Annotated in this window: 202 protein-coding genes, 7 tRNA genes, 1 pseudogene and 1 riboswitch (2 of these 211 cut by a window edge); of the genes and pseudogenes, 118 read left to right on the top strand and 92 right to left on the bottom strand. The window is 71.9% G+C overall.

The genetic code is table 11. The annotated features are described in order from the left end of the window. Positions 1-590, top strand: partial view of a YflT domain-containing protein gene (locus JOD51_RS12405; RefSeq protein WP_204608931.1) — the 3' portion only. 535 nt of this gene lie to the left of the window's left edge; 590 of the gene's 1,125 nt are visible here — the last part of the coding sequence; its start codon lies off the left edge, out of view; it ends in the stop codon at positions 588-590. 124 nt (positions 591-714) lie between these two features. On the opposite strand, the gene JOD51_RS12400 is transcribed toward JOD51_RS12405, so the two are convergent. The 5 genes from JOD51_RS12400 to JOD51_RS12380 all read right to left on the bottom strand — a co-directional run bounded on the left by JOD51_RS12400 (position 715) and on the right by JOD51_RS12380 (position 6,263). Further along, complete coding sequence (locus JOD51_RS12400) at positions 715-1,188, bottom strand: GNAT family N-acetyltransferase (protein WP_204608929.1); 474 nt, start codon at positions 1,186-1,188, stop codon at positions 715-717. Between the two features lie 10 nt (positions 1,189-1,198). Further along, complete coding sequence (locus JOD51_RS12395) at positions 1,199-2,683, bottom strand: aminopeptidase P family protein (RefSeq protein WP_204608927.1); 1,485 nt, start codon at positions 2,681-2,683, stop codon at positions 1,199-1,201. 68 nt (positions 2,684-2,751) lie between these two features. Next, positions 2,752-3,216, bottom strand: coding sequence for a hypothetical protein (locus JOD51_RS12390; protein WP_204608925.1), 465 nt, complete (start codon positions 3,214-3,216; stop codon positions 2,752-2,754). 119 nt (positions 3,217-3,335) lie between these two features. Beyond that, positions 3,336-5,072 (bottom strand): glycosyltransferase, encoded by a 1,737-nt coding sequence (locus JOD51_RS12385; RefSeq protein WP_204608923.1) that lies wholly within the window; start codon positions 5,070-5,072, stop codon positions 3,336-3,338. Between the two features lie 3 nt (positions 5,073-5,075). Then, positions 5,076-6,263: a hypothetical protein gene (locus JOD51_RS12380; RefSeq protein ID WP_204608921.1), complete on the bottom strand. Its 1,188-nt coding sequence runs from the start codon at positions 6,261-6,263 to the stop codon at positions 5,076-5,078. A gap of 185 nt (positions 6,264-6,448) precedes the next feature. On the opposite strand from JOD51_RS12380, the gene JOD51_RS12375 reads away from it, so the two are divergent. Together JOD51_RS12375 and JOD51_RS12370 are read left to right on the top strand one after the other, a co-directional pair. Then, complete coding sequence (locus JOD51_RS12375) at positions 6,449-6,757, top strand: hypothetical protein (protein WP_204608919.1); 309 nt, start codon at positions 6,449-6,451, stop codon at positions 6,755-6,757. A gap of 5 nt (positions 6,758-6,762) precedes the next feature. Continuing rightward, a complete protein-coding gene (locus JOD51_RS12370; protein ID WP_204608917.1) occupies positions 6,763-7,200 on the top strand; it encodes a hypothetical protein in 438 nt (145 codons plus the stop codon). Positions 7,201-7,328: 128 nt separating this feature from the next. Here the strand turns inward: JOD51_RS12370 and JOD51_RS12365 are convergent, their stop codons facing one another. Then, complete coding sequence (locus JOD51_RS12365) at positions 7,329-7,556, bottom strand: hypothetical protein (RefSeq protein WP_204608916.1); 228 nt, start codon at positions 7,554-7,556, stop codon at positions 7,329-7,331. Between the two features lie 271 nt (positions 7,557-7,827). Here JOD51_RS12365 and JOD51_RS12360 point away from each other — a divergent pair, with 271 nt between their 5' ends. Next, positions 7,828-8,700 (top strand): PHP domain-containing protein, encoded by an 873-nt coding sequence (locus JOD51_RS12360; RefSeq protein WP_204608913.1) that lies wholly within the window; start codon positions 7,828-7,830, stop codon positions 8,698-8,700. A 158-nt stretch (positions 8,701-8,858) separates the two neighbouring features. On the opposite strand, the gene JOD51_RS12355 is transcribed toward JOD51_RS12360, so the two are convergent. After that, the gene (locus JOD51_RS12355; RefSeq protein ID WP_204608911.1) at positions 8,859-10,421 is read right to left on the bottom strand and encodes a DEAD/DEAH box helicase; all 1,563 of its coding nucleotides are present in this window, start codon (positions 10,419-10,421) and stop codon (positions 8,859-8,861) included. 85 nt (positions 10,422-10,506) lie between these two features. Here JOD51_RS12355 and JOD51_RS12350 point away from each other — a divergent pair, with 85 nt between their 5' ends. After that, complete coding sequence (locus JOD51_RS12350; protein WP_259557707.1) at positions 10,507-11,220, top strand: ferritin-like fold-containing protein; 714 nt, start codon at positions 10,507-10,509, stop codon at positions 11,218-11,220. Positions 11,221-11,287: 67 nt separating this feature from the next. Here the strand turns inward: JOD51_RS12350 and JOD51_RS12345 are convergent, their stop codons facing one another. Next, a complete protein-coding gene (locus tag JOD51_RS12345) occupies positions 11,288-11,584 on the bottom strand; it encodes a hypothetical protein (protein WP_204608908.1) in 297 nt (98 codons plus the stop codon). Between the two features lie 10 nt (positions 11,585-11,594). Next, a complete protein-coding gene (locus tag JOD51_RS12340) occupies positions 11,595-11,819 on the bottom strand; it encodes a DUF3107 domain-containing protein (RefSeq protein WP_204608906.1) in 225 nt (74 codons plus the stop codon). A gap of 119 nt (positions 11,820-11,938) precedes the next feature. On the opposite strand from JOD51_RS12340, the gene JOD51_RS12335 reads away from it, so the two are divergent. Both JOD51_RS12335 and JOD51_RS12330 read left to right on the top strand, forming a co-directional pair. Next, positions 11,939-15,112, top strand: coding sequence for an ATP-dependent helicase (locus JOD51_RS12335; protein ID WP_204608903.1), 3,174 nt, complete (start codon positions 11,939-11,941; stop codon positions 15,110-15,112). Next, positions 15,109-18,408: an ATP-dependent DNA helicase gene (locus tag JOD51_RS12330; protein WP_259557710.1), complete on the top strand. Its 3,300-nt coding sequence runs from the start codon at positions 15,109-15,111 to the stop codon at positions 18,406-18,408. Before JOD51_RS12335 ends, JOD51_RS12330 begins: the two co-directional genes overlap by 4 nt. Positions 18,409-18,441: 33 nt before the next feature. On the opposite strand, the gene JOD51_RS12325 is transcribed toward JOD51_RS12330, so the two are convergent. Further along, positions 18,442-19,440, bottom strand: coding sequence for a phosphotransferase (locus JOD51_RS12325; RefSeq protein WP_204608900.1), 999 nt, complete (start codon positions 19,438-19,440; stop codon positions 18,442-18,444). A gap of 81 nt (positions 19,441-19,521) precedes the next feature. Here JOD51_RS12325 and nudC point away from each other — a divergent pair, with 81 nt between their 5' ends. After that, complete coding sequence (gene nudC / locus JOD51_RS12320; RefSeq protein WP_204608897.1) at positions 19,522-20,457, top strand: NAD(+) diphosphatase; 936 nt, start codon at positions 19,522-19,524, stop codon at positions 20,455-20,457. Continuing rightward, positions 20,454-22,199, top strand: coding sequence for an ATP-dependent helicase (locus JOD51_RS12315; RefSeq protein WP_204608895.1), 1,746 nt, complete (start codon positions 20,454-20,456; stop codon positions 22,197-22,199). Before nudC ends, JOD51_RS12315 begins: the two co-directional genes overlap by 4 nt. 867 nt (positions 22,200-23,066) lie before the next feature. On the opposite strand, the gene JOD51_RS12310 is transcribed toward JOD51_RS12315, so the two are convergent. Continuing rightward, entirely contained in the window at positions 23,067-24,515 is a 1,449-nt protein-coding gene (locus JOD51_RS12310) for a zinc-dependent metalloprotease (RefSeq protein WP_204608893.1), read from the bottom strand. 103 nt (positions 24,516-24,618) lie between these two features. Between JOD51_RS12310 and JOD51_RS17580 the strand changes: the two genes are divergently transcribed. From JOD51_RS17580 to JOD51_RS12290, 4 genes are all read left to right on the top strand, one after another. Further along, a complete protein-coding gene (locus JOD51_RS17580) occupies positions 24,619-25,728 on the top strand; it encodes a YlbL family protein (RefSeq protein WP_259557715.1) in 1,110 nt (369 codons plus the stop codon). A gap of 164 nt (positions 25,729-25,892) precedes the next feature. Then, positions 25,893-28,937: a UPF0182 family membrane protein gene (locus JOD51_RS12300; RefSeq protein ID WP_204608890.1), complete on the top strand. Its 3,045-nt coding sequence runs from the start codon at positions 25,893-25,895 to the stop codon at positions 28,935-28,937. Between the two features lie 63 nt (positions 28,938-29,000). Beyond that, positions 29,001-29,077, top strand: a tRNA-Met gene (locus tag JOD51_RS12295). Positions 29,078-29,146: 69 nt separating this feature from the next. Then, positions 29,147-29,962, top strand: a complete 816-nt coding sequence (locus JOD51_RS12290) for a carbon-nitrogen hydrolase family protein (RefSeq protein WP_204608889.1) — start codon at positions 29,147-29,149, stop codon at positions 29,960-29,962. Positions 29,963-29,984: 22 nt separating this feature from the next. On the opposite strand, the gene JOD51_RS12285 is transcribed toward JOD51_RS12290, so the two are convergent. Then, a complete protein-coding gene (locus tag JOD51_RS12285) occupies positions 29,985-31,187 on the bottom strand; it encodes an aminotransferase class I/II-fold pyridoxal phosphate-dependent enzyme (protein WP_204608887.1) in 1,203 nt (400 codons plus the stop codon). Between the two features lie 241 nt (positions 31,188-31,428). Here JOD51_RS12285 and JOD51_RS12280 point away from each other — a divergent pair, with 241 nt between their 5' ends. The 5 genes from JOD51_RS12280 to JOD51_RS12260 all read left to right on the top strand — a co-directional run bounded on the left by JOD51_RS12280 (position 31,429) and on the right by JOD51_RS12260 (position 37,902). Beyond that, entirely contained in the window at positions 31,429-33,450 is a 2,022-nt protein-coding gene (locus JOD51_RS12280) for a S1C family serine protease (protein ID WP_204608885.1), read from the top strand. 247 nt (positions 33,451-33,697) lie between these two features. Continuing rightward, positions 33,698-34,741 carry a glycosyltransferase family 2 protein gene (locus tag JOD51_RS12275; protein ID WP_204608883.1) on the top strand — a complete coding sequence of 348 codons (1,044 nt, stop codon included), beginning with the start codon at positions 33,698-33,700 and terminating at the stop codon, positions 34,739-34,741. A 5-nt stretch (positions 34,742-34,746) separates the two neighbouring features. Continuing rightward, on the top strand, positions 34,747-35,595 hold the full coding sequence (locus JOD51_RS12270; protein ID WP_204608880.1) for a CDP-alcohol phosphatidyltransferase family protein: 849 nt from the start codon (positions 34,747-34,749) through the stop codon (positions 35,593-35,595). Next, positions 35,592-36,500, top strand: coding sequence for a glycosyltransferase family 2 protein (locus JOD51_RS12265; RefSeq protein ID WP_259557720.1), 909 nt, complete (start codon positions 35,592-35,594; stop codon positions 36,498-36,500). The genes JOD51_RS12270 and JOD51_RS12265 overlap by 4 nt, the downstream gene beginning before the upstream one ends. A gap of 169 nt (positions 36,501-36,669) precedes the next feature. Next, a complete protein-coding gene (locus JOD51_RS12260) occupies positions 36,670-37,902 on the top strand; it encodes a CDP-glycerol glycerophosphotransferase family protein (protein ID WP_204608876.1) in 1,233 nt (410 codons plus the stop codon). Between the two features lie 24 nt (positions 37,903-37,926). Here the strand turns inward: JOD51_RS12260 and JOD51_RS12255 are convergent, their stop codons facing one another. From JOD51_RS12255 to JOD51_RS12240, 4 genes are all read right to left on the bottom strand, one after another. Next, complete coding sequence (locus JOD51_RS12255) at positions 37,927-38,229, bottom strand: hypothetical protein (protein WP_204608874.1); 303 nt, start codon at positions 38,227-38,229, stop codon at positions 37,927-37,929. 108 nt (positions 38,230-38,337) lie between these two features. After that, positions 38,338-39,108 carry an ABC transporter ATP-binding protein gene (locus JOD51_RS12250; protein ID WP_204608872.1) on the bottom strand — a complete coding sequence of 257 codons (771 nt, stop codon included), beginning with the start codon at positions 39,106-39,108 and terminating at the stop codon, positions 38,338-38,340. After that, positions 39,108-39,998 (bottom strand): ABC transporter permease, encoded by an 891-nt coding sequence (locus tag JOD51_RS12245; protein WP_204608870.1) that lies wholly within the window; start codon positions 39,996-39,998, stop codon positions 39,108-39,110. Before JOD51_RS12245 ends, JOD51_RS12250 begins: the two co-directional genes overlap by 1 nt. A gap of 77 nt (positions 39,999-40,075) precedes the next feature. Continuing rightward, on the bottom strand, positions 40,076-40,771 hold the full coding sequence (locus JOD51_RS12240; protein ID WP_111076269.1) for a phosphocholine cytidylyltransferase family protein: 696 nt from the start codon (positions 40,769-40,771) through the stop codon (positions 40,076-40,078). A gap of 381 nt (positions 40,772-41,152) precedes the next feature. Here JOD51_RS12240 and JOD51_RS12235 point away from each other — a divergent pair, with 381 nt between their 5' ends. From JOD51_RS12235 to JOD51_RS12225, 3 genes are all read left to right on the top strand, one after another. Continuing rightward, a complete protein-coding gene (locus JOD51_RS12235; RefSeq protein ID WP_259557726.1) occupies positions 41,153-42,337 on the top strand; it encodes an ABC transporter ATP-binding protein in 1,185 nt (394 codons plus the stop codon). Next, positions 42,313-43,884 (top strand): ABC transporter permease, encoded by a 1,572-nt coding sequence (locus JOD51_RS12230; RefSeq protein WP_204608868.1) that lies wholly within the window; start codon positions 42,313-42,315, stop codon positions 43,882-43,884. Before JOD51_RS12235 ends, JOD51_RS12230 begins: the two co-directional genes overlap by 25 nt. 86 nt (positions 43,885-43,970) lie before the next feature. Then, complete coding sequence (locus JOD51_RS12225) at positions 43,971-44,234, top strand: DUF3039 domain-containing protein (RefSeq protein ID WP_204608866.1); 264 nt, start codon at positions 43,971-43,973, stop codon at positions 44,232-44,234. 16 nt (positions 44,235-44,250) lie between these two features. Here the strand turns inward: JOD51_RS12225 and JOD51_RS12220 are convergent, their stop codons facing one another. Beyond that, a complete protein-coding gene (locus tag JOD51_RS12220) occupies positions 44,251-45,537 on the bottom strand; it encodes a nicotinate phosphoribosyltransferase (RefSeq protein WP_204608864.1) in 1,287 nt (428 codons plus the stop codon). 139 nt (positions 45,538-45,676) lie between these two features. Between JOD51_RS12220 and murI the strand changes: the two genes are divergently transcribed. The 3 genes from murI to rdgB all read left to right on the top strand — a co-directional run bounded on the left by murI (position 45,677) and on the right by rdgB (position 48,020). Next, positions 45,677-46,558 carry a glutamate racemase gene (gene murI, locus JOD51_RS12215; RefSeq protein WP_259557730.1) on the top strand — a complete coding sequence of 294 codons (882 nt, stop codon included), beginning with the start codon at positions 45,677-45,679 and terminating at the stop codon, positions 46,556-46,558. Between the two features lie 50 nt (positions 46,559-46,608). Continuing rightward, positions 46,609-47,355: a ribonuclease PH gene (gene rph, locus JOD51_RS12210; protein ID WP_204608857.1), complete on the top strand. Its 747-nt coding sequence runs from the start codon at positions 46,609-46,611 to the stop codon at positions 47,353-47,355. A gap of 77 nt (positions 47,356-47,432) precedes the next feature. After that, complete coding sequence (gene rdgB / locus JOD51_RS12205) at positions 47,433-48,020, top strand: RdgB/HAM1 family non-canonical purine NTP pyrophosphatase (RefSeq protein WP_259557984.1); 588 nt, start codon at positions 47,433-47,435, stop codon at positions 48,018-48,020. A gap of 209 nt (positions 48,021-48,229) precedes the next feature. On the opposite strand, the gene JOD51_RS12200 is transcribed toward rdgB, so the two are convergent. The 3 genes from JOD51_RS12200 to JOD51_RS12190 all read right to left on the bottom strand — a co-directional run bounded on the left by JOD51_RS12200 (position 48,230) and on the right by JOD51_RS12190 (position 50,447). Continuing rightward, a complete protein-coding gene (locus JOD51_RS12200) occupies positions 48,230-48,907 on the bottom strand; it encodes a DedA family protein (RefSeq protein WP_204608853.1) in 678 nt (225 codons plus the stop codon). A gap of 99 nt (positions 48,908-49,006) precedes the next feature. Beyond that, positions 49,007-49,086 (bottom strand) — tRNA-Leu (locus tag JOD51_RS12195). A 56-nt stretch (positions 49,087-49,142) separates the two neighbouring features. Beyond that, complete coding sequence (locus JOD51_RS12190) at positions 49,143-50,447, bottom strand: MFS transporter (RefSeq protein WP_204608851.1); 1,305 nt, start codon at positions 50,445-50,447, stop codon at positions 49,143-49,145. Positions 50,448-50,488: 41 nt separating this feature from the next. Here JOD51_RS12190 and mnmA point away from each other — a divergent pair, with 41 nt between their 5' ends. The 9 genes from mnmA (at position 50,489) to JOD51_RS12145 (ending at position 63,908) form a co-directional block, all read left to right on the top strand. Then, a complete protein-coding gene (mnmA, locus tag JOD51_RS12185) occupies positions 50,489-51,595 on the top strand; it encodes a tRNA 2-thiouridine(34) synthase MnmA (protein ID WP_204608849.1) in 1,107 nt (368 codons plus the stop codon). A gap of 109 nt (positions 51,596-51,704) precedes the next feature. Next, the gene (gene ligA, locus JOD51_RS12180; RefSeq protein WP_204608846.1) at positions 51,705-54,068 is read left to right on the top strand and encodes an NAD-dependent DNA ligase LigA; all 2,364 of its coding nucleotides are present in this window, start codon (positions 51,705-51,707) and stop codon (positions 54,066-54,068) included. A gap of 178 nt (positions 54,069-54,246) precedes the next feature. Next, positions 54,247-55,590 carry an alpha/beta hydrolase gene (locus JOD51_RS12175; protein ID WP_204608843.1) on the top strand — a complete coding sequence of 448 codons (1,344 nt, stop codon included), beginning with the start codon at positions 54,247-54,249 and terminating at the stop codon, positions 55,588-55,590. 241 nt (positions 55,591-55,831) lie between these two features. After that, entirely contained in the window at positions 55,832-58,195 is a 2,364-nt protein-coding gene (locus JOD51_RS12170) for a transglycosylase domain-containing protein (RefSeq protein ID WP_204608840.1), read from the top strand. Positions 58,196-58,464: 269 nt separating this feature from the next. Next, complete coding sequence (gene gatC, locus JOD51_RS12165) at positions 58,465-58,764, top strand: Asp-tRNA(Asn)/Glu-tRNA(Gln) amidotransferase subunit GatC (protein WP_111076257.1); 300 nt, start codon at positions 58,465-58,467, stop codon at positions 58,762-58,764. An 11-nt stretch (positions 58,765-58,775) separates the two neighbouring features. Beyond that, complete coding sequence (gene gatA, locus JOD51_RS12160) at positions 58,776-60,323, top strand: Asp-tRNA(Asn)/Glu-tRNA(Gln) amidotransferase subunit GatA (RefSeq protein WP_204608837.1); 1,548 nt, start codon at positions 58,776-58,778, stop codon at positions 60,321-60,323. Further along, on the top strand, positions 60,323-61,825 hold the full coding sequence (gene gatB, locus JOD51_RS12155; protein WP_204608834.1) for an Asp-tRNA(Asn)/Glu-tRNA(Gln) amidotransferase subunit GatB: 1,503 nt from the start codon (positions 60,323-60,325) through the stop codon (positions 61,823-61,825). The genes gatA and gatB overlap by 1 nt, the downstream gene beginning before the upstream one ends. Positions 61,826-61,992: 167 nt before the next feature. Then, positions 61,993-63,219, top strand: coding sequence for a type III polyketide synthase (locus JOD51_RS12150; protein ID WP_204608831.1), 1,227 nt, complete (start codon positions 61,993-61,995; stop codon positions 63,217-63,219). After that, complete coding sequence (locus JOD51_RS12145) at positions 63,216-63,908, top strand: methyltransferase domain-containing protein (protein WP_259557748.1); 693 nt, start codon at positions 63,216-63,218, stop codon at positions 63,906-63,908. The genes JOD51_RS12150 and JOD51_RS12145 overlap by 4 nt, the downstream gene beginning before the upstream one ends. A 121-nt stretch (positions 63,909-64,029) precedes the next feature. Here the strand turns inward: JOD51_RS12145 and JOD51_RS12140 are convergent, their stop codons facing one another. Beyond that, the gene (locus JOD51_RS12140; protein WP_204608828.1) at positions 64,030-65,082 is read right to left on the bottom strand and encodes a zinc-binding dehydrogenase; all 1,053 of its coding nucleotides are present in this window, start codon (positions 65,080-65,082) and stop codon (positions 64,030-64,032) included. Positions 65,083-65,162: 80 nt separating this feature from the next. On the opposite strand from JOD51_RS12140, the gene JOD51_RS12135 reads away from it, so the two are divergent. Together JOD51_RS12135 and JOD51_RS12130 are read left to right on the top strand one after the other, a co-directional pair. Then, a complete protein-coding gene (locus tag JOD51_RS12135) occupies positions 65,163-66,092 on the top strand; it encodes a DUF3097 domain-containing protein (protein WP_204608826.1) in 930 nt (309 codons plus the stop codon). 178 nt (positions 66,093-66,270) lie between these two features. After that, positions 66,271-66,924 carry a spermidine/putrescine ABC transporter substrate-binding protein gene (locus JOD51_RS12130; RefSeq protein ID WP_204608824.1) on the top strand — a complete coding sequence of 218 codons (654 nt, stop codon included), beginning with the start codon at positions 66,271-66,273 and terminating at the stop codon, positions 66,922-66,924. 70 nt (positions 66,925-66,994) lie between these two features. On the opposite strand, the gene JOD51_RS12125 is transcribed toward JOD51_RS12130, so the two are convergent. The 3 genes from JOD51_RS12125 to JOD51_RS12115 form a co-directional block, all read right to left on the bottom strand. Further along, positions 66,995-67,336: a hypothetical protein gene (locus tag JOD51_RS12125; RefSeq protein ID WP_204608822.1), complete on the bottom strand. Its 342-nt coding sequence runs from the start codon at positions 67,334-67,336 to the stop codon at positions 66,995-66,997. Between the two features lie 8 nt (positions 67,337-67,344). Beyond that, positions 67,345-67,773, bottom strand: coding sequence for a DUF3054 domain-containing protein (locus tag JOD51_RS12120; protein WP_204608820.1), 429 nt, complete (start codon positions 67,771-67,773; stop codon positions 67,345-67,347). Between the two features lie 98 nt (positions 67,774-67,871). Further along, positions 67,872-68,885: a LacI family DNA-binding transcriptional regulator gene (locus JOD51_RS12115; protein WP_204608818.1), complete on the bottom strand. Its 1,014-nt coding sequence runs from the start codon at positions 68,883-68,885 to the stop codon at positions 67,872-67,874. 249 nt (positions 68,886-69,134) lie between these two features. Here JOD51_RS12115 and JOD51_RS12110 point away from each other — a divergent pair, with 249 nt between their 5' ends. From JOD51_RS12110 to JOD51_RS12085, 6 genes are all read left to right on the top strand, one after another. Then, entirely contained in the window at positions 69,135-70,292 is a 1,158-nt protein-coding gene (locus JOD51_RS12110) for an extracellular solute-binding protein (RefSeq protein ID WP_204608816.1), read from the top strand. Beyond that, positions 70,289-71,311 (top strand): ABC transporter permease, encoded by a 1,023-nt coding sequence (locus JOD51_RS12105; protein ID WP_204608814.1) that lies wholly within the window; start codon positions 70,289-70,291, stop codon positions 71,309-71,311. The genes JOD51_RS12110 and JOD51_RS12105 overlap by 4 nt, the downstream gene beginning before the upstream one ends. Beyond that, positions 71,308-72,120, top strand: coding sequence for an ABC transporter permease (locus JOD51_RS12100; RefSeq protein WP_204608811.1), 813 nt, complete (start codon positions 71,308-71,310; stop codon positions 72,118-72,120). The genes JOD51_RS12105 and JOD51_RS12100 overlap by 4 nt, the downstream gene beginning before the upstream one ends. Before the next feature lie 26 nt (positions 72,121-72,146). After that, positions 72,147-73,223 carry an ABC transporter ATP-binding protein gene (locus JOD51_RS12095; RefSeq protein ID WP_239539868.1) on the top strand — a complete coding sequence of 359 codons (1,077 nt, stop codon included), beginning with the start codon at positions 72,147-72,149 and terminating at the stop codon, positions 73,221-73,223. Continuing rightward, positions 73,220-74,815, top strand: a complete 1,596-nt coding sequence (locus JOD51_RS12090) for an inositol monophosphatase family protein (protein WP_204608805.1) — start codon at positions 73,220-73,222, stop codon at positions 74,813-74,815. Before JOD51_RS12095 ends, JOD51_RS12090 begins: the two co-directional genes overlap by 4 nt. Positions 74,816-74,939: 124 nt before the next feature. After that, on the top strand, positions 74,940-75,752 hold the full coding sequence (locus JOD51_RS12085) for a hypothetical protein (protein WP_204608802.1): 813 nt from the start codon (positions 74,940-74,942) through the stop codon (positions 75,750-75,752). A 167-nt stretch (positions 75,753-75,919) separates the two neighbouring features. Here JOD51_RS12085 and JOD51_RS12080 read toward each other — a convergent pair whose 3' ends face one another. Next, positions 75,920-77,605, bottom strand: a complete 1,686-nt coding sequence (locus JOD51_RS12080; protein WP_204608799.1) for a long-chain-fatty-acid--CoA ligase — start codon at positions 77,603-77,605, stop codon at positions 75,920-75,922. Between the two features lie 154 nt (positions 77,606-77,759). On the opposite strand from JOD51_RS12080, the gene JOD51_RS12075 reads away from it, so the two are divergent. Further along, positions 77,760-78,764 carry an oxygenase MpaB family protein gene (locus JOD51_RS12075; protein ID WP_204608796.1) on the top strand — a complete coding sequence of 335 codons (1,005 nt, stop codon included), beginning with the start codon at positions 77,760-77,762 and terminating at the stop codon, positions 78,762-78,764. 694 nt (positions 78,765-79,458) lie between these two features. Here the strand turns inward: JOD51_RS12075 and JOD51_RS12070 are convergent. From JOD51_RS12070 to JOD51_RS12055, 4 genes are all read right to left on the bottom strand, one after another. Continuing rightward, a complete protein-coding gene (locus JOD51_RS12070) occupies positions 79,459-80,460 on the bottom strand; it encodes an aldo/keto reductase (RefSeq protein WP_204608794.1) in 1,002 nt (333 codons plus the stop codon). 275 nt (positions 80,461-80,735) lie between these two features. Continuing rightward, on the bottom strand, positions 80,736-81,302 hold the full coding sequence (locus JOD51_RS12065) for a TIGR03086 family metal-binding protein (protein ID WP_204608792.1): 567 nt from the start codon (positions 81,300-81,302) through the stop codon (positions 80,736-80,738). A 471-nt stretch (positions 81,303-81,773) separates the two neighbouring features. Continuing rightward, entirely contained in the window at positions 81,774-82,334 is a 561-nt protein-coding gene (locus JOD51_RS12060) for a YceI family protein (protein WP_204608791.1), read from the bottom strand. A 129-nt stretch (positions 82,335-82,463) separates the two neighbouring features. Next, the gene (locus JOD51_RS12055) at positions 82,464-83,027 is read right to left on the bottom strand and encodes a putative endonuclease domain-containing protein (protein WP_204608790.1); all 564 of its coding nucleotides are present in this window, start codon (positions 83,025-83,027) and stop codon (positions 82,464-82,466) included. 863 nt (positions 83,028-83,890) lie between these two features. Between JOD51_RS12055 and JOD51_RS12050 the strand changes: the two genes are divergently transcribed. After that, positions 83,891-84,895, top strand: a complete 1,005-nt coding sequence (locus tag JOD51_RS12050; protein WP_204608789.1) for an aldo/keto reductase family protein — start codon at positions 83,891-83,893, stop codon at positions 84,893-84,895. A gap of 113 nt (positions 84,896-85,008) precedes the next feature. On the opposite strand, the gene treZ is transcribed toward JOD51_RS12050, so the two are convergent. From treZ to glgX, 3 genes are read right to left on the bottom strand one after another with little or no spacing between them, the layout of a single operon-like run. After that, positions 85,009-86,763 (bottom strand): malto-oligosyltrehalose trehalohydrolase, encoded by a 1,755-nt coding sequence (treZ, locus tag JOD51_RS12045; protein WP_204608787.1) that lies wholly within the window; start codon positions 86,761-86,763, stop codon positions 85,009-85,011. Continuing rightward, positions 86,760-89,297: a malto-oligosyltrehalose synthase gene (treY, locus tag JOD51_RS12040; RefSeq protein ID WP_204608785.1), complete on the bottom strand. Its 2,538-nt coding sequence runs from the start codon at positions 89,295-89,297 to the stop codon at positions 86,760-86,762. The genes treZ and treY overlap by 4 nt, the downstream gene beginning before the upstream one ends. Then, positions 89,294-91,687, bottom strand: coding sequence for a glycogen debranching protein GlgX (glgX, locus tag JOD51_RS12035; protein ID WP_204608784.1), 2,394 nt, complete (start codon positions 91,685-91,687; stop codon positions 89,294-89,296). The genes treY and glgX overlap by 4 nt, the downstream gene beginning before the upstream one ends. Positions 91,688-91,899: 212 nt before the next feature. Between glgX and JOD51_RS12030 the strand changes: the two genes are divergently transcribed. The 5 genes from JOD51_RS12030 (at position 91,900) to JOD51_RS12005 (ending at position 96,433) form a co-directional block, all read left to right on the top strand. Continuing rightward, the gene (locus JOD51_RS12030; RefSeq protein ID WP_204608782.1) at positions 91,900-92,229 is read left to right on the top strand and encodes a hypothetical protein; all 330 of its coding nucleotides are present in this window, start codon (positions 91,900-91,902) and stop codon (positions 92,227-92,229) included. A gap of 65 nt (positions 92,230-92,294) precedes the next feature. Then, a riboswitch (TPP riboswitch) is annotated at positions 92,295-92,405 on the top strand. Beyond that, a complete protein-coding gene (locus JOD51_RS12025) occupies positions 92,400-93,047 on the top strand; it encodes an ECF transporter S component (protein ID WP_204608780.1) in 648 nt (215 codons plus the stop codon). (Overlaps the previous riboswitch by 6 nt.) Continuing rightward, positions 93,044-95,038, top strand: a complete 1,995-nt coding sequence (locus JOD51_RS17395) for an ABC transporter ATP-binding protein (RefSeq protein WP_259557810.1) — start codon at positions 93,044-93,046, stop codon at positions 95,036-95,038. The genes JOD51_RS12025 and JOD51_RS17395 overlap by 4 nt, the downstream gene beginning before the upstream one ends. Next, positions 95,035-95,841: an energy-coupling factor transporter transmembrane component T family protein gene (locus tag JOD51_RS12010; protein ID WP_204608778.1), complete on the top strand. Its 807-nt coding sequence runs from the start codon at positions 95,035-95,037 to the stop codon at positions 95,839-95,841. Before JOD51_RS17395 ends, JOD51_RS12010 begins: the two co-directional genes overlap by 4 nt. Next, positions 95,834-96,433: a nucleoside/nucleotide kinase family protein gene (locus JOD51_RS12005; protein WP_259557814.1), complete on the top strand. Its 600-nt coding sequence runs from the start codon at positions 95,834-95,836 to the stop codon at positions 96,431-96,433. Before JOD51_RS12010 ends, JOD51_RS12005 begins: the two co-directional genes overlap by 8 nt. A gap of 28 nt (positions 96,434-96,461) precedes the next feature. On the opposite strand, the gene JOD51_RS12000 is transcribed toward JOD51_RS12005, so the two are convergent. The 5 genes from JOD51_RS12000 to JOD51_RS11980 all read right to left on the bottom strand — a co-directional run bounded on the left by JOD51_RS12000 (position 96,462) and on the right by JOD51_RS11980 (position 100,378). Continuing rightward, positions 96,462-96,806: a metallopeptidase family protein gene (locus tag JOD51_RS12000; protein ID WP_204608776.1), complete on the bottom strand. Its 345-nt coding sequence runs from the start codon at positions 96,804-96,806 to the stop codon at positions 96,462-96,464. A gap of 195 nt (positions 96,807-97,001) precedes the next feature. After that, positions 97,002-97,077: transfer RNA gene (locus JOD51_RS11995), tRNA-His, on the bottom strand. A 73-nt stretch (positions 97,078-97,150) separates the two neighbouring features. Beyond that, on the bottom strand, positions 97,151-97,849 hold the full coding sequence (orn, locus tag JOD51_RS11990; protein ID WP_204608774.1) for an oligoribonuclease: 699 nt from the start codon (positions 97,847-97,849) through the stop codon (positions 97,151-97,153). A gap of 838 nt (positions 97,850-98,687) precedes the next feature. Then, positions 98,688-99,947, bottom strand: coding sequence for an MFS transporter (locus tag JOD51_RS11985; RefSeq protein WP_204608771.1), 1,260 nt, complete (start codon positions 99,945-99,947; stop codon positions 98,688-98,690). Beyond that, the gene (locus JOD51_RS11980; RefSeq protein ID WP_204608768.1) at positions 99,944-100,378 is read right to left on the bottom strand and encodes a MarR family winged helix-turn-helix transcriptional regulator; all 435 of its coding nucleotides are present in this window, start codon (positions 100,376-100,378) and stop codon (positions 99,944-99,946) included. The genes JOD51_RS11985 and JOD51_RS11980 overlap by 4 nt, the downstream gene beginning before the upstream one ends. A 129-nt stretch (positions 100,379-100,507) precedes the next feature. On the opposite strand from JOD51_RS11980, the gene JOD51_RS11975 reads away from it, so the two are divergent. Further along, complete coding sequence (locus JOD51_RS11975) at positions 100,508-100,798, top strand: hypothetical protein (protein WP_110905054.1); 291 nt, start codon at positions 100,508-100,510, stop codon at positions 100,796-100,798. A 143-nt stretch (positions 100,799-100,941) separates the two neighbouring features. After that, positions 100,942-101,205 (top strand): YbbN family protein, encoded by a 264-nt coding sequence (locus tag JOD51_RS11970; RefSeq protein WP_204608754.1) that lies wholly within the window; start codon positions 100,942-100,944, stop codon positions 101,203-101,205. Here the strand turns inward: JOD51_RS11970 and JOD51_RS11965 are convergent. The 3 genes from JOD51_RS11965 to JOD51_RS11955 are packed head-to-tail and all read right to left on the bottom strand — an operon-like array spanning position 101,146 to position 104,494. Beyond that, positions 101,146-102,612, bottom strand: a complete 1,467-nt coding sequence (locus JOD51_RS11965; protein WP_204608751.1) for a DUF6716 putative glycosyltransferase — start codon at positions 102,610-102,612, stop codon at positions 101,146-101,148. The genes JOD51_RS11970 and JOD51_RS11965 overlap by 60 nt on opposite strands. Next, the gene (locus JOD51_RS11960; protein WP_204608748.1) at positions 102,609-103,487 is read right to left on the bottom strand and encodes an N-acetylneuraminate synthase family protein; all 879 of its coding nucleotides are present in this window, start codon (positions 103,485-103,487) and stop codon (positions 102,609-102,611) included. Before JOD51_RS11960 ends, JOD51_RS11965 begins: the two co-directional genes overlap by 4 nt. Beyond that, positions 103,484-104,494: an acylneuraminate cytidylyltransferase family protein gene (locus JOD51_RS11955; protein ID WP_239539862.1), complete on the bottom strand. Its 1,011-nt coding sequence runs from the start codon at positions 104,492-104,494 to the stop codon at positions 103,484-103,486. The genes JOD51_RS11960 and JOD51_RS11955 overlap by 4 nt, the downstream gene beginning before the upstream one ends. A 365-nt stretch (positions 104,495-104,859) precedes the next feature. Between JOD51_RS11955 and JOD51_RS11950 the strand changes: the two genes are divergently transcribed. Both JOD51_RS11950 and JOD51_RS11945 read left to right on the top strand, forming a co-directional pair. Continuing rightward, positions 104,860-105,372: a P-loop NTPase family protein gene (locus JOD51_RS11950; RefSeq protein ID WP_259557824.1), complete on the top strand. Its 513-nt coding sequence runs from the start codon at positions 104,860-104,862 to the stop codon at positions 105,370-105,372. 14 nt (positions 105,373-105,386) lie between these two features. Beyond that, positions 105,387-105,459 (top strand) — tRNA-Arg (locus tag JOD51_RS11945). A 62-nt stretch (positions 105,460-105,521) separates the two neighbouring features. Here the strand turns inward: JOD51_RS11945 and JOD51_RS11940 are convergent. Beyond that, complete coding sequence (locus JOD51_RS11940; protein ID WP_204608742.1) at positions 105,522-106,772, bottom strand: hypothetical protein; 1,251 nt, start codon at positions 106,770-106,772, stop codon at positions 105,522-105,524. Between the two features lie 92 nt (positions 106,773-106,864). Next, positions 106,865-107,131: a hypothetical protein gene (locus JOD51_RS11935; RefSeq protein WP_204608739.1), complete on the bottom strand. Its 267-nt coding sequence runs from the start codon at positions 107,129-107,131 to the stop codon at positions 106,865-106,867. Positions 107,132-107,290: 159 nt separating this feature from the next. On the opposite strand from JOD51_RS11935, the gene msrA reads away from it, so the two are divergent. From msrA to JOD51_RS11910, 5 genes are all read left to right on the top strand, one after another. Then, on the top strand, positions 107,291-107,818 hold the full coding sequence (gene msrA / locus JOD51_RS11930) for a peptide-methionine (S)-S-oxide reductase MsrA (protein WP_204608735.1): 528 nt from the start codon (positions 107,291-107,293) through the stop codon (positions 107,816-107,818). Positions 107,819-107,857: 39 nt separating this feature from the next. Further along, on the top strand, positions 107,858-108,100 hold the full coding sequence (locus tag JOD51_RS11925) for a methyltransferase (protein WP_239539860.1): 243 nt from the start codon (positions 107,858-107,860) through the stop codon (positions 108,098-108,100). A 113-nt stretch (positions 108,101-108,213) separates the two neighbouring features. Beyond that, positions 108,214-108,795 (top strand): single-stranded DNA-binding protein, encoded by a 582-nt coding sequence (locus tag JOD51_RS11920; RefSeq protein ID WP_204608732.1) that lies wholly within the window; start codon positions 108,214-108,216, stop codon positions 108,793-108,795. Positions 108,796-108,848: 53 nt separating this feature from the next. Further along, positions 108,849-110,534: an energy-dependent translational throttle protein EttA gene (gene ettA / locus JOD51_RS11915; RefSeq protein WP_111075944.1), complete on the top strand. Its 1,686-nt coding sequence runs from the start codon at positions 108,849-108,851 to the stop codon at positions 110,532-110,534. A gap of 5 nt (positions 110,535-110,539) precedes the next feature. Then, on the top strand, positions 110,540-111,022 hold the full coding sequence (locus JOD51_RS11910) for an acyl-CoA thioesterase (RefSeq protein ID WP_204608730.1): 483 nt from the start codon (positions 110,540-110,542) through the stop codon (positions 111,020-111,022). Between the two features lie 33 nt (positions 111,023-111,055). On the opposite strand, the gene JOD51_RS11905 is transcribed toward JOD51_RS11910, so the two are convergent. The 3 genes from JOD51_RS11905 to JOD51_RS11895 form a co-directional block, all read right to left on the bottom strand. Beyond that, positions 111,056-111,919, bottom strand: a complete 864-nt coding sequence (locus JOD51_RS11905; RefSeq protein ID WP_204608727.1) for an acyl-CoA thioesterase — start codon at positions 111,917-111,919, stop codon at positions 111,056-111,058. 47 nt (positions 111,920-111,966) lie between these two features. Beyond that, positions 111,967-112,338, bottom strand: a complete 372-nt coding sequence (locus JOD51_RS11900) for a hypothetical protein (RefSeq protein WP_204608724.1) — start codon at positions 112,336-112,338, stop codon at positions 111,967-111,969. 168 nt (positions 112,339-112,506) lie between these two features. Further along, positions 112,507-112,953: an Hsp20/alpha crystallin family protein gene (locus JOD51_RS11895; protein WP_204608721.1), complete on the bottom strand. Its 447-nt coding sequence runs from the start codon at positions 112,951-112,953 to the stop codon at positions 112,507-112,509. A 163-nt stretch (positions 112,954-113,116) separates the two neighbouring features. Here JOD51_RS11895 and JOD51_RS11890 point away from each other — a divergent pair, with 163 nt between their 5' ends. Together JOD51_RS11890 and JOD51_RS11885 are read left to right on the top strand one after the other, a co-directional pair. Continuing rightward, complete coding sequence (locus JOD51_RS11890; protein ID WP_204608718.1) at positions 113,117-113,818, top strand: DUF8185 domain-containing protein; 702 nt, start codon at positions 113,117-113,119, stop codon at positions 113,816-113,818. A gap of 86 nt (positions 113,819-113,904) precedes the next feature. Beyond that, positions 113,905-114,777 carry an NAD-dependent epimerase/dehydratase family protein gene (locus JOD51_RS11885; RefSeq protein WP_204608716.1) on the top strand — a complete coding sequence of 291 codons (873 nt, stop codon included), beginning with the start codon at positions 113,905-113,907 and terminating at the stop codon, positions 114,775-114,777. A 245-nt stretch (positions 114,778-115,022) separates the two neighbouring features. Here JOD51_RS11885 and JOD51_RS11880 read toward each other — a convergent pair whose 3' ends face one another. From JOD51_RS11880 to pepN, 3 genes are all read right to left on the bottom strand, one after another. Then, positions 115,023-115,508 (bottom strand): globin, encoded by a 486-nt coding sequence (locus JOD51_RS11880; RefSeq protein ID WP_204608712.1) that lies wholly within the window; start codon positions 115,506-115,508, stop codon positions 115,023-115,025. After that, on the bottom strand, positions 115,505-116,575 hold the full coding sequence (locus JOD51_RS11875) for a mechanosensitive ion channel family protein (RefSeq protein WP_239539858.1): 1,071 nt from the start codon (positions 116,573-116,575) through the stop codon (positions 115,505-115,507). Before JOD51_RS11875 ends, JOD51_RS11880 begins: the two co-directional genes overlap by 4 nt. Positions 116,576-116,652: 77 nt before the next feature. After that, complete coding sequence (pepN, locus tag JOD51_RS11870; RefSeq protein ID WP_204608709.1) at positions 116,653-119,232, bottom strand: aminopeptidase N; 2,580 nt, start codon at positions 119,230-119,232, stop codon at positions 116,653-116,655. Positions 119,233-119,440: 208 nt separating this feature from the next. Between pepN and JOD51_RS11865 the strand changes: the two genes are divergently transcribed. Further along, a complete protein-coding gene (locus JOD51_RS11865; RefSeq protein WP_239540496.1) occupies positions 119,441-120,004 on the top strand; it encodes a mycothiol-dependent nitroreductase Rv2466c family protein in 564 nt (187 codons plus the stop codon). Positions 120,005-120,183: 179 nt separating this feature from the next. On the opposite strand, the gene JOD51_RS11860 is transcribed toward JOD51_RS11865, so the two are convergent. Continuing rightward, positions 120,184-120,702: a GNAT family N-acetyltransferase gene (locus tag JOD51_RS11860; RefSeq protein ID WP_204608697.1), complete on the bottom strand. Its 519-nt coding sequence runs from the start codon at positions 120,700-120,702 to the stop codon at positions 120,184-120,186. On the opposite strand from JOD51_RS11860, the gene JOD51_RS11855 reads away from it, so the two are divergent. The 3 genes from JOD51_RS11855 (at position 120,701) to JOD51_RS11845 (ending at position 122,943) form a co-directional block, all read left to right on the top strand. Beyond that, complete coding sequence (locus JOD51_RS11855; RefSeq protein ID WP_204608694.1) at positions 120,701-121,384, top strand: helix-turn-helix domain-containing protein; 684 nt, start codon at positions 120,701-120,703, stop codon at positions 121,382-121,384. The two genes, JOD51_RS11860 and JOD51_RS11855, sit on opposite strands and share 2 nt — an antisense overlap. A gap of 89 nt (positions 121,385-121,473) precedes the next feature. Continuing rightward, positions 121,474-121,962 carry a ribose-5-phosphate isomerase gene (locus tag JOD51_RS11850; RefSeq protein ID WP_204608691.1) on the top strand — a complete coding sequence of 163 codons (489 nt, stop codon included), beginning with the start codon at positions 121,474-121,476 and terminating at the stop codon, positions 121,960-121,962. 51 nt (positions 121,963-122,013) lie between these two features. After that, complete coding sequence (locus tag JOD51_RS11845) at positions 122,014-122,943, top strand: Fpg/Nei family DNA glycosylase (RefSeq protein ID WP_204608689.1); 930 nt, start codon at positions 122,014-122,016, stop codon at positions 122,941-122,943. Positions 122,944-123,024: 81 nt separating this feature from the next. Here the strand turns inward: JOD51_RS11845 and JOD51_RS11840 are convergent, their stop codons facing one another. Both JOD51_RS11840 and JOD51_RS11835 read right to left on the bottom strand, forming a co-directional pair. Then, entirely contained in the window at positions 123,025-124,518 is a 1,494-nt protein-coding gene (locus JOD51_RS11840; protein WP_204608686.1) for an amidohydrolase, read from the bottom strand. Next, positions 124,518-125,171 carry an FMN-binding negative transcriptional regulator gene (locus tag JOD51_RS11835; protein WP_204608683.1) on the bottom strand — a complete coding sequence of 218 codons (654 nt, stop codon included), beginning with the start codon at positions 125,169-125,171 and terminating at the stop codon, positions 124,518-124,520. The genes JOD51_RS11840 and JOD51_RS11835 overlap by 1 nt, the downstream gene beginning before the upstream one ends. Positions 125,172-125,204: 33 nt before the next feature. On the opposite strand from JOD51_RS11835, the gene JOD51_RS11830 reads away from it, so the two are divergent. Further along, positions 125,205-126,611 carry a serine hydrolase domain-containing protein gene (locus JOD51_RS11830; protein ID WP_204608680.1) on the top strand — a complete coding sequence of 469 codons (1,407 nt, stop codon included), beginning with the start codon at positions 125,205-125,207 and terminating at the stop codon, positions 126,609-126,611. Between the two features lie 76 nt (positions 126,612-126,687). Here JOD51_RS11830 and JOD51_RS11825 read toward each other — a convergent pair whose 3' ends face one another. Next, entirely contained in the window at positions 126,688-127,368 is a 681-nt protein-coding gene (locus JOD51_RS11825) for a hypothetical protein (protein ID WP_204608677.1), read from the bottom strand. 183 nt (positions 127,369-127,551) lie between these two features. Here JOD51_RS11825 and JOD51_RS11820 point away from each other — a divergent pair, with 183 nt between their 5' ends. Genes JOD51_RS11820 through JOD51_RS11810 form a run of 3 tightly spaced genes read left to right on the top strand, consistent with a single transcriptional unit; the run spans position 127,552 to position 130,766 of the window. After that, on the top strand, positions 127,552-129,210 hold the full coding sequence (locus JOD51_RS11820) for a sensor histidine kinase (protein ID WP_204608675.1): 1,659 nt from the start codon (positions 127,552-127,554) through the stop codon (positions 129,208-129,210). 30 nt (positions 129,211-129,240) lie between these two features. Further along, entirely contained in the window at positions 129,241-129,918 is a 678-nt protein-coding gene (locus tag JOD51_RS11815; protein WP_111075961.1) for a response regulator transcription factor, read from the top strand. Continuing rightward, the gene (locus tag JOD51_RS11810; protein ID WP_204608673.1) at positions 129,915-130,766 is read left to right on the top strand and encodes an EamA family transporter; all 852 of its coding nucleotides are present in this window, start codon (positions 129,915-129,917) and stop codon (positions 130,764-130,766) included. The genes JOD51_RS11815 and JOD51_RS11810 overlap by 4 nt, the downstream gene beginning before the upstream one ends. Before the next feature lie 51 nt (positions 130,767-130,817). Here the strand turns inward: JOD51_RS11810 and JOD51_RS11805 are convergent, their stop codons facing one another. The 3 genes from JOD51_RS11805 to JOD51_RS11795 all read right to left on the bottom strand — a co-directional run bounded on the left by JOD51_RS11805 (position 130,818) and on the right by JOD51_RS11795 (position 132,592). Further along, positions 130,818-130,970: a hypothetical protein gene (locus JOD51_RS11805; RefSeq protein ID WP_204608671.1), complete on the bottom strand. Its 153-nt coding sequence runs from the start codon at positions 130,968-130,970 to the stop codon at positions 130,818-130,820. A 109-nt stretch (positions 130,971-131,079) separates the two neighbouring features. Further along, the gene (locus tag JOD51_RS11800; protein ID WP_204608669.1) at positions 131,080-131,451 is read right to left on the bottom strand and encodes a hypothetical protein; all 372 of its coding nucleotides are present in this window, start codon (positions 131,449-131,451) and stop codon (positions 131,080-131,082) included. Positions 131,452-131,560: 109 nt separating this feature from the next. Then, on the bottom strand, positions 131,561-132,592 hold the full coding sequence (locus JOD51_RS11795; RefSeq protein ID WP_204608667.1) for a LacI family DNA-binding transcriptional regulator: 1,032 nt from the start codon (positions 132,590-132,592) through the stop codon (positions 131,561-131,563). A 102-nt stretch (positions 132,593-132,694) separates the two neighbouring features. Between JOD51_RS11795 and JOD51_RS11790 the strand changes: the two genes are divergently transcribed. The 10 genes from JOD51_RS11790 to JOD51_RS11745 all read left to right on the top strand — a co-directional run bounded on the left by JOD51_RS11790 (position 132,695) and on the right by JOD51_RS11745 (position 146,919). After that, positions 132,695-133,987 (top strand): ABC transporter substrate-binding protein, encoded by a 1,293-nt coding sequence (locus JOD51_RS11790; RefSeq protein ID WP_204608665.1) that lies wholly within the window; start codon positions 132,695-132,697, stop codon positions 133,985-133,987. Between the two features lie 37 nt (positions 133,988-134,024). Next, positions 134,025-134,903 carry a carbohydrate ABC transporter permease gene (locus tag JOD51_RS11785; RefSeq protein ID WP_204608663.1) on the top strand — a complete coding sequence of 293 codons (879 nt, stop codon included), beginning with the start codon at positions 134,025-134,027 and terminating at the stop codon, positions 134,901-134,903. Then, on the top strand, positions 134,900-135,868 hold the full coding sequence (locus JOD51_RS11780; protein ID WP_204608660.1) for a carbohydrate ABC transporter permease: 969 nt from the start codon (positions 134,900-134,902) through the stop codon (positions 135,866-135,868). The genes JOD51_RS11785 and JOD51_RS11780 overlap by 4 nt, the downstream gene beginning before the upstream one ends. Further along, complete coding sequence (locus JOD51_RS11775) at positions 135,868-137,232, top strand: glycoside hydrolase 5 family protein (RefSeq protein WP_204608658.1); 1,365 nt, start codon at positions 135,868-135,870, stop codon at positions 137,230-137,232. The genes JOD51_RS11780 and JOD51_RS11775 overlap by 1 nt, the downstream gene beginning before the upstream one ends. A 48-nt stretch (positions 137,233-137,280) precedes the next feature. Further along, positions 137,281-140,310, top strand: coding sequence for an alpha-mannosidase (locus tag JOD51_RS11770; protein ID WP_204608656.1), 3,030 nt, complete (start codon positions 137,281-137,283; stop codon positions 140,308-140,310). Positions 140,311-140,435: 125 nt separating this feature from the next. Continuing rightward, positions 140,436-141,437, top strand: a complete 1,002-nt coding sequence (locus JOD51_RS11765) for an endo-beta-N-acetylglucosaminidase H (RefSeq protein ID WP_204608653.1) — start codon at positions 140,436-140,438, stop codon at positions 141,435-141,437. Between the two features lie 14 nt (positions 141,438-141,451). Further along, positions 141,452-144,808, top strand: coding sequence for a glycoside hydrolase domain-containing protein (locus tag JOD51_RS11760; RefSeq protein ID WP_204608651.1), 3,357 nt, complete (start codon positions 141,452-141,454; stop codon positions 144,806-144,808). A 66-nt stretch (positions 144,809-144,874) separates the two neighbouring features. After that, complete coding sequence (locus tag JOD51_RS11755) at positions 144,875-145,735, top strand: alpha/beta fold hydrolase (RefSeq protein ID WP_204608648.1); 861 nt, start codon at positions 144,875-144,877, stop codon at positions 145,733-145,735. Continuing rightward, positions 145,728-146,345, top strand: a complete 618-nt coding sequence (locus JOD51_RS11750) for a TetR/AcrR family transcriptional regulator (protein ID WP_204608645.1) — start codon at positions 145,728-145,730, stop codon at positions 146,343-146,345. Before JOD51_RS11755 ends, JOD51_RS11750 begins: the two co-directional genes overlap by 8 nt. Positions 146,346-146,364: 19 nt before the next feature. Continuing rightward, complete coding sequence (locus JOD51_RS11745) at positions 146,365-146,919, top strand: hypothetical protein (protein WP_204608642.1); 555 nt, start codon at positions 146,365-146,367, stop codon at positions 146,917-146,919. A gap of 62 nt (positions 146,920-146,981) precedes the next feature. Here JOD51_RS11745 and JOD51_RS11740 read toward each other — a convergent pair whose 3' ends face one another. Next, positions 146,982-148,313, bottom strand: a complete 1,332-nt coding sequence (locus JOD51_RS11740) for a nucleotide disphospho-sugar-binding domain-containing protein (RefSeq protein ID WP_239539856.1) — start codon at positions 148,311-148,313, stop codon at positions 146,982-146,984. A gap of 149 nt (positions 148,314-148,462) precedes the next feature. On the opposite strand from JOD51_RS11740, the gene JOD51_RS11735 reads away from it, so the two are divergent. Next, positions 148,463-149,044, top strand: coding sequence for an acetyltransferase (locus JOD51_RS11735; protein WP_204608639.1), 582 nt, complete (start codon positions 148,463-148,465; stop codon positions 149,042-149,044). Between the two features lie 89 nt (positions 149,045-149,133). Here the strand turns inward: JOD51_RS11735 and JOD51_RS11730 are convergent, their stop codons facing one another. Together JOD51_RS11730 and JOD51_RS11725 are read right to left on the bottom strand one after the other, a co-directional pair. Next, a complete protein-coding gene (locus JOD51_RS11730; RefSeq protein ID WP_204608636.1) occupies positions 149,134-149,799 on the bottom strand; it encodes a CatA-like O-acetyltransferase in 666 nt (221 codons plus the stop codon). 27 nt (positions 149,800-149,826) lie between these two features. Continuing rightward, entirely contained in the window at positions 149,827-150,453 is a 627-nt protein-coding gene (locus tag JOD51_RS11725; RefSeq protein WP_204608633.1) for an HAD family hydrolase, read from the bottom strand. Between the two features lie 53 nt (positions 150,454-150,506). Between JOD51_RS11725 and JOD51_RS11720 the strand changes: the two genes are divergently transcribed. The 4 genes from JOD51_RS11720 to JOD51_RS11705 are packed head-to-tail and all read left to right on the top strand — an operon-like array spanning position 150,507 to position 152,421. Further along, positions 150,507-151,049: a GNAT family N-acetyltransferase gene (locus tag JOD51_RS11720; RefSeq protein ID WP_204608630.1), complete on the top strand. Its 543-nt coding sequence runs from the start codon at positions 150,507-150,509 to the stop codon at positions 151,047-151,049. Next, the gene (locus tag JOD51_RS11715) at positions 151,046-151,585 is read left to right on the top strand and encodes a GNAT family N-acetyltransferase (protein WP_204608628.1); all 540 of its coding nucleotides are present in this window, start codon (positions 151,046-151,048) and stop codon (positions 151,583-151,585) included. Before JOD51_RS11720 ends, JOD51_RS11715 begins: the two co-directional genes overlap by 4 nt. Positions 151,586-151,618: 33 nt before the next feature. Continuing rightward, positions 151,619-152,107, top strand: a complete 489-nt coding sequence (locus JOD51_RS11710; protein WP_204608625.1) for a hypothetical protein — start codon at positions 151,619-151,621, stop codon at positions 152,105-152,107. Next, on the top strand, positions 152,104-152,421 hold the full coding sequence (locus JOD51_RS11705; RefSeq protein WP_204608622.1) for a transcriptional regulator: 318 nt from the start codon (positions 152,104-152,106) through the stop codon (positions 152,419-152,421). Before JOD51_RS11710 ends, JOD51_RS11705 begins: the two co-directional genes overlap by 4 nt. A gap of 57 nt (positions 152,422-152,478) precedes the next feature. Here JOD51_RS11705 and rbsD read toward each other — a convergent pair whose 3' ends face one another. From rbsD to JOD51_RS11670, 8 genes and pseudogenes are all read right to left on the bottom strand, one after another. Continuing rightward, on the bottom strand, positions 152,479-152,862 hold the full coding sequence (gene rbsD, locus JOD51_RS11700) for a D-ribose pyranase (protein WP_204608619.1): 384 nt from the start codon (positions 152,860-152,862) through the stop codon (positions 152,479-152,481). After that, positions 152,859-153,821 carry a ribokinase gene (locus JOD51_RS11695; protein WP_204608617.1) on the bottom strand — a complete coding sequence of 321 codons (963 nt, stop codon included), beginning with the start codon at positions 153,819-153,821 and terminating at the stop codon, positions 152,859-152,861. Before JOD51_RS11695 ends, rbsD begins: the two co-directional genes overlap by 4 nt. After that, entirely contained in the window at positions 153,818-154,768 is a 951-nt protein-coding gene (locus tag JOD51_RS11690; RefSeq protein ID WP_204608614.1) for a substrate-binding domain-containing protein, read from the bottom strand. The genes JOD51_RS11695 and JOD51_RS11690 overlap by 4 nt, the downstream gene beginning before the upstream one ends. Positions 154,769-154,824: 56 nt before the next feature. Beyond that, positions 154,825-155,796: an ABC transporter permease gene (locus tag JOD51_RS11685; RefSeq protein ID WP_204608611.1), complete on the bottom strand. Its 972-nt coding sequence runs from the start codon at positions 155,794-155,796 to the stop codon at positions 154,825-154,827. 97 nt (positions 155,797-155,893) lie between these two features. Further along, complete coding sequence (locus JOD51_RS11680) at positions 155,894-157,411, bottom strand: sugar ABC transporter ATP-binding protein (protein ID WP_204608608.1); 1,518 nt, start codon at positions 157,409-157,411, stop codon at positions 155,894-155,896. Between the two features lies 1 nt (position 157,412). Further along, positions 157,413-158,276 (bottom strand): substrate-binding domain-containing protein, encoded by an 864-nt coding sequence (locus JOD51_RS11675; RefSeq protein WP_372378318.1) that lies wholly within the window; start codon positions 158,274-158,276, stop codon positions 157,413-157,415. Between the two features lie 57 nt (positions 158,277-158,333). Next, positions 158,334-158,471 (bottom strand): annotated as a pseudogene (locus tag JOD51_RS17665) (LacI family DNA-binding transcriptional regulator); the annotation flags it as partial. A gap of 412 nt (positions 158,472-158,883) precedes the next feature. Continuing rightward, a tRNA-Gly gene (locus tag JOD51_RS11670) sits at positions 158,884-158,954 on the bottom strand. A 53-nt stretch (positions 158,955-159,007) separates the two neighbouring features. Here JOD51_RS11670 and JOD51_RS11665 point away from each other — a divergent pair. The 5 genes from JOD51_RS11665 to JOD51_RS11645 all read left to right on the top strand — a co-directional run bounded on the left by JOD51_RS11665 (position 159,008) and on the right by JOD51_RS11645 (position 162,351). Continuing rightward, positions 159,008-159,271: a hypothetical protein gene (locus tag JOD51_RS11665; RefSeq protein WP_204608603.1), complete on the top strand. Its 264-nt coding sequence runs from the start codon at positions 159,008-159,010 to the stop codon at positions 159,269-159,271. Positions 159,272-159,398: 127 nt separating this feature from the next. Continuing rightward, positions 159,399-159,475: transfer RNA gene (locus tag JOD51_RS11660), tRNA-Pro, on the top strand. 36 nt (positions 159,476-159,511) lie between these two features. Further along, a complete protein-coding gene (gene tig / locus JOD51_RS11655) occupies positions 159,512-160,855 on the top strand; it encodes a trigger factor (protein ID WP_204608601.1) in 1,344 nt (447 codons plus the stop codon). A 180-nt stretch (positions 160,856-161,035) separates the two neighbouring features. Beyond that, a complete protein-coding gene (locus tag JOD51_RS11650) occupies positions 161,036-161,665 on the top strand; it encodes an ATP-dependent Clp protease proteolytic subunit (RefSeq protein ID WP_111075986.1) in 630 nt (209 codons plus the stop codon). Between the two features lie 26 nt (positions 161,666-161,691). Next, complete coding sequence (locus JOD51_RS11645; RefSeq protein ID WP_111075987.1) at positions 161,692-162,351, top strand: ATP-dependent Clp protease proteolytic subunit; 660 nt, start codon at positions 161,692-161,694, stop codon at positions 162,349-162,351. Positions 162,352-162,725: 374 nt separating this feature from the next. On the opposite strand, the gene JOD51_RS11640 is transcribed toward JOD51_RS11645, so the two are convergent. Continuing rightward, on the bottom strand, positions 162,726-163,394 hold the full coding sequence (locus JOD51_RS11640) for a copper resistance CopC family protein (protein WP_204608599.1): 669 nt from the start codon (positions 163,392-163,394) through the stop codon (positions 162,726-162,728). Continuing rightward, positions 163,391-164,143: a YcnI family copper-binding membrane protein gene (locus JOD51_RS11635; protein WP_204608597.1), complete on the bottom strand. Its 753-nt coding sequence runs from the start codon at positions 164,141-164,143 to the stop codon at positions 163,391-163,393. Before JOD51_RS11635 ends, JOD51_RS11640 begins: the two co-directional genes overlap by 4 nt. A 185-nt stretch (positions 164,144-164,328) precedes the next feature. Here JOD51_RS11635 and clpX point away from each other — a divergent pair, with 185 nt between their 5' ends. Further along, a complete protein-coding gene (gene clpX / locus JOD51_RS11630) occupies positions 164,329-165,609 on the top strand; it encodes an ATP-dependent Clp protease ATP-binding subunit ClpX (protein ID WP_110903996.1) in 1,281 nt (426 codons plus the stop codon). Positions 165,610-165,656: 47 nt separating this feature from the next. Here clpX and JOD51_RS11625 read toward each other — a convergent pair whose 3' ends face one another. The 4 genes from JOD51_RS11625 to valS form a co-directional block, all read right to left on the bottom strand. Then, positions 165,657-167,684, bottom strand: a complete 2,028-nt coding sequence (locus tag JOD51_RS11625; protein WP_204608595.1) for a M3 family metallopeptidase — start codon at positions 167,682-167,684, stop codon at positions 165,657-165,659. Positions 167,685-167,773: 89 nt separating this feature from the next. Next, positions 167,774-168,355: a TetR/AcrR family transcriptional regulator gene (locus JOD51_RS11620; RefSeq protein ID WP_204608593.1), complete on the bottom strand. Its 582-nt coding sequence runs from the start codon at positions 168,353-168,355 to the stop codon at positions 167,774-167,776. A gap of 219 nt (positions 168,356-168,574) precedes the next feature. Beyond that, on the bottom strand, positions 168,575-168,826 hold the full coding sequence (locus JOD51_RS11615; RefSeq protein WP_204608590.1) for a hypothetical protein: 252 nt from the start codon (positions 168,824-168,826) through the stop codon (positions 168,575-168,577). 115 nt (positions 168,827-168,941) lie between these two features. Next, a complete protein-coding gene (gene valS / locus JOD51_RS11610) occupies positions 168,942-171,539 on the bottom strand; it encodes a valine--tRNA ligase (RefSeq protein ID WP_239539854.1) in 2,598 nt (865 codons plus the stop codon). Positions 171,540-171,779: 240 nt separating this feature from the next. On the opposite strand from valS, the gene proP reads away from it, so the two are divergent. Further along, positions 171,780-173,366: a glycine betaine/L-proline transporter ProP gene (proP, locus tag JOD51_RS11605; RefSeq protein ID WP_239539852.1), complete on the top strand. Its 1,587-nt coding sequence runs from the start codon at positions 171,780-171,782 to the stop codon at positions 173,364-173,366. 417 nt (positions 173,367-173,783) lie between these two features. On the opposite strand, the gene JOD51_RS11600 is transcribed toward proP, so the two are convergent. From JOD51_RS11600 to JOD51_RS11585, 4 genes are all read right to left on the bottom strand, one after another. Further along, on the bottom strand, positions 173,784-175,397 hold the full coding sequence (locus JOD51_RS11600) for an ATP-binding cassette domain-containing protein (protein ID WP_204608587.1): 1,614 nt from the start codon (positions 175,395-175,397) through the stop codon (positions 173,784-173,786). Continuing rightward, on the bottom strand, positions 175,394-176,317 hold the full coding sequence (locus JOD51_RS17575) for an ABC transporter permease (protein ID WP_259557865.1): 924 nt from the start codon (positions 176,315-176,317) through the stop codon (positions 175,394-175,396). Before JOD51_RS17575 ends, JOD51_RS11600 begins: the two co-directional genes overlap by 4 nt. Continuing rightward, positions 176,314-177,285 carry an ABC transporter permease gene (locus JOD51_RS11590; RefSeq protein ID WP_259557867.1) on the bottom strand — a complete coding sequence of 324 codons (972 nt, stop codon included), beginning with the start codon at positions 177,283-177,285 and terminating at the stop codon, positions 176,314-176,316. Before JOD51_RS11590 ends, JOD51_RS17575 begins: the two co-directional genes overlap by 4 nt. Positions 177,286-177,391: 106 nt before the next feature. After that, positions 177,392-179,041: an ABC transporter substrate-binding protein gene (locus JOD51_RS11585; RefSeq protein WP_204608584.1), complete on the bottom strand. Its 1,650-nt coding sequence runs from the start codon at positions 179,039-179,041 to the stop codon at positions 177,392-177,394. A 31-nt stretch (positions 179,042-179,072) separates the two neighbouring features. On the opposite strand from JOD51_RS11585, the gene JOD51_RS11580 reads away from it, so the two are divergent. Both JOD51_RS11580 and JOD51_RS11575 read left to right on the top strand, forming a co-directional pair. Then, positions 179,073-179,672, top strand: coding sequence for an acyl-CoA-like ligand-binding transcription factor (locus JOD51_RS11580; RefSeq protein WP_204608582.1), 600 nt, complete (start codon positions 179,073-179,075; stop codon positions 179,670-179,672). A gap of 72 nt (positions 179,673-179,744) precedes the next feature. After that, positions 179,745-180,617 (top strand): hypothetical protein, encoded by an 873-nt coding sequence (locus JOD51_RS11575; protein ID WP_204608579.1) that lies wholly within the window; start codon positions 179,745-179,747, stop codon positions 180,615-180,617. Positions 180,618-180,651: 34 nt separating this feature from the next. Here JOD51_RS11575 and JOD51_RS11570 read toward each other — a convergent pair whose 3' ends face one another. Further along, positions 180,652-181,725, bottom strand: coding sequence for a cation diffusion facilitator family transporter (locus JOD51_RS11570; protein WP_204608575.1), 1,074 nt, complete (start codon positions 181,723-181,725; stop codon positions 180,652-180,654). 254 nt (positions 181,726-181,979) lie between these two features. On the opposite strand from JOD51_RS11570, the gene ileS reads away from it, so the two are divergent. Genes ileS through ndk form a run of 4 tightly spaced genes read left to right on the top strand, consistent with a single transcriptional unit; the run spans position 181,980 to position 187,616 of the window. Further along, positions 181,980-185,279, top strand: a complete 3,300-nt coding sequence (ileS, locus tag JOD51_RS11565) for an isoleucine--tRNA ligase (RefSeq protein ID WP_204608572.1) — start codon at positions 181,980-181,982, stop codon at positions 185,277-185,279. Next, entirely contained in the window at positions 185,276-186,748 is a 1,473-nt protein-coding gene (locus JOD51_RS11560) for a bifunctional folylpolyglutamate synthase/dihydrofolate synthase (RefSeq protein ID WP_204608569.1), read from the top strand. The genes ileS and JOD51_RS11560 overlap by 4 nt, the downstream gene beginning before the upstream one ends. Continuing rightward, the gene (locus JOD51_RS11555; RefSeq protein WP_204608566.1) at positions 186,745-187,161 is read left to right on the top strand and encodes a DUF4233 domain-containing protein; all 417 of its coding nucleotides are present in this window, start codon (positions 186,745-186,747) and stop codon (positions 187,159-187,161) included. Before JOD51_RS11560 ends, JOD51_RS11555 begins: the two co-directional genes overlap by 4 nt. 35 nt (positions 187,162-187,196) lie before the next feature. Continuing rightward, a complete protein-coding gene (gene ndk / locus JOD51_RS11550) occupies positions 187,197-187,616 on the top strand; it encodes a nucleoside-diphosphate kinase (RefSeq protein ID WP_307839465.1) in 420 nt (139 codons plus the stop codon). A gap of 100 nt (positions 187,617-187,716) precedes the next feature. Here ndk and JOD51_RS11545 read toward each other — a convergent pair whose 3' ends face one another. Further along, positions 187,717-188,583 (bottom strand): DsbA family protein, encoded by an 867-nt coding sequence (locus JOD51_RS11545; RefSeq protein ID WP_204608560.1) that lies wholly within the window; start codon positions 188,581-188,583, stop codon positions 187,717-187,719. Positions 188,584-188,697: 114 nt separating this feature from the next. Beyond that, positions 188,698-189,303 (bottom strand): vitamin K epoxide reductase family protein, encoded by a 606-nt coding sequence (locus JOD51_RS11540; protein WP_204608557.1) that lies wholly within the window; start codon positions 189,301-189,303, stop codon positions 188,698-188,700. Positions 189,304-189,630: 327 nt separating this feature from the next. On the opposite strand from JOD51_RS11540, the gene JOD51_RS11535 reads away from it, so the two are divergent. Then, the gene (locus tag JOD51_RS11535; protein ID WP_204608554.1) at positions 189,631-192,780 is read left to right on the top strand and encodes an Rne/Rng family ribonuclease; all 3,150 of its coding nucleotides are present in this window, start codon (positions 189,631-189,633) and stop codon (positions 192,778-192,780) included. A 166-nt stretch (positions 192,781-192,946) separates the two neighbouring features. Continuing rightward, on the top strand, positions 192,947-193,426 hold the full coding sequence (locus tag JOD51_RS11530; protein WP_204608552.1) for a hypothetical protein: 480 nt from the start codon (positions 192,947-192,949) through the stop codon (positions 193,424-193,426). 82 nt (positions 193,427-193,508) lie between these two features. Here the strand turns inward: JOD51_RS11530 and JOD51_RS11525 are convergent, their stop codons facing one another. Beyond that, entirely contained in the window at positions 193,509-193,796 is a 288-nt protein-coding gene (locus tag JOD51_RS11525) for a DUF4031 domain-containing protein (RefSeq protein WP_204608549.1), read from the bottom strand. Between the two features lie 176 nt (positions 193,797-193,972). Between JOD51_RS11525 and rplU the strand changes: the two genes are divergently transcribed. The 10 genes from rplU (at position 193,973) to JOD51_RS11475 (ending at position 201,483) form a co-directional block, all read left to right on the top strand. Beyond that, the gene (gene rplU / locus JOD51_RS11520) at positions 193,973-194,281 is read left to right on the top strand and encodes a 50S ribosomal protein L21 (RefSeq protein ID WP_204608547.1); all 309 of its coding nucleotides are present in this window, start codon (positions 193,973-193,975) and stop codon (positions 194,279-194,281) included. Positions 194,282-194,295: 14 nt separating this feature from the next. Continuing rightward, positions 194,296-194,547: a 50S ribosomal protein L27 gene (gene rpmA, locus JOD51_RS11515; RefSeq protein ID WP_110903977.1), complete on the top strand. Its 252-nt coding sequence runs from the start codon at positions 194,296-194,298 to the stop codon at positions 194,545-194,547. An 86-nt stretch (positions 194,548-194,633) separates the two neighbouring features. Then, positions 194,634-196,181 carry a GTPase ObgE gene (obgE, locus tag JOD51_RS11510; protein WP_204608544.1) on the top strand — a complete coding sequence of 516 codons (1,548 nt, stop codon included), beginning with the start codon at positions 194,634-194,636 and terminating at the stop codon, positions 196,179-196,181. 5 nt (positions 196,182-196,186) lie between these two features. Continuing rightward, a complete protein-coding gene (gene proB, locus JOD51_RS11505; protein ID WP_259557884.1) occupies positions 196,187-196,987 on the top strand; it encodes a glutamate 5-kinase in 801 nt (266 codons plus the stop codon). 68 nt (positions 196,988-197,055) lie between these two features. Next, complete coding sequence (locus JOD51_RS11500) at positions 197,056-198,336, top strand: glutamate-5-semialdehyde dehydrogenase (protein WP_204608541.1); 1,281 nt, start codon at positions 197,056-197,058, stop codon at positions 198,334-198,336. Between the two features lie 41 nt (positions 198,337-198,377). Then, on the top strand, positions 198,378-198,578 hold the full coding sequence (locus JOD51_RS11495) for a hypothetical protein (protein WP_110903974.1): 201 nt from the start codon (positions 198,378-198,380) through the stop codon (positions 198,576-198,578). 11 nt (positions 198,579-198,589) lie between these two features. Beyond that, the gene (nadD, locus tag JOD51_RS11490) at positions 198,590-199,189 is read left to right on the top strand and encodes a nicotinate-nucleotide adenylyltransferase (RefSeq protein WP_204608538.1); all 600 of its coding nucleotides are present in this window, start codon (positions 198,590-198,592) and stop codon (positions 199,187-199,189) included. Then, a complete protein-coding gene (locus tag JOD51_RS11485; RefSeq protein WP_204608535.1) occupies positions 199,186-200,763 on the top strand; it encodes a hypothetical protein in 1,578 nt (525 codons plus the stop codon). Before nadD ends, JOD51_RS11485 begins: the two co-directional genes overlap by 4 nt. A 121-nt stretch (positions 200,764-200,884) precedes the next feature. Then, a complete protein-coding gene (gene rsfS, locus JOD51_RS11480; protein ID WP_204608532.1) occupies positions 200,885-201,277 on the top strand; it encodes a ribosome silencing factor in 393 nt (130 codons plus the stop codon). 130 nt (positions 201,278-201,407) lie between these two features. Then, positions 201,408-201,483, top strand: a tRNA-Ala gene (locus JOD51_RS11475). Between the two features lie 278 nt (positions 201,484-201,761). Here JOD51_RS11475 and JOD51_RS11470 read toward each other — a convergent pair. Then, the gene (locus JOD51_RS11470; protein ID WP_204608519.1) at positions 201,762-202,292 is read right to left on the bottom strand and encodes a hypothetical protein; all 531 of its coding nucleotides are present in this window, start codon (positions 202,290-202,292) and stop codon (positions 201,762-201,764) included. 12 nt (positions 202,293-202,304) lie between these two features. After that, entirely contained in the window at positions 202,305-202,946 is a 642-nt protein-coding gene (locus JOD51_RS11465) for a hypothetical protein (protein WP_204608517.1), read from the bottom strand. Between the two features lie 459 nt (positions 202,947-203,405). On the opposite strand from JOD51_RS11465, the gene JOD51_RS11460 reads away from it, so the two are divergent. From JOD51_RS11460 to JOD51_RS11440, 5 genes are all read left to right on the top strand, one after another. Beyond that, entirely contained in the window at positions 203,406-204,344 is a 939-nt protein-coding gene (locus JOD51_RS11460; protein ID WP_204608515.1) for an aldose 1-epimerase family protein, read from the top strand. Beyond that, positions 204,323-205,924: an anthranilate synthase component I family protein gene (locus JOD51_RS17570; protein WP_204608513.1), complete on the top strand. Its 1,602-nt coding sequence runs from the start codon at positions 204,323-204,325 to the stop codon at positions 205,922-205,924. Before JOD51_RS11460 ends, JOD51_RS17570 begins: the two co-directional genes overlap by 22 nt. A 79-nt stretch (positions 205,925-206,003) precedes the next feature. Further along, the gene (imuA', locus tag JOD51_RS11450) at positions 206,004-206,861 is read left to right on the top strand and encodes a DnaE2-dependent mutagenesis accessory factor ImuA' (RefSeq protein ID WP_239539850.1); all 858 of its coding nucleotides are present in this window, start codon (positions 206,004-206,006) and stop codon (positions 206,859-206,861) included. Positions 206,862-207,022: 161 nt separating this feature from the next. Next, a complete protein-coding gene (locus tag JOD51_RS11445) occupies positions 207,023-208,600 on the top strand; it encodes a DNA polymerase Y family protein (protein ID WP_239540479.1) in 1,578 nt (525 codons plus the stop codon). A 13-nt stretch (positions 208,601-208,613) separates the two neighbouring features. After that, a complete protein-coding gene (locus tag JOD51_RS11440) occupies positions 208,614-212,048 on the top strand; it encodes an error-prone DNA polymerase (protein ID WP_204608511.1) in 3,435 nt (1,144 codons plus the stop codon). Between the two features lie 94 nt (positions 212,049-212,142). On the opposite strand, the gene JOD51_RS11435 is transcribed toward JOD51_RS11440, so the two are convergent. Next, positions 212,143-213,660 (bottom strand): sensor histidine kinase, encoded by a 1,518-nt coding sequence (locus JOD51_RS11435; RefSeq protein WP_204608508.1) that lies wholly within the window; start codon positions 213,658-213,660, stop codon positions 212,143-212,145. A gap of 7 nt (positions 213,661-213,667) precedes the next feature. Then, positions 213,668-214,345, bottom strand: coding sequence for a response regulator transcription factor (locus JOD51_RS11430; protein ID WP_110903965.1), 678 nt, complete (start codon positions 214,343-214,345; stop codon positions 213,668-213,670). Between the two features lie 207 nt (positions 214,346-214,552). Between JOD51_RS11430 and JOD51_RS11425 the strand changes: the two genes are divergently transcribed. Further along, entirely contained in the window at positions 214,553-214,870 is a 318-nt protein-coding gene (locus JOD51_RS11425; protein WP_204608506.1) for a hypothetical protein, read from the top strand. A 28-nt stretch (positions 214,871-214,898) separates the two neighbouring features. On the opposite strand, the gene JOD51_RS11420 is transcribed toward JOD51_RS11425, so the two are convergent. Continuing rightward, positions 214,899-215,960 (bottom strand): FUSC family protein, encoded by a 1,062-nt coding sequence (locus tag JOD51_RS11420; RefSeq protein WP_204608503.1) that lies wholly within the window; start codon positions 215,958-215,960, stop codon positions 214,899-214,901. A gap of 79 nt (positions 215,961-216,039) precedes the next feature. Here JOD51_RS11420 and JOD51_RS11415 point away from each other — a divergent pair, with 79 nt between their 5' ends. Further along, the gene (locus JOD51_RS11415) at positions 216,040-217,281 is read left to right on the top strand and encodes an aminoglycoside phosphotransferase family protein (RefSeq protein ID WP_204608500.1); all 1,242 of its coding nucleotides are present in this window, start codon (positions 216,040-216,042) and stop codon (positions 217,279-217,281) included. Between the two features lie 468 nt (positions 217,282-217,749). Continuing rightward, positions 217,750-219,876 carry a DEAD/DEAH box helicase gene (locus JOD51_RS11410; protein ID WP_204608497.1) on the top strand — a complete coding sequence of 709 codons (2,127 nt, stop codon included), beginning with the start codon at positions 217,750-217,752 and terminating at the stop codon, positions 219,874-219,876. A 210-nt stretch (positions 219,877-220,086) separates the two neighbouring features. Here the strand turns inward: JOD51_RS11410 and JOD51_RS11405 are convergent, their stop codons facing one another. Further along, positions 220,087-220,359, bottom strand: a complete 273-nt coding sequence (locus tag JOD51_RS11405; RefSeq protein ID WP_111076225.1) for a mycoredoxin — start codon at positions 220,357-220,359, stop codon at positions 220,087-220,089. Positions 220,360-220,498: 139 nt separating this feature from the next. Here JOD51_RS11405 and JOD51_RS11400 point away from each other — a divergent pair, with 139 nt between their 5' ends. After that, a complete protein-coding gene (locus JOD51_RS11400) occupies positions 220,499-222,013 on the top strand; it encodes a CYTH domain-containing protein (protein WP_204608494.1) in 1,515 nt (504 codons plus the stop codon). Between the two features lie 75 nt (positions 222,014-222,088). Here the strand turns inward: JOD51_RS11400 and JOD51_RS11395 are convergent, their stop codons facing one another. Next, entirely contained in the window at positions 222,089-224,260 is a 2,172-nt protein-coding gene (locus tag JOD51_RS11395; protein WP_204611147.1) for a S9 family peptidase, read from the bottom strand. 27 nt (positions 224,261-224,287) lie between these two features. Then, a complete protein-coding gene (locus JOD51_RS11390; protein ID WP_204608486.1) occupies positions 224,288-225,601 on the bottom strand; it encodes a Fic family protein in 1,314 nt (437 codons plus the stop codon). 118 nt (positions 225,602-225,719) lie between these two features. On the opposite strand from JOD51_RS11390, the gene JOD51_RS11385 reads away from it, so the two are divergent. Then, positions 225,720-226,922 carry an amidohydrolase gene (locus JOD51_RS11385; RefSeq protein WP_204608483.1) on the top strand — a complete coding sequence of 401 codons (1,203 nt, stop codon included), beginning with the start codon at positions 225,720-225,722 and terminating at the stop codon, positions 226,920-226,922. A gap of 106 nt (positions 226,923-227,028) precedes the next feature. Here JOD51_RS11385 and JOD51_RS11380 read toward each other — a convergent pair whose 3' ends face one another. Both JOD51_RS11380 and JOD51_RS11375 read right to left on the bottom strand, forming a co-directional pair. Continuing rightward, entirely contained in the window at positions 227,029-227,919 is an 891-nt protein-coding gene (locus tag JOD51_RS11380) for an aminodeoxychorismate lyase (protein ID WP_204608480.1), read from the bottom strand. A 57-nt stretch (positions 227,920-227,976) separates the two neighbouring features. Beyond that, the gene (locus JOD51_RS11375) at positions 227,977-228,327 is read right to left on the bottom strand and encodes a tryptophan synthase subunit alpha (RefSeq protein WP_204608477.1); all 351 of its coding nucleotides are present in this window, start codon (positions 228,325-228,327) and stop codon (positions 227,977-227,979) included. A gap of 65 nt (positions 228,328-228,392) precedes the next feature. Here JOD51_RS11375 and JOD51_RS11370 point away from each other — a divergent pair, with 65 nt between their 5' ends. Beyond that, a complete protein-coding gene (locus tag JOD51_RS11370) occupies positions 228,393-228,911 on the top strand; it encodes an 8-oxo-dGTP diphosphatase (RefSeq protein ID WP_204608474.1) in 519 nt (172 codons plus the stop codon). Positions 228,912-228,952: 41 nt separating this feature from the next. Here the strand turns inward: JOD51_RS11370 and JOD51_RS11365 are convergent, their stop codons facing one another. Continuing rightward, positions 228,953-229,237 carry a hypothetical protein gene (locus JOD51_RS11365; RefSeq protein WP_204608471.1) on the bottom strand — a complete coding sequence of 95 codons (285 nt, stop codon included), beginning with the start codon at positions 229,235-229,237 and terminating at the stop codon, positions 228,953-228,955. 31 nt (positions 229,238-229,268) lie between these two features. Next, on the bottom strand, positions 229,269-229,632 hold the 3' portion of the coding sequence (locus tag JOD51_RS11360; RefSeq protein ID WP_204608468.1) for an ABC transporter permease. Its footprint extends 992 nt past the window's final position; the window shows 364 of its 1,356 coding nt (coding positions 993-1,356); its start codon lies off the right edge, out of view; its stop codon occupies positions 229,269-229,271.

Below are 229,632 nucleotides of genomic sequence, written 5' to 3'. Positions count from 1 at the left end.
GCGGCCAGCCGGGGCAGTACGGACAGCAGGGCCAGCCGGGGCAGTACGGTCAGTCGGGCCCGTCCGGACAGCAGGGCCAGGTCGGGCAGCAGCCGTGGCGTCCGGGGGCGCCGCAGGGCGGGCCGGGCCAGGGAGCGCCGACGCAGGGCCGCCCGCCGCAGTACGGCGAGTACGGCCAGCAGGGTCAGGCACCGCAGGGCTCGCCCTACGGTGGGCACGCCACCCCGCACCAGCAGCCGGGCTCCGGCCCGCAGCCGGCGCCGGACGGCCGCCCGCGCTACGGCACGAACGACGGCCCCCGGTACGGCACGAACGACGACGCCGCACGCCGGGCTCCCGAGGACAGCGCGCCTCGCGACGCGACGGGAGGCCCGCGGTACGGCACCAACGAGGGTGCGGCCCGCGACGCCTCCGGTGACCGTGGCGCGAACCCGCCGCAGCGCCCCGCGGGCTCCACGCCGCAGTTCGGCACGAACGACGGCCCGCGCTACGGGGAGCGCGCGACCACCCCGGAGTCCCAGGAGCAGCCGGACCAGCCCGCGCCCGACGCCAGCGGGACCGCCGGGCGTCAGGACGAACGCCGCGACTGACGTCGAGCCGCGGTGACGACGACGGGGCTCCCGGACCACACGGTCCGGGAGCCCCGTCGTCGTTGCACTGTGGGTCGGGCGGTAGGCCGGCCGGGCTCAGCGTCTCCTGGTCAGCGTCTCCTGGTCAGAGGATCTTCGAGTAGCAGACCGAGCGGTCGGCGCCGACGTACGGGCCGAAGTTCGCGATGCGGCTGAAGCCCTCGCGCTCGTAGAACGCGATCGCCCGCTTCTGCTCCGTGCCGGTCTCGAGGACGAGGGCCGGCGAGCCGAGGTCCAGCGCCGCTTCTTCGAGTCGACGTAGCATCGTGGCCGCGACACCCGAACCGCGGGACTCCGTCCGCACGTACATCCGCTTCACCTCGGCCACACCGTCGTCGACGATCCGCAGACCACCGCAGCCGACCGGAGTGCCGTCGCCGTCGCGCGCCACGAAGAACACCGCGATGGAGTCCGCCGTCGGCTTCGGGCCGGGCTCGGTGTCGGCGCCGTACGTGCTGTCGATCTCGATGCGCTGGGCCGCTCGCAGCCGCTGGGCGTCGGGCGAGTCGAAGTGCTCGACGTCGATCAGGAAGGTGCTCGAGGGGGCTGCAGCGCTCACGAGGCCCAGGCTAGCGCGGAGTGCGGGCGATCCACCCCTCCACTTCCGAGGGGGTCCGGGGGATGCCGACGGACAGGTTCTCGGCCCCGTCCTCGGTCACCAGGATGTCGTCCTCGATGCGGACACCGATGCCGCGGAACTCCTCCGGCACGGTCAGGTCGTCCTGCTGGAAGTACAGGCCGGGCTCGATCGTGAAGACCATGCCGGGCTGCACGATGCCGTCCAGGTACATCTCCCGGCGGGCCTTCGCGCAGTCGTGCACGTCGAGGCCGAGGTGGTGGCTCGTGCCGTGCACCATGTAACGGCGGTGGAACTGGTTCTCCGGCAGCAGCGACTCGTCGGCCGAGACCGGCAGGAAGCCCCACTCGGCCGTCTTCCGGGCGATGACCTGCATGGCGGTCGCGTGGACCTCACGGAAGGTGATGCCGGGCTTGACGATCGCGAACGCCGCGTCGGCAGCCTCCAGGACGGCCTCGTAGACCATCCGCTGGACGGGGGAGAAGGTGCCGCTGACCGGCAGCGTCCGGGTGATGTCGGCCGTGTAGAACGAGTCGACCTCGACCCCGGCGTCGATGAGGATGAGGTCGCCCGGCTGCACGGCGCCGTCGTTCCGGGTCCAGTGCAGGATGCAGGCGTGGTGCCCGGCCGCCGCGATCGTGTCGTAGCCGACCGTGTTGCCGTCCGCACGGGCACGGCGGTTGAAGGTGCCCTCGACGATGCGCTCGCCGCGGGGGTGGGCCAGGACCGCGTCGAAGTCGGCGATGACGTCGTCGAACCCGTGCTGCGTGGCGTCGACGGCCTTGCGCAGCTCGTTGACCTCGAACGCGTCCTTCACCAGACGCAGCTCGGACAGGTCGCGGGAGAGCACGTCCGCCGTCGCCGGGGTGTCGTCCTGCTCCTCGGCACCGCCGACCGTCGCGCCGAGCCGCTCGTCGAGGGCCCGGGTGAAGTCGACGTCGGCGTCACGCACGACCAGCACCGAGGCGTCCAGGCCCTCGAGCGCCTGGTCGAGCTCGCCGAGGTCAGCCGTCGCGAGACCCAGGTCGGCGGAGACCTCGGCCAGCGACGGACGCGGACCGACCCAGAACTCGCCGATCTCGGGGTTCGCGTAGAACTCCTCCGAGTCACGGCCGGCGGTCGCGCGGAAGTACAGCGTGGCGTCGTGCCCGCTGCCGTTCGGCGTCAGGACCAGGACGGACCCGACGACGGTGTCCGTGCCCCAACCGGTCAGGTGCGCGAACGTCGAGTGCGGACGGAACGGGTAGTCGCAGTCGTTCGAGCGCACCTTCGCCTGCCCGGCGGGGACGACGAGCGTCCGGCCGGTGTGCAGCTCGGAGAGCCGCGCACGACGTTCGGCAGCGAACGCGGACTGCTCGCGGGGCGCCGGGAGCGGACGCTCGCGCTCCGCCCAGTTCGACGCGATGTGGTCCTTGAACACGGACGAGCCGGGAGTGGTGGAGCGGTTGCTCGTCGCGCGGGGAGTGGTGTCGGCCATGCGTCCCATCATCGCACCGTGCGCCGGCCGGGCCACCGCGGGCGGGGCGGCGGGCGCGCGACGTGGCCTCAGCAGCCGGTGTTGAGGCCGTTCCCGACCGGCGAGGTGCGGCGCAGTTCGCTCACGCTGCCGCTCGCCGGCGCGTACTGGGCGTTCGCGGTCGCCATCGCGACGGGGTCGGCGTCCTTCGTCGGTCGGTACTCGATGCAGACCGTGCCGATGCTGGCACCGGTCGCGTCCGGCTTGCCGATCTCCCACTTGCCGAGGAAGTGGTGGGCGGCGAGCGGGTGCGCCGCCACGTACTCCGAGCCGGTCTCCGTCCCGCCGTCGGCCATGGCGTCGACCATGCCCTCGGCGACGGTGGAGGCCTCCTTCTCGAGGTCCGGGATCGTCGCCTTCCGCTCGGACTGGGACATCTCGGGCTGGGCCGCGGTCGTCGCGGTGTCGCCGCTGCCGCCGGCACTGCATCCGGTGACGCCGACGAGGAAGACGATCCCGGCGGCGAGTACGGCTGCGCGCTGTGCTGTGGACATGTCCGGTTCCCCCTGGGTGCTCGATGGTGGGCGACCCGGCCGTCCCCGGCCCCGCGGGATCACCCCGTGACCAGCGTACCGGCGGGCCAGATGCACCGATGCGCGGTCCGGTCCGCGGGTCAGGAGGCGGTCGTCCCGTCCGCCGGGCCCTGGGTCGTCAGCCCGTGCTCGGTCTTCTCCCAGTAGTGCGGGCGGGTGAGCAGCTGCCAGAGGGCCTTGTACGCCGCGATCGAGTGCAGGGTCCAGTAGACCGGGTTCAGCAGCGACCAGAGGATCAGGTGGAAGGTCCCGCGTTTGAAGGGTCCCATCATCGACAGGTAGATCATGATCGCGTTGCCGACGAGGAAGTTGAACAGACACAGCCAGAGCACCCAGACCGGGAAGAGCGCTTGGAGGGTGCCTTGCGGGACGGCGAACGTCACCAGGGTGAGCGCGGAGAACGGCAGCACGCACAGGAACGTCGCGGGGGTGCCCGCGATGAGGAGCACGAACGCGGAGAACCGGCGGAGACCGATCTCACGGATGAGGGCCACCGGCCGCCGTGCGTGCACGAGGCTCGTCTGCATGTAGCCCTTGATCCACCGGGAGCGCTGCCGGATGAAGTTCGGGATCGAGGTGTTGGCCTCCTCCATCGTGGTGGAGTTGATCACGCCCACGCGGTAGCCGACGGCACTCGCCCGGATGCCGAGGTCCGCGTCCTCGGTGACGTTGTACGGGTCCCACCCGCCGAGTTCGACCAGGGACGCGGTGCGGAAGTGGTTCGACGTCCCGCCCAACGGGATCGGCAGCGAGGAGTGGTCGAGCCCGGCGAGCATGTAGTCGAACCAGTAGGAGTACTCCAGCGTGAACATCCGGGTGAGGACGTTCTCCCGGGCGTTGAAGTAGTTCAGCGCCGCCTGCACGCACACGGTGGACTCACCACCGCGCGCGAACGCGATCAGCGCCTTCTTGAGCTGGTCCGGGTCCGGTGTGTCCTCGGCGTCGTAGATGACGAGGAAGTCACCGGTGGCGACGTAGAGGCCGACGTTGCACGCGCGCGGTTTCGTCTGCGGGTGCCCCTTCGGGACGGAGATGACGCGGAAGTGCGGCGGCGGGTTCGCCGAGGCGATCGCGTCCCGGGTCTCCTGGTCCTCCTCCTCGGTCAGGATGATCACCTCGAGCTTGTGCACCGGGTAGTCGAGTCCGCCGAGGTTGTCGATCAACTGCGCGACGATGTTCGCCTCGCGGAACACCGGGACGAGGACCGTGTACGTGGGCAGGTCGGCGTCGTCCAACGCGGCCACCTCAGTGTCCGTGATGCGTTCGACGACGTCGTAGCGTGCGCCCTGCGTCGCCACGACGAACTTGAACCCGGTACCGGCGAGGAACACCAGACTCGCCGCGGTCAGCGCGGCGATGCCGGTGGGTGCCGGCCACACGACCGCGCAGGCGATCGCGATCAGGAGGAGCGCGCCTCCCGTCAGCTTCTGGGTGCGGGAGAACACGACGCGAGCGGAGAGCGTCGGGTTCCGGTCGTGGAGCTCGTTCGCCGCCGCGTCGGCCACGGCACCGTGGAACCGGCCCAGCACCGCACGGCGGAGCGTCCAGCTGTCGACGGGCACGAACGTGACGGGGGCACCGAGCTCCTCGGCGAGTGCGTCGGCGAGCGACGCGTCACCGGCACGCGCGGAGGTGGCGACGAGCATCGTGCCGTCCGGGAGCATCCGCAGCGGCATCCAGTCCTCCGCGAGGTACCGCTGTCCGGACCCGGCCCGTTGCAGCGTCGCGTCGACGCCGTCGGCTTCGAGTTCCGTGAGCTCGTCGGGACGGACGAGGGCGACGTGCCGGCCGGGCGTCGTCGGGATCGGGTGCACCATCGCTCATCGCCACCCGAGGGCGTGTCCGATGGCCGTCATCCAGCTCACCGTGACCGGTCGGTTGACCGCCGCGGTCCACGCGATGAGGACCTGGAGGCCCCCGACGACGGTGATGAGGACGCTCGCCCGGACCGTGCGGGCCGCCGGGACCACCGCGATCCCCATCATCGTCATCACGAGGAACACGTTGCCCGCGGAGTTCACCGGGATCAGGCCGAAGACGTACCCGAGGACCAGTGCGATGAAGACGAACACCGCGATCAGGATCGAACCGGGCCGACGGCTGAGGAGCGCCAACGCCGAACCGCTGGCGACCGGGGCGAGGATCAGCACGCCGTCGAGGGTCGTGAAGAGGTGCGGCACCAGTGCGCCGAGCGTCGGGTCGAAGTGGACCGCGTTCTCGAACACCGACAACGGGCTGCGCCCGAACAGCAGCTGGAGGAACATCACGGCGCTGAACACGGCGATCGTCGGGAACAGCACGATGAGCACGTTCGACCACCGCGCCCCCGACTCGGCCCGTCGCGCCACGGACAGCAGGGGAGCCGTGACCGCTGCGGCGACCACGAGCACCAGGCCGGAGGCATCGGCGAGTGCGGCGAGCATGAAGAGGATGCCGGACTCGAACCCGGCCTTCGTGTTCCCGCTCGAGACGAAGCGGACCTTGTTGATCGCGCCGATCCCGAAGAACGCGATGCTGAGGAAGGCCTCGAAGTTGCCGGTGGCGGTGTAGGCGAACAGCGGGTTGGCGCCGATCGCCACGAGGAACACCGCGCACGTCCACCACTCGAACCGACGCTGCACCATGACCTCGAGCAGCAGCTGCAGCAGGACCCCGGCGACGAGCGCTCCCACCAGCGCCAGTCCGGCCGCACCGCCGGGGATCAAACGCACCAGGACGGTCCCGAGCGGTGGGTAGAGCTGGCTGATCCAGGCCACGTCAGCGCGGTTCCACGCCAGCGTGGAGACGTGGTCGACAGCGGTCTGGTTCACCGTGATCGAGGACACCGTCGGGTCTGCGCTGATGGTCGCCACCACCAGGAACGGCAGAGCGAAGGCCACGCGGAGCGACCACCGAGCCCACGCCGTGCCCGGGAAGGACTCGAGACGGTTGCGCAGGTGTCCAGCAGCGCGCGCTGCCTGCACCTCGCGCCGCAACGACTGTGCGCGTTCCGCTCCCAGGATGACCATCACGTCCGCCTCACTGCTCGCAAGGCCTGATCCGGTCTCGCTGCATCCAAGCACGGCGGCGGCAGGACGTGCCTGGACGGACGCCGCGGATCTCCGGCTCCGCGGCGAGTTCGCAGGTGCCGGGGGCCGGGGGCCGGGGGCCGGGTGACGGCGGCCGGGGACGCCGCTGGCGCTAGCATCCAGCCATGGCCGACTGGCAGCAGGTCCCGCGGATGGTGCTCCCTCGTCAGCAGGTCGGGGTGCCCTCGGGTACTGCGATCGTCTGGCTCGCGCTGCCGTTCCAGGTGGTCTCGACCGGCGCGCTGACCGACGTGGTGATCGCGGCGTGGTCCATCGTCGGCGGCGCCTTCACCGAGGTGCTGCAGGTCTTCGGCTACGCCCTGCTCTCGACACCGAGGACGATCCTGGTGTTCGTCCTCGGGCTGCCGCTCCGCATTGCCGTCACGACGATGCACCTGCTCCCGCCGAGCCGGCGCTGGCGGGACGTCCGGTGACGGCCGTGCGAGCGGGTCGCGAGCGCCGGGTCACCGCAGCTCTCGTGGCGGGCGCGGCCACGGTCCTCCTGGCCGGGTGCGCTGTCCACAGCACGCCGACCGATGTCGGCGGCGAGCCGTCCCCGGGGTCCGAGCTGCACGCCCGCCGGGCCGCTGTCGACGGACTGCGGCACCACGACGAGCGCCGCTTCGACGCGGCGGTGAGCCGGGGACAGCGGGCGACCGCGGCGACGGCGTGGCGCACCTGCGCGCCGGCGCTCGCCGTGGACCCGGACGCGGAGGCGCGGGTGACGTCCGACGACGCAGCCGTCCCGGACATCGTCGGGGTCGTCGTGCACCCCACCGCACACGGCGCCCCCGGGTGCTGGGTGACGCTCTCCTGGTCCGAGGGGCACGGCTGGTCCGCCTCGGCCGAGCGCACGGCCGGGGACCGGCGTCTGTGAACGGCGTCCGACCGGATGGTGGCCGGTCGGTAGCATGACGGGGTGCCTGATCCGTTCATCGACCTGCACGCTCAGCTGCGCGCGACGATGCGCCTCGGCACCCGTTCGCTGCTGCGTCAGTGCCTGCGTCAGTGCCCGTGTCGTCGTGCGGAGATCGCGGTGGCGACTCCGCCGATCACGAGCACGAGACCGAGTGCGGCCGCCATGTACATGGGCCCGTACGAGTAGCTCCCGGCGACGTCGACCTGTCTGCCGAGCCACATGCCCTCGACGAGCACCTGCCACGCCATCAGCAGGACGATGACCGCGCCCGTCATGCTCGTGACCCAACCCCAGATGACCTGTCCCCGCTGCATGGGTCGGATCATCCCACTCCGACGGCACGCAGTCCACAGCGAGGTGACTGAGACTTCCCTAGCGACCGGTGGGCCGGAGCATCGGATGAGCGGGCCGATGTCCGACGACGTGCGGTCCGACCCCGCTCGGAACGCGGCCGGGCCGACCGCGGGGCCTGCTCGACGTCCCACCGGAGGAAACGGCTGGTCCGCCTCGGCCGAGCGCACGGCCGGGGAGCGGCGTCTGTGAACGGCGTCCGACCGGATGGTGGCCGGTCGGTAGCATGACGGGGTGCCTGATCCGTTCATCGACCTGCACGCTCACTCGAGCGTTTCCGACGGCACCGAGCGCCCGGCGGACCTCGTCCGGGCCGCTGCGGCCAGCGGCCTCGACGGCGTCGCCCTGACCGACCACGACACGACCGCGGGGTGGCACGAGGCCGCCGAGACGGTCCGGCAGCTGCCGATGACGCTGGTGCCGGGGCTCGAACTCAGCACCCGGATCGGCTGGCGGAGCGTGCACGTGCTCGGGTACCTGGTCGACCCCGAGGACCCGGGCCTCGTCGCCGAGACGACCGCGATCCGTGACGGCCGCCTCACCCGGGCCCGCAGCATGGTCGACGCGATCGGCCGTGACCACCCGATCACCTGGGACGACGTCCTGGCCGAGTCGAGCGAGGGCGCGACCATCGGCCGCCCCCACATCGCCGACGCGCTGGTCCGGCTCGGCCTGGAGTCGGACCGCAGTGCGGCGTTCCGCGGCATCCTGCACCCGTCGTCCGGCTACTACCAGCCGCACGACGCCCCGTCCCCGCTGCGCGGTGTCGAGCTCATCCGCGCCGCCGGTGGGGTGCCCGTGATCGCGCACCCGGCAGCGTCGTCGCGCGGGATCGTGATCGACGAGCCGATGCTCCGCGACCTCGTCGACGCGGGCCTCGCCGGCCTGGAGGTCGACCACCGCGAGAACCAGGCACACGGCAAGCGGACCCTGCTCGACTGGACGCAGCAGTTCGGCCTGTTCGTCACCGGGTCGAGCGACTACCACGGCGAGGGCAAGCCGAACCGCCTCGGTGAGCACCGGACGTGCCGCCGCTCGTTCGACGCGATCGTCGAGCAGGCCACCGGCAGCGAGCCCGTGGTCGGCCCGGGCTCGCGGCTGTCCTGACGAGCCTGGCCTGACGCGGCTGGCCTGACGCAGCTGGCGTGACGCGCTCCTGCGGGCCCGGCCCCGGGCCTCCCGTCCGCAAGCCGCGCACCGGGCCCGACCGCGGAGACGACGACGGCCCCGTCACCGTGGTGACGGGGCCGATCGGTCTGGAGGCGCTACTCGCCGTCCGAGGAACCCTGCGGGCTCGAGGCGGTCGCCTCCGACGAACCGCCACGACGGCGGCGACGGCGACGACGCTTCTGCGTGCCGTCCCCGGACTCGTCGCCGGCGGGGGAGGTCGGCGCACCGTCGAGGGGAACCGTGGCGGCCGCGGTGGTCACGTCCTGCGTGCTCGCGTCGGCGCCGGGCGCAGTGCGCTCCGGAGCCGTGCGGTCACCCGAGCCACGACGCGACCCGGACGACTCCGACCCGGCGGACCGGGTGCGGTTCCGGGAGCGGGACTCGCCGGCGCTGCCGGAACGCGAACCGGCGCCGGAGCCCGACCGCGAGCTGGCGGCGGAGCGGTCCGTGCCCGCGGTGGCCGCGTGCGAGGTGGTGCCGGGCAGGCGACCCTTCGTGCCGACCGGGATGTCCAGGTCGGTGAACAGGTGCGGCGACGACGAGTACGTCTCGACGGGCTCGGGGATGCCGAACTCGAGCGCCTTGTCGATCAGCGTCCACTTGTGCAGGTCGTCCCAGTCGACGAACGTGACCGCGATGCCGGTCTTGCCCGCGCGGCCGGTGCGACCGGCGCGGTGCAGGTACGTGTCCGGGTCGTCCGGGATCGTGTGGTTGATGACGTGCGTGACGTCGTCCACGTCGATGCCGCGGGCCGCGACGTCGGTCGCGATGAGGACGTCGCGCTTGCCGGCCTTGAACGCGGCCATGGCACGCTCGCGCTGCTCCTGGTTGAGGTCACCGTGGACGGCGGCGGCGTTGAAACCGCGGTCCTTCAGCTCCTCGACGATGCGGGCGGCAGCGCGCTTGGTGCGCGTGAAGATGACGGTCTTGCCGCGACCCTCGGCCTGGAGGATGCGGGCGATGACCTCGTCCTTGTCCAGGGAGTGCGCGCGGTAGATGACGTGCTTGATGTTCGCCTGCATCAGACCCTCGTCGGGGTCCGTCGCGCGGATGTGCACCGGTCGCGACATGAAGCGGCGGGCCAGCGCGACGATCGGTGCCGGCATCGTCGCCGAGAACAGCATCGTGTGCCGGACCTCGGGGACCGCCTGGAAGATCCGCTCGATGTCGGAGAGGAACCCGAGGTCGAGCATGCGGTCGGCCTCGTCGAGGACGATCTCCTGCACGTGCGAGAGGTCCAGGAGACGCTGCCGCTGCAGGTCGATGAGACGACCGGGCGTCCCGACGACGATCTGCGCGCCGGCCTTGAGCTGCTCGACCTGCCCCTCGTACGCCTTGCCGCCGTAGATCGAGACGAGCTTCGTCGGACGGTTGACCATCGCGGACTCGAGGTCCTCGCTCACCTGCACGGCGAGCTCGCGGGTCGGGACGACGACGAGCGCCTTCACGCCCGGCGCGGGGTCGGCGCCGATGCGCTGGATCAGCGGCAGGCCGAACCCGAAGGTCTTGCCGGTGCCGGTCTTGGCCTGACCGATGATGTCCTGGCCGGTCAGGGCGAGCGGGATCGTCTGCTGCTGGATCGGGAAGGGCTCGATGATGCCCTTGCTCGCGAGCGCATCGACGATGTCCTGCTCGATCTGGAGTTCTGAGAAAGTCAAAGAAGTTCACCCTGTTCGTGGGGAGGAGTCCGGACCAGTCTACCGACGTGCCGGAGGGGTATCACCCGACCCCTATGCTGGGCGGGTGGTGTCGTGGTGGAACCGGAAGCGTGCTGGGCAGCTCGCTGCAACCTGGCTCGCGTCGCGGAACCCGCGCAGCGGGACCGTCGAGCGTCTGCAGTTGGACGACGTCAGCCCGGAGCTGGACGTCTACCTCGGCCAGGCGGCGTACCTGCAGCTGTCGCTGTACGAGACCATGGGCCGTGCCGGCGCCGGTGCGCCGACGCTCTCGGGCCGTCTGGTCACCGGGGTGCTCGCGACGACCGCTCTCGAGCGGCACCGTGCCATCGTGGCCGAGATCGAGCGTGGCGGCAAGGAGCCAGCCGATCTGATGGCCCCGCACCGGGACGCGATCGACCGTTTCCTCGAGCGGACGAGCGGTGCGGACTGGTACGAGTCGATGCTCACCGGGTACGTCACCGCCGGCATCCTGAACGACCTGTTCGCGAACCTGCTGCGGTCGCTGCCGATCGACGTCCGACAGCGTCTCCGCACGGTGTTCGACACGCGTGAAGAGCCCGCCGTGGTCGAGGAGCTGACCGCCCGGATCGACGAGGACCCGGTCGTCGCGTCGCGCCTGGCGATGTGGGGCCGGCGGCTCGTCGGGGACACGCTGCTCGTGGCCCGGTCGGCGCTGGCGTCCCACGCCCGGGAGGACCAGGAGCGGCTCGAACCGGTCTGGACCGAGCTCATCGCGGCGCACACGCGACGGATGGACGCGCTCGGCCTGACGGCCTGACGGCCTGACCGCCTGAGCCGGCGTGGACGGGCTGCTGCCACGTCGCTGCCGCGCTGCCGCAGCTGCGCTAGGCGCCCTGCTTGACCATCCGCTCGTAGTGCGCATCGTCCGCATCGGTGCGGCGACGCCCGAGCACGACCTCGACGACGAGTGCGGCGGCGGCGGCTGCCACCAGGGCGACGACCCAGATCCAGGTCCCGCCGTACGACCAGCCGGCCCAGGTCAGGGCCTCCCACAGGACGGCGGCGACGACGCCGCCGACCACCGGGCCGATCAGCACCCCACGGGTCGTGCGCCAGGGCACGACCACGTGTGCGATCGCCCCGAGGAGGATCCCGCCGAGGACGGCGAAGAGGAACTCCATGCGGGGAGCGTCAGGCGAAGAAGCCGATGCGGCGCGACTCTTCGGCGCCCACCTCGACGTACGCGAGCGATCCGACCGGCACGATGAACCGGCGGCCCTTGTCGTCCGTCAGGGAGATGTGCGTCGCCTTGGCCGCGAGGGCGTCGGCCACGGCGGTCTCGATCTCCTCGGCGGTCTGCGCCGTCTCGAAACTGATCTCACGGGGGCTGTTGATGATGCCGATCTTGATGTCCACGACCTCACCCTAGTCGAGCGTCCCCGGGCGGCCGGGAGCGTTCGCCGCGGGCGCACGGCCGCGTCCGCACCCCGGCGCGGGCGGCCCGGGATGTCGGCTGCGGTGGGTACCGTACGACCGTGCCACCGACCACCCTGACGCCTGCGCCGGACCTCGGCTCGGTCGCGCGCGCACTGGTCGACGACCCGGCGCAGCAGGCCGTGCTCGCCCTGCCCGACGAGGTGCACGCGGCCGTCATCGGCGCTCCGGGGACCGGCAAGACGAGCACGCTGACGCGGCTCGTCGCCGACCGGTTCGCTCGCCCCGGCGCGGTGGACCCGTCCGGACACGCCACCGTCCTCGCGCTGACCTCGGCGCGGGTCGCGGCCACCGCCCTGCGTGACCGTCTGGCGGCCGCCGTCGACCGGGTCACGCCGGGCGCCCTGGCCCGCACGGTCAACTCCCTCGCCTTCCAGGTGGTCGCCCACGCGGCCGCCGTCCAGGGGCAGGAGGCACCGACCCTGCTGACCGGCGGCGAGCAGGACCGGATCATCGCGGACCTCCTGGACGGCCACGAACTCGACGGCACCGGTCCCGCCTGGCCGCTGCCGATCACCGAGGTCGTCCGCGAGCGGGCCGGCTTCCGGACCGCGCTCCGCGACCTCATGATGCGGGCGGTCGCCGCCGGCATCGAACCCGACGACATGCGCGAGCTCGGCGACGACACCGGACACCCCGAGTGGCGCGCGGTCGGCGACTTCGTCGACGAGTACCGCGCGGCCGTCACCGCGTTCCGGTCGACGAGCCTGGACGCCGCCGAACTCGTCGCCTTCGCCACCGCCGCCGTGCTCCGCGGCGACCTGCCGCCCGCGGTCGCGGCGCTCCGCCTGGTCGTGGTCGACGACGTGCAGGAACTGGTCGAGGGCGAGATCGCCCTGCTCGGCGCCCTCGCCCGCTCCGGCGTGCAGGTGGTCGCGTTCGGCGACCCGGACATCGCCGCCTCCGCGTTCCGCGGCGCCGTCCCGGACGTCCTCGGCCGCCTCGGCCCGCGCCTCGGTGTCCCGCACGTGCAGGAGATCGTCCTCGGCACCGTGCACCGGCACGCGGCCCCGATCCGCGCACTGGTGACCGGCATCACCGGGCGGATCGGCACCGCGGCCGCTGGCAGACAGCGGGCCGCCCTCGCCCGGGAGGCCCGTGGCCGCTCCGACGCCGTCCTGCACCTGGAAGCGCCCAGCCGTTCCGCGATGGTGGCCGCGGTGGCGAGACGTCTCCGCGAACACCGGCTGCTCGACGGCGTCCCGTGGCACCGGATGGTCGTCGTCACCCGCAGCGGTGCCGCGATCCCGGAACTGGTCCGGGCGCTCTCGGTGGCCGAGGTCCCGGCGACCGCCGGCGCCGCACCGACCCGTCCGCGGGACGACACGGCATCACGGACCCTGGTCGACGCCGCGGCCGTCGCGCTCGGGGTCGTCCCGCTCGACGCCGACCTGGCGACGTCGTTCGCCACCGGGCCGCTCGGCGGGTTGGACACGCTGGCGATCCGCCGGCTCCGGCTGGCGCTCCGCCGCGAAGAGCTGGCCGGCGGCGGGACCCGGACGGCCGACGAACTGCTCGTCGACGCGCTCGGCGCCCCGGAACGCCTGGCCACGATCGACGCCGCCTTCGCGCGACGGGCGATGCGGCTCGCGGCGAGCTTCGTCACCGCCCGGCAGGACGCCGAGTCGGGGGCGAGCATCGAGGAGATTCTCTGGGGCCTCTGGGAACGCAGCGGCCTGGCCGGGGTGTGGCGGTCGCAGTCGGTCGCCGGCGGGGTCGGCGCCGCCGAGGCGGACCGACACCTCGACGCGGTCGTCGGGCTGTTCACCGCCGCGAAGCGCTTCGTCGAGCGCACGCCGGACGCCCCCGCGCGGGTGTTCGTCGACGACCTCCTCGGCGCGGACCTGCCGGAGGACTCGATCGGACCGGACCGGACCGCCGGACGGGTCCGCGTGCTGACCCCCTCGGCCACCGTCGGACTGGAGTGCGACGTCGTGGTGGTCACGGGCCTCCAGGACGGTGTCTGGCCGAACACGCGGGTGCGCGGCAGCCTGCTCGACCCGGACGGGCTGGTCCGTGCGGCGGCGGGGATCCCGCGCTCGCCGACCGACGACCGGGCCGCGGTGATCGGCGACGAGCTCCGCCTGTTCGTGCGGGCGGTGTCCCGCGCGACGACGCAGGTGGTCATCGCGACCGTCGCGAACGACGACGAGTCACCCTCACCGTTCGTGCGGTTGGTGCCGGTGCCGCCGGACCGGCAGCCGTCCGCGCACCCGCTGTCGCTGCGCGGGCTCGCGGGGTCGCTCCGGCGCCGGGTGGTGGCGACCGGGGACCACGAGGCGGCCTCGGCACTGGCCCGCTTGGCGGCGGAGGACGTGCCCGGCGCGGCCCCCGACGACTGGTACGGCATCGTCGAACCGTCGACGGACGCACCCCTGGTCGACCTCGACGCCGAACCGGTGGTGCCCGAGGGCGGCGACGAGGACGGCGAGGTCGGCGAGCCGGTGCCGCCGACGGTGGCGGTGTCACCCTCCCGGATCGGCACCTTCGAGGAGTGTCCGGTGCACTGGTTCGCGCAGACGTTCGGCGGCGGTGCGCCGAGCCCGGCGATGGGCATCGGCACGATCGTGCACGAGGCGATGGAGCACGCGACCGACGTCGACGTGGAATCGCTGTGGCACCGGGTCGAGGAACGCTGGGACGAGCTGACGTTCGAGTCGCCGTGGGTGGCGGACCGCGAGCGTGCGCGGACCCGGCGGATGATCGAGGGCCTCAGCGACTACCTCCGCACCTTCGCCAGCGCGGGCCGGCGGGTGCTCGGCGCCGAGGCGTCCTTCGCCCTGGTGACCGGGCCCGCCCGGGTGCGGGGGAGCATCGACCGCATCGAGGTCGACCCCGACGGTCGGATCAGCATCGTCGACCTGAAGACCGGCCGGTCGATGCCGAGCGAGAAGAACGACATGCCCGGACACCCCCAGCTCGCCGCGTACCAGCTCGCCGTGGCGGACGGGGCGGTCGAGGGGGTGCCGGAAGGTGCGGAGACCACGGACGCCCGGCTCGTCTTCGTGCAGAACCCGAAGGGCGCGCACGCGTACTCCGAACGGACGCAGCGGGCCCTCGACCCGGAGTCGCGAGAGGCCTACCGCGAACGCCTGCACACGGTGGCGCGCGGCATGGCGGGGCGGACGTTCCTGGCGAACGTCGACGACCACTGCGACCGGGCCCGCACCGGCACCGAGTGCCGCATCCACGTGGTGGGCGAGGTGACGTGGTGAGCGACGAGACCACGGTTGCGGCTGCGGAAGTCGCCCCGACGGGAGGCGCGGTGCCGGACGAGCGCCCGGCCCGCCGCCGCTACGGGGCCGACGAGATCGCCGACGCCCTCGGCAAGCCCCGCCCGACCGAGCAGCAGCGGGCCGTCATCGAGTCCCCGCTCGCCCCGGCCCTGGTCGTCGCGGGCGCCGGCAGCGGGAAGACCGAGACGATGGCCTCCCGCGTCGTCTGGCTGCTGACGAACGGCTTCGTGCAGCCGGACCAGGTGCTCGGGCTGACCTTCACCCGCAAGGCCGCCGGCGAGCTCGGCGTCCGGATCAACGACCGGATCGGCGCGCTCGAGGACGCCGGACTGATCGAGGCCGGGGACGCCTTCCTGGCACCGACCGTGTCCACCTACAACGCCTTCGCGAACGCCGTCTTCCGCGAGAACGCGCTGCTCGTCGGACGGGACGGCGAGTCCCAGGTGCTCACCGAACCCTCCGCGTGGCAGCTCGCCCGACGGGTCGTCGTCGCCGCACGGGACGACCGGCTGGCGGGCCTCGACCGGAACGTCGACACCATCACCGCCGCGGTCGTCGCGCTCGCCGGGGCCGCGTCCGAGCACCTCGTCGACCCGGCCGACCTCCGTCGCTTCTCGATCGACTTCGGGGAACTGCTCGAGCTGCCCGGCTCGAGTCGTGGCACGCCCTACCGGGCCGTCACCGACGCGGTCGCCGCGGTCGGGTCCCTCGAACCGCTCGCCGACCTGGTCGAGGAGTTCCGCCGACAGAAGGTCGACCGGGGCTTCGTCGAGTTCTCGGACCAGATCGCCCTGGCACTCGCCGCCGCGGACGCAGCACCGCGGGTGGCCGACGACCTGCGCTCCCGGTTCGCCGTGGTGCTGCTCGACGAGTACCAGGACACCTCGGTCGTGCAGACCCGGTTCCTGGCACGGCTCTTCCGCGACCACCCGGTGATGGCGGTCGGGGACCCGCACCAGTCCATCTACGGCTTCCGCGGAGCGAGCGCGGCGAACCTCGCACGCTTCCCGGCCGACTTCGGTGACGCGACGGGCGAACCGGTCGTCACCTACGCCCTGTCGACCAGCTGGCGGAACCCGATCGACGTGCTCGCGGCCGCGAACGCCGTCGTCGAGCCGCTCTCGAGCGCGTCCGAGGTCCAGGTGGAACGCCTCGCACCACGGCCCGGCGCCGACCGCGGCACGGTCGGCGCGGTGTTCCCGGAGACGCTGCCCGAAGAGGCCGACGCGGTGGCCGCCTGGTTCGCCGACCACCGCACCCGGAACCCCGGCGGGTCGATGGCGCTGCTGCTCCGCGCCCGGAAGGACCTGTCCGCGTTCACGGCGGCGCTCGGTGCCCGCTCTGTGCCGTACCACGTGCTCGGCACCGGTGGACTGCTGCAGCGGCCGGAGATCGTCGACCTGGTGGCGTGCCTCCGGGTGCTGCACGACCCCGCCGCGGGCAACGACCTGATCCGTCTGCTCGCCGGCGCCCGGTGGCGGATCGGGGCGGCGGACATCGTCGCCCTGCACGGACTGGCACGGTGGCTGTTCGGCCGCGACCACACGCACCGACGGCTCGACGACGACGTCACCGCGGCGTTCCGGGCCTCGGTCGCGGCGGGGGAGCACGGGTCCGTCGTCGACGCCCTCGACTTCGTGACGACCGCGCCCGACGACCACAGCGCGCTCGACGGCATCAGCCCGGCCGGCCGGCAGCGCATGCGGGCACTCGGTGCGCAGCTGTCCTCGCTGCGGGCCCGGGCCGGCGGCGACCTGGTCGACTTCGTCACGCTCGTGGTGCAGGAGATGCGGCTCGACATCGAGGTCACCGCGCACGAGCAGGGCGGTTCGGCGTACCTGGACGCCTTCGTCGACGAGCTCAGCGGGTTCGTCCAGACCGACGACCGGGCCGACCTCGGCGCGTTCCTCGGCTGGATCGACGCCGCCGCCCGCCGGGACGACATGGGGCCGCGGTCCGAGGAACCCGAGGGCGGCACCGTCCAGATCCTCACCATCCACGGGTCGAAGGGGCTCGAGTGGGACGCGGTCGCCGTGCCCCGGATGGTCGAGGGCGGGTTGCCGGCCCGGCCGCAGGAGGGCTCGACCGGCTGGCTCGGCTTCGGTCGGCTGCCGTACGAGTTCCGCGGCGACGCCGACGAACTGCCGCGTCTGGGCTGGCGCGGACAGGAGACCCAGAAGGACGTCGTCGACGCGATCGACGCCTTCAAGGACGAGGTCAAGGCCCGGAACGAGGACGAGGAACGCCGCCTCACCTACGTCGCGCTGACCCGGGCGAAGCACGAGCTGCTCGTCAGTGGGTCCTCGTGGTCGACCGGCGTGAAGCCGACCGCACCGAGCCGGTACCTGCACGACCTGGTGGCGGCCGGGGTGCTCGACGCGGACCGGATCCCGGACGGGACGACCCACGAGTCGAACCCGCTCGGCGACCAGGGCGCGTCGCAGACCTGGCCGCACGTCCCGTTCGGCTCCCGCGGCCCGCGGGTGCTGGCGGCGGCCGACCGGGTCCGGAACGCGAACCCCGGCGCCGCCGGTCGGTACGCCGCCGACATCGACCTGCTGCTCGCGGAGCGGCGGGCCTCCCGGTCGGCCGCGCACCAGGTCGTCGTCCCGCACCGGGTGCCGGCGTCGGGCTTCAAGGACTACCTCGGTGAGCCCGACAAGGTGGCCGAGCGGCTCCGTCGACCGATGCCGGAACGGCCGTACCGGGCGACGCGACTCGGCACGCTCTTCCACCAGTGGGTCGAGCAGCGTGCCCGCGGTCGGGCCCCGGCGGCGCTCGGCGGCTGGGACGGTGGGTTCGACGCGTGGGACGGCGAGCTCGACCTCGATCCCGACGAGGTGACCGAGGGCGGACCGGCAGCGGCCGGAGAGGTCCCGCTGAGCGACGACGACGCCCGACGGCTGGCCGACTTCCAGGACACCTTCGCCCGCTCACGGTGGGCCGGGCTGACCCCGGTCGAGGTCGAGCGCGAGATCCACATCCCGTTCCTCGGGCACAGCGTCGTCTGCAAGCTGGACGCCGTGTACGAGATCGACGGGCGCGTCGAGGTGGTCGACTGGAAGACCGGGAAGGCCCCGAGCGGTGCCGACGACCTGGACCGTCGGCAGTTGCAGCTCGCGCTCTACCGGGTCGCGTACGCCGAGTTCACGGGCCGACCGATCGAGGACGTCGACGCGGTGTTCTACTTCGTCGCCGACGACCTGGAGGTCCGACCTCCGGCGCTGCTCGACCGTGCCGGACTCGAGCGCGCCTGGCGCGAGGCGATCGGCTGACGCGAGTCGCGCCTCCCGGCCGGCCGGCGCGCGTCAGCTGTGGCGGCGTTCGGTCGAGGAGAGCAGCTGCTCGACCTCGCCGATCTCCATCGTCTCCGGCGACACGGCCTGCAGCGGCGCGGCCGACGGGGCGTGCACGGCCTCCGCCAGGCGGTGCATCATCGCGACGGCGTCGTCGACGACCTCGGTGCTCTTCACCTGCACGCCGTGCAGCAGCCACTGCGCGGTCTCGAGTTCGTGGTGCACGCGGGCGCGCTGCCCGAGCTGCCGGTCGCGACCACCACCACCCGCGGTGTAGGCGCTGAGCACGGTGTCGAACGCCTCGCGGCGGCCGGCGAGCACCCACGCCAGGTCCTTCGCGGGGTCGCCGAGCCGGAGCTCGCCCCAGCCGAGGACACCGGTGACGTCGTCGCCCTGCACGAGGATCGAGTCGAGGCCGAGCGAGCCGTGCACGACGGTCGGCGTGAACTGCCAGAGCTGCTGGTCGCGGGCGGCGCCCTCCCACCGCTCCTGCAGTGCGTCCGGCACGAGCTTCGTCGCGACGGCACGGTCCATCACGGACACCGCGGACCGGAGCACCTCGAAGGGGGTGAGGGACGGCAGGCCGGCGTCGGTGACGAAGCTGGTCGGCAGGACGTGCAGCGCGGCGACCGCGCGGCCGACGCTGGTGGCCAGCTCGGGTCGGTCGGTCAGGTCACGGAGCGCGGGGTGCGCGCCCTCGACGTAGGACGTCAGGATGGCGCGGGTCGACCCGATGGGCGCCTGGCCGCGGTACTCGGGCACGGCGAACGGGAGGCGCGTGCGGATCCCGGCGCTCAGGGCGCGGATCGCGACGAGGTCGGCGGACTGACGTGCTTCCGCACGCTGGTTCCGGGGACGACGGATCGCCGAGGACCGCCCGTCGGCGTCGCGGACGACGGCCGACTCGTAGTCGCCGCCGGCCACCGAGCCGAGCGTGCGTGTGCCGGTCAGGACCAGTCCGGGCACGGCCGTGGTCGCCAACGCGGCTAGAGTGAACTGCGATCCCGCCATGCCCAACAGGGTAGGTCCGCGGCGCATCCGATCGGTGCGCGCCACGCTGACCCGGGACGTGTCGACCACCAGGAGATCCGTGTGACCGTGGAGTTCGCCGCCCGGCTGCCGCTCGCCCGCAACGAGCTCGACCGCGACGCGGAGCACCGTTCCACGCCCGACCTCGAGCGGGTGCTGCGCGACGACCCGACCACCCGCTTCCTGCCCGTGCACGGCGGTGCGATGCTGCGGAACGCCGACGGCACGCTGCGCTTCGTCGCCGCCGACCAGGTGCCGGACGATGCCACCCTGCTGTACCTCGGCCGCGCGGTCAGTGACGCCCCGGACGCCCCGGCCGGCACCCGCTTCGTCGCGGCGCTCGTCGACGACGCGGCGGCCGCCCGGATCGAACCGGACTCCGACGTGTGGGAGAACCTCCGCATGTTCGGCACCGAGCTCTCCGCGCGCGACCAGGGCCTGGCGGTGGAGGCCGTCGCGATGGCGAACTGGCACGCCGTGCACGGGTTCTCGCCGCGGACCGGTTCGCCGACCGAGTCCACCGTCGGCGGCTGGGTCCGCCGCGACCCCGAGGGCCACCAGCACTTCCCGCGCACCGACGCCGCGATCATCGTCGGCATCACCGACGGGCAGGACCGGATCCTGCTCGGGTCGAACGCCGCCTGGGACGCGAACCGGTATTCGCTGCTCGCCGGCTTCGTCGAGCCGGGGGAGTCCCTCGAGGACGCCGTCCGCCGCGAGGTCTTCGAGGAAGCCGGCGTCACCATCGAGGAGCCCGAGTACCTCGGTTCGCAGCCGTGGCCGTTCCCGGCGTCCCTGATGGTCGGGTTCCGTGCCCGGGCGGTCGACGGTGACCCCTCCACCGCCCGACCGGACGGCGTGGAGATCATCGACGTCCGCTGGTTCTCGCGCGACGAGATCCGTGAGCAGGCCGGTGACACGGTCCTGCTGCCCGGCCGGACCTCCATCGCCCGCGTGATCATCGAGGAGTGGTACGGCGGGCCGCTCGACCTGCCGTGACCCCCGCAGCCGGTCCCGCCGACCCGACGACCCCGTCGCCGGACGCCCTGCTCGCCGCGCTCGACGCCGAGCAGCGCACCGTCGCCCGGACGCTCCTCGGTCCGGTGGCGGTGCTGGCCGGCGCCGGCACCGGCAAGACCCGGGCGATCACGCACCGGATCGCGTACGGCGTCGCCACCGGCACCTACTCCCCGAACCACGTCCTGGCGCTGACCTTCACCACCCGCGCCGCCGGTGAACTGCGCTCCCGGCTCCGTGCCCTGGGCGCCGGCGCCGTGCAGGCGCGGACCTTCCACGCGGCGGCGATGTCGCAGCTCGGGTACTTCTGGCCGGACACCGTCGGCGGGCACGCCCCCGGACTGGTGGAGTCGAAGGGCCGGGTGATCGCGCACGCGGCCGACACGATCGGGCTGCGGGTGGACACCCCGACGCTCCGGGACCTGGCCGGCGAGGTCGAGTGGCGGAAGGTGCAGCGGCTCACCTACGACGAGTACGAGGCGGCGGCGCCCGAACGCACCATGCCGCGCGACACCTCGCCGAAGCGGGTCGTCGACCTGATGCGCGCCTACGAGCGGCTGAAGGACGACCGTCGACAGATGGACTTCGAGGACGTGCTCCTGCTGACGCTCGGCATGGTGGAGTCCGAGCCCCGGGTGGCGTCGTACGTCCGCCAGCAGTACCGCTTCTTCGTGGTGGACGAGTACCAGGACGTCTCGCCCGTGCAGCACGACCTGCTCCGGGCCTGGCTCGGCGGTCGGGACGACCTGTGCGTCGTCGGGGACGCCAGCCAGACGATCTACTCGTTCACCGGGGCGTCGAGCCGGTACCTGCTGGGCTTCGGCTCGGAGTTCCCGCGGGCCTCCGTGCTCCGGCTCGAACGGAACTACCGGTCCACGCGGGAGGTCGTGCACGCCGCGAACGCTCTGATGCGCGGACAACCGGGAGCGCTGGACCTCGTCGCGCAGGAGACCACACCCGGTCCCGACCCGGTCGTGCTGCCCTGCGTCCACGACGGCGACGAGGCCCAGACCATCGCGCGCCGCATCGCCGAACTCGTCACGGGCGGGGCCGCGTACGGCGACTGCGCGGTGCTGTTCCGCGTCGGGGCGCAGTCGGCCGCGATCGAGTCGGCGCTCGCCCGCAACGGGATCCCGTACCGGGTGCAGGGCGGCAAGCGGTTCTTCGACCGCCCGGAGGTCAAGCTCGCGGTCCACCACATGCGCGGTGAAGCGGTCCGGCAGACCGACGACGAACTGCTGCGCCGCGTGGAGCTCGTCCTGCAGATCAGCGGCTGGACCCGAACCGCGCCCGAGGGCACCGGTGCCGTCCGTGAGCAGTGGGAGGCCCTGCAGGCGATCATGCAGCTCGCCGAGTCCGCGCCCGCCGACACGACGATGCAGCAGTTCACCGCCGACCTGGTCGACCGCGCGGCCACCCACCACGAGCCGGAGCTCGACGCCGTCACGCTCGCGACCCTGCACTCGTCGAAGGGCCTGGAGTGGCCGCACGTCGTGCTCGCCGGCGTCGCCGAGGGCCTGCTGCCGATCTCGTACGCGACCACCGACGACGGCATCGACGAGGAGCGACGCCTGTTCTACGTCGGCATCACCCGGGCCCGTCGTTCCCTGACCATGACGTGGTCGGCGCAGGGCTCGTCACGGGGCGGACCCCGGGTGGCGAGTCGGTTCCTGGCAGCGATCGGCACGCACACCGCGGATGCGGAGCGACCCACCGGCGCGTGACCGACAGGTCGGTGCGGTCGAACACCAGCTGCTCGGCGTCCGGCCGCTGCACCACCAGGGGCAGCCGGTCGAGGACGGTCCGGGTCACCGCCGCCGCGAGCGTCGCCGCACGCCACGGCGACAGCACCGCCGCCGGTCGTCCCCACACCTGCGCGGCGATCGCCGGCCACGCCGGGTCCGCGTCGGTCCGTTCCAGCTCGACGCACTGGAGGCACGGCCCGGCTCCCGGCACCAGGAACGGCCCGACGCGCACCCGGCCGTCCCCGACCACGACCGGCAGGTGCGGGACCGAACGGCGGCTCCACGCCGACCGGACGGCCGGGTCGGTCACGTGGTCGGCGACGAGGACCGCCATCGCCGGCGGCGGGTCCGGTTCAGGGACGGGGCCGCCGCGCGGAGCGACGGTCCGGACGACGGTGACACCGTCCCCGGTGAGCATCCGGTCGAGTTCGTCGGCCAGGAGCCCGGAGCCGGCGACCTCCACCCGGGCCAGGGGTTCCGGCAGCATGTCGACCACCGCGCTCGCGGCGTCCCCGAGGACCCGGGCGGCAGCGGCCGGTGCGCAGCCGACGCTCCGGGCGAGCCCGGCCATCACGTCACGGGCGGTCTCACGACGCAGCGCGCAGAGGAACCGTTCCTCGGCCGTGGTCGGGACCGGCACCACGGCGCGCGGCGGGTCGACCCCGAGCTGCACGGTGCACGGGTCGCGCCACACGAACTCGAGCGTCGGATCGATGCGGATACCCATGTCGCCAACGCTCGCGCACCACGGGCGTCGACGGAGTCGGGCAGCGTGATCTGTGGAGAACCCCGGGGCGGACCGTCGGGTGTGGACGGGAGGCGGGGCGCGCCTCCCGTCCGGATCGGCTACTGCTGCGGACCGCCGGCCGGGCCAGCTGCCGGACCGCCCGAGGGACCGGTCGCGGGGCCGTCGGACGGACCTCCGGCGCCGGGGTCCTCGTCGATCCCACCGGACTCGTCCTCGTGCGGACGGTCGTCGGTGGCGTCGTTCAGCAGGTCCTCGAGCGCACGGTCGAACGCGTCGTCCTCGGCGGACTGCGAGGGGTCCCGCAGCCGGGCGACGAGGGACTCCGGCGCGTCGATGTCGTCGGAGCCGGGCACCAGGTCGAACGCGGCCCACAGGGCGTCGCGCTGGTCGGCGCCGAGCGCGTCGGTCACGCGCTGCCACATCGCGGCCGCCTCGCGCAGGCGGCGGGGGCGGAGCTCCAGACCGACCAGCGTGGCGAAGGCGGACTCGGCCGGACCGCCCGCGGCACGGCGGCGGCGGACCATCTCGGCGATCGCCCCGGCGCGGGGGAGCCGTGCGGTCGCGGCGGCCGTGACGGTGTCGACCCAGCCCTCGACCAGGGCGAGCATCGTCTCGAGGCGGGCCAGGGCGGCGTCCTGCTCGGGCGTCCGCGGCGGGATGAGCGCCCCGGAGGCCAGCGCATCCCGCAGCTGCTCCTGGTCGGTCGGGTCGATGCCGGAGAGCGATTCCTCGACCCGGTCGAACGGGATGTGCACGCCCTTCGCGTACTCCGTGATCGAGGAGATGATGTGGAGCCGCAGCCAGCGGGCCGAGCGGAACAGTCGGGCGTGTGCGAGTTCGCGGACCGCCAGGTAGATGCGGACCTCGTCGACCGGCACGTCCAGTCCGTCGGCGAACTCGGCGACGTTCTGCGGCACCAGGGCGGCGACCTGCTCGTCGAGCAGCGGCACACCGACGTCGCCACCGGACACGACCTCCTTCGCGAGCTGTCCGACGACCTGGCCGAGCTGGATCGCGAAGAGCGCCCCGGCGACGCCGCGCATCGCCTTGGAGACGTCGCCCAACATCGCCTTGAGCTCCTCCGGCGCACGCTGGTCGATCGCCTCGGTCAGGGCGGTGGCGATGCTCGAGGCCACGGGCTCGGCGATCTGCGACCAGACCGGGGCCGTCGCCTTCGCCCACTGCTCGCGGGTGTAGACGCTCGGCGTGGCGGTGAGTTCGGCGACGGTGGTGACCTCGTCGAGCCACAGGGCCGCGACCTGGAACGCCTGCGCCGACGCCTGGGCGGTCGCGGGGTCGAGCGGCTGGGCACCCTCCCGCGCGATGGTGGCGGCGCGGTCGGCGGTCACCGTGAAGTCGATGCCGTCCGTGCCGGTCTGCGCAGCACGCTGGAGCTGGCTCATCAGTTCGGCGACGGCGGCGGGGTCGTTCGGCAGGCCGGCGGCACCGGCGAGCTGCGACGGGTCGATCTGCCCCTCGCCGGACAGGAGCTTGCGGAGCATCTCCTGGAAGTCGTCGTCCGGCCCCGGCTGCGGTTCATCAGGCATGCCGACTACGCTAACCGCTGCCCGCGGGCCCGGACCTGGGACCGGCCCGGGCATCCGCCCGGACGGCTGCGCCGTGGGCGAACAGCCTCCGGAAGGACCCTGCGTGACCCTCTTCGCCCCCGCTCCCCGTCGTCGTTCGCGCTCGCGGACCGTCGGGTGGGTGTTCGTCGCCGGAGCCGTCGTCCTGGGCCTCGTCGCGAGCGTCCTGCCGAGTCCGTACGTCATCGAGATGCCCGGACCGGTGTTCAACACGATCGGCTCGCAGCGGCAGGGGACCGGCAAGGACGCGAAGGACGTCGAGCTCATCAAGGTCGACGGACACCGCACGTACCCGACCTCGGGCGCGCTCGACATGCTCACCGTCAGCGTCCAGGGCACCGCGACCGAACGACCCTCGTGGACCAGCGTCGTCCGGGCCCTGTTGACGAAGTCGCAGGCCGTCGTGCCGGCCAGCGCGATCTACCCGCCCGGCACCTCGACCGACCAGGTCAGCAAGCAGGACGCCGCCGACATGACGAACTCCCAGCAGTCCGCCGTCGCCGCCGCGCTCATCCACCAGGGCTACCGGATCCCGACCGAGCTCGAGGTCGGCACCGTCGAGGACGGGTCCCCGGCCGACGGCGTGGTCCGCACCGGCGACGTCGTCACCGCCTTCGACGGGAAGTCCCTCCGGACCAACGCCGACGCGACGACGCTCCGCCAGCTGGTCGCGAAGCACGGCACGTCGTCCCCCGCGACGGTCACGGTCGAGCGGGACGGCGCGACCCGCGAGGTCTCGCTGACCCCTCGCTCCCAGCAGGGGACGGCGCTCATCGGTGTCGGGGTCGTCGAGCACTACGACTTCCCCTTCGACGTCGACATCACGCTGCAGGACGTCGGCGGCCCCTCGGCCGGCATGATGTTCGCCCTCGGGATCATCGACGAGATCACGCCGGGCGAGCTCAACGGCGGCAAGCACGTCGCCGGCACCGGCACGATCACCGCCGGCGGCCAGGTCGGCCCGATCGGCGGCATCCGCCAGAAGCTCTACGGGGCCCGTGCCGCCGGCGCCACCGTGTTCCTCGCGCCGAAGACGAACTGCAACGAGGTCGTCGGCCACGTCCCGGCGGGCCTCGACGTCTACGCGGTGTCGACCCTCGACCAGGCCGTCACGGACCTGTCGACGATCGCCGACGGCGGCAGCACCGCCGGGCTGGCGCGCTGCACGAGCTGAGCGACGGGGCGGGCGGGGGGACGGGCCTCCCGGCCGGAGCGGAGGCCCGTGCCGACTTCCTGAGACGCAGCACAGGTTGACTGTCGGCCGGGGCGAATAGGATCGTCAGCACTGACGGCTCGGCCTGCCGGCGCCGCTGGTCCGACACGTCTGGAGCACAACAAGTGACGAACACCTCGTCCACCGCGGGACGGCGCTCGCCGCGTGTCCCGATCGTGGTCACGATCATCGTGCTGGCCGCACTGGTGATCGGCTTCTTCATCTTCGCCAGCCTCTACACCGACTACGCGTGGTTCACGCAGCTCGGGTTCGAGCGGGTCCTCACCACCAGGTGGCTCGCCGGGACGGCGATGTTCGTCGCCGGGTTCCTGGGGATGGCCGTCCCGGTCTGGCTGAGCATCACGCTCGCCTTCCGGTTCCGGCCCGTCTACGCGAAGCTCAACTCGCAGCTCGACCGCTACCAGCAGGTCATCGAGCCGCTGCGCCGCGTGGTCATGCTCGGCATCCCCGCGGTGCTCGGGGTCTTCGCGGGCCTCGCCACGGCGCCGCGCTGGAGCATGGTGCTGGAGTACTTCAACCGCACCCCGTTCGGCAAGACCGACCCGCAGTTCGGGCTCGACATCGGGTTCTACGTCTTCGAGCTGCCGTTCTGGCGCTCCGTCGTGGCCTACTCGTCCGCGGTCGTCCTGATCGCCGGGCTCGCCGCCCTGGCCGCCACGTACCTGTACGGCGCGCTCCGCTTCGGTGGGCGCGAGGTCCGCATCTCGCGCGCCGCCCGCGTCCAGCTCGCCGTCACGGCCGGGCTGTACATCGCGCTGCAGGCCGCCAGCCTGTGGCTCGACCAGTACGCCGCGCTGACGAAGGACAACTCGCTCATCACCGGAGCGCAGTACACCGAGGTCAACGCGACCATCCCCGGCCGCGAGATCATGGCCGGCATCGCCGCGATCGTGGCGATCCTGTTCATCGTCACCGCGGTCATCGGCCGCTGGCGCATCTCGATCGTCGGTACCGGCCTGCTCCTCGTCGCGGCGATCGTCATCGGCGGCATCTACCCGTGGATCGTCCAGCGCCTGCAGGTCGCACCGAGCGAGCGGTCGTTCGAGTCGGCGTTCATCCAGCGGAACATCGACGCCACGCGTGACGCCTACGACGTCGCCGGGGTCAAGGAACGCGACTACGACGCGACCACCACCGCCACGTCGGGCGCCCTGTCGGAGGACGCCCAGACCACCGCGAACATCCGCATCATCGACCCGAAGATCGTCGCGGACACGTACAGCCAGCTGCAGCAGTACCGGCAGTACTACAAGTTCCCCGACCAGCTCGACGTCGACCGCTACCAGGTCGACGGCAAGACCGAGGACACCGTCCTGGCGGTCCGTGACATCGACCTCGACGGCCTCGGTGCCTCGGCGACGCAGTACAACCGCACGTTCGTCTACACCCACGGCTACGGCGTCGTCGCGGCGTACGGCAACCAGCGCGCGAGCGACGGCAAGCCGGTGTTCATCGAGTCGGGCATCCCGGCCGGTGGCGACCTGGGCAAGTACCAGCCGCGCGTGTACTTCGGCGAGAACTCGCCCGCGTACTCGATCGTCGGCGCGCCGAAGGGCACGAAGGACGTCGAGCTGGACTACCCGTCCGGGTCCGACGACAACGACGGCAACGCGACCACGACCTACGCGGCCGACGGTGGGCCGAAGATCGGCAACTTCTTCAACCGCCTGGTCTACGCGGCGAAGTTCCAGTCCGAGCAGATCCTGCTGTCGAACGCCGTGAACGCCAACTCGCAGATCCTCTACGACCGTGACCCGGTGCAGCGCGTCGGCAAGGTCGCGCCGTACCTGAAGCTCGACAAGGACGCATACCCGGCGATCGTCAACAACCGCATCCAGTGGGTCGTCGACGGGTACACCACGAGCAACGCGTACCCGTACTCGCAGAGCCAGAGCATGACGGACAGCATCAACGGCACCGACACCGGCAGTTTCCGCACCGACCAGGTGAACTACATCCGGAACTCGGTCAAGGCCACCGTCGACGCCTACACGGGCAAGGTCACGCTCTACGCGTGGGACACCACCGACCCGGTGCTGAAGACGTGGCAGAAGATCTTCCCGACCTCCCTGCAGCCGGTCTCCTCGATGAGCGCCGACCTGCTGGCGCACGTCCGCTACCCGACCGACCTGTTCAAGGTCCAGCGGAGCATCCTCGGCACCTACCACGTCACCAACGCCAACTCGTTCTACTCGGGCGACGACGCGTGGACGACCCCGGTGGACCCGACCTCCACGTCGACGAGCGCGGGGGACGCCGACTCGGCCGGCTCCGGTTCGGCGAACACGGCGGCGACGAACGCCCTCGGGACGCAGACCACCGCGACGAACCCCGACCAGCAGGACCCGTACTACCTGACGATGAAGGTGCCCGGCTCCGGGACGGCGTACTCGCTGTACAGCACGTACATCCCGAAGCAGAACTCGTCGTCGAACGCGCGGAACGTGCTGACCGGCTACCTGGCCGTCGGCTCGGACGCCAGCGGGGCGGGCAAGGGCAAGAAGGGCAAGGGCTACGGCAAGCTCACGCTGCTGACGATCCCGAAGACCGACAGCATCCCGGGCCCGTCGCAGGTGCAGAACCTGTTCAACTCGGACCCGACCGTGTCGCAGGAGCTCAACATCCTGAAGCGCGGCAACAGCACGGTAAAGCAGGGCAACCTGCTGACCCTGCCGGTGGGCGGCGGGTTCCTCTACGTCCAGCCGGTGTACGTGCAGTCCACCTCGAGCGGCTCGTACCCGCTGCTGCAGAAGGTCCTGGTGGCCTTCGGCGACAAGATCGCGTTCGAGGACACCCTCGACCAGGCGCTCGACGAGCTGTTCGGTGGCAACTCCGGGGCAGCGGCCGGCGACTCCGGTGCCGCATCGGGGTCGGGCTCCGGCTCGGACTCGGGCGACAGCGGGTCGGGCACCTCGACCGGTGGCACCTCCACCGGCGGTGCGACCGGGGGCTCCACGGGCGGCTCGACCGCGGGCAGCAGCAACCCGGACGTCCAGCAGGCGCTGTCCGATGCCGACAAGGCACTCCGGGCCCGCGAGCAGGCCTACGCCGAGAACGACCTGGTGGGTGCTGCCGAGGCCGACAAGCAGCTGCAGCAGGCCATCGAGGCCGCCATCGCAGCCGAGAACAGCGCCGCCTCGAAGCGGTGAACACGCCGAGCGGGGTGCTCGATTTGGCACCCCGCTCGGGCCCGTGTAGTGTTTTCCATGTGCCGCGGGGTGGAGCAGTTCGGTAGCTCGCTGGGCTCATAACCCAGAGGTCGTAGGTTCAAATCCTGCCCCCGCAACCAACGCGACACGAGAAGCCCCGGTCCTCACGGACCGGGGCTTCTTCGCGTTCCCGCCGCTAGCCTGGCTTCGTGACGACCCTGACCATCGCGGCAGCCCAGTTCGCCCCCGTCGACGACACCGCGGCGAACCTCCGGACCGTGGCCGACGCTGCCCGGACCGCGGCGGAGCAGGGTGCGCAGCTCCTGGTCACGCCCGAGTACACCTCGTACTTCACGGCCGACATCGACGACCGCTTCGTCGCGGCCGCGCAGCCGCTCGACGGGCACTTCGTCACGGGCCTCCGTCGGATCGCCCGGAGCACCGGCATCGCCCTGGTCGTCGGCGTGGCCGAGACGGGGGAGACGTCGGAGCGCTTCCGGAACACCCTCGTGGCCATCGGCGCGGACGGTGCGGTGCTGACCGCGTACCGGAAGGTCCACCTCTACGACGCGTTCGGGTCGCGGGAGTCCGACCGGATCGAGGCCGGCGACCCCGCGCAGCTGCCGGTGGTCGAGGTCGAGGGCGTCCGGGTCGGCCTCGAGACCTGTTACGACCTGCGCTTCCCGGAGGTCACCCGCCGTCTGGCCGCGACCGAGCACGGCGCGGCCGACGTGGTGGTCCTGCCGGCCGAGTGGGTCCGCGGCCCGGGCAAGGAGCACCACTGGCGGACGCTGCTGACCGCGCGGGCGATCGAGAACACGGTCTGGGTCGTCGGCGTCGGGCAGGCACCACCCGTCGGCATCGGCGGATCGGTGGCACTCGACCCCACCGGCACCGCGGTCGCCGCACTCGGAGCCGAGCCCGGGCTGCTCGTCACGACCGTCGACACCGCGGTCACCGAGCGGGTGCGGGCCGTGAACCCGTCCCTGGCGCTCCGCCGGTACGACGTGCAGCTCCGCGACTGACCCACGCCCACCGGCGAGGCGCTCAGACCGCCGCGGCGAGCCCCGCCAGCCGGGCCACGGCCTCCTCGAGCACCGACCGCCGCTTGCAGAAGGCGAACCGGATGAGCGACCGGTACCCGTCGACGTGGTCCGGCCGGACGAACGCCGACACCGGCACGCCCACGACGCCGGCCAGCTGCGGGAGCTCCAGGCAGAGCGCGCGGGCGTCGTCGTGTCCGAGCGGGGCCGCGTCCGCGATGACGAAGTAGCCCGCGTCCGGCCGCAGGACGTCGAAGCCGGCGGCGGCGAGGCCGTCGGCCAGGATCGCCTGCTTCGCCCCGAGGTCGGCTGCGATCCCGGCGAAGACCGCGTCGGGCAGGCGCAGCCCGGTGGCGATCGCCGGCTGGAAGGGTGCTCCGTTGACGAACGTCAGGTACTGCTTGACGGTCGTGATGGCCTCGACGAGGGCCGGGGGAGCGGTGAGCCAGCCGATCTTCCACCCCGTGGTGTTGAAGGTCTTGCCAGCACTCGAGATCGACACGGTGCGCTCGCGTGCACCGGGGAGCGTGACCGGCGGGACGTGGGTGCCGGCGAACGCCAGGTGCTCGTAGACCTCGTCGGTGACGATGACCGCGTCGGTGCGCTCGGCGAGCTCGACCACGGTGCGGAGGACCTCGACCGGCAGCACCCGCCCGGTCGGGTTGTGCGGGGTGTTGACGAGCACGACCCGGGTGCGGTCCGTGAACGCGGCGCGGAGGTCGGCCTCGTCGGGCAGGAAGTCGGGGGCCCGGAGCGCAACGGTGACGTGCGTCGCGCCGGCCAGCCGGATGAGCGCGCCGTAGGCGTCGTAGAACGGTTCGAAGGTGACGACCTCGTCACCGGGCTCGACCAGTGCCAGCAGGGTCGCGGCCAACGCCTCGGTCGCGCCGGCGGTGACCAGGACCTCCCGATCGGGGTCGACGTCCAGGCCGTACCAGCGGGACTGGTGCTCGGCGACGGCGGCACGGAGGTCCGGCGTGCCCCGGCCCGGCGGGTACTGGTTCGCGCCGCTGCGGATGGCCTGGACCGCGGCCTCGAGGACCTCGGCGGGCCCGTCCTCGTCGGGGAACCCCTGCCCCAGGTTGATCGCGCCGGTCGCCGCCGCCAGGGCGCTCATCTCGGCGAAGACGGTCGGCGCGGGCACCCCGTCGGGTCCCAGGAGCATGGCGCCCTCGGCTGCTCGCAGCCACGGACCGGTCTGCCGCATGAGCGACCCCTCTCGACGTCGAGGCACCGGCCGGGAGGCACGGCGCACGCTGGCCACCAACCTAGCGTCCGCCCCGTCCCGGCTCCGGTGGCCGTCCCGGCTCCGGTGGTCCCGGTCCGTCGTCTGCGGACCGGGCGCACAGCTGACGCATACGATCGGCTTGGCCAGCTCGCAGGTGCGCCATCATGACCGCCCAGGTCGGTGGTGGAGACTGCAGGAGCTTGAAAGGAGCACGTCCAACATGAGCGACACCACGCCCAACGGGCACGGCGACGACGACCGTCGCGACGAGACCACCGGTCCGGACGAGTCGAACGGCACCCAGCACGGGCACCGCGACGCCGACGACACGGACGTGGTGGGGACGACTCCGGCAGCGGAGAGCGAGCACACCACCGCCTCCGACCACCCCACCGAGCAGTACACGACGCCGTACCCGACGTTCGACGCCGGGTCGTCCTCGGACGCCGACGCGACGGAGACCGCCCAGTACGGCCAGTACGGCCAGTACGGCCAGCACGGCCAGACCGCGCCGCAGGGGCAGCCCGGCGACCAGTCCCAGACCGCGCAGTACGGGCAGGGTTCCCAGTACGGTCAGGACTCGCAGTACGGCCAGGCCTCCCAGTACGGCCAGACCCCGCAGTACGGCCAGACCCCGCAGTACGGGCAGGACCAGTACGGGCAGCAGAGCCAGTACGGTCAGGCAGCACCGTACGGGCAGCAGGGCCAGTACGGGCAGGACGCGCAGTACGGCCAGGGTCAGTACGGCCAGCCCTCGCAGTCCGGCCAGCAGGGCCAGTACGGCGACCAGGGCCAGTACGGCCAGCAGGGTCAGTACGGCGACCAGGGCCAGTACGGCCAGCAGAGCCAGTACGGCCAGGACCGCCCCCGCTACGGCGAGTACTCCGGCGCCGCAGCCCCCACCCCGTCGACCGACCAGGCGCCGTCGTCCGCGACGAGCTCGTTCGGTGACGCCGCCGACCAGCAGCGCGCGAACGGCCACTACTTCTCCGGCGCCCCGGCCACGACCGGCACCACCACCCGTGATCGCTCCGGCCGGGGCAAGCTCGTCCTGCCGATCGTCGCGGGGCTCGTCCTCGCCGGCCTCGTCGGCGGCGGCGCGGGCTGGGCTGCTGGTTCGGCCAGCAACGGCAGCACCATCTCGAGCGGCGGCGGCACCTCGCAGAGCGGCGGCAACCTGACCGTCAACGACTACGACTCCGCCACCGTCGTGACGGCGGTCGCTGCGAAGGCCACCCCGTCCGTCGTGACGATCAACGTCTCGGCGAGCAGCGAAGCCGGCACCGGTTCCGGTGTCGTGCTCAACAAGGACGGCTACATCGTCACGAACACCCACGTGGTGACGCTCGACGGGGACAGCTCGAGCGGGACCATCTCGGTGACGACCTCGAACGGCCGTGTGTACAAGGGCAAGCTCGTCGGCACCGACCCGACGGTCGACCTCGCGGTCATCAAGATCGACGCACCGGACCTCACCCCGATGTCCTTCGCCGACTCGTCGAAGCTCAACGTCGGGGACACCGCCGTGGCGATCGGTGCGCCGCTGGGGCTGTCGAACACGGTCACCGACGGCATCGTCTCGACCCTGAACCGCAGCATCCAGGTCACCTCGAGCGACCCGAACGCGGGCGGCGACTCGAACGAGGGCCAGGGCAACAACGGCAACGGCCCGTTCGACTTCTGGGGCAACGGCGACAACGGCAGCAGCTCCTCGGCGGGCACCACGGTGTCCCTGCCGGTGATCCAGACCGATGCGTCGATCAACCCCGGCAACTCCGGCGGTGCGCTGCTCGACGACAAGGGCCGGCTGATCGGCATCAACGTCGCGATCGCCAGCGCCGGCAGCTCGAGCTCGTCGAGCTCCCAGTCGGGCAGCATCGGCGTCGGCTTCTCGATCCCGTCGAACCTGGTGAAGCGCGTCGCCTCCGAGATCGTCGACAACGGCAAGGCCACGCACGGTCTGCTCGGTGCCTCGGTCGGCGACGCCACCGAGGACGCCAACGCCTCGCAGGTCGGCGCCCTCATCAAGTCGGTCGTCTCCGGTGGCGCAGCCGCCGACGCCGGTCTGCAGAAGGGCGACGTCGTCACGAAGCTCGGCGACGCCACGATCGCCGACGCGACGGACCTCACGGCGCAGGTCCGCTTCTTCGCCGGCGGTGCGACGACGAAGGTCACCTACGTCCGCAACGGGGAGACCCGGACCGCTGACGTCAAGCTGGGGACCTACGACAGCTCGAAGTGACCCGACCACCCATGACGGGAGGCCCGCCACCGGACCGGTGGCGGGCCTCCCGTCCGTCCGGGGCCGGGACGGCTGAGCGGTGCCGCGGGACCGTGACGACGGACCGGTACCGCGGGACCGTGATGACGGACCGGGGAGTCGACCCCAGGGGTCGGCCAGGTGCCCGTCGCGGGTGCTTGATAGGCTCGGTCCGCTCTGCGGGGCGGCCCCACGGGTCGCGTCGCGCCCGCCGGACCCCGAGGATCACATGCAGCACGACGGACAGGCCCTGCCGGGTGTCTCCTACGTCATGCCCGTCCTCAACGAGGTGACCGAGGTCCGCGCCGCGGTGGGCAGTCTGCTCGAGCAGGACTACCCGGGGCCGTTCGAGGTCATCCTGGCCCTCGGCCCGTCGATCGACGGCACGAACGAACTCGTCGCCGAGATGAGTGCCGCCGACCCGCGCATCCGTGCGGTCGACAACCCGGTCGGCTCGACGCCCGCCGGTCTCAACGTCGCGATCCGGGCCTCCGAGCACCCGATCGTCGTGCGGGTCGACGCGCACAGCGTCCTGCCGCCGGAGTACACGCGCATCGCCGTCCGGACCCTGCAGGAGTCGGGTGCGGACAACGTCGGCGGCATCATGCGGGCCGAGGGACGGACGCCGTTCGAGCAGGCCGTGGCCCTGGCGTACGGCAGTCGCGTCGGCCTGGGCGGGACCCCGCACCACGTCGGCGGTCAGGCCGGCCCGGCCGAGACCGCGTACCTCGGAGTGTTCCGCCGTGAGCGCCTGTTCGCCGTCGGGCTCTTCGACGAGGGCATCAAGCGCGGCCAGGACTGGGAACTCAACCGACGCCTCCGGACCACGGGCGGCACGGTCTGGTTCACGCCCGAGCTCGTCGTCACCTACCGGCCGCGGCCGAGCCTGAAGCGCCTGGTCCGGCAGTTCGTCGCCACGGGGCTGTGGCGTGGTGAACTGGCCCGACGGTTCCCGGCCGGCAACGGCGTGCGCTACTTCGTCCCGCCGCTGATGGTCGTGGCCGTCGCCCTCGGACTCGTCGCCGGACTCGTCGGTGTCGTCGGGGCGCTCCTCGGCTCGCCGCTCGCCTGGGCGATGACCGGGTTCGCGATCCCGGCGGTCTACCTGCTCTTCGTCGTCGTCGGTGCCCTCGCGGTGTCGCGGCGATCGGTGCCGGCGACGCGGGCGTGGCTGCTCGTCGTCCTGCCGTGCATCCACGTCGGCTGGGGTGTCGGCTTCATCATCGGGTTCCTGACGCGGACCTCCGATCTGACCACGCACACGGGACGGTGACCGACATGGCCGACGACGACCTCGGGAACGACGGCGCACCGGACCCCCGGGGCGGTCGCGGGTTCACCCGACCGACCTCGATCGCCGAACTGCGGGCGGTGGCCCAGCCGGACGAGGTCCGCGCGCGCGCCAACGCCGAGCACTGGACGGCCTCGCTCTACCTGCGGGACATCTCGCCGTACCTGACGTCGCTGCTGCTGCGCACCCGGGTCAGCGCGAACCAGGTCACCGGGCTGATGATCCTGGTCGGGTGGTCCACCGCGGCCGCACTCCTGATCCCGGGCATCTGGGGAGCGCTCCTCGCGCTCGTGCTCGGGCAGCTGCAGATGCTCGTCGACTGCTCGGACGGCGAGGTCGCCCGGTGGCGCGGCACCCGGTCCCCGGCCGGCATCTTCCTCGACAAGGTCGGGCACTACACGACCGAGGGGCTCATCCCGATCGCCCTCGGCGTCCGGGCGGCGACCTGGCCGATCCACGGTGCCGACTGGATGTGGACGACGATCGGGTGCGCGCTCGGCCTGGTGATCGTCCTCAACAAGGCGCTCAACGACATGGTGCACGTCGCCCGTGCGCACGGTGGCATGGCGAAGCTCGCGGACCGTCGCGACGGGGTCACCGCCCCGTCGGGTGCCCGGCTCGCCACGCTCCGCCGGATCGCCCGCTTCCTGCCCTTCCACCGGCTGTACCACTCGGTCGAGCTGACGATCATCACGTTCGTCGTCGCGCTGCTGGCGCTCGTCATCGGGCACCCGCTGGCCGACCGGGTCCTGGTCGGCGCGCTCCTGCCGCTGGCCGTCCTGGCGACCGCCGGGCACTTCCTGGCGATCATGTCGTCGAAGCGGGTCCGCGCGTGACGCCCGGTACCGTCCGTCGTGGCGCGGTGCCGCACCGCGATCGGCCGCGCGTCGCCGTCGTCAGCCTGTCGCAGGGCACCCGCCCCGACGACCTGCGCCGTGGCCTGGAGAGCGTGCTCGCGCAGCAGGGCGTCGAGCTCGACGTGGTCTGCGTCGGCAACGGGTGGCAGCCGGTCGGACTGCCCGACGGGGTCCGCGCGCTCGCGCTGCCGGAGAACCTCGGCATCCCCGCCGGCCGGAACGCCGGTGCGGCCGCGGTCGACGGTGACTACGTGTTCTTCCTCGACGACGACGCCTCGGTGCCGTCGCCGACGTTCCTCCGCGACGCGATCGACCTGTTCGAGCACGACCCGTCGCTCGGCCTGGTGCAGCCCCGGGTCGTGGACCCCACCGGCACGGCCAACCCGCGCCGCTGGGTGCCCCGGATCCGCAAGGGCGACCCTGAGCAGAGCTCGCCGGTGTTCTCCGTGTGGGAGGGCGCCGTCGTCCTGCCGATGGACGTCTGGCGCGCGGTCGGCGGCTGGGGAGCCGAGTACTTCTACGCCCACGAGGGCATCGAGCTCGCCTGGCGGGTCTGGGACGCCGGACGTCGGACCTGGTACGCGGGGGAGCTCGTCGCGAACCACCCCGCGATCGACCCGGCACGCCACCGTGAGTACGTCCGCCTGAACGCCCGGAACCGGGTGTGGTTGGCACGGCGCAACCTGCCCGCCGTGCTCCGGCCGCTCTACGTCGGCAGCTGGGCCACGATCCAGGTGCTGCGCTGGTGGCGGTCACCCCGTCGGCTCGCGACCTGGTTCAGCGGCGTCGCCGAGGGGTGGCGCACCGACTGCGGCCCGGTCCACGTGATGGGATGGCTCACGATCGGCCGGATGACGCTGGCGGGCCGCCCACCCGTCGTCTGAGCGTGCGGGACGGACAGGAGGCGCGCCTCCCGTCCGCACCGGATCGCCCGTCTCGCACCGCACCGCCTGTCCCGCACCGCACCGCCTGTCCCGCACCGCACCGCCTGTCCCGCACCGCACCACCCGAACCGCCGCACGACCTGTCCGACCCACCGCCCAGGAGCACAGCATGGCCATCGTCAAGGACGCCCGTACCGCGATCCGGCTCGCCGGCCGACTGTGGCGCTCGCGGCAGACGCGGTCGCAGCTGGCACGCCGGCTGCCCGCGGTCCCGACGCCCGCGCCCGGCACGATCGAGATCGCGGTGTACTTCGCCGACGGGCCGGTGAACATGTACCAGATCCGCCAGTGGTACGGCCCGCTCGCCGAGCTGGCCCGGCACCGCGGGGTGGCGATCGTGTCCCGCAGCCCGGGCGCGATGCTGGCCCTGGCGGACGAGTCGCCCGTCCCCGTCGTCTACGCGCGGCAGGTCGTCGACCTCGAGCGCTTCGTCACCGAGCAGGCGCCGAAGGTGGTGCTGTACGTCAACCAGAACGCCCGCAACTTCCAGATGATGCGGTACGGGCGGATGTGGCACGTCTTCGTCAACCACGGCGAGAGCGACAAGATGTACATGACGACGAACCAGTTCAAGGCCTACGACGCCGCGCTGATCGCCGGCGACGCGGCCCGGGACCGACTCGCCGATGCGCTCTGGGACTACGACCTGGACGCCCGGGCCATCGCGATCGGACGGCCGCAGGCGGACCACTTCGCCGGTGAGCCGCCGTACCCGGCCGACGGGCGCACCGTCGTGCTCTACGCGCCGACCTGGGAGGGCGACCGTGCCGCGGCCGCCTACGGGTCGATCGCCAGCCACGGGACGACCATCGCCGAGCAGGTCCTGGCGTCGCCGCGGCACCGGTTGGTCTACCGGCCGCACCCCCGCAGCGGGGTGCGCGACGCCGACTACCGGGCGGCGCACCAGCGGATCGTCGCTGCGATCACGGCCGCGAACGCCGCCGACCCGTCGGCGCACCACGTGTACGACGACGGGCCGACGCTGGGCTGGCAGCTCGCGGGGGCCGACGTGGCGATCACCGACATCAGCGCGATGATCTACGACCGTCTGGCCGTCGGCAAGCCCCTGATCGTCACCCGTCCGGTGTCACCGGAGGCGGACGTCGACGAGCGGGGCTACCTGGGCGACGCCAACTGGCTGCTGGCGGCGGACGCCGGGGACGTCGTCGCGCGGGTGGACCGCGCCGCGACGGACGCCGACGAGTTGGCGAAGCTGCAGCACTGGGTGCAGCGCTACTTCGGGGACACCACGCCGGGCGTCGCCACGGCGCGGTTCCACGACGCGATCGACCGGCTGGTCGCCCGCTGGCACGAGGTCGCGCGTGCCCGGTCGACGGACTGACCCCCGTCCGACGCGTCCGTCCGGTCACGGAGCGAGCCCCGGGCCGGCCAGCGACATCCGCCACAGGAACTCCGTGCGGTCCGGGCGTCGCCACCGGACGATGACGACACCGGTCTCGTCCGCGCCGGCGCCGAACACGGCCAGGGACAGTCCGCGCCCCGGCTCGAGACGGCGGACGACGAGGGGCGGCGAGTAGCCCGTGCCGAGGTGGGTGAGGGAGATCCCGTCGAGGGTCTCGGAGCTGGTGTTGACCAGCTCGTAGCGGCGTGGTGCGGCTGATCGGTCGATGGTGAAGGGGACCGGGTAGGCGGTGATGGGGTGACGCATGGGGAGCACGCTAGGGGTGGGGTCCGACGTCGGGGCCCTCGGGGACCCCTCGGGGGACCGGGGCTGTGGAGCGTGCCCCGGGGGTGCTCGGTTGTGGAGGAGTGGACGTCAGACGCCGTGGTCGGCGTTGTACCGCTCCAGCGCCTCGTCGATCGGACCGTCGAACTGCAGACGGCCGCCGTCGAGGTACAGGCCGCGGTCGCAGAACCGGCGCAGGTCCTTGTCGCTGTGCGAGACGAAGAACAGCGTCCGACCGCCCGCGAGCAGCTCCTCGATCCGCCTGTAGCACTTCTCACGGAACTTCTTGTCGCCGACGGCGAGGACCTCGTCGACGAGGATCACCGGCTCGTCCAGACGCGAGATGACCGCGAACGCGATCCGTACCTTCATGCCGCTCGACAGGTGCTTGTACGGGGTGTCGACGAAGTCCGCGATCTCGGCGAACGCGATGATCTCGTCGAAGGCGGCCCGGATCTCCGCTCGCGACATGCCGTGCAGCCCCGCGGTCAGGTACACGTTGTCGCGGACCGTCAGGTCGCCGACGAAGCCGCCGGTGATCTCGATCAGGGGCGCGACACCGGCTCCGACGTGGACACGGCCCTCGTCCGGCAGCATCACCTGGGCGACGAGCTTGAGCAGCGTCGACTTGCCCTGGCCGTTCCGCCCGACGACGCCGATCGCCTCGCCCGGGCGGACGTCGAACGACACGTCCCGCAGCGCCCAGAACTCGTCCGCCTTCCGACGGCGCTGCCCCCGGCCGAAGAGGTCCTTGAAGCTCCGGCTGGCGCGGCGGTTCCGTTTGAAGCGGATGCCGGCGCCCGTCACGGAGATCACCGGCGCGGTGGCGCGGGCGGTCGTCACGGGTTCGGTCGTGGCCATCACAGCTCCTTGAGGACGCGGTGCTCGCTGCGGCGGAACACGACGATGCCGATGACGAGGACGATGCCCGTGACGACGACCGACGCGAGCACCTCCTTCCAGTCCAGCTGACCGGGGAAGAACGCCGAGCGGTAGATGCCGAAGATCCCGCTCAGCGGGTTGATCGCGGCGATGTCGTGCAGGGCCTTCGGGAGCGCCTGCGTGCCGTAGATGATCGGGGACGCGTAGAACAGGAAGCGCAGCACGAGCTTCACGGCACGCTCGAGGTCGCGGAAGAACACCACGAGCGGCGCGACGATCAGCCCGAGGCCGTACACCAGCGTGACCTGCAGGACGATCGCGATCGGCCAGAGCACGACCTGCCAGTGCAGGTGCGCCCCGGTGGCGATGACGAACACCGCGAGCACCGGGATGCTCAGCAGGAACTCGATGGCCTTCGACGCGTCGATCCGGGCCACCCAGATGCTGCGCGGGATGGTCGTCGAGCGGATCAGCTTGGCTTCCTTGATGAACGCGCGGGTCGAGTCCGAGACGCCGCCGGTGAACCACATCCAGGGCAGCAGCGCCGTCAGCAGGAAGACGATGTACGGCTCCTCGCCCACCTTGCCGCGGTGGAACACCTGCGTGAAGACGAACCAGTAGATCGCCGACATCACCAGCGGGTCGAGGATCGACCAGAAGTACCCGAGCGCGGACGTCGAGTACCGCACCCGCAGGTCGCGGACCGTCAGCAGCCAGAGCGCCTGGCGGTAGCGACGAGCGGAGCCGCGAGAAGCGGCGGGCGTGACGCCAGCACCGGGCCCAGCGACGCCCGGCCGTTCAGCGCCGGGCCGTGCGCCGTCCGGCCGTTCTGCACCGGGCTGCGCGGTCGTCGGCTGCGCGTCAGTCATGGGTTCCCTCCGGCCGGGACCGCACCGAGGGGCGGCCACCCGGGCCGGTGGACCGGATCAGGGGATCCTGACCTGGCTCAGGCGAACAGGTCGTTCGCGCGCTGCAGGTCCTCGGCGAAGTCGATCTCGACCGCGTACAGGTCGGAGATGTCGATCGGCGTCCAGCGTAGTCCGTCCTCGGCGATGGCAGCCTCGATGCCGCCTTCGAAGTACTCCTGGTCGTCGACGCGGCCGAGCTGACGGATCAGCGCCTGCTTGTCGGCAGCGGAGACGTGGTTGATGCCCACGGCTTCGCCGAGACCACCGACGACCTTCTTCGAGAGCTTCGCGATGAAGCCCTCGGCGTCGACGGTGTACTTGACCTCTTCGTCGGAGACCTTCTCGGTGTTGACGCTGACGAACGACCGACCCTCGTCGATCATGTCGGCGGCACGGACGAGGGCCATCGGGTCGAAGACCACGTCGCCGTTCATCCAGAGGACGCCGCTCTTGCCGGTCGCCTTGAGCGCACGGAGCAGGCTCTTCGAGGTGTTCGTGGAGTCGTAGGACTCGTTGTAGACGAAGTTCGCCTCGGGGAACGCCTCGACGATGTACTCCGACTTGTAGCCGACGACGATCGTGACCCGCGCGCTGGACCCGAAGGCGGCGCGGATGTTGTCGAACTGCTGCTGCATGATGGTGCGGCCGTCGCTGAGCTCGGTGAGCGGCTTCGGCAGGCTGCGCCCGAGGCGGCTGCCCATCCCCGCTGCGAGGATGACGATCTGCGTGGTCATGCTTGTCCCTTCCCGGTGTCCGCCGCGTTCCGGCCCGCCCCGAGGGGTGGATCCGCCCCGAGGGGTGGATGTTCCGGTCTGCTGTGGAGGACACGTCGAGCGTGTCCTGACGGACACTTCGATACGGCTTTCCTGGATACTGCTCGCTCCGCGTTCGAGTTGGCCGGGAGCCACGTGGTCCGGAGCGACGAACGCCCCGGTCAGCTACCGGTCCGGGAGCGCTGCGAGCAGGTTTCCGAGTGGTGAACACTCCGTCGTGTCTCGGTGAATGATACGGAACCAGACGGCATCGGGGTACGGGTCCGACGGCATCGTGTTCAATTCGTGACCCGCTCCGACACGGCTCAGCGGGCGGTCGGAACCGTTGGTACGGTTGGCCTCGTGTCGGCAGGAACAACGGGAAACGACGACGTCTACAGCACGTCGGACGCGACGTGGACGGTCGACGCGGACGACGACGGCACGACCGCCGCCCAGGGGACGGGCAGCGATGACCACGACGACACGGGGGACACGGGTGCGCACGACGCAGCCGCGGGTGACGACATGACGGACGACAGGACCGGCTCGGCGACGACGGCAGCGGCGGACTCCCCGCCCGCCGGGTCGCCGTCAGGCGCCACGAACCAGGCGCGCTCCGGCAAGAAGCGGGACAAGCGCGCCGGACGAGCCACTCGGCCGCAGGGCGCGGCGGCCAACCCCGGGGAACCCGACGGACAGGAGGCCCGGAGCGGCTCCGGGACGTCGGCCCCGGCGGGCGAGACCGGCACCAAGCGCCCGACCGGCCGGCCGGCCGTGACACAGCAGCCCGTCGTGCTCCGCGCACACGGCCTGGTCAAGCGCTACGGCCAGACCCTCGCGGTGGACGACGTCGACCTGGAGATCCGGAAGGGCTCGATCTTCGGCGTCGTCGGTCCGAACGGGGCGGGCAAGACGACGACGCTCTCGGTCCTCACGGGCCTCCTGCGTCCGGACGCCGGCACCGTCACCGTGCTCGACCACGACGTCTGGTCGGATCCGACCGCCGCGAAGCGGGCGATGGGTGTGCTGCCGGACCGGCTCCGACTGTTCGACCGCCTGACCGGCGCGCAGATGCTGTTCTACTCGGCGACGCTCCACGGACTCGACGGCAAGACCGCCCGGAGCCGCAGCGCCGACCTGGCCGAGGCGTTCGGCCTCGGCGACGCGCTCGGCCGACCGGTCGCCGACTACTCGATGGGCATGTCGAAGAAGATCGCCCTGGCCGCCACCCTCATCCACTCGCCGCGCGTGCTCGTCCTCGACGAACCGTTCGAGTCCGTCGACCCGGTCAGCGCGACGACCATCACCGACATCCTGCGGCGCTACACCGCGGGTGGCGGCACCGTGGTGCTCTCCAGCCACTCGATGGAGCTCGTCCAGCGCACCTGCGACTCCGTGGCGATCATCGTCGGCGGCAAGGTCCTGGCCGCCGGCACCATGGCCCAGGTCCGCGGTCGTCGCAGCCTCGAGGACAAGTTCGTCGAACTCGCCGGCGGTCGTCCCGTCGCAGAGAGCATGGAATGGTTGCACAGCTTCTCCGGCTGAGGGCCGACCTGCTCGCCGGCGAGGTCCGTGGTGGGGCACGCCGCTCGGTCGCAGTGGTCCTCGGCAGCCTGGTCGCCCTGGTCGCCACCCTCTGGGCAGCCTCCGTCCTCGGCGGGCTCCACACCGCGGACCCCGCCGTCGCCCGGACGATCGTGGTCCTGGTCGGCACCGCGGTGACCCTCGGCTGCACGCTGGTGCCGTTCGCCGTGGGTGTCGCCGACCAGCTCGACCCCCGGCGCTTCACCGCGTTCGGCATCGGGCAGCGCGACCTGGCCGTCGGACTCGGGCTCGCCGGGCTCCTCGGGATCCCGGTCGTCGCGGTCGCCGTGCTCGCCGTCGCACAGGTGGTCACCTGGAGCCGCGGTGCCGGACCGGCCCTCCTGGCCGTCGTCGCCGCGGTGCTCGTGCTCGCCACCACCGCCCTGCTCATCCGGGTCGCCGGCACGCTCGGCGCCCTGGCGTTCGCGGGCCACCGTGTCCGCGAGGCCACCTGGGCCGTCGTGCTCGTCGGCGTCGTGCTGGTCGTGCCGTCCGTGCTCCTGCTGCTGCGCGACGACAGGGTCGACCCGACCGGTCCCGGCCTGCAGCGTCTGACCGACGTCGCCGGGTGGACGCCCTGGGGTGCGGCCTGGGCCGTGCCGGCGGACGCCGCGTCCGGGCACGTCGGCACCGCCGTCGCCCGCCTGCTCGTGGCACTCGTCGTCGTGGGGCTGCTCGGTCTCGCCTGGTGGGCCCTGGTCGGACGCGTGCTCGTGTCCGTGCCGCGCCCGGCCCGCGTGCACCGGCACCGCACGCTCGGTTGGTTCGACCGGCTCGGCTCCACCCCGTTCGGTGCGGTCGCGGCCCGGGCACTGACCTACTGGGCCCGCGACCCCCGGTACCGCAGCTCGTACCTGATCCTGGTGTTCGTGCCGCTCGTGGTCCTGCCGCTCGGCGTCGCCGGGGTGCCGTGGGCGTGGACGGCCCTCGTGCCGCTGCCGCTCATGGCGCTGATCGCCGGGTTCCTGCCGCACAACGACGTCTCGTACGACAACACCGCCGTGTGGCTGCACGTCGCCTCGGGGGCACCGGGCTGGACCGACCGCCTGGGCCGCCTGGTGCCGCTCATCGTCGTCGGCGTCCCGCTGCTGGTCGCCGGAGCCGCGGTGTCGGCCGCGCTCTACGGCGACATGGACGCGTTCCCGCTGCTCGTCGCGGTCTCGGTCAGCGGCCTGCTCGGTGGACTCGGGCTGTCGAGCATCGTCTCGGTCGCCCTGCCCTACCCGACCGTCCGACCCGGCGACCACCCGTTCCACCAGCCGCAGGCCGCGGGGGCGACGGCGACCGTCGCGCAGACCCTGATGGTCGTCGGCACGGTGCTCTGCATGGTGCCGGCCGGCTGGTTCAGCGTCCGCGCACTCATCGGGGCGGAGGACCCGTCCACGTCGCTCGTCCTCGGTGTCGGGATCGGCGTCGGTGTCGTCGTCCTGGTGATCGGTGTGGTCGTCGGAGGCGTGGTGTTCGATCGACGCGGCCCGGACCTCCTGGCCGCCGCGCAGCGGAACTGACGAGCACCACCACGGGCGCGGGTGCGTGCGCCCACAGCGCGACGGATCCGCCGACGGACCGGGTCGTGACGACGTACCCTGGGGACATGAGCACGACGGAACCCGGCGGTGGCGGCCTCGACGTGATGGACCGCGAACTCGAGAAGCTCCTGGAAGAGGAGGCGATCGAGCCCGGCGACCACGAGCGCTTCTCGCACTACGTCAAGAAGGACAAGATCCTCGAGTCCGCCCTGACCGGCAAGGCCGTGAAGGCGCTGTGCGGCAAGAAGTGGATCCCGGGCCGCGACCCCGAGAAGTTCCCGGTCTGCCCGGACTGCAAGGCCATCTACGAGAAGATGCAGTCCGAGTGACCCCCGCCGACGCTGTTCAGACGAACAGCGTCGGGATGGCCGGGTCGCCCCGGCCGATCCGCTCGGCATCCGCCGGCAGCTCCGCCTTCGCGCGCTTGTGGTGCGTCCGGGCAGCTTCGACCCCGGCGGTGCCGAGGAACGCCGGATCGACCTCGCCGTGGGTGACGACCGGCACGAGCAGGTCGCGTTCGTCCGGGCCGACCGAGCCCGAGGTCAGCACGACCTCGGCCGTCGCGATGCCGTTCCGGAGCCGTCGGCCCGCTTCCTTCCGACCGCCGATCGAGGCCTTGTCGGCGGACTTCTTCGCCACCGGCACCCACTCGCCCGCGGGGGAGTGGTGCGCGACGAGCTTGAAGACCATGCCGGCGGCCGGGTGTCCGGAGCCGGAGACGACCGAGGTGCCGACGCCGTAGGAGTCCACCGGCGCGGCGCGGAGGGCGGCGATCGTGTACTCGTCGAGGTCGTTCGTCACGGTGATCTTCGTCGCGGTCGCACCGAGGCGGTCGAGCTGTGCCCGCACCGACGCCACGACGGAGGGCAGGTCGCCGCTGTCGATCCGGACCGCGCCGAGCGTCCCGTCGGTCAGGCGGACCGCGGTCTCGACCGCGGCTTCGATGTCGTAGGTGTCGACGAGCAGGGTGGTGCCGCTGCCGAGCGCGTCGAGCTGAGACCGGAACGCGGCCTCTTCCGAGTCGTGGAGCAGCGTGAACGCGTGCGCCGCGGTGCCCATCGTGGGGATGCCCCAGGTGCGGCCCGCCTCGAGGTTGCTCGTGGCGCCGAAGCCCGCGATGTACGCGGCGCGGGCTGCGGCCACGGCGTTCCACTCACCGGTGCGGCGGGAACCCATCTCGGCGAGCGGACGACGGTCGGCCGCCGACACCATGCGTGCCGCGGCGGAGGCGATCGCCGAGTCGGCGTTGAACACGCTGAGCGCCAGGGTCTCGAGCATCACGGCCTCGGCGAAGGTGCCCTCGATCTGCAGCACGGGGGAGTTCGGGAAGAACACCTCGCCCTCGCGGTAGGCGCGGACGTCCCCGGTGAACCGGTAGTCCGCCAGCCAGCGTGCCGTGCCCTCGTCGATGACGCGTCGGTCGCGCAGGAAGCCGATCTCCTCGTCGCCGAACCGGAACTCCGTCAGCTGCGTGAGGAAGCGTCCGAGCCCCGCGGCGACGCCGTACCGGCGGCCGTCGGGCAGCCGCCGGGTGAACACCTCGAAGACGCAGCGTCGGTCGGCGGTGCCGTCCTTCAACGCGGCGTCGACCATGGTGAGTTCGTACTGGTCGGTCAGGAGTGCGGTGGTCACGTCTCCGACCCTAACCAGGAGCGGGTGCCCCGGCCCGGATCGTGACCGGAACGGTGGACAGTCCCGACACACGGTCGGTCTGTGGACGCCAGGCCCGTGTGCCGCCCCGGGGTCGGCGTGCGTCGGTACGCTGGTCACCGTGACGGATGCACCGATCGGAGTCTTCGACAGCGGCGTCGGCGGGCTGACGGTGGCCCGGGCGATCATCGACCAGCTGCCCCGCGAGAGCATCCGCTACGTCGGGGACACCGTCCACTCGCCGTACGGGCCGAAGCCGATCGCCGACGTCCGGCGCTACGCGCTCGAGGTGATGGACGACCTGGTCGACCAGGGCGTCAAGGCACTCGTGATCGCGTGCAACACCGCGAGCTCCGCCGTGCTCCGCGACGCCCGCGAACGGTACGAGCAGGCGTACGGCATCCCCGTCGTCGAGGTCATCCAGCCCGCGGCCCGCGCCGCCGTCAAGCAGACCCGCACCGGCCGGATCGGTGTCATCGGCACGATCGGCACCATCGCGTCCCGTGCCTACGAGGACGCCTTCGCGGTCGCGGCCGACGTCGTGCTCACCACCGCCGCGTGCCCCCGCTTCGTCGAGTTCGTCGAGGCCGGGGACACCTCGTCCGCCGAACTGCGCGAGGTCGCCGCCGGGTACCTCGCACCGGTGCGGGCCGCCGGCGTCGACACCCTCGTCCTCGGCTGCACGCACTACCCGCTGATGTCGGCCGCGATCCAGTACGTGATGGGGCCCGACGTCACGCTGGTGTCGAGCGCCGAGGAGACCGCGAACGACGTCTACCGCCGGCTCGTCGAACACGGCCTCGAGCGCACCGGCACCGAAGCGCCGAGCTACGCGTTCGAGGCGACCGGTGCCGACGAGGCCGGCTTCGTCCGCCTGGCCCGACGCTTCCTCGGACCCGAGGTCGCCACCGTCGGGCACCTCGAGACCGCCAGCATCCCGGTACAGGCCAGTATCAGCCTGCCCCGCGGGCTCGACGTGGCGGCGACCAGCCGCACGACGTGACCCGCCCCGACACACCGCACCGTGCCTCCAGGCCGGACCGAGAGGAACCCATGAACGCCACCGACGGCACCGTCCGCATCGACGGCCGGACCACCACCGACCACCGACCCGTCACCATCGAACGCGGCTGGAGCACCCAGGCCGAGGGCAGCGCGCTCATCTCGTTCGGCAACACGAAGGTGCTCTGCACCGCCTCGTTCACCAACGGCGTCCCGCGTTGGATGGCCGGCAAGGGGACCGGCTGGGTCACCGCCGAGTACTCGATGCTGCCGCGGTCGACCAACGAGCGCATGCAGCGTGAGTCCATCAAGGGCAAGGTCGGCGGCCGGACGCACGAGATCTCGCGGCTCATCGGCCGTTCGCTCCGCGCCGTCGTCGACATGAAGGGCCTGGGCGAGAACACGCTCGTGCTCGACTGCGACGTGCTGCAGGCCGACGGGGGCACCCGCACCGCCTCGATCACCGGCGCCTACGTGGCGATGGCCGACGCGATCGAGTGGGGCCGTGAGCGCGGCTTCATCGGCAAGAAGGCGACGCCCCTGACCGACAGCGTGCAGGCGATCTCGGTCGGCATCGTCGGCGGTGTGCCGATGCTCGACCTGGCCTACGAAGAGGACAGCCGCGCCGACACGGACATGAACATCGTCACCACCGGGTCCGGCGCGTTCATCGAGGTCCAGGGCACGGCCGAGCACGCTCCGTTCGACCGCGACGAGCTGAACGCGCTGCTCGACCTCGGGCTCGCCGGCAACGCGTCGCTCGCCGCGGTGCAGCGTTCGGCGCTGGGGCTCGCGTGAGCGGCGCGGGCGGGGCGGCCGGCGGCGGGGCGGCCGGGGACGGGGCTGCTCTTGACGGGGGCACCGCGCGCACCGTCGTGCTGGCGACGCACAACCGGGGCAAGGTCGTCGAGCTGCGGGACATCCTCGGTGACGCCCTCGGCGGGATCGAGCTCGTGGCCTACGACGGCCCCGAGCCGGTCGAGGACGGCGACACCTACGCCGCGAACGCCCTCATCAAGGCTCGTGCCGCGGTCGCCCACACGGGGCTGCCGGCCCTGGCGGACGACTCCGGCATCGCGGTCGACGCACTCGGCGGGGCGCCGGGCATCCACTCCGCCCGGTACGCCGGCACCCGGGTGGACGCCGACAACATCGCACTGCTGCTGCAGAACCTGGACGGCGTCGTCGAGCGGACCGCGGCGTTCGTCTGCGCGGCGGCGTTCGTCACGCCCTCCGGGGTCGAGCACGTGTTCGAGGCCCTCTGGAACGGCGAGGTCCGCACCGAGCCGATCGGGGACGGCGGGCACGGCTACGACCCGGTGTTCCAGCCGGACGACGCCGACCGTTCGGCGGCGCAGCTGACCCGCGCGGAGAAGAACGCGCTGAGCCACCGGTCGAAGGCGTTCCGGGGCATCGCGCCGATCGTCCGCGAGTGGTTCGCCGGCGAGGACCCGCAGGCCTGAGGCCTGAGGCCGGCGGGGCCCGCCGGGCCGGCGGGGCCCGGCGGGGCCCGGGCGGGCCCGGCCCCGCCGGCGCGGCGCCGATCGGCGTCGCACAACAGAAACCGGCTCGAACCGCGGGATTCCGCGGTTCGAGCCGGTTTCTGTTGTGCGGGTCCCGCTGACGCCGGGCCGCCGTGCGGGCGGCCGCCGGGCGGCCCCGCTCCGAGGCCCTACGGCTGCTCGGACTCGCGCTGCTTGGCCTTGCGGGCGTTCCGGAAGTAGGTGATCGCGGCGGGGACCACGGTGACGACGACGGCCGCGAGCAGGATCACGTCGATGTAGTTGCGCACGATGTACGCCACGGCCGGGATGTACCCGAGGAAGTAGCCGAGGAACGTGACGCCGACACCCCAGATGATCGCGCCGACGGCGTTGTACAGCGAGTACTTCTTGTAGTTCATCCGGCCCACACCCGCGGCGATCGGGGCGAACGTCCGGACCACGGGGACGAAGCGCGCGAGGATCACCGCGAGGGCGCCGTACCGGTGGAAGAAGGCGTTCGTCCGGTCGACGTTCGCCTTCGAGAACAGTCCGCTGTCCTTGCGCTCGAAGATCGGCGGACCGGCCTTCTTGCCGATGTAGTAGCCGAGTTCACCGCCGAGGAACGCCGCGACGCCGATCATCAGCGCGACGACCCAGATCGGGATGCCGCCGATCTGGCCGTCGCGGTCGAAGGCGAACAGGCCGGTGATGACGAGCAGGCTGTCGCCCGGGAAGATGAACCCGATCAGCAGGCCGGTCTCGGCGAAGATGATGGCGCAGACGACGAGCACGGCGAAGGCCCCGAAGTGGTCGAGGATGTACTGCGGATCCAGCCAGGGGATCAGGGCGAGTGCGACGGAGTGCATGGTTCTTCCGGTCGGCGGGCGAGGGCGGATGGAGCACCCGCCGGACCGAGGGTACCGTGCGGGCGTGTCCCGGCCGTCCGCCGCGAGGGTGACGTTCGGTGCGGAAGGAGGGACTCGAACCCTCACGCCGGAGCACAGGAACCTAAATCCTGCGTGTCTACCAATTCCACCACTCCCGCTGGCCGACCCAGTGTACGCAGCGGGGCGGGTGGCGGAGGTGGGGCGGGCCTCCCGGTCAGCGCAGGGTGCGGGGCAGGTACCTCGGGACGTACCGGAGCAGGACGCCCGCGCCGACCAGGCCGAGCACGCCCATCACGCCGCTCGCGACGGCGATGGTGGCGAGCGCGGTGACACCGGAGATCACGAGCGGGGCGGCGGCGGAGCCGAGGTCACCGGTGAACCGCCAGGCGCCGAGGAAGGGCGCCGGCCGGTCGGCGGGTGCCAGGTCCGCGCCGAGCGTCATGAGGATGCCGGAGCCGACGCCGTTCGCCAGGGACATCGCCATCGCGACCGCGATGAACCAGCCGACGCGGGCGTCGAGGTGGTCGCTCCAGGCGAGCAGGAAGTAGCAGATGCTGAGGCCGAGCATGCAGGGCAGGGCGCTCGCCAGGCGGCCCCAGCGGTCCATGATCTGCCCGCTCGTGTAGAACAGCGCGAAGTCGACGGCACCGGCGATGCCGATGACCAGGGCGGCGGTGGAGTCGTCGAGTCCCACGCTGACCGCCCAGAGCGGCAGGATCACCTGCCGTCCGGCGCGCATCGCGCCGATCAGGGCCGCACCGCTGCCCAGGCGGACCAGGACGCGGTGGTGGGCGCGGATGGTCTGGAAGAGGCCCTGCGACTCCTCCTTGACGAACTGCTCGCCCTCGAGCGGGCCGGTCGACGCAGCGTCGGCCGCGGTCGCCCCGTCGGCCGCGGTCGGCCGGGAGGCGCGGGTCGGCCGCTGCAGACCGCGCACGCCCGTCGCGGGGTCGCGGATGACGAGCAGCACGACCGCCGCGCCGAGACAGCAGACGACGTGCACCCAGAAGGCGCTCTGCGTCGTGCCGGTGAGGTGGATGACGCCGGCCGCGAGGAACGGGCCGACGAAGTAGCCGAAGCGGAACACGCCGCCGAGGCTCGACAGCGCCCGGGCCCGGATCCGCAGCGGGATCGAGGTCGTCATGTAGGCGTGCCGGGCGAGCGCGAAGACCGCGGTCGACAGGCCGACGAGGAACACGCCGATGGCCAGGACGAGGGGGTACGGGGCGGCCGTGCAGACGAGCAGACCGACGACCGAGACGACCGCGGCGCCGATCATCGCGTTCCGTTCGCCGATCCGCGCGACGACGACGCCCGAGGGGACGTCCCCGATGAGCTCGCCGACCAGGATCAGCGAGGCGACGAACCCGGCGATGGCCAGGCTCGCGCCGAGGGAGTCCGCGGCGATCGGGATGATCGGGATGATGGCGCCCTCGCCGATCGCGAAGAGCGCCGCCGGCAGGAACCCGGACAGCAGGACACCGCGGAGGTCGAAGGCGTCGTTCGTGGTGCTCGTCATCGTCGAGCAACGCTACGCCGTGTCGGAGTTACCCTGGACCCATGCGTGTTCTGGCGGCGATGAGCGGCGGGGTCGACTCGGCGGTGGCCGCGGCCCGGGCGGTGGACGCCGGCCACGACGTCGTCGGGGTGCACCTGGCGCTCAGCCGGATGCCCGGCACCCTGCGCACCGGCAGCCGCGGGTGCTGCACGATCGAGGACTCGATGGACGCCCAGCGTGCCGCCTCGGCCCTCGGCATCCCGTACTACGTGTGGGACTTCTCGGCGCGGTTCAAGGAGGACGTCGTCGACGACTTCGTGGCCGAGTACCAGGCCGGCCGCACCCCGAACCCCTGCATGCGCTGCAACGAGCGGATCAAGTTCGCGGCCCTGCTCGAGAAGGCACTGGCACTGGGCTTCGACGCCGTCGCGACCGGGCACTACGCCTCGATCGTCACCGCGGCGGACGGTTCGCGCGAACTGCACCGGTCGGCGGCGTGGGCGAAGGACCAGTCCTACGTGCTCGGCGTCCTGACGGCGGAGCAGCTGCAGCACGCGATGTTCCCGCTCGGTGCCACCCCGTCGAAGGACGAGGTCCGGGCGGAGGCCGCCGCCCGCGGGCTGACGGTCGCGCAGAAGCCCGACTCGTACGACATCTGCTTCATCCCCGACGGCGACACCCGCGGGTGGCTCGCCGACCGTGTGGGGACCGCTCCCGGTGACGTGGTGGAGCGCGACGGCACCGTCGTCGGCGCGCACGACGGCGCCACTGGCTACACCGTCGGGCAGCGCCGCGGGCTGGCACTCGGTCGTCCGGCACCGGACGGCAAGCCCCGGTTCGTGCTCGATATCCGCCCGAAGGACAACACCGTCGTCGTCGGCCCGAAGGAGGCGCTCGACGTCGCCTCGCTCTCCGGTACCCGGTACACGTGGGCGGGCGCGGCACCGGCCGACCCGTCGACCCCGTTCCGCTGCGACGTGCAGATCCGTGCGCACGCCGACCCGGAGCCCGCCACCGCACACGTCGAGGACGGCGCGCTCGTCGTCGTCCCGGACGCACCGCTCTCCGGTGTCGCCCCCGGGCAGACCGCCGTCGTGTACGTCGGCACCCGGGTGCTCGGCCAGTGCACCATCGACACCACGGTGTCGGCAGCGCCCGTCCCGGCCTGACCCCGCGGGCCTGACCCCGCGGGCCTGACCCCGCGGGCCTGACCCCGCGGGCCGGACGTCGGCGCCTCCGGCTGCGGGCCGGGTCGGTGGGGCACGGTAGAACTGACACATGAGCGACACCGACGCGACCTTCGAGACCATCGACCCCGCGGGCCTCGACGCCGCGCAGGCCGCTCGGGAGGTCGATCGGCTGCGCGCCCGTCTGGGTGAACTGCGCCACGCCTACTACGAGGGCAACGGCTCGCCCGTGTCCGACGCCGAGTACGACACGATGATGCACCGGCTGGACGCGATCGAGCAGCGGTTCCCGGAGCTCCTGACCGAGGACAGCCCGACGCAGACGGTCGGCGGGCAGGCGCAGACGACGCAGTTCGCCCCGGTCGAGCACGCCGAGCGGATGCTGAGCCTCGACAACGTGTTCAGCCCCGAAGAGCTCACCGACTGGGCGCTCAAGGTGCAGCGGGACGCCGGCGCCGAGCGGGTCCGGTTCCTGTCCGAGCTGAAGATCGACGGGCTCGCCATCAACCTGCGGTACGAGCACGGGCGACTCGTCTCGGCGGCCACCCGCGGTGACGGCGTGGTCGGCGAGGACGTCACCGGCAACGTCCGGACGATGGGCACGATCCCGGACCGGCTCGCCGGCAGCGGTCACCCGCCCCTGGTGGAGGTCCGTGGCGAGATCTTCTTCCCGGTCGCGCAGTTCGACGAGTTGAACGCCCGGCAGCGCGACGCCGGCGAGCGGGTCTTCGCGAACCCGCGGAACGCCGCCGCCGGGTCCCTCCGCCAGAAGGAGGAGGGCAAGTCCGCCGCCAAGCGGGAGCTCATGGTCGACCGGCTCCGACGCCTCCGGATGCTCGTGCACGGCATCGGTGCCTGGCCGGTCGCCGAACTCGAGCGCGACACCGACGTCCGCGCCCAGTCCGAGGTCTACGAGCTGCTGCACACGTGGGGGCTGCCGACCGGCACGCACCACCGCGTCTTCGACTCCGTGGACGACGTCCTGGGCTTCGTGAAGGACTACGGCGAACGTCGGTCCGCGGTCGAGCACCAGATCGACGGCATCGTCATCAAGGTCGACGACCTGGGGCTGCACGAGGAGCTCGGGTCCACCAGCCGTGCCCCGCGGTGGGCGATCGCCTACAAGTACCCGCCGGAAGAGGTCCACACGAAGCTGCTCGACATCGTCGTCAGCGTCGGCCGCACCGGTCGGGCCACGCCGTTCGCGGCGATGGAGCCCGCCGAGGTCGCCGGGTCCGTGGTCCGCCAGGCCACCCTGCACAACCAGCAGGTCGTCAAGGCGAAGGGCGTCCTGATCGGGGACACCGTCGTGCTCCGCAAGGCCGGCGACGTGATCCCGGAGGTCCTCGGCCCCGTGGTCGAGCTGCGGGACGGCACCGAGCGCGAGTTCGTGATGCCGACCGACTGCCCGGAGTGCGGCACCCCGCTCCGCCCGGCGAAGGAGGGCGACATCGACCTCCGCTGCCCGAACGCCGAGAGCTGCCCGGCGCAGGTGCGCGGTCGGGTCGAGCACATCGCCTCCCGCGGGTCGCTCGACATCGAGGGCCTGGGCGAGGTCGCGGCCGCGGCCCTCACGCAGCCGGTCTTCCCGGAGACCCCGCCGCTCGTGACCGAGGCGGGGTTGTTCGACCTGACGCTGGAGGACATCGTCCCGATCGAGGTGATCGTCCGTGATGCCGAGACCGGCATGGAGAAGACCGAGGACGGCGGTGCCCCGAAGCGCGTCACCCCGTTCAGCCGGGCACGCAAGAAGACCGACCCGCCGTTCGACCCGGAGGCCCGTGGTGCGGACTACACCGGCGAGCCCAGCCGGTACCCGTCGAAGAACGCGTTCGAGATGCTCGCGAACATCGACGCCGCGAAGACCAAGCCGCTGTGGCGCATCCTGGTCGGCCTGAACATCCGCCACGTCGGACCCGTCGCGGCCCGGGCGCTCGCGAACCACTTCGGGTCGCTCGACGCGATCCGGTCGTCCTCGCGTGACGAACTGGCAGCGGTGGACGGCGTCGGCGGGATCATCGCCGACGCCCTGCTCGACTGGTTCGAGGTCGACTGGCACCGCGAGATCATCGACCGCTGGACGGCCGCAGGCGTGCAGCTCACGACGCCCGGACACCCCGGGCCGGGCGCTGCGACCGAAGCGGGCGGGGTGCTCGCGGGGGTCACGGTCGTCGCGACCGGCTCCCTCGAGGGCTTCAGCCGCGAGGGCGCGCAGGAGGCGATCATCGCCGCCGGTGGGAAGGCCGCGTCGAGCGTCAGCAAGAAGACGGACTTCGTCGCGGCCGGCCCTGGGGCGGGGTCGAAGCTGACGAAGGCGGAGCAGCTCGGGTTGCGGATCATCGACGCCGAGCAGTTCGCGCTGCTGGTGACCGAGGGGCCGGCCGCGCTCGGCGACCCGGCGCCGGCCGAGCCCGACGCCGCCCCGGTCGCGTCCACGGAGAGCGATCCGCAGTAGGCACGCATGCACGGCCGCGCGCAATCCGGCCGCTGCGACGCACTTCGGCTCACCCCCAGTTCGGGGGTCATGGTGCATCCCGCATGACCCCCGAAGGGCCGGATCTCCGTAGACTTGACAGAGCATCACCTGTTGTCTGCAGGGGGACGACAGGCTGGCCGTCCCGGGGGAGACCCGTTTGCTGCTCATCGCCGCGGCACTGCTGACTGCCTCGATCCACTCCCTCGGAGTCGTCGAGGCCCCCGCAGTGCCTGTTCCCGCCGTCGTCGCTCCGGCGACCGTGTGGTCGTCCGGACCGCGTGCCTCCGACCTCCCGTCCGGTCCGTCCGTCGAGGCGCTCGCCGCCGCGTCCGGGCAGCGCTGGCTGGACGCCCTCGAGACCGCCACCCCGCTGACCCTGCGTGCCGCCGACGACGACTCGCGCGTGACCAGGACCGCGATGGACGACCCGCCGAGCACGAACCTCGTCGCGAACTGGTGGCGGTCGCTCTCGCCGGGGTCCCGGACGGTGCTGACGGACGAGGCCCCCGTCGTGATCGGCAACCTGGACGGGGTGCCCTACGACGTCCGTGACGTGGCGAACCGGGCCGCCCTCGCCGCGGGCCTCGCCGACCCGGGCACACCGACCGCGGTCGCCTCGATGCTCGGCCAGGTGCGGGAGTCCCTCGAGCCGACGCCCGACGACCCGCGGAAGTACCTCGTCACCCTGGACACCCGGGGGACCGGCCGGTGCGCGATCTCGCTCGGCGACCTCGACACCGCGGGTGACGTCTCCGTCGTGGTGCCCGGCATCTTCTTCTCGGTCAACGGCCAGATGGTGGACTTCACCGCGACGGCCGGCGACGTGTTCCGGGAGCAGGCCACCCTGGCCCCGGTGGCCGCCCCGGCGAACGGCCCCGGCATCGCGGTCGTCGCGTGGATGGGGTACCGCACGCCCGGCATCGCGGACTTCATGTCGCTCGACCTGGCCCACGTCGGAGCCGACCGGCTCATCCGCACCCTCGACGGCATCCGCGCAGTCCGGAACGACCACGAACCGCGGCTCGGCGTCGTCGCGCACTCGTACGGGTCGACCACGGCGATGATCGCGCTGTCCTCCGGGCGCACCCGGGTCGACAGCCTGACGATGCTCGGGTCCCCGGGGAGCGCCGTGACCTCCGTCGACCAACTCGGCGTCCCGCGCGGCCAGGTGTACGTCGGCGGAGCGCACTGGGACCCCGTCGCGGGCACGGGCTTCTTCGGCACCGACCCCGGGTGCGCCACGTTCGGTGCGGCGCGGCTCGACCTGGTCGGTGGCAGCGACCCGGCCGACGCCGGCGACGTCTTCCGGCGGCCGTTCGGGCACAACGAGTACCTCAAGCCGGGCACCGCGTCCCTCCACGACGTCGCGCTCATCGCGGTCGGGCGTGGCGACCTGGTCAGCGGTGGACACCGTCCCGGCGACACCCCGGGCGACGGGATGGTCCAGGCGACGCCGGACATGTACCTCGTGCGGCCACAGGACCTCCAGCCGCGCGACTGAGCGTCGGCACAGGCACCGGCACCGGCACCGGCCGCACGCGCACCGGCCGCCGGCCGGTGGACGGGAGGCCCGTCAGACGTGACCCGATCGTGACCGGACCCGCGCGGGGCCGGTGATCCGAGCCTCCAGGCCGTGTCGGGTCACGCGGCGGAGGCGAGGCCGTGAGCATCCTGTGCGGCTGTGCAGTCGCGCGGCCGCGCGCACCAGAGTGGGTACAGCCCGTCTCCTTACCGTGCTCGACATGCGAATCGTGCGGTGGCCGGGTGCCCTCCTGATGTTCATCGTCATGTCCGTCCTCGCCGGTCTGCTCGTCGCCGTCGCGCTGACCCCCGCCGTGGCCGTCGCGGGCGAGGGCACGAGCGGCGCGGCCGAGTTCTTCGAGGACCTGCCGAGCTACCTCGACATCCAGACGCCGCAGCAGGTGTCCACCGTCTACGCGAAGCAGGGCGGACAGGAGGTCCCGATCGCGTCCTTCTACGCCGAGAACCGCGTCAACGTCCGGTCCGACCAGATCGCCGACACCCTCAAGCAGGCGGCCATCGACACCGAGGACCCGCGCTTCCACACCGAGGGCGGCATCGACGTGGTCGGGACGCTCCGCGCGACGATCGCCGACGCACTCGGCAAGGGCGTCCAGGGCGGTTCGAGCATCACGCAGCAGTACGTGAAGAACGTGCTCGTGCAGCAGTGCGAGCAGCTCAACGGCAAGGACCCGGCGTCCACGAAGAAGAAGGTCGACGCCTGCTACGACAAGGTCGCCGGGCAGTCGAAGGCACGGAAGCTGCAGGAGATCCGGTACGCCATCGCGGTCGACAAGAAGTACTCGAAGGACACGATCCTGACCGGGTACCTCAACATCGTCGGTCTCGGCGGACGTGTCTACGGTGCCGAGGCCGGTGCCGAGTACTACTTCGGCGTGCACGCGAAGGACCTGTCGCTCGTGCAGTCCGCGACCCTCGTGGCGATCCTCAACAACCCGTCGAACCTGCGCATCGACCACCCGTCGGACAAGCAGAACGGTTCGGCGAACGGGTACGCGCTGACGAAGGTCCGCCGCGACTACGTCCTGCGCCGGATGCACGCCCACGGCGCGATCTCGCGGGCCGAGCTGACGAAGGCCATCGCGACGCCGATCACGCCGAAGATCACCGCGACCGCGAACGGCTGCTCGACCGCGGCCACGAAGTACGACGCCGGGTACTTCTGCGACATGGTGCGGTCGCAGCTGCTCGCCGACCCGGCGTTCGGCAAGACCGCCTCGGACCGGATCGCCACCCTGGACACGAAGGGGCTGTCGATCCACACGTCGCTCGACCTCGACCTCCAGAACCACGCGCAGAGTGCGCTGTCGTCCTACGTCCCGACGACGATGGCCGGCGTCGACGCCGGCGGCACGAACGTCACGGTCGAACCCGGCACCGGCCGCGTGGTCTCGATGGTGCAGAACACCGCGTACACGCAGTCCGACGCACCGACCGCGGGCGCCACCGCCGTGAACTACAACGCCGACCAGGCCGTCGGCAGCTCCAGCGGGTTCCAGACCGGATCGACGTACAAGGTCTTCACCCTGGCCGACTGGCTGGCGAACGGGCACACCCTGTCCCAGTCGGTGTCGACGACCGAGCACTCGTTCCCCCAGGCCGAGTTCACGAACTCGTGCACGTCCGTCAGCGGGAGCCCCTGGAACGTCGCCAACGCCGAACAGGTGCCGTCGTCGATGACCGTGCTCGACGCGACCGTGGAGTCCATCAACACCGCCTTCGGAGCGATGGCGAAGCAGCTCGACCTGTGCGGGATCCAGAAGACCGCCGAGGGCATGGGCATCCACCAGGCCGACGGCAGTGCACCCGGTTCCACTCCCGCGTCAGTGCTCGGGACCAACCCGCTGTCGCCGGTGGACCTCGCCGAGGCGTACGCCGGGTTCGCGAACGGCGGCGTCGCCTGCACCCCGACCACGATCGACTCCGTCACGACGGCCAGCGGCGCCACCATCCGGCCGACCCCGGCGACGTGCAACCGCGGGGTCAGCGCCCAGGTCGCCGGCACCGTCGACTGGGCGCTGCAGGGCGTCCTCAGCGGGAAGGGCACGGCGGCCACCGCCAACCCGGGCGACTCCGTGCCGAAGTTCGCCAAGACCGGCACGACCGACGGTGACGAGCAGAACTGGCTCATCGCCTCGACGACGAAGTACACGAACGCGACCTGGATCGGCAACGTGGAGGGCCACGTGCGCCTGGCGAACTGGCCGTTCCTGCAGGGCACGACCGGGTACAGCGCGAAGTTCGGCGTCGGCAAGCAGATGATGTCGTACCTCGACGGGACGTACGGCGGCGGTGCGCTGCCGACCCCGGACCAGGCGATGATCGGGACGCCCGCGAAGGCGAAGACCGCGGCGCCGTCGTCCGGGTCGGACGCCCAGCAGGGGGCGCAGTCGCCGGACACGAACGCGCCGGACACGAACACCCCGGACACGAATGCGCCCGACACGAACGCGCCCGGGACGCAGGCGCCGACGACGTCCGACCCGGCGGCGCAGGCACCGGCTGCTGCCGTGACCGGTGGCGGGACGCCGGCCGGCGCAGGCGCGGCGCCGCCGGCGGGCTGACGCCCGGCTCGCGCTGACCCGGGGCTCGCGCTTACGCAGGGCTCCCGCTGACGCGGGTGCCGCGTGGTGGGCTGACGCGGGTGCCGCGCGGTCGGCGCAGCATCGCGTGACCGTCTGGAGGCCCGGTGCCGGTCCGTCGGGCCGGCACCGGGCCTCCAGACCGTCCTGCACAGCGGGGCGCTCGTCGTCGCGCGTCCACAGCCGTCCGACCCCCGCGCGGCACGCCCAATAGACTGGTGCGCACCCCACGAACCGATCGACGGAGCACCATGCCTGACATCACGAGCGAGCAGGTCGCACACCTGGCGAACCTCGCACGTATCGCACTCACGCCCGACGAGATCGAGAAGATGACCGAGGAGCTGTCACTCATCGTCGACAGCGTCGCCAAGGTCACCGAGGTCGCGACCCCGGACGTCCCCGCGACGAGCCACCCGGTCCCGCTCGAGAACGTGTCCCGCCCCGACGTGGTCGGCGAGACGCTGACCCAGGAGCAGGCGCTCTCCGGCGCCCCCGACTCGGACGGCGAGCGCTTCCGGGTGACCGCGATCCTCGGCGAAGAACAGTAGGCGGAAGAACAGTGACCCACGACATCACCACGCTGAGCGCTGCCGCGCTCGCCGACGCCCTGGTGGCCCGCGACGTCTCGAGCGTCGAGGCCACGCAGGCCCACCTGGACCGGATCGCCGCCGTCGACGGGGACGTGCACGCGTTCCTGCACGTCAACCAGAACGCGATCGCCGCCGCGAAGGCCATCGACTCCCGCCGCGCGGCCGGGGACGACCTCGGTCCGCTCGCCGGTGTGCCCATCGCCGTGAAGGACGTCCTGTGCACGCAGGACATGCCGACCACCTCGGGCTCGAAGATCCTCGAGGGCTGGGTGCCGCCGTACGACGCCACCCCGGTCGCCAAGCTCCGCCGTGCCGGCCTGGTGCCGCTCGGCAAGACCAACATGGACGAGTTCGCGATGGGCTCGTCGACCGAGTTCTCGGCGTACGGCCCGACGCACAACCCGTGGGACCTCGACCGGATCCCCGGCGGGTCCGGTGGTGGCTCGGCCGCCGCGGTCGCCGCGCACGAAGCCCCGCTCGCCCTCGGTTCCGACACCGGTGGCTCGATCCGTCAGCCGGGTGCCGTCACGGGCACCGTCGGTGTGAAGCCGACCTACGGTGGCGTCAGCCGCTACGGTGCGATCGCGCTGGCGTCGAGCCTCGACCAGATCGGACCGGTGTCCCGCACCGTCCTCGACGCCGCGCTGCTGCACGACGTCATCGGCGGGCACGACCCGAAGGACTCCACCTCGTTGCGGCAGGAGTGGCCGTCGTTCGCCGCCGCCGCACGCGACGGGCTGCAGGCCGACTCGCTCAAGGGCGTCCGCATCGGCGTCGTCAAGGAGCTCGCCGGTGGCGAAGGCTTCCAGGCCGGTGTCACCCAGCGCTTCCAGGAGACCGTCGCGCTGCTCGAGTCCGCGGGCGCCGTCGTCGTCGAGATCGACGCCCCGTCGTTCGCCTACGCGATCAGCGCCTACTACCTGATCCTGCCGGCGGAAGCGTCGTCGAACCTCGCGAAGTTCGACTCGGTCCGCTTCGGCCTGCGGGTCACGCCCGAGGGCGGTGCGACGGTCGAGGACGTCATGGCCGCCACGCGTGAAGCCGGCTTCGGTCCCGAGGTCAAGCGACGCATCATCCTCGGCACCTACGCCCTGAGCGCCGGGTACTACGACGCCTACTACGGCAGCGCGCAGAAGGTCCGCACGCTCGTGCAGCGCGACTTCACGGCCGCGTTCGAGCAGGTCGACCTGCTCATCAGCCCGTCGGCGCCGACGACGGCGTTCAAGATCGGTGAGCGCATCGACGACCCGCTCGCGATGTACCTCAACGACCTCACCACGATCCCGGCGAACCTGGCGGGCGTGCCCGGCATGAGCATCCCGAACGGCCTGGCGCCCGAGGACTCCCTGCCGACCGGTGTGCAGCTGATGGCCCCGCAGCGTGAGGACGCCCGGCTCTACCGGGTCGGTGCCGCCCTCGAGCGTCTGCTCGAGCAGCAGTGGGGCGCGCCGCTGATCTCCCGGATGCCCAACCTGGACGCCGCACAGCAGTCCGCCGCCGAGGAAGGTGTCATCTGATGGCCAAGGACGCACTCATGGACTTCGACGAGGCGATCGAGCGGTTCGAGCCGGTCCTCGGCTTCGAGGTGCACGTCGAGCTCGCGACGGCGACGAAGATGTTCTCGGACGCGCCGAACTTCTTCGGCGGCGAGCCGAACACGAACGTGACGCCGGTCGACCTCGGGCTGCCCGGGTCCCTGCCGGTCGTCAACGAGCAGGCCGTGCGGTACTCGATCCAGCTCGGGCTCGCGCTCGGCTGCTCGATCGCCGAGAGCTCGCGGTTCGCGCGGAAGAACTACTTCTACCCGGACAACCCGAAGAACTACCAGATCTCGCAGTTCGACGAGCCGATCGCGTTCGAGGGCGAGGTCGAGGTCGAACTCGCCGACGGCACGATCTTCCAGGTGCCGATCGAGCGCGCCCACATGGAGGAAGACGCGGGCAAGCTGACGCACGTCGGCGGTGCCACCGGCCGCATCCAGGGCGCCGAGTACTCGCTCGTCGACTACAACCGTGCCGGCGTCCCGCTGGTCGAGATCGTCACGAAGCCGATCGTCGGGGCCAAGGAACGCGCCCCCGAGCTCGGTGCTGCGTACGTGCAGGTCATCCGTGACCTGGTCCGGGCGCTCGGCGTCTCCGAGGCCCGCATGGAGCGCGGCAACCTGCGCTGCGACGCGAACATCTCGCTGCGCCCCTGGGGCCAGGAGAAGCTCGGTACCCGCACCGAGACGAAGAACGTCAACTCGTTCCGCGCCGTCGAGCGGGCCATCCGCTACGAGATCCAGCGCCAGGCCGCGATCCTCGCCGCGGGCGGGACGATCACGCAGGAGACCCGGCACTGGCACGAGGACACCGGCCGCACCTCGGCCGGCCGTCCCAAGTCGGACGCCGACGACTACCGGTACTTCCCGGAGCCGGACCTGCTGCCCGTCGTGCCCGACCCGGCACTCATCGAGGAGCTCCGTGCGAGCCTGCCCGAGGCACCGGTGGCGCGCCGCCGTCGCCTCAAGGGCGAGTGGGGCTTCGCCGACCTCGAGTTCCAGGACGTCGTCAACGGCGGGCTGCTCGACGAGGTCCAGGCGACCATCGACGCCGGTGCCGGCCCGCAGGCCGCCCGCAAGTGGTGGACCGGCGAGATCAGCCGGGTCGCCAACGCGCAGGACGCCGCCCCCGGTGACCTCGTGTCGCCGCAGCACGTGGCCGAGGTCATCGCGCTCGTCGAGTCGGGTGACCTGACCGACCGGCTCGCACGCCAGGTCCTCGAAGGCGTCATCGCCGGTGAGGGCTCGCCGGCCCAGGTCGTCGAGTCCCGCGGACTCAAGGTCGTCTCGGACGACTCGGCCCTGACCGCCGCCGTCGACGAAGCGCTCGCCGGGCAGCCGGACGTGCTGCAGAAGATCCGCGACGGCAAGGTCCAGGCCGCCGGCGCGATCATCGGCTCCGTGATGAAGGCGATGAAGGGCCAGGCCGACGCCGCACGCGTGCGCGAGCTCGTCCTCGAGCGGGCGCAGCAGCTGTAGGACCCAGCACGCCCCAGCGCGACCAGCACGACCAGCACGACCAGCACGATCAGCACGATCAGCACGACCCAGCGCTGGACGCGCACGACGGGAGGCCCGTGGCGAGACCGCCACGGGCCTCCCGTCCATCCTGGGGACACGTCAGCAACCCGGTGACAGGATGGAGCGTGTCAGCAACGATCCGAGCCATCGGTACCGCCGTCCCGCGGACCACCCTCGGGCAGGCGTCGGTCCGTGACCTGTTCGCCGCCCAGCCCGGCCTGGGGAGGCTCGCCTCGCGGCTCGTCCCCGCGGCCTTCAACGCCTCCGAGGTGGAGCACCGCCACAGCGTCCTGCCGGAGCTCGACTCCGCCGCCGGGCCCGGCGTCTTCCGCGACGACGACGGGGTCCTCACCTCGCCGAGCACGGGCACCCGGAACGACCGGTTCCGTGAGCTCGCCCCGCCCCTGTTCGTCGGCGCCGCGCGTGACGCCCTCGAGCGTGCCGCGGTCGACCCGGCGACCGTCACCCACGTCGTGACCGTCTCCTGCACCGGGTTCACGCAGCCCGGGCCGGACCTGGCGATCGTCGAGGAACTCGGCCTGCGACGGAACGTCTTCCGGCAGCACGTCGGGTTCATGGGCTGCTTCGCGGCGTTCCCGGCGCTCCGCATCGCGGACGCCTTCGTCGGCGCTGACCCGAGCGCGGTCGTGCTGGTCGTCTGCGCCGAACTCTGCACACTGCACGTTCGGAACTCCGAGGACCCGGACCAGATCGTCGCGAACAGCGTCTTCGGCGACGGTGCCGCGGCGGCCGTCGTGACGGCGGAGGGGTCCGGCCTCCGTCTCGACGCCTTCACCACCACCGTCCTGCCCGAGGGTGCGAGCGAGATGGCGTGGAACATCGGCGACGAGGGCTTCGAGATGGTGCTGAGCACCCAGGTGCCGAAGCTCATCGGCGTGCACGCGGCCGAGGCGGTCGCCCCGCTCCTCGACCCGCGCAGCTGGACCCCGGACGACGTGCCGGTGTGGGCCGTGCACCCCGGCGGCCGGGCGATCCTCGACCGGACCCAGGACGCCCTGCAGCTGCCGGACAGTGCGTTGACGGCGAGTCGCGCGGTCCTCCGCGACCACGGCAACATGTCGAGTGCGACGGTGCTGTTCGTCCTCCGAGAGGCCCTCGAAGCGGCTCCGTCGGACGGCACGCCCGTCGTCGCGCTGGCCTTCGGGCCGGGGTTGACGGTCGAGGCGGCGTCGCTGACCGTGGTCGGGAGCCCGGTCGCCGCCGCTGCCGCGAGTGGTGCGCCCGCCGCGGTCGAGACGGCCGCGGCCGCCCCCACCGCGGCCGCTCCCACCACGTCCGCTCCCACCACGTCCGCTCCCACCACGGCCGCTCCCGTCGGGGTCGGGGCGTGACCGAGCCGGTCGACCTGTCCACCCGCGCCGTCGACCTGCGCGAACTCATGGACGATCCGGGCTGCGACCCGGCGACGCTCGACCGGACGTTCCGCCGCTTCGCCCTGGTGAACGCGGCGGTGTCCGGCTGGCGGTCGGTGTGGCGCACCCACGTCGTGCCGGCACTGCCGCCGACCGGTCGGGCCCGCGTGCTCGACCTCGGCTGCGGCGGCGGTGACCTGGCCCGGTCGCTGGTGCGGTGGGCGCGGAGTGACGGCTTCGACCTCGAGGTCGTCGGCGTCGACCCGGACCCGCGGGCGATCGCGGCGGCCGAACGGCAGACGACGGCGGGGGTGACCTTCCGGACGCAGTCGAGCGGTGACCTGGTGGCGGCGGGGGAGCGGTTCGACGTCGTCGTGTCGAACCACGTGCTGCACCACCTCGACGACGCCGAGCGTGCGGCGTTCCTCCGGTACTCCGCCGAGCTCGCCGTCGGGCGCAGCGTGCACTCCGACATCCGGCGCTCGGTGTCCGCCTACCGGCTCTACGCGGTCGGGGCGTCCTTCGTCGCGGCCGGCACCTTCATCCGCGAGGACGGCCTCCGCTCCATCCGCCGGAGCTTCACCGTCCCCGAGCTCGCCGCGGCCCTGCCGTCGGGCTGGCGTGCGGAGCCCGCGTCCCCGCACCGCGTCCTCGCCGTCCGCGACTGACCCGGAGCGGCGCGTGCGCGGCGCGTGCGCGGCGCGTCCGCAAAACGCAACGTGGGCGGCTCTGCGCAACGGAGTACCGCTGCGCGGGACCGCCCACGTTGCGTTTCGCGGGGGAGAGGGGCTACGGGCGGAGCAGCACCTTGATGGCGCGGCGCTCGTCCATCGCGGCGTAGGCCTCGGGCGCCTGGTCGAGGGGCAGCTCGAGGTCGAACACCTTGCCCGGGTCGATCGCCCGCGAGAGCACGTCCGGCAGCAGCTCCTCGATGTACGCGCGCGCCGGAGCCATCCCGCCACCGACCGTGATGTTCTTCGCGAACAGGAACGGCATCGGCAGCTCCGGGTCACCCGCGGGGACACCGACGTAGCCGACGGCGCCACCGGGACGGACGACGCGCAGGGCCTGGTCCATGCTCTCCGCGGTGCCGACGGCCTCGAGCGCGCAGTCGGCCAGGTCGCCGCCGAGCAGCTCCCGCACGGCCGCGACACCCTCGTCACCGCGGGTCTCGACGACGTCCGTCGCACCGAACTCGCGCGCCAGGGCCTGCCGGTCGGCGTGCCGGCTCATCGCGATGATCCGCTCGGCGCCGAGGCGCTTCGCGGCCAGCACGGCGGACAGTCCGACCGCGCCGTCGCCGACCACGACGACGGTCTTGCCGGGGCCGACCTCCGCCGACACGGCCGCGTGGTGTCCGGTGGAGAACACGTCGGACAGGGTCAGCAGCGACGGCACGAGGTCGTCGTCGACCGGTCCGGGGACGACGACCAGGCTGGCGGCGGCGTCCGGCACGCGGACGTACTCGGCCTGGGCACCGCCGAGCGGGTGGCCGTACGCGTCCGGCGTGACGCCGAACGTCGAGCCGTGGTCGCAGCCGCTCGTCATGCCGTGCGCGCAGGCCTGGCAGGTGCCGTCGTTGGTGGTGAAGGGCGCGATGACGAAGTCGCCGACGCGCAGGTCGGTCACGTCGTCGCCGACCTGGTCGACGACACCGACGAACTCGTGCCCGATGGCCCGCGGCTCCGCTGTGTCGCGGACACCGCGGTAGGGCCAGAGGTCGGAGCCGCAGACGCACGCGGCGACGACGCGCACGACGGCGTCGGACGGGGTCAGGATCGTGGGGGCGTCGCGCTCCTCGACACGGATGTCGCGAGGGGCGTGGATGACTGTTGCGCGCACGGGGTGTGCCTTCCGTCGGGATGATGGGGGACCGGCCGGTCGACGTTGTCCGGACGCCCGTCGACAGTACGCTCGTGCGGGTGGACGAGGACCGGTACGGCAGTGACGTGCTCTCGGGCGACTGGCGCTCGCGGGGTGTGCAGAAGGTGCGGCAGGTGCCGCTCGAGCGCGACATGGTGCTCGAGGACCCGGACTCCGGCTGGGCCGGCGCCGTGGTCGGGCTCGAGGCCGGCAACGTCGCGCTCGAGGACTGGAAGGGCCGCGTCCGCGCCTTCCCCTTCGTCGGCCAGTTCCTGCTCGAGGGCGAACTCGTCACCCTGAGCCGCCCGCAGGCACCGGTCGGTCGGTCCGCCGCCTCCGCCCCGCCGGCCCGGTCCACGACGACGGCCGGGAGGCCCGGTGCGGCCCCGGCGGTCCGGCACGCGTCCGACGGCGGTCGCCTCCGCACCGCGTCCGGGTCGTTCGCCGTCGAGCAGCAGCGCGCCCGCGTGGCCCTGCCGAGCCGGATCATGGTCGAGGGCAAGCACGACGCCGAACTCGTCGAGAAGGTGTGGGGTGCCGACCTCCGCGTCGAGGGGGTCGTCGTCGAGGAGCTGTCCGGCGTCGACAACCTGGCCGACGTGCTCGACGACTTCCGGCCGACCCGGGAGCGCCGTGTCGGCGTCCTGGTCGACCACCTCGTGCCGGGCTCGAAGGAGTCCCGCTTCGCCGACGCCGTGATGCACGGGAAGTGGGGTGCGCACGTCCTCGTGGTCGGGCACCCGTTCGTCGATGTGTGGCAGTCGGTGAAGCCCGCGCGGGTCGGACTGCCGGCGTGGCCGACGATCCCGCGGTCGATCGAGTGGAAGGCCGGCATCTGCCAGGCGCTCGGGTGGCCGCACGCCGAGCAGGCCGACATCGCCCGGGCGTGGCAGCGGATCCTCGGCCAGGTGCGCACGTTCGCCGACCTCGAGCCGGAGCTGCTCGGGCGCGTCGAAGAGCTCATCGACTTCGTGACCGAGCCCGCCTGACGGCCGCGCCCCGAGCCTCCCGCCCGGCTGCGGCCGCGCCCGCGCGGCCCGCGCGGCCCGCCGCCGCGCCGGCGCCGAGCCTCGGCCAGGCGGACAGATTCCGTGCCACATCCGCCGAGTTCTGTCCGCTGCACCGAGCCTCGGGTCGGATCCCGGGCGCGCCGCCTACGCTTGCAGGATGGACGGCATCGACGGACGCGTGCGGAACGCCGTCGACGTGTGGCTGCGCTGGCTGCCCCGCTGGCAGATCGGCACGGCCCGCCCGCGGACCCGCATCTGCCGGCGCTGCACCGGTTCCCCGGTCGCCGCCGCTGCCGGGTTCGGACCCGACGTGCCGCACCCGGTCCAGCACGCGCTGATCGGCCGGATGTCGGCCATCGTCGAGGACGCCGTCGACGACTACACCGCGAAGAACCTGCCGCTGCTGCAGCGTGAGCTCGAGCGGGCCGCGGCACACAAGCGGCGCGCGGGCTACCAGCCGGCCGACGGGCTGTCGCCGGAGTTCCAGGGCCTGGACGTCGACCCGCAGCCGGAGCCGGGGGAGCCGTTCCTGTTCACGCTCGGGGAGCTGGCGGGTACCGGGGCCTCGGCGCCGGAACCCCGCGAGCCCCTGTCGGAGGAGGCGAAGGCCGCCCTCCGCCACGAGATCGAGCTGTCCGACGAGTGTGCGCGCTCGACCGGCACGGCCGTGTGCCTGGCGCTGCTCGACCACCGGGAGCGCATCGCGGAAGCGGTCGAGCGGCTCGTCGAACCGCAGATCGCCGCCCTGGTGTCGGACATGTTCCGCGGGCTCGACGGACCCGACGAGGGTCCGCGCGGCGGCCTGTTCTAGCGGACGGGCCGCGCACCTCCTGGAGCCGTCGCACGGTCAGGACGCCGGGGTGTCGACCGGACCTACTCGGTCACGTCACGAGCAGCGCCGGAACACCGAACCAGAGCGCTGCCGGAACCACCAGGACGAGGATCACGCTGATGCCGATCACGGCGTCCGCGGACGCAGTCGGTTGCTCGCTGCGCGCGACCAGGCCGAGGACGAGCGCGGCGATGACGGCGCACCAGGGGGCCACCGCGAGGACCAGGACCAGGGGCCAGGCGAAGAGGGACGTGGCTGCTCCGGACAGGAGCACGGGGAGCCACATGACCAGCCAGAGGACCAGCAGGACTCCGGTCGCCGACGCCAGGAGCGCCGTCGCCACCACCAGTTGGACGGGACGGGGTCGGTACTGCCCGTCGGGGATGTGCATCGTGGTCCCTACCGGGCGTCGCCGGCGCCCGGGGCGTCGGCCGTCCGCCGACCGGACCGGATCCGCAGCACGAGCCGGGCGAGGAGCCGCCAGCCGACCAGGAACACCCCGAGCACGATCGTCGCCACGATCACGAACGAGATCGGTAGCGGGTTGCCGTCGACGACCCCCTGCCCGGTCGCGACCCGGATCGCCATGCCGACGAACACGGTCAGGATCCACGCGACGACACCGGTCGGCCAGATCGCGAGCGGCCGCGACCACGCTCCGGAGGTCACGTACGCGATGGCCCAGCCGGCCAGGAACGGGTACGCGGTCGTCCAGAGTCCGAGCGGCGCGAACGCCTCGCCGTGTGACGAGCGTCCGATGACGGCGAACGCCACGATGAGCACGACGTCGATGACGGCGGCGAGCCAACCCCAGGTACGAGTCTTCACGGCACCATCCTCGCAGGCCCGGGCTGGGCCGGGCTGCGCCGCACTCAGCTCCACGGAAGCAGGCTCCGCCGGAACCACGGCCCCGCCGGCACCGCGACTCAGGCCCGCCGGAGCGTCCGACCGGGCACCACCGTGCCACGGAGCGAGCGGTGTTCGACCGCACTGGCGGGGTCGTCGATGCGGGCGACGACGAGGTCGATCGCCTCGCGGCCGATGCGGTCGATCGGCTGCGCGAACGTCGTGAACCCGATCCAGTCGTCCGCGAGCGGGTGGACGCCGTCGAACCCGGTCACCGAGACGTCCTCGGGGACCCGGACGCCGCGGCGGGCGAGGGCTCCGCACAGGTCGAGCATGAGCCGGTCCGTCGGGCACATCACCGCGGTGGTGCCGGACTCGCGCATGACGTCGACCACGTCGGCTGCCAGGTCCTCGGGTGGTCGCACGAAGCTCGCGTCGATGTCGATGACCCGGGTACCGCGTGCTCGGAGGCGCTCGACCATCGCCCGCGATCGGGCGTGCTGGGTGATCGCGTCCCCGACCGGCACGGTGAGGACGACGACCGCGGTGTGCCCGGCGTCGGCGACGGTGTCCGCGATGACCGCGCCGCCGTCGACCTCGTCGCAGTACACGCTCGACAGTGCGGGGTGCAGCTCCGGGCGGCCGGCGACGACCGTGGCGATGCGCGGGGCGAAGTCGGCGATCTCGGACGCGGGCATCAGGCCGCTGCAGACCACGAGCCCGTCGACGCGCATCGAGACCAGTGCGGCGAGCGCGGACTTCTCGTCCTCGACCCGCCCGACGCCCGTGGTCGTGACGACGCGGTATCCGAGCTCGGAGGCGCGGCGCTCCATCACGGCGTGCAGTGCGGTGTAGACCATCGAGGACGCGTCCCGCATGAGCATGCCGATCGTGTGCGTCCGACCGCTGACCAGTCCTCGTGCCATGGCGTTGGCGACGTAGCCGAGCTCGGCCGCGGCCCGCTCGACACGTTCGCGGGTCTCGTCGGAGTACCGCCCGGTGCCGGACAGGACCCGGCTGACCGCGGACTTCGACACGCCTGCGCGGGCGGCGACGTCGACGATCGTCGGTTGGGTACCGCGTCCGCCGTTCACGCGGCCACCGCTGCAGCCGTCGTCGCCGGGTGGAGGAGGAGCATCTGGCCATCCTCGCAGCAGCCCGGGTGGACGGTTCGCCGACCGCTCAGACACGCCCGTGCATCCGGCCGCCCGGAGTTCACCCGATGGCGACGAGCGCGGTACCTGGAGTTCACCGGACCGCACCACACTCGACCCCGGTGCGGGAACGTTCCCACACCTCTCCCCCCTCCGAGCACTGCCCCCACGAACCAGGAGACCTCCGACGTGAAGACCCGAGTCCTCGCCGGCGTCGCCATCGCGGCCGCCGCATCCATCGCCCTCTCCGGCTGCGTCCAGAGCGCGAACGCCTCCAACGACGCCGACGAGCCCGCCGGCTCGACGAGCCTGACCGTGTTCATCAGCGGCGACACCAACGTCCAGGACCTCTGGGACAAGTCGCTCATCCCCGCCTTCGAGAAGATGCACCCGAAGATCTCGGTCCACACCAGCATCGACCTGCACGGCGAGCACGACGCGCAGACCCAGGCGAACCTGGCGACCGCGGTCAAGGCGAACAAGACCGTGGCCTACGACCTGGTCGACGCCGGCTTCGTCACCACCGCGGGCAAGGCCGGCCTGATGGCGAAGATCGACGACAGCGCGATCCCGAACCTGGCGCACGTCCCCGCGGCGACGAAGCAGCAGGGCGGCGACCGGGCGATCCCGTACCGCGCCTCGAGCGTGCTGCTCGCCTACGACACGAAGAAGGTCACCGACCCGCCGAAGACCCTCGACGACCTGATGGCCTGGATCAAGGCGAACCCGGGCCAGTTCGCCTACAACTCGCCGTCCTCCGGTGGCTCGGGCGGCGCGTTCGTGATGACGGTCCTGGCGAAGTACCTGTCCGAGCACGAGCAGACCACGATGCAGACGACGTACGACAAGTCGCTCGAGTCGAAGTGGGACAAGGGCTTCGCGGCGCTCAAGGACCTCGGCCCGTCGACGTACCAGAAGGGCGTCTACCCGAACGGCAACGACCAGGTGCTGCAGATGCTCGGCTCCGGCCAGATCCAGATGGCCCCGGTGTGGAGCGACCAGTTCATCACCGCGCAGAAGGCCGGCACGATCGGCAAGGACGTCGCGTTCACGCAGATCTCCGACCCGTCGTTCACGGGCAGCGCGAGCTACCTCGGCATCCCGAAGACCGAGCCGAAGGCCAAGAAGCAGGCCGCCGAGGAACTCGCCGACTTCGTCCTGTCGTCGAAGGGCCAGCAGCTCGTCGCCCAGGCCGTGTCCGGCTACCCGGTCATCCCGCTCAGCTCGCTGCCGTCGAGCGTCGCCGAGCAGTTCTCGAAGGCGGACCCGACGAAGCTCCGCCTCGGCTTCCAGAGCGAGTTCGCCGCCGACATGAACGCGGCGTGGGACGCGAAGGTCCCGCAGTGACCCAGACCGTCCCGAACGGCCCGGCGCTCGACCGGGAGGCCCGTGGTGACTCCGCCACGGGCCTCCCGCCCGTCCCGTCCCCGGCCCGCGGCAGCGGGCCGACCGGGCAGCGCACCACCCAGCAGCGGCTCGAACGCCGTCGGCGCGTCCAGGGCCTCGCGCTCGTCACCGCTCCGGTGCTGGTCGTCGTGCTGTTCGTCGGCGTGCCGGTGGTCAACGCGGCGCTGTTCAGCCTCGGGTTCACCGGCGGCCTGAACCAGGCGCTCGCCGACATCGGTCAGGACACCGTCAGCGGGTTCTCGTTCGCGGTGTACGGCACCCTGCTCGGCAACCCGACGTTCCTCCGCGACCTCGGCGCCACGATCGGGGTGACGCTCGCCTCGACCGGGCTGACGATCGCGCTCGCGGTGCTCATCGCCGTGATCCTCCGGCTGCGCGGCGGGTTCCTCGGCCGGACGCTCAGCGTGCTCGCCGTCGTGCCGATCTTCGTCCCGGTCGTGATCGCCAGCTGGTCGATCCTGACCTTCACCGACGCGCAGGGGTTCCTGCGGAGCGCCGGTGCCCAGGTGGGCATCGACGTGCCGGTGTGGGGCTACACGCTCGTCGCGGTCGTCTTCGGCAGCGTCTGGACGAGTCTGCCGTTCGCCGTGCTGATGATCGCCGGAGCACTGCAGGGCACACCCGACGCCCTGATCGAGGCCGCACGTGACGCGGGTGCGAGCACGTGGCGCGTCGTCTGGCAGGTGCTCCTGCCGATGGCCGCGACGCCGATGGTCATCGCGACGACGTTCACCGTGATCGGTGTGCTCGGGTCGTTCACCGTGCCGTACTTCACCGGTCCGAACGCCCCGTCGATGCTCGGCGTCGACATCTCCAAGTACTTCCAGTCGTACAACCGCCCGCAGCAGTCCACCGCCATGGCGTTCATCGTGTTCGCGTTCGCCGCGGCCGCCAGTGTCCTGTACCTGCGGTCCACCGTGCGCTCCAACGCCCGCGAACTCGGGAAGGGACAGCGATGATCAAGCGTCTCACCGGCACCGCCCTGGTCTGGGCGACCGCCGTCGTCCTGGCCGTGTTCATCGCCGGCCCGCTGCTCTGGCTCGCCGTCCGGGCCTTCGCCACGAGCTGGACGTACCCCGACCTGCTGCCCGACGGGTGGACGCTGAAGTGGTGGGGGACCGTGTTCCAGGACCCCTCGCTCGCGGTCGCCGTGCAGAACTCGCTCGTGCTCGCCCCGCTGACGGTCCTCATCGCCGCGGTGGTCTGCCTGCCGGCCGCCTGGGCGATCAGCCGCATCGAGTTCCCCGGGCGCCGGGTGGTGCTGGTCGGCCTGTTCGCGACCAACGCCTTCCCGAAGATGGGGCTGTTCGTCACGATGTCGGCGATGTTCACGGCGCTGGACCTGATGAACACGGTCACGGGCATCCTCATCGTCCACGTCCTCGGCTGCGTCGTGTTCATGACGTGGCTGCCCGCGGCGGCGTTCTCGGCCGTGCCGCGGTCGCTCGAGGAGGCCGCACGCGACGCCGGAGCCGGCCGCTGGCGCACGTTCTGGTCGGTGACGTTCCCGATCGCCTGGCCGGGCATCCTCGTCGCGATGGTGATGAGCTTCCTGGCGTCGTTCGACGAGGCCCAGGGCACCTACCTGGTCGGCGCCCCGGCCTACATGACCATGCCGACGGCGATGTACTCGCTCGTCCTCAACTCGCCACGCCAGGTGTCGGCGGTCTTCGCGATCGCGCTGAGCATCCCGTCGGTGGTGCTCATGACCCTCGCCCGCAAGCACATCATGGGCGGCCGTCTGGCGGACGGGTTCCAGATCCGATGACCACACGCAGCACGAAAGGCGACCCCATGTCGGACGCAACGCTCCTCGCGGACCCCGCACCGAGCCTCCCGGCCGTCGGCCGGCCCACCGACGACCGGACCGGCGGCGGACTCGCCCTGCGGGGCCTGACCAAGTCCCTCGGCGGCCGTGACGTCGTCGCCGGCATCGACCTCGACGTGGCGAAGGGCGAGCTCGTCTCGCTGCTCGGCCCGTCCGGCTGCGGCAAGACCACCACCCTCCGCATGGTCGCCGGCTTCCTGCCCGTCGACGCCGGCACCGTGACGATGGGCGGTGCGGACGTGACCGACCTCGGACCGGAGCGCCGGCCGAGTGCGATGGTGTTCCAGAACTACGCACTCTGGCCGCACATGACGGTGACGCAGAACGTGGCGTTCCCGCTGCGGACCCGGCGGGTGTCGAAGGCCGAGACCCGCCGACGTGTGCACGAGGCACTCGAGCTCGTCGGCCTGACCCACCACGCGACGTCGAAGCCGACGGCGATCTCCGGCGGCGAGCAGCAGCGTGTCGCCCTGGCCCGTGCGATCGTCCAGGAGCCCGACGTGCTGCTCCTCGACGAGCCGCTGTCGAACCTCGACGCCAAGCTCCGCGTCAGCGTCCGCGACGAGATCCGCCGCATCCAGCAGCGTCTGGGCATCACGACCGTCATCGTCACGCACGACCAGGACGAGGCGCTCAGTGTCTCGGACCGGATCGCCGTGATGCACGACGGCCGGATCGAGCAGGTCGCATCGCCCACCGACCTCTACGCCAGACCGTCGACCCGGTTCGTCGCGTCGTTCATCGGCGCCACGAGCCGTGTCGCGGGCGCGTTCCTCGCCGGCGTGGTCGCCCCGTCCACCGACGGTGACGAGGTCCTCGTCCGCCCCGAGGAGGTCGTGCTCACCGACGACGGCCCGGTCCGCGCCACCGTGTCCCGGGTCCTGATGCGCGGGCACTTCGCCGAGCTCGTCCTCCACGCTGGCGACGCCGAACTCCGGGCGTTCGTCACCGGCCCGCCACCCGCGGTCGGCACCGAGACCGGCGTGCGGCTCGGCGCGGTGCTCGTCTACCGCGACGGCGTGCTGGTGGAGGCCGGACGATGACCGCCCAGGAGGCCACGGTCACCCCGTCCGCGCCGGCGCCGGACGCGGTCGGTAGCGTGGTTCGGGTCCCACGTCTCGTCGCGCACAGGGGCGCCCCGCGGGTCCGACGCGAGAACACCCTGCCCGCGATCGCGGTCGCGGAGGCCCTCGGCGCCGAGACGATCGAGGTGGACGTCCGACGCACCGCCGACGGCGTCGCGGTCCTGCTCCACGACGAGACCCTCGGCCGGATGTGGGGTGACGCCCGCCCGGTCTCCGAGGTCCGCTGGTGCGACGTCGCCCGGCTCGGCAACGGCCTCGACCGGATCCCACGGCTCGACGCCGCACTCGAGCGCCTCGACGGCTGTGCGTCGACCCTGCTCGTCGACCTGACCGACGCGGCGGACGCGGTCGTCGCCGCGCGCACCGTCGCCGGCTTCGGTGGCACGACCGCCGTCTCCTGGTGCGGCGCGCCCGCAGCGATGGCGGCCGTCCGCGCCGAGCTGCCCGACGCCGACGTGTGGCTCGCCTGGCAGTCGCTCGAACCGCCGACCGCCGAGGACCTGCTGGCCCTGACGCCCTCGACGATCAACCTCGACGTCGCCTTCCTCACCCCGCGCACCGTCCAGGCCGCGCACGCGCTCGGCCTGCGCGTCGCCGTCTGGACCGTCGACGACGCCGAACCCGCGCTCTGGGCCGCGCGGCTCGGCGTCGACTCGATCACCACGAACGACGTCGCCGCGATCCGGGCCGCCTTCGCCGCCGCCGAGCGGGACGGTTGGCCGGAGCGGGACCGCGAACCGACCGAGACCGAGGTGGCCTCGCGTGCGCAGGCCCTCGCCCACCGGATCGCCCACGAGGTGATCGCCTTCACCCGCGAGCACCCCGTCAGCGAGGTCACCACCAAGGCCGACCCCGCCGACCTGGTCACCGACGTCGACCGGCTCGTCGAGCAGCACGTCCGCTCCCGGGTGCGGACCGCCTTCCCCACGCACGGCTTCACGGGCGAGGAGTACGGCGACGCACCGGGCGACCGGCACCGCTGGTACCTCGACCCCGTCGACGGCACGACGAACCTGGTGAACGGGGTGCCGTGGACCTCCATGTCGCTCTGCCTGACCCGCGGCGGGCGCCCGCTCGTCGGGGTGGTCGCCGACCCCTGGCGCGGCGAGGTGCTCGAAGCCCGTCGCGGACGCGGCGCCGTCGTGCGCGACCGCGCCCTGCGACTCGACGACGTCCCGCGGGCGCTCGCCGGTGCCGTCGTGGGGACCGAGCTCGACGGACACCGTCCGTGGCCCGGGTTCGGCGCGTTCCTCGACGCCCTGGCCGACCGTTCGTGCACGCTCCGGGTGCAGGGGTCGGGCACGCTGACCATCGCGCAGGTCGCTGCCGGCCGGGGGATCGGCGGCTGCGTCTCGTCGTTCAGCCCGGTCGACCACGGTGCCGCGGTGCTGCTCGTGCACGAGGCCGGCGGGGTCGTGCTGACCCTCGACGGGCCGGTGCAGGACTTCCCGCCGGTCGGCGCACCGTTCCTGGTGGCGCACCCGGGTGCGGCGGACGAGCTGTTCCAGGTGTGGACCGCGGCGGTCACCGGAGGCGGGTCGGCGTCCTGACGGGGGACGGGCCTCCCGGCCGGGAGGCCCACGGCGGCTTCTGAGCGCACGCACAGTCAGGCCCGGCCACCGGTGCCTACCGTGGGCGGCAGCGGGCACGGTGCCCGCGACGAAGGAGCACACCATGGGATTCCTCGACCGTCTGCTCGGCCGCGAGGAGCGTCCGGAGCAGCCACGCAACGGGACCGGTGGGGCACCGCAGCCGGGGTACCAGTACGGCCAGCAGTCGTACCAGCAGGCGCCGGCGGCACCGGCCGCGCCGTACGGTGCTCCCGTGCAGCCGGGGACGGGGCAGCAGGCCGGGGTCGAGGACCAGCGGGCCGTCGAGCGGTACCGCTACCTGCTCCGCACCGCGCCGCCCGAGCGCATCGAGGAGGTGCACGCCGAGGCGTTCACCACCCTGACGCCCGAGCAGCGCCGGATGGTCTACGACGAGTTCACCCGCTCCGCTCCGGCCGGCGAGGCCCCTCGTGGCGACGACCCGCGGTCCCTCGCCCAGAGCGCGACCCGGTCCGAGCTCCGGCAGCCCGGGTACATGGAGCGCTCGCTCGGTGGCCTCGGCGGCGGCGGCTTCGGTGGCGGTGGCATCGGCGGTCGGCAGGGGCCCGGGTTCGGGAGCATGCTCGGCGCCTCCCTGCTCGGCACCGTCGGCGGCTACGTGATCGGGTCCGCCCTGATGAGCGCCTTCCTGCCGGACCCCGGGGCGTTCGACGGTGGAACTGATGCGAGTGGTGCGGATGACGGTGGATCGGGGGACACCGGGAGCGGATCCGGCGATGGCGGCGCGGCCGACGGCGGCGAGTACGACGGCGGCGTGGCCGACGGTGGCGGGTACGACGACGCCTCGTGGGGCGACGGTGGTTCCGACCTCGGCGGCATGTCCGACGGCGGGTTCGACCAGGGCTCCAGCGACTTCGGCGGTGGCTTCGACGTCTGACTGACGTCCGTCGCTCCACGCCGAACCCGGCCGACCGGTCCTCCGTGACCGGTCGGCGAACACCGCGTCGTCGTCACCCTGGTCGACGCCGCCGAGGGGGACGCCGCGACCACCGTCGCGGATCAGCAGCGAGGAGGAGCCGGCGGCCGGCGCGCGCTGCCGGGCAGCTAACGGTGCAGGATCGCGTCGCGCACCTTGCGGCGCAGGACCTTGCCGATCATCGACCGGGGGAGGTCCTCGACCACCACCACACGACGCGGCACCTTGTACGCGGCCAGGTGGTCGCGCGACCATGCCCGCAGCGCCTCCGCGTCGAAGGTCGCCGGGTCGGTCGGGATCACGGCGGCGACGACCTGCTCGTTGCCGCTCTGCACGATGCCGACGACCGCGACCTCCTTGACGCTCGGGTGCTTGAGGAGCGTGTCCTCGACCTCGGACGGCGCCACGTTGAACCCGCCGGTGATGATGAGCTCCTTGAGCCGGTCGACGATCCGCACGAAGCCGTCCGCGTCGATCGCCACGATGTCCCCGGTGCGGAACCAGCCGTCGGAGGTGAAGACCTCGTCGGTGGCCTCGGCCTTGCCCCAGTAGCCGCCGAACACCTGCGGACCGCGGACCTGCAGCTCGCCGGACTCGTCGGTCCCCAGCACCCGGGACTCGTCGTCGGGGTCCACCACACGGCACTCGGTCGACGGCAGCGGCAGCCCGATCGCACCGAGACGTCGGGCGTCCGACACCGGGTTCGCCATCAGCACGGGGGAGCACTCGGACAGGCCGTAGCCCTCCACCAGGAAGCCGCCGGTGCGGGCCTCCCACGGCTCGATGACGTCCTGCGACAGCGGCATCGCACCCGAGATGCCGATGTCGATGCCGGCCAGCGACACCTTCGCCGAGTCGGCGGCGTGCTGCAGCCGAGCGTAGATCGGCGGCACGGCCGGCAGGAACGTCGGCGGACGCTTCTTGATCGCCTTGAGGACCAACGCGGGGTCGAACGCCGGGAAGAGGACGAGCCTCCCGGCGATGCTCATCGCGAACGTGAGGCACAGCGTCAAGCCGTACGCGTGGAACATCGGCAGCACCGCGTGCACGACGCTGCCGTCACCCGCGCTGATCTGCGGGATCCAGGCCCGCGCCTGGGCGGCGTTCGCCAGCAGGTTCCGGTGCGTCAGGACGGCGCCCTTCGGGGTGCCGGTCGTGCCGGAGGTGTACTGGATGAGCGCGACGTCGTCGGTCTCCGGACAGGGGTGCCGCTTCGACAGCTTCCGGGTCGACACCAGGTCGTCCCAGCGGGTCGTGCCGGACACCGAGGTCGTCAGCTTCGCCCGGGACTCGCGGGCCTTCGCCACCGGCAGCGACAGCGCCAGACGGGTGGTCCGGGGCATCGCACGGGTCAGGTCCACCGACACGATCGCGCGGAGGGCGACGTCCGCCGGGAAGTCCTGCAGCGTCGCCACCGACTTGTCCCACGCGATCGCGACCGTCGCACCGTGGTCCTCGAACTGGTGGCGCAGCTCACGCGGCGTGTACAGCGGGTTGTGCTCCACGACGATGCCGCCCAGGCGGAGGACCGCGTAGAACGCCACCACGTGCTGCGGGCAGTTCGGCAGCACCAGCGCCACCCGGTCGCCCTTCGTCACGCCGAGCTTCCGCAGGCCGTTCGCCGCGCGGGCGATCTGCTCCTCGAGCTCCGCGTAGGTGGTCTCCCGCGTGAAGAACTCGAGTGCCACGGCCTTCGGGAAGCGGCGGGCGGACTGCTCGACCAGGTCGGGGAGGGAACCCGACATCGGTTCGATGTCGTGCGGCACCCCTGACGCGTAGGAGGCGAGCCAGGGACGAGGGGTGTCGGTGGTCACACGATCCAACCTAGCGGGCGGACCCGAGGGGTTGTCAGGCGCGGGGTGCTGCGGGTGCGGGCGGTGCCGGTGTCGGGCGCGGCGGTGCCGGTGTCGGGCGCGGTTTCCGGAGGGCCCTCGGTGCGCTGTCAGGGGCCGGACGGAGCATCACCCCATGTCGTTCGTCACCGATGCGCTCCGCACCCGTCTGCAAGCTACGTTCACGGGCAACACCCACGGCAGCCCGGAGTGGGTGGACGAACTCGAGAAGGGCACCGACGCCGGATTCTTCGGCCCCGGCTCCGCCACCTGGTCGGTCCACGGCGGCAACCAGACCATCGTCGCCGGCGTCCGCGCACTCCTGGTCCAGGCCCTGCACCCGGGGGCGCTCGCCGGGGTCGCCGACCACTCCCGGTACCGGGAGGACCCGTTCGGCCGTCTCGCCGGCACCATCCGGTGGATCTACACCGTGACCCACGGCGACACCGCGACCGCGACCTCCGGCAGTGAGTGGGTGCTCCGGCTGCACGAGCGCGTGCGTGGCCAGTACGTGGACGGCCACGGCATCGGCCGCCCGTACACCGCCAACGACCCCGACCTGGCCCGCTGGGTCCACCTCGCCTTCACGGACGCCTTCCTCCGCACCGCCCAGCGCTGGGGAGAGCCGATCCCGGGCGGCGCCGACGCCTACGTCCGCGAGTGGGCGATCGCCGGACGACTGATGCGCGTGCAGGACGCCCCCGAGACCGAGGCGGAACTCCGCGCACAGATGGACGGCTACCTCGACCGTGGCGAGCTCGCGGTGACGCCCCGGACGCGCGAGGTCCTGCGCTTCATCAAGAACCCGCCCCTCGCCGCGATGCTCCGACCGGGCTACCGCGCGCTGTACCAGGGCGCCGTGTCGACCCTCGACCCGCGACACCGGGCGCTGCTCGGGATCCGGTCCTCGATGCTCGGCCCGATCGAGCTGCCGGTCGACCGGGCGACCGGACTGGTCCTCGACGGGATCACGGGCGTGCTCGGCAGCCAGTCCGGCAGCGAGCGAGCGGCGCTCCAGCGGATCGCACGGCTCGAGCGCGAGGCCGAGGGTGCGCGCGCCGGGGCGGACACGGGTGCGGGTGCAGGCGCGGTTGCGGTCGTCGATGCGGTCGCCGCGGAGCGGGGCCCCGGCGCGGCCTGACGCGCGCCCCGTCGCTGCGAGGGCGTGCTGGTCCTGCGGGGCGCGTGCGGTGACTCCGCTTCCCACCTCCCGGGAGCGCGAGCGGGCGGAAACATCCCCCGGCTCGAACCCGAGCCCTGGCATTCCGCCCGCTCGCCCCAGCGGCTCAGCGCAGCTGGCCGGCTGACCGGCTGGCCGCCCCAGCGGGCCCGCCCAGAGGCGAGCGGGCTGATCAGCGCGGTCGTTCCTCCGCGGACAGTGGCATTCCGCCCGCTCGCACCGCTGCCGCGGCTGACGCGGCCGACGCGGCTGGTGCTGCTGCTTCCGCTGCCGTGGCAGCGAGGCGTTGCTGCGAGCGTTCCGGCCGCGGTCGTCTCCGGTGAGTGGGCCGAGATGCGCGCTGCCCCCGAGCGCATCCCTGGTGTTCCGCCCGCTCGCCTCGGGAGGGAAGGAGGGACGGGGCCGCTGGGACGTCCGGCTGGCGGCTGGGCGACCGCGCAGCGGAGCTGGCGCGGCGGGGCGGCCGGGGCGGGCACGAACCCCGTCGGCGAACGGGCGGATGTGGGGCTGATCGCGCCGGGGAACCCTGGTGTTCCGCCCGCTCGCCGGTCCGGGGCGCTGGCCGGGACATCGGGCAGCGCCCGGCGGGGCTGGAGAGACGACGGACGGGAGGCGCGGTGCCAGCTGGCACCGCGCCTCCCGTCCGGATGGTGGCTCAGAAGCCGGACGGCACTCGCGGGGTGTACGCCTGCTCGAGTCGCGCGACCTCGTCGTCGGTCAGCTCGATCGCCGTGGCGGCGACCGCGTCGTCGATGTGGTGCTCCTTCGTCGCGCCGATGATCGGTGCCGAGACGGCCGGCTTCCCGGCGACCCAGGCGAGGGCGATCTGCGCCATGCTCGCGCCACGCTCGTCGGCGACCTGGCTGACGGCCTCGACGATCGCGCGGTTCGCGTCCTCGTCCTGGCGGTACAGCGTCTTGCCGAACTCGTCGGTGTCGGCGCGCGAGCCGGAGCCTTGCGCGTCCCAGGGCCGGGTGACCTTGCCACGGGCGAGCGGGCTCCACGGGATCACGCCGACGCCGGTGTGGGTGCAGAACGGGTGCATCTCGCGCTCCTCCTCACGTTCGAGGAGGTTGTACTGGTCCTGCATCGCGACGAACTTCGTCCAGCCGTGGCGCTCGGCGACGTGCTGCATCTCGGCGAACTGCCACGCCCACATGCTCGACGCGCCGATGTAGCGGGCCTTGCCGGACTTGACGACGTCGTGGAGGGCCTCCATCGTCTCCTCGACCGGGGTGAGCGGGTCGAAACGGTGGATCTGGTACAGGTCGACGTAGTCGGTGCCGAGGCGCGTCAGCGAGGCGTCGATCTCGTGTACGATCGCCGCGCGGGACAGTCCGGCACCGTTCCGGCCGGGACGCATCCGGTTGAAGACCTTCGTGAAGACCTGGACCTCCTCGCGCGGAGCGAGTTCCTTGAGGAGCTCGCCGGTGATCTCCTCGCTGCTGCCCGCGGAGTACACGTTCGCGGTGTCGAAGGTCGTGATGCCGGCGTCGAAGGCCCGGTGGACGAAGGGGCGGGCCTCGTCGATGCCGACGCTCCACGCGTGCGAGCCCTTCGACGGGTCGCCGTAGGACATCATGCCGAGGATGACGCTCGAGATCTCGAGGCCGGTGTTGCCGAGGCGGACTGTCGGGACGGTGGGGGTGTCAGACATGTGGGGTCCTTCCGTGGCGGGGTGTTGGGGGGTGGGTGTGCGGGTGGTGCGAGTCTCGTGTGCGGTGCTGCGTCGGGTCGGGGCGGGGCGGGAGTGAGACGGGGCCGGGACCGGAGCGAGACCCGGTCGGGATCGGAGCGAGACCGGGCCGGGATCGGAGCGAGACCGGGACGGGACGGGACCGGGACGGGACCGGGACGGAGCGAGCCGGGGCCGGGGCCGGCCTGCGGCCAGCCGCTCCCCGGGTGGGCGAGCGGGCTTTCCTGACGGGTGTGTCAGGCGGAGACCCTGGTATCTCGCCCGGTCACCGCGAGCAGGCGCACCTGCAGAGGAGCATCGTCGTCCACCTGCACTGGAGCCGCGTACAGCCCGGTCGCCGCGAGGGACTGGATCTGCGGTTCGAAGTGCGTCCACACCGCGTCGACGAGCTCGTCGGGCAGGTGCTCGTCGCTCCCGGTCGCACGGGCCAGGTCCCACGTGTGGATCGTGATGTCGCTGGTCTGCTCCGCGAGGTACTCGCCGGCCTGCACCACGTCCGTCGACAGGTGCACAGGCGTGTCCTTCGGTGCCCGCTGCCACGCCTCGATGGCGGCGCTCGAGTGCCGTTCCCACTCGGCGAGGAGGTCGTCGCCGATCGGCTCGAGATCTGCCGCGGCCTGCGCGTGGTCGCACCCGGTGAGCAGCTTCGGGATCCACCGCTGCTCGTCGACCACGTGTGCGACGAGGTCGCGCGTCGTCCACTCGGAGTCAGGGGTCGGTGCGTCCCAGTCGGTGACCGCGGCGACACGGCGGCCGAACTCGGCCACGGCGAGGGTCTGCATCGTGATCCAGTCGGTGGACATCGGGGTGCTCCTGTTCGTCGACGAGCGACGTGCCGACGACCGCGTCGGACGTGCTTCGTGTGCAGCGGTGATGCGTGCAACTCCGCGGTCAGTGGGCGGATTCCCTCGGAGGCGTCGGAGCGTTCCTCACGGTACCGCTCGGCGTGACGGGAGGCGCTGGTACCGGCCGTCGCGGAGGTCCGGGCACGAGGCGGTGCGGGCTGATTCCGCCCGGTCCGCGCGGCGGCGCGCGAGCGGGGACAAGTGCGCGGGTGCGGGCGGGGCGCGCGAGCGGGGACAAGTGCGCGGGCGAGCGTGGCCGGGCGAGGGCGACGGGGCGAGTGGGCGAGATACCAGGGCTGGGCGCGAGGACACCGTGGTGTTCCGCCCGCTCAGCGGGAGAGAGGGCTCGGGCGCAGCCTCTCGCGCGAGACGTCCGGACAGCACGAAGCCCCGACGCCGATGGCGCCGGGGCTTCGTGTGGGGGAGAGGTCAGGCCGCCTGGAGAACGAACTGGACGTCGAGGTTGATCGTGACGTCGTTGCCGAGGGTGAAGCCGCCGGCCTCGAGCGCCGCGTTCCAGTTCACGCCGAACTCGGTGCGGTCGATCTTGGTGGTCGCCTCGGCGCCGAGCTTGGTCTGGCCGTAGCCGTCGGTGGTGACGCCGCCGAACTCGGTCTTCAGCGTGACGTTCTTGGTGACGCCGCGCAGCGAGAGCTCGCCGTCGATGAGCATGTCGTCGCCGTCCTCGCGGATGCCGGTCGAACGGAACGTCATGTGCGGGTGCTCCTCGGTGAGGAAGAAGTCACCGGTCGCCAGGTGCTGGTCGCGCTGCGGCTGGTTGGTGTTGATGCTGGAGACGTCGATCGAGGCCTCGAGCTTGGTGTCGTGGGGGTTCTCGGCGGTCACGAGGGTCGCGTCGAACTGCTCGAACTTGCCCTTGACCTTGCTGATCGCGAGGTGACGGACGGAGAAGCTGACCTCGGAGTGCGTCGGGTCGAGCTTCCAGGTGCCGGTGACGTAGCCGGGGATGGCGGAGGCGTTGAGAGCCATGGTGTGTCCTTCTTCGAGCGATGAGTCATGGGGCGAGCGCTATGTTGCATGCGCCTGCATCAAACCTGATGGTAGCCCATTCTGCATCCCTTTGGTTGAAGCGTCAACCATTGTTCACTGAAGCGTCGCTCATGGGCGATGTCGGCCGGCTCGTCCCACAGCGAGCAGGCGACTGATCCTCGCGACGAAGCGCGATGCCGATGGCCCGACGTCGTCTGCGGTCGCCCGCACCAACCACCAGTCTTCGTCCTTCAGAAGTTCGCCCCGGGTCAGGTCCTTCCGGAAGGTCGCCGGGTCCGACCGGTGCAGGTCGCTCTCGTACTCGATCGCGACACGCGCATCCGGGTAGGCGAGGTCGACGCAGGCGATCCACCGTCCGTCGACCACGACGTCGTGGTTCAGCAGGGGTTGCGGGAGACCGGCCCGCGTCAGGACGAGCCGCGCTCGTGTCTCCCCGGGGGAGCGAGCTCCCGACCGGATCTCCGCAAGCGCGGCTCGGAGCTTCACGACACCCCGACAACCCCGACGCCGCCTGACCACGGCCGCGAGGTCGGCCAGCGTCACCCATCCGAGCCAGCCCACGAGGGCGTCGCCGGCGACGATGAGCTCGTCCAGCGACAGGAACGGGGCGAGTGCGGCGAAGGTGTCGGCCGGATGCGTCAGCGGTACACCACGCATCCAGACGACGCGCACGGAACCAGCTCGTGCCCGATGGCCCACGGAACCGCGGACGCGAAGCGCCTGGTCCTTCCCGATCGTCGTCACGTGGAGACGTGGGTCGCGCTCGAGGCGGCGAGGCAGCGGAACACCGAGGAGCATCGCGGCGGTCGTGTGGCTGAAGACCTGGTCGGCCCGGAGCCGCGGCGCGAGCGCCCGAGCGAGTTCGTCCGGCGTTCGCGGGTGCTCCGCACATCGGATGCCGTGGAACGGGCGGCGTAGGTCCCGGGCATCGAGTCGTCCGCGCGGCACGCCCATGTGGAGTGCGCGGCGCACCCGGAAGGGAGTCCGTCGCAGGGCTGGGGGAAGCGGGGTCCTCGGAGACATGCGTCCATGCTCGATCGGCGCCGGCGTGCCGGGGGCGGGACGGGCCTCCAGTGTGGACAGATCCGAGCGCCAGCCCGATGTGGAGGACAGGGCGCGGAGCGCGTGTGCAGGACACAGCGCAGAGCGCGACCGGGCGGATTCGTGGCGGTGCAGGGCGAATCCTTCCGGTGTTCCGCCCGCTCGCGGGACGGGCGTCGGGGGGAGCTCAGCGGGCGTTCGGTATCTCGCCCACTCACGATCTCGCCCGCTAACGGGTCCGGCGACCGCTGGCGGCTGGGGGCTGCCGCGCGTGGAGGCGGACGACAGGGCGAGCGGGCGAGAACGACGACGTCGAGTGGCCTTCACCCTGGCATTTCGCCCGCTCGGGAGCCGCCGGCCTGCCCGCCCGCCGGAAGGGCCCGCTCGCGGGGCGAGCCTGCAGGCTCCTCCACAGCACGGACACTGCAGCCAGCTGTACACAGGTACTGCCACGGCCTCCCCGTGTGTGCGCTCACTCCAGTAGCGTCGGGACCATGGAATTCAGGTACCTCGGCAACTCAGGTCTCAAGATCTCGGAGATCACCTACGGCAACTGGCTGACGCACGGCTCGCAGGTCGAGAACGACGTCGCCACCCAGTGCGTGCGGGCAGCGCTCGACGCCGGCATCACCACGTTCGACACCGCGGACACCTACGCCAACACGGCAGCTGAGACCGTCCTCGGCGAAGCACTCAAGGGCGAGCGCCGACAGTCCCTCGAGGTCTTCACGAAGGTCTACTGGCCGACCGGGCCGATGGGGCACAACGACGTCGGCCTCAGCCGCAAGCACATCATGGAGTCGATCGACGGTTCGCTCGAGCGCCTGCAGACCGACTACGTCGACCTCTACCAGGCACACCGCTACGACTACGAGACCCCACTCGAAGAGACCATGCAGGCCTTCGCGGACGTCGTTCGTCAGGGCAAGGCGCTGTACATCGGCGTCAGCGAGTGGTCCGCCGAGCAGATCCGTGCGGGTGCCGCCCTCGCGAAGGGCCTCGGCTTCCAGCTCATCTCGAACCAGCCGCAGTACTCGATGCTGTGGCGCGTCATCGAGGGCGAGGTCGTTCCCGCCTCGAAGCAGCTCGGCCTGTCGCAGATCGTTTGGTCGCCGATCGCCCAGGGCGTCCTCACCGGCAAGTACAAGCCGGGTCAGCCGCTTCCCGAGGGTTCGCGTGCCACGGACGAGAAGGGCGGCGCGGACATGATCAAGCGGTTCATGCGCGACGAGGTCCTCGAAGCCGTCCAGCGTCTCCAGCCGGTCGCCGACGAGTCCGGGCTCACGCTCGCGCAGCTCGCCATCGCCTGGACCCTGCAGAACGAGAACGTCGCGTCCGCCATCGTCGGTGCCTCGCGTCCGTCGCAGGTCACCGACAACGTGAAGGCCGCGGGCGTGAAGCTCGATGCCGACACCATCGCGCGCATCGACGAGGCACTCGGGGACATCCCGGAGCGCGACACGGCGAAGAACGTGTCGCCGGCGCAGCGTCCCGCCTGAGCGGAACGCACCGCCTGACGGACGGGAGGCCCGGTACCAGCTGGTACCGGGCCTCCCGTCCGTCACAGGGCTGATCGGGTCAGCACGCTGCGCGTGTCAGGCTGCTGCGCGTGTCAGCGCACCACCACGAGTCCGCGGCCGGCGAAGCGGACGCCGTCGGTGTCGAAGTCGGCGTCCCCGAAGCTGAACAGCACCTCGCCGGTGGCCCCGACGAGCGGGACCTCAGCCGGGTCGTCCGACAGGTTCACGACGACGTGCACCGGGGCTGCCGTGGGGCCGAGCAGCCCGCGGGTCAGCACCAGCCACCGCTCGTCCTCGCTGAAGCGGACCGCGTTCGCCTCGTACCGGTGGTCGACGAACGCCTCGTCCGTCCGGCGGAGCGCGACGAGGACCCGGTAGGCGTTGAGGATCCGCGCACCGCGCTCAGACTCGACGTCGGACCAGTCCAACTTCGAGTTGGTGAACGTCGTGGGGTCCTGCGGGTCCGGGACGGTCGACTCGTCCCAACCGTGTTCGGCGAACTCCTTGATCCGGCCCTCGGCGGTGATCTTGCCGAGGTCCGGCTCCGGGTGCGAGGTGAAGAACTGCCACGGCGTGGTGGCGGCGAACTCCTCGCCCATGAAGAGCATCGGGGTGAACGGGCCGAGCAGGGTGAGCGCCGCGGCGATGACCAGTCCCTCGTCGGACACGGTCGCAGCGAGCCGGTCGCCGGCGGCGCGGTTGCCGATCTGGTCGTGGTTCTGGTTCGCCACGACCAGCGCGGTCGTCGGCGAGGTGCCACGGTCGATCGGCCGTCCGTGGCGCTTGCCGCGGAACGACGACCAGGTGCCGTCGTGGAAGAAGCCCTGGTCGAGCACCTTGGCCAGCGCGGTCAGGGGAGCGAAGTCGGCGTAGTAGCCGTTCGTCTCCCCGGTGACCGCGACGTGCACGGCGTGGTGGAAGTCGTCGGACCACTGGCCGGCCAGACCGTAGCCAGACGCCTCGCGCGGCCGGAACATGACCGGGTCGTTGAGGTCGGATTCGGCGATCAACGACAGCGGCTTGCCGACGAACGACGAGAACGCATCGGTCTCGCTGGCCATCTCGGCGAGGATGTGTGGGCGGGTCGTGTCGCGGATCGCGTGCACGGCGTCGAGGCGCAGGCCGTCGACGTGGTGGTCGCGGAACCACATCCGGACGTTGTCCAGGACGTAGCGGCGCACCTCGGGCTCTTCGACGTTCACGGAGTCGCCCCAGGTGTTGGCGAGCCCCTGCACCAGGTACGGGCCGTAGAGCGGCAGGTAGTTCCCGCTGGGTCCGAGGTGGTTGTAGACGACGTCCTGGATCACGCCGAGACCGAGCGCGTGGGCCCGGTCGACGAAGCGGTCGTAGGCGTCCGGACCACCGTACGGCGCGTGCACGGCGAACCACGCGACCCCGTCGTAGCCCCAGTTCCACTCGCCGTTGACCCCGTTGACGGGCAGGAGCTCGACGAACTCCACGCCGAGTTCGACGAGGTGCTCGAGCTTCGCGGCCGCCGCGTCGAGGGTGCCTTCGGGCGTGTAGGTGCCGATGTGCATCTCGTAGATGACCCCGCCCCGGGCCGGACGACCGGTCCAGGCGTCGTCGGTCCAGGTGAACCGCGCCGGGTCGACGACCTCGGACGGGGCGTGCACGCCCTCCGGCTGGAAGCGGCTGCGTGGGTCGGGCCGGACGGAGTCGTCCCCGTCGATGCGGAAGCCGTACCGGGCGCCGACGACGGGCATGACCTCGTCGGTCGTCCACCAGCCGTCGTCGCCGCGGGTGAGCGGGTGCTCGGTGCCGTCGACGACGAGTCGGACGTTCTCGGGTTCGGGGGCCCAGACGCCGTAGCGGTCGGGAATGGTCATGCGTGACCCTCCAGGATCTCGACCTCGGCCTGCGCGTCGGTCTCGGTGTCATCGGTGCTGGTGCTGGTGCTGGTGCTGGTGCTGGTGCTTGTGCTGGTCGTGCCGGCGTCGGACGTGCTGACGTCGGACGTGCTGGTGTCCGTGGCGTCGTGACCGGCCCCGTCGACGACGTCGGCGGGCACGAGCAGCGCGACGGGGAAGTCGGTGAGGACCTCGTCGAGCAGGAGGTCCCGATCGGCCGGGAAGCGCCTCCCGGTCAGCAGGTCGACACGCTCGACCGGCACGACGTGCAGGAGCGTGTCCGCCCAGCCACCGACCAACTGGAGGCCCAGCGGCAGTCGCGTGGCGACCGTCACGACCCCGCCGCGGTCGAAGGCGACCACGTGGTCTGCTGCCGGGCCGGTCGCGTCGAGCGGGACGTACCGAGAGAACAGCTCCGGGTGGTCGCGACGGACACGGAGGGCACGGCTGGTGACGAGGGTCTTCGCCGCGGCCCCGAGGTCGATGCCGGGCAGGGCGTCCGGGCCGTCGTCGTCGGCGCCGTCGAGCGAGGCCAGGACGTGACGGCGTTCGGCGTAGTCCACGGGCCGTCGGTTGTCCGGGTCGACGAGCGAACGGTCCCAGGCTTCCGTGCCCTGGTAGACGTCCGGCACACCGGGTGCGGTGAGCTGCAGGATCTTCGCGCCGAGACCGTTCGACCAGCCCGCCGCGTCGATCCGCTCGTCGATGGCGTCGAGCTCGGCGACCACGGCCGGGTCGTCGAACGCGGCGTCGACCAGGGCGTGCATCTGCTGCTCGAAGGACTCGTTCGGCTCGGTCCACGTCGTGCTGTCGCCGGCTTCGCGCGACGCCTTCTCGGCGTAGGCGTGCAGGCGCTCACGTGAGGCCGGGCGTGCCCCGACGATCGCCTGCCAGAGCAGGTTGGCGAAGACGCCGTCCTCGAGCGGAGCGAGCGCGTTGAGACGGTCGAAGGCCGCCGTCCACTCCTCGCCGAGTTCGGCGAGGACGGCGATGCGGGCACGGGTGTCCTCGCTGCGCTTGGTGTCGTGGGTGGTCAGCGTCGTCATGGCGTGCGGCCAGCTGGCGAGCCGCTCGCGCTGGGCGGCGTGGAACTCGTCGAGGGTGACCGAGAACACGCTCGGGTCGCCGCCCACCTCGCTCAGGGACGACAGGCGCGAGGTCCGGTAGAACGCGGTGTCCTCGACGCCCTTCGCCATCACCATGCCGCTGGTCTGCTGCAGGCGGATCGCGGCGGCGTTGTCCGCGTCGCAGAGGGCCGGTGCGATCCGGTCGATGACGTCGACCAGGTCGGGGCGGGCCTCCGCTGCGACCTCGAGTGCCGCGATCAGGTGGTGGATGCCCTCCGGCAGGTAGGTGCGGTACACCTCGAAGCTCGCCACGATCTCCGCGACGGCGTCGACGATGCGCTCCTCGGCCACGTCGGCGCCGCCACCCTGGACGGCCGGGTCGACGACCAGGAGGCGCGCCAGGCGTCGGACCTCGCTGTTCAGGATGCCGTCGGCGATCCCGCGACGTGTGCCGTGTGTGAGGTCCTGCCACGCGACGTGTCCGCCGCGCAGCCGGTCCTCGAGGGCCGTGAGGGCGTGCTCGCCGGCCGGGTCGACGAACACCCGGTCGATGAACCCGAGGGCGTCGTAGCCGGTCGTGCCGTCCACCGGCCAGGACGACGGCAGCAGCTCGCCCGGCTCGAGGATCTTCTCGACGAGGGTGTACGCGCCGCCCGTCAGGTCAGCGAGGTCGTCGAGGTAGCCGGCCGGGTCGTAGAGCCCGTCCGGGTGGTCGATGCGCAGGCCGTCGACCAGCCCGTCCCGGAACCAGGAGCCGATGACGCTGTGCGATGCGGCGAAGACCTCGGGCTCCTCGACACGGATCGCGGCGAGGGTGTTCACCGCGAAGAAGCGGCGGTAGTTCAGCTCGGAGTCGGCGCGCTTCCAGTGCACGAACTCGTAGTGCTGCCGGGCGTGCACGGCCGCGACGTCGTCGCCGTCGTGCACGGTGCCGGGCGCGGTCGGGTACTCGGTCTCGCCGACCAGCAGACGCGGGGACCCGCCGTCCGCGCTGCCCGTGTCGAGGGTGACGGCGTCGAGCAGACGGTCGTCGAGCACCGGGATGCGGACGCGGCCGTCACCGGCGGCCCAGTCGATGTCGAACGCCCACGCGACCGGGGACTCCTGGCCGTGCTCGAGGAGCGACCACCACCACGGGTTCACTGCCGGGGTCGCGACGCCGACGTGGTTCGGGACGACGTCGACCAGGACGCCGAGCCCCGCCGCGTGCGCGGCTTCGGCGAGGGCGCGGAGGGCGTCGTCGCCGCCACGGTCCGTGTCGACGTGCGTGTGGTCCACGACGTCGTAGCCGTGACCGGAGCCGGGCTCGGCCTGCAGCACGGGCGACAGGTACAGCCAGTCGGCGCCGAGGTCACGGACGTAGTCGACGACGTCCTGCGCAGCGCTCAGGTCGAAGTCGGCGGTGACCTGGAGGCGGTAGGTCGAGGTCGGGTTCCGGCGGGTCATGCGGCACTCCCAGGGGTGTCAGAGGCGGGCGTCTCGGAGGTGGTGTCGGTCGTCGCCGGGGCTCCGGCTCCATCGGGCGTGCTGGTCGTGCTGCCGCTCGTCGTGCTCGTCACGCTCGTCACGCCGGAGGCTCCGGGCGTCCCGGCCGCGCTCGGCGTCGCCGAGGCGGCGGGGTTCGCGGGCGTCGCTGCCGGGTGGTCCGGGTCGGCCGGCACGGCGGCGTCCGCGGACGGGTCGGCCGTGGTGTTCGTCGTCGTGTCGACCGGTGTCCGCTGGATCTCGTGCTCGGGCTCTGCGCGGAGGACGATCATCGAGCGTGCGGGGACGTCGAGCGCGTCTCCGGCCTCGAGGACCTCGTCCCGGGCACCGGGCTCGGCGGTGTCGATGCGGACGGTCCACCCCGGGGAGTACTCCTCGGGCGGCAACGTGAACGTCACCACGCCGTCGTGCGCGTTGAAGTACGTCAGGAAGGCCACGTCGGTGACCCGTTCACCGCGGGCGTCGCGTCCGCGGATGCCCTCGCCGTTCAGGTACATGCCGACGCTCTTGCCGAAGCCCGAGTCCCACTCTTCCGGCTGCATGGCGTCGCCGGCCGGGGTCAGCCACACCACGTCGGGCAGCGGTTCGCCCTCGCCCCGGCGGACCGGACGGCCGTTGAAGTAGCGGGTCCGTCGGAACGTCGGGTGGTCGTGACGGAGCTTGACGACGTCGGCGGTGAACTGGATGAGGTCGTCGTCGGCGGTCGCCCAGTCGATCCAGCTCAGTTCGGAGTCCTGCGCGTAGACGTTGTTGTTGCCCTGCTGGGTGCGGCCGAGTTCGTCACCGTGGGCGATCATCGGCACGCCCTGGCTCAGCAGCAGGGTGGCGATGAAGTTCCGGCGGCGCTGCAGGCGGAGCGCGTTCACCTCGGGGTCGTCGGTGGGGCCTTCAGCACCCGAGTTCCACGATCGGTTGTGGCTCTCGCCGTCGTTGTTGTCCTCGCCGTTGGCGTCGTTGTGCTTCTCGTTGTAGGCGACCAGGTCGTACAGCGTGAAACCGTCGTGCGCGGTGATGAAGTTGATGCTCGCCTTGGGCGTGCGGCCGTCGTGCTCGTACAGGTCCGCGGACCCCGAGATACGCGACGCGAACTCACCCAACGTGGAGGGCTCGCCACGCCAGAAGTCACGGACCGTGTCGCGGTACTTGCCGTTCCACTCCGACCACTGCGGCGGGAAGTTGCCGACCTGGTAGCCGCCGGGGCCGACGTCCCACGGTTCGGCGATGAGCTTCACCTGCGACACGATCGGGTCCTGCTGGACCAGTTCGAAGAACGCGGAGAGCCGGTCGACCTCGTAGAACTCGCGCGCGAGGGCTGCTGCCAGGTCGAACCGGAAGCCGTCCACGTGCATCTCGGTCACCCAGTAGCGGAGGGAGTCCATGATCAGCTGCAGCGAGTGCGGGTGTCCGACATTCAGGGAGTTGCCGGTCCCCGTGACGTCCATGTAGTACCGCTTGTCGTCGTCCATCAGGCGGTAGTAGGCGGCGTTGTCGAGGCCGCGGAAGGACAGTGTCGGGCCGAGGTGGTTGCCCTCGGCGGTGTGGTTGTAGACGACGTCGATGACGACCTCGATGCCGGCCCGGTGCAGCTCGCGCACCATGGTCTTGAACTCCTGCACCTGCTGCCCGCCGTCGCCCGACGACGAGTAGTGCGAGTGCGGCGCGAAGAACCCGATGGTGTTGTAGCCCCAGTAGTTCGACAGCCCCTTGTCCTGCAGCGTCGAGTCGTTCACGAACTGGTGCACGGGCATGAGCTCGAGCGTCGTCACGCCGAGGCGCTTGAGGTGCTCGATGACCGCCGGGTGTGAGACACCGGCGTAGGTGCCGCGCTGGTCCTCCGGCACGTCGGGGTGCGTCTCGGTGAGGCCCTTGACGTGTGCCTCGTAGATGATGGTCTCGCCGTAGGGGATGCGGGGCGCGCGGTCGCCCTGCCAGTCGAAGAACGGGTTGATCACCACGCCCTTCACCATGTGGGACGCGGAGTCCTCGTCGTTCGTCGAGTCGGGGTCGCCGAACGTGTACGAGAACAGGGACTGGTCCCAGTCGATGTCGCCGCTCGTCGCCTTCGCGTACGGGTCGAGCAGGAGCTTCGCCGGGTTCGACCGGACGCCGTTCGCCGGGTCGTACGGGGCGTGGACGCGGAAGCCGTACTCCTGCCCCGGGCCGACGGTGGGCAGGTAAGCGTGCCAGACGTGCGCGTCGACCTCGACGAGGCGGACTCGCTCTTCGGTCCCGTCGGCATCGAACAGGCAGAGCTCGACCCCTTCGGCGACCTCGCTGAACACGGCGAAGTTCGTGCCGCTGCCGTCGTAGGTCGCGCCGAGCGGGTAGGGGTTGCCGGGCCAGGTGTGCAAACGTGCCTCCAGGAGAGATGAACTGGGCCAACGTATCGGCGACCCGCTGTGATGTCCGACCCGCAGGCCCGAACTGTGGACCGTTGCGGCTCTCCACAGGCCCTCGTCGGAGGAGCCGGACCACTCCTGCACACGACGGTCGAGGACGGTGTTCCTCCACAGTTCGTCATGGCCGGTCCGGCAGGCAGAGCCCGCGGAGTAGCGTCGCCGCCATGACCAACATCGTCACGCAGATCGCAGACAAGGTGCGGCCCGTCGGAGTCGCCTCGAACTACGGCGACCCGGTGGAGGTCGGGGACAGCACGCTGATCCCCGTCTCCGTCAACTGGTACGGCTTCGGCGGCGGGTCCGACGCCGATGAGGACGGCGCCGGCGGTGGTGGCGGTGGTGCCGTCGCGCTGCCGGTCGGCGCCTACGTCCGCCGCCCCGGGCAGGACCTCACCTTCGAGCCGAACGTCATCTCACTCCTCACCGTCAGCATCCCGGTCATCTGGGTCGCCGGCAAGGTGCTCGTCAAGCTCATCCGCGCGCTCAAGAAGTGACCACCTGACGGACAGGAGGCCCGTGGTCACGAGACCACGGACCTCCTGTCCGGTGGGTACACTGCTGGGACACACACGGGAGTCCGCCAGAGCGGGCTGAGAGGGAGCGAACCGCGCTCCGACCGTCGAACCTGATCCGGATCATGCCGGCGCAGGGAGGAGTCATCGCGATGTCCACTGGTGCACCCACCGGATCGTCCATCGAACGTCCCGTCTCGAAGCGCTCACTGCGCTGGCGGGTCATCGACATCGTCGTCGCCGCGGTCCTCGCGGTCGCCGTCGGGGTCGTCTTCAAGCTCTGGGACGTGGCCTACGAGCCGATCGGAGCGGGCCTCGGACTGCTCCTGCCCGGATCCCAGGCGTTGGTCGGCGGCGTCTGGTTGCTCGCCGGACCGCTCGTCGCCATCGTCGTCCGCAAGCCCGGCGCAGCACTCTTCGGCGAGATCGTCGCCGCGTCCGTCGAGGCGATGCTCGGCACGCAGTGGGGGTGGGGCACCCTGCTCTCCGGTCTGGTCCAGGGCATCGGCGCCGAGATCGTCCTCGCACTGTTCCTCTACCGGGTCTGGAAGCTGCCGGTGGTCATGCTCGCCGGAGCTGCGACCGGCCTCGCACTCGGACTGAACGACGCGTTCCGCTACTACGCGGGCGCGACGGCAGCGTTCCAGGCGACGTACGTCATCTGCGCGATCGTGTCCGGCGTCGTGATCTCGGGCATCGGATCCTGGTTGCTCGTCCGCGCCCTCGCACGGACCGGCGTGCTGTCGTCCTTCGCGGCCGGACGGGAGCACGGGCGCCGACCACGAGCCTCCGTCGCGTGACGACCGGCGTGCCCTCCGGTCCGGCGCACATCGCCTTCCGACGGTGGGGCTGGCGGTACCCGGAACGGCAGGCCTGGGCCGTCCGGAACGTCGAACTCGACCTCCAGCCGGGCGAGCGTGTCGCCGTCGTCGGTCCGTCCGGTGCCGGGAAGTCGACACTCCTGCGCGCAGCGGCCGGTGTGTTGGCCGACGACCCGGCCGACAGTGACGACACCGCGGCCTCGGCTGAGGGAACCGTCCTCGTCGACGGTGCCGAACCACGAACCGTCCGGGGCCGCGTCGGCCTGGTCATGCAGGACCCCGAGGCGCACACCGTGATGTCCCGGATCGGCGACGACGTGGCGTTCGGATGCGAGAACCTCGGTGTCCTGCGCGTCGAGATCTGGCCCCGCGTCCAGCACGCACTCGACGTCGTCGGGCTCGACCTGCCGCTCGACCGCTCCACCACGAAGCTCTCCGGCGGGCAGCGGCAACGGCTGGCGCTCGCCGGAGTGCTGGCGATGCGTCCGGGTGCCCTCGTGCTCGACGAACCGTGCGCGAACCTCGACCCGACCGGTGTCGTCCAGGTACACGAGGCCGTCCGAGCACTCCTCGACGACACCGGCGCGACGTTCCTCGTGGTCGAGCACCGCATCGGGACGTGGCTCGACCTCGTCGACCGGTTGGTGTTGCTCGAGCCCGGCGGTGGGGTCGTCGCCGACGGGCCGCCCGACGCGGTGCTCGCTGCGCACGGCGAAGCGCTCGAACGAGGCGGAGTGTGGATCCCGGGGTCCGAGCCCGCACAGGGTTCCGCGCGGAGTGGCGCTCGCGGCCCTGCTCTCCGCCGCGCTGCGCGAGCGGGCGAAATGCCAGGGACGGGTACGGCCGGCGGCGAGGGATTCCGCCCGCTCGGCGTCGGGGCCGACCCCGAGGGGGTGCGCGCTGCGCGAGCGGGCGAAATGCCAGGGACGGGTACGGCCGGCGGCGGGGGATTCCGCCCGCTCGGCGTCGGGGCCGACCCGGCGGGGGTGCGCGCTCCGCGAGCGGGCGAAATGCCAGGGACGGGTACGGCCGGCGGCGGGGGATTCCGCCCGCTCGGCGTCGGGACCGACCCGGCGGGGGTGCGCCCTGCGCGAGCGGGCGAGATGCCAGGGCACTCCGAGCGCGCGACCCCGGTGTTCCGCCCGTTCGCGCCGGGGGCGGCCGGGCTGGAGGCTCGACCCACCCCCGGTGGGACGCCGCTGCTCCGGGCGTGCGAGCTGGCGACCAGCCGGAGCGCGAGCCGGGGCGGGACCCGGGGCTCCGGCCGGAGTTCCCGACGGCGCGCCCTCGACCGGGCGCACCACATCGGTCGCGACATCGACCTCGAGGTCCGGAGTGGACAGGTGCTCGCCGTCACGGGGCCGAACGGCGTGGGCAAGAGCACGCTCGGCCTCACCCTCGCCGGACTCCTCCGTCCCGCTGGCGGCACCCTCGACGCCACCCCGGACCTCGTCGGCACGAACGGTCCGAGCGGCACAGCCCCGCACACCTGGACGAGCCGCGAGCTCGCCGCCCGCATCGGCACCGTCTTCCAGGACCCGGAGCACCAGTTCATCGCGCGCTCCGTCCGCGAGGAGCTCGTCGCCGGCCCCGCCGCGCTCGGGATGCCCGCTGCCGAGATCGAGGAGCGGGTCACCGGGCTGCTCGACACCTTCCGGCTCGACCACCTCGCGGAGGCGAACCCGTTCACCCTCTCGGGCGGCGAGCAACGGCGACTCGCGCTGGCCGCAGTCATCGCGACACGCCCGCCGGTCCTCGTCCTCGATGAGCCGACGTCCGGTCAGGACCGAGCCACGTGGAGCGCCGTCGTCGAGCATCTCGGAGCACTCGCCGACGCCGGGACAGCCGTCGTCGTGGTCACGCACGACCGCGACCTCGTCCGAGCGCTCGACGCCGACGAGGTCGTCCTCCGCGCGGACGGCCTGACCCCGGCAGCGCCGGTCATCGCGTCCGCGGAGGAGGCCCGGTGACCGCCCCGGCGACCGCAGCGAACGGTCGGACCGGTGTCGAGCCTCCCGTCCGTCCCGGGCGTGGCGTCGCTGCCGTGCAGCCGGTGGCGTCGTTGCTCGGGGTGATCGCCCTGGGCGTCGTCCTGGTGCTCAGCCTCGACCTGGTGTCCGCAACGGCGGCCTTGTTGCTCGAACTGGCGCTGCTGCCGGTGCTCCGGATCCCGGTCCGAACCCTGCTCCTCCGGACGTCCCCGGTCCTGGTCGCCGTCCCGCTGGCCGGCATGAGCATCGCCCTCTACGGACAACCCTCCGGGCGTGTCTGGTTCGACTTCGCCTTCGCGCACGTCACCGACGGGTCCCTGCAGCTCGCGCTCGCGACGATGCTGCGCGTCCTCGCCGTCGGCATCCCCGGCATCGTCCTGTTCATCCGGACCGACGTGACGGACCTGGCGGACGGGCTCGCGCAGATCCTCCGGCTGCCGGCGCGCTTCGTCCTCGGTGCCCTCGCGGCCATCCGCATGATGACCCTGCTCGGCGATGACTGGCGCCAGCTCGCGATGGCGCGGCGCGCCCGGGGTGTGGCGGACAGCGGGCGCCTCCGTCGCGGCCTGTCGATGGCGTTCGGGCTGCTCGTCGTCGCGCTGCGTCGGGCGACGACGCTCGCGGTCGCGATGGAGTCCCGCGGGTTAGGCGCGCCCGGCCGACGCACGTGGGCGCGTCCGGTGCGGTTCGCCGGACCCGAGTGGGCGATGGTCGGCGTCCTGCTCGGCATCGGCGCGGTCGCGGTGGTCGCCGCCGTCCTCGCGGGGACCTGGCGTGTCTGAGACGGACGCGCCGGCTGCGCCTGGCCCGGCGGGGAACGGACTGGAGGCACGGATCACCTCGACCCCTGCGCTCGCGACCCGCGCGCTCGCCTCCCGCGCCCGGTCGGCGTACCGAAGCGGTCGGAACGGCCGTCTCGTCGTCCTCGTGGACGGACGCTCCGGGACCGGCAAGACGACGCTCGGCACCGCGCTCGCGGGGGAACTCGACGCGACCATCGTCCACCTGGACGATGTCTACCCGGGGTGGGACGGCCTCCAGGCAGCCGCCGACGCCGTCGTGCGGGACGTGCTCGGGGTGCCCTCCGGCTACCGACGGTGGGACTGGGGGCGATCCGAGCCCGCCGACTGGGTGCCGCTGGACGCCGCCGCGCCGCTCGTCATCGAGGGATGCGGCGCGTTGTCCCGCGCGTCGGCCCCGCTCGCGAGCTTCCGCGTGTGGTTGACCGCGGAAGAGGGCGAGCGTCGCCGCCGTGCGCTCGACCGCGATGGTGAGGTGTTCGCGCGGCAGTGGGATCGGTGGGCACGGCAGGAGGAGGCGTTCATCGCGTCCGAGATGCCACAGACCCTCGCCGACGAGGTCCTGCGCTCCTAGCCCGGCCCGGCCCGGCCTCGCCCGCGTGCTACGCCCAGCCGAGCTCGTGCAGCCGGTCGTCGTCGATGCCGTAGAAGTGGCCGATCTCGTGCACCAGGGTGGTGTGCACCTCGTCCTTGAGCTCGTCCAGCGTGTCGCACTCGAGCAGGTGCTGCTTCCGGAAGACGACGATCCGGTCCGGCAGCTCGCCGAAGCCGTACTGGCCGCGCTCGGTCTGGGCGACGCCGTCGTAGATGCCGAACAGGTCGGAGCCGTCTTCGGGCTCGTCCTCGACCACGAAGACGACGTTGTCGAGCCCGTCGACCATGTCGTCGGGCAGGAGGTCGAGTTCATCGGTCACGAGCTGCTCGAAGTCCGCGGTCGACATCTCCATCACGGGAGGATCGTGGCACAGCTGGCCGGACGTGTCCTGGCCGGTGGATGGTCGCCCCGGGTCTGCCGTGCCACGCGGTGCACACGAGAGCGCCCGGGCCGGACGGCGCTCGAGAGCGGTCGGGCCGGACGGCACGCGATCGGACATCGCCTCATGACGAAAGCCCCCGTCCATCGGACGAGGGCTTTCGGAGACTGGGGTGAGTAACGGGGCTTGAACCCGCGACCTCCTGGACCACAACCAGGCGCTCTACCAGCTGAGCTATACCCACCATGCGTCAGTCCGGCGAGCCGGAGCAACCACTCGATTGTAGTACATCCGGAGGCCTGCCCAGACCACGATCCCTAGTCGGCGACCTGCGCGGCGCCCTGCGGTGCGACCTCGGGTGTCGAGGCCGACACCGGCTCCGGGGTGGACTGCGGCGCCAGGCGGGACTCCCACTTCGCGACGACCTCGGCTGCGACGGCCTTGACGTCCTCGCTGGCGGGCCCGGGCTCGGGCGTGAACCCCGCGCGGCGGTAGTACTCGAGCTCGCGGATCGACTCGAGGATGTCGGCGAGGGCGCGGTGTCCGCCGTGCTTCTCGGGGGAGTTGAAGTACACGCGCGGGAACCAGCGTCGGCACAGTTCCTTGATGCTCGAGACGTCGACGCTGCGGTAGTGCAGGTGGCTGTCGATGCGCGGCATGTACTTCGCCAGGAACGCGCGGTCCGTGCCGATGGTGTTGCCGGCCAAAGGAGCCGTGCCCTCGGCGGGGACGTGGGCGAGGATGTACTCGAGGACCTGGTACTCGGCGTCCGCCAGGGACACACCGTTCGGGATCTCCTCGATGAGGCCCGACGTGGTGTGCATCTTCGTGACGAAGTCGTTCATGTTGTCGAGCGCCGACTGGTCCGGCTTGATAACGATGTCGAACCCCGGGTGCACGGGGTTGAGGTCGAAGTCCGTGATGACCACCGCCACCTCGACGAGCTCATCGACATCGACGTCGAGCCCCGTCATCTCACAGTCGATCCAGACGAGGCGGTCATTCGCGGCAGACATACAGCGATCCTACTTCCGCGCACCGACGCCCCGCGGCTCCTGTGGATCGCACCTCGGACGGCACGGGGGACGCCGCTGCCCCGGGCGCGAGCGGGCGGAACACCGGCGTCCGCTCGCGTTCGCCGTCGGTCTTCCGCCCGCTCGCTGCTGCGGAGCCCGGACGGGAGGCCCGTGACCGGTCCGCCGGACAGGTCACGTGCCTCCCGTCTGCCGCACGGACGCGAGCGGGTGGAATTCCGGAGGCCGCGTGCGCAGCACCCTGGCATTCCGCCCGCTCGCCCGCGGGCAGCGCGGAGCGCCCCCGGGAGGCCCGCAACTGGTCCGCTGGGCGGGTCACGTGCCTCCCGTCTGCCGCACGGACGCGAGCGGGCGGAATCCCGGAGGCCGCGTGCGCAGCACCCTGGCATTCCGCTCGCTCGCCCGCGAGCAGCGCGGAGCGCACGCCGGGGAGGCCCGCGATCGGTCCGTCGGGCAGGTCACGTGCCTCCCGTCCGCTCCGCGAGGGCGAGCGGGCAGAATCCCGGAGGCCGCGTGCGCAGCACCCTGGTATTCCGCCCGCTCGCCGGCGGGCGGCGCGGAGCGCCCCCCCGGGAGGCCCGTGGCCGGTCCGTCGGGCGGGTCACGTCCCGCTCGCGCGACCAGCGGACGCGAGTGGGCGGAATCCCGGCTGGCGAGCGCGGCGCACCCTGGCATTCCGCCCGCTCGCGCGCCCCTCGCCAACCCCAACCCGGCCGGCCCGCCGCTGGCCCCGCCCGCCGAACCCCGCCCGCCGAACCCCGCCACCACACACCGGTGGCCGGGCCCGCACCGCGGACCCGACCACCACCACCCCGAGGAGCTACGCCATCTCGCCGGCGGAGATCGCCTCGGCCTCGACGCGCTCGGGCTCCTCCCCGTCGTCGACGCGCCGGAGCACCTTCGTGGTGAGCACGACGACCAGGAACGCGACGGCCACGGACACGCCCGCGAAGACGTAGGCGGCACTCGGCGAGTACGCGTCGGCGAGGAGCGTCGCGACGGGCGGGGCGATCGCGCCACCGATGAAGCGGACCGCGGAGTAGGCGCTGGACGCGACGGAGCGGGGGAGGTCGGTCGCCTCCATGACGCACTCGGTGAGCACGGTGTTCAGGACCCCGAGCACGAGCCCACCGATGACGACGCAGACGATGAGCCCGGCCTGCGACCGCACGACGACGGCTGCGGCGAACAGGTCGAGCGCGAGCAGTGGCAGCGCGAGCTTGAGGACGCTGGTCCGACGCATCCGTGCGGTGAGCATCGGCGCGACCCACACCGAGGTGATCGCGAGGCCGACGCCCCAGCCGAAGAACGTGAAGCCGATACCGAGTGCGCCGAACCCGAGCGGGAAGGGCGTGTAGGCGAGCAGGACGAAGAAGCCGATGTTGTAGAAGAGCGCGGTCGCTGCGAGGGCAGCGAGTGCCGGTCGGCCCAGGGCACGGAACGGTGCGGAGAGCTTGGTCGGTGTGGGCTTCTCGAGCGTCCCGGTCTTCAGGAGCACCACGATGGCGATGAACGCGACGGCCATCAGCGTGGTGACGCCGAAGAACGGTCCTCGCCAGCTGACGGATCCGAGCAGGCCGCCGACGAGGGGTCCGACCGCGATGCCCAGGCCGAGCGCCGCCTCGTAGAGGATGATCGCCGACGCGGTCCCACCCGACGCCGCACCGACGATGGTGGCGAGCGCGGTCGAGATGAAGAGCGCGTTGCCGAGACCCCAGCCGGCGCGGAAGCCGATGATCGTCCAGACGTCGTTCGACACGGCGGCGAGGACCGAGAACAGCACGATGAGGGCGAGCCCGATCATCAGGGTCTTCTTCGCGCCGATCCGGCTGGACACCCAACTGGTGAAGAACATTGCGACACCGGTGACGGCGAGGTAGCTGGTGAAGAGCAGCTCGGTCTGCGCGGGCGTCGCCCGGAGGGATTCGGCGATCGCGGGGAGGATCGGGTCGACGAGGCCGATGCCCATGAAGGCGACGACGCAGGCGAAGGCGATCGCCCACACCGCCGACGACTGCTTCAGGATCGAGCCGGACCGGCCCTGCGAGCCGGACTGCCCGGCTGGTGCGTGCGCGTTCACGCGGTGGTCTCCGTTCTGGTCCTCGCTGCGATGAGGGCCGATGCGTCGTGCAGGATGTCCCAGTCGTCGTCGGTCAGGTCCTGGAACAGGGGACCGACGGTGCTGGTGAGGGCGGCTCGCCACGCGACGAGTCGCTGGCGTCCGAGGTCGGTGATCTCGATGCGTTGGCCGCGCGAGTCGTCGGGGTCGACGGTCCGGGCGACGAGTCCGTCGGCGGTCATGCCGCCGACCAGGCGGGTCATCGTCGGCTGGGACACCCGGGAGGCCCGGGCGAGTTCGCCGAGCCGCAGGGACTCGTCGGCCTCGAGGATGCCGAGGGTCCGCCAGACGGCGGTGGACGTCGTGTGGCCCGTGGCCTGGAGCGCGGACCGGATGAGCCGGTTCACGGAGACGAGGAGCGTCTCGATGGTCTGTTCCCGCGCTTGTTCCACCGTGGAACTATATAGCGCGGCTATGGATCCGGCAAGGAGGCCCGGCACCCCGCCGCCACGACCCTCGCGTCCGCCACGTGGTCACGCTGCGCTGGACGGCGGTGCCCCCTGCCCTGGTAGAAGGGACGCATGACCGACATCACCATCCACGAGGGCGACGAGTTCACCGCCATCTTTCACGAGGGCCCCTTCGACGGGACCACGGACACCCGCACCGCCACGAGCGACGCGCTGGACGACGAGGTGACGGTGTTCGCGGACGTCGAGGGCCTGCAGACCGCCTTCACCTACAAGGCCACCGGCTCCCGCCAGGTCCTCGACCAGATCTCGGTCGACTACACCTTCGCGCCCGACGAGTCCGACCCGGTCGACGACCTGCAGGACCGCGGCGACCGCTCGGGCGAGTTCGACCGCGAGTAGCAGCCACCGACAGTGCCCCCGGTCGTCCTCGACGGCCGGGGGCACTGTCGTGCGGCCGGGCGGCCACTGCCGGGCAGCTCCTGCCGGGCGGCACTGTCGTCTGATCGGGAGTGTCCCGCCCGCACCCCGCGTTGCACCACACCATGCAGGTCGATCTCTGGACGTCCGCGTTCTGCGCGCCGTGTGCCGCTGCCCGTCGGGTCGTCGGCGACGCCGCGCGTCTCGTGCCGGGCCTCGTCGTCACCGAACGGGACATCGCGAACGACCCCGAGCGCGTCGAGGAGCTCGGCATCCGGTCGACGCCGACCGTCCTGGTCCGACGCGACGACGGGTCCGAGGTCTTCCGCTCAGCGGGCGTCCCGACCCGTGACCAGTTCCTCGTCGCGGTCGCGAAGGCGCTCGACTGACACCGGCGTGACCGGCGTGACCGGCGTGACCGGCGTGACCGGCGGGGGCGAGGTTGGCACTGGCGTCATCGACACTGGCATCATCGGTGGACGCAGCGCCCGACGGGCCCGCCGCACGGACCGCTTGAGCGCCCGGATCGGCGTCCCGATGAGCGCCGCCACCCGGCCGAGCACCGACCGGTCGTGGTCGCCGAGTGCGTTCCGCCGCTCCCACGCCCGTCGCAGCACGCCGCCCCGACTCCGCCGGGCAGCGGGTCGGTCCACCAGGCGTCCGGCGTCCCGGAGCCGCATGAGGTCCTCGGTGCGGTCCGCCCAGTCGTCGTCGGCTGCCGCGTGGAAGTAGTTTTCTGCCATCCACTCCGCACGGACCGTCCCGAACCGGCCGTGCACCAGGTCGTCGGCGGTGCCCTCGAGCCCGCTGCCGACGAACACCTCGTTGATGAGGGAGCGCGACGTGCCGAAGTCCGTCAGTGTCAGCGCCGGCACACCCCGGGCAGCGGCTTCGAGTACCGCCGTCGAGCTGATCGTCACGAGCGCCACGGCCCGGTCGAGGTGCACCGACATCGGCCCGGCCTCGACCACCAGGTTCGGCGGCGCATCGGCCGGCACCAGGTCGGCGTACGGGAAGGTCTCGCGGTGCGTCTGCTGTTCGCCGGCGGCCGCGCGGGTCTTCACCACGACGCGCCACTCCGGGTGCGCCCGTGCCGTGTCGGCGAGCCAGCCGACGACGCGACGGCGGTCGTCCTCCTCCGCGGGCACGCTCGGCTGCGCGGCGAACACGACCGAGTCGCGGACCACCCCGGCGCGTGCCGCCCCCGCCGACCGGGCGAAGGGCAGCGTCGCGAGCGCGAAGGACGGCTCGACGCCGCCGGAGGTCGCAAGGGCCCGGTACTCCCGGACCTCGCGGTGGCTGTGCAGCACGAACAGGTCGGCGCGCGCCCGCAGGAACACGCCCTTCCACTTCGACGGGAACGAGATGCCCGGCAGCCCGCTGAGCAACACCGGTCGGCGCGGGACCGTTCGCATGACCTGGTCGATGAGGACCTCCGCCACCGGGCCGATGCAGGACACCAGGACCGCGTCCGGCGGGTCGGCCTGGAGGCGCGCCACGACGTCGTCCACGGCCAGCGGCTCGGGAGGTGCGAGGTCGATCGGTCCCAGACGGGCATCGACGTCACGGAACGCCGCCCGCAACTGCCCCGGACTCGCCGACCGCGGCGTGGCCACCGTCAGCAGTTCCAGCGACCAGTGCGCCGGAGCCGCCGAGAGCAGGTGGGCGCCCCACTTCGCGAACGAGTCCGTGTCGACCAGGCCGACCACCCGGCGGCGGCGAGGCGGTGCGGCGGCGGGGTGGCGTGCCTCCCGGCCGTCAGCCACCCCGTCGGCGTCGTGCGCCCGAGCGCTCACGCACCCACCCGGCGGAGCTTGGCGAGGGGCGCCTGCTCGCCGGGGAAGATGCGCTTGACGCCGTCGCCCATCGCGGTCTCGATGATGCGGATGTCGCGGACCAGCGTGCGGAGGCCGTGCGGCTCGAGCGAGGCCGCGTGGTCCGACCCCCACATCGTGCGGTCGAGGGTGATGTGCCGCTCGACGGCCGTGGCACCGAGCGCGACGGCCGCCAGGGATATCTGCAGCCCGGGCTCGTGACCCGAGTACCCGACCGGCACGCCCGCGTATGCGTAGCGGTTCGCGAGGGTCTCGATCATGCGGAGGTTCGCCTCCTCGGGGGGCAGCGGGTACGTCGAGGTGGCGTGCATGAGCACGAGCCGCTCGGTGCCGAGGGTCGAGACGGCGCGGTCGATCTGCTCCATCGTCGACATGCCGGTCGACAGGATCACGGGCTTGCCGGTCGCGGCGACGGCGGCGAGCATGCCGAGGTCCGTCACCGACGCCGAGGCGATCTTGTAGGCGACGACGTTGAGGTCCTCGAGGAAGGCGACCGACGGCTCGTCCCACGGCGACGCGAACCAGTCCAGGCCGCGGAGGGTCGCGTGGTCACCGATCTCGATGTACTGGTCGCGGTCGAACTCGACGCGGTAGCGGTAGTCGAGGTAGGTCATGTCGCCCCAGGGGGTGCTGCGCGGCATCGACTTCATGTGCTCGGGCGTGGAGATCTCCGGCGTCCGCTTCTGGAACTTCACGGCCTGCATGCCGGCGTCGGCGGCGACGTCGATGAGCTGCTTGGCGATCTCGACGTCGCCGTTGTGGTTCAGGCCGATCTCGCCGATGAGGTACGCGGGGTTGCCCGCGCCGATGGTGGAGAGGCCGATGCGGACGCTCATGGTGCTCCGTTCTCCGCGGCGGAGGTCCGCGCGGGGTGAGGGTCGGTGTGCGCTGGTTCTGGTGCGGTGGGCGCGGGCGCGGTCACGGTGGGCGAGGTCGCGGCGGACGCGGTCGCGGTGGGCGCGGCGGCGGTCGTCCGTGAGCGGGCGGAAGCGCCGGGTGCGGCCGCGGTGGGGGCTGGCTTTTCGCCCGCTCGCGGGGTGGAGGTGCGTGAGCGGGCGGAAGCGTCGGGTGCGGCCGCGGTGGGGGCTGGTCTTTCGCCCGCTCGCGGAGCGGGCTGGGCCGCGGCGGCGCCGCCGCCCTCGAGGAGGGGCGCCAGCGCGGACGCGAGGGCCAGGTCGTGCGGCTCGTCGATGTCGATCGCGGTCGAGGCCGGGACGACGGCCAACTCGACGCGCCCCACGAAGCGGTGGCGGGCCTCCCGGAAGGCGGCGACGCGGACCGCGTAGAAGGCGCCGGTCTCGCGGTACTCCGGTGCCCGGTCCTGCCGGCGGGGGCGCGTGGCGGCATCGTGGTTGACGGCGATGGCTGAGCCGTCCTCGGCGACGCGCCAGAGGAAGGCGTGCGACGGGGCGGCGGCGAGGACCGAGTCGGCAGCGCCCTCGAGGACACGCCCGACAGCCCGGTCGAGGTCGGCCGAGTCGATGAACGGCGACGTCGCCTGCAGGAAGAGGAGGACCTCCGGACCATGGTGCTCGGCTTCCTCCGGCCCCGGGGTCGCGACCGTCTCGAGGGCGTGCAGGAGCGCGGACTCCGAGGAGGCCTCGTCCCCGGCGAGGTCTGCCGGACGTCGGACGACCCGCGCCCCGGCGGCGACCGCCTCGGCAGCGATCGCGTCGCCGTCGGTGCTCACCACGACCTCGTCCACCGTCTCGGCGGCGCGGGCGGCCGCGACCGCGCGTGCGACCAGGGTGCGGCCGGCGACCTGGCGGAGGTTCTTGCCCGGGATCCCCTTCGAGCCCGCTCGCGCCGGGATCACCGCGAGGACACGGGGCTTGGAGCTCATGGGGGAAACGTAGGGAGCGGCGGTGACGCTGAGAGGAACGGCAGGGAGACGGGCGGCGAACCGTTCCGGAAGCCGGTGCGGCAGCGGCGCGGCCGGGGGCGCGGTCTGGCCGGGAGGCGCGTGGTGCGGGCGGGGGGTCTGGCCGGGAGGCGCGTGGTGCGGCCGGGGGGTCTGGCCGGGAGGCGCGTGGTGCGCGAGCGGGCGGAGTACCCGGGTGCGGGCGGTTGCGTCCCTGGTGTTCCGCCCGCTCGTGGCGGCTGCTGGTCGGCTCGCGGCGGGCGCTGGTCTGCTCGTGCCGGCTGTCCTAGGGTCGAGAGGTGCTCGGCGCCGATGACGTTCTCGACCCTCCGCCACGACGAGTCCTGGTGGCGGGAACAGCCGGCGTCGGCAAGACCACGACGGCGCGGCGGATCGCGCGGTCGGTCGGTGCGCCCCACACGGAGCTCGACGGGATGTACCACGGGCCCGGTTGGACGGTGCTGCCGGACTTCGAGGCGCGGGTGGACGCGGTGACCTCGGCTCCGACCTGGGTCTCCGAGTGGCAGTACCGGCGCGTGCGGCCGTTGCTGGTCGAGCGTGCGGACACCCTGGTCTGGCTCGACCTGCCGAAGCCAGTGGCGTTCGTCCGTCTCCTCCGACGGACGGTGCGCCGACGCCTGCAGCGCACCGTCCTGTGGAACGGCAACGTCGAACCGCCGCTGTGGACGTTCTTCACCCGCAGAGAGCACATCCTCCGCTGGGGCATCGCGACGCGGAACGAGATGCGCGAGCAGGTGCCCGCGCTGGCTCCCGACGCCCCGCACCTGCGCATCGTCCGGCTGCGGTCGCAGCGGGAGATCGAGCGGTTCGTCGGGCAGCTGCGCACGCACAGCGAATAAGATCGTCGGCGTCCGCCCCCGTAGCTCAGTGGATAGAGCAGGTGGTTTCTACCCACCGTGCCGCGGGTTCGATTCCTGCCGGGGGCACCGACGACGAAGGCCGCCGTCCCTCGCGGGGTGGCGGCCTTCGTGGTGTGGCGGGCGTCAGCTCACTCGTCGTCGTCGGCACCGCGGCGACGGAGTTCGCTGGCGCTGACCGGGTTCGAGTACGGCGACTCAGAAGTCTCGTTCGCGTCGGCCGGCTCGGCCGGGGCGTCGGCGATCCGGGTCGGAATCGACATCGTGTTGGTGGTGCCGGAAGCGTCGACACGAGCGTCACTGCGTTCGTCACGGTCGTCGCCGCGGCCCTCGTCGTCGCGGGAGGAGCCCCGAGCGGTCCACGACGCCGGCAGGTCGTTGCGGCCGTTCCGCTCGTCGCGCACGATCGGTGCACGGTCCGCGGAGCCGGGGCGGGCGGAGCCGACCGGGACGTCGTCCACCGTGTCGGCGTTGTCGGCGTCACCGTCGGTGGAGCCGGACGTCCGGGCGGCAGACCAGCCTCGGTTCGGCGATCCGAACGCGGGGGAGCCGAGCGTCGGACGGATCGGGGTCGTTTCGCCGTCGGAGTACGGGCGCGTGGTGTTGTCCGAGATCGGGACGGTGGCGTCGGAGCCGGCACCGGTCGGACGTCCGGCAGGTGCGTCGGACGAGCTCGGGAATGCCTGCGTGGGAGCCGCGGCCGACGAACCGGCACTGGCTGCTGCAGTGGATCGCGCGCCGGCATCCGCGGCCGGGGCGACCGTCGGCTGGGCGGGGCGCAGCGAGGTGGTGGTCGGGGTGGGGGCCGGCTCCGGTGTGCGGGACGAGTCGACCTTGTCGGCGTTCCAGTCCTGCTGACGCTTGATGAGGTCGGCGTCGGGGTCCGGGGAGTCGAACTTCCAGCGCTCGAGGTCGCTCTTGAAGAGCTTGCGCGCACGACCCGGGCGGGCCTGCCACTCGAGGATGCGATCACGGAACTCGGTCAGTGACTGCTCCGCCTGGAAGCTGAACGTCGAGGAGTTCTTCTTGATGTCCGCGATCTCGTGCTGGGCCCAGTTGGCAGCGATCGGCGCTCCGGCCACGGGGAGCAGCCGGAGCCGGATGTCCGCGTCCTCGGCGAGGTGGTCGGCGTAGGCGCGCTCGTCGTGCCCGAGGGAGCCCCAGTTGGCGGCTTTCCGCGCTGCCGACACGAGTCCGGCGACCGCGGCGTTCTTCGCTTCACGCTCCTGGAGCGCGACGACGCGCTTCGTGGCCGCACGGCCGATCAGGGCCGCGACGATGCCGGCGACGACGATCGCGACGAAGGGGATGATCGCCCCCGACAGCACGCGCCAACCGGCGTCGGACGAGGTCCAGTCGTTCAGGTCGTTCCACCACTGCATGCGCGCACCATACGTCGGGATCGGTCAGGGTCTCGGCATGACAGGCGGAGGAACCGCACATCCATCGCATCTGATTCCGATGTGGAACATCATCACCAGCGCAGGGTGTCGACGGCGTCGTCCGCGTCCCACACGTTGGGGAGTTCGACGAAGCGGCGTTCGGCAGCGACGTAGCGGCGGGCGCGGTACGCGGTGTCCCCGGCCACGTCCACACGGTCCACGTACCCGACGATCTCGCCGTTGGCACGAGTGACCCGGCTGAGGTCGTCGCGCACGTCCAGGATGCGGAGGTCCCCACGGGACCGGGCCACCGGTCGGGGCGAGTGGATGTTCAGCCGGGCGTCCGTCGTCGTGTGCATGTGGGCCTCCTGGTCATGGGGTGTGTCTCGAACGTACGTTCGACCACCGACACGCCGTCGGGCCGCAGCCCGATCTGGGGAAGACGCGCGGGCCTCCCGGGGTTGTGGAGGACAGTTCCCACAAGGGCTCGCCCGAGCCCAGGAAGGCAGGTCCCGACCATGACCACGTTCGTGCTCGCAGGTGGGTGTTTCTGGTGCCTCGATGCGGTGTACCGCACACTGGAGGGCGTGCAGGACGTCGTGTCCGGCTACGTCGGCGGGAGTGACCCGCACCCGACGTACGAGCAGGTGTGCACCGGCACGACCGGCCACGCCGAGGCCGTCGCGGTCACGTTCGACGAGTCCGTCCTGCCGGCGCAGGTCGTCCTCGACGTGTTCTTCACCCTCCACGACCCGCGGCAGTTGAACCGACAGGGCGCCGACGTCGGTACCCAGTACCGGTCGGCGATGTTCCCGGCGGACGACGAACAGCGCGCGCTGTTCGCGCAGGCGATCGAGCGGGCAGCCGACATGTGGGACGGCGGGATCGTCACCACGATCGAGCCGCTCGGCCGGTTCCACCGGGCAGAGGAGTACCACCAGGACTTCTTCGCGAAGAACCCCGGGCAGGGGTACTGCCTGGCGGTCGCACTCCCGAAGGTCAACAAGGTGCGCAAGGCATACAGTCGGTACATCCTGGCGTCCTGACACGACGGGGCGTCGGGGCCACGAGGAGGTGGTCGCACGATGACGAACGACACGATGACGAACGACACACTGCAGAACGCGGACACGACGACGGGGACCTGGGTCGCCGTCGGACCGGCAGGCGTGGTGGGCACCATCCACCACGACGCCGACGGGTTCCGGGTGGAGCTGTACGGGCGGCGTGGCCCGGGCGGGACCTACCCGTCGCTCCAGTCCGCCAAGGGCGCGGTGCACAAGGCGATGGGTCCGCTCGCGGACCGGCCCGAGTTCCACGCGCACTGATCCGGACTGGAGGCTCCGATCACCTTCCTGCACAGGGAGCGTGATCGGGGCCTCCTCTCCACATCCTCGGCCTGACCGGCCGCAGGCGGCGTCGGTTGGCCGACGATCGACGCATGAACGACACGATCACGGTCTGCGGCATCGTCGCCACCGAACCCCGCCACCTCGTCACCGAGACGGGCATCGCCATCACGAGTCTCCGGCTCGCCTCGCCGTCCCGTCGCTGGGACCGCCAGACGTCGACCTGGGGCAACGGTCCGACCAACTGGTACACCGTCACCGCCTTCCGGTCCCTCGCCGCCAACGTCAACCGGTCGCTCAGCAAGGGTGACCGGGTCCTCGTCACCGGACGCGTGCGCATCCGGAACTGGGAGCGCGACGGACGCGGCGGGACGAGCGTCGAGATCGACGCCGAGGGGATCGGGCACGACCTGGCGTGGGGGATCAGCAACTGGATGCGGCTCCCGCGGCACGTCACCGAGGCGAACGCAGCTCCCGGATCCTCGCCGCGGGTCGACCACGAGACCGGTGAAGTCCACGAGGACACCCCGGACGCCGCCCACCCACCGGTCGACGCGGCCCCGGACGACACGCATCCCGACGACCACCAGGGTGCCGACGACTCGGTCGCCGCGCTGCTGGAGCCCGGCGCCGACGAACGACCGGACCACCCGGTGACGCTCGACGCGGCCTGATCTCGGCACCGAGGCCCACGGGTACCCGGTGTCGTCACTACACTTGGAGCGATATGGCTGAGTACATCTACCAGATGGTCCGCGCCCGCAAGGCGGTCGGTGACAAGCTGATCCTCGACGACGTCACGATGTCGTTCCTGCCCGGCGCCAAGATCGGCGTCGTCGGGCCGAACGGTGCGGGCAAGTCGACGATCCTGAAGATCATGGCGGGGCTCGACCAGCCCTCGAACGGCGAGGCGAAGCTGACCCCGGGCTTCACCGTCGGCATCCTCATGCAGGAGCCGGAGCTCGACGAGACCAAGACGGTCCTCGAGAACGTCCAGGAAGGCGTCGGCGAGATCCACGGGAAGCTCGCGCGCTTCAACGAGATCTCCGCACTGATGGCCGAGCCGGACGCCGACTTCGACGCGCTGCTGGCCGAGATGGGCACCCTGCAGGAAGAGATCGACGCGGCCGACGCGTGGGACCTCGACTCGCAGCTCGAGCAGGCCATGGCCGCGCTCCAGTGCCCGCCGAGCGACGAGCTCGTCACGCACCTCTCCGGTGGTGAGAAGCGTCGTGTCGCGCTCTGCAAGCTCCTGCTGCAGAAGCCGGACCTGCTGCTCCTCGACGAGCCCACCAACCACCTGGACGCCGAGAGCGTGCAGTGGCTGGAACAGCACCTGCAGCAGTACCACGGCGCCGTCCTCGCCGTGACCCACGACCGGTACTTCCTGGACCACGTCGCCCAGTGGATCGCCGAGGTCGACCGCGGTCGTCTCTACCCGTACGAGGGCAACTACTCGACCTACCTCGAGAAGAAGCGCGCTCGTCTCGAGGTCCAGGGCAAGAAGGACGCGAAGCTCGCCAAGCGTCTGACGTCCGAGCTGGACTGGGTCCGCAGCAACACGAAGGGCCGTCAGGCCAAGTCCAAGGCACGTCTTGCCCGGTACGAGGAGATGGTCACGGAGGCCGAGCGCACGCGCAAGCTCGACTTCGAGGAGATCGTCATCCCCGTCGGCCCGCGTCTGGGCTCGCAGGTCATCGACGCCGAGAAGCTGCACAAGCAGTTCGGCGAGCGCGTCATCATCGGCGACCTGTCCTTCACGCTCCCGCGCAACGGCATCGTCGGCGTCATCGGCCCGAACGGCGTCGGCAAGACCACGCTGTTCAAGACGATCGTCGGCCTCGAGCCGCTCGACGGCGGCACGCTGAAGATCGGTGACACCGTCGACATCTCGTACGTCGACCAGAGCCGTGGTGGCATCGACCCGAACAAGAACCTGTGGGAGGTCGTGTCCGACGGACTCGACTACATCCAGGTCGGCAAGACCGAGATCCCGTCCCGCGCGTACGTCTCGCAGTTCGGCTTCAAGGGGCCGGACCAGCAGAAGCGTGCCGGCATCCTCTCCGGTGGTGAGCGGAACCGTCTGAACCTGGCGTTGACGCTGAAGCAGGGCGGCAACCTGCTGCTCCTCGACGAACCGACGAACGACCTGGACGTCGAGACGCTGGGCAGCCTCGAGAACGCGCTGCTCGAGTACCCCGGTTGCGCCGTGGTCATCACCCACGACCGGTGGTTCCTCGACCGCATCGCCACGCACATCCTCGCCTGGGAAGGCCTGAACGAGGACGGCACCCCGAACTGGTACTGGTTCGAGGGCAACTTCGAGGCGTACGAAGAGAACAAGATCGAGCGCCTCGGGGCCGACGCTGCGAAGCCCGGCCGCGCGACGTACCGCAAGCTGACCCGGGACTAGTCCCGGTGGCACGCCTGCACGCTCCGATCCGCATCCGCTGGAGTGACATCGACGCCTACGGGCACGTCAACAACTCTGCGATGCTCCGGCTGCTCGAAGAAGCACGCGTGCTGGCGTTCTGGGCGCCGGACCCCGACGAGGTCGACGAGTCGGGGTCCGCGCCGGTACCGGTGATCGACGGTCGGCCCGGATCGGGTACGATGACGGTGATCGCGGCGCAACGCCTCGAGTACCTCGCGTCGACGCCGTACTTCCGCCGACCGCTCGACATCCAGCTCTGGATCGGGCGGATCGGCGGCGCGAGCCTCGAGATCTCGTACGAAGTGTGGTCCCCGGTGGGGCACGACCCAGCCGAGCTCTACACGCGGGCGACGACGACGCTGGTCCTGGTCGATGCGGAGACCAACCGACCACGACGGCTGACCGACGAGGAGCGTGCGGCGTGCGAGCAGTACGTCGAGCCTCCAGTCACGTTCTCCCGCCCCTGAGCCGAGGTCGGCCTGTCGCTGCGCCGTAGGTCGTCAATCTGCTGACGGGACCCGCATCATGCCCTCCTGCGCGACGGTCGCGAGCAGGCGCCCGTCCCGCGAGAACATCCGGCCGAAGGCGAGCCCACGGCCGCCCTGTGCGCTGGGGGACTCCTGCGCGTACAGCACCCACTCGTCGGCTCGACCGTCGCGGTGCCACCACATCGCGTGGTCGAGACTCGCGAGCTTGACTCCGGGGGTGCCCCAGGCCATCCCGTGCCGACGCATGATCGGCTCGAGGAGCGACAGGTCGCTCGCGTACGCGAGGACCGCGCGGTGCAGGGCCGGGTCGTCCGGCAGGTCACGTTCGACGCGGAACCACACCGCCTGGTGTGCGACCCGCGCGCCCTGCACGTCGACGTAGACCGAGCCCTCGACGTGCCGCATGTCGATCGACCGTTCCGCCCAGGCCTGCGCCGTCGGGTGGTCGATGGACGCGAGCACGGACGCAGCCGACGGCAGTGACTCCGGGTCCGGCACGTCCGCGGGGAACGGGTCCTGGTGTTCGGCACCGACGTCGGGCGTCTGGAAGGACGCGATCATCGAGAAGATCGGGACGCCGTTCTGGTACGCCTGCGCCCGACGCGTCGCGAAGGACCGGCCGTCGTGGATCCGCTCGACGCCGAACGTGATCGGCACGTCGATGGCCCCGGGCCGCAGGAAGTAGCCGTGGACCGAGTGGATGGCGCGTCCCTCGATGGTGGTCTGCGCGGCGACGATGCACTGCGCGAGGACCTGCCCGCCGAACACACGGCCGCCGGGGGACCAGTGGCTCGCTCCGGTGAGGATGGTCTCCCGGGTGCTCGCTCCGGTGTCCTCGAGCTGCAGGGTGGAGAGGAAGTCGGGTTCGCGGTTCACCAGCCCAGTGTACGAACGCGCGGCGAGCGAGCGAGTGCGGGCACGGCTCACGATCGTGCCGGGCGTGGGTGCCGGGCAGGGATTCCGCTCGCGGGGTCGATGAGGTCGACCGCTGGCCCGTCCTCGTCGTCGAGGGGGTCGGGCGGTCCCGTGACGTCGGCTCCGACGAGCTCGGCGAGGCTCGGCGAGTTCCGGAGCAGGCTCCAGACGGACACGGCGACGAGCGCTCCGCCGACGCTCGCGAGCCAGGGGACGACGACGTGCGACCAGACATCGGGTGACGCGAGCCAGACGACGTGGTTGGCGATCGTCGAACCGGTGAGGCCGAGCAGCAGACCGAGACCGGGTCGGAGGCTCGGACCGGCGAGCAGGCCGGCGACGACGAGGACGGACAGCAGGGCGTTGAGCAGGTGCGGCATGAGCAGGCAGGCGGGGTGCGACAGGCAGGAAGGCAGGAAGGTAGGCAGCCAGGTGGCTGGGCGGAGCAAGGAACAGACCGACGGGCCGGCCCGGGATCGGGCCGACCCGTCGGTCGGGGGAACGGTAAGGGTCTGTCTCGCGCTGCGGTCGGTCCGACCGCCAGCGGGTCAGCTGCTGGCGGCAGCCTGCTCGACCGCGAGTGTCTCGGCGCCACCGCCCGTGCTGATGGCGATCTTGCGCGGCTTCGAGGACTCCTGCACCGGGATCGTGACGCTCAGCACGCCGTTGTCGTAGTGGGCGGCGATGCGCTCGACGTCCAGGCCGTCGCCGAGTGTCAGCTGTCGGACGAACGAGCCCGGCTGCCGTTCGCGGGTGAGCCACTGCGCACCCTCGGGGGCGCCGAGCGTCCGCTCTGCCCGGATCGTGAGCACGGAGCCGTCGACGTCGATGTCGACCGAACCCGGGTCGACACCGGGCAGGTCGACGTCCATCACGTAGTGGTCGCCCGCGCGGTACAGGTCCATCGGCATCGAGCGGGGGCCGGTGCCGGCTCCGGCGAGGAGGGACCCGGCGAGACGGTCGAACTCGCGGAACGGATCGAAGTTCATGGCCATCTGACATCAACTCCTTCTCTGAGTGGTTCGCAGTTGAGTCGCCGTGACTCAACTGCGACCTGTTTTAGCACTCGAACCCGGAGAGTGCCAAAAGACTGCTCAGAGGACGCCGAGAGCGCAGCCAGCGAGCCTGCGAACGGTCGCGGCTAGGATCGATGGCGACATGAGCAGCTCGTTCACCCTTCCCGACGCCGCTTCGCTCGGCGACCTCCGCACCTACCTCGGGCGGGCCGCTCGGATCGAGGACGGGTCGGTCCGCCTGATCGCCGACTCCGGCGTCCTGGCGGTCTACACCGCGATCCTCTACCCGCTCGGACTGCTCGACGAGCTGCCGACCGTGCTCGGGCTCCGGACGTTCGCACTGACCCAGCCGGAGCACATCGACGTCGTCGTACCGCTGCGCTCGTTCCAGGAACGGCTGCGTCTGCTCGCCGAGGCGCAGGACGCCGCGGACGTCGACAGCGCCGACCCGACACGGGCCACGCCGATCGAGGTCGAGCTGCCCCTCGAGGTCCACACCGTCACCTGGGCCGCGATCTCACCGCCTCGCGGGGGATGGGCACCGTTGTCGGACGTCTCCGCCGAGCTCCTGCACCGTGCAGCGCGGCAGGGCATCGACGAGGTCGCGGCCGCGGTGCCGGCGAGCTCGGGGGAGTCCATCGTCCGACGCGTCCGCTCGGAGGTGTGGGGTCGACCGATCGCTGGCGTCGAGCACCTGCCCGCCGGCGCGGGCTTCGCTGCCGAGAGCCTCGGCTTCCTGGGCACCGAACCGGTCCGGCTGTTCGAGACCGGTCCGTGGAGTCGACTGACGACCTCGCGGGGGCACGTGCTCGTCAAGCGTCGAGCCTGGACCCTGGGCTCCTAGCCCCGACCGTCGACCGGAGCTCGTCGACCGAGCCCGGCGCCGGGTCCACCAGCCCGCCAGCAGGCACGCGTGGTTCGCTCGGGGTCATGCACGTCTTCCTCACCGGTGCGTCCGGGTACATCGGCTCGGCCGTCCTCCGCGCACTCATCGCCCGTGGCCACACCGTCACCGCCGTCCTCCGATCGGGCGAGAAGGCGGCCCGTGCCCGTGAGGCCGGCGCCACCGCGGTCGTCGGCGACCTGGCCGACCAGGAGCTCGTCGCCCGGCTCGCGCGGGAGGCCGACGCCGTCGTCCACACCGCCTCGGCCGAGGACGTCGACCCTGGTTTCACCGCGACGGTCCTCGAGACGCTCGACGGGACCGAGAAGCCGTTCGTCCACACCGGGGGGATCTTCACCTTCGGCGCGTCCGGCGACATCACCGAGGACACACCGATCGCACCGCCGGCACTCACGGCGTGGCGGACGGCCAACGAGGCTCACGTCCGCGCGAGCACCGTCCGCACCACCGTCGTCGCGCCCGGCATCGTCCACGGACACGGCGCGGGCATCCCGACGATGTTCGTCCCCGACGGTGATGCACCGGTCCGTCTGGTCGGTGACGGCACGCAGCGCTGGACGACCGTGCACGTGGACGACCTGGCCGAGCTCTACGTCCTCGCGGTCGAGCGCGGTGACCAGGACGGGTACCTGGTCGCAGCGTCCGGCCACAACCCGACGGTCCGCGACCTCGCCCAGGCCGGTGTCGAGGGGCAGCCCGGTGTCGAGGGGCAGGCCGATGCCCGCGCCGCCGTGGTCGCCGAGTCCGTCGACGAATCACGCCAGCGCCTCGGCACGGACTTCGCCGACGCCCTGCTGCTCGACCAGGCGGCGACCGGTGCGCACGCTCGCGGCCTCGGGTGGCAGCCGTCGCGCCCGACCCTGGTCGAGGAACTCCGGAGCGGCTACCGCGCCGACTGACGCGGACGCGCCAGCCGACGCGGACGCGCCGCCCCACGCGGACGCGCCGCCCGTCGCGGACGCGCCGCTCGTCGCGGACGCGCCGCTCGACGCGGACGCGCGAGCACGGCACGGCACGGCACGCGAGAGCACGATGCATCCACAGCGTGGCGCGCGACCAGACGACGGACGGGAGGCCCGTGGCGGACCCGCCACGGGCCTCCCGTCCGTCGTCTGTGGCCAGACCACACCGACCGACGCCGACCTCAGTCGAACGAGTTCGTCATCGCGTGGGCCGCACGGTCGAGGTAGCCCCACAGCTCGGCCTCGTCGAGCGGGGCGAGGTCGAGCGACTCGACCGCGTCGTGCATGTGCTGGAGCCAGTGCTCGCGCGCCTCGGGCGTGATCCGGAAGGGGTTGTGCCGCATCCGCAGCCGGGGGTGCCCGCGGTGCTCGCTGTACGTCGACGGCCCGCCCCAGTACTGCTGGAGGAACTGCGAGAGGCGCCAGATCGCGCCCTCGAGGTCTTCGGCCGGGTACATCGGCCAGATCACCTCGTCCTGCTGCACACCCTCGTAGAAGCGACGCACCAGGCGGTCGAAGGTCGGTGCGCCACCGATCCGGTCGAAGAGCGAGCCGCTCGCCGCCGCACCACCGAGCCCGACGCGGAGCGTGACGGGCTGCGCCGGTACGGCGCCACCCACACCCGCGTCCCCGGCCGGCGGGCCGATCGGCAGTGACGGTCCGGTCATGGTGAGTCCTCGTGGTCGGTGCTGGGTTCGTCCCCGGTGCGGATGGCCCGCCCGAAGACGTTCCGCCGCGCGCTGCGTGACCTGGTGGGCGCCGGGACGGGGGCGGTGCGCACGGGGCGCAGGCCGTTGACCGAGGTGGCGTTCTCCCACCCGGCGGGCATGATCATCGACATCGCCGGCAGGGTCACGCCGAGTTCGTCGACGCTGTGTTTCAGGCGGATGCGGAGTTCCCGGCCGACGACGTCGAGTTCGGACGCGCGGGTCTTCACGACCAGGCGGAAGACCATGCCCGTGTCGGTGATCGACTGCAGACCCCAGATCTCGGGCTTCTCGACGATGCGCTGGCGCCAGCGTGACTCCTGCGACATCGTGACGGCCGCGTCCAGGAGGGCGTCCTGCACGGCGTCGATGTCGGTGTCGTACGGGACGGTGATGTCGACCAGGACGCGGGACCACCCCTGGGACAGGTTGCCGACGCGCAGGATCTGGCCGTTCGGCACGAACCACAGGATCCCGTTCACGTCGCGGATCTGCATGACCCGGAGGCCGACGTTCTCGACGATGCCGGTCGCCTGCCCGGTGTCGACGACGTCGCCGACACCGGCCTGGTCCTCGAGGATCATGAAGATGCCGGACAGGATGTCGCGGACGATGCTCTGCGCGCCGACCGCGAGGCCAGCGGCGACGACGGAAGCGCCACCGACGATGCCGACCGCGGCGGTGGGGAAGACCGTCGAGATGATGATGGCGAACGCGATGACCGCGACGACGACGGTCGCCAGGTTCTCGAGGACGCTGCCGAGGGTGCGGGTGCGCTGGACGACCCGTGCCGTCTGCAGTGGCGATGCGACGAGCGCCTGGGTGTCCGCGGCGCCCTGCCGCTTCTTGACGCCGTTGACGATCCGGTCGACGACCTGCTTGATCATGCGGCGCAGGATGACGCGGAGGATCACCGCCGCCAGCAGGACGATGACGATGGTGATCGGGACGTGCCAGGTGTCGACGAACTGGGTGAAGGTGTTCGACGCCCACTTCGAGACGTCGGGGGAGTCTGCAGCCAAGAGCATGATCCGGTCGATGCTAAGCGGCGAGGCCTCGGTGTCCCTGGAGGAACGCCGAGGCCTCGCCGCCGGTCACATCAGGCTCAGACGTCCGCCGCCTGGACGCGGAGGGCCCGTTCGGTGCCCGCGAGGTTCTCGGTGACGATGCGGCGCAGGGCCGGCGTCTCCGGGTGGGCCTCGAGCCACGCCACGGCCGCGTCACGCAGTTCGGTCGACGCCAGCGGCGCGGGGTAGAGCCCCGTGATGACGGTGTCGGCGATGTGGTAGCTGCGCTCGTCCCAGATGCGGGTGATGACGTCGAAGTACCGCGACACGAGGCCCTCGAGCACGACCGGGGAGTTCACGTGCTGGAACCCGATCGTGGTCTGGCGGACGATCGCGTTCGGTGCGTCGTCGGTGTCGACGAGCGACGAGAACGCCGCGAGCTTGCCCTCGGCGGTCGGGATCGTCGCCCGGGCACGGGCGGCGGCCTGCTCGCCGGAGGCCGTGCGGTCGGCGGCGAGCTCGGTGTCGATCTCGTCGTTGCCCGCGGCACCGGCGAGCACGAGGCCCTCGAGCAGCTCCCAGCGGAGGTCGGTGTCCACCTCGAGCCCCTGCAGCGTCACCGAACCGTCACGCAGGCCCTGCAGCGTCGCCACGTGCTCGGGCGTCGAGGGGACCTGTGCGAAGAACTTCACGAACTGGAACTGCGCGTCGGAGCCGGACTCGGCCGTCGACGCGAGCTGCCAGAGGGTGTCGCCCACGGTGCGGACGGTGCTGTCGGACTTCGCCGGGGCGACGTAGTTCCGCGCGGTCAGCAGCAGCTGCGACAGCGTGGTCCGGATCGTCGTCGACTCGGTCTCGGTCGCGATGTTGCCGAGCACCAGGGACACGTAGTCGCTGGCGGGGGACTCGGCGTCGCGGGTGGCGTCCCACACGGCACCCCACACGATCGAGCGGGCGAGCGGGTTCGCGATCGCGGCGAGGTGCTCGATCGCGGTGCGGCGGGACTGCTCGTCGAGGCGGATCTTGGCGTAGGCCAGGTCGTCGTCGTTGAGCAGCACGAGGTCGCCGCGGTGTACGCCGACGAGCTCGGGGACCTCGGTGCGCGGCCCGTCGACGTCGATCTCGACACGGTGCGCCCGCTCGAGCTTGCCGCCGGAGGACGCGGTGTCGGCGCCGAACGGTGCCGAGGCGTCGTTCGTGAAGGCGTAGACACCGATCGCCAGGCGGTGCGGGCGCAGCGTCGGGTGGTCGGCCGGGGCTTCCTGCAGCACCGCGAAGGACGTGATCACGCCGTCGGCGTCGGTCTCGATCTCCGGGCGCAGAGTGTTCACGCCGGCGGTCTCGAGCCAGAGCTTCGACCACTCGCCGAGTTCACGACCGCTGGTGGCCTCGAGCTCCACGAGCAGGTCGGCCAGCTCGGTGTTGGAGTGGTGGTGCTTCTTGAAGTACGCCGAGACGCCCGCGAAGAACGCGTCGATGCCGACCCAGGCGACGAGCTGCTTGAGGACCGAGCCGCCCTTCGCGTAGGTGATGCCGTCGAAGTTGACCTGGACGTCCTCGAGGTCGTTGATCGTCGCGACGATCGGGTGCGTCGAGGGCAGCTGGTCCTGTCGGTAGGCCCAGGACTTCTCCATCGCCTGGAACGTCGTCCAGGCCTCGGTCCACTCGGTGGCCTCGGCGGTGGCGATCGTCGACGCCCACTCGGCGAACGACTCGTTGAGCCACAGGTCGTTCCACCACTTCATGGTGACGAGGTCGCCGAACCACATGTGTGCGAGCTCGTGCAGGATCGTGACGACCCGGCGCTCCTTGATGGCGTCGGTGACCTTCGAGCGGAACACGTAGGTCTCGGTGAACGTCACCGCACCCGCGTTCTCCATCGCGCCGGCGTTGAACTCCGGCACGAAGAGCTGGTCGTACTTCTCGAACGGGTACGCGACGTCGAACTTCTCCTCGAAGTACGCGAAGCCCTTGCGGGTGATGTCGAAGACGTACTCCGGGTCGAGGTACTCGGCCAGCGACTTCCGCGCGAACACCCCGAGCGGGATGGTGCGGCCGTCACGGCTCGTGAGCTCGCTGCGCACGACCTCGTACGGGCCGGCGACGAGGGCGGTGATGTAGCTGGAGATCGTCGCGGTCGGCGGGAACGTCCACGTGGCGTGGTCGCCGTCGACGTGCGGCTCGGGTGTGGGCGCGTTCGACACGACCTGCCAGCGCGCGGGGGCGGTCACCGTGAAGCTGAACTCGGCCTTGAGGTCGGGCTGCTCGAACACGGCGAACATGCGGCGGCTGTCCGGGACCTCGAACTGTGAGTAGAGGTAGACCTCGTCGTCGACGGGGTCCACGAAGCGGTGCAGGCCTTCGCCGGTGTTCGTGTACAGTGCGTCGGCGACGACGACGAGCTCGTTCTGCTCCTGCAGGTCGGCGAGCTGGATGCGGACGCCGTCGTTCACGGCGGCGACGTCGAGGGCCGTGCCGTTCAGGGTGATCGAGTGCACGGTCTTGGTGATGGCGTCGATGAACGTGCTGGCGCCGGGCGTCGCGGTGAAGCGCACGCGGGTGGTGCTGCCGAAGCTGTCGGCGCCGCGGGTCAGGTCGAGTTCGACGTCGTACGTCTGGACGCTGACGATGCCGGCACGTTCCTGGGCTTCGGTTCTGGTGAGGTTCTCTCCGGGCACGGACGCTCCATCTTCGCTGCGGACGCGGACGGTCGATGTCCGCGTGTCGGTGGGTCCCGCTCGGCGTCGTGCGTCGGCGGGACGGCTCGTGACCAGCCTAGCGAGCGGGCGTACGCTGCGATCCGTGACTGACACGACTGTGGAGAACCCTCATGCGACCCGGACTGCTGTGGAGTTCTGGTTCGACCCGACCTGCCCCTGGGCGTGGATGACGAGCCGGTGGGTGGGTGAGGTCGAGCAGCACCGCGACCTCGACGTCACCTGGAACGTGATGAGCCTCTTCGTCCTCAACGAGCACAACGCGGACATGCCCGCCGAGTACCGCGAGGCGATGGAGCGCAACCAGGTCTACTCGCGCCTGGTGACGGCGGCGAAGGCCCGCCACGGACAGGAGGTCGTGAAGCGCCTCTACGACGCACTCGGCGAGCAGATCCACCACCGCCAGCAGAAGGACCCGCAGCAGGTCGTGCCGGCCGTGCTCGAGCAGCTCGGTCTCGAGGCCGACCTCGCCGACGCCGCCTGGACCGACGAGACCGACGCCGCGATGCGCGAGAGCCACCGCGACGGCATCGAGCGTGTCGGCCAGGACGTCGGCACGCCCGTCATCGCGGTCGACGGGGTCGCCTTCTTCGGCCCCGTCATCTCCCCGGCGCCGAAGGGCCAGCAGGCGCTCGACCTCTGGGACGGCGTCGTCGCCGCGGCCCGCTACCCGGGCTTCTTCGAGCTCAAGCGCTCGCGCACGACCGGCCCGGTCTTCGACACGGTCGACTGACGGGAGGCCCGGCCCGGCCCCGCCACGCAGCCTGCGCCCGCCGAGCCTCGGCTCTGCGGACACCGCGCGCCTCCTCGGCGCCGCAGAGTGTCCGCTGGGCCGAGGCTCGGCCCCTGCTGGGGCCGGCCGGCCGGGCCGGCCGGGCCGGCCGGGCCGGCGGGGCCGGCCGGCCCGGCGGCTCAGGCGAGCGGCAACCGCATCAGGGTCAGGTCGAGCCAGCGGTCGGCCTTGCGGCCGACCTCCGGCACGACCGCGACGGTCGTGAAGCCGAGCCGCTCGTGCAGTGCGATCGAGCCCGTGTTGGTGCTGCAGATGCTGGCGATCATGACGTGCCGACCCTCGGCGGTGGCCCGGGCGACGAGCGCTGCCATCAGCGTCGAGGCGATGCCCCGTCCGCGGAACGACTCGACGACGTAGACGCTGTGCTCGACGGTCAGCCGGTACCCCTGCTGTGGCCGCCACCGGGAGTAGGTGGCGTAGCCCGCGACGACCCCGTCGACCTCGGCGACCAGGACCGGCCAGCCGTCGCCCTGCCGTTCGGCGAGCCAGGTGTCGAACCAGGCGCGGGGGTGAGGGACCTCTTGCCAGATCGCGGTCGAGTGCAGGACCGCGTCGACGTGGAGTGCGTGCACGACGTCGAGGTCCGTCGGGGTGCAATCGCGGACCCGGACGGCATCTGTCGCATATGCTGTCGCCATGTCTCACATCGTAGACGAGCTGGAGGGTGCGGACGCAACCCCCGACCGCGACCCGGCTGACGACGGCCGCGACGGCCCTGCCGGCCCCGAGCACCCCGACGACGCCGACCAGCGCCTCCTGGGGGAGCGGCTGCAGCGTCTGCGCACCGAGCGCCGCTGGAGCCTCACCGAGCTCGCCGAGGAGTCCGGCGTCTCCCGCGCCATGATCAACCGCGTCGAGCGGGGCGTCTCGAGTCCGACGGCGACGATCCTCGGCCGTCTCTCCGGAGCGTTCGGCCTGACCGTCTCGCAGCTCCTCGACGAGGCCCTCGAGCACGAGGTCCCGCGCACCAGCGACCCGGACGAGGCCCGCGGTGTGCAGCGTGCCGCCTCGGCCGACTCGTGGACCGACCCGGAGACCGGGTACCGACGCCGTCCGCTGTCGAGTGCGGACTTCCCGGCCGACGTCACCGAGGTCCGCCTGCCCGCCGGCCGCGAGGTCGCCTACCCCGCCAGCGCCTACGCCTTCCTGCGGCACTGCATCTGGGTCGTCGACGGGACGCTCGAACTGCAGGTCGGCGACACCACGACACGGCTCGGCGCCGGTGACCGGATCGAGCTCGGCGAGCCCGCCGACGTGGTGTACCGCACCGCCGGTGACGAGTCGTGCCGGTACGTCGTCGTCGTGGTGCGGCAGCGCTGACGGGAGGCCCGCCCCGGGTCCGGCACCGCGCCTCCCGTCCGACAGGTGGCGGGGTCCGCCCGCCGCAGCCGCGGGAATAGGATCGGTCCATGCGCATCCACGTCGGAACGGACCACGCCGGCCTCGAGTTCACCAAGACCCTCGCCACGCACCTGACCGAAGCGGGGCACGAGGTCGTGGACCACGGGCCGACCGCGTACGAGCCGCTCGACGACTACCCCTCGTTCTGCATCAACGCCGCGCACGCCGTGGTGCAGGACCAGCGCGCCGGGGTCCAGGCCCTCGGCGTCGTGTTCGGTGGGTCGGGCAACGGCGAGCAGATCGCGGCGAACAAGGTCGAGGGCATCCGGGCCGCGCTGGTGTGGAACGAGTCGACCGCGGTCCTCGCCCGCCAGCACAACGACGCGAACGTCATCTCGATCGGGGCGCGCCAGCACACCGAGGACGAGGCCATGCGCTTCGTCGACCTGTTCATCGCCGAACCGTTCTCGGGCGAGGAACGCCACGCCCGTCGCATCGCGCAGCTCGCCGAGTACGAGCAGACCGGCACCATCGCCGGCAAGCAGGTCGACGCGTAGGAACAGGTCGGGGGACACGGCCCGTCAGCGGCACCGGGTAGAACTGGATGCATGCCCGAGGGTCACTCCGTCCACCGAATCGCCAACCAGTTCACCCGCCACTTCGTCGGCAAGCGCTGCGAGGTGTCCAGTCCCCAGGGCCGGTTCGCCGCGGGGGCCGCACAGCTGGACGGCAAGCAGTTGATCGCCTCCCGGGCCGTCGGCAAGCAGATGTTCCTGGAGTTCGAGGACGACCTGTTCCTCCGCGTCCACCTGGGCCTGTACGGGGCGTGGGACTTCGCGGGCGTGATCTCCACGGCCGAGGCGCTGTCGGACGACGACGACCGCGAGGAGTCCCTGTCCTCCATCGGCGCCCCGCGACTCGCCCGCTACCGGATGGCCGAGCAGGAGAAGAACGAGGACCCGATCGAGGCGTTCCCGCCGGACCCGGTCGGCCAGGTGCGCGTACGGCTGCTCACCGAGGACACCGTCGCCGACCTCCGCGGCCCGACCGCCTGTGTCGTCGAGGACCCGGCCGGGGTGCAGCGGGCGCTCGACAAGCTCGGGCCGGACCCGATGAACGACGACGGTCCCGAGGCCGAGAAGGTGTTCGTCGAGAACGTCCGGAAGCGCAACGTGGCGATCGGGCAGCTGCTGATGGACCAGTCCGTGGTGAGCGGAATCGGCAACATCTACCGCGCCGAGCTGCTGTTCCGGCAGCGCATCGACCCGTACAAGGTGGGGAAGAAGATCACCGTCAAGCAGGCGAAGGCGCTCTGGGCGGACTGGTCGAAGCTGCTGCACGACGGCGTCCGCGACGGCCTGATGCTGACGATGGACGGCCTGTCCGACGCCGACCACAAGAAAGCCTTGCGCTCGCGGAAGGACCGGCACTGGGTGTACCACCGCCAGGGCGAACCCTGCCGGGTCTGCGGCACCGAGATCCGGATCGCCGACATGGCCGGCCGCAAGCTCTACTGGTGCCCGAAGGACCAGAAGTAGCCCTGCCGCAAAACGCAACGGTGGCGGCGCTCCGCAAGGGTGTTCCCTCGCGTGACGACGCCACCGTTGCGTTTTGCGGACCTACAGGGCCCGGTGGGTCCAGCGACCGGCGACGGCCGTGGCCAGGACCGGCATCGTGCGGAGTGCGGCCGACGTCGCCGTGAGCGGGTCGGACGGCACCAGGACCAGGTCGGCGACGTCGCCGACGGCCACGCCGACCCGGCCGTCGGTGCTGCCCCGCCACGCGGCGAGCGCGGACATCCGCTGCTCGGGATGCCACGGGCTGCGGCCGTCGCGGTCCCGGCCGACGGCGGCGGCGAGCGCCACCCACGGGTCGAGCGGCGCGACGGGGGCGTCCGACCCGAGCTGCATCCGCGCTCCGGCACGCTCGAGCGACGCGAACGGGAACGCCCGGTCGGTGCGGCCCGCCCAGTGTCGGTCCGCGATGTCACGGTCGTCCATCGCGTGCTCGGGCTGCACCGAGGCGACGACGCCGAGCTGCGCGAACCGGGGGACGTCCGCGGGCTGCAGCAGTTGGGCGTGCTCGATCGTGCCGCGGGTGCCGACGGTCTCGAATGCGTCGAGCGCCAGGGTGACGGCACGGTCGCCGATGGCGTGCACGGCGGGGACGAGTCCGGCGGCGACGGCACGGCGGAGCACGGGGACCAGGTCCTCCGGCGTCCAGGTGAGGAGCCCTGCGCCGTCCGACGTCGCCGCGGTCCGGGTGCCGAGGGACCCGTCCGTGATCACCTTGAACGGCCCCATCGTGAGCAGCCCCCGGGTGCCGGGCACGACGTCGCCGGTGCGGAGGCCGCGTGCGACCACGTCGTCGAGCTCGCCCGGGTACACCCCGGAGGCGACGCGGATGCCGTCCGTGCCGGCCGCGATCCGGCGCGCCCACCGGTCGAGTCCGAAGACCATCTCGAGGTCGACGACCCCGGTCACCCCGCGCTGGGCAGCGGCGTCGACCGCTTCCGCGACGGCGGCATCGAGCAGGTCGTCGGGGACGCGGGAGAGCGCGCCGGTCACGTCGAACGCGTCCTGTTCGCGGAGGACGCCGTCTGCTCCCGCGGGCAGGGCGCGGCCCAGCATGCCGGCGAAGTGCGCGAGGGCGCGCGTGTTGCACCAGACGGCGTGCAGGTCCGCGGCCACGACGACGACCGGGAGGCCCGGGGCGGCCTCATCGAGCAGCTCACGTCGTGCGGGGGTCGGCCAGAGCCCGTCCCGGTAGCCGTGCCCGACGACGACACGGTCCGGCAGCGCGGTCCGGGCGGCGTCGGCGAGGCGGTCGGCGGTCTCCTCGGCGCTCGCGCAGTCCTGCACGTCGACGCGCTGCCGCATCAGGGCCCACTGGTCGAAGTGCACGTGGTGGTCGCGGAGGCCGGGTCCGAGCCAGGCGCCGTCCGCCTCGACGACCTCGACGTCGAGCGAGGTGCCGGTCGGCAGGTCCGCGCTGGTCGGTACGTCGATCGTCCCGGCGGGTCCGATCGCGGCGATCCGTCCGTCGACGACGAGCACGTCGGCCGGGGCGCCGGACGTGCCCACACGGCGGACGGTGCGGAGCAGGACGACCATCACCGCGCCTCCCGCCCGTCGTCCCGCACGTCCGCAGAGCGTGCCCGCACCCGCGCCATCTCGTCCGCCAGCGCCGGCGCCGCGTACGGCCCGTCGGCACGGAGGCCCGCGATCACCCGATCGGCGACCTCGGGCGCCTTGTTCTGGCTGAGCTTCGCGCGCGCGTCGAACCGGGTGACCCGCAGCCGGATGCCGACCGTGCCGCGGGCGATGCGCCGGGCGGTGTCCTCGTCGACGTCGAGCGACACCGGGGACGGCATCGCCCGCTCGAAGTGGTCGACCAGGTCACCGAGGACCCGGAAGTTCTCGTCGTCGGACAGGATCTCCGGCGTGCCCCACAGGTGCGCGGTGGTGTGGTTCCAGGTGGGGACGAACTGCTCCGGCGGGTACCAGGCGGGGGAGACGTAGCCGTGCGGGCCCTGCACGACGACCAGGACCTCGTGGCGGCCGAGCTCGTGCGCGACCTCGTCCGGACGGCCGACGTGGGACACCAGGACGAGCTCGTCGTCGGCGCTCGGCTCGAGCAGGAACGGGTAGTGCGACGCCACCAGCCCCGCGGCCGTGTGCGACACGATCGTCGCCCAGGGGTTCCCGTCGATGAGCCGGCGCACCTCGTCGACCTCGGTCATCAGGAAGGAGGGTGTGTGCCGCATGCGACGAGCGTGGCACATGCCAGGCTGTCCGGCATGGAGAAGCGCGCTGCCTACGAGTCCGTCCTGCCCTACGCCCGTGAGTGGATCGCCTACAAGGTGTGGCAGCTGCGGTTGCCCGGCGTCCAGGTCGCCGTCGGGTTCGAGGGGCAGGAGCTGTTCGCCGACGCCTTCGGGTACGCGGACGTCGAGGCCGGCCGGCGCCTGACGAACAGCGACCTGTTCCGGATCGCCTCGCACTCGAAGACCTTCACGGCCACCGCACTGCTCCAGCTCGCCGACCAGGGTGCCCTGCGCCTCGACGACACCGTCGGCACGTTCGTCCCCGCCCTGGTCGAGGCCGGGTCACCGATCGCCGACGCCACGGTCCGCGAGCTCATGGAGATGGGCGCCGGTGTCGTCCGCGACGGGGCCGACGGCGACCACTGGGCACTGGCACACCCGTTCCCGGACGCCGACGAACTGGTCGCCCTCGTCGTCGCGGGCGGTGCGAAGGTGCCCGTCGGGTCGGCGTTCAACTACTCGAACCTGGGCTACGGCCTGCTCGGCCTGGTCATCGCAGCGGTCACCGGCACCAGCTACGCCGACCACGTCCGCACGGCGATCACCGAGCCGCTCGGCCTCACCGGCACCGGCGCCGAGTTCGACCCGGCGCGCGAGGACGAGTACGTCGTCGGCTACACCGGCCTGCACACCGCCCGGACCCGGCAGCGGGTCCCGCACGTGACGACGGGGGCGCTCGCCGCGGCCACCGGGTTCCACGGCACCGCCTCGGACCTGGTCCGGTACTTCTCCGCCCACGTCCCCGGTCGCGGCTCGCTGCTCTCCGACCACGCCAAGCGCCTGGCCCAGCGGAAGGCGTGGAGCGCCCTGGACAGCGACCCCGCCGCGCGCGGCTACGGCGCCGGGTTCATCGTCGACCGGATCAACGGCCGGGAGGTCCGTGGCCACTCCGGCGGGTTCCCCGGGCAGATCACGCAGTCGGTCTTCGACCCCGCGTCCTCGCTGGTCGTGTCGGTGCTGACGAGCAGCGCCACGGGTCCGGCGACGATGCTGGCGTACGGCATCGTGCACCTGCTCGACGCCGCCGCGGACGAGCACGCCCCCGGGACGCCGGTGCCGGCGGACGTCGACACCGACCGCTACACCGGGCGTTTCACCACGTTCGAGGGCATCACCGACATCGCCCGTGTCGGGGACCGGCTGCTGGCGATCGACCCGACGCAGCCCGTGCCGACCGAGTCGCCGGTGCGCCTGGAGGTCGTCGACGCCGACACGCTGCGGATGGCGTCGGGGAACCGGTTCGGGTCCATCGACGAGGACATCGTGTTCACCCGTGACGACTCCGGCGGGATCGTGTCGGTCCGGGGCGACAGCGGCATGACCCAGCGCCCGTGGTCGGTGCCGGCGGAGTCGCCCGAGGTCGCCGCGGCGCTCGTCTGAGCCCCGGGCCCTCAGATCCGCCGGTCCGCCGGTCCGCCGGTCCGCCGGTCCTCCGGAGTGGGCAAGACGGTCGGCGTCAGCGGACGTCGGCCGTCTCCCACAGCCGCCGGGCACCGTCGCCGACCGGGCGGACCAGCGGCGGCACGAACACCAGCACGGCGCCGATGCACGCCACGAGCAGTGCGGCCTGCGGGACCTCGAACACGGCGGTCAGGGCGTCCTGCGGCGGGATCCAGAGCGTGAAGAGCACCGGCTGGACGACCGTCCACGCGAGCCACACGGCGGCGCCGACGAGCACGGCCCAGGCGGTGACGCGGTGGAAGCGACCGCTCGCAGCACCGGCCGTGCTGCTCACCGTGGTGCTGCTCACCGCGGTGCCCGTCCTGGTGCCCGTCGTGGTGCGGGTCCTGATCCGCACGACGAGCAGGAGTCCGAAGACGAACAGCAGGACCCAGGACACGATGAACAGCACGCTGCGGAGACCCCAGACGGCGCTGGGCACGAGGCTCGCCACCGAGTAGGCCAATGCGGCGAGGGCGAAGACGAGCAGGACGCGGTCACGACCGCGGAGGGCCCGGACCGTCACCAGGGCTGCGGCGACGATGCCGACGACCATCACGATCCGGAACGTGACCGAGTACTGCTCCTGCAGGACGAGGGCGAACTGCAGCCATTCGGCCACCACAGGGAACGCCGGGACGAGTGCGGCGACGACCGCGGCGAGTGCCGTCAGTCGGTCGCGTGTGGTGTCGTGCATGGTTCCCCCTCGTGCTGTCCTGCGTCGTGCTGGGTCGGTGCAGTGTCGGCACTCTACACATCACCGGCTGCTGCGACCAGAGGGTGGCGGAGGGCTGTGGAGAACGGGGGTGGGGACAACCCCACCACGGGTCCGGGAGGCGGCAGGATGGGACCGGGCCCGCTCCTGGGCGAGGCTCGATGCATGACCGACACCGACCGGCTCGACCTGGCTCGCACCGTCCCCCTGGACGATGCCGTGACCTCGCCCGACCACGCCGAGACCGTTCCGCTCGACACCACGACACCGGAAGCGACCATCCCGATGCCCACCGCCCCTGTACCCGGTCCTTCTGGGCCTCCCGGCGCCTGGGACGCGACCCCGCCGGTGTCGGCGACGCCGGCGGGCCCGACGCCGCCGGTGAGCACCCCGCAGCCACCGAAGCCGTCCTCGTCGACCCCGTCCCCATCGGTGCCGACCCCGTCGACGCCCGGCGGGCGCGGTCCGGACGCCCCGATCCGCTCCGGCAGCGGAGGCAGTGGTGGCCGGGCGAGCGCCGGCGCCTTCTACCGGGAGGCCTGGCGTCGGTCGCCGCGGGACTTCGGGTACATGGCCCTGACGGCGGTGCTCCTCTGCACCCTGTACTTCGCGTTCCCCGCGATCCTGGGCATCGGCGGCCTCGGCTCCCGCGACGTCCTCAACCCGTTCACCCTGCTGCTGTTCTTCGTGGCGCTGTTCGTCGCCCGGTGGCTCGGCCAGTTCGAGAAGCTCCGGATGAGCTGGGCCGACCCGCGGCCGATCCGCCCGGTGGACTGGACGCCGAAGTGGCAGCAGAACTGGTGGACGCGCACGGGTTCGGCGGTCGCGAACCCGCACTACTGGCTGTACCTGCTGCACGCGGTCGTCGTCTACCCGCTCGCGGCCATCGTGACCGTCGGCGCCGGGCTGCTGCTGGCGGTCGGGTTCCTCTGGCCGGTCGTCGCGGTGCTCGCCTACGTCGTGGCGGGCACGTTCATGATCGACACCACCCAGGTCGGGTCCGCCGCCGGCCTCGTCTTCCTCGCTCTCCTGTCGATGGCGGCGAGTGTCGTCCTCTTCCCGCTCTGGCTGCGCGGCTCGGTGCTCGCGCACTACTGGATCGACCACGGTCTGCTCGGTGGCTTCCGAGCCGAGGTGCTCGAGGAGCGCGTGGCGGGCCTCCAGGCATCCCGCGCCGGTGCGGTGACGGCCGAGGGGCAGGCGCTCCGGCAGATCGAGCGCGACCTGCACGACGGACCGCAGCAGCGACTCGTCCGACTGCGGATGGACCTGGCCGCGGCCGAGCGGTCGTTCGAGAAGGACCCGGAGCGGGCCAAGCGACTGATCGGTGAGGCGTCGGGTCACGCCCAGGACGCGCTCGATGAGCTCCGGGCGCTGTCCCGCGGATTCGCGCCGCCGATCCTGCTCGACCGCGGCCTGGTCGCCGCCCTCGAGGCGCTCTGCTCCCGCTCGCCGATCCCGGTCGGCCTCGACATCCGCCTGCCCGAGGGCCTGGAGCTCGCGACCGAGATCCAGCGGAACGTGTACTTCACGGTGAGCGAGCTGCTGACGAACACCGCCAAGCACGCCGGTGCCTCGGTGGCCGGGGTGTACCTCGGGCTGCTCGTCGACACCGCGGGCACCTGGTTCCTGACGGTCAGCGTCACGGACGACGGCCGCGGTGGGGCGAGCCCGCGCGAAGGACACGGCATCGAGGGCCTGATGGGCCGGATGCGCGCCCTGGACGGCGAACTGACCGTGTCCAGCCCGCTCGGCGGACCGACCGAGGCGACCGCCCGGATCCCGCTCGGTGCCCTGAACGGCGTGCCCACGCCGCGCACGTGAGCGGACCGCGTCCGCCACTAGGCTGACCGCATGACCGACGGCCCGGATGCAGCGCGCATCCGGGCCGTCCGCATCCGGGCCGTCGTCGTCGACGACGCCGTCCTGCTCCGCGAAGGCCTGGCCCGTGTGCTCGACGAGGCCGGCATCGACGTCGTCGGCCAGTTCGGCGACCCGGCGTCGTTCCTCGCAGCACTGCCCACGCTGACGCCGGACGTCGTCGTGATGGACGTCCGGATGCCGCCGACCTTCACCGACGAGGGCGTCCGCGCCGCCGTCGAGGCCCGGCGGATCGCACCGCGGACCGGCATCCTGCTGCTCTCCCAGTACGTCGAGGCGGCCTACGCCGAGGACGTCCTGGCCGCCGGCAGCGCCGGCATCGGCTACCTGCTGAAGGACCGCGTCACCCGGCTCGACGAGATCGACGACGCCGTCCGCCGGGTCGCATCGGGAGGCACGGTGCTCGACCCCGAGGTCGTCACCCAGCTGATGAGTCGCCGCCGCGACCCCCTGGCGGCGCTGACGCCCCGTGAGCGCGAGGTGCTCGGCCTGATGGCGGAGGGCCGCACCAACGCCGCCATCGCCCGGGCGCTCGTCATCGGCACCGGAGCGGTCGAGAAGCACGTCACGAGCATCTTCGGCAAGCTCGCGCTCGAGGACACCGGCGAGGACCACCGCCGAGTCCTGGCCGTCCTGGCCTACCTCGGATGACCCGGGTCCCGGCACCGCTGCTGGCCCTCACCGCGATGGTGTCCGTGCAGATCGGCGCCGCGGTCGCGAAGACCCGCTTCGAGGAGGTCGGCTCGGTCGGTGCCGCCACCCTCCGGCTCGTCATCGGTGCCGTCGTCCTGGCGCTCGTCGTGCGCCCCCGGGTCCGGCACTGGACGCGCGCGCAGTGGCTCGCCGCGGTCCTGCTCGGCCTGGCCCTCGGCGGCATGAACCTGTTCATCTACGTGGCGTTCGCCACGATCCCGATCGGCGTCGCGGTGACGATCGAGTTCCTCGGCCCGCTGACGCTCTCCCTCGCCCACACCCGGCGGTGGCGCGATGCGGTCTGGGCGGCGCTCGCGCTCGCCGGCGTGGTGCTGCTCGGCGTCGGACCGTCCGCGGTCGGTGACGTCGGGGGAGTGCTCGCCGCCGTCCTCGCCGCCGGGTGCTGGGCCGCGTACATCGTCATGAACCGCCGCGTCGGTGCGGCGATCCCGGGCATCGACGGGTTGGCGGTGTCGATGCTCGTCGCGATGGTGGTGGCGCTGCCGTTCGGACTGCGGCCCGCCGTCACCGGTGTCGCGGCCGATCCGGTGCTGCTCGTGGTGTTCGGCGTCGTCGCGCTGCTGTCGAGCGTGCTGCCCTACGCGCTCGAGATGTCCGCGCTCCGCCGGATGCCGACGCGGGTGTTCGGCGTGCTGCAGAGCCTCGGCCCGGCGATCGCGGCACTCGCCGGCCTGGTCGTCCTGGGCGAGGCCCTGTCGCTGCTCGAGGTCGTCGCCCTGGTCTGCGTCACCGCGGCGAGCGCGGGGGTCACGCTCACGTCGCGACGGGGCGCTGCGGCGGTCTGAGGTCGCCGCGGTGGTGGTCTGCCGCCGGTCCCGCCACTCGGCCTTGTCGGCCTACTCGGCGCGGAGGAAGTCCGCGTACGTGGGCTCCGACTGCACGCCCGACAGCAGCGCCGGGTCGTTCACGCGGCGGTCGACGTAGGCGGCGATGACCTCGGGCGGGGTGAGCACGTGGGCGACCCAGGTCGGCACATCGGACTTCTGCACGGTGCCGCCTCCTCGGGGGTCCGGCCGGATGTCTCGATGATCGAGAAGTTCCACGAACCGGCGTGTCACGAACGATCCTCGTCGGGGGTCGGGAAGTCAACGCAGTGCGTCACGTGGACTCCGGGGAACGCGATCGTGCCGGTCGCGGGTCGGATCGGCTGCCGTTCGTCGGTGCCTGCCCGGTCCGCGGATCGACCGGGCGGAGGGTGCGGTGCTTCACGGCCGACCGCCAGATCCAGGCCTCGGCCTGCTGACCGAACTGCGCCCACTCGACCAGGACGGCGTCGCGGGTCCAGCTGCGGGCGAAGGCCTTGACGCGGACGTGGAAGGTCGGGAACTGCACCCATGCCCAGACCGGCAACGGGGTGACCGCGTGGCAGACGTCACCGCCCCGGGCGTCCTCCGACAGGGAGAAGGCGCTCGGGCGTTCCACCTCCGGGTGTTCCGGGGGCTGCCACCGGTTCTCGCGACGCCGTCCCACCGGTGTATTCGAACGTGTGTTCGAATGTCGCGTCAAGTCCGACGCGTGCTCCGGCGTGTCCGGGACGACTCGCGCGGGCGGCTGCCCGGGGCGACCCGGCGGGTGTGGGTCAGGGGGTGACGCGGGCCGTGGACTCCCGGACGCTCAGCGTCAGTTCGGGGCCCGGGCGCGACGGCAGGGCGGTGTCGGCCTCGATCTGCTCCCGGAGCAGCACGGCGGCCCGCTGTCCGAGCTCGACGGTGTCACGCGTCAGCGAGGTGATCGCCGGCCGCACGAGCCGGATCATCGCGGAGTCGTCGAACGACACGATCGAGACGTCCTGCGGCACTCGTACGCCCATCTCGCTGGCGACGCCGAGCCCGGCGACGGCGAGCACGTCGTTGTCGAACACGATCGCGGTCGGTCTCGTCGCCCCGGAGAGCAGGCGGCGGGTGGCTGCGGCGCCGGCCTCGGCGGAGTAGTCGGTCGGGACGGACTCGGTCCGGTCGTCGGGGTCGTCGCCGGCGAACGCCCGCACCCGGTCGATGCGGAGTGCGGTGTGCTCGAACTCTGGTGGTCCGGAGACGTGCGCGATCCGCCGGTGTCCGAGGGCCCGCAGGTAGCGCAGGACCGTGTCGGTGGCGTCCGAGTCGTCGATCCAGACGCTCGGGGCCGCGCCGGCGGGCGAGGGGTGCGAGCCGACGACGACCGACGGCATGCCGAGTTCGGCGAGCAGGCGCAGGCGGTCGTCGTCCCGCCGCGGGTCGATCACGATCACGCCGTCGACCCGGTGCCCGCGCCACCAGTCCCGGTAGGTCTCGAGCTCTTCCTCGGCGTCACGGGCGACGAGCAGCGTCATGCCGATGTGGGTGCCGGTCAGGCCGAGCTGGATGCCGGAGATCAGGTCGCCGAAGAACGACTCGGTCCCCAGGGTGCGCGCCGGCCGGTTCAGGACGAAGCCGATCGACCCGGCCTTCGCGCCGCCCAGGGCCCGCGCGGCGGTGTGCGGCTGCCAGTCGAGGTCTCGGGCCACCTGGCGCACCCGTTCGCGTGTTGCCTCGGAGACGCCGGGGCGCCCGTTCAGTGCGAACGACACGGCGCTGATGGACACGCCAGCCCGGGCTGCGATGTCCGCGATCGTCGTTCGACGTCCTGTGGCCACGGGGTTGACTATAGCGCTTTAGTCGGGCATCTTTGCCGTCACGCAGGGGTTCGGCCCAGAAGACTGAACCGGTTCAGCAGCTCGACGAAGGAGTCAGCAACGATGAGAAGCACCCACCGCACCACGTCGGGCCGAGTGGCCGCGATCCTGGCAGGCGCCGCAGCGACCGCCCTCGTCCTCACCGGCTGCTCGAGCGGCGGCACCGCCAGCACCGGCGGTGACGGGAAGGTCAGCGGGTCGATCACCCTGCAGACCTGGGCCCTCACGCCGACCTACACGGACTACCTCGACGGGGTCGTGAAGGCGTTCGAGAAGAAGTACCCGGACGCGCAGGTCAAGCTCGTCGACCAGCCCGGCGACGGCTACGCCGACAAGGTGCTCAGCCAGGCCTCGTCGAACTCGTTGCCCGACGTCGTCAACCTGCCGCCGGACATCGCCCTGCCCCTCGCCAAGCGCGGCTTCCTGCAGGACGTCGCGAAGGACGACAGCACACTCTCGAGCACCTACGTGAAGGGTTCGCTCACCGCCTACAACTACAAGGGCGTCGACGGCACCTTCGGCTACCCCTGGTACCTCAACACCGACATCGACTACTGGAACAAGACGATGTTCACGAAGTGCGGTCTCGACCCGGCGAACCCGCCGAAGACGACCGACGAGCTCTTCTCGCAGGCCGAGACCATGCACCAGAAGTGCCCGGACGACTACCTGATGAGCCGCAAGCCCGGCCTGAGCGACTTCTCGCTCGCCGGCGTCAAGATCCTCAACGCCGACGGCACGAAGTTCACATTCGCGAACTCGTCGAAGGCCGCCGACCTCATCACGAAGTACGCGAAGGCCTACAAGGAAGGCCTGATGCCGTCGTCGGTCCTCAACACCGACTACCTCGGCAACTCCACCCTGTTCACGCAGGGCAAGGTCGCCTGGACCACCGGTGGCGCGACCGCGATCAGCGACTTCGAGAAGAACAACCCGTCGCTCAAGGGCAACATCATCGTCTCCCCGGCGCTGGACAACCCGCCGCTCTACGTCCAGGGCCTCAGCGTCTCGGCGAAGAGCAAGCACATCGCCACCGCCGAAGCGCTCGCCGCGTTCATGACGAACGCGAAGAACCAGGAGGCGTTCGCACACCTGGTGAACATCTTCCCGTCGACGAAGTCGTCGCAGTCCGACCCGTTCTTCTCGAAGGACGACGGCACCGTGCAGGCCAAGGCCCGCGTGCTCGCCAACGAGGCGCTGAAGACCGCGAAGAACCTCAACCCGGTCGAGGCCAACTCGGCCATGACCGACTTCCTCGACCAGCAGATCGCACTGGCGATGAAGGGCGGCGTCAGCCCCGAGAAGGCGCTGCAGACCGCCCAGGACAAGATGAACACCCTGCTCGCCAACGGCTGATCCAGCCCCGTCACGTCAAGGAAGAGGGAGGATCGTCATGCGTGCGAACCGTTGGTTCACGCCCTGGCTGCTGGTGCTGCCCGCACTGGTCTGGCTGCTCGCGTTCAGTCTCTGGCCGTCGATCAACACCGTGCGGCTGTCGTTCACGAACGCCAGCCCGCTCGGCGGGGTCAGCGCGTGGGTGGGGACGGCGAACTTCCGGACCCTGCTCGCGGACCCGCAGGTGTGGGAGGCGCTGCTCAACAGCGTCATCTACATGGCGGTGTGCCTGCCGCTGCTGACGGTCCTCCCGCTCCTGATGGCGGTGCTCGTCCAGCACAAGATGCCCGGCATCGCGTTCTTCCGCACCGCGTACTACACGCCGGTGATCGCGAGCGCGGTGGTCGTCGGGCTGATCTGGAACTGGATCCTCGACGACCGCGGCGTCATCAACGAGATGGCCCAGTCGCTCGGCATCGCGCAGGGGGCGATCCCGTTCCTCACCGACCGGTGGCTCCTGCTGTTCAGCGCCATCAGCCTGACCGTGTGGAAGGGCCTCGGCTACTACATGATCATCTTCCTGGCGGCCCTCGGGAACGTCGGCAAGGACCTGCACGAGGCCGCCGCACTCGACGGCGCCGGCTCGGTCCGACGCTTCTGGTCGGTCACGATGCCCGGCGTGCGCGGCACGATGACCCTCGTCGGCATCCTGGTCTGCGTCTCCGCGCTCCGGGTGTTCAGCGAGCTCTACATCCTGACGAACGGGACGGGCGGCCCCGGCGGCCAGGACAACTCCCTCGTCATGCTCATCCAGCAGTACGCCCGCGGCTTCACCGGCAACCTCGGCTACGCGTCCGCCCTGAGCCTCCTGCTCTTCGCCGTGACGCTCGTCCCGATGCTCGCCCTCGCCCGGATGAACAGCAAGGCGGACAAGTGACGAACACGACCGACACCAGCGAGCCCGTCATCGGCGGCAACGCCGGCCTGGCCGCACCGACGCCCGACGTGGCCGGCGCGACGGGCGGAGGGGGAGCCTCCAGGCCGACCGGCAAGCGGCGCCGCCGTGCCGTGTGGGGCGTGATGTCCACCCGCGAGAAGGTGATCCGCTACGTCCTGCTCGTCGTGGTGCTGTTCATCACGATCGGCCCGTTCCTCTGGCAGCTCTCGACCTCGCTCAAGGGCACCGGCGAGGACATCTACACCGCGAACCCGTCGTTCATCCCGTCGCAGCCGACGATCGGCAACTACCTGCGGGTCGCCGACGCGATCCCGGTCTTCGGCTACATCGGCAACTCGCTCATCGTCGCCGCGATCGACGTGCTCGGGAACATCGTCTTCGCGACCCTCGCCGGTTTCGCGCTGGCACGGCTGCAGTGGCGGTTCCGCAAGCTGGTGCTCGGCCTGTTCCTCGCCACCCTGGTGCTGCCGGGCGAGGCGACGATCATCTCGCAGTTCGTCACCGTCAAGGACCTAGGCCTCGCCGACTCCCTGGTCGGGGTTGCCCTGCCCGGCATGATCGCGGCGCTCAACGTGCTGCTCATGTTCAACGCCTTCCGGCAGGTGCCCGAGGAGATCGACCAGGCGGCCGTGATGGACGGCGCGAACGCACTGCAGCGACTCCGGTACATCTCGTTCCCGGCCGTGCAGGGGACCATCGCCGTGATCGCGATCTTCTCGTTCATCGGTGCATGGGACGACTTCCTCTGGCCGCTCATCGTCCTGCAGTCGCCGGACAAGCTCACCCTGACCGTCGGCCTGCAGTACCTGCAGGGCACCTTCGCCACCGACCAGCGGATGATCGCGGCCGGCACGATGATCGCCTTCATCCCGATCGCGGTGATCTTCGCCCTCCTGCAGCGCTTCTTCTTCAAGGGCGTGGAAGAGGGCGGGGTGAAGGGCTGATGCGCTTCGGGGTCAACCACACGCCGTCGGTCGGCTGGTTCCACTCGTGGCTGGACTTCTCGCCCTCGGACACCGCGCGGGACCTCGAGGCCATCGCGGGTCTCGGCGCCGACCACGTGCGGATCTTCCCGCTCTGGCCGGTCGTGCAGCCGAACCGCACCCTGATCCGACCCGCCGCACTGCAGGACGTCGCGACCGTCGTCGACATCGCCGGCTCGTTCGGGCTCGACGTCAACGTCGACGCGCTGCAGGGGCACCTGTCGAGCTTCGACTTCGTGCCGTCGTGGCTGGACAGCTGGCACCGCCGGAACATGTTCACCGACCCGGACGTCGTCGCATCGACCGCCGACTACGTCCGTGCGCTGGCCGCGGCGGTGGCGGACCGGCCGAACCTGCTCGGGGTGACGATCGGCAACGAGGTGAACCAGTTCGCGCACGCTCCGCACCCGGCTCCGTTCCCGACGACGCCGGCCCAGGGGCATGCGTGGGCGGCGGCGATGGTCGACGCGGCACGCGCGGGCCTGGGCAGCAGCACCGGCGCCGCTGCGTCCGGCACCGGCCGGGAGGCCCGGGGCACGTCCGCCTCGTCGCCCCGGCAGCCGCTGGTCACCGTGGCCCAGTACGACGCCGCCTGGTACGACGACGCGCAACCGTTCGGCCCCGAGCACGCGGCCGAGCACGGCGACGCCACCGTCACGCACTCGTGGGTGTTCAACGGCGCCGCACGGCTGCACGGAGCCCTCGGCGCCGGGTCCGTCCGGCACGGCGAGTACCTGCTCCAGCTCGCCGCCGCGTGGAACGGACGCGCGGACCGGCCGAACTGGTTGCAGGAGGTCGGCGCACCGACCAACGTGGTGGACGTGGCCGACGCCCCGGACTTCACCGAGCAGACGATCCGGCACGCCCTCGACGTGCAGCACCTCGCCGGCATCACGTGGTGGTGCTCGCACGACGTGTCCCGCTCGCTCGCGGACTTCCCGGAGCTCGAGTACGACCTCGGGCTCCTGACGAACGACGGCCGCGTGAAGCCGACGGGGGAGCGGTTCCGCGAGATGGCGCTGGCGTCCGGCCACGGACGGCACCAGGCCCCCGCACCGCCGTCGACCGCGCTCGTGCTCGACGACGTCGCACCGGACGGGTCACCGGTGCACCACAGCCGCGCCGACTCGGCCCCGGGCGGCCGGTTCGCCGCCGCCTGGCTGACGCTCGCCGAGCAGGACGGGCGCGGACCCCAGGTGGTCCTGCGCTCCCGGCTCGGGGACACCGGCCTGCTGGCGAAGCGCGGCATCACCACCTGCGTCGACGTCCCCGCCGACACCACGACGACCGCGCTCTCGGTCGCGCACCCCGCGACCATGCCCTGACCGAACCGCACGACCACCGCTGTTCCCCGCCGTCCCCCGGAAGGACCCATGCACGACGACATCCCGCTCACCATCGGCCGCGCACGCCGCGTGCTCGACGAGCGCATCCTGCCCGAGGTGCACGCCACCGCCGTCTCGCTCGACGCCGCCTGGCACGAGCTGCCCGGTGAGCCGATCGCCCCCGCCGACGGCCTCGCGCTCAGCTACGAGCCGTACGCGGTCGGTACGCCCTGGGGCGCCGCGTGGGGCACCACCTGGTTCCGGCTCAGCGGCACGGTCCCCACCGCGTGGGCCGGGCAGCGCGTCGAGGCGCTCATCGACCTCGGCTTCGACAAGAACATGCCGGGCTTCCAGTGCGAGGGCCTGGTGTACCTGTCCGACGGCACGCCGGTGAAGTCGATCAACCCGCGCAACCAGTGGGTGCTCATCGCCGAGGAAGCCGTCGGCGGCGAGACCGTCGAGTTCTTCGTCGAGGCCGCGTCGAACCCGGTGCTGCTCGACTATCACCCCTTCCTCGTGACGCAGGAGGGTGACGTGCGGACTTCGTCCCCGAAGCGGCTGTACACGTCGCGGCGGATGGACCTGGCGGTGTTCGCGTCCGAGGTGCACGAGCTCGCGCTCGACATCGACGTGCTGCTCGAGCTGCAGGAGGAGCTGCCGCAGGGGCCGCGGCGGATGCGGATCCTGCAGGCCCTCGACGGCGCCCTCGACGCGCTCGACCTGCAGCAGATCCCGGAGACCGCCGGGGACGCCCGGGCCGCGCTCGTCGAGGTGCTCGCCGCTCCGGCTGAGGCCTCGGCGCACCGGATCTCGGCCGTCGGGCATGCGCACATCGACTCCGCGTGGCTCTGGCCGGTGCGCGAGACGATCCGCAAGGTCGCGCGCACCACCTCGTCGATGACGGAGCTGATCGGGCAGACCGACGACTTCCTGTACGGCATGTCCAGTGCGCAGCAGTACGCGTGGATCAAGGAGCACCGTCCCGAGGTCTACGCGAAGGTCAAGGCCGCCGTCGCCGTTGGTCGCTTCCTGCCGCTCGGTGGGATGTGGGTCGAGTCCGACACGGTGATGCCGACCGGGGAGAGCATCGTCCGGCAGTTCTCGCAGGGGCAGCGGTTCTTCGAGCGCGAGTTCGGTATCCGGCCGAAGGGTGTGTGGCTGCCGGACAGCTTCGGGTACTCGCCGGCGCTGCCGCAGCTGATGCGGCGTGCGGGGTTCGAGTGGTTCTTCACGCAGAAGATCTCGTGGAACCAGGTGAACAAGTTCCCGCACCACACGTTCCTGTGGGAGGGCATCGACGGGTCGCGGGTGTTCTCGCACTTCCCGTCGATGGACACCTACAACTCGCGGCTGTCCGGGTCCGAGGTCGCGAAGGCCTCGCGCCAGTTCCGCGAGAACCGTCTGGCCACGGGCTCGATCGCGCCGGTCGGTTGGGGCGACGGTGGCGGTGGCACGACGCGTGAGATGACCGGCACGGCCGCACGCCTGGCGGATCTGGAGGGCAGCGCCCGCGTGACGTGGGAGCACCCGGACGTGTTCTTCGACCGGGCGAAGTCCGAGCTGGAGAACCCGCCGGTGTGGGTCGGTGAGCTGTACCTCGAGCTGCACCGTGCGACGCTGACCAGCCAGCACCAGACGAAGCAGGGCAACCGCCGCAGCGAGCACCTGCTCGTCGAGGCCGAGCTCTGGTGCGCCACGGCCGCCGCCCGCACCGACTTCGCGTACCCGTACGAGGAGCTCGACGCGCTGTGGCAGCAGGTCCTGCTCCAGCAGTTCCACGACATCCTGCCGGGCACCTCGATCGCGTGGGTGCACCGCGAGGCCGTCGAGCGGTACGCGGAGATCGCCGACCGCCTGGAGGCCCTCATCGCCGCCGCCCTGTCGGCCCTCGCCGGGAACGGGGACCGGACGGTCGTCGTGAACCCGGCCCCGGTCCTCCAGGCCGGCACCGGAGCGCTCAGCGCGGTCGTCGCGACCGACGTGCCGGCGACGACCGCGGTGTCGCTCACCGAGGCCGACGGCGGGTTCGTGCTCACCAACGAGCTGGTGCGCGTCGTCATCGACGGCCGCGGACTCGTCACGAGCGCCGTCGAACTGACCACCGGCCGCGACGCGATCGCTCCCGGGCAGGTCGCGAACCTGCTGCAGCTGCACCAGGACTTCCCGAACATGTGGGACGCGTGGGACGTCGACCGGTACTACCGGAACCGGGTCGACGACCTGGTCGACGTCACCGCCCTGCGCGGCTCGGTCGACGCGGACGGCACCGCACGCGTCACCGTCTCGCGGGCGTTCAGCGAGTCGACCGTGACGCAGGAGATCACGCTCGCGCCGGACACCCGCACCCTGGAGTTCGCCCAGGTCACGGACTGGCACGAGACCGAGAAGTTCCTCAAGGTGGCGTTCCCGCTCGACGTCCGCGCCGAGCACACCATCGCAGAGACCCAGTTCGGCGCGCAGAAGCGGGTGACCCACACGAACACGTCGTGGGAGGCCGCCAAGTTCGAGACGTCGATGCACCGGTACGTCCTCGCCGAGGAGCCCGGGTTCGGTGTCGCGCTCGTGAACGACTCGATCCACGGGTTCGACGTCACCCGCGACGCGGTCGACGGCCACGTCACCACGACCCTGCGACTCTCGTTGCTCCGGGCGCCGCGGTTCCCGGACCCGGAGACCGACCAGGGCGTGCAGACCCACCGGTACGGCCTGGTCATCGGCACCGACGTCCTCGGCGCGACCGCGGCCGGCACGGCGATGAACAGCGCCGCCCGGACCGTCACCGGTGACCACGGGTTCGCGCCGCTCGTCCGGGCCTCCGGCGACGTGGTGGTGTCGGCCGTGAAGCTCGCCGACGACCGCTCCGGTGACCTGGTCGTCCGCGTCTACGAGCCGGCCGGACGCCGGGGCACCGGCGGACTCGGCGTCGACGGGCCGTTCGGCGACCCGGTCGAGGTCACCCTGCTCGAGGAGCCCGACGCGGCGCTGCCCGGGGTGGCCGCGGTCACCGACGGGGTGGCGGCCATCGCGGTCGACGCGTTCGAGGTCCGCACCTTCCGCTTCCCGCGGAGCGGCCGCTGACCGGCGTCGGCTGAGACCCCCGCCGTCGGGACTTCGGGTGTCCCGGCGGCGGGCTCCACGGCCGGTCGGTCGTGGACCCCGCGACGGCACCTCGTCGTCGTGGACACCACTCGAAGAGGAGTGTCATGCAGAAGTCCATGAAGATCGGGATCGTGGCGGCGCTGGTCGCCATGGTGGCGGCACCGATGGTGCCCGCCGCCGCATCAGCAGCACCGGGCGAGTCGGCCGCGGCATCGCACGGCCAGGGCCAGGGCCAGGGCCAGGGCCAGGGCCACGGCCACGGCGGGCACGGGGGCCACGGTCACGGGCGGCCGGGCCACAGCGCCCCGACCAAGACGGGTCCGACGAGCATCGCGTACGTCGAGGTGAACAACGACGAACTGCGGAACGTCGGCCGGTACACCCTCGCGAACGGCGCGAACGCGTTCGACGTCGCGATCATCTTCGCCGCGAACATCAACCGTGACGCCGACGGCGACGCGGTCCTGTACGCCAACGAGAACGTGCAGCGCACCCTCGACCAGGCAGCGACGCAGATCCGACCGCTGCAGGCCAAGGGCATCAAGGTGACGCTCTCGGTGCTCGGGAACCACCAGGGCACCGGGCTGGCGAACTTCACCTCGAAGGCCGAGGCTCGGGACTTCGCCGCGCAGGTCGCCGCAACTGTCAAGAAGTACGGCTTGGACGGTGTGGACCTGGACGACGAGTACTCGGACTACGGCGTGGACGGCACCGCGCAGCCGAACGAGCAGTCGATCGGGTGGTTGATCTCGGCGCTCCGTGCGGACATGCCGGGCAAGATCATCTCGTTCTACGACATCGGCCCCTCGTCCGACGCCCTGAAGACCGCGAACCCGTCCGTCGGCAAGAAGCTCGACTACGCCTGGAACCCCTACTACGGCACCTACACGGCGCCGAGCATCCCCGGAGTGCCGAAGTCGAAGCTGTCCGCCGCGGCGGTCGACATCCAGAACACCCCGGCAGCGACCGCGGTGAGCCTGGCGCAGCGCACGAAGGCTGACGGGTACGGCGTCTTCATGACGTACAACCTGCCGGACGGCGACGTCAGCCCGTACGTGTCCGGGTTCACGAAGGTGCTGTACGGCCAGTCGGCCGTCTACAAGTAGGAGACGACGGATCCGTGAGTGACGCACGCCGTGGCGGCCAGACGACTACCAGTCCGACGACTGCCAGTCCGACGACTGCCAGTCCGACGGCTGCCGGCCCGTCGACCGCCGTCGCGGCCCGGAACGGGGTCGGGTTCGTCTCGCACGAGGCGACCCCGGTCGAACGGACCGACCCGGGGCCGACCGTCGTGGTCGTCCCCGGGTTCGACGGTCACGAGGTCGGTCCGACCGACGTCCTGACCTGGGTCTGGTTCCCGGAGCGGTCGCTGCCCGCGGGGCAGACCGAACCGGCCGAACGGGACCTGGACGGCTTCTGGGCCGCCACGGCGTTCGCACTCGACATCGTCTTCACCGACGGCACCCGACTGAGCGACGGCGGTGCCCACGACCAGTACGGCGACGCGGTCACCCCGGAGGCGCAGGACGACGCCCGCAAGCAGTGGGTCGACCAGTGGAACCGGCGGACCGTCGACCTGTCGGCGCACGTCGGCCGGGTCGTGGACCGCCTGGAGGCCCGCCTCGGCCGGGCAGACCGGCCCGCGTCCGCCACCGCCCCCGCCACCGCTGCGGACGGCGCCGCTGCTGGGGACCGCCCGGTGCGCGGCTGGCTCGACGACGTCCGCGTCGAGCCCGCCGGCCCCGCGACCGGAGCCCTGCCCGCCGACGCCCGCCCGCTCGACCACGTCCGCACCACCCGCGGCACGCACTCGTCCGGCACGTTCTCCCGCGGCAACAACGCACCGCTCGTCGGCCTGCCGCACGGCGGAGTGTTCGGCCTGCCGATGACGAACGCCGCCGACAGTCGGTGGCCGTACGCCTACCAGGAGCACAACCGACCGAGCGACAACCGGCCGACGATCCAGGCCTTCGCGACGAGCCACCTGCCGTCGCCGTGGATGGCCGACCGCGGGGTGTTCCAGGTGATGCCGTCCCCGCTCGCCGACCCCGACGTCGACCGGACCGCCCGCGCACTCGGGTTCGACCACGTCGACGAGCTCGACGGCCCGCACCGCTACCGGGTCGCCCTCGACGCGGGCGTCACCGCCGAGATGACCGCCGGGGAGTTCGCCCTGGCGTGGCGCTTCACCGGTGTCCGGAGCATCGTCCTCGACCACCACGGCGTCCTCCGCTCGTGCGCGGTCCGGCTCGAGGACGGCACAGCGGTCGTGGACGCCCTGCTCGACGACCGGGCCGAGACGCCGCCACACCACGTGCACCTCCGGATCGCGGACGCCGTCGCCGACCACACCACGTTCGTCGGCGGGCTGCTCCGCGGCCGGGTCGAGGTGTCCGGCGACACCGAGGTCCTGCTCGGCATCTCGACCGTCTCCGCCGAGGACGCGGCAGCGAACCTCGACGATGCGGGGGACTTCGACGCGATGGGCCGGCACGCCGAGGACCGCTGGAGCGCCGAACTCGACACGCTGCAGGTCGAGGGCGCGACGCCGGACCAGCTCGTGTCGCTTTACTCCGGGCTCTACCGGGCCTTCCTCTACCCGACCCGGGCGGGGGAGACCGCCCTGGTCCGCCGGACCGATCCGGTCGGCCGTCCCCGACACCGGTCCCCGTACGGCGACGTCCTGTCCGAGCCGATCCGCGACGAGCCCGGCCCCGAGGTCGTCGACGGACCGCTCACCACCACGAACGGGTTCTGGGACACCTACCGGACCGCCTGGCCGCTCCTCGCGCTCCTCACCCCGGACACCGCGGCCGACCTGGCCGAGGGCGTCGTCGGACACTTCAGCGACGGCGGCTGGACCCCGCGCTGGAGTGCCCCCGGCGCCGAGGACGTGATGACCGGCACCACGAGCGACACCGTCTTCGCCGACCTCGTCGCGAAGGGGGTCGACGGGTTCGACGTCGCGCAGGCGTACCGGTCGGCGGTGTGCAACGCGACCGTCCCGGCACGGGACCGGCGGGTCGGGCGGAAGGGGAGCCTCCCTGGCCTGTTCCGCGGGTACGTCGACACGGCGACCGGCGAGGGCATGTCGTGGACGCTCGACGCGGCCATCAACGACTGGGGTGTGGCGGTGCTGGCGGACGCGATGGCGGACCGGGCCGTCGCGGCCGGCGACGACGCCGGCGCTGTCCGGTATCGGGCCGAGCACGAGTGGTTCGCACGGCGGTCGCTGCAGTACCGGAACGTCTTCGACCGCGACCGCGGGTTCTTCATCGGCCGGACGCCCGACGGCGGCTGGCGCGACGGCGGCTGGCGCGACGGCGGCTGGCGCGACGCCGGTGCGGACGCCGGCGCGGACGGCGGCGCGGACGGCGGTGTCGACCCGGACGGCGGCTTCGACCCCGACGTGTGGGGCAGCGACTACACCGAGACGAACGCGTGGGGCACGATGTTCACCGCCCCGCACGACGGCGCCGGGGTCGTCGACCTGCACGGCGGACCGGCTGCCTTCGACCAGGCGTTCGCCCGCTTCTGGGCGCGACGCGAGACCGGCGGCACGGACCGCTCCGGCTCCTACGGCTTCGCGATCCACGAGATGACCGAGGCCCGCGACATCCGGATGGGCATGCTCGGGCTGTCGAACCAGCCGGCGCACCACATCCCGTTCTTCCCGATGTTCACCGGCCGGCACGACGACGCCCACCGCGTCGTCCGCGAGTGCCTGGAGCGGCTGTTCGTCGGCTCGGACCTCGGCCAGGGGTACCCGGGCGACGAGGACAACGGCGAGATGAGCGCCTGGTACGTCTTCGCCACGATCGGGCTGTACCCGCTGGCGCCGTCGACGGGCACCTACGTGATCGTGCCGCCGTCGGTCCGCCGGTCGGTGCTGCGGCAGCCGGGGAGAGGCGCGTCCACCGTCATCGAGACCACCGGCGCCGGTGCGTACATCGCGTCGGTCACCGTCGACGGGGAGCCCTGGGAGTCGGTGAGCATCCCGCACGCGGTCGTCGTCGGCGCTTCGCGCATCGAGGTGGCGCTCGCCGAGACACCCAAGGGCTGGGCGGCCGACAGTCGCCCGGCATCGGCCTCCGCGCTGCACGGGTACCGGGACACGCCGGATGACGTGCTGCCCGTCGGGGTGTCGCCACTCACCGACGACACCGGGGCGACCGTCGTGTCGCTCGGGCCCGGGGAGTCGGTCGTCGTGCCGGTCACCGTGTCGGCGGCGTCACTCGTCACGGTGACGGTCGCCGCGGCCGGGACCGGGTCGTGGCGGATCGTGCTGCGGGACGCCGACGATGCGGCGGTGCACGTGCTCGACGGCCGGGACGAGGTGTTCGACCGGGACGGCCAGACCCGGGTGTTCCCGTTCGCCGGCGGGGTGGACGGCGGGACGCTCGCGTTCGAGGCGCTGACGCCGATCGCGCTGACGCAGCTGCAGCTCATCGCGGCGGACGGCGGCGGTTCCTGACCGGGTGTTGACGCTTCTGGCTATGGGTGTTAGCTTTTGGCTAACGCTCGTAGCCAGGAGGCACACATGCTCGAACACATCGAACGCGACGGCGGCACCATCGCCGTCGACGTCAGCGGTACCGGACCCCTCGTCGTCCTCGCCCACGGCATGGGGGACAGCCGACACTCGTACCGGTTCATGGTGCCGGAACTCGTCGCCGCCGGGTACCGGGTCGCGAACGTCGACATCCGCGGCTGCGGCGACTCGAGCACCGGGTGGTCCGGGTACTCCCGCACCGACATCGCCGGGGACCTCGTCGCCGTCGTCCGGCACCTCGGCGGCCCGGCCGTCATCGTCGGACAGTCCATCAGCGGCGGGGCTGCGACCATCGCCGCCGCCGACGCCCCGGACGTCATCACCGGCGTCGTCGAACTCGCCCCCTTCACCCGGGCGCAGTCGTTCGACCTCGGCGGGTTCCTCCGCAACCGGAACCGCCACCGCTCCGGCACGGTCCAGCTCCTCCGCGTGATGGTCTCCGGCAGCCTGCCCGGGTGGCTCGCCTACCTCGACCTCGCCGTCCCCACCAAGCCCAGCGACTGGGCCGTGGAACGCGGCCGCATCGAGGACGCACTGCGACGTCCCGGACGGATGACGGCCCTCCAGGCCATGACCAAGACGACCCCCGCGGACGCCGGCGCACGACTGGCGGACGTCCGCTGCCCGGTCCTCGTCGTCCAGGGTGGTGCCGACCCGGACTGGGCGGACCCGGCCGCGGAGGGCCGCCGCGTCATCGGCGACCTGCCGACCGGACTCGGCGAACTCGCCGTCATCGACGGTGCCGGCCACTACCCGCACACCGAGACGCCCGCCGAGGTCCTGGCGCTCGTGCTGCCGTTCCTCGGCCGCACCCTGACGGCCACCACCACCGGGGGTGACCGTGCCTAGGGCCGGACTCGATCCCTCCGTCGTCACCGAGGCGGCCGCCGCCCTGGCCGACGAGAACGGCCTCGCCCAGCTGAGCATGAGCACCGTCGCGGACCGGCTCGGCGTGAAGCCGCCGTCGCTCTACAAGCACGTGGCAGGCCTCCCGGACCTGACCCGACGGATCGCCGCGCTCGCCGCCGCGGAGCTCACCGGGGAACTGACCGACGCGACCCGGGGGCGGACCGGACGGGAGGCCCTGGCCGCCGCCGCGCGCACCGTGCGTCGGTACGTGCAGGAGCACCCCGGCCGCTACGCGGCCACCACCGGCACCCGCCCGGCAGAGGCCGACGACCCGCTCGCCACGGCCCTCGATCGGTCACTGTCGTCCTTCGTCACCGTCCTCCGCGACTACGGACTCGACCCGGCCGACGAGGTGCACGCGCTCCGGATGCTCCGCAGCATGCTGCACGGGTTCGCCACGCTCGAGGTGTCCGGCGGGTTCCAGCTCGGCACCGACGTCGACGAGAGCTTCACGTGGATGATCGACTTCCTCGACCAGGGACTCCGGGCACGGGCGTCGGACGGGGGCGGGCGCGCGGTCGTCGATGACGAGGGCGTCGCTGCTCGGTAGGCTGTTGACCGGGGGGACCATGAGCGACACGATCAACACCTGGGGCGGGCAGAAGCCGGCCGTCGGGCGCGCACAGCCGCTGTTCACCGCACACCGGCCGTCCTGGCTCTGGATCGGCGTCGCGGTCTTCGGGGCGGGCATCGTCCTCTTCGGGGCGGTCACGGCGCTGCGGGACGGCCTCTCCGGCGAACCGGACGCAGCCACGATGGCGGGCCTCTCGGTGTTCTTCTTCTGCGGCCACGGCGCGCTCTGGCTCCTCGCGGCCGCAGCGATCCGGCGCTCCCGCATCGAGGGGTACGACCGACACCTCGAGGTCGTCTTCGGGTTCCGCAAGCCGAGGGCCGTCCGCCCTGAGGACATCGGCCGGTTCCAGCTCGAGGTGCAGTCCAAGAACGACATCACGTTCCACACCGTCATCGCGCGGGACCAGCGGGGGCGGAAGCGGCTCGTCCGGGCCACCCGCGGCCACCCGGGCACCGACCGGGTCGAGACGTGGTTCGCGGAGCACTGCCCGAAGGAGTGGGCGGCGTTCACCGCCCCGCGGCCGGACCCGCGTCAGGCCGGCCTCGGCTGACGCTGGTTGGCGCCGGTTGCGCCGGTTGGCGCGGGATGACGCCGGTGTCCCGCATGGCTGCGTCAGCGGCGCGCGACCGCCGCGGTGAGGGCTGCCTCGATGACGTCCACCGGATCGGGGAGTCGGGCGATCGCCGCGGCGACCTCGCGACTCCGCGCCGCGAACGACGGTGACGTCAGCACCTCGGCAACCGCACGGCCGACGGCCTGGGCCCGGGGTGTCCCGGTCCGCAGATCGCGCCCGCAGCCGGCCCAGGCGACCCGGGCTGCGACCTCGGGCTTGTCCTCGGTCGAGCCCGCGACGACGAGGGGGACACCGTGGGCCAGGGCTCGCTGCACCCCGCCGAACCCGCCGTTCGTCACGACCACGTCGCACAGCGGCAGCAGGCGGTCGTAGGGCAGGTGGGTCGCCACGCGCGCGTTCCCCGGCAACGCGCCGCCGAAGGCACGTTCCACCTCGTCGACCGGCCGTCCGCCGGTGCTCACGACGACCAGGACGTCCTCGTCGGCCAGTGCGCGCAGGGCCGGGACCACCAGCCGACCGAGGTCGACGTTGTCGATCGTGCCCTGCGTGACGTGCACGACGGGGCGGCCGAGACGGAGGTCCCGCCACCAGTCCGGCAGGGACTCGGCCTGCTGCGGGTCGTCCGTCGATCGCAGCGGTCCGACGAAGTGCACCGAGGTGGGCAGCTCACGGCGTGGGTACTCGAGCTCCGCCACACCCAGCTGGAACAGCTGGTCGAAGCACCGGTAGGCGAAGTCGAAGGTGTCGATCGGGGACGGCGGCGCGCCGACCTGCGCCAGCATCGTGTCGGCCGCGCGACGGAGCGGCTGGGTGAGCGCCGGTCGCAGCGCAGCGGTGAGCAGGCGGTTGCGGAGAGCGCCGATCGGTCCCCGTCCGGGCTGCAGGCCGGCGCCGAACGGAGCCGTGTCGACGCTCCCCATCGTCACCGGTGTCGTCCCCACGCCGAGGACGGGCAGGCGGTCCTCCGGTGGGAGGGCGAGGTACGGTGCGAGACCCGTGAAAGCCGCCTCGCCGAGGACCGCGTCGAACCCGCCGCGGTCCAGCAGCGCACGCATCGCCCGGTACTGGCCCGGGATGACCCGGACGAAGACGGCGAGCATGCCCTCGCGGACACGGGTGATGCCACGGGCACTGCCGGCGTCACCGAGCACCTCCTCCATCTGCCCGTCGTCGAAGTCGACGCTCGCGGGCAGGGGGACGTGCCGGATCCCGGCGGAGGCGACGAGGTCGTGGTACTTCGCGCCGGTGAGCATCGTGACCTCGTGTCCGCGCACGACGAGGCCGCGCCCGACGGCGACGAGCGGTGCCAGGTGGCCGTAGACGGGTGGGGCGCAGAGCAGGTACGACGGCACGGTTCTCGGTCGATTCATTCGGGGACGGCGGGGGAGCGGCCGATCGTGCCGGCCACCGGAACGGCGGTGTTCGTCAGACGATCGTATGGTGAGGCCACGGGGTGACTCCATGAACATGGCCTCAGTCCACGCGCCGCCCAGGCCCCGAGGCGTGCCACCATCGAGCCATGGGGGAGACCATCGTGCTGCCGGCGCAGTCGCCGCGGCGAACGGAACTCGAATCGAGCGGGTGGGTCGTCGTCGCCCGCTCGTTCGCCGCGCAGCTCGACGCGGACCGGATCGACGAGTACCGGTTGCGGACGCTCGTCGCCGGCGCTCCCGGATTCGTCCGCGCCCTGGGCGCCCCGGACGCCGACGCCGTGCTCGAGCTCGACCGGGGGACGACCGGGGACTACCCGGGGAGCGTCGCGACACAGCACGAGCCGCTCGACCGGGCCGGTGCGACGCCGTCGGCCGCGCGCCGGGCGTTCGGTGCCTTCCTGACGGACGGCGAACTCGTCGCGATGACGTTCGTCAGCGTCGACGGCACCGATGCCGAGACCGACTTCACCGTCGTCCACAGAACCCAGCGGGGTCGTGGCCTCGGCGTCGCGGTCAAGGCCGCCTCGGTCCTCGCGCTCTCCGCGGCGGGTGTCACGCGCTTCCGGACCGGCGGGTCGGCGGACAACGCCGCGATCCAGCGGGCGAACGACGCGCTCGGCTACGTCCGTGACGAGGAGTGGGTCACACTCGGGCGGGTCGGGGGCTGACGGTCTGCACGGCGGGTCAGGGGCCCTGTCGTCCTGTTCGTCCTGCACACCGAGGAGTGTCCGGTCACGGCTCCGGCGTTACAAACTCGTCAGCGCACGACCGTCAGCGCCCACTCCGGCGCCGCCAGCAGCTCCTGGAGCTCGTTGACCAGTCGTGCCGTGTGGAACCCGTCCGCCGCTGCGTGGTGCACCTGGACCGCGACGGGCATCACCGTCCGTTCCGCTGCCCGCCGGTACCGTCCGAGCGTGATGATCGGGAGCAGGTGGTCCCACCCGTCCCCGATCTGGAGCGTGAACCCGGTGAACGACGCCCACGGGATGCTCGACACGTCGAAGGTGTTCGCCGGGGTGTCGGCCTGCGGGAAGAGCGTCGTCGCAGTTCGGTACCGATCGACGACCTCGGCCGCTTCGTCGTGGAAGGTCGGGAAGTCGTCCCGGTGCGGCGTCCACACCCCCGCGAACGTCTCCCGCTCGGCGTTGAACACGGTGAACGCGGGGTGCACGACGTCCCAGACCGCGGGAGCGCCGGTCGGGTCGAGCGCCATGCGGAACTCCTGGTGCCGGTTCACGATCGTCGACAGGGCCCAGATCACGGCGATCGAGCTCTTGACCGCCGTCCCGCTGAGGGCCGACCGGAGTTCGGTGACGTCGACGTCGACCGTCATCGCGTAGGTGCAGGGGACGCGGTCCCGGTAGTGTGCGAAGTGCTCACGCCGCGGCCAGGTGGACAGGTCGATCGGTCGGAGGGTCCCCATGGCCACGAGCGTAGGGCCGCGACGTTGTCAGGGGAGTGCGCGCACCACGCCGTCCAACGTTTCCAGGTGCAGGTCGGCCTGGGCGACCTCGATGCGCTCGGCGTGCACGTGGCCCCACGGTCCGCGACGGATGAACGCGGCCCACATCCCGGCTGCCCTCGCCGGCAGGACGTCGTTGTCCAGACGGTCGCCGACGTACAGGACCTCGTCGGCACGGCAGCCGGACGCCGCGACGACCCGGTCGAAGAACTCCGGCGACGGCTTCGCAACACCCCAGGACGTCGACGACGCGATGAAGTCCGGCGCGCAACCGGCCGCACGCAGCTGCTGCTCGACCCCGGCCGGCTGGTTCCCCGCGATGCCGACCAGGAGGCCGTGGGCTCGGACCGCCTCCAGCGTCGCGACCGCATCCGGGTACAGGTCGACCGCCTCGATCGGCGGAGCAACCGGCGGATGCGGAATCCCGAGGATCCGCCACACCTCACGGTGGTCCTCGCCCCGCTCGATCATCGCTCCGAGGAGCGCCATCAGCGTGAACGGTGGGACGCCCGCGAGCTCGGCGCTGCGCCACCAGATCCGGGACTCGTCCACGAGCGTCTCGCCCACGTCGAAGACGACCGCCCGGAGGCCCGTGGGGACTCGTCGGTTCTGCACACGCCGATCCTCGCACCCCGGCCGCGAGCGGGCAGCCCGGTACGGTCGCAGACATGGCTGTCTCGTTCTCCGTCCGCCGAACCGTCGAGGACGACTGGCCGCTGGTGCGTGGCCTGCGCGTCGAGAACGCGACCGACAACCCGATCTCCTACGGGGCGACGCTCGAGACGACGCTCGCGATGACGGAGGCCGACTGGCGGCTCCGTGCCCGGCGCGGCCAGGCCGAGGACGCGACCAGCCTCGCTGCCGTCGAGACCGACACCGGGCGGTGGATCGGCATGATGAGCGCGCAGAGCCACGACGACGACGGGTCCGACCCTGTCCTCACCGGCGTCTTCGTGTCCCCTGACCGCCGCGGGCGGGAGAACGGGGTGGCCGACGCGCTGCTGGACGGCATCCTCCGGTGGGCGCTCGAACGAGGTGCCACGCGCCTCCGGTTGTACGTGGACGAGCACGCCGAGCCCGCGCGCCGCTTCTACGCACGGCACGGGTTCGTCCCCACGGGGAGGACGCGTCCGGTCGGGTTCACGGCCGGCAACACGCTCGAACTCGTCCGGACGCTGGACAGCGCCGCGCGGGACGGGCGCACCCGATGACCGCGATCCGACTGGTCGAGCCGGACGACAGTCGTGCGCTCGCCGACCTGCTCGTCCGCAACCGGGCGTTCCTCGCCCCGTGGAGCCCGATCCGCGCCGACGACCACGAGACCGTCGAGGGGCAACGGCGGGACATCGACCTGGTCCTGGAGCGCCACCATCGCGGCGAGAGCGTCCCGTTCGTGGTCCTCGACGCCGCCGGTGAGGTGGCCGGCCGCCTGACCCTCAGCGGCATCGTGCGTGGACCGTTCCGGTCGTGCGCGATGGGGTACTGGCTGTCGGAGGACCGCACCGGCCGCGGTCTCGCCACCCGGGCGGTCGCCGCAGCGCTCCGGCATGTGTTCGACGACCTCGGCCTGCACCGGGTCCAGGCGGAGACCCTCGTCCACAACACCGCGTCCCAGCGGGTCCTGGCCCGGAACGGGTTCGTCCAGTACGGGCTCGCTCCGCGGTACCTGGAGATCGCGGGCCGGTGGCAGGACCACCGCATGTTCCAGCGGCTGCGCGACGACCCTCCGGTGTCGTCCGGCCATTGACTTTCCACACTGGCAAGTGATTGACTTGCCGACATGGAAAACGAATCGGCGCACGTCGACCCCGCCGACCCGACCGACGCTCGACAGGCGCTCGCCGCCGTCGACGCGACCCGGGCCTCCGTCGCCGATCGTCTGGTGACCCCCTGGTGGTACCACCCCGTCCTCGGCCTGCTCGGCGGCGGGTACCTGGTCGGCTACGTGCTCGGCGACACCCTCGTCCGCGCGGTCGTGCTCCTCGTCTTCTTCGCCGGGATCATCGCGCTCGTCTCGGCTTACCGACGACTGACCGGCGTGTGGGTCTCCGGGCTCCGCGCCGGGTCCGCGACGTGGTGGGCGGTGGCGGTCGGGGTCGTCGACGTGGTCGCGGTGCTCGCGGCCTTCGTCGTGCACGAGTCCACGGGCCTCCGGTGGCCGGTGTGGGTGCTGGCCGGGGTCGTCGCCCTGGCGATGGTCGTGGCCGGCAGCCGGTTCGACCGTCGGCTCCGATCGGAGTTGCGGCGCGGCCGGGTCCGGGTCTCGTGACCACCACGCCGACGACCGACCGGGGGAGCGACGGGGGCGGCGCGTTCGACGAGGTCGTGCACGCCCCGAACCGTCTGCAGATCTGCGCGTTCCTCGAGCCGCTCGACCAGGCCGAGTTCTCGGTCGTGCGCGACGTGCTCGGCGCGAGCGACTCGGTGACGAGCAAGCACGTCAAGGTGCTGCAGGACGCCGGGTACCTGACGGTGCGCAAGCCGACCGGCAAGGGGCGCGTCAAGACGTGGCTCGCACTCACCCCGGAGGGCCGCACCGCCTACCGCGGACACGTCGCGGCCCTGCGCGCACTGCTGGGCTGACGTCCGCCAAGCCCCTCGAGACCGGCCGACGTCAGCCCGGCAGCACCGCGGGAGCGGTCAGAACGGGACGCCGCAGACCAGCACCGCGTTCGCGAAGGCCGTCGCCTCGCCGGTGCGGACGAACAGCCGTGCACCGGCGGACATCGTCTTCAGCTCCTCGTGCGGCACCGAGCGGCGGTCGGGGAACCGGTCGCCGAGCCAGGTGCCGGCCTCGGTGCCCGCGGCTTCGGACGCCGCGATGCACTCCTGGAACACCGCGTCGCCGAGCAGTGCGTCGAGGACGTCGACGAACCGCGGGACGCCGTGCACGAGGGCGAGGTCCACCACCGGCACCCCGGGCGGGATCGGCAGTCCGCAGTCCGCGACGACGACCAGGTCCCCGTGTCCGAGTCGGCTCAGTCCGGCGTTCAGCTCGGCGTTGAGGATCCCGCCCTTCTTCACGCGCCGACCTCCGCGTCCTCGGTACCGACCCGCGGCAGCACGTCGTCGAGCGTGGGGTAGGACGGCTGCGTCCCGACGCCCTGCACGGCGAACGCACCGACCCGGACGGCCTGTCCGGCCGCGTCGAGCAGGGTGTCGCCCGCCGCCAGCCCGGCTGCCAGCGCGCCGACGAACGCGTCACCGGCACCGGAGGAGTCGACGGCCCGCACCCGGGGCGACGGCACGGCGACGACGACGGGCCGGTCGACGTCGCGTCCACCGGCGGACACCAGCGCACCGCGTGCGCCGAGCGTCACGACCACCGACCGGATGCCGAGCGACCGCAGTGCGCCGACCAGTGCGGTCTCGTCGGTCGGCACCACGGAGTCGGGGACGAGCTGCGCCAGCACGAGGGCTGCCTCGTGCTCGTTGACGACGAGCGGGTCGGCGGCGAGCACGACCTCCCGTCCGACCGGCACGACGGGTGCCAGGTTGAGCAGGACCCGCCCGGTCGCCGCCGTGGCGGCGGCCGCGATGCCGTCCGCGGGGACCTCGCCCTGCAGGACGACCACCGCGGCCGACGCGACGGTGTCCGAGGCCGCGAGCACGGCCTCCTCCCCGGTCGACGCGTTGGCCCCGGGGACCACGACGATCGTGTTCTCGCCGGTGCGGTCGACCGTCACGGTCGCGAGCCCGGTGGGGGCGTCGACCGCGCGGACGTGGGTGACGTCGACGCCGCTGTCGGCCAGGAGGCTCGTGGCCACCTCCGCCGCACCGTCGCGTCCGACGCTCCCCACCATCACGGTCGGCGCGCCCCGGCGGGCGGCCGCGACGGCCTGGTTCGCGCCCTTGCCGCCGGGCAGCAGGGCGAAGGAGGTCGCGACGAGCGTCTCACCCGGCGCGGGGTGGCGGTCGACGGTCACGACCTGGTCGACGTTGAGCGAACCCACGACGACCACGGTTCCGGTGGGACGGCTCACTTGGTGAAGTCTCCGACGTTGCTCTTGGTCACCGACACGACGGGCACCTGGACGGTCTTGTCGGCCTTGCCGGAGACGGCCTTGACGGCCTGGTCGACCGCCAGCGCACCGAGCTTGGCGGGCTGCTGCGCGACCGAGCTGCTCAGCGTGCCGTCCTCGATCGCCTTCAGGCCGTCGGCCTCGCCGTCGAAGCCGGCGACCTTGACGCTCGTGCCGGCCTTCGCACCGAGGGCCTTGATCGCGCCCAGGGCCATCTCGTCGTTCTCGGCGAAGACGCCGACGACGTCCGGGTGGGCCTGCAGCAGGTTGGTCGTGACGTCGAGCGCGGTGGCACGGTCGAAGTTCGCGGTCTGCTTGCCGACCACCGTGATGTTCGGGTACGCCTTGATGCCCTCGGCGAAGCCCTGGCCGCGGTCACGGCTGGCGGAGGTGCCGGCCTGACCCTGGAGGACGAGGATCTCGCCCTTCTCACCGATCGCCTTCGCCAGGTCGTCGGCGGCCTGCTTGCCACCGGCGACGTTGTCGCTCGCGATGAACGAGTCGACCGAGGCGTCGTTGACGGTGCGGTCGACGGCGATGACCGGGATCTTCGCCTTGTTCAGTGCGGTGACGCTCGGGCCCGCGGCGTCGGAGTCGACCGGGTTGACGATGACGGCCTTCGTGCTGCCGCTCGAGGCGGTCTGCAGCTGGTTGGCCTGCTGGGCGGAGTCGTTCTGGGCGTCGACGACGTCGAGGGTGACGCCCTGCTTCTTCGCCTCGGCCTTCGCGCCGTCGCGGACCTCGACGAAGAACGGGTTGTTGAGCGTGGAGAGGGCGAGCGTGATCTTCATGTCGCCACCGCCCGAGGCACCGGTGCTGCTCGTGCGGTTGCACCCGGCGGTGCCGAGGACGACCAGGCCGGCGACGACGCCGACGGTGGCGACCTTCTGGAAGGAGGAGAACTTCATCGTTGGTTCCTTTGTGGAGAGGGGATGGGGGAGGAAGAAGCGGCGTGGAGCGCGCGTCAGCTGCTGCGCGTCTTGCGGCGCAGCACGTCGAACCCGACGGCGACCGCGATCACCAGGCCGATGACGACCTGCTGCCAGAACGAGCTGACGTTGAGCAGGTTCAGGCCGTTGCGGATCACGACGAGGACGAGCGCACCGATGAAGGTGCCCGAGATCCGGCCGACACCGCCGGCGAGCGAGGCGCCACCGATGACGACCGACGCGATCGCGTCGAGCTCGTAGCCGCTGGCTGCCTGCGGCTGCGCCGAGTCGAGGCGACCCGCCAGCAGCAGGCCGGCGAGGGCGGCGAACAGCCCGGACAGGCCGAACACGACGACGACGATGCGCTTGACCGGGAGGCCCGACAACCGTGCCGCCTCCGCGTTGCCGCCGACGGCGTACATGCTCCGACCGATCACGGTGCGGTTGAGGATGAAGGACGCGATCAGGGCAGCGACCACGAGGACGATGATCGGCACCGGCACCGGGCCGATGTCACCGCCGAGGAACGACACCTGGGGCGAGGTCGGCACCGGCTTGCCGTCCGACAGCACGAGCGTGAGACCACGGGCGACGCTGAGCATCGCCAGGGTCGCGATGAACGACGGCAGCTTGCCGTAGGCGCTCGCCAGGCCGTTCACGACGCCGGTGACGAGCCCCGCGACCAGACCACCGACCAGGGCGAGCCAGCCCGGCAGCCCCGCGGTCGCGAAGAACCACGCCGACACCATCGCCGACAGCGCGGCGACGGACCCGACGGACAGGTCGATGCCGCCCGCGACGATGACGAACGTGACGCCGAACGCGAGCACGGCCACGGTCGACACCTGGATGCCGATGTTGAGGAGGTTGCGGCCGGTCAGGAAGTCCGGCGTCGCGATGAAGAGGGCGATGCAGAGCACGACGAGGCCGACGAGGGCGCCGTTGTTCGCCAGGAACTTCGTGAACGAGGAGGACCGGTTCGGGGCCTTCACAGTGGTCGATGACATGCGGCGTGTGCTTTCTGGTGGGTACTGCGCTGTACGCGGGGAGGGCGCGCGGCCGCGTCGGGCCGTGCGGGGAGGAGTCGCTCGGGCGACGGGCGGCTCAGGCGGCGTCGGCCTCGGTGTCCGGGACGTCGCGGGCGGCGAGGGTCATCACGGCGTCCTCGGTGGCGTCGGAGCCGTCGAGTTCGCCGGCGATCCGGCCGTCCCGCATCACGAGGACCCGGTCGCTCATGCCGAGCACCTCGGGCAGCTCGCTCGACACCATCACGACGGCACCTCCGGCCGCGGTGATGGCGTTGACGAGTTCGTAGATCTCGACCTTCGCCCCGACGTCGACGCCGCGGGTGGGTTCGTCGAGCAGGAGCACGCTCGAGCCGGCCAGGATCCACCGACCGAAGACGGCCTTCTGCTGGTTGCCGCCGGAGAGCGATCCGATCGGCTGCTCGATGTCGTGCATCCGGATCCGCAGTCGGGCGGAGACCTGTTCGGCACGCTGCTTCTGTCCGGCGAAGTCGACGAGTCCGGCCCGGGCGCTGGACGCGAGCGTGGCGTAGCCGAGGTTGTCGTTGACCGAGGCGCCGAGCACCAGGCCCTGACCCTTGCGGTCCTCCGGCACGTGGCCGATGCCGGCGCGGATCGCACCGGCGACGCTGCCCTTGCCGAGCTGCCGTCCACGGACCGTGACCGTGCCGCTGTCGTAGCCGTCCGCCCCGGCGATCGCCCGGACCAGTTCGGTGCGTCCGGCGCCGACGAGTCCGGAGATGCCGACGATCTCACCGGCGTGCACGTCGAAGGAGACGTCCTGGAACCGTCCGGCCGCGGTGAGGTGCTCGACGCGGAGGACCGGGTCGGCGCGGTCCACGACGGCGCTGCCGGTCGGGTACTGCTCCTCGATGCTGCGGCCGACCATCAGGCGGACGAGCTCGTCCTCCGGGGTCGACGCCGGGACCTCGGCGACGAAGTGGCCGTCGCGGAGCACGGCGACCGTGTCGCCGATCTCCGCGATCTCGTCGAGGTGGTGGCTGATGAACAGCATCCCCACGCCCCGGGCGCGGAGGTCGGCGACGACCCGGAACAGCGCCTCGGTCTCGTGGCGGGTGAGTGCTGCCGTGGGCTCGTCCAGGATCAGGATCCGCGCCTCCACGCTGAGCGCCTTCGCGATCTCGACCAGCTGCTGTCGCGCGATGCCGAGCTCGCCGACGGGGGTGTCGACGTCGACGTCGAGCCCGATCACGGCGAGCGCGGCCTCGGCCTGACGACGGAGCGACTTCCGGTCGACCAGCCCGAAGCGGGTCGGGATCCGGCCCATCATCACGTTCTCGGCCACGCTGAGCGAGCCGACCAGGTTGAGTTCCTGGTGGATCGTTGCGATGCCGAGCCGCTCGGCGGCCGTGACGGTCGGGAGGCTCACCTCGGCTCCGTCGACCAGGATCCGTCCGCCGTCGGGCTGGTGGATCCCCGACATCATCTTGATGAGGGTCGACTTGCCGGCGCCGTTCTCGCCCAGGAGGACCTGGACCTTCCCGGCGTGGACGTCGACCGTGACGTCGGTGATCACCTGGACCGGACCGAACGACTTGCTGACGCGGTCGAGGGTCAGGAGGGGTGTCTGGGCCATGTCAGTGCTCCGGGTGCTGCTCGGCGGCGGGTCGCGTCGATGCGGCCTGCCGGACGGGTCGGACGGGGGTGGCCGAGGACGCGCGGACGATCAGTTCGCTCGGCAGACGGACGGACTCGGGACGGCCGCCGTCGATGACGTCGCGGAGGAGGTCCACGGCGACGCGGCCCATGTCCTCCACGCTGTGGGCGACGACGGAGAGCGCGGGCTCCAGCAGGGAGAACCACTCGATGTCGTCGAAGGCGACCAGTGCGATGTCCCGCCCCAGTCGGAGCCCGAGGCGGTTCAGGATCGCGATCGCCCCGACGGCCATCAGGCTGTCCGCGGCGAAGATCGCGGTCGGCGGGTCGGCGAGCTGCAGCAGGGTGGTGACCCCGGCGGAGCCCGACGCGGCCTGGAAGTCACCGAAGACGATGAGGTCGGGGTCCTCGCTCAGCCCCGCCGCGACGACGGCGTCCTGGTACGCCGTGAAGCGCTCCCGGCCGGTCGAGACGCTCTGCGGGCCGGCGATGTACCCGATGCGGGTGTGGCCGAGGGCGGCGAGGTGCTCGACGGTCTGGCGGATGCCGGTGCTGCTGTCCGTCGTCACGCTCGGCACGTCGAGGCCCGGGATCACGCGGTCCACGAAGACGGTCGGGACCTGGCGGTCGACCAGCTGCTGCACGGTGCCGGTGTCGTTGCCCTGGGGTGCGACGATGACGCCGTCCACCCGCCGGGCGATGAGGGTGTCGAGGTACCGGTTCTGCTGGTCGGCGCGCTCGTTCGCGTTGCCGAGGAGCGTGACGTAGCCCTCGGCGAGTGCCGCCTGCTCGATGCTGTGGGCGAGGTCGGCGAAGAACGGGTTGCGGACGTCGGAGACCAGCAGGCCGATCGTGTCCGACCGGGTCGAGCGCAGTGCCCGGGCCTGCAGGTTCGGCCGGAAGTCGAGGTCCTTCGCGGCCTGCTCGACCGCCCGACGGGACTCTTCGCTGGTGGCTGCGTTGCCGGAGAGCACGCGGGACGCCGTCGCTGCGGAGACGCCGGCGCGGGCGGCGACGTCCTTGATGGTGACGGTGTTCATCGGTGAGCACTCCGTTGGGCGAGTCGTGGAATCGATTCCATGGAATCGATTCCATGACCATACGGAGCGTGCCCGGCCGATGTCAAGCGCTGCCGTCGAGGGCCGTGCGCGTGTGCCCGGGACGGGACTGTCGCCGTCGCGGAGGCGTCGGGCGGGCGAGACGATGGCACGCCCGAGCAGCGCCGGTCAGACGGAGCGGGGGAGCGGGGGAGCGGGGGAGCGGCGCCGAGCAGCGCCGTTCGGACGCCGTGCAAGAGTGGCGCCAGCCGGCGCTGGAACGGGGATTCGAGGGAATGGCGGGGATCGCGGATCGGCACAGTGCCAGCCCGGATGCACAGTGCCAGCCCGGATGCACAGTGCCAGCCCGGATGCACAGTGCCAGCCCGGATGCACAGTGCCAGCCCGGATTCGGAGGGGATGACGGGAATCGAACCCGCGTAGCCAGTTTGGAAGACTGGGGCTCTACCATTGAGCTACATCCCCGCGCCTGCGCACGTGTCGCAGCCCCACCACCATACCGGACGAACGACATCCCCATGATCCTGCCGCCGCCGGACGAGTCGTCGCAGCGCACGATCACGCGCTCCCGGGTGCTGTCCTACGTGCTGGTGGCCCTGGCCGCGGTGGTGTTCTCGCTCCGCCCGGACCTGTTCGGCGACCCGCAGGCCCAGCCGTGGCACGCCCTCCTGCACCTGTGGCGGATCGTCGCCGGGCTGCTCCTCGGGCTGGCGGCCCTGGGGGTGCAGATCGTCGTCGGGGTGCAGTGGCGACGGGGTCTGCGACGGGCCGCGGACGACTGACTTCCCACAACCGGGAGTCCTACCGGGGATCGTGCACCCGGAGCCCGCTAGACTCGTCGAGGTCGCTGGGCTGGACTCGTCCTGCCCGCGCGCCGAACGGCGCACGCGACGATCCTGGCCCTCGTACCGGGGCGTAGCTCAGCTTGGTAGAGCGCCCGCTTTGGGAGCGGGAGGTCGCAGGTTCAAATCCTGTCGCCCCGACCAGGTCACATCGAACGTCAACCAACAGGAGAACATCCCTTGGCCACCAGCACCGTCGACAAGGTGAGCGACACCCGCGTCAAGCTCACCGTGAACGTGACGCCGGACGATCTCAAGCCGAGCATCGACCACGCGTACAAGCACATCGCAGAGCAGATCAACATCCCCGGCTTCCGCAAGGGCAAGGTCCCGCCGGCGATCGTCGACCAGCGCGTCGGTCGGGGCGAGGTCCTGAACCACGCCGTCGGCGACGCCATCGACACCTTCTACCGCCAGGCGGTGGACGAGCAGGAACTGCGTATCCTCGGCCGTGCCGAGGCGGACGTCGCCGAGCTCCCGAACGTCAAGGACTTCACCGGCGACCTCGTCCTCACCTTCGAGGTGGACGTCCGTCCGGAGTTCGACCTGCCCGACTACGGCTCCTTCGACCTGACGGTCGACGCGGTCGAGGTCTCCGACGACGAGATCGACGAAGAGCTGCAGAACCTCCGCACGCGCTTCGGCACCCTCGTGACCGTGGACCGTCCGGCCACCTCGGGTGACTTCGCCCAGCTCGACCTGACCGCCACCATCGGTGACGACGAGGTCGACTCGGCCACCGGCGTCTCCTACGAGATCGGTTCGGGCGACCTGCTCGAGGGCATCGACGAGGCGCTCGAGTCCCTCACCGCCGGCGAGTCCACCACCTTCGAGTCGAAGCTCGTCGGTGGCGACCGCGAGGGCGAGACCGCCCAGATCGCCGTGACCGTCACCGCCGTCAAGGAGCGCGAGCTCCCCGAGGCCGACGACGAGTTCGCCCAGATCGCGAGCCAGTTCGACACGCTCGACGAGCTCAAGGCGGACCTCAAGGAGCAGATCGCCAAGTCGAAGACCTTCGGCCAGGGCGCTGCCGCTCGCGACAAGCTCGTCGAGCAGCTCCTCGAGTCGGTGGAGATCCCGATCTCCGAGAAGCTCATCGAGGACGAGGTGCACCGTCACCTCGAGCAGGAGAACCGTCTGGAGGACGACGAGCACCGCAAGGAGGTCGCCGAGTCCAGCGAGAAGGCCTTCCGCTCGCAGATCCTCCTCGACTCCATCGCCGAGAAGGAGCAGATCCAGGTCTCGCAGGAAGAGCTCACGCAGTACCTGATCCAGGCCGCTGCGCAGTACGGCATGGAGCCGGCCGAGTTCATCAAGGTCATCGACCAGAACGGCCAGATCCCCGGCATGGTCGGCGAGGTGGCTCGTTCGAAGGCCGTCGCCACGGTCCTGTCGAAGGTCACCGTGAAGGACACCGCCGGCAACCCGGTCGACCTCTCCGCGTTCACCGCGGGTGTCGCCGACGTCGCCGACGACGAGTCGACCGACTCCGACGACGAGTCGGCCGAGGCCGACGCGAAGTAGTCGCGACCATCCACACGAACGGGAGGCACGGTGCCAGCTGGCACCGTGCCTCCCGTTCGTTTCCCCGCACGTCCCGACCGCGTTCCCTGTCCTGCTGACCGCCGACAGCGAACACACGAGACCACGTGCGTTGCAACCGATAAGTTCGACAACAAGCGACAACTGAACGGGAGCTTTTCCATGGCCGAAGCAACACTGAACCCCAGTGTTTTTGACCGCCTTCTGAGAGACCGGATCGTGTGGCTCGGCTCCGAGGTCCGCGACGACAACTCGAACGAGATCGCAGCCAAGCTGCTGCTGCTCGCCGCCGAGGACCCTGAGAAGGACATCTACCTCTACATCAACTCGCCCGGTGGTTCGATCACCGCCGGCATGGCGATCTACGACACGATGCAGTTCGTGCCGAACGACATCGTCACGGTGGGCATCGGCCTGGCCGCCTCGATGGGGCAGTTCCTGCTCTCGTCCGGCACGCCCGGCAAGCGCTACATCACGCCGAACGCGCGTGTGCTCCTGCACCAGCCGTCCGGTGGGTTCGGTGGCACCGCTGCCGACATCCAGACGCAGGCGAAGGTCATCCTCGACATGAAGCAGCGCATGGCGGAGCTGACTGCCGAGCAGACCGGTAAGTCGATCGAGCAGGTCCTCAAGGACAACGACCGCGACAACTGGTTCTCGGCGCAGGAAGCCCTGGAGTACGGCTTCGTCGACCACCTCCGCGCATCGTCCGCCGAGGTCGTCGGTGGTGGCGGAACCGTCAACGACGGCGAGACGCAGACCCCTGCGGCCGAGCCCGACGCCCAGTCCTGATCACCACCGAAGAAAAGGAAACGAGAATGCATCTCCCCATGCTCGGTGGCGCGCAGAACGTCCCGGCCCCCTCTGATCGGTACATCCTCCCGAGCTTCGAGGAGCGCACGGCCTACGGCTACAAGCGTCAGGACCCGTACGCGAAGCTCTTCGAGGACCGCATCGTGTTCCTCGGCGTGCAGGTCGACGACGCGTCCGCGGACGACGTCATGGCCCAGCTGCTCGTGCTCGAGTCGATGGACCCCGACCGCGACATCGTGATGTACATCAACTCGCCCGGTGGCTCGTTCACCGCGATGACGGCGATCTACGACACGATGCAGTACATCCGTCCGCAGATCCAGACGGTCTGCCTCGGTCAGGCGGCGTCGGCTGCGTCGGTGCTCCTGGCCGGTGGGACGCCGGGCAAGCGCCTGGCCCTGCCGAACGCTCGTGTGCTCATCCACCAGCCTGCCGTCCAGCAGGGTGGCGGCCAGGCGTCCGACATCGAGATCCAGGCGGCGGAGATCCTCCGCATGCGCACCTGGCTCGAGGAGACGCTGTCGAAGCACTCGAACAAGACGCCGGCCGAGATCAACCACGACATCGAGCGCGACAAGATCATGTCCGCGCAGGAAGCCGTGGAGTACGGCCTGATCGACCAGGTCCTCACCAGCCGCAAGAACCTCCCCGCGCTCGTCAAGTAGCGCTCGGACAGACGACGGCCCCGCACCGGATCGGTGCGGGGCCGTCGTCGTCCCCGGCGACGCCCGTCCCCCTCCTCCGCCGAGAGGTCACGTTCCGTCGGTACGACGGGCCGAGAACGACGTCTTGTGACCACTCGACGGCGGGCGCGAGAGTGTCGGACACGCCCTCGCTCCGTCGAGCGGCGGACGGGAGGCTCGTCGCGCCTCCGCCCCGCCCGCACCCGTCCGCCCACTGGTCGCGACCCCCCGCATGCGTCTCGCCGAGTGGTCACGAACGGTCGCTCTGGCGAGGCCAGTCCGACGATTCGTGACCGCTCGGCGGAGGTGAGCGGGGTGTGGTGACCGCTCGGGACGACGCCCGCCGGCCCGGCCGGTCAGTCCTCGTCGGCGGCGGGTGCCGGGCGACGGCGGACGAGCAGCAGGACCGCGATGACGGCGGCCACGACCACGAGTCCGCCGGCGCCGATCCACAGCGCGTCGGAGGTCGTCGACGCCGTGTCGCCGGACTCCGTGCCCGTCGTGCTCGCTGCGGTGGTCGAGCCGTTGCCGGCGGTCGCGCAGGTCGGCGGCTTCGTGGTGCCGGTGGCGGGGGTGAAGCCCGCCGGGGCCTTCCACGTGAAGTCGTACGAGTCCGACACGGTGTGCCCGTCGGCCGAGATGATCTGCCACTCGGCCTGGTACTTGCCGGACTTCCCGAGTGCGGCCGCGGTGGACATCGTCGGTCCCTCGACGTCGACGCAGCCGTTCTCGAAGTACCGGCCGTCCGGACCGACGATGCGGAACGCGAACCCGGAGTCCGTCCCGCCGATGTCGAGCAGGCGGTCGTTCGTGGTGATCGCGAACGTCTTCGGCAGTTCGGTCAGCGTGCTGTTCGACGCCGGGGTCGCGGCGATGACGTAGTTGTGCGCGCTGGCGGGGCCGGCGAGGCCGAGGACCGCACCACCCACGAGCGTGAGCGCGGCGAGCGTGCCGGCACCGAGCCTCCCGGCCCGGACCCGGCGGCGCACCGCCGGACGTGCGTCCGGCCGCTCGCCCGCGGTCACTTGCTGCTGCCGCGGCGGCGCGTGGCGGCGACCGAGACGACCAGCGCGACGGCGCCGAGGAGCAGCCCGCCCAGGCCGAGGAAGCGGCCGACCAGGTCCGGGTCCGCGGGGACGGACGTGGACGAGCTGGAGGCCGTGCTCGCGCTGGCCGCGTCGGACTCCGTCGACTCGGTGGTGCCGTGCTCGTCGTCGCCCGAGGTGGCGGCGGTCAGCGTGATCGTGGGTGCGGGGTGCTCCGGCTCGGCCTGGCCGGCCTTCGTGGCCTGGTCCCACTCGGTGGAGCCCTGCTCGCAGGTCTGCGTGACGGGCATCGACACGGTGTCGCCGGGCTTGCCGTCGGGCAGGGCGAACGACAGCGAGAAGGTGTCGCGCTCGTCGGCGGGGAGCGGGGTCTTCGCCGTGTAGGTGACGCTGGTGACGCGCTCGGCGGCGGCTTCCGCCTCGTCCTCGTCGGAACCGGCTGCGGAGCTGGGGGCCGTGTAGGGCTCGGTCGCCTTCGCGATGGTCCAGTTCGGGTTCACGGTCGGCGTGACCTCGATCACGGACTCGGGCACGTGGAACTGCAGCTTGGTGGTGGGGGAGCCGTCGCAGCCGTGCGGCACCGAGAACGTGACGGTGGTGTACGAGTTGACGGCGGTCGACGACGCTTCGGCTTCGACGTGGGCGCTGGCCGAGGCCGCGGTGCCGAGGACGATGGCGGCGGCGACGCCGAGGGTCACGACACCGCCGGTGGCGAGGCGCTTCTGCATGGTTCCTCCAGGAGCCGTTCTCTACAACTTGTAGAGCAACGCCGCCCACGCTACCAGGCCGACCACGCCCTGGGCGAACGCGGCCAGGGGTCCCCGACTGTGTCCCCGGTTGCGGTTAGGCTCGGTCCCACGACGACCTCGTGGACCGCATCGGCGTTCCACGTCGACCAGGGAAGGCCGAGAGCATGGCACGCATCGGAGAGAGCGCCGACCTCCTGAAGTGCTCCTTCTGTGGGAAGAGCCAGAAGCAGGTACAGCAGCTGATCGCCGGCCCCGGCGTGTACATCTGCGACGAGTGCGTCGAGCTCTGCAACGAGATCATCGAGGAGCGCCTCGCCGAAGCGGGCGAGGACACCGGCAGCGGCGAGTTCGACCTGCCGAAGCCGCGCGAGATCTTCGACTTCCTGCAGGAGTACGTCATCGGGCAGGACCCGGCGAAGCGCGCACTCGCGGTCGCCGTCTACAACCACTACAAGCGGATCCGGGCACAGGGGCAGATCACCGCCGCCGAGGACCGCGACGACGTCGAGATCGCCAAGTCGAACATCCTGCTCATCGGCCCGACCGGCTGTGGCAAGACCTACCTGGCGCAGACGCTGGCCAAGCGACTGAACGTACCGTTCGCCGTCGCGGACGCCACCGCCCTGACCGAGGCCGGGTACGTCGGCGAGGACGTCGAGAACATCCTCCTCAAGCTGATCCAGGCCGCCGACTACGACGTCAAGCGCGCCGAGACCGGCATCATCTACATCGACGAGGTCGACAAGATCGCGCGGAAGGCCGAGAATCCCTCGATCACCCGCGACGTCTCCGGTGAGGGCGTGCAGCAGGCGCTGCTCAAGATCCTCGAGGGCACGGTCGCCTCGGTCCCGCCGCAGGGCGGTCGGAAGCACCCGCACCAGGAGTTCATCCAGATCGACACGACGAATGTCCTGTTCATCGTCGCCGGGGCGTTCGCCGGGCTGGAAGAGATCGTGTCCTCCCGCGTCGGCAAGCACGGCATCGGCTTCGGCGCCCAGCTGCACAGCCCGACCGACCACCAGGACCTGTACTCGGAGGTCCTGCCGGAGGACCTGCACAAGTTCGGCCTGATCCCGGAGTTCATCGGTCGTCTGCCCGTCGTCACCACGGTGTCGAAGCTCGACCAGGCCGCGCTGATGCAGATCCTGACCGAGCCGAAGAACGCCCTGGTGCGCCAGTACCAGCGGATGTTCCAGATCGACGGCGTCGAGCTCGAGTTCGACCACGCGGCGCTCGAGGCGATCGCCGACCTGGCCGTGCTGCGTCAGACCGGTGCCCGTGGCCTCCGCGCGATCATGGAGGAAGTGCTCGGACCGATCATGTTCGACGTGCCCTCGGACGACGACGTCGCCCGCGTGGTGGTCACCCGGGCGTCGGTCCTCGAGAACGCGGCCCCGACGATCGTGCCGCGGTCCGCGCCGAAGCGCGTCGAGAAGTCCGCGTAGCCGACCGCCTCCCGTCCGTCCGCGGACCGGAGCAGCCGGCCGCGCCGCTACTCGAGGCCGCGGCGACGCAGCAGCGGGCCGACCTCGGCATCGCGGCCGCGGAACTCGCGGTAGGCCTCGAGCGGGTCCTTCGCCCCGCCGACGCCGAGCACCAGGCGCGCGAACCGTTCGCCGGCCTCGCGGGACAGCCCGCCGTGCTCCCGGAACCACTCCACGGTGTCGGCGTCGAGCACCTCGCTCCAGATGTACCCGTAGTAGCCGGCGTCGTACCCGCCGGAGAACGTGTGTGCGAAGTACGTCGACGAGTAGCGGGGCGGGACGGCCGGGGCGTCGATGCCGGCGGTGACCAGGGCCTCCCGTTCGAACGCCTCGACGTCGGTGACGGCGGCGGCCTCGGCGGCGCTGAGCCGGTGCCAGGCCTGGTCGAGCAGGGCGGCGGCCAGGTACTCGGTCGTGCCGAAGCCCTCGTTGAAGCCCGCCGAGTCGCTGAGGCCCAGGACGAGCTCGGGCGGCATCGGCGCGCCGGTCTCGTGGTGCTCGGCGTAGTTCGCCAGGACCGACGGCCACGTGACCCACATCTCGTTGACCTGTGACGGGAACTCGACGAAGTCGCGCTCGACGTTCGTGCCGGAGAACCGCGGGTACGTCGTCCGGGCGATCAGCCCGTGCAGGGCGTGACCGAACTCGTGGAACAGGGTCTCGACCTCGTCCTGCGTCAGCAGCGTGGGCGACCCGGCCGCGGGCTTCGGCACGTTGAGGTTGTTGACGACGACGGGCAGCGTGCCGAGCAGGTGCGACTGCTCCACGACCGGGTTCATCCACGCCCCACCGCGCTTGCCGTCGCGCGTGTACAGGTCGAGCAGGTACAGGCCGACGGGAGCGTCCTGCTCGTCGACGACCTCGAAGACGCGGACCTCGTCGTTGTAGCCGTGCAGGTCGTGGCGTTCGGTGAACCGCAGACCGTAGAGGGCACCCGCCGCGTGGAAGACGCCGTCGACCAGGACCCGGTCGGCCTCCAGGTACGGGCGGAGCGCGCTGCTGTCCGCGGCGAACTGCGTGCCCCGCAGGACCTCGGTGGCGTACGCCCAGTCCCACGACTCGACCTCGTGGCCGATGGTGCGGGAGCGGGCCTCCCGCTCGTCGCGGGCGTTCGCGACGGCGGCGGTGACCAGCGAGGACAGGAGGCCCGCCACGGCCTCCGGGGTCCGTGCGGTCTCGTCCGCGGTGACGACCGACGCGTGGTCGCGGAAGCCGAGGAGCTCGGCCCGTTCGGCGCGGAGGCGGACGATGCGGAGCAGGACCTCGCGGTTGTCGAAGGCGTTGCCACGGCGTCCGCGGGAGAGCGACGCCTCCATGATCCGCCGGCGCAGGCCGCGGTCGGTGAGCGTCGCAAGCCACGGGTGCCCGGTGTACAGCGGCAGGGTGATGAGCCAGCCGTCGAGCCCTCGGTCGGTGGCGGCTCCGGCGGCGGCCGACTTCGCCCCGTCGTCCAGGCCCGCGAGTTCGGCCTCGTCGGTGACGTGCACCGCGGCGTCGTTGGTGTCCTCGAGCAGGTTGCGCTCGAACGTCGTGGTGAGCGACGACAGCTCCTGGTTGATCGCGGTCAGGCGTTCCTTGCCCGCGTCGTCGAGTCCGGCGCCGGCCAGGGTCATCTCGGTGAGCGTGCGTTCCGCCAGGCGGCGGTCCTCCTCCGATCGGCCGGCGGTCGCGTCGAGGGCGTCGTGCACGGCACGGACCCGTGCGTACAGACGGCCGTCGAGGACGATGGCGTCGCGGTGGGCGGCGAGGAGCGGGGACAGCTCGGCCTCGAGGTCACGGAGCTCGTCGGTGGAGTCGGCCGAGGTGATGGTGGAGAAGACCATCTCGACTCGCTGGAGCAGCTGCCCGGCACGCTCGAGCGCGACCAGGGTGTTCTCGAAGGTCGGCGGTTCGGGGTCGGTGGCGATCGCCTCGACCTCCGCTCGGTGTTCGGCCATGCCCGCGTCGAAGGCCGGCCGGTAGTGCTCGATCCGGACGTCGTCGAACGGGGGGAGTGCGTAGGGGAGGGTGCTCGGTCCATCGAACGGAGTGGCCATCGCTCCAACCTAGCGATGCGGGCGGCGGGCGGGTGACCGGACCTGCAGCGGGCGGGTGCCGGGTCTGCCGGGCGGTGGGTCCGCCTGCCTCAGCGTGTCGCGGCGTCGATCAGCACGGCGGCTGCCCGTCGGGCGTGCACGGCCGCCTCGGTCGTCCCGGCGATCGCCGCGGTGGTCTGCGCCCCCTCGGCGAGCAGGGCGAGCTGTGCCGCGAGCTCCTCGGCCCGTGCGGGGTCGGGGACGGCCAGCGCGGTGATGCCGGCGACGAAGCGTTGGAACGAGTCCTTGTGCTCGCGGGCGATCTCGGCGATGGCGGGGGAGGTCGCGCCGAGCTCCCCGAACGCGTTGATGAAGCCGCAGCCGCGGAAGGTGTCGTCCCCGAACCACGACTCGAGGAAGTCGTACACGGCGAGCAGCTGCGCGCGTGGTCCGTCGGCGGCGTCGACCGCGGCCCGGATGCCCTGCTCCCAGAAGTCGTGGCGTCCGGCGAGGACGGCGGCGATGAGCTGCTCCTTGCCGGGGAACGCGGCGTAGAGCTTCTTCAGCGAGACGCCGGCGGTGGAGCGGATCTCGTCCATGCCGACCGTCTGGATCCCGCGCGTGTAGAACAGCGCGTCCGCCGTCTCGACGATGCGCGCTGCCGTCTCGGGGTCGACCGTGCTCGTCGCCATGTGCGTGCTCCGTCCGCTCGGTGTCCACGACGTCGGGGGTTGCGTCGGGAACGATCGTTCTCTAGTGTAGGCGACACCGGCAGGGAACGACCGTTCTCCTGGCTCGCCGAGTCCTGATCCCTCGGCGATCCCGGTCTGACGGTCGTGCCCGACCGGAGACGAGCCGGCCCGCACCACGGTGTTCCCGTGGCGCGGGCCGGCTCCGTGTCCGCGGCGGCGTCAGTCCTCCGACCCCGCGTCGTCCGGGTCGGTCACCTGCGCGTGCCCCAGCGGGTCCAGGTGGATCGACGTCCCGTCGTCCAGCTCGACCATCGGCTTGCCCTCCAGGAACGTCAGCGTCCACCGCCAGGTCGACGCGTCCACCGACTGCGCGGCGAGCTCGTCCTCGACCCCGCGCACGGCGACGACCATCGTCTCGGGCAGTCGCGCCGGCGGCTCCGCGCCGACGTTCCATCGCGTTCCCAACTGCATCCGTGCCTCCAGTCCGTGTCGGCGGAGCCGTGTCCACGGCGGAGTCCGCCGGGACGACGGACGCCCCGCCCGTGTCTCCACGGTAACGGGGCGTCCGGTGTCCGGTCCGTCAGGATCAGGCCGAGGGCTGCTCCGCCAGCTCGATCTCGACGACGGCGAAGTCGTCACCGTCGACGAAGGCCAGGTCCTGGATCCGGCCGACGGCCGCCAGGTCCACCGCCGCGCGCTCGACGAGCTCGCGGACGGCAGCGGGCGCCTGCACGACGGCGCGGGTCACCGGCGTCTTCTGGGAGGCCTTCGCCGCGGTCTTCGCTCCGCGGATGCCGATCAGCGCCTGACCGACGGCTGCGAGCAGCCCGGTCTCGGCCTGGTCGACCGGCAGGTCGGCACGGACCGGCCAGGAGGCCCGGTGCACGCTGGTGTCGTGGGTCCAGGCCCACACTTCCTCCGTCGCGTACGGCAGGAACGGTGCCAGCAGGCGGAGCAGGACGTCGATCGCGCCGCGGAGTGCGAGGACCGCACTCGCCTGCGTCTCGTGGCCGGCGTCCGGGGCCGTGCCGTAGGCGCGCTCCTTGACGAGCTCGAGGTAGTCGTCGCAGAAGGTCCAGAAGAAGCGCTCGGTGATCTCGAGCGCCCGGGCGTGGTCGTACGCGTCGAACGCGGCCGTGGCCTGGTCGACGACGGTGCCGAGGGCGGCGAGCATGTCGATGTCGAGCGCCTCGGTGACCTGGTGCGCACCGGTGGGCAGCTCGAAGCCGTAGACGAACTTCGCCGCGTTGAGGACCTTGATCGCCAGACGACGGCCGACCTTGATCTGCTTCGGGTTCTGCGGGTCGAAGGCTGCGTCGGTACCGAGCTTCGACGAGGCCGCCCAGTAGCGGACCGCGTCGGCGCCGTGCGCCTCGAGGACGGACAGCGGCGTGACGACGTTGCCCTTGGACTTCGACATCTTCTTGCGGTCGGGGTCGACGATGAAGCCGGAGATCGAGGCGTTCTTCCACGGGACCACGTCGGCTTCGAGCTGGCTGCGGAGGACGGTCGTGAACAGCCAGGTCCGGATGATGTCCTGCGCCTGCGGGCGGACGTCGTACGGGTACACCAGGTCGTAGAGCGCCGGGTCGGTCTCCCACTTGCCGGCGAGCTGCGGGGTCAGGGACGAGGTCGCCCAGGTGTCCATCACGTCGAGCTCGCCCTGGAACCCACCGGCGACACCGCGCTGCGACTCGTCGTACCCCGGGGCCGGGTCGGACGACGGGTCGACGGGTAGCTGCGCCTCGGTCGGGACGATCGGCTGGTCGAACACCGGGTTGCCGTCGGCGTCGAGGGGGTACCAGACCGGGATCGGCACGCCGAAGAAGCGCTGGCGCGAGATCAGCCAGTCGCCGGACAGCCCGCCCACCCAGTTCTCGTACCGGACCTTCATGAAGTCGGGGTGGAACGCGATCTGGTCGCCGCGCTCGAGCAGCGTCTGCTTGAGCTGCTCGTCACGGGCGCCGTTGACGATGTACCACTGGCGGGTGGAGACGATCTCGAGCGGCTTGTCGCCCTTCTCGAAGAACTTCACCGGGTGGTTGATGGTCTTCACGTCGCCGACCAGCTCGCCGGACTCGGTCAGGGCGTCCACGACGACCTTCTTGGCGGAGAACACGGTCTTGCCCGCCATCTCGGCGTAGAGCGCACGGCCCGCGGCGGACTCGATCCACGCCGGCTCCTCGGACCGGATGCGGCCGTCGAAGCCGATCACCGAGCGGTTCGGCAGCTGCAGCTCGCGCCACCAGACGACGTCGGTGGTGTCACCGAACGTGCAGATCATCGCGATGCCGGCGCCCTTGTCCTTCTGCGCCAGGTGGTGCGCGAGCACCGGGACCTCGACGTCGAAGAGCGGGGAGCGGACGGTCGTGCCGAAGAGGTCCTGGAAGCGCTCGTCGTCGGGGTGCGCGACGAGGGCGACGCAGGCCGGCAGGAGTTCCGGGCGGGTGGTCTGGATGACGACGTCGCCGCTGCCGTCGCTCTTGTGGAAGGCCAGGCCGTGGTAGGCGCCGGGCATCTCCTTGTCCTCGAGCTCGGCCTGCGCGACCGCGGTGCGGAACGTCACGTCCCAGAGCGTCGGGGCGTCGGCCTGGTAGGCCTCACCGCGCTCGAGGTTGCGGAGGAAGGCACGCTGGGCGCTGGCGCGGGAGGTCGCGTCGATGGTGCGGTACGACTGCGTCCAGTCGACGGACAGCCCGAGGGTGCGGAAGAGCTCCTCGAACTGCTGCTCGTCCTGCACGGTCAGCTCGTCGCACAGCTCGATGAAGTTGCGGCGCGAGATCGGCAGCTGGTCGGCCGCCTTGCTCGACTTGCCGTCACCGCCGGCGAACGGCGGGGTGAAGTCGGGGTCGTAGGGGAGCGACGGGTCGCAGCGGACGCCGTAGTAGTTCTGCACGCGACGCTCGGTGGGGAGACCGTTGTCGTCCCAGCCCATCGGGTAGAAGACGTGCTTGCCGCGCATCCGCTCGAACCGGGCCTTGAGGTCGGTGTGCGTGTACGAGAACACGTGGCCGATGTGCAGCGAGCCGGAGGCGGTCGGCGGCGGGGTGTCGATCGAGTAGACGGCGGACCGGTCACCCGCGGCGTCGCGGTCGAACCGGTAGGTGCCGTCCTGCTCCCACTGCGGCCCCCAGACCTGCTCGAGTCCGTCCACCGATGGCTTGTCGGGCATGGGCTTGGTCATGGCTGCGCCTTCCGTTCACATGTGCGGCACCGAGTCCGTGATGAGGTGCCTGAGTGTCCCCGCGTGGTGCGGGTGCGATCCTCAGCGTACCGGTGGGCCAGGGCGCTACAGCCCACCTGGTAGGCTTCCGGGGTTTGTCCGGCGAGCGCGGTTCGCAGGATGCCAGTGTCGCTGTCTCGCCGGATGCCCGGCCGACCCGCCGGGAGCCCGAAGGACGCCACAGCACACCGGAGGAACACCTTGCCAGCCAACGACACACCCAAGCAGCAGCACGGGGACCGCCCGCTGCGGACGAAGGGCGCCGTGAAGCGTGCTCGACGGAAGCTGACCGAGGACGACGTCACCGTCGTCGAGGAGTCGATGCTCAAGCGTGCCGTCGCCGCGGCGGCCCTCGGCAACGCGATGGAGTGGTTCGACTTCGGCATCTTCGCCTACCTGACGGTGACGATCTCGCAGGTGTTCCTGCCGCAGGGCGACCCGGCGTCGAACATCGTCGCGACCTTCGGGTTCTTCGCCGCCGCGTTCATCGTCCGCCCGATCGGTGGCGCGGTGTTCGGCCCGATCGGCGACAAGATCGGCCGGCAGAAGGTCCTCGCGCTGACGATGATCCTGATGGCCGCCGGCACGCTGATGATCGGCCTGATCCCGTCGTACGACACGATCGGCGTCTGGGCACCGATCCTGCTGCTCGTCGCCCGCTTCGTGCAGGGCTTCTCGACCGGTGGTGAGTACGGCGGTGCCGCGACCTTCATCGCCGAGTACTCGCCGGACAAGCGCCGCGGGTTCATGGGCTCGTGGCTGGAGTTCGGCACGCTCGCCGGCTACGTGCTCGGTGCCTCGATCGTCACCGGCCTGCAGTTCGGCCTGTCCGAGGACGCCCTGCTCAGCTGGGGCTGGCGCATCCCGTTCATCATCGCCGGCCCGCTCGGCCTGATCGGGCTCTACCTGCGCCTGAAGCTCGAGGAGACCCCGGCCTTCCAGAAGCAGCAGGAGCAGGCCGCCGAGCGCGAGTCGCAGAAGACGCCGTTCCTCAAGCTCTTCGCCGAGAACTGGCGCTCGCTCATCATCTGCATCGGGCTGGTCCTGGTCTTCAACGTGACCGACTACATGCTGCTGTCGTACATGCCGACCTACCTGGAGCAGAACCTCGGTCAGAACGCCACCTTCGGGCTCATCCTGATCGTCGTCGTGATGCTGCTCATGATGGTCGTCATCACGTTCGGCGGCCGGCTGTCCGACCGCTTCGGCCGTCGTCCGGTGCTCGCCGCCGGGTGCATCGGCTTCATCGTGCTGTCCTGGCCGGCGCTCAAGCTCGTCCAGACCGGCACGGGCGTCGGGGTGTTCTCCGGCCTGCTCATCCTCGGTGTGGTCCTGGTGACCTTCACGTCGACGATGCCGTCCACCCTGCCGGCGCTGTTCCCGACGATCATCCGCTACGGCGCCCTGGCCATCGCGTTCAACGTGTCGGTGTCGCTCTTCGGCGGGACGACCCCGCTCGCCACCGCGGCGCTGATCAACTGGGCGAAGGACGGCGGCTACGGCTGGGCCGAGGACGTCCCCGCGTTCTACCTGATGCTCGCGGCCGTCATCGGCCTCGTCGCGGTGTACTTCACCAAGGAGACCGCCGCGACGCCGCTCATGGGCTCCGGCCCGACGGTCGGGTCCGAGGACGAGGTCGCCGGCGTCATCGACGACTACAACGACCCGACGTCGGAGCTGGCGCAGTCCGACTGGGCGAAGGAGTTCTCGACCAGCCAGATCCCGATCGTGAACGCCGACGGCCCGGTCGGCGACGGCACGCAGGACAGGGCACCCGCCGGTTCCTGACCCGCACCACACTGCCTGGAGGCCCGACCCGCGTCACGTGGGTCGGGCCTCCGTCGCGTGGGTGGCCGCTCCGGCGGCCCCGCCGCCGCCCCGCCCCGCCCCGCCCGGCCCGGCCCCCCGCCCGGCCGCCCGGCGCCGAGCCTCGCCTGAGCGGACAGGTTGCGCCGTCGGAACGGCGGAACATGTCCGCCAGGCCGAGGCTCGGCGGCCGGCGGCCGGCGGCCGGCGGCCGGCCGCCGGGCCGGCGGCCAGCCGCTCGGCGGCATGCACGGCCCGCTGTCGCCTCGCCCCGCCTCGCCCGCCCCGCCCCGCCCCGCGGCTCGGCTCGGCGGGCGAGTTGCGCCGTCGGGACGGCGGAACCTGTCCGCCAGGCCGAGGCTCGGCGGCCGGCCGGCGCGGCCGGCGGCCGGCCCGGCGTCAGGCCGCCGGGCCGGCGGCCAGCCGCTCGGCGGCACGCACGAGCCGCTGCGTCACCGGGTGCTCGGGGCGGCCGAAGACCGCCTCGGCCGGACCGTGCTCCACGACCGAGCCCCGGTCGACGACCAGGACCTCGTCGGCCAGTCGCCGGACGGCCCGCAGGTCGTGCGACACGAAGACCATCGCCACGCCGGTGTCGTCGCGGAGCCGTTCGAGCAGACCGAGCACCGCGTCCTGCACGGTGGCGTCGAGGGCGGTGACCGGCTCGTCGAGGACCAGGACCTCCGGCTCGGTGGCCAGCGCCCGGGCGATCGCAAGCCGCTGCCGCTGCCCGCCGGACAGGGTGCGCGGCGACCGGGTCCGCACGGCCGGGTCCAGGTCGACCTGCCGCAGTGCGGCGTCGACGCGGTCACCCAGCGCACCGGTCGGCCGCCGTGCGCATCCGCCGCTCAGGGCGTCGGCGAGGACACGGTCGACGTCCCACCGTTCGTCGAACGTCGCGCCGGGGTCCTGGACGACCGCGGCCATCCGGTGTCGGCGTGCACGACGGTCGCGCTCGGGGAGCGGTGCCCACGCCTCGCCGTCGAGCGTGACCGTGCCGGCGTCGGGCGTCTCGAGCCCGAGGAGCATCCGCGCCACCGTCGTCTTGCCGGAGCCCGAGGCCCCGACCACACCGAGGACCCGGCCGGGCGCGACCTGCAGTGCGACGTCGGCGACCGCGGCGACACCCGGGTAGGACCGCTCGAGTCCCGTCGCGGCGAGCACCGGCAGCGCCGAGCGACCGGCCGCCGACGACGCGGACAGCCGACCCACAGGACCGGCAGTACCCGCGGCCGGCGTCGACCGGGCTGCACGCACCAGGGCCTGCGTGGCGGGGTGGACCGGGGCCTCCAGGACGGACGCCGTCGGACCGACTTCGACGATCCGGCCGGCGTCCATCACGGCGACCCGGTCCGCCCACCCCGCGACGAGCCCGAGGTCGTGCGTGACGACGAGCAGCCCGGTGCCCCGCTGCTGCGCGGCCCGCAGCTGTTCCATCACGCGGAGGGCGATGCCGGCGTCGAGGGCCGTGGTCGGTTCGTCCGCCACGAGCAGCCCTGGGCGGCCGATCGTGGCGGCGGCGATGAGGGCACGCTGACGCATCCCGCCCGACAGGGTGCCCGCGGTGCGGCCGTCGGTGGCGAGTGCGGGGTCGAGTCCGACGGCGTCGAGTTCGGCGCGGACCGCCTCGACGCGGTCGCGTGCCGACAGGTCGGTGTGCAGGCGGAGGGTGTCGGCGACCTCGCGCCCGACGGGACGCAGCGGGTCCAGGGCGCCCAGGGCCTCCTGGCCGACGTAGCCGACGTGACGTCCGCGCACGGCGCGCCACCGACGTTCCGACAGGCCACGGACGTCCTGGTCGGCGACGGCGAGCCGCTCGGCGGTGACGACGGCCCCGCTGGCGGACAGGCCGAGCGCAGCCCGGACCGTGACGGACTTGCCGGAGCCGGAGGCACCGACGAGGGCGACGCACTCGCCCGGCGCGACCCGGAGGGAGACGTCGGTGACGACTGGGACGCCGTCGATCGAGACGGAGAGGCCGGCGACCTCGAGGGCGCTGCCGTGGCCGCTCACCGCACGGCTCCGGCACGTCGCAGGGCCCGGCCGAGCACCGTGACGGCGGTCGCCAGGACCACGATCGCCAGGCCCGGGAACGTGCTCATCCACGGCGCGGTCGCCAGGTAGGTGCGACCGTCGGCGAGCATCGCGCCCCACTCCGGTGCCGGGGGCGGTGTCCCGACGCCGAGGTAGCTCAGCGCGGACGCCCACACCACGGCCTGACCGATGCCGAGCGTGCCGACGGCGACGACCGGCCAGAGCGCCGCCGGCAGCACGTGCCGGACGACGACGGTGGCGGGGGAGCGGCCGAGCAGGACCGCGGTCTCGACGACCTGCGACGACCGCGCGGTCCGGACCAGTCCGCGGACGATCCGGGCGTAGCCGGGGGCCGTGGCGAACCCGACCGCGAGCATCGCCGGCACCGGTCCGGGGCCGGTCACCGCGATGACGACGAGCGCGACGAGGAGCAGCGGCAGGGCGAAGGCGACCTCGGTCACACGCCCCACGACGGCGTCGACGACCCGACCGCCGAGCCCGGCGAGGACCCCGAGGACCACACCCGTCCCACCGCCGACGAGCGTGGCGACGACGCCGACCAGCAGCGACGCCCGCGTCCCGGCGACCACCCGTGCCAGGACGTCGCGCCCGGACTCGTCGGTGCCGAACGGGTGGCCCGCGCCGGGTGGCAGCAGCGCCTGGGACGGGTGCACCGCGAGCGGGTCGGCGCCACCGAGCAGCGCCGGCCACAGTGCCGCCACCACGGCGACCGCCACCACCACGGCCGCGACGGTCCCTGCCGGGCCGAGCGTCCCCCCACGGAATCGCTCGGACCGGCGTCCGGCGCGGACGCCGGGGTCCGGGGACGGCGTGCTGCCGGGCACGCTGTCGGTACTGCGGGGTCCGGCCGGGAGGCCCGGGTCGACGATCCCGCTCACCGCGCCACCGCCTCGTCCGACGTCACGCCACCGCGGCCCCGGTCGACGCGGCGGGCGCCCCGGTCGGTGCCGCGCGGGTCGACCACCCGCTCCACCAGGTCCGCCACGGCGAGCACCACCACGTACGCCGCCGCCGACACCAGGGCGATCCCGGCGACGAGGGGCATGTCCCGCTGCGTCACGGCGGTGACGAGCGCACGACCGATGCCGGGCAGCGCGAACACCGACTCGACGACCACGGCGCCGGACACCAGCGACCCGAAGGCCCAGGCGGACAGGGCGATGCCGGGCAGGGCCGCGTGCCGGAGCAGGTGCCGACCGAACAACCCCGCGCGGGACTCACCCCGACCCCGGGCCGCGAGCGCGAACGCCGATCGCTGCGCGTCCACCACGCCGTCACGGATCGTCTCGGCCAGGTACCCGGCGACCGGCACCGCGACGACGAGCACCGGCAGCACCCACCCGCGGACCGTCCCGTCGCTGACCGCGGGCACCCAGCCCAGGCTGCTGGCGAAGACGACGATGAGCACGCTGCCGAGCCAGAAGTGCGGCATCACGCTGGCGGTCACCGAGAGCCCGGTGGTGATGAGCGCCGCGATCCGGCCGCGCTGCGTCGACCACCACGCGGCGACGACCGCGAGCAGCCAGGCGACGACGAGCCCCGCGACCGCCAACGTCAGCGTCACCGGGAGTTCCTGCGCCAGGAGCGTCGACACCGGCGTGCGGAACGCGTAGGAGTCGCCGAGCTGCCCGGTCGCCAGGCGTCCGAGGAACACCGCGTACTGCACGAGCACCGGCCGGTCGAGACCGTACTCGTGGCGGACCTGGGCCACCGCCTCGGCCGAGGCCTGCGAGCCCGGACCGCCGAGGATCGCGAGTGCCGGGTCGCCGGGGATCAGGCGTATCGCGACGAACACGATCGTGGCGACCGCCCACAGGACCCCGACACCGCCCACGAGCCGGCGCACGACCCAACGCGCCCACCCGGCGGCCGGTGAGCGGCGGGACGGGAGTGAGCCGGGCCTCCCGGCCGTCAGCGGACTGCGCGCCACCGATCTGTGTGCCACCGGTCGGTCAGCGGGCCAGCCAGGCGGTCCCGAACCACGGCGTCGACACCGACGTGGTCGAGATGCCGTGCACGGCCGAGCGGTACAGGAAGTGGTTCTGCTGGTCGTAGAGCGGCAGGACGGTCCGGCTCTCGAGGATCGTCTTCTGTGCCTGTTCGACCAGGTCGGCGCGCTCGGCCGAGTCCGCGGTCTGCGCCGCCCGTTCGAGCAACCGGTCGAGCGCCGGGTCGTCGAGCTGGGCGAGGTTCGCGAAGTACCCGGACGGTGCCGGCGTGATCGACGCGGAGTCGTAGAGGATGCGCAGGACGTCCGGGCCGACCTTCGTGTACGGCGCACTCACGACGTCGTACTGGTTCTTCGCCAGGGCGGCGTACCAGCTGGACAGGTCGAGTTCCTCGAGCTTGACCGAGATGCCGACCTTCGCCTCGGAGGCCTGGATCTGCTGGAACAGGCTGCGCTCGGCCGGCACGGACTGGTTCGTCGAGACCGGGAACGTGACGGTGAGGGGCTTGCCGTCCTTCTCGCGGACGCCGTCGCCGTTCTCCTTCCAGCCCGCTGCGTCGAGCAGACGCTCGGCCTCCGACGGGTCGTACCCGAAGAGCGCCTCGTCCGAGTACGACGTCGGCTCGACGCTCGACAGCACCGAGTACGAGCGCTTCGCGGTGCCGAGGAAGAGCGACTTGAGTCCGGGGTCGATCTCGGCCGCGGCGATGAAGGCCTTGCGGACGGACTCGTCCTGGAACACCCCGTGCCCGGAGTTCAGCTCGAGCCGGTTCGACGCGCCGGGGCGGGGTGCGTCGAGGTCGCGGATGGCGGCCTTCGACGACGCTGCCCGGAGCTGGTCGGGCTGCGCGTTGTCGATGACGTCGACCTGCCCGGACTGCAGCGCCGCGTAGCGGGAGGTCGAGTCCGGCAGGAAGCGCCAGGTCAGCCCGTCGAGCCGGGGCTTCGTGGTCGAGCCGCCGAGCGGTGTGTAGTCGGCGTTCTTCGTCAGGGTGACGCGGTCACCGTGCTTCCAGTCGGTGACCCGGAACGGGCCGGTGCCGACGGGGGACTCGCAGTTCGTGGCCTGCTTGCGCTGCAGGGCCTTCGGCGACTCCATGCCGACCCAGGGCTGCGAGAACGACTCGAGCAGCGCGGCGTCCGGGCGGCTCAGCGACAGGGTGACCGTGCGGTCGTCGGTGGCCGAGGCCTTCGTGATCGACTGCAGTGCGAGGTACCCGGTGCTCGACGCGGTCGCCGGGTCCTGCACGTGCTCGATGTTCGCCACGACGGCGGCGGCGTCGAACGGGGTGCCGTCGGTGAACGTCACGTCGTCGCGGAGCGTGAAGGTGAGCGTCTTGCCGTCGTTGCTCGTGGTCCACTTCGTGGCGAGCTCGGGCGTCGGCTCGCCGTCGTGGAGCCCGACCAGCTCCTCGACGTACTGCGTCGCCAGGAGCGCCTGCGGGTAGTTGCCGCCGACGTGCGGGTCCAGGCAGGTCGGTTCGGCGTCACCGGACGCGTACGTCAGCGTGCCGCCGCGCACCGGGGTGCTGCTGTCGCCGGGGGCGCCACCGCCGGAGCAGGCGGCGACGGCCAGGAGGACCGTGGCCGCGCTGGCGACGCCGGTCACGATGCGCCGCAGCGCCGGGGTTTTCTGTACTGGGTCCAAGATCATGGCTCGACGAGTCTAGCGGTTTACTGAGGGCATGGACGCACCCACCCGACGAGGCGGTCGACCGCGCCGATCGAGCGCCGAGGTGCTCGCGGACGCCGCTGCCGAGCTCTTCCTCGAGCAGGGCTACACGAAGACCACGGTCGACCACATCGCCGCCCGGGCCGGGGTCAGTCGCGCCACCTTCTTCAACTACTTCGCCGCGAAGTCGGACGTCATGTGGCTCGACCTGGACGCCGCCGTGGCCGACCTGCCGCAGCACCTGGCGACCTCCACCGAATCGAGCGCCGTCCGCGCGGTCGAGGACGCCCTGCTCGCCGCCGCCCGCGCCCACGACCCGGACCGGGTGCCGTGGGCGATCGCACAGGCCGAGGTGATGGACGTCGGCGCCGAACTCGTCGCGAGCGTCGCCACCCGGGTCACCGCGCAGCACCAGGCCGTCGCGTCCTTCGTGGCCGGACGGACCGGTGAGCACCCGGGGTCGCTCTGGCCGCAGACCGTGGCGGGCTCGATGCTCGGTGCGGCGGCTGCGGCGTTCGGGGTCTGGGTGACGGACGGCGTCGGTCGGCGTCCGCTCGTCGAGTACGTCGGCGCCGCGTTGACGCCAGTCGTGGCGGGGCTCGACGCGCGCTGACCCGGGGCCGCTCCGCTGGTAGGTTCTGGATGCGCCGTCCGAGGGGGACGGGCACCGAATCCAGGGGGAACCGTGTCCGACACACCCGATCAGCAGCCGTCGTCGTCCGCAGCGGGTGGCCCCGACCCGGAGCGTCACGAGGGCGACGCCACGCCGGCGCCGCAGTACCCGGCGCAGGCGCCGCAGGACGCTGCTGCACCGGCGCCGGAGTACCCGGCGCAGCAGCCGCCGCCGCAGCAGCCGCCGCAGTACCCGGCCGGCCAGGCACCGCAGTTCCCCGGCCAGGCACCCCAGTTCCCGTCGCAGGCACCCCAGGTCCCGGGCCAGGCACCGCAGTTCCCGGCACAGCCCGGCCAGTACGGCGCTCAGCAGCCCCAGCAGCCCCCGCAGTACGGCGCCCAGCAGCCGCCCCAGTTCGGTGGGCAGCCCCCGCAGGACCCCGCCGGTCCCGGGGGCCAGCAGCCGTGGCAGGGTGCCGGCGCGCCGATGGTGCAGCCCGGCGGAGCCGCAGCGTACGGCGGTCGCCCGCAGCCCCACCGCGGCCGTCGGGTCCTGGTGGCCGTCGTCGGCATCGTGGCGTTCCTCGTCGCGGGCGCCCTGGTGCGCTGGGGCCTGTCCTCGTTCGGTGGCCCGTCGAAGCAGGAGCTCGTCGACGAGGGCGTCAAGAAGATCACCGAGCAGACGACCTTCCCGAAGCAGGTCGACTCGATCACCACGTGGACCGGGGTCGACGCCGAGGACGACGCGATCCACTACCGCTACAGCGTCGCCGCCGACCCGACCGCGATCTCCGAGCGGGCGATCCGCAGCTCGGTGCTGTCGAACCTCTGCTCGACGCCGGCGACGCGGGACATCCTCGAGGAGGACATCGCGATGCGGTACTCCTACGTCTTCACGGGGTCGGACAAGACCGTCGACCTCGAGTTCACCGACGCCGACTGCTGACCGGTGCGGGCGGGCACACGCCCGCCCGCACCGGTCAGCCCCGGAGCGTCCCGGCCCCGCCGGACGCGACGTCCTCGACGGTCCCGTCCTTGACGACCTCGGGGATGTCGTTCCCCGTCGGCACGAGCACGGCCGCACCCGGCACGGACAACGTGAGCACGGCCTCCTCGACGTACTGGCTGTCCTCGAGCGACTGCTCGATCCTCCGGAGCCGACCGGCGACGTGCTCCTCGGTGTCGTTGCCGACCAGGTCGACCGCGGCCACCAGGTAGACCCGCGACGGCCCGACGAACTCCAGGTGCAGGTAGCTGACGCTCTCGACCTGGTCGCGGGCGAGCAGCTCGACGAGCACCGCGTCCTCGAGCTCCGGCGAGGTGGCCTCGCCGAGCAGGAACCGGCGGTTGCGGTCGATCAACACGATCGCGACGACACCGAGCAGCAGGCCGACCGCGATCGACCCGATGGCGTCGAACACGGCCAGTCCGGTGACCTGGTGCAGGAAGACGCCGAGGAACGCGATCACCAGGCCGACGAGCGCGGCGGCGTCCTCGGCGAAGACCGCACGGAGCGTCGGGTTCGACGACTGCAGCACGTGCCGGAGGACCGGCACCCGGCGCTTCGTCGCCGCACCGTGCGCCTGGCGGAACGCCTGCAGGAAGCTCGTGCCCTCGAGCAGGAACGACACCCCGAGCACGATGTAGTTGAGCATGACGTCCTCGGCCGGTCCGGTGTCGCCGAGCTCGGTGATGCCGTGGTAGATCGACACGATCGCGCCGGCGGTGAAGAGCCCGAACGCGGCGAACATCGACCAGATGTAGGTCTCGCGGCCGTAGCCGAGCGGGTGTCGGACGTCGCGCTTCCGGGCGCCCCGGCGTTCCGCGATGAGCAGGAAGACCTCGTTGCCGGTGTCGGCCCACGAGTGCGCGGCCTCGGCCACCATCGAGGCCGATCCGGTGAGCATCGCGGCGACGGACTTCGCGATCGCGACGAGCAGGTTCGCGCCGAACGCGATGAGGACGGTGAGCAGGGACTCCGGCTTCTGGTCCGAGCTGGAGGACGAGGCGTCCGGAGTGGTCTCCGGAGCCTCGGATGACGTCGACGAGGGCATCGCTCCAGCATGCTCCGTCCGGTAGACTCGGGTACCACAGGCATCGATCCGGCCATCACCGGGGAGTCATCCGGAAGAACGCGGCACCCGACGGGGGCCGTCAGTAGAACCGGACGGGTTCGGGACCGTCACCATCCCCGACGCAGAGTGGTCACGAACAGGCGGTCGCGCCGGTCCGAGGCAAGCGAGGTGGTACCGCGGAGCGCAGGCTCCGTCCTCGTGGTCCAGTTCCACCGACCTCCAGGAGCCATCCGGTGCGTTACCCCCTGAACCGCGATCCCGCGAACGACCCGTCGTCGAACGGTGCGGACGGTGTCTCCCCGTCCCCGTCCTTCCCCGCGGTCGAGGACGGCATCCTCGCCTTCTGGAAGGGCGACGACACGTTCCGCGCCTCGATCGCGCAGCGCGAGGGCGCCGACGAGTGGACCTTCTACGACGGCCCGCCGTTCGCCAACGGCCTGCCGCACTACGGGCACCTGCTGACCGGCTACGCCAAGGACGTCTTCCCGCGCTACCAGACCATGCGCGGCAAGCAGGTGCACCGCCGCTTCGGCTGGGACACGCACGGCCTGCCCGCCGAACTCGAGGCGATGCGCCAGCTCGGCATCACCGAGAAGCACGAGATCGACGCCATGGGCATCGACGTCTTCAACGCGGCCGCCCGGAAGTCCGTGCTGCAGTACACCGACGAGTGGCAGCAGTACGTCACCCGGCAGGCGCGCTGGGTCGACTTCGAGGACGACTACAAGACCCTCGACGTCACCTTCATGGAGAGCGTCCTCTGGGCGTGGAAGAGCCTGTGGGACAAGGGCCTGGCGTACGAGGGCTTCCGCGTCCTGCCGTACTGCTGGAACGACCAGACCCCGCTGTCGAACCACGAGCTGCGCATGGACGACGACGTCTACAAGATGCGTCAGGACCAGTCCGTCACGGTCGCGTTCCCGCTGACGGGTGCCCGTGCGGACGCGCTCGGCCTGACCGGCGTCCGCGCCCTCGCCTGGACGACGACGCCGTGGACGCTGCCGACGAACGCCGCGCTCGCGGTCGGTCCGGAGATCGCCTACGCGGTCGTGCCGGCCGGGCCGGGAGGCGCGGCGGACGGTGGTAGCGCCGGTTCCGACTCGACTCTGCCCGCCCACTACCTGCTCGCCGCCGACACGGTGGCCGCGCACGCGAAGGACCTCGGGTACGAGTCCGCCGAGGCAGCAGTCGAGGCCGTCACCCGCACGATCGCGGGCCGGGAGCTCGACGGCGTCACCTACGAGCGCCTGTTCGACTTCCTGGCGGAGACCGAGGGCATGGAGAACGCCTGGACGATCCTGGTCGCCGAGTACGTCGAGACCGGTGAGGGCACCGGCATCGTCCACCAGGCCCCGGCCTACGGTGCCGACGACCAGGAGGTCTGCGCGGCCGCGGGCATCCCCGTGGTGCTCTCGCTCGACGACGGCGGGGTGTTCACGTCCCAGTTCGGCGAGGTCGCCGGCATGCTCTGGTCGGACGCGAACAAGCCGCTGACGAAGGCCGTGCGCGACGCCGGACGACTGCTCCGCCAGGCGTCCTACGAGCACAGCTACCCGCACTGCTGGCGCTGCCGCAAGCCCCTCATCTACAAGGCCGTCTCGTCGTGGTTCGTCCGCGTCACCGAGATCCGCGACCGCATGGGCGAGCTGAACCAGGACATCACCTGGGTGCCGGACAACGTGAAGGACGGCCAGTTCGGCAAGTGGGTCGGGAACGCCATCGACTGGTCGGTCTCCCGCAACCGGTACTTCGGCACGCCGATCCCGGTGTGGCAGTCCGACGACCCGGCGTACCCGCGCCAGGACGTCTACGGGTCGCTCGAGGAGATCGAGCGCGACTTCGGCCGCCTGCCGCTGAACGCCGAGGGGCAGGTCGACCTGCACCGGCCGTTCATCGACGACCTGACGCGCCCGAACCCCGACGACCCCACGGGGAACTCGACGATGCGCCGGATCACCGACGTGTTCGACGTCTGGTTCGACTCCGGGTCGATGCCGTACGCCCAGGTGCACTACCCGTTCGAGAACGCCGAGTGGTTCGACAGCCACAGCCCGGCCGACTTCATCGTCGAGTACATCGGGCAGACGCGTGGCTGGTTCTACGTCATGCACGTGCTGTCGACGGCGCTGTTCGACCGTCCGGCGTTCACGAACGTCATCAGCCACGGCATCGTGCTGGGCTCCGACGGCCAGAAGATGTCGAAGAGCCTGCGGAACTACCCGGACGTCTCCGAGGTCTTCGACCGCGACGGCGCCGACGCGATGCGCTGGTTCCTGATGTCCTCGTCGGTGATCCGCGGCGGCAACCTCGTCGTCACCGAGGAGGGGATCCGCCAGGGCGTCCGTGAGTTCCTGCTGCCGTTCTGGTCGACGTACTACTTCTTCACGCTGTACTCGAACGCGTCCGGGGCCGACGGCTACCAGGCGTCGCGCCGCACGGACAGCACCGACGTACTCGACCGGTACCTGCTCGCCAAGACCCGGGTGCTCGTCGCCGACGTCACGACGCACCTCGACGCGCTCGACACCCCGCTGGCCGCCCAGGCTGTCCGCGACTTCGCCGACGTGCTCACCAACTGGTACGTCCGCCGATCCCGCGACAAGTTCTGGGCCGGTGCGCAGTCCGCCCCGGAGGCCCGTGCCGCGTTCGACACGCTGTTCACGGTCCTCGAGACACTCGCCCGGGTGGCGGCGCCGCTGGCGCCGCTCGTCACAGAGGAGGTCTGGAAGGGCCTGACCGGCGACCGCAGCGTGCACCTGACCGACTGGCCGGACGCCGCCGAGTTCCCGGCGGACGACGCCCTCGTCCAGGCGATGGACCGGGTGCGGGAGGTCGCGTCGAAGGGCCTCGCGCTCCGGAAGTCGACCGGCAAGCGGGTCCGCCTGCCGTTGGCGACCCTGACGCTCGTCGTGCCGGACCCCGCCGCCGTCGAGCCGTTCGCGGACATCCTCCGCGACGAGCTCAACGTGAAGCGGGTGGTGCTCGAGGAGCAGGCCGAGGAGTCGTTGGCGCAGTACGGCATCGAGCGGAAGCTCACCGTCAACGCCCGTGCCGCCGGCCCGCGCATCGGCAAGGCCGTGCAGCAGGTGATCCCGGCCGCCAAGAAGGGCGACTGGGTGGCGACCGACACCGGCGTCACCGTCGGCGGCATCGACCTGGTCGAGGGCGAGTACACGCTCGACCTGACCGTGGCGGACGCCGCGACGGCCGTGGCGTTCCTCGACGGCGGCGGCTTCGTCGTCCTCGACACCGTCACGACGCCGGAGCTCGAGGCCGAGGGCCTGGCCCGCGACGTCGTCCGCGCCGTGCAGCAGGCCCGCCGTGACGCCGGACTCGACGTCGGCGACCGCATCACCCTGACGCTCCGGGTCTCGACCGCCGCCGCCGACGCGGTCCGGGCGCACGACCAGCTGATCGCCGGGGAGACCCTGGCGACGACGATCGACGTCGTCGCGACCGACTTCGCCGCGGACGACTCCGCGACCGAGGTCGGCGACGACGCGAAGGTGTCCGTGGAGGTGGCACGCGCATGAGCGAGAGCAACGAGTACGACGCGCACGACGACGACACGGACGACATCGCCCCCGACGGCATCGAGATCCCGGTCGGCCCGGCCGGCGACACCGCGCCCGGCGACGCCCTGCCCTACGGCGGTGACGACGACGAGGTCCAGCGCGTCGAGGCCGCCCTGTACGCCCGGGTCGGCGAGCAGGCACCGGAACGCCGGCTGACCGCGACCCGCCGTGCCGTCGAGCTCCTCGGCGACCCGCACCTGGCGTACCCGGTCATCCACATCACGGGCACGAACGGCAAGACGTCCACGGCCCGGATGACCGAGAGCATCGTCCGCGCCCACGGCCTGCGCACCGGCCTGATGACGAGCCCGCACCTGGTGTCCATCCGGGAACGCATCGTCATCGACGGCGAGCCCATCGAGCCGAGCCGCTTCGTCGAGAACTGGGACGACATCACCCCGATCCTCGAGATCACCGACGCCGAGCTCACCGCGAAGGGCGAGCTGCCGCTGACGTTCTTCGAGGCGCTGACCGTCCTGGCCCTGGCGTGCTTCGCCGAGGCACCGGTCGACGTCGCCGTGATCGAGGTCGGCATGGGCGGCGAGTGGGACTCCACCAACGTCGTGCAGAGCCAGGTGCAGGTCTTCACCCCGATCGCCATCGACCACGCGAAGCAGCTCGGCAACACCGTCGCCGAGATCGCGCGCACGAAGTCGGGCATCGTGAAGCCGTCCTCGTCGGTGGTGTCGAGCGCGCAGACGCCCGAGGCCCTCGCCGAACTCGAGCGGGCCGCCGAACTCACCGAGTCGACCCTCGCGGTCGAGGGAACGGCGTTCGGGGTCACCAGCGACACCCCGGCCGTCGGCGGGCAGCTCGTCAGCGTGCAGGGCATCGCCGGCACCTACGACGACCTGTTCGTGCCGCTGTTCGGCGCCCACCAGGCCCACAACGCGGCCGTCGCGATCGCCGCGGTCGAGTCGTTCCTCGGTCGGGGCAGCCAGGCGCTCGACGAGGACGTCCTCAGCGAAGGGCTCGCGAACGCCACGAGCCCGGGTCGGCTGCAGCCGATCGCGACCGGGCCGACCGTCGTGGTCGACGCGGCGCACAACCCGCACGGCGCGAAGGCCCTGGCCGACGCGCTGCCGGTGGCGTTCCCCTCCGACCACGTCGTGGGCGTCGTCGGGATCCTCCGCGACAAGGACGCCCGCGGATTCGTCCGCGCCCTGAAGGACACCGTCGCGACGTTCGTGGTGACGCAGCCGCCGGGGGAGCGGGCGCTCGACGCCGACGAGTTCGCCCGGGTCGTCGTCGACGAGGTCGGCAACGACCGGGTCGTCGTCGAGCCGTCGCTCGCCGGGGCCCTGCAGGAGGCCCGAGACCTGGCCGACGACGCCGACGCCGAGGACGCGATGGTCCTGGTCGCCGGCTCGATCGTCATGGTCGGCGCCGTGATGGAACTCGTGCACCGGGAAGGCGGGACGAAGTGACGGACGCGGGACGGGCCTCCCGGCCGCCGCGCGCACCCCGGACGCGCCGTCCGCGTCGCGACCGCGGGGCCCGCGAGAGCCTGCTGTCGATCACCCTGGTGCTCGAGGCGATCATGTTCTTCTTCCCGATGCTCGTCGTCTTCGGCAAGCACACCCTGCCGGCCGGGCTGGCCTTCGGGGGTGGGATCGCGGCGATCGTGATCCTGGCCCTGGCGTCCCGCCTGACCGGTTCCCGCGCCGGTGTATGGTTCGGATGGCTGCTGCAGGCGGCCATCCTCGCCACCGGGTTCATCGAGCCCTTCATGGTCGCGGTGGGCGTGGTGTTCCTGGCGCTGTGGGTGTTCTGCTTCGTCAAGGGCGGTCAGCTCGACCGCCAGAACGCCGCCCGCCGAGCCGCACTCGGCGAGGAATGACCCACCACCACCCCCGAACCGCAGGGAGTCCCGCTGTGTCCGAACTCGAAGAGACCCTCGTCCTCGTCAAGCCCGACGGCGTCGCCCGCCAGCTCACCGGTGAGATCCTCCGCCGGATCGAGGCCAAGGGCTACGAGATCGTCGACCTGAAGATGCTGACCGCGCCGCGCGACCTGCTCGACAGCCACTACGAGGAGCACCAGGGCAAGCCGTTCTTCGAGCCGCTCGTCGAGTTCATGCAGTCCGGTCCGGTCGTCGCCGTCCGTGTTGCGGGCAACGGCGTCATCGCCGGGTTCCGCTCGCTCGCCGGCACCACCGACCCGACCTCGGCTGCGCCGGGCACGATCCGTGGTGACCTGGGTCGCGACTGGGGCCTCAAGGTCCAGCAGAACCTGGTGCACGGCTCCGACTCCACCGAGTCCGCCACGCGTGAGCTCGGTCTCTGGTTCGCCTGAGCCGAGCTGCTCCGGCTGAGCCGAGCCGCGACGAGGAAGGCCCCCGCACTCTCGAGTGCGGGGGCCTTCCTCGTTGCGCCGGTGGCTCCTTGGCCGGTGGCTACTTGCTCGAGCCGCCGTGCTGCTCGACGAACGTGGCGAAGGAGCTGGTGTCACTCCACGCGGTGGTGTTGTCGGCGTTGTACTGCTTGCCGTTCACGATCACCGTGGGCGTGCCCGTGAGCTTGGGGACGTCGGAGTTGGCGAGCGGCTGGGTCAGGACGCGGTTCGTGGCGTCAGCGACCCAACCGGCGAACTTCTGGTCGGTGATGCACGACTGCACCTTCGCGTTCGTCGCGCCGGCCTTCTTCGCGATGTCGGCGAGCTTGTCGTTCGTCAGACCGCGGGTGTTCTCCGACGGCTGGTTCGCGTAGAAGGCGGTGTTGACGTCGAGGAAGGCGTCGGGGTCGTAGTTCGCGACACAGGCGGCTGCCGCAGCGGCACGAGTGGAGTACTTGGAGCCGAGCGAGGAACGGTCGAGCAGGTTGAAGGGGTGTACCTCGAGGGTGGCGGTGCCGTCCTTGACCCACTGCTTGATCTGGGTCATGTTGCCGGTCTCGAACTGGTTGCAGACGGGGCACATGTAGTCCTCGTACAGGGTGATGTTCGCGACCGAGTCGTCCTGCTTCGTCGCTGTCGGCTTGCCGCCCTCGGGGATGGCCTTCGTCTCGACGGGGACGATCTTGCCGCTCTTGCCCGTGAGCAGGATGCCGTCGCTCGCCATGTTCTTCGGTCCGGGCCCGACGGGCTGGATCGAGTTCGCGACCACGAGCACGACGATCGCCACGACCGCCAGGGCGCCGACGATGATGCCGCTGATCAGGAACGTCTTGTTCCGACGTCGGCGGGCCTGCTCCTTCTGGCGGGCCTCGCGGGCACGCTCGCGCGCGGCGTTGCGGCGCGCCTTCTTGCTCTCGTTGTCGCTCATCGGGATCGAGCGTAACGGCTCCGACCGCCGGGACCGGGTCGCTGCGCTGGGAAGACCCCAGGAATCAGGTGACACGTCACCGCGACGTGACCCTGCCGTGTTGCTGCCGAGCGGTCAGAGCGTTGTCAGGACGTTCGGGAACTCGACCAAGATCACCACGGCGATGAACAGGTAGTTCGCGAGCGGGAAGGCCCAGCAGAACGGCAGGAGCGCGCGGCCGACCCGACGTGCCCGGGCGCCGAACGGCAGGTTGCCCTTCGCGAGGTTCCAGATCGTGAACAGCCAGAAGAGTGGGATGGTCATCGCCCAGACGAGCATGCACCAGGGGCACAGGTACCCGATGAACCAGACGGTCTGCGTGAAGAGCCAGGTGACGAAGACCCAGGCCAGGAAGAGTCCGGAGTTGAACAGTGTCCAGAACCACTTCGTGCCGCGGAAGCCCGCCAGCAACACGACCCCGACGGCGATGGGAGCGACGAACCCCATGAGCCCGAGCAGTGGGTTGGGGAAGCCGAACAGATGTCCCTGCGCACTGGCCATCACGTTCGAGCAGTTCACGAACGGGCTGACGTCGCACGTCAGCACCTTCTTCGGGTTCTCGTACTTCGCGAACTCGTCCAGCACCAGGTTGAAGGCGGCGAAGAGCCCGACGGCGCCCGTCACGATCAGCAGGATCGCGACGGCGACCGGACGGCGGGGAGCAGTAGTCGTCGAACTCACGGCGTCATCTTCGCACGGGCCTCCCGACGTTCTCCGTGACCGCGTGCGATGATGGGTGCGTCACCCGGCCGATCCGGGTGACGACGAGAACTTGCCGGGCCACCGCCCGGACGTGATGGTGTTGTGACAGAGCACCGTGACCGGACGACGCGTCACCTCCGACGCCGAGCCGCCGTGAGCCGGGTGCCCACGACGACCGGGCGCGGACGAGAAGCCGATCGGTCACTGACAGCAGCGAGCGCGGGGGCGGAGTCGCCGCCCGCACCGATACGAGAGAGTTCCCGCCACCCTCGCGGGTGAGTGCGGGGTCGAGGAGTGCACCAGTCCATGGTGGAGCAGAACGAGAACCAGAACCAGAACACCGACGACGCGCCGAAGCGCCGGACCCGCCTGTTCGGCGGCCGTCGCGCCCGGTCCGGCGGCCTGGAGGCCCGTGACCCGTCCGACACGTCGACCGACGCCGTCGAGACGGTCGGCTCGGACGCGGCCGACGTGGCCCCCACTCCGACCGCGGACGCGGTCGACGTCGCCGAGGCGCTCGACGCCTCCGACGGCGCCGACGTGACGGACACCGCGGACGTCACCGACACGGCCGAGGCGGACGTCGAGGCAACCCCGGCCGAGTCGACGTCGGTCGACGCCGCGACCGTGGAGGTCGTCGTCGACACCACCTCGGGCGCGGGCACCGCGCCGGAGGACGTCAGCACCCTGACGGGCGACATCCCGGTCATCGACCAGGGCGCGGACCAGGGCGAGGCCACGCCGGCCGAGGCCACGGACGCCGCACCGACGACGGACGTGACCGACGCGTCGGACGCGGGACGGGCCTCCCGTCCGGAGGAGCCGACCGCACCGGCACCCGCCGAGCCGTTCGTCCCGAAGGCGACCAGCACGCTCAGCCTGATCTTCCACGCCCCGGTCCTGCCGGAGCTGCCCGCCCGCCCCGAGCGCGACCACGACCACGACCGTGACCGCGGCGACCGGTACGACCGTGCTGACCGGAACGAGCGTTCCGGCCGTGGCTCCCGGTCTGGTCGGAGCGACCGGTACGACCGTTCGGACCGGTTCGACCGCGACGACCGCGATGACCGGGACGACCGTCCGGAGCGCGACGAGCGCACCGACCGGGTCGAGCGTTCCGACCGAGCCGACCGCTGGGACGACGAGGACCGCGAGGAGCAGGGCGGCAGCCGTCGCCGCACCCGCCGCCGGGGGAGCAGCAGCGACCGCGAGCAGGCCGAACCGCGCCGGCGCGAGCCGGAGCTCATCACCGAGCCGCAGCGCATCAAGGGCTCCACGCGGCTCGAGGCGAAGAAGCAGCGCCGCCGTGACGGCCGTGACGCCGGACGCCGCCGCCAGGTCGTGACCGAGGACGAGTTCCTCGCCCGCCGCGAGAGCGTCGACCGCCAGATGATCGTTCGCTCGAGCTCCTCGACCATCGAGATCGGCGTGCTCGAGGACAACGTCCTCGCCGAGCACTACGTCACGAAGTCGCAGAACGTGTCGCTGATCGGCAACGTCTACCTCGGCAAGGTGCAGAACGTCCTGCCGTCGATGGAGGCCGCCTTCGTCGACATCGGTCGCGGGCGCAACGCCGTCCTGTACGCCGGCGAGGTCGACTGGAACTCCGTCGACACCAGCCACGGCCGCCGCATCGAGGCCGCGCTGAAGCCGGGCGACAAGGTCCTCGTGCAGGTCACGAAGGACCCGGTCGGCCACAAGGGTGCCCGTCTGACCAGCCAGGTGTCCCTGCCGGGCCGCTACCTGGTCTACGTGCCGAACGGCTCGATGAACGGGATCTCCCGCAAGCTGCCGGACACCGAGCGTGCCCGCCTCAAGAAGATCCTCAAGGAGGTCCTCCCCGAGCACGCGGGCGTCATCGTGCGCACCGCGGCCGAGGGCGCCACCGAGGACCAGCTGACCCGCGACGTGCAGCGCCTCACCAGCCAGTGGGAGGCCATCGAGAAGAAGGTCCAGAGCGGCCAGGCCCCGGTCATGCTGCACTCGGAGCCCGACCTGCTCGTCAAGATCGTCCGTGACGTCTTCAACGAGGACTTCACCAAGCTCATCATCGACGGCGAGTCCGCCCGCGAGACGATCGACGAGTACCTGTCGGCCGTCGCGCCGGACCTCAAGGACCGGGTCGAGCTCTACCAGGGCCCGGACTCGTTCGAGGAGCACCGGATCAACGAGCAGATCGAGAAGGCGCTCGACCGCAAGGTCTGGCTGCCCTCCGGTGGCTCGCTCGTGATCGACCGCACCGAGGCCATGACGGTCGTCGACGTGAACACCGGCAAGTTCGTCGGCTCCGGGGGCAACCTCGAGGAGACGGTCACGAAGAACAACCTCGAGGCCGCCGAGGAGCTCGTCCGGCAGCTGCGTCTGCGCGACATCGGCGGCATCATCGTCGTCGACTTCATCGACATGGTGCTCGAGGAGAACCGGGACCTCGTGCTCCGCCGTCTCATGGAGTGCCTGAGCCGCGACCGGACCAAGCACCAGGTGGCCGAGGTCACCTCGCTCGGTCTCGTGCAGATGACCCGCAAGAAGATCGGTGTCGGCCTGCGCGAGTCGCTCGACGAGGTCAACGCCAAGGTCAACGACAACAACGCCGACCCCGGCCCGACCAAGGGCCGTCGCAAGCCCCGCGGTGGCAACGGCAACGGCGGCACGAACGGCAACGCCCCCGCGGCCGAGCCGAAGTCGTCGCAGGCGCACCAGATCACCGACGACGTGAAGCACGCGCTGTCCCGGATCGCCGCGTCGACGATCCCGCACGAGGAGTCCGACGTGCCGGTCACCGGCATCGCCGGGGCCGTCGCGCCGGTCACGGCCACCTCTCCGACCTCGCCGGTCGCCCCGGCGGCCGAGGCACCCAGCGAGTCGACCGGTGGTTCGAAGCGTCGTCGTCGGCGCGGCAGCCGTGCCGGTGATGCGCAGCAGGCGTCGAGCGACGCGCAGCAGGGGTCGAACGATGCCCAGCAGTCGTCGAACGCCGCGCAGCAGCCGTCGACGGGTGCGCAGAGGGCGTCCGCTGACCGGCAGCACGCGCCGCTCGAGACGCCCGCTCCGGAGGCGGTGCTCCCGGCCACGACGACCGGTGTGCACACCCGGTCCGCACGGTCGGAGTCCGCACCGGCGCAGGCCGCTCCCGTCGTGGAGCAGCACGCCGCCGACGCAGCGCCGAAGGAGCGCCCCGCCGGTCGACGTCGGGCCAGCTCGTCGGCCACGGTCACGCCGGCCGACACCACCGTCGCCATCCTGGACATCCCGGTCGGGGTCGCCAAGCGCGAACCGCGTCGGGTGAGCGAGGAAGCGGCCGAGTCCCTCCTGGACTCGGTGCTGCAGGCGCTGCCGGAGCCGAAGCAGCCCGGTCAGGGGCGTGCGCGGTCGCGTCGCGTCTCCTCGGGCAGCATCAGCGCCCCGGCGGACCCGACGCCCACCGAGGGCGACGGCACCGTCATCCTCGGGCAGTGATGTGACGGACGAGCAACGTCCGGCTGGTCGTGGCCCGGTTCCGGGTCGCGACCAGCCCGGAGCCGGCTGGGGTGCGGTGCCGCCGCGCGCGGTGCCCCAGCCGGGCACGTCCGGACACGGCCCGACCGGGTCCGGCGCGGGCCGCACGCCCGTCGTGGTGCCCGGGGTGTCGACCCTGGCCACGACCGGTGCCGCCCTCGCGGTGGTCAGCGTCGTGTTGATCGAGTTCACGGCCGGCCTGATCGGTCTGCTCGGCACGAGCACGATCGTCGGGCCGTTCCGGAGCCACGGCGGCACGAGCCTCGTCGACGCCTTCGTGCAGACCGTCTTCGTCGCACGCGTCCCCTACTACCTGGCGGCCTTCCTGGCGCTGACGTTCCTGGTGCCCGTGGTCCCGCGCACACCGCTGCCCGTCGTGCTCCTGCGCGCCGTCCTGGCGGGCGCAGCGGGCACGGTGGCACTCGCCCTGGTCGGCATCGTCAGCGGGACGTACGACGCCGTCCGACAGGGGAACGCGGGGCAGGGGCTCGGCGGACTGCTCGTCCACGTCGTCACCACGCCGTTGCAGCTCGGGCTGCCGATGACCCTGATGCTCGTCGGCTCGGCGACGGCCGCGTGGCTGTGGCTCGGACGGCATCCGCGCTGAGCTCCGGCCAGCCCGACGACGGCGTGCGACACGCCGGTCCGGGTGTCGGCGGCGACCGTTCCGTCCGTCGCGTCGGCGGCGGTCAGCCGTCCGTCCGGGCAGCCGTCCGCTTGTCGCGCTGCGGGACCCGCAGGCCGCTGGCGATGAGGCGCAGCACCAGTTCCCGCCCGGTCACGGCCGAGGCCCCGGTGGCCACCAGTTCGGCGTACCGGTCCTGCGGCACGTCGTAGTGGTCGTGGTCGAACGCACGCCGCGAGATCCCCGCCCGGTCGGCGAAGGCGTGCAGTTCGTCGTAGGATGAGTCACTGACCAGGTGTGACCAGAGCGTGTCGTGCGCGGGCCAGGCCGGGGGATCGATCAACACGGTCATCCCTCGATCGTACGCGTGTCGGCGTTTGACCCGCCTGGTCGGATCGAGTATTCTCGATCCCTGGTGTCAGCGGGCCGTTCTGCCTGCGTCGCCGATCGTCCCGGGGTCACTCAGGACGCTCGCGCAGAAGTGGGCACCCGAGACTTCCCTCAAGCAGAGTTACGTAAGGATTCCACGTGGTTTACGCAGTAGTGCGCGCCGGCGGCCGTCAGGAGAAGGTCGAGGTCGGCTCGATCCTCACCATCGACCGCATCAAGGCCGACGACAATGGCAACATCGACCTCGCGCCGGTGCTCCTCGTGGACGGGGACAAGATCACCTCCGCCGCGTCCGAGCTCGCGAACGTGACGGTCACCGCCGAGGTCCTGGCCGACCTCCGCGGCCCGAAGGTCGTCATCCAGAAGTTCAAGAACAAGACCGGTTACAAGAAGCGCCAGGGCTTCCGCGCGGACCTCACGCGCGTCAAGGTCACCAAGATCGCATAGGCGGGAGCACAGACATGGCACACAAGAAGGGTGCGAGTTCCACTCGCAACGGTCGCGACTCGAACGCTCAGCGCCTCGGCGTGAAGCGCTTCGGTGGCGAGGTCGTCAACGCCGGTGAGATCATCATCCGCCAGCGCGGAACGCACTTCCACCCGGGCGCCAACGTCGGCCGCGGTGGCGACGACACGCTGTTCGCCCTCTCGGCCGGTGCGGTCGAGTTCGGTACCAAGGGTGGCCGCAAGGTCATCAACATCGTCAACGCGTAGTCGCTGACGACGAGCTTCACCGGGAGGGGCAGGCCACGCGCCTGCTCCTCCCTTGCTTTTCCCGAACACCACAACAGGAGTGACCCATGGCGACGTTCGTCGACCGCGTGACGCTGCACCTCTCAGCAGGCAACGGCGGCAACGGCTGTGTGTCCGTCCGTCGCGAGAAGTTCAAGCCCCTCGCGGGCCCCGACGGCGGCAACGGCGGTGACGGCGGCGACATCGTGCTCGTCTCCGACCCGCAGGTCACCACGCTCCTCGGCTACCACCGGTCGCCGCACCGCTCCAGCCGCAACGGCCAGCCCGGCATGGGCGACCACCGCAGCGGTGTGAGCGGCGACACGCTCGAGCTGCCCGTGCCCGTCGGCACCGTCGTCTACGACGAGAACGGCGACGTGCTCGCGGACCTCACCGAGCCGGGCATCCGCGTCGTCGTCGGTCCCGGCGGCCAGGGTGGCCTCGGCAACGCCGCGCTCGCGACGACGAAGCGCAAGGCCCCCGGCTTCGCGCTCCTCGGTACCGACGGGTGGAGCGGGGACGTCAGCCTCGAGCTGAAGACCATCGCCGACATCGCCCTGGTCGGCTACCCGAGCGCCGGCAAGTCCTCGCTGATCGCCGCCGTCTCGGCCGCGAAGCCGAAGATCGCCGACTACCCGTTCACCACGCTGACCCCGAACCTCGGCGTCGTCGAGTCCGGCAGCACGCGGTTCACCGTCGCCGACGTCCCCGGTCTGATCGAGGGTGCGTCCGAGGGCAAGGGGCTCGGCCTCGAGTTCCTCCGCCACGTCGAGCGCTGCGAAGCCCTGCTGCACGTGATCGACTGCGCCACGCTCGACGGTGGTCGCGACCCGATCAGCGACCTCGACGTGATCCTCCACGAACTCGAGCAGTACCCGGTCCCCGAGGGCCAGGTCCCACTGCTCGACCGCCCGCAGCTCATCGCCCTCAACAAGATCGACGTGCCGGACGCCGCCGAGCTCGCGGCCTTCGTGACCGCCGAGTTCGAGTCCCGCGGCTACCGCGTGTTCCCGATCTCCACCGCGTCGCACCAGGGTCTGCGTGAGCTCACCTTCGCACTGGCCGACGTGGTCGAGACGGCCCGCGCAGCCCGTGCCGCCGAGCCCGCCGTCGAGCGCATCGTGCTCCGCCCGAAGGCCGTCGACGAGAAGCCCTTCACGGTGCGTGCCGAGGGCGGCGAGGAGCACCGCTTCTACCGCGTCCGCGGTGGCAAGCCGGAGCGCTGGGTGCAGCAGACCGACTTCACCAACGAAGAGGCGATCGGCTACCTGGCCGACCGGCTCGCCAAGCTCGGGGTCGAGGACGGTCTGTTCAAGGCCGGTGCCGTCGCCGGGTCCACCGTCGTCATCGGTGGCGAGGGCGGCATGATCTTCGACTGGGAGCCGACCCTGACCTCCACCGCGGAACTCATCACGAGCGCGCGCGGCACGGACTCCCGACTCGACCTCAACGCCCGTCCGACGCGCAACGAGCGTCGATCGGATTACTTCGAGCGGATGGACGCCAAGGCCGCAGCCCGTGCCGAGCTCGAGCAGGAGCGCGTCGCCGGTCTGTGGGCGGACGACGACACCGCCGGGTCCGACGCGGTCGAGCAGACGACGCCCGAGCGCGACTGAGCGCCGTGGTCGGGCCGAACACCGTCGTGGAGCGCGCGGACATCCCGCGCGCCCGCCGGATCGTGGTCAAGGTCGGCTCGTCCTCCGTGAGCGGCGACAACGCGGCGCAGATCGGCCCGCTCGTCGACGCGCTGGTCGGCGCCTACCGACGCGGCACCGAGGTCGTGCTGGTGTCCTCCGGCGCGATCGCCACCGGGTTCCCGTTCCTGGGCCTCGAGGGTCGTCCGGAGGATCTCGCCACCCAGCAGGCCGCCGCGGCGACCGGGCAGGCCGTGCTGGTCTTCCGGTACCAGAAGGAGCTCGACCGGCACGGCGTGACCGCGGCGCAGGTGCTGCTCACCGCGGGCGACCTGCAGAACCCGACGCACCGGGTGAACGCCCGGCGGGCGATGAACCGGCTGCTGGAACTCCGGGTGCTGCCGATCGTCAACGAGAACGACACGGTCGCCACCCACGAGATCCGCTTCGGCGACAACGACCGGCTCGCGGCGCTCGTCGCCCGACAGGTCGAGGCGGACGCCCTGGTGTTGCTGTCCGACGTCGAGGCCCTCTACACGAAGCCGCCGGAGCAGCCCGGCGCCACCCGCATCGACGAGGTCCCCTTCGGCGACGAGCTCGCCGGTGTGACCTTCGGGTCGATCGGCGCAGCCGGCGTCGGGACAGGGGGAGCGGGCACCAAGGTCGCGGCCGCCCGCCTCGCGGCCGAGGCCGGCACGTCCGTGCTCGTCACGGCGACCGCGCTCGTCGAGCGCGCGCTCGGCGGCGAGCACGTCGGCACCTGGTTCCGGGCCGCACCACGCACCTGACGGTGGCTGCCGGGCGGACGGGAGGCACGCCTCCCGTCCGACACGCACCGCTGACCTAGGATCGGGTCATGTCGCTCACCGCTCCCGCGCAGGCCTCCGCGGCCATGCCCCTCGTCGACACGCTGACGGCTGCCCGGGCCGCCGCGACGGTGCTGGCGACCACGACGACGGCCGTCAAGGACGCCGCCCTGCGGGCGATCGCCCTCGAGCTGCGCGCCGGCACGGCGGAGATCGTCACCGCGAACCACGAGGACCTGGTGGCCGGCGAGGACAGCGGGCTCAGCTCGGGTCTGATCGACCGGTTGCGGCTCGACGTCGACCGGGTGGACGCGCTCGCGGACGCCGTCGAGCACGTCGTCGGTCTGACCGACCCGGTGGGGGAGCACGTCCGCGGCTCGGTGCTGCCGAACGGGCTGCAGCTGGCGCAGGTCCGGGTGCCGTTCGGCGTCGTCGGGGCCATCTACGAGGCACGCCCGAACGTGACGGTCGACATCGCCGCGCTGGCGCTGAAGTCCGGCAACGCGGTGGTCCTCCGCGGCGGGTCGGCGGCACAGCGCACCAACGCGGTGCTCGTCCGGCGGATCCAGGACGCCATCGCCTCGGTCGGACTGCCGCGGGAGCTCGTGCAGACGATCGACCCGCTCGGACGGGCCGGGGCGACCGAGCTCATGCGTGCCCGCGGCCTGGTCGACGTGCTCATCCCGCGGGGCAGCGCCTCGCTCATCCAGACCGTCGTCACCGAGTCGCAGGTTCCCGTCATCGAGACCGGTGCCGGCGTCGTGCACGTCTTCCTCGACGAGTCCGCACCGATCGACCGTGCCGTGGACATCGTCCTCAACAGCAAGGTCCAGCGGCCGAGCGTGTGCAACGCCCTCGAGACGCTGCTCGTGCACGAGCGGGCGGCCGAGCGCCTCCTGCCGGTGCTGGCGGACCGTCTCCGCGCCGCCGGGGTGACCCTGCGGGGCGATGACGCCACCCGAACCATCGTCCCCGGGGTGCTGCGGGCGACCGAGGCCGACTGGGCGACCGAGTCGATGGACCTCGACCTGTCGATCCGGGTCGTGCCGGACGTCGACGCGGCGATGGCGCACATCGCCCGGTGGTCGACCCACCACACCGAGTCGATCGTCACGAACGACGTCGACACGGCCGAGCACTTCCTGGCCGGCGTCGACTCCGCCGTGGTGATGGTGAACGCGTCGACGCGCTTCACCGACGGCGGGGAGTTCGGGTTCGGCGCCGAGGTCGGCATCTCCACGCAGAAGCTGCACGCGCGGGGCCCGATGGGGCTGCCCGAACTCACGAGCACCAAGTGGCTCGTGCGCGGGCAGGGACACATCCGCGGCTAGGATGGTCCGGAGTCTTCCTCGATCGATCGGAGCCCTGCCAGATGTCACTCCTCGCTGAGGCCGCAGAACACGCGGCCGGCGTCCCTGCGATCGTCTTCCCGATCGTCGCGGCCTGCGTCTTCACCCTCCTGGGCTTCGTCACGTGGAGCTTCCGCGACGTCGCCTACCGTCACTCGCACAAGTTCCAGGCCACCCGGCAGCACGAGACCGGTGTGGACGAGTTCGGCCACTCGAAGATCTGATCCGCCACCCGATGCTCGAGAGCACGGGTCGGCCGCGCATCGGGGTGATGGGCGGGACGTTCGACCCGATCCACCACGGTCACCTCGTGGCGGCGTCCGAGGTCGCCAAGCACTTCGACCTCGACGAGGTCGTGTTCGTCCCGACCGGCCAGCCGTACATGAAGTCCGGCGTCACCGACGCCGAACACCGGTACCTGATGACCGTGATCGCGACCGCGGCGAACCCGATGTTCACGGTCAGCCGCGTCGACATCGACCGGCCCGGCCCCACCTACACGGTGGACACCCTCCGCGACCTGCACGAGCAGCGGCCCGACGCCCAGCTCGTCTTCATCTCCGGAGCGGACGCGGTCCAGCAGATCGTCGACTGGAAGGACCACGACGGTCTCTGGGACCTGGCGCACTTCGTCGCCGTGACACGACCGGGCCACCAGCTGAGCATCACCGGACTCCCAGAACGGGACGTTAGTGTGCTCGAGGTCCCCGCGCTGGCGATCTCCTCGACCGACTGCCGTGACCGGGTACGGAGCGGGTTCCCCGTCTGGTACCTCGTGCCCGACGGTGTCGTCCAGTACATCTCGAAGCACCATCTGTATCGGAGCGTTGCATGAGTCCGTCCGACGCGCAGCCGCCGCTGTCGCGGCGTCAGATGCGTGAGCGCGAGCGCGCCGCCTCTGGCGGTGCCCAGCCCGCGACGCCGCCGCCGACCGTCGCCGCTGCCTCCACCACGCCGGAGGCCCGTCGTCGCCCCGGCTCGCACGTCGCGCCCGGCGCGGCGCCGGCTGCACAGGCGGCACCACGATCCGCCGGCTCGACGACCGGTGTGTCCGACGTTCCTCCTGGCTCCGCGGCCGAGATCGTCCCCGGTACCGGCGGCATGTCCCGCCGGCAGCTGCGACTGCTGCGTGAGGCGCAGCAGCAGGGCGGCCGTCCGGTCCCGCTGCAGAACCCGACCCCGCAGTCGTCCGACCGAACCGTGCAGGACGTCCTCGGCACGCTGACCGAACCGTCGTCGACGCCCGCTCCGGACGCGCAGGTGCCGCCGCTGTCGACGCCGGCGGAAGCCGCTGCGGCCGGCATCGGTGCGCAGTCCTCGCTCGTGCCCCTCGGGGTCGACTGGCCCACGGACGACCGGTCCGCAGACGCTGACGACGCGGGTGCACCGGGAACCGATGCGCCCGGAACCGATGCGCCCGGAACCGATGCACCCGGAGACGACGCTGCAGGTCCGGACGCTGCTGCCACCGCGGCTGGTGCTGCACCGACCGACGACGAGTCCTCGAACTGGCAGGACCCGAACCCGGAGATCTCGCACCTCGAGCCCGCCGCCGTCGAGCAGGCCACCGAGGCCGACGGTTCACCGGACGCCATCGAGCCCCTCGAAGAGGCCGCTGCGCACGGCGAAGAGCCCCGCCAGCACCGCACGACGTGGGCGCCGCACGACGCCGACCCCGACGCGATCATGGCCGCGGACGACGACGTCGCCGCACCGGCCACCGACCTGCCCGCGGCGACTCCCGGCGTGTTCCCGCTCGACCTGGACGACGACGACACGAACGAGGTCCCGGTCGTCGTCCCGGCGGACGCACCCGTCTCGCGTCCGGGCTCCGCTGCGCAGCCCGCGTCGTCCCCGAGCCCGGCGTCGTCTCCGAGCCAGGCGTCCTCCGACGCGCCGCGCGAGCCGAAGCCCGTGACGACGGCCTTCCAGCCGCCGGCCGGCCACTGGTCGACCTTCGCGCACGACTCGAACGACGCCGAGGTGCACGACGAGGAGACCGGCACGCGCCGGGTCGCCGAGTCGCACACGAACGCGCTGATCCTGCCGAACTCGGCGCTGGCCGACCCGACCGGTGCGCTGAACGCCACCGGCGAGGTCATCCTCACTGGGTCGATCGACCTGCCCGCCTCGCTGTCCTCGACCGGGTCGCACCGGCCGATCGACGGTGCCGAGGTCGACCGCCTGCTCGAGCAGCAGGACGAGCAGCCGGACACGGACGCCAGCCCGGTCCGCGCGAGCCGTGCCGTGTCGAGCCACACCTCGACGCGTCAGGTCGTGCTCGCCGCCGCCAAGCCGAAGGACTCGAAGACGCCGGTCGTGCTGGCCGTCGCCGCGAGTGCCGTGGGCGTGGTCGCGGCCGGTGTCATCGTCGTGGCGCTGGTCGCGACGAACTTCTTCGGCTCCTGAACGAGCCCCGCGCACTTCGGCCTCCCCACGAACTGGCCGCCGGGTCAGTGGTCTGGCCTATGATCGTGACCCATCATGAACATCCGGGCGACCGCGTCGGGATGACCACCGGAAGGAATCCGTGACCGCCTCCGCTCGCGCACTCGAACTGACGCAGATCGCCGCTCAAGCGGCTGACTCCAAGCAGGCCGAGGACCTCGTCGCCCTCGACGTCACCCGACCGCTCCAGCTCACCGACGTCTTCCTCCTCGCCACCGGCCGCAACGAGCGCAACGTGCTCGCCATCGCCGACGAGATCGAAGACCGCCTGCTCCAGGTCGGCGCCAAGCCGCTGCGCCGCGAAGGCCGGAGCGAGGGCCGCTGGGCGCTCATCGACTTCGGGGACATCGTCGTGCACGTGTTCCACGAGGAAGAACGCCAGTACTACTCCCTCGAGCGCCTCTGGTCGGACTGCCCGGTCATCCCGCTCGAACTGCCGGCCGACCAGACGCAGGCCGCCGAACAGTCGGCCTGACGCCGGCCACCAGCGCGACGCGCCCGGGTGGCGGTGACGATTTCGTCACCCGGTGTTCGCGTGGTGTACGCTGTACTGGTGCCTCCGGGGAACCGGGGGAACACGATCTGGCCTCCGGGTCGGTCGTTCTGGGTCTGTGGCGCAGCTGGTAGCGCACCTGCATGGCATGCAGGGGGTCAGGGGTTCGAGTCCCCTCAGATCCACCAAAACCCCCGTAGTTCCTCGGAACCGCGGGGGTTTCTTCGTGTGCGACCAAGAAAGTGCCGATGTATGCCCCGGTCGCGACCGGAAACATCCGGAGTTGGCCTCGGTCGGACCAGCCGGCGGCATCAGCGCCTCGGAACGAAACCTCCGGTGCCCGTGGTGCAGTGTTCGGTACGCAGCGCACAGGGGGATGCACGGACAGCCAGAGCACCCACGAAGTCATCGTTCGGTCCGGACTCGCCAGGCTGCACACAGTCCCCTCTCGCGGGGGTGTGCCGGATCACCAGTGTCGTTGACCGAGGCCCACCGCAGGCAATGCTGTGATGGTCTCGTAGGGTCCTGCCACGAACGCAGGATCGCCGATCGCGATGATCGTGTGCCCGTGCCTCACTGCGGTCAGTACCTCGCGTCCGAGGATGTGCGTGTTCCGTGCGGCGAGCGGGGTTGCATCGATGACGATCGTGCCTTCCGCCCACGTGGCGGCGGCGACTGCTGCGGCGACGTCCTGGCGCGTGTGTTCGGGGGCGCCATCGCCTGCGTTGGCGAGTGCGTCGTGCAGCGTGGTGATGAGGTCGGCTGTTTCCGAGTCCGTGGTGGAGTGTCGTGCGATGCCGTCGGTGTGGCGTGCGTCGTAGTAGAGGGTCGTGCCGGTGGTGATGCCACCGGCACGACCGCCCCCTTCCCATGCGTAGCCGGCCGTCTCGTAGGGTCCGTCCGGGACACGCTGGATCAGTGCGCCGCCGAAGGCGTTGAACTCTGCGGTGGTGTCCGGGATGGTCGTGCGCGGGGCGCTGTTGCGGCTGGCGTGCATGGGTGTTGGTCCTTACTTGGTGTAGGTCGCCAGCGGCTGGCCCGATGTGCAGTCCAGCAGTGGCGTTTCGACGGTGCCACCGGCGAGAGCGTGGACCTTCTGGCCCTTGCTCGCTTGGATCTCCGTGGTGCGGGTGGCGTACCAGGTCAGCGGGGTCCGCGGCAGTCCGTTGAGGTTGTACGCGAGGATGTCGTGCGGCGCGTCGACGACGACGTTCCACTTGTGTCCGAGCGAGGGGCCGTCCCACGGATAGATCGTGTAGCCGGTCTTGAACTCGGTCTTCGACAGCCACTCGACGTACGACGTGCCACAGTCGCCCGTCACCGTGTCGTCCACGTGAACTCCGCCTGCAGCGGTGATCGTCTTGGTCGGGGCGCCCTTCTTGTAGAGCGGCGTTGCCCCGGTGAAGCTCCCCGCGGGGGTTCCGGCCGGCACGGCGTACTGGTACCCATCCGAGGTCGTACGCACGTCGTAGCCGTACTTCGCGGCACGAGCCGAGTTGTACCCATCGAACGTCATGGGAACCGTGATGGTGGTCCCCACCGCAGCACCCGGGTCCGTGGTCACCGCGGCGGTCGCTGGGGCGGCCATCCCCATCACGCTCAGCGCGGCGGCGGTACTTGCCATGACCGCCAGAACGAACTTCTTTCGCATTTGATTCCCACCCATCTGAGGCCCCGACACTTCATCCCGGTGTCGGGCAATCTTCTGCAGGGGAGCGCCCGACGCTCGAACCTCGTTCCCCCCGCGCTCCGAACTTTCCTCCGTGCTGACCGGCAGAACTAGTCAGCACAAGTGCGGACGGGTTTGGGTACGTTGAAATCTTTGCAAGCACGAAGGAATACGAGGTTTGACATTGCCAGGTTGAATCCATCACTTTCAAGTGTGGTGCGACGTGACACATTCTTTGGAGCGCTCTTTCGCTTGCTTATCGGCGGCCGAACCTCTGTTTGGTGGAGCTTGAGGCGGTGTCCGCGCTGCTCGGTGCAGACCCCACCTTCCGCCGCTGCATGACCGTCGGTGCATCTGGCTGCGGGCTTTCGTCGTTCCACTGTTCCGGCTCGGATGCCGCAGCGGCCTCGTCGAGGGATCGCTCCCCGATACGCTGAGCGCATGAGCAGCGCTGCACCCCGGTCCGGAACCCAGACGTCCATCGCCGCCGGCGGGTACACCGCCGACATCGCGAGCGTCGGAGCCACCCTCCGGGCGCTGCGGCACGACGGTCGGGACCTCGTCACCACGTTCGACGCCGACGCGGTCCGCCCGGTCTTCCGCGGCGCCGTCCTCGCCCCGTGGCCGAACCGTGTCGTCGACGGCCGCTACACCTTCGACGGGGTCGAGCACGAGCTCGCGCTGACCGAGCCGAAGCGGTCGCACGCCCTGCACGGCCTCGTGGCCTGGACCGACTTCACCGTGCTCGAGCAGGACGCCGACCGCGTCGTCCTCACCACCACCGTGCAGCCGCAGGAGGGCTACCCCGCCCGCGTCGAGGTCCGGGTCGAGTACCGCCTGGACGCCGACGGCCTGCACACCACCATCACCGGCACGAACACCGGGGACGACCGTGCTCCGTGGGGGACCGGGCCGCACCCCTACCTCGTCGCCGGCGCCGGCACGGTCGACGACTGGACGCTGACGCTCCCCGCGGCCGAGGTGCTCGAGGTCACCGAGGACCGGCTCATCCCGACCGGTCTGGTGCCCGTGCACGACGAGTTCGACCTCCGCCAGCCGACGACCATCGGCAGCCGGTTCATCGACCACGCCTTCACCGGCTTCGACCGTGACGCCGACGGGACCGCTGCCGTCACCGTGACCGCGGCCGACGGGCACGGCGTCCGGGTCGCCTTCGGCACCGACTGCGGGTGGGCGCAGGTGCACACCGCCGACCACGTCGTCCCCGAGTACCACCGCTCCGGCCTCGCCGTCGAGCCGATGACGTGCGCCCCGAACGCCTTCAACGCCGACGCCTTCGCCGCCGACGTCGACGCCGGCCTCGTCGTGCTCGAGCCCGGCGCCGCACACGCCGCCACGTGGACGATCTCGGCGGTCTGAGCGTCACGCCGGACCGTGCCGCGGGCTCACCGCGGATCGTGGTCCAGCGGGTCGCCGACGTCCGCGACCTCGGCGAGCTCGCCCACAGCCGGTCCGCCGACCTGGTGTGGCTCGACTCCGCGCTGCCGTCAGGCTCGCCTGCGACGGCTGCGCGTCGTGCGGCGTGGTCGGTCCTCGCGGTGTCGGACGGCCCCTTCGCCGCCCGGCTCCGGCACCAGGACCGGGTCGCCCACGTCACCGTGTCCGGGCCGGCCGCCCGGTGGTTCGGACCGAGCCGGACCGAGGACCGCCCGGCCTTCGCCGTCCTCGACGACCTGCTGCGTGCCACCCCGTCCCTCGACGAGCCGGTGCCGGGGTGCGCGTTCGCCCTCGGCTGGGTGGGGTTCCTCGGCTACGAACTCGGCCGCGAGGTCGACGGACCCGACCGCACCGCCGACGGACACGCCGACGCCGACCTCCGCTTCGTCGACCGGGCCGTTCTGGTGCACGCGGACGGTCCCGCGTGGGCGATCGCGCTCGTGGACGACGACGCGCCCAGGGAGTCGCGGGCGAACCGGGCGTGGCTGGCGGAGGTGCGCGCGTCGACGACGTCGGACGACCTGACGGGGGCACGCCCGGGCCTCCCGGCTGGCGGCACGTCCGTCGCCGGGCGCGTCTCGGAGGCCCCGGACCGCGTCCCGGTGGCCCCTGGCCGCGCCCGGGAGGCCCGTGGCCGCGTCCGCCGCACCGCCTACGAACACGCCGTGGACGCGTGCCGACACGAGATCCGCGAGGGCAACGCCTTCCAGGTGTGCCTGACGACCGCCTTCGCGGTGCCGGAGGCGGAGCCGGACGGGCCGCTCGGCCGCGACGGCGACCGGTACCTGGCGGAGTACCGACGCGTGCGAGCGGGTGACCCGGTGCCGTTCGGCGCCTACCTGCGCTGGGGCGACCTGCGGATCGCCAGCCGCTCGCCGGAACGGTTCCTCCGCATCGACGCCGACGGGGGCGTGCTCGCCGAACCGATCAAGGGCACCCGTCCCCGCCACCCGGACCCGGCGGCGGACGCCGCGACACGCGCGGAGCTCGTCGACAGTGCGAAGGACCGTGCCGAGAACGTGATGATCGTCGACCTGCTGCGGAACGACCTGCTGCGGACGGCGCGCCCGGGCACGGTGCACGTGCAGCGGCTCTGCGACGTCGAATCGTACGCCAGCGTGCACCAGCTGGTGTCGACGGTCGCCGGGGTGCTGCCGGAGGGGGCCTCCCGGGCCGAGGTGGTGCGGGCCGCGTTCCCGCCGGGGTCGATGACCGGCGCGCCGAAGCGCAGTGCGGCGGCGATCGCGGACCGTCTCGAGGGAGCGCCACGCGGGGTGTACTCGGGGGCGATCGGCTACTTCTCGGCGAGTGGGGCGGTCGATCTGTCGGTGGCGATCCGGACACTGGTGACGGTGCTGCACCCGGACGGCAGCGTCCGGCGTCGGTCGCTCGGGGCCGGTGGTGCGGTGACGTGGGCCTCCACGGCGGCGGACGAGGCGGACGAGGTCGAGACGAAGACCCGGTCGGTGCTCGGCGGGATCGGTGCCGCGGCGCACTGGTAGTCGAGGCTTCCTGACCGGTCGAACAGGTGTTCGACCAGTTGTCCACCGGATGTCGGTGCCGGTTGACATGATCGAACACATGTTCGAATATGAGGGCATGCAGACGGCGGCGGTACTCCGGTCGTCCGATGAGCGTGGCGACCGCGGACGCGGGGACCGGGAGCACATCGGGCGGAACGGTGCTGCCCGTTCCAGTTCTGGTGCTGGTGCTGCCGGTGCCCGCGCTTCCGACCACGTCGGCGCGGCACGGGCTGCGCTCGACCGGATCACCTCGCTGCGCTCCCGGGTCGCCGACATGGAAGCGACCCGCGTGGACACCGAGGGGCTGCCCACCGCCGACGCCCTCGCGCCGCTGCTGCCGGGCGGTGCCATCCGCGCCGGGGGTACGTACTCGGTGCCGGAGTCGGTGCTGCTCGCCCAGACCATGCTGCAGGCGGCCTCCGCGTCCGGGGCCTGGTGCGCCGTGGTCGGGGTGCCGTCCTTCGGCGTCGAAGCCGCAGCCGCGGCCGGCATCGACCTGGAACGACTCGTGCTGGTGCCGGACCCGGGCGACCAGTGGCTCGCGGTCACCGCGGCCCTCGCCGACGTGGCACAGATCGTCCTCACCCGACCGCTCGGCCGGGTGGTGCCCGGTGACGTCGCCCGGCTCTCCGCACGGCTCCGACAGCGCGGCGCCGCCCTCGTCGCGCTCGGCGCCTGGCCGGGTGCCGACGTCACCCTGCGGGTCACCGAGTCGCGCTGGAGCGGCATCGGCCAGGGGCACGGGTACCTCACCGAACGTCGGGTGACCGTCACGGCATCCGGCCGTGCCGGAGCCGTCCGGCCGACGAGCACCGAGCTCCTGCTGCCCGCGGCGGACGGTTCGGTGCGTGCTGCGGCGCCGGCCGCTGCCGTGACCGGTGGACGGGTCCTGCGTCCCGTGGCGGTGGCCTCGTGAGCCCGCGCGGGCGCCGGGCGTCGGCCGCCGGACCGCGTGGTGGTGCCGTGCTGCCGGGGGCCGGGCGTGCCGGAGCGGGGGCTGCCGGAGCCGGGCTGCCCGGGGTGGGGCTGCCGGGTGCCGGTGCCGTCCGGGCCGACGCACTCAGCCGGGGTGCCGGTCTGCCGGAACCCCCGCCGACCCGGACGATCGTGCTCTGGTGCCCGGACTGGCCGGTCATCGCGGCTGCCCGGGCTGCCGGGGCACCGCCGGAGCAGCCGTTCGCCCTCATCGCGAAGGGTATGGTCTTCGCCAGTTCCGCCTCGGCACGACAGGTCGGGGTCGTGCGCGGTCTGCGGGTCCGCGAAGCACAGGCCCGCTGCACCGAGCTCGTCACGCAGCCCTACGACGACGCCCTCGACCACCGGGCCTTCGAGCCGGTCATCCGCGCGATCGAGGCGGCCGCGCCCGGGGTCGAGGTCCTGCGCCCGGGGACGATCGCGCTCCGTGCCCGCGGGCCGGCGCGGTACCACGGTGGTGAGCGGGCAGCCGCGACGATCCTGGCCGGCATCGCCGCCGACCACGGCGCTCCCGGTGTGCGTGCGGGTGTGGCGGACACCCCGTTCGCGGCGGAGCAGGCAGCCCGGGCACGGCCGACCCGGCCGGGGGAGCGCGTCCGGATGGTGCCGGTCGGCGGGTCGGGCACGTTCCTCGCCCCGCTGCCGCTCGGGGTGCTCGGCGACCCCGACCTCGCGATGGTGCTCGGACGCCTCGGTCTGACGACGCTCGGTGACTTCGCCGCGCTCACCGACGAACAGGTGCGCGACCGCTTCGGCGTGCCCGGTGCGTTCCTGCACCGGCTCGCCGGCGGCCGTGATCCGCGCGAGGTCGCCGCGCGGGACGTCCCGCCCGACCTCGAGGTCCAGGCGTCCTTCGAGCCGCCGCTCGACCGTGCTGACCAGATCGCGTTCGCCTTCCGCCGGTCCGCCGACGAGTTCGCGGCGAAGCTCCGGAGCGCAGGGCTCGTGGCGACGACGATCCGCGTCGGCATCGTCGACGAGCGGGACGTCCTGCTCGAACGGGTCTGGGCGCACCCGCGGTGGTTCGACGCCGCCGACGTGGTGGACCGGGTGCGCTGGCAGCTCGCGGGCGGGGTCGACCCGACCGGGCTCGAGGCGCCGGTGACCACGGTCGTGCTCGAACCGGTCGCGGTGGACGACCTGGCGAACCACGAGCGTGGGCTCTGGGGTTCCGGCCCGGACGAACGGGTCCACCACGGGTTGGCCCGCGTGCAGGGCATGGTCGGGCACGACGGGGTCGTCACGCCGCGGATCGGGGGTGGTCGCACCCTGGCCGAACGCATCGTGCTCGTGCCCTGGGGCGACGCCCCGGCCGGTGGTGAGCGTGCGCTGGCCGTGGTGCGGGACCGTCCGTGGCCGGGCAAGCTGCCGGGGCCGCCGCCGGCGACGGTCCTCGACCGCCCCCGACCGGTGGACGTCGTGACGGCGGACGGCGGGGCCGTGGACGTCGACGAGCGCGGCACCCTGACCGGTGCGCCCGGACGGTTCCGCTCCGACGGCGACCGCGGGGGTCGGTTCTCCGCCGTCACGGCCTGGGCCGGGCCCTGGCCGCTCGTCGTGCGCTGGTGGGAGTCCGGCGGACGACGACTGCACCGGTTGCAGCTCGTGGACGACGACGGGCGTGCCTGGTACCTGGTCCTCGCCGACCACCGCTGGTGGGCAGAGGCGATCGCGACGTGAAGGACGGTTCCTGATGGGGTACAACAACCCGCCGATCCCGTGGTCGCAGTTCGAGCGTGCCCTCTCGGACAAGCGCAGCCCGGGCACGACCCCCGAGGGCGACGGTGGTGACAGCCCGGCCTGGTCGCGGAAGCGTGCACCGTACCGGCCGGCGGACGTCGCCACGCCGGACGCTGCCCCGGTCGTCCCGTACGCCGAACTCCACGCGCACTCGACCTTCAGCTTCCTGGACGGGGCGAGCCCACCGGAGCACCTGCTGGAAGAAGCGGCACGCCTGGGCCTCTGCGGGCTGGCGATCACGGATCACGACGGCTTCTACGGGGCTGCCCGGATGGCCGAGGTCGCCGAGACGTACCCGAGCATCACCACGGTCTACGGCGCCGAACTGTCGCTCGGGCTCACCGAGCCGCAGAACGGCGTCCCCGATCCCGAGGGCTCGCACCTGCTGCTCCTGGCCGACGGGCAGGACGGGTACCACCGGATGGCCGGCGCGGTGACCGCCGCGCACCTCGCCGCGGGCTCCGAGAAGGGGCGGCCGCGGTACGACCTCGACGACCTCGCGGAACGCTCGGGCGGGCGGTGGCGGGTGCTCACCGGCTGTCGCAAGGGCAGCGTCCGCCAGGCCCTCGAGCGCGGCGGCGAGAGCGCGGCGGAGCAGGCACTGCGGGCGCTGCTGGACCGGTTCGGCACCGGCAACGTGGTGGTCGAGCTCTCCGACCACGGCGACCCGCTCGACAGCGCCCGGAACGACGTCCTGGCCCTCCTGGCCGACCGGCACGCGCTGCCCGTCGTGGCGACCGGGAACGTCCACTACGCCACCCCGGACCGGTTCCCGGTCGCGACCGCCCTCGCCGCGGTCCGGGCCCGCCGCAGCCTCGACGAGATCGACGGGTGGTTGCCCGCCGCGGACACCGCGCACCTGCGCTCCGGCGCCGAGATGGCACGGCGGTTCGAACGGTGGCCGGGTGCGGTCGAGCGGAGCGTGGAGCTCGCCGACGAACTCGGGTTCGCACTGCGGACGGCGAAGCCCGGGCTGCCCGACCTCGACGTGCCGGACGGCCACACGCCGATGAGCTGGCTGCGCGACCTCACCTGGCAGGGGGCCCGCCGGTTCTACCCGGGGGACGCCGACGGGGTGGACGCGCACAAGCGGGAGCGCATCGAACGCGAACTGTCCGTCATCGAGGACAAGGGCTTCCCCGGCTACTTCCTGATCGTCCGGGACATGGTGCAGTTCGCCCGCGGTCGGGGGATCCTCTGCCAGGGACGCGGGTCCGCGGCGAACTCGGCGGTCTGCTTCCTGCTCGAGATCACCGCCGTCGACTCGATCCGGTACGGCCTGCCGTTCGAACGCTTCCTGTCGTCGATGCGCGACGAGGAGCCCGACATCGACGTGGACTTCGACTCCGACCGGCGAGAAGAGGTGATCCAGTACGTCTACGACAAGTACGGCCGGTTCAACGCCGCACAGGTCGCCAACGTCATCACCTACCGACCGAAGGGCGCGGTGCGGGACATGGCGAAGGCGCTCGGCCACAGCCCCGGGCAGCAGGACGCCTGGTCGAAGCAGGTCGAGCGGTGGGGTTCGGTCACCGAGAGCCAGGACCACGACATCCCGGAGCCCGTGGTCGACCTGGCCCAACAGGTCCTCGGGTTCCCGCGGCACCTCGGCATCCACTCGGGCGGCATGGTCCTGACCGACCGGCCCGTGGGTGAGGTGGTGCCGATCGAGCACGCCCGGATGGACGGCCGGACCGTGCTGCAGTGGGACAAGGACGACTGCGCCTACATGGGGCTCGTGAAATTCGACATGCTCGGTCTCGGCATGCTCGCCGCGCTGCAGTACTCGTTCGACCTGGCGGCCGACCACTGCGGCGAGCGGTGGGACATGCACTCCATCCCGAAGGAGGAGCAGGGCGTCTACGACCAGCTCTGCCGTGCGGACACCATCGGGGTGTTCCAGGTGGAGTCCCGCGCGCAGATGGGCACGCTGCCCCGGCTGCTGCCCCGGCGGTTCTACGACCTGGTCATCGAGGTCGCCCTGGTCCGTCCCGGGCCGATCCAGGGCGGCGCGGTCCACCCGTACATCCGACGCCGGACCGGTGAGGAGCCGGTGACGTACCTGCACCCGGCCCTCGAACCGGTGCTGGAACGGACCCTCGGCGTGCCGCTGTTCCAGGAGCAGCTCATGCAGATGGCGATCGCGGTCGGCAACTGCTCCGGGGACGACGCCGACCTGCTCCGTCGGGCGATGGGGTCCAAGCGGGGCCTCGAGAAGATCGACCGGCTGCGGGACAAGCTCTACCGGGGGATGGCGGAGAACGGCATCCACGGCGAGGACGCCGACACCATCTACGCCAAGATCCAGGCGTTCGCGAACTTCGGCTTCGCGGAGAGCCACTCGATCAGCTTCGCGCTCATCGTCTACGCCAGCGCGTGGATGCGCCTGCACTACCCGGGCGCCTTCCTGGCGGCACTGCTCCGGGCGCAGCCGATGGGCTTCTACTCACCGCAGACCCTCGTGGCCGACGCCCGCAGGCACGGGGTCCGCGTGCTGCGGCCGGACATCCTGCGCTCGGACGTCGATGCGACCCTCGAGCCGGTCGAGGACCCCGACCGTGCCGCGGGGACCGCCGCGCCCGGTGGCCTGGGGGACGCGTGCCTGGCGACGGAGCAGCCGCCGGTGTTGCCCTTCGACCGGGACGCCGCGGACGACACCGCCGCGCACCGTCGGGACGGCGCGTTCGCCGTACGGCTCGGGTTGGCCGAGGTCGCCTCGCTCGGCCGACGCAGTGCCGAGCGCATCGTGGCCGAGCGGCGGGCGAACGGGCCCTTCACCGACATGTCCGACCTGGCACGACGGGTCGGCCTCACCACGGCGCAGCTCGAAGCACTCGCCGCCGCCGACGCGTTCGAGTCCCTGGGCATCGACCGTCGGGCCGGCATGTGGTCCGCGGCGCAGGCGGCGGCCGAGCGGGCCGACCAGCTGCCGGACACCCAGGTCGTCGTGCAGCCGCCGCTGTTCGGACAGATGACCAGCGGGGACGTCCTCATCGCGGACATGTGGTCGACGGGCATGTCGACCGACGACCACCCGATGGCACACCTGCGGCAGCGACTGTCGGACCGCGGGGTGCTCAGCGTCGGGGACACCCGGACCGCGGAGACCGGCCGGCGGGTCGAGGTCGGCGGCATCGTCACGCACCGGCAGCGTCCGGCGACGGCGTCGGGGATCACGTTCCTCAACGTCGAGGACGAGTCCGGCCTGGTGAACGTCATCTGCAGCGTCGGTGTCTGGGGGAAGTACCGGCGGGTGGCCCGTGAGTCGCCGGCGGTCGTCGTGCGGGGGATTCTCGAGCGGTCGCCGGACGGTGTGGTGAACCTGGTCGCGGACCGGATCGAGCACCTGCCCCTCGCGGTCCGGACCCGGTCTCGGGACTTCCAGTGACCGGTCGGCACACGACCGGCCGGCTCACGACCGGCCGGCTCACGACCGGCCGTCCCACGACCGGCCGTCCAGTGGCCCGGTTCGCGTCAGCCCGTCAGCGCGCCTGGCTCGGCGTGGTCCGCACCTCCGGGACGCGGATGGTGACCTCGAGCCCGCCGGCGGGCACATTGCGGAGGGTGGCCGAGCCTCCAGCCCGTTCGGCGACCGCGCGGACGATCGCCAGTCCCAGGCCGGAGCCGCCGGGCATCGGGATGCCGGGTGCTGCGTCCGGGGCGCGTCGTGACGTGCGGGCCTCGTCCGGGCGGGTGAAGCGGTCGAACGCGACGGGGACGAACGACTCGGGGACGCCGGGCCCGTCGTCGGTGATCTGGAGCACGCCCTCGCCGGGGGTGGTGCGCCAGGTGACCAGGACGCTGCCGCCGCGGGGGAGTGCGGCGACGGCGTTCCCGGCGGTGTTGGTGACGAGCTGTGCCATCCCGCCGGTGTCGAGCCGGTACTGCGGTTCCGTCGTGCCGCCGCCGATGCCGGGGCCCGAGCCGCCGACCGCGACGGGCGGGTCGAGCTCGAAGTCGACGGTGACGTCCTTGGCACTCGCGATGAGCCGGACGCGGTCGACGGCGGCCATCACCTCGTCGCCGAGGTCCGACCAGGCGGTCGCCGTCTCCGTGGCGCCGTCGGCCGAGCGGCGTTCGGACTCCTCGATGCGGGACAGGGTGAGCAGGTCGTTGGCCAGGCGCGAGAGCCGCGCGACGCTGTTCTTCGCCCGTTCGATGTGGGCGGCCAGGGCCTGGGCGTCGTCGCCGTCGAGCGAGGCCAGGTCGAGCTGGGTGGTGAGGATCGCCAGCGGGGTCCGCAGTTCGTGGCTGGCGTCGGAGACCATCTGGCGTTCCCGCTCGGTGGCCTGGCGGGTGCGGGCGAGGAAGGCGTTCAGCGTCGTGGCGAGGGACGCCAGTTCGTCCTGTGCCGGACCGACCGGCAGTTCGGCGCGTTCCGGGGCGACGGAGAGCCGTTCGGCCTCGCGGCGCATCCGGTTGACGGGACGCAGCGTGGTGGTCGCGAGCACCCAGGACGCGACGCCGAAGGCCACCAGGATCGCCAGCCCCGTGAAGGACAGCGTCGTGGTGAGGTCGTCGACGACGATCGCCTCGGCCTGCGAGTTGCGGGCGGCGACCACCGTCCAGCGTCCCGCCTGGTTCACCGGGTGCTCGATGACGACGCGGTACTCGGATTTGCCGACGTCGATGACCGAGGTGCCGGCGGGGGCGGTGCGGAGACTGCCGAGTGCCTGTTCAAGACTGCCGGGCATCGACGACAGGGTGATCTCACCCGTCGGCGACACCACGGCGACGAACTGGGCGTTGCCGGGCGGCGACAGGTTCGGGTTGCTGTCGACCTCGAGCGTGGCGACGTACGGGTCGGTGTCGGCGTCGAGCAGCGTCTCGGTGGCCCGCGCGACGACGCTGACGACCTGTAGCCGCATCACGACCACGAGCAGCGCGATGACGACGGCCGCGATGACCGTCGACCCGATCGTGATGCGGGAGCGCAGGGAGAGCGAGCGCAGCGTCCACCGGGTCCGCCGCGCGGGTGCCGCCCCGTCCGACCGCGTCACGCGGTCGTCACGCGCCGATGAGGTCGAGCCGGTAGCCGCGGCCGCGCACCGTGCTGATGGCGACCGTCGCCTCCTGCGCGACGAGCTTCTTCCGCAGGTACGAGATGTACTGCTCGACGACGTTCGGGTCGACGTGCTGCGAGCCGTCCCAGACCTCTTCGAGGATCTTCGGCCGGTCGACGACCGTCCCGACCGAGCGGGCGAGCAGCCGGAGCAGCGCGAACTCGGTGGGGCTCATCGCGACCCGCTGGCCCTTGATGGAGACGCGACGGGCCTCGGAGTCGATCGAGACGTCACCGACCTCGATGGTGCGGGGTGCACCGACCGGCTCGCGACGACCGAGCGCCCGCAGGCGAGCGGTCAGTTCGGCGAACGCGAACGGCTTGGTGAGGTAGTCGTCGGCGCCGGCGTCGAGCCCGAAGACCCGGTCGTCGACGGCGTCCCGTGCGGTGACGAGCAGGATCCGGACCGGGTCCTCTCGCTCGCGGACGCGTCGGGCCAGCTCGAACCCGGACATGCCGGGCATCATCACGTCGACCACGGCGATGTCGTACGCCTGCTCACCGAGCGCGATCAGCGCCTCGACGCCGTTCTCGACCGCGGTGACGCGGTATCCCTCTGCGGCGAGCCCGCGCTCCATGAGCGCGCGCATCTCGTCATCGTCCTCGACCACCAACAAGCGCATCTGGACCTCCCGCCACCATCGTGGCACCGAACCGGGTCGCGCGGGCGGATCGCCACCCGACAGGGCTGAACACCGTCACAGCAGGTCCGGGCCTCCGCTGCGCCCTGTGGACAAGCCGAGACCCGCCGGTACTGGCCGATCCCGTCGCGTTGCTATGCTCCGGCCCGGACGCTGTACCCGACAGACCGTCCTGTACTTGGGGGCATCATGTACGACCCGGACCATCCGGAGATCGTCCGACTGCGCGCCGAACTCGACTCCGCCTGGAAGGGCGTCGTCGACCTCGGTTCGCTCGACGGACCACATCGCGACCGCGTCGTCGCCGATCTGCACACCGCCGTGCCGGATGCGGCGGGGCGCGCTGCGCGGGCCGCCGGCCGGGAGGCCGTGGTCGCCGAGATCCGTCGGTTCGCCGACGTCGAGGTGGTCACCTCCGACCCGTCGTGGCCGGCTGCCGGCGTGTGGGCGGACGTCCTCGAGGCGGCCCACCAGGCGGCGTGCGGCATGGACGAACCGGTCCACTGACCGAAGGCGCGGCAGCCCGCGCTGGCGATCAGTCGTCCTCGCCGAGCAGTTCTTCGCGCACGCGCCGGACATCCTCGAGCAGCGCGCCGATGAGCACCCAGTGCCGGGAGTTCGGCCGGACGACGGCGAGCGGCGCCGTCAGCGCGTGCTCGAGCGCGGTGTCCTCGGGCCCCTCGGCGAGCTCGCCCGGCGTCAACCGCTCCGATTCGATCTGGGCGCCGAGGCGTCGGACGTCGGAGCCGATGCGCGCGACCTCGGTGGCGATCCGCCCCACCATCGGGTCGGCGCGGAGGTCCGGTGCGGTGTTGTCCCGCACGGCCCGGGTCATGCCGGTGACCCGGGTGACCAGGACGCGCAGGTGTTCGGCGACGGCGACGTCCCGGTCGAGGATCGTCCGGTGCCGACCACCGCGCGGGTTCATGGCGAGCGAGTCCCGGGCCGAGGTGAGCGCGGCCTCGGTCCGCCCGTGCTGCTGCCGGAGCGCCCGTGCCTGCAGCAGTGCCTGGTGCCACTGCTCGTGGTCCCACCCCTCGGTGAGCCCGACGGCGATGCGCTCGAACGCGGCCGCGGTGTCCCGTGCCAGACGGGCGACGGCGAGGTGCGCGGGTTCGAGGAGGACCGGCGGCACGATGACGGCGTTCACCACGAGGGCGACGACCGCGCCGACCAGGGTCTCGAGGATCCGGTCCGCCGAGTAGTTCGGGGTGACGACCCCGGTGGTGAGCACGAGCATCCCGCTGATGCCGACCTGGGTCGCCGAGGTCGGGGTGAGGCGCAGGGCCCAGGCGAGCAGGATCGCCAGGACGACGACGAGCAGCACGATCCACACCGCGTCGCCGAGCAGCACGTGCACCCCGGTCGCCAGGACCACACCGAGCAGGACCCCGGCGCTGCGCTCCAGTCCCTTCACGAACGACTGGTTGATGCTCGGCTGCACGACGAGCAGGGCGGCGATCGCGGCGAAGGTGGGGAACGGTCCGCGGATGAGGAGTTCGCACAGCAGGACCGCCGCGACCACCGCCACCGCGGTCTTCACGACCTGCAGGAACGGGGTGCGGCTCGAGCTGCGGAGGCGCCTGACCGGGTTCACCCCTCCACGCTAGCCAGGACCCGCACGCCGAGCCGGTCGGCAACACGACGAATCGGGGCACACACGGTTGACTGTCGCCGTGTGGCCGAACCATGAGCGCGTCATCCCCGCGGCCTTCGCCGGGTCGGGGACGACCGTCGTCGCTGCCCGCGCGCACTCGGTCGAACCGTCGGGGAACGGCTACCTCTACGGCTACGAGGTGGACACCGTCGACCGGAACGGACAGCGCGCCACGGTCCTGACGTACGTCGACACGGGTGGCACACACGACCAGAACAGTGCGATCGTCACCGATCCCGCGACGGGGGAGCCGGTGTCGGTGTGGGCCTACCCGAACGACCCGGGCCTACCGGTCCTGCCGCAGGTGACCTACCGGGACGCGGTCGCGGAACTCCTGACGACCCTGGGCATGCCGGTCACGGACCCGACCCTGACGGTCGCCGCCTACCGACCCGGCAAGCGGGCCGTGGTCCGCGTCGACGCCCCCGAGCGCACCCTGTTCATCAAGATCGTCCGCCCGCACCGGGTCGCGCCGATCGTCCGCACCCACGAGCAGTTCGCCGCCGCCGGCCTGCCGGTGCCCCGCGTGCTGTCGAGCCGCGGCGACGGACTGCTCGTCCTCGAACTCGTCCGGGGCGTACCGGCCGGCAGCCGGATCGTCGAGATCGCGGACGACCCGCGCTTCGTGGCGTCCCTCGCGGCGCTCACCGGCCGCATCGCCGCCGTGCCGATGACCCAGCAGGCCCGCGCGGACGCGATGGACCACGCCGACTGGCACCGTCGGACGCTGACGACGGCGCTGCCCGGGGATGCCGAGGAGATCGACCGCCTGTACGACGCGATCGGGCGGCGGTCGATCGGCTGGACCGCGGCGCAGAAGCAGGTGGTGCACGGCGACCTGCACCTCGAGCAGGTGTTCGTCGACGAGGACGAGCCGTGGCGCATCTCCGGCCTGCTCGACATCGACACCGCCGGGTGGGGCTACCCGGTGCGGGACGTCGGCGCGGTCGTCGCGCACCTCGTCGTCACCGGGTTGTGGCACCGCTCCCGGGGCGACGCCGACCGCGGAGCCGCCGCCGAACGCCTCGCCGACGCCGTCGCCCGCGACTGGGCCGCCCGGAACCCGCAGGAGGCCGAGCGCCTCGGCCCGGCGATCGGTGCGCAGCTGCTCGCCCACGCCGGCGGGCAGGCGACCACCGGGTCGGCGAACGGGATCGCGACGGCGGAACAGCTGCTCGCGGCGACGCGGGCCGCCCTGGCGGAACCGGCCCCGAGCCTCCCGTCCGCCGGCGGCCGCCCGCGGTCCGCACCGCGCGTCTGACCCCGTCGTCAGCGCCGTCCCGTCGGTCGCGTCGCGACCCGGCCGGGAGGCCCGCCACGCGCGGGGTGTGGAGAGTCGCCTCCGTCGGCGCCTGGGGAGTAAACTGACCGCGCACGCACGGCGTGCTCGCATGTCGCGTCGATCCCTGCCGCGACGACCGGTCGTTGGCCGGTGCGTGCCGCAGCCGCGTCGCCTGGCAGGCTGGACCTCCAGGACGTTCTCCGGGGGACCTCCCTCGGGATGGGTGGCGTGCGTGAGACGCCGCCGGACTCCCGCGCAGACCGTGACATCGACCACCGGCCCGTACCTGGGCCCCCGATGCGGTCTGCCGGACCGATCCGGCGTGCTGCGGGCCACGGCGGCCCGTGGTGGATCCCGGCGCGACGGCCACGACACACGGCAGCCGCACCACACGACTTCCGCCCGTACCGGGTGGCTCGCCCCGACGAGGGCGGAACAGGAGGAGCCTTGGCTCGATCAGGTACCCGTCGCGCTGCCGGTGGCACGCGGACGGCTGCGCGCCGGACCCGGCCGCTCGACAACGACGGCCTCATCCCCGTCCTCGCCCGCGCGGTCCGCGAGGTCGAAGCCGCAGCACAGCGCGGTGCCCTCAAAGCGACGAACCGCACGAAGTTCCAGGCGGTCGCCCTGCTCATGCGCGAGGAGCGTGCCCGCGTCAAGGCGGACGCGACGCTCACCGACTCGCAGCGGGCGGAGCAGCTGAAGCGTCTCGACGGTGTCGCGACGATCCTCGCCAAGACGGCGGCGCGGGACACCAGCGTCATCCAGCTCCTCACCGAAGAGGCCTCGGTCTCCGAGGCGACCCGCACCGTGAAGCGCGACATGATGATCGCCGCCGGCCTCGAGCTGCAGCCGGAGGACCTGGTCATCGCGGCCGAGCCCACGGCGGCGGTCGAGGCACCCGAGCGTGCCGTCGTGCCGCAGTCGGTCGTGCGACGCCAGCTCGCCAACCCGTTCCTGCCGCCGGACTTCGCGCTCGCCGACCAGCCCGTCGCCCACCCGCGTCGCCTGGCGAACTGGGAGCTCTTCGGTCCGCTGTTCAAGTCGTTCGAGTACGGCGCCGGCGGGGGAGCAGCGTCGATGCCGCTGCCCGAGCCGACCAGCCTGCAGACCCCGGCCGGTGCTTCGCTGATGAAGCACCAGGCGGAACTCGTCACCTCGGCAGCGCAGGGCCACCGCACCTTCCTGCTCGCCGACGAGCCGGGCCTCGGCAAGACCGCGCAGTCGCTGATCGCCGCCGACGCGGCCAAGGCGTTCCCGCTGCTCGTCGTCGTCCCGAACGTCGTCAAGACGAACTGGGCACGTGAGGCCGAGCGCTGGGTGCCGAACCACCGCGCCACGGTCATCCACGGCGACGGCCAGGACCTCGACGGCTTCGCCGACATCATCATCGTCAACTACGAGATCCTCGACCGGCACGTCGGCTGGCTCGGGACCTTCGGGTTCAAGGGCATGGTCGTCGACGAGGCGCACTTCATCAAGAACAAGGACTCGCAGCGGTCCCGGTTCGTGCTGCAGCTCGCCGACAAGATCCGCGAGCGCACGGCAAACCCGCTGCTCATGGCCCTGACCGGTACCCCGCTCATCAACTCGGTCGAGGACTTCCGCACCATCTGGGAGTTCCTCGGCTGGATCGACGACAAGAAGCCCCGCGCGCAGCTCATGAACGAGCTCGAGGAGATCGGGCTGACCCCGGCCGACCAGGGCTTCTTCAGCGAGGCGCGGAAGGCCGTGATCGACCTCGGCATCGTCCGTCGCCGCAAGGTCGACGTCGCTGCGGACATCCCGGCACGCCGGATCGCCGACATCCCCGTCGAGCTCGACGGCGACGAGGGCCGCTCCATCCGCGACGCCGAGCGCGAGCTCACCGCGAAGCTCGTCAAGCGGTACCACCAGGCACTCGCCGCCCGCACCGGCCAGGCACCGGTCGAGGGCATCGACGAGAAGCTCGTCCGCCAGGTCGCCCGCTGGGAGCTCGAGGACCAGGACGCCTCGTCCACCGGCGAGAACGTGTTCTCGATGGTGCGTCGCATCGGCCGTGCCAAGGCGCAGCTCGCGGCGGACTACGCGGCGCAGCTGGCGTCGAACGTCGGCAAGGTCGTGTTCTTCGCCAAGCACCTCGACGTGATGGACCAGGCCGAAGAGGTCTTCGCCCGCCGGCACCTGCGCACCGCGACGATCCGCGGCGACCAGACCCCGGCGCAGCGCACGGCCGAGATCGACTCGTTCGTGAACGACCCGGACGTGGCCGTCATCGTCTGCTCGCTCACCGCGGCGGGCGTCGGGCTCAACCTGCAGGTGGCGTCCAACGTCGTCCTCGCCGAGCTGTCGTGGACGAGCGCCGAGCAGACGCAGGCGATCGACCGCGTGCACCGCATCGGTCAGGAAGAGCCCGTCACCGCGTGGCGCATCATCGCCGCGCAGACGATCGACACCAAGATCGCGGAGCTCATCGACTCGAAGGCCGGTCTGGCCGCCCGGGCGCTCGACGGCTCGGACGAGGAGGTCGTCGACTCCGGCGACATCCAGCTCGACGCGATGGCGGCGCTGCTGCTCGACGCGCTGTTGCGGTAGCGGCCGGCCGGCGGGCTGGCGCCGTTCGGGCGGGCGGGCCGGCTGGCTGGCGCCGTTCGGCTGCGCACAACAAGAACCCGCTCGAACCACGGTCTCCCGTGGTTCGAGCGGGTTCCTGTTGTGCGGGTCCGGCTCGCGCCGGGAGCTGGGAGCCGGGCGCCGGGTCCGGCTCGCGCCGGGCGCCGGGTCTGGCTCGCGCCGGGAGCCGGGTCAGACGCGGGACTGCACCTCGGCCAGGGACGGGTTCGTCGCCGTGCTGCCGTCGGGGAAGACCAGCGTCGGCACGGTCTGGTTTCCGCCGTTGACCTCGGCGACGAGCTCGGCCGTGCCGGGCGTGGTCTCGATGTCGACCTCGCGGAAGGGCACGCCCGCCTTGGTCATCTGGTTCTTCAGGCGGGCGCAGTAGCCGCACCAGGTGGTCGTGAACATGGTGACGCCGCCGGCCTCGGGCACGAACGCGTCACGGGTGATCGTCTCGCTCATGTGCTCACGGTAACCCCGGTTCCCGGGAGGTGCGTCCGACACGGCCTCCGCGTCCGGGCACGGCGACGGGGCACGGTGCACCCCTCCGCCGACGCACCCGTGGCGAGGACCGAGCCGCCACCCTGGTAGACAAGACCGTGTGAGCGACACGCACCTCGAGATCGAGCGCACCTACGACCTGCCCGCCGACGCTCCACTGCCCGACCTGGTCGGCGCCGGCGGGATCATGCAGACCGACACCCAGGAGCCGTTCGAGCTCGACGCCACCTACTGGGACACCCAGCGGTACGACCTCGTCGCCGCCCACGTCACCGTCCGACGGCGCACCGGCGGACACGACGCCGGCTGGCACATCAAGCGCGCCGAGTCCGACACCGTCCGCCACGAGCAGCACTTCCCGCTCACCGAGGACCCGGACACCGTGCCCGTCGAGGTCCTCGCCGCACTCTTCACCGAACGCCGCGGCCGCGGACTCCGCCCCGTCGTCCGCATCACCACCACGCGAACCGTCACCCGGCTGCTCGACGAGGACGGCGACCAGGTCGGCGAACTCGCCGACGACCAGGTCGTCGCCGAACGCCTCGACGACGACGCGCCGGTCGATCCGAACACCTGGCGGGAGGTCGAGGTCGAAGCCGTCGAGGGCGTCGACCCGCAGATCGCACACGAGCTCTTCGCCGCCCTGGACGGCCGGTTCGCCGCCGTCGGCGCCGGCCCCGCCGCAGTCGCGTCCAAGCTGGCACGGGGGCTGGCGGGGGCACCGGCACCGCGCCTCCAGACCGAGGAGAAGCCGCACAAGGGCACCGCGGCCCGTGCCCTCACCAAGCGGTTGCGGAAACTGCGCAGCACGCTGCTCCGCCTGGAGGCCGGACTCCGGTCCGGTGCGTCGACCGACCTCGCCGAGACGGCTGCGACCGCACTCGGCATCGCCGCGGTCCTCGGCACCTACCGGCCGGCGTTCGCCGACGGCGACGAGATCGACCGTGCCGCCGCCGCGGCCGACGCCCTGGCCGCCGTCACCGCACGCGCGGCACTCGCCGAGTACCTCGTCGACCGGCTGCCGCATGCCTCCAGCCCGGCGCAGGAAGCGCTCATCGACTCGGTCACCCGCGAGCGCATCCTGGCCTCCACCCGCCAGCGCCGCGACGACGCCGCCCGCGAGGTCCTGCTCTCCTTGCACGAGGAGTCGTTCCTCGAACTGCTCGACGCCCTCGACGACGCCGTCGAGCGTCCGCAGCCGACCGCGTGGGCACTCCGCGACCCGAAGCGTGTCGCGCAGGACGTCTCGGCGATCGAGAAGCCGCGCATCCGCGACCTCGTCCGGGAAGCCGTCGGGGACGACCCCGCCGACGAAGCTGGTGACCGTGAGGCGACCCAGCGCGCCTGGCACGCCACCCTGCGCGCCCGGATGGCGATGGACGTCCTCGGCGACGACGCCTTCCCGCACGCACTGTGGAAGCGGATCGGCACCGCCGCCGACGTGCTCACCGAACGTGTCCGGTCCCTGCACGCCCTCGAGCAGCTGCGCGTGCAGGCCGGGATCGCTGAACGCGCCGGCGAGGGCACGTTCGGGTACGGCGTCCTGGCGGGCGACCGGGTCCGCGTGGCCGAGGAGTCGTACGACGAGGCGGTGCACGCACTCAACCGCGTGTGAGGGGTGATCCCTCCGGAACGACGACGGCGCGCACCCGAGCAGGGCGCGCGCCGTCGGCGTTTCTCGTGCTGCGTTTCAGCCGGCCGCGATCGGGTCGGCGCTGGCCGCTGCGGGGGAGACGTCGGCCAGGCCGAGCACGTCGAGCATCCACGCCAGCTCGGACGCGCGCTCCCGCCACGAGTCGTACCGACCGCTGACGCCACCGTGGCCGGCGGACATCTCGGTCTTCAGGAGCACCGGTGCACCGACCTCACGGAGCTTCGCGGTCCACTTCGCCGGCTCGACGTAGAGCACGCGGGTGTCGTTGATCGAGGTGACGGCGAGGATCTTCGGGTACTGCACGTCCGACCGGACGTTCTCGTACGGCGAGTACTCGCTCATGTACCGGTAGACCTCGGGGTCGTGCAGCGGGTCGCCCCACTCGTCCCACTCGATCACGGTCAGCGGCAGGTCCGGGTCGAGGATGGTCGTCAGTGCATCGACGAACGGCACCGCGGCCAGGATGCCCGCGAAGCGCTCGGGTGCCAGGTTCGCGACGGCACCCATCAGCAGACCACCGGCGCTGCCGCCCTCGGCCACCAGACGATCGGGTGCCGTGCGGCCGGTGTCGATGAGGTGCTCGGCCACGGCGACGAAGTCGGTGAACGTGTTCTTCTTCGTCAGCGTCTTGCCGTCCTCGTACCAGTGCCGGCCCAGCTCACCGCCACCGCGGACGTGGGCGATCGCCAGGACGACACCGCGGTCGAGCATCGACAGACGCATCACGCTGAAGCCCGGGTCGATGGAGTGCTCGTACGAGCCGTAGCCGTACAGCTGCAGCGGGGCCGGGACAGCGGGGTCGACGGCGTCGCGACGCCAGACGAGGGAGATCGGGATGCGTGTGCCGTCGGAGGCGGTTGCCCAGTCGCGCTCCTGCACGTAGTCGGCCGGGTCGTAGCCACCGAGCACCGGCTGCCGCTTCAGGACCGTGACCTGGCCGGTCGCCAGGTCCAGGTCGCTGACCTCGGACGGGGTCACGAAGGACGTGTACCCGAGCCGGAGGGTCGGCTGGTCCCACTCGGGGTTGCCGCCGAGTCCGGCCGAGAACAGCGTCTCGTCGAAGGGGACCTCGTGTGCGTCACCGAAGCCGTCGCCCTCGATCGGGATGATCGCGATCCGGGGCAGCGCCTCGGACCGGTACTCGACCGCGAGGTGCCCGGCGAAGGCGTCCACGGACTCGATGCGTCGCTCGGTGTCGTGCGCGACGACGACGCGGCGGTCGGACGTGGACGTCGGGTCGTCCGCGGGGACGTCGACCAGCTCGAAGTTCTCGGCGCCGTCGTTGTGCAGGATCAGGAAGCGGTCGCTGCCGCCGACGATGGCGTGCTCGATCTCGTACTCGACGCCCTCGCGACGCGGCCACACCGCACGGAACTCGCCGGTCGGGTCGGACGCGTCGAGGACGAGTGCCTCGGAGGTGATCTTCGACCCGAGCTCGATGACGATGTACTGCGACGACCGGGTCACGCCGACGCCGACCCAGTAGCGGTCGTCCGGCTCCTCGAACACCACGACGTCGGCGTCCGCCGAGGTGCCGACGGTGTGGCGCCAGATCCGGTCCGGGCGCCAGGCATCGTCCACGGTCGGGTAGAAGACGTACCGGCCCGAGGGGTCGAACGTGGCGCCGGCCCCGGTGTTCGGGATCGTGTCGCCGAGGTCCTGGCCGGTCTCGAGGTCGCGGACGGTCAGGGTGTAGCGCTCGTCGCCCTCGACGTCGACGCCGTAGACCAGCCGACGACCGTCGTCGCTGATGTCGTAGGTGCCGAGCGAGAAGAAGTCGTGTCCCTCGGCCAGTGCGTTGCCGTCGAGGACGACCTCTTCACCGGGCAGGGTGCCGGCGCTCGCCGACCCCGTGGCGTCCGCCTCGAGCGACGGCGGGGTCCAGTCGTCCGGCCCGCTGATCGGCGCACGGCACTGCACGCCGTACTGGCTGCCCTCGCTGGTCCGGGTGAAGTACCACCACTGGCCCATGCGGACCGGCACCGAGAGGTCGGTCTCCTGCACACGGGTCCGGACCTCGTCGAAGAGCCGCTCCCGGAGCGCACCGAGGTGTTCGGTCTGCGCCTCGGTGTACCGGTTCTCGGCTTCGAGGTACGCGAGGGTGTCCGGGGACTCCTTGTCGCGCAGCCACTCGTAGTCGTCGACGAAGTCGATGCCGTGGTGGGTCCGCGTCTGGGGCCGCTTGGCGGCGGTCGGCGGGGTGGTCACGTCGTGCTCGCTGGTCACCGGCCCACCCTATGCGCTCGGCATGGGGGCGCGGCCCGACTCCGACGCCGGCGCCGGCGCAGCAACCGCAGCCGGAGCCGGAGCCGGCGCAGCAACCGCCGCCGCCGCAACCGCATCCGGCGCCGCCGCCGCTCGGATCCGCTCCGCCAGACCATCGAGCTCCGCCAGCACGTCCGGCGCCACCCACGCCCGGTCGCTTCGCCGCTCGGTGACCGGCCGCAGCACCCCCGCGTCGACCAGGTCGTCGATCACCGCGTCCGTCCAGGGCAGGTCCGGCGGCAGTGCGGCCGAGACCGCCGCTTCCGTCAGCACCGGGTCCGCGAGCAGGACCCGCAGCACCGTCGAGTCGTGTGTCACCGGGTCCCCGTGGCCCGTCCTGTGCACCGCCGCACGGTCCTGCTCGAGTTCGTCCAGCCGGAGTGCGGCGTACTCGACCTCGTCGCACACGGTGCCGACCGCCGCGGCGACCAGGCTCACGACACCCTCGACGTGGCCGTCCCGGTAGCGGACCAGCTCGGCGAAGTACCCGGCCCGGTCCGCGACGAGGGCCGCCGCCACGGGGACCACGAGCGAGGTCGTCAGCCCACGGTGACGGAGGACCGCGTTGACCAGGGCACGGCCGATCCGCCCGTTGCCGTCGGTGAACGGGTGCACCGACTCGAACTGGGCATGGGCGATCGCTGCCTGCACGACCGGGTCGAGGTCGTCCCGGGCCAGGAACGCGAACAGGTCGTCCATCGCGTCGGCGACGTCGTCCGCCGGCGGCGGGACGTACGCTGCGTCGCGCGGTGACGCCCCGCCGCCGATCCAGTTCTGCACCTGCCGCCACCGCCCGGCGACGGGCCCGTCGACCGGGTCGTCCCGCATCAGCACGGCGTGCGCGTCGAGCACCGAGCGTTCGGTGATGCTGCCGCGCCCGGCGTCGTCGATCATCGCCCGGAGCGCCGCGGTCGCGCCGACCATCGCGGTGGCGCTGCCGTTCGCGCGGATGCCCACCAGGGCTCGGGCGTAGTCGTCGAGGGTGGCGTGCTCGTCCTCGATCCGGGAGGACGAGACGGCTTCGGTCCGGGCGAGCAGCAGGTCGAACGTCGCGGTCCGGTCGCCGAGTCGCCGGTCGAGGTCGCGCAGACGCTCGGACGCCCGCGCCACCAGGTGTGCGGTGCGCGGGGGAGCGGTCCAGGTCCGGTGGGCGATCCGTGGCGGCAGGGAACACCGGACCGAGCGGACCGTCCGATCGGCCCGCGGTGGCCGTCCGCTGCTGCGCCACGGTCGGGTCGTCGTCCGGTGCGCCGGCCAGCCGGACCGGGTGTCGTCAGGGTGCATGGTGCCTCCGCTCGTCGGGTCCCGAGACGGTACCGACCACCGGCCGCGCAGCACGAAGAATCCGTATGTCGTACACGAAGACCATGGCGTCCGGCGGCGGCATCGGTACCGTTGTGGGATGACTGACAACTCGTTCGTGATCACCGGTGCCCACGTCGTCCCCGTCGACGGCGCGGCGTTCGACGGCGGCGCGGTCGTCGTGCAGGACGGTCGCATCACGGCGGTCGGGCCCGACGTCACGCCGCCCGACGGCCTGCCGGTCGTCGACGCAGCCGGCGCGTGGCTCCTGCCCGGCTTCGTCGAGGCGCACGGCCACGTCGGCATCCACGAAGAGGCGAACGGCTCGGCAGGCAACGACACGAACGAGATGACCGGTCCGAACATGGCCGCCGTCCGGGCGATCGACGCGGTCGACATCGACGACGAGGGCTTCCGCGACGCCCTGTCCGGCGGGATCACGAGCATCGTGGTGAAGCCCGGCTCCGGCAACCCGATCGGCGGCCAGACCGTCGCGATCAAGACCTGGGGTGGCCGGACCATCGACGAGCAGCTCATCTCGGACGCGGTGAGCATCAAGAGCGCCCTCGGCGAGAACCCGAAGCGCGTCTACGGCGAGAAGGGGCAGACCCCGTCCACCCGGCTCGGCGTCGCCAAGGTCATCCGCGAAGCCTTCGTCGCCGCGCAGGACTACCGTGCGGCCCGCGACGCAGCGGCCACGAAGGGCGAACCGTTCACCCGCGACCTCACGAAGGAAGCACTGGTCCGCGTCCTCGACGGCGAACTCGCCTGGGACCAGCACACCCACCGCCACGACGACATCGCCACCGCCGTCCGTCTCGCCGAGGAGTTCGGCTACCGCCTGGTCGTCAACCACGGCACCGAGGCCCACAAGATCGCGGACCTGCTCGCCGAGAAGGGGATCCCGGTGATCTACGGCCCGCTGTTCACCAGCCGCTCAAAGGTCGAGCTGCGCGACCGCGGCATCCCGAACCTCACCACGATCGCCGCCGCCGGCGTCCGTGTCGCGATCACCACCGACGCACCCGTCGTCCCCATCAACATGCTCGTCACCCAGGCGACGATGGCGGTCCGCGACGGCCTGCCGCGACAGACCGCGCTCGAGGCGATCACCTCCGCCCCGGCCGACATCCTCGGCTTCGGGGACCGCGTCGGTCGCATCGCCGAGGGGCTCGACGCCGACCTCGTCCTCTGGGACGGCGACCCGCTCGACGCCACCAGCCGTGCGCAGCGCGTCTGGATCGAGGGCAAGCAGGTCTTCGCCTACGTCGACGGGCAGGGCGTCACCACGCCGCGCTGGTGACCACGCGGCGCTGGTGACCACGCGGCCCGAGACGTGACCAGACGACGGACGGGAGGCGCGGTGCGGCCCGCACCGCGCCTCCCGTCCGTCGTCGGGCCGGGCCCGTTCAGTCCTGGCGCGACAGCAGGAAGTCGTTGATCCGCTCGGTCATGCCGAGGTCCATCTCCTGCGGCACGCCGTTCACGGTGTGGATCGGTGCCGCCTGCCGGATGCTCGAGACCAGCCACAAAGCGTCCGCGGCCCGCAGGTCGTCGAGGGTGACGAGTTCGTAGGCGGTCTCGATGCCCTCCTGCTCGGCGAAGCGGAAGACGTCGGCCTGGGTGGTGCCGTCGAGGATCCCGATGTCGGTGCGCGGGGTGACGAAGCGGCCCCCGACCGACATGATGAGGTTCGCGCGGGTGCCCTCGAGGACGTAGCCGTCGGTCGAGACGAACAGGGCGTCGTCTGCGCCGCGGCGGACTGCCTCGCGGAGGCCCGCCATGTTGACCGCGTAGGACAGCGTCTTCGCCCCCTGCAGCAGCCACGGCGAGGTTCGTTCGACGTCGTGCCGGTAGCCGCGGTCGAGCGTGACGACCCCGATACCCTCGGTGCGGTCGCGGGTCTGGTCGGCGGACGGCGCGGCGTAGACCCAGCCGGTCGGACGGCCGAGCCCCTCGACGCCGCGGGTCAGGACGGTCTTCGCGTACGCCTCACGCACCGGGTCGAGCCGCGCGCAGGCCGCCTCGATGGCCTGCCGCCAGGCGTCCAGGTCCGGCTCGGGCAGGTCGAGCTTCGCGGCGGAGCGGCCGAACCGCGCGAGGTGTGCCTCGAGTGCCTGCGGGCGGCCGTCGATCACCGTGATCGTCTCGAAGACGCCGTCACCCCGGGTGAGACCGAGGTCCATCACCTGGATGTGCTCCTCGAGCGGCTTCGCCCAGATGAACGCGTCGGCCTCCGGGTCGTGCGGCGCTGCGGCTCGGGAGGGCTGGTTCAGGACGGCGAGGACGGTGTCGGTCATGCCCCCATCCAACCCCAGACCGGTGTCAGCGAGCGCGGGTTCCAGCGAGCGCGGATCTCAGCGAGCACCCGGCAGCGCGTCCATCAGCTTCCAGACCGCCTCGGTGAGTTCCGGGTGCTGGAGGGCGATGCGCCGCAGGCGGTGGTACTCCTCGCCGTGCTCGGTGCGCTGCCCCGACGCGGGGTGCGACGACCACTGTGCGCTGCGCTGACCGATGCGGACGTCGATCTCCATCGCCTCGGCCCGCAGGATGAGGACGACCTGCTCGTCCACGCTCGGCAGCGTGTGCATGAACTCCCACGGATCGTCGCCCTGGCGACACCGGTGTTCGACGATGACCGAGATCTCCTCGGCGGCTTCGGCGCGCAGCACCTCGAGGCTGCGCCCCGTCCTGCGAGACTCAGCCATGACGCCCCCACAGCACGCCTGCCATGGAACGAGCGTACGTCATCGGATCGGCCACACTGGACCACATGACCGAGCGCGACGAGAGCAAGTCCCAGCACCCGGCCGTGGTCGTCGTGTACCTGCTGCGGGACGGCACTGGCGGGCCGGAGGTGCTGCTCGGTGAGAAACGCCGCGGCCTCGGCACGGGCCGGGTGGTCGGCCCCGGCGGCAAGCGCGAGGGTGCCGAGACGGCGGTCGAGACCGCCGTGCGTGAGGTGGCGGAAGAGGTCGGCCTGCGCGTCGACCCGGCCGACCTGGAGGCCCGTGGCACGTTGGACTACCGGTTCCCGTTCCGTCCGTCCTGGTCCCAGGTCTCGGACGTGTTCGTCTGCCGCCGCTGGCAGGGTGACCCGTCGGGCGGTGACGAACTGGAGCCGCGGTGGGTGCCGGTCGATGCCGTGCCGTACGACGCGATGTGGGACGACGCGCGCTACTGGCTGCCCGCGGTGCTCGCCGGTGGGCAGGTCGACGCCCGGGTGGTGTTCGCGGAGGACAACGCCTCCGTCGCCGGGTTCACCGGGTCGGGGATCGGCGAGCCGGCCTGACCGCTGACCGCCTGCCCGCGGATCGCGGATCGCGGATCGCGTCAGCGTGAGCGCTGCGTCGGGGTGTTGCCGGTGCGGGCGGCTTCGGCCTCGGCCATGACGTCCGCGTCCCCGCTCTGTCCGCCGAGCGGCCGGACGAAGAAGTCGACGACGCCGAACGCGATCGCGGCGACGAGCGCGAACATCGCCCAGCCGTCCCAGAGTCCGGCGACGCTGCGGCCACCGCTCGGCGCGAGCACGATGCTCGTGACGTAGGACAGCGCCGCGATGACGAGGAAGACGACGACGATCGTCATGAGCAGGCGGTGCCAGGCGGTTCGGGTCATGATCCGACCAGGATAGCCGCCGCCGGGGCGCTCATCGACGGGGGTTCAGCGGCTCGTTCTCCAGGCCGTCGCGTCCGCCCGTGAAGACGTCCCCGGCAGCCCGTTCGTCCTCCCAGTCGTCGTCGCGCAGGACCTGCAGGGTGCCGGTGGCGGTCGAGATGAGGCCGTTCCGCTCGAGCTCGGCGTCCCGCTCGCGGCCGAGGAACTCGCGGTTCGCGGTGTTCGCGTCCTGGAACATCGTGGTCCGACCGGTGACGATCGCGCGGATCCGACGGCGCTCCCACCACTTCTTGCCGAGGAACATCAGGACGAGGCCGGCGCCGGCGTAGCACGCCATCGTGATCAGGCCGCGCTCCGGGCCGGGGCCGACGCCGTAGAGCTGGTGCTTGATCATG

The sequence above is a fragment of the Curtobacterium herbarum genome, assembly GCF_016907335.1.
In the GTDB taxonomy this organism is placed as follows: Bacteria; Actinomycetota; Actinomycetes; order Actinomycetales; family Microbacteriaceae; genus Curtobacterium; species Curtobacterium herbarum.
The sequence above is the reverse complement of the archived record's forward strand: the minus strand, read 5'-3'. Positions and strand labels throughout refer to the sequence as shown.

Excerpts from the sequence above, each read along its gene's own strand:
- JOD51_RS11460 (WP_204608515.1), top strand. The coding sequence starts at position 203,406 with ATGAGCAGCGCTGCACCCCGGTCCGGAACCCAGACGTCCATCGCCGCC.
- JOD51_RS12375 (WP_204608919.1), top strand. The coding sequence starts at position 6,449 with ATGGCCGACTGGCAGCAGGTCCCGCGGATGGTGCTCCCTCGTCAGCAG.
- JOD51_RS12030 (WP_204608782.1), top strand. The coding sequence starts at position 91,900 with ATGACCAACATCGTCACGCAGATCGCAGACAAGGTGCGGCCCGTCGGA.
- JOD51_RS11765 (WP_204608653.1), top strand. The coding sequence starts at position 140,436 with ATGCAGAAGTCCATGAAGATCGGGATCGTGGCGGCGCTGGTCGCCATG.
- obgE (WP_204608544.1), top strand. The coding sequence starts at position 194,634 with ATGGCGACGTTCGTCGACCGCGTGACGCTGCACCTCTCAGCAGGCAAC.
- JOD51_RS11485 (WP_204608535.1), top strand. The coding sequence starts at position 199,186 with ATGAGTCCGTCCGACGCGCAGCCGCCGCTGTCGCGGCGTCAGATGCGT.
- JOD51_RS11535 (WP_204608554.1), top strand. The coding sequence starts at position 189,631 with ATGGTGGAGCAGAACGAGAACCAGAACCAGAACACCGACGACGCGCCG.
- JOD51_RS11665 (WP_204608603.1), top strand. The coding sequence starts at position 159,008 with ATGATCCTGCCGCCGCCGGACGAGTCGTCGCAGCGCACGATCACGCGC.
- JOD51_RS12250 (WP_204608872.1), bottom strand. The coding sequence starts at position 39,108 with ATGGCCACGACCGAACCCGTGACGACCGCCCGCGCCACCGCGCCGGTG.
- JOD51_RS11790 (WP_204608665.1), top strand. The coding sequence starts at position 132,695 with ATGAGAAGCACCCACCGCACCACGTCGGGCCGAGTGGCCGCGATCCTG.
- JOD51_RS11925 (WP_239539860.1), top strand. The coding sequence starts at position 107,858 with ATGACGAACGACACGATGACGAACGACACACTGCAGAACGCGGACACG.
- orn (WP_204608774.1), bottom strand. The coding sequence starts at position 97,849 with ATGTCTGCCGCGAATGACCGCCTCGTCTGGATCGACTGTGAGATGACG.
- JOD51_RS11730 (WP_204608636.1), bottom strand. The coding sequence starts at position 149,799 with ATGGGGACCCTCCGACCGATCGACCTGTCCACCTGGCCGCGGCGTGAG.
- JOD51_RS11470 (WP_204608519.1), bottom strand. The coding sequence starts at position 202,292 with ATGCACGCCAGCCGCAACAGCGCCCCGCGCACGACCATCCCGGACACC.
- gatB (WP_204608834.1), top strand. The coding sequence starts at position 60,323 with ATGGCCAAGGACGCACTCATGGACTTCGACGAGGCGATCGAGCGGTTC.
- JOD51_RS11890 (WP_204608718.1), top strand. The coding sequence starts at position 113,117 with ATGAGCAGCTCGTTCACCCTTCCCGACGCCGCTTCGCTCGGCGACCTC.
- JOD51_RS11620 (WP_204608593.1), bottom strand. The coding sequence starts at position 168,355 with ATGGCGACGAGCACGGTCGACCCCGAGACGGCAGCGCGCATCGTCGAG.
- JOD51_RS12075 (WP_204608796.1), top strand. The coding sequence starts at position 77,760 with ATGTCGTTCGTCACCGATGCGCTCCGCACCCGTCTGCAAGCTACGTTC.
- JOD51_RS11720 (WP_204608630.1), top strand. The coding sequence starts at position 150,507 with ATGGCTGTCTCGTTCTCCGTCCGCCGAACCGTCGAGGACGACTGGCCG.
- clpX (WP_110903996.1), top strand. The coding sequence starts at position 164,329 with ATGGCACGCATCGGAGAGAGCGCCGACCTCCTGAAGTGCTCCTTCTGT.
- JOD51_RS11745 (WP_204608642.1), top strand. The coding sequence starts at position 146,365 with ATGAGCGACACGATCAACACCTGGGGCGGGCAGAAGCCGGCCGTCGGG.
- JOD51_RS12390 (WP_204608925.1), bottom strand. The coding sequence starts at position 3,216 with ATGTCCACAGCACAGCGCGCAGCCGTACTCGCCGCCGGGATCGTCTTC.
- JOD51_RS11855 (WP_204608694.1), top strand. The coding sequence starts at position 120,701 with ATGTCTCACATCGTAGACGAGCTGGAGGGTGCGGACGCAACCCCCGAC.
- JOD51_RS11845 (WP_204608689.1), top strand. The coding sequence starts at position 122,014 with ATGCCCGAGGGTCACTCCGTCCACCGAATCGCCAACCAGTTCACCCGC.
- JOD51_RS11440 (WP_204608511.1), top strand. The coding sequence starts at position 208,614 with ATGGGGTACAACAACCCGCCGATCCCGTGGTCGCAGTTCGAGCGTGCC.
- JOD51_RS11875 (WP_239539858.1), bottom strand. The coding sequence starts at position 116,575 with ATGCTCTTGGCTGCAGACTCCCCCGACGTCTCGAAGTGGGCGTCGAAC.
- JOD51_RS11710 (WP_204608625.1), top strand. The coding sequence starts at position 151,619 with ATGGAAAACGAATCGGCGCACGTCGACCCCGCCGACCCGACCGACGCT.
- JOD51_RS12190 (WP_204608851.1), bottom strand. The coding sequence starts at position 50,447 with ATGACGAGCACCACGAACGACGCCTTCGACCTCCGCGGTGTCCTGCTG.
- JOD51_RS11615 (WP_204608590.1), bottom strand. The coding sequence starts at position 168,826 with ATGCAGTTGGGAACGCGATGGAACGTCGGCGCGGAGCCGCCGGCGCGA.
- JOD51_RS11770 (WP_204608656.1), top strand. The coding sequence starts at position 137,281 with ATGCACGACGACATCCCGCTCACCATCGGCCGCGCACGCCGCGTGCTC.
- JOD51_RS11405 (WP_111076225.1), bottom strand. The coding sequence starts at position 220,359 with ATGAGCGAGACGATCACCCGTGACGCGTTCGTGCCCGAGGCCGGCGGC.
- JOD51_RS12385 (WP_204608923.1), bottom strand. The coding sequence starts at position 5,072 with ATGGTGCACCCGATCCCGACGACGCCCGGCCGGCACGTCGCCCTCGTC.
- JOD51_RS12280 (WP_204608885.1), top strand. The coding sequence starts at position 31,429 with ATGAGCGACACCACGCCCAACGGGCACGGCGACGACGACCGTCGCGAC.
- JOD51_RS12100 (WP_204608811.1), top strand. The coding sequence starts at position 71,308 with ATGATCAAGCGTCTCACCGGCACCGCCCTGGTCTGGGCGACCGCCGTC.
- JOD51_RS11830 (WP_204608680.1), top strand. The coding sequence starts at position 125,205 with ATGGAGAAGCGCGCTGCCTACGAGTCCGTCCTGCCCTACGCCCGTGAG.
- JOD51_RS11425 (WP_204608506.1), top strand. The coding sequence starts at position 214,553 with ATGTACGACCCGGACCATCCGGAGATCGTCCGACTGCGCGCCGAACTC.
- JOD51_RS12065 (WP_204608792.1), bottom strand. The coding sequence starts at position 81,302 with ATGTCCACCGACTGGATCACGATGCAGACCCTCGCCGTGGCCGAGTTC.
- JOD51_RS12085 (WP_204608802.1), top strand. The coding sequence starts at position 74,940 with ATGGGATTCCTCGACCGTCTGCTCGGCCGCGAGGAGCGTCCGGAGCAG.
- JOD51_RS11635 (WP_204608597.1), bottom strand. The coding sequence starts at position 164,143 with ATGCAGAAGCGCCTCGCCACCGGCGGTGTCGTGACCCTCGGCGTCGCC.
- JOD51_RS11625 (WP_204608595.1), bottom strand. The coding sequence starts at position 167,684 with ATGGCCACTCCGTTCGATGGACCGAGCACCCTCCCCTACGCACTCCCC.
- rpmA (WP_110903977.1), top strand. The coding sequence starts at position 194,296 with ATGGCACACAAGAAGGGTGCGAGTTCCACTCGCAACGGTCGCGACTCG.
- JOD51_RS11860 (WP_204608697.1), bottom strand. The coding sequence starts at position 120,702 with ATGGCGACAGCATATGCGACAGATGCCGTCCGGGTCCGCGATTGCACC.
- gatC (WP_111076257.1), top strand. The coding sequence starts at position 58,465 with ATGCCTGACATCACGAGCGAGCAGGTCGCACACCTGGCGAACCTCGCA.
- JOD51_RS11810 (WP_204608673.1), top strand. The coding sequence starts at position 129,915 with ATGACCCGGGTCCCGGCACCGCTGCTGGCCCTCACCGCGATGGTGTCC.
- JOD51_RS11690 (WP_204608614.1), bottom strand. The coding sequence starts at position 154,768 with ATGAAGTTCTCCTCCTTCCAGAAGGTCGCCACCGTCGGCGTCGTCGCC.
- JOD51_RS11960 (WP_204608748.1), bottom strand. The coding sequence starts at position 103,487 with ATGAGCGTCCGCATCGGCCTCTCCACCATCGGCGCGGGCAACCCCGCG.
- JOD51_RS12225 (WP_204608866.1), top strand. The coding sequence starts at position 43,971 with ATGAGCACGACGGAACCCGGCGGTGGCGGCCTCGACGTGATGGACCGC.
- JOD51_RS12130 (WP_204608824.1), top strand. The coding sequence starts at position 66,271 with ATGGACGGCATCGACGGACGCGTGCGGAACGCCGTCGACGTGTGGCTG.
- JOD51_RS12270 (WP_204608880.1), top strand. The coding sequence starts at position 34,747 with ATGGCCGACGACGACCTCGGGAACGACGGCGCACCGGACCCCCGGGGC.
- JOD51_RS11370 (WP_204608474.1), top strand. The coding sequence starts at position 228,393 with ATGACCGAGCGCGACGAGAGCAAGTCCCAGCACCCGGCCGTGGTCGTC.
- JOD51_RS11495 (WP_110903974.1), top strand. The coding sequence starts at position 198,378 with ATGTCACTCCTCGCTGAGGCCGCAGAACACGCGGCCGGCGTCCCTGCG.
- ettA (WP_111075944.1), top strand. The coding sequence starts at position 108,849 with ATGGCTGAGTACATCTACCAGATGGTCCGCGCCCGCAAGGCGGTCGGT.
- JOD51_RS11380 (WP_204608480.1), bottom strand. The coding sequence starts at position 227,919 with ATGACCGACACCGTCCTCGCCGTCCTGAACCAGCCCTCCCGAGCCGCA.
- JOD51_RS11865 (WP_239540496.1), top strand. The coding sequence starts at position 119,441 with ATGACGAGCCGGTGGGTGGGTGAGGTCGAGCAGCACCGCGACCTCGAC.
- JOD51_RS12200 (WP_204608853.1), bottom strand. The coding sequence starts at position 48,907 with ATGCACTCCGTCGCACTCGCCCTGATCCCCTGGCTGGATCCGCAGTAC.
- JOD51_RS11900 (WP_204608724.1), bottom strand. The coding sequence starts at position 112,338 with ATGCCGCACCTGCTCAACGCCCTGCTGTCCGTCCTCGTCGTCGCCGGC.
- treY (WP_204608785.1), bottom strand. The coding sequence starts at position 89,297 with ATGACCCGCCGGAACCCGACCTCGACCTACCGCCTCCAGGTCACCGCC.
- JOD51_RS11885 (WP_204608716.1), top strand. The coding sequence starts at position 113,905 with ATGCACGTCTTCCTCACCGGTGCGTCCGGGTACATCGGCTCGGCCGTC.
- JOD51_RS12125 (WP_204608822.1), bottom strand. The coding sequence starts at position 67,336 with ATGCACATCCCCGACGGGCAGTACCGACCCCGTCCCGTCCAACTGGTG.
- JOD51_RS11390 (WP_204608486.1), bottom strand. The coding sequence starts at position 225,601 with ATGCACCCTGACGACACCCGGTCCGGCTGGCCGGCGCACCGGACGACG.
- ligA (WP_204608846.1), top strand. The coding sequence starts at position 51,705 with ATGAGCGACACCGACGCGACCTTCGAGACCATCGACCCCGCGGGCCTC.
- JOD51_RS11525 (WP_204608549.1), bottom strand. The coding sequence starts at position 193,796 with ATGACCGTGTTGATCGATCCCCCGGCCTGGCCCGCGCACGACACGCTC.
- JOD51_RS11500 (WP_204608541.1), top strand. The coding sequence starts at position 197,056 with ATGTCGCTCACCGCTCCCGCGCAGGCCTCCGCGGCCATGCCCCTCGTC.
- JOD51_RS12060 (WP_204608791.1), bottom strand. The coding sequence starts at position 82,334 with ATGGCTCTCAACGCCTCCGCCATCCCCGGCTACGTCACCGGCACCTGG.
- JOD51_RS11735 (WP_204608639.1), top strand. The coding sequence starts at position 148,463 with ATGGGGGAGACCATCGTGCTGCCGGCGCAGTCGCCGCGGCGAACGGAA.
- JOD51_RS12395 (WP_204608927.1), bottom strand. The coding sequence starts at position 2,683 with ATGGCCGACACCACTCCCCGCGCGACGAGCAACCGCTCCACCACTCCC.
- JOD51_RS11385 (WP_204608483.1), top strand. The coding sequence starts at position 225,720 with ATGACTGACAACTCGTTCGTGATCACCGGTGCCCACGTCGTCCCCGTC.
- JOD51_RS11580 (WP_204608582.1), top strand. The coding sequence starts at position 179,073 with ATGGACGCACCCACCCGACGAGGCGGTCGACCGCGCCGATCGAGCGCC.
- JOD51_RS12380 (WP_204608921.1), bottom strand. The coding sequence starts at position 6,263 with ATGGTCATCCTGGGAGCGGAACGCGCACAGTCGTTGCGGCGCGAGGTG.
- JOD51_RS11850 (WP_204608691.1), top strand. The coding sequence starts at position 121,474 with ATGCGCATCCACGTCGGAACGGACCACGCCGGCCTCGAGTTCACCAAG.
- JOD51_RS12050 (WP_204608789.1), top strand. The coding sequence starts at position 83,891 with ATGGAATTCAGGTACCTCGGCAACTCAGGTCTCAAGATCTCGGAGATC.
- JOD51_RS11570 (WP_204608575.1), bottom strand. The coding sequence starts at position 181,725 with ATGCCCTCGTCGACGTCATCCGAGGCTCCGGAGACCACTCCGGACGCC.
- JOD51_RS11835 (WP_204608683.1), bottom strand. The coding sequence starts at position 125,171 with ATGCGGCACACACCCTCCTTCCTGATGACCGAGGTCGACGAGGTGCGC.
- JOD51_RS11375 (WP_204608477.1), bottom strand. The coding sequence starts at position 228,327 with ATGGCTGAGTCTCGCAGGACGGGGCGCAGCCTCGAGGTGCTGCGCGCC.
- JOD51_RS12345 (WP_204608908.1), bottom strand. The coding sequence starts at position 11,584 with ATGGAGTTCCTCTTCGCCGTCCTCGGCGGGATCCTCCTCGGGGCGATC.
- JOD51_RS11560 (WP_204608569.1), top strand. The coding sequence starts at position 185,276 with ATGAGCGAGAGCAACGAGTACGACGCGCACGACGACGACACGGACGAC.
- JOD51_RS12245 (WP_204608870.1), bottom strand. The coding sequence starts at position 39,998 with ATGACTGACGCGCAGCCGACGACCGCGCAGCCCGGTGCAGAACGGCCG.
- JOD51_RS12025 (WP_204608780.1), top strand. The coding sequence starts at position 92,400 with ATGTCCACTGGTGCACCCACCGGATCGTCCATCGAACGTCCCGTCTCG.
- JOD51_RS12365 (WP_204608916.1), bottom strand. The coding sequence starts at position 7,556 with ATGCAGCGGGGACAGGTCATCTGGGGTTGGGTCACGAGCATGACGGGC.
- JOD51_RS11785 (WP_204608663.1), top strand. The coding sequence starts at position 134,025 with ATGCGTGCGAACCGTTGGTTCACGCCCTGGCTGCTGGTGCTGCCCGCA.
- JOD51_RS12260 (WP_204608876.1), top strand. The coding sequence starts at position 36,670 with ATGGCCATCGTCAAGGACGCCCGTACCGCGATCCGGCTCGCCGGCCGA.
- JOD51_RS12275 (WP_204608883.1), top strand. The coding sequence starts at position 33,698 with ATGCAGCACGACGGACAGGCCCTGCCGGGTGTCTCCTACGTCATGCCC.
- JOD51_RS12070 (WP_204608794.1), bottom strand. The coding sequence starts at position 80,460 with ATGTCTGACACCCCCACCGTCCCGACAGTCCGCCTCGGCAACACCGGC.
- JOD51_RS12310 (WP_204608893.1), bottom strand. The coding sequence starts at position 24,515 with ATGCCTGATGAACCGCAGCCGGGGCCGGACGACGACTTCCAGGAGATG.
- JOD51_RS11825 (WP_204608677.1), bottom strand. The coding sequence starts at position 127,368 with ATGCACGACACCACACGCGACCGACTGACGGCACTCGCCGCGGTCGTC.
- JOD51_RS11820 (WP_204608675.1), top strand. The coding sequence starts at position 127,552 with ATGACCGACACCGACCGGCTCGACCTGGCTCGCACCGTCCCCCTGGAC.
- JOD51_RS11955 (WP_239539862.1), bottom strand. The coding sequence starts at position 104,494 with ATGAGCTCCAAGCCCCGTGTCCTCGCGGTGATCCCGGCGCGAGCGGGC.
- JOD51_RS11430 (WP_110903965.1), bottom strand. The coding sequence starts at position 214,345 with ATGCGCTTGTTGGTGGTCGAGGACGATGACGAGATGCGCGCGCTCATG.
- JOD51_RS11645 (WP_111075987.1), top strand. The coding sequence starts at position 161,692 with ATGCATCTCCCCATGCTCGGTGGCGCGCAGAACGTCCCGGCCCCCTCT.
- JOD51_RS12230 (WP_204608868.1), top strand. The coding sequence starts at position 42,313 with ATGGTTGCACAGCTTCTCCGGCTGAGGGCCGACCTGCTCGCCGGCGAG.
- JOD51_RS11880 (WP_204608712.1), bottom strand. The coding sequence starts at position 115,508 with ATGACCGGACCGTCACTGCCGATCGGCCCGCCGGCCGGGGACGCGGGT.
- JOD51_RS11740 (WP_239539856.1), bottom strand. The coding sequence starts at position 148,313 with ATGAATCGACCGAGAACCGTGCCGTCGTACCTGCTCTGCGCCCCACCC.
- JOD51_RS11650 (WP_111075986.1), top strand. The coding sequence starts at position 161,036 with ATGGCCGAAGCAACACTGAACCCCAGTGTTTTTGACCGCCTTCTGAGA.
- JOD51_RS11975 (WP_110905054.1), top strand. The coding sequence starts at position 100,508 with ATGACCGACATCACCATCCACGAGGGCGACGAGTTCACCGCCATCTTT.
- JOD51_RS11920 (WP_204608732.1), top strand. The coding sequence starts at position 108,214 with ATGAACGACACGATCACGGTCTGCGGCATCGTCGCCACCGAACCCCGC.
- JOD51_RS11715 (WP_204608628.1), top strand. The coding sequence starts at position 151,046 with ATGACCGCGATCCGACTGGTCGAGCCGGACGACAGTCGTGCGCTCGCC.
- JOD51_RS12000 (WP_204608776.1), bottom strand. The coding sequence starts at position 96,806 with ATGGAGATGTCGACCGCGGACTTCGAGCAGCTCGTGACCGATGAACTC.
- JOD51_RS11680 (WP_204608608.1), bottom strand. The coding sequence starts at position 157,411 with ATGGCCCAGACACCCCTCCTGACCCTCGACCGCGTCAGCAAGTCGTTC.
- JOD51_RS12325 (WP_204608900.1), bottom strand. The coding sequence starts at position 19,440 with ATGGCGGGATCGCAGTTCACTCTAGCCGCGTTGGCGACCACGGCCGTG.
- JOD51_RS11545 (WP_204608560.1), bottom strand. The coding sequence starts at position 188,583 with ATGAGCGACAACGAGAGCAAGAAGGCGCGCCGCAACGCCGCGCGCGAG.
- mnmA (WP_204608849.1), top strand. The coding sequence starts at position 50,489 with ATGCGTGTTCTGGCGGCGATGAGCGGCGGGGTCGACTCGGCGGTGGCC.
- valS (WP_239539854.1), bottom strand. The coding sequence starts at position 171,539 with ATGACCAAGCCCATGCCCGACAAGCCATCGGTGGACGGACTCGAGCAG.
- JOD51_RS11895 (WP_204608721.1), bottom strand. The coding sequence starts at position 112,953 with ATGGCCATGAACTTCGATCCGTTCCGCGAGTTCGACCGTCTCGCCGGG.
- JOD51_RS11365 (WP_204608471.1), bottom strand. The coding sequence starts at position 229,237 with ATGACCCGAACCGCCTGGCACCGCCTGCTCATGACGATCGTCGTCGTC.
- imuA' (WP_239539850.1), top strand. The coding sequence starts at position 206,004 with ATGTTCGAATATGAGGGCATGCAGACGGCGGCGGTACTCCGGTCGTCC.
- nadD (WP_204608538.1), top strand. The coding sequence starts at position 198,590 with ATGCTCGAGAGCACGGGTCGGCCGCGCATCGGGGTGATGGGCGGGACG.
- JOD51_RS11935 (WP_204608739.1), bottom strand. The coding sequence starts at position 107,131 with ATGCACACGACGACGGACGCCCGGCTGAACATCCACTCGCCCCGACCG.
- JOD51_RS12090 (WP_204608805.1), top strand. The coding sequence starts at position 73,220 with ATGACCGCCCAGGAGGCCACGGTCACCCCGTCCGCGCCGGCGCCGGAC.
- JOD51_RS11940 (WP_204608742.1), bottom strand. The coding sequence starts at position 106,772 with ATGCAGTGGTGGAACGACCTGAACGACTGGACCTCGTCCGACGCCGGT.
- JOD51_RS11840 (WP_204608686.1), bottom strand. The coding sequence starts at position 124,518 with ATGGTCGTCCTGCTCCGCACCGTCCGCCGTGTGGGCACGTCCGGCGCC.
- JOD51_RS11585 (WP_204608584.1), bottom strand. The coding sequence starts at position 179,041 with ATGATCTTGGACCCAGTACAGAAAACCCCGGCGCTGCGGCGCATCGTG.
- treZ (WP_204608787.1), bottom strand. The coding sequence starts at position 86,763 with ATGACCATTCCCGACCGCTACGGCGTCTGGGCCCCCGAACCCGAGAAC.
- JOD51_RS11685 (WP_204608611.1), bottom strand. The coding sequence starts at position 155,796 with ATGTCATCGACCACTGTGAAGGCCCCGAACCGGTCCTCCTCGTTCACG.
- JOD51_RS11815 (WP_111075961.1), top strand. The coding sequence starts at position 129,241 with ATGACCGACGGCCCGGATGCAGCGCGCATCCGGGCCGTCCGCATCCGG.
- msrA (WP_204608735.1), top strand. The coding sequence starts at position 107,291 with ATGACCACGTTCGTGCTCGCAGGTGGGTGTTTCTGGTGCCTCGATGCG.
- JOD51_RS12170 (WP_204608840.1), top strand. The coding sequence starts at position 55,832 with ATGCGAATCGTGCGGTGGCCGGGTGCCCTCCTGATGTTCATCGTCATG.
- JOD51_RS12285 (WP_204608887.1), bottom strand. The coding sequence starts at position 31,187 with ATGCGGCAGACCGGTCCGTGGCTGCGAGCAGCCGAGGGCGCCATGCTC.
- JOD51_RS11970 (WP_204608754.1), top strand. The coding sequence starts at position 100,942 with ATGCAGGTCGATCTCTGGACGTCCGCGTTCTGCGCGCCGTGTGCCGCT.
- JOD51_RS12095 (WP_239539868.1), top strand. The coding sequence starts at position 72,147 with ATGTCGGACGCAACGCTCCTCGCGGACCCCGCACCGAGCCTCCCGGCC.
- rph (WP_204608857.1), top strand. The coding sequence starts at position 46,609 with ATGAACGCCACCGACGGCACCGTCCGCATCGACGGCCGGACCACCACC.
- JOD51_RS11775 (WP_204608658.1), top strand. The coding sequence starts at position 135,868 with ATGCGCTTCGGGGTCAACCACACGCCGTCGGTCGGCTGGTTCCACTCG.
- JOD51_RS12255 (WP_204608874.1), bottom strand. The coding sequence starts at position 38,229 with ATGCGTCACCCCATCACCGCCTACCCGGTCCCCTTCACCATCGACCGA.
- JOD51_RS11465 (WP_204608517.1), bottom strand. The coding sequence starts at position 202,946 with ATGCGAAAGAAGTTCGTTCTGGCGGTCATGGCAAGTACCGCCGCCGCG.
- JOD51_RS12240 (WP_111076269.1), bottom strand. The coding sequence starts at position 40,771 with ATGACCACGCAGATCGTCATCCTCGCAGCGGGGATGGGCAGCCGCCTC.
- JOD51_RS11755 (WP_204608648.1), top strand. The coding sequence starts at position 144,875 with ATGCTCGAACACATCGAACGCGACGGCGGCACCATCGCCGTCGACGTC.